Below are 202973 nucleotides of genomic sequence, written 5' to 3'. Positions count from 1 at the left end.
CGACCGGCGGATCCGTCGTCGAGCTGCTCGACCGGCTGGCGAGCGCGGCTGCACCTCCGCCGACATCGCCTGCACGCACGGCCTGTTCGTCGGGCGTGCTGTCGAGCGGCTCTCGAGCCACCCGCTCATCGGGCATGTCGTCACCACCGACACGGTGCCCCGGCCACCCGACTGGCCCAAGTTGCAGGTGCGCTCGGTGTCCGCGTTGTTCGCGGAGGCGATCGCCCGGATCCACGCGGGGGAGTCGGTCAGCAGCCTCTTCGACGGCGTCGACCCCTCGCATGCGCCACCACAGGCGACGCTGCCGCTGGGTTGACCGGCGGTCCGCGGGCCGGAACCACCGGTGGCCCGCGCGAGTCGAAGCGTCGTGACTGAGGAGCGCGAAGCGGCACACCGTCCCCACCGTTGGTGGCTGATCGGTGGGATCGTCATACTCGTGCTCGCCGCCACCGGAGGCGTCGCGGCCGTGGCGTGCTGCACAACCGGGCGCACGTGGGGCAGCGGTTCGGAGCATCCGGCTACGTCTACGGCGACCGGCACACCGTCGACATCAGGGTGCCGTCCGGGCTGGTGCAGGGGAGGTCACCGGGCCGGCGGGTGAGGCGTCCGTCGGGTCACCCGGCTCGCGGGAGGTGCGCGCGCCGCTGGGCGGCCGGTTCGTCGAGGTGGAGTGGGACAGCGGGTCGAACGCGAGCGCGCAGACCGTCGGCGCGGTCGACATCGGCGGCAATCACCCCGTGACGCTCACGCTGGTCGCCGGCGGGCACCGGTATCGGCTCGACACGTTCCGCACCGACGCTCTCGTGGACGGCTCCGCGGTGATCGCGGTCGACGGCGACGGTGACGACCTGCGGATCGAGGCCACGTATGCCGGCGTGACGCAGTCCGTGGACCCGACGACCGGCACGCGGCGCGCCGGACGCGCCGATCTGCTCTACAACAGCGGCGGCTGGAGCCCGGTCGTCGGCGACGGGGCGCCCAGCGCGAAGCCCAGGGCGAAACTGCAATGGCAGACCAGTGACAACGGTGGCAGCGCGATCCGGCTGGCCTATGTCGACGGCTCGGCTGGGCACCGAAAGGCAGCGACTGGGTGGTCGTCGACAGCGGCTACATCCGGTTGTCCAACGATGTGCGCTGGCGGCCGTCGCGGGACTCGTCGGCGTACGTCGACTATTTCAAGCAGATCGCGAAGATCACCGGCAGCCAGCGGGTCGACGGCAGACCGGCGGTGAAAGTGCTGAAGAAGGGGCGCGTCGAACTCGGCACCTGGTGGACGCCCGTAGCGGTGTTCAAGGTGCCACACTCCGCCGGCACGGTGCACGTCCGGCGCTCCACGACGTTCGTCGCGCCGGTCGACTACGTGCAGGGCCACGTCAGTGGTTACCCGAAACACGCGAAGATCACGGTGGTCTGGTGATGCGTCGCAGCGTCCTGATCGGCGCGGCCGTCGTCGTCGCGCTCGCGCTGGTGACCGGCCTCGTCATACGCCACTCGAACAAGGACCGCCTCGCTGCCGGGGCGACCCGCAGCGGCGACTACTCGATCTCGGCCGGCTCCAGCAACGACGACGACTTCATGGTGCCGAACGCCCAGATCCGGGTGAGTGTCGACATCGGGCAACGGGGGTACCGACACAACTCCGACGACGACTCGGACGTCACGATCCGCGCGCCGAAGGGCGGCGTACTGGTCGACCTGTCGTGGACCTCGACCAGTATCCCGACGAACTACCAGGGAACGGAACCGACGCGTCTGTCGGTCCGGTCGGGTGGCCGGACCGTCGTGCTGGATCCGTCGCTGCGGCCGCGGCCGGCGTCCGCCGAGGACGACAGCGACGCGCCGGAGCAGGTCGTCGCGCTCCCGGGCCGGCCGTCGGATGTGGAGCTGGTTGCTGATTTCGCCGGTCGCAGCCAGGTGGTGCGAGTGGTGAGTGGCAGGCGCACGATGGGCGATTTCGCACCGCTGTACCTGTCGGCAGCACCCGGCCTGCTGACTTCGCGACCGATCGGGCAGGACCAGCCGGTGGACCCCAGGTCACCGTTCCGCTGGACCGGACAGGCCAACGGCGGCCAGGTGGTCCGGGTGCCCTACCTCTCGGGTCAGGGCTGGGCACCGACGGGGCGTGACTGGATCCTCGTCCAGGGAGCCGGTTACAGCATCGACGCACTCGACCCGGTCGTCTGGACCGTCGGCGACGAATACGCCAGGTACTCGACCGTCGGAACGCCGAAGGTGACGGTCACCATGGACGGGCGCCCGCCCGAGAAGAAGGTGGGTGCAGAGCACCCGGGCACGGTGACGAACTTCTACCTGCACGGCTCACGCGATTACGTCTTCTCCGTCGCCCGCGGCAACGGCTTCACGATCGACACGGTCGTCCACGTCACGACCAAGCGCACCAGCGGTGACACGCGCGCCCCGGCGACCGCCCGAATGCTCCTGCGCACCAGCAGCCAGTTCCCGGCCGCGGTCGACGCGACGGTCGGAGGCACCCGATGAACAGCTCCATGACGACCACGCACCGCACGCGGTGGCTGGTCACGGCACTGGTCGTGGTGCTGGCGGCCGCGGCGATCGCCTGGTGGGTGCATGAGAGTTCCGGTGTTCGCGTGGGTGACCGGTTCGCCGACCCCACCGTGATGACCGGCGAATTGGCCGACAACGACGCCACGGTGGACGCCCCGTTCGGTCCGCTGGACCTGACGATCAGCATCGGCCCGGAAGCGGGTGCCAGCGGCCACACGATCACGGCACCGCACGGCGCGGCCCTCGTCGAGGTGTCCTGGCACGGTGAAACGCTCTACCCGGCGCCGATCGTGTGGCCGACCGCGACACCTCGACGGCGCCGCGACCCCGGCACCGACCTGACTCTGGTGTCCGGCGGCAGGCGCTACCCGATCGCCAGGTCCGTCGGGTACGCCGACGACGGCGGCTCGGTGCTGGTGGTGGTGCAGGGCGACGGCACCGATGCCCACGTGGAGGCGCGCTTCGCCGGGCGCACGGTCCGATCGGTGCGTGGCAGGCCGCAGCGGAGGGACACGGCCCAACCTCCCGCGGACCTCGCGTGCCTGGACGACTCGCACCTGCGGTTCTCCTGGGTGCACTGCGACTTCGACATGACCCGCAGCATCTATGTCGCAGGTCTGGGTGCGGCCCCCGCCGGCAAGGAGTGGCTGGTCGTCGACGGCGCCACGGTCACCCGCTCGCGACACCAGGTGTCGACCTTCCAACCCGCCGACCACAGCAAGGAAGCGCGATACCTGCCGTCCGGTCCGCCGACCGCGACGCTCTCCGTGGCGGGTCTGGGGAAGCCGGCACGGGTCGCCGGTTCGGACCAGATCACCGGTGACGCCGTCCGCCTTGCCGCGCGGGCCTGGCTGATCCCCGCCACCCGGGATGCGCGGATCCGGCTGAGCTATCAGCTGCCGACCACGCTCGATCGGCGGGACAGCGACTGGAAGAGCGCGCCCGCGACCTACCGGGTCAACGTCTCCATGGTCGCGACCTACCCGGGCGTCGCGGGCTGATGACGAGGGCGGAACGGTATGCCGTGACGACACGTCCATCGTGATGTGAACACCCACGAACTGCGCTGGTGGCGCCGCCGCCCCGCACTCTGGGTGGCGTTGCTCCTCGTCGTCGCGGTCGCGCTGAGCACGGTGCTGTTCGTGCGGCACCAGGGGGACAAGGGCCGGATGGCGGCGGGGACCTCCCGGCCGGGCGACTACGCGGTGTCCGACACCTCGCTCTACCGGACCTTCCAGCTCGTGGTGCCCGGTGCCAGCGTGATGATCAACGCAGAGGTGGGGCAGCGGGCAGCGCTGGTCGACGACAAGACGTATGACGTCACGCGGGTCAAGGCACCGCACGGCGGGCAGCTGGTGCACCTCGAATGGTCGGTTTCCGGGCCGTGGCTCGGCGGCGCCCCTCACACGGGCGACCACACCAGCAGCCTTGCGGTGCGGTCGAGGACGACCTCGGTCGTGCTGGACCGGGCGATCACGGCGCCCGTGGTGGGCTCGGCCGGCTCCGGCGACGACGACCGCCACGAGGCGCTGGTCGCGGTCCCCGGCGAACTCGCGGACCTGCAGGTGACCGTGACGTTCCAGGGGCGCACCCAGTCGATCTCCCTCGCCAGCGGCGAGCGGCGGCTGGGCGCCTTCGCGTCCCTCTACCGACCGCGGGCGGCGGGGGCGCAGGTGTCCCTCACCCGGGACCAGCCGACCGACGGGCAGTCCCCGTACCGGTGGTTCTGTCACGCGGAGGTCAACGGTCTGACGCGTACGCCCTACGTCGACGCCCTGGGCTGGGCCCCGGCCGGACACGAGTGGGTGGTGGTCAGCGGGGCGGGGGTCCGGGCGTCCGACCGTCCGGCGGAGTGGATCGAGGGTGGCCGGCTGGCGGGCTACGAGCGGGACGGGAAGCCGCAGGTGACGGTGACCGTCAACGGCGAGCACCCGGAGACGTCCGTGAGCGCCGCACAACCGACCAAGGACAGACTCCTCACGGCACGCGACTACGTCTTCTCGATCCACACCGGTGACGCGGCGACGGTCGAGGTCGAGGCCGTGGTGCCCGCGAAACGCGGGAAGGGCGAGGACCGGCACGCCCCGGCCAGGACCACCGTCCGGGTCGGCAAGACCCTGAGCGCGCCGGCAGTGGTCGACCCTGCGCCGCGGGTGAGCCGATGAGCGGGCAGCAGGCCGGTGCGTTCCGCCGGCACCGCGGGCGGTGGTTCGCGGCAGCGGCCGCGGCGGTCGTGGCGGTCGCCCTGGTCGTGGGCGGTATCGCCCGGTCCTCGCACGAACGGCATCACCTCGCGGCGGGGGAGCACCTCGACGGTGTCATGGTCTTCGTCGACCAGTTGACCGAACACCGGGCCGAGGTGCAGACGGCGTTCGGGTCGTTGCCCGTCACCATCGGCACCGGGCGCGAGATCGGCAGCCGTGACGACCGGGTGCGCGCGCCGGACGGCGCCAGCCTGGTCAGGGTGACCTGGTCACCGGGGCTCATCTACGACGGGCCTCCTGTATGGCCGACGAGCACTCCGCGCGACCGGCGCGACCCGGGGACGACACTGACCCTGGTCACCGGGGGTCACCGCTACCTGCTCGCCGATGCGGTGGTGATGTCGGACGGCGGGTCATCGGCGATCATCGTCGTCGCCGGTGACGGATCGGACGCCCGGGTGGAGAGCAGGTTCGGCGGCCGCACGTTCACCTCGGCCCCCGGCCCGAACACGCCCCGGACGGTGCGCAGCCAGGGTTACGCAGGGTGCCAGGACACCTCGAAGAGGACGTACTCCTGGGTCGACTGCACGCTGCCGGTCCACCGGGGCGTCTACGTGGCAGGCCTGGGCGTGGCACCCGCAGGCAAGGAATGGCTGGTCGTCCAGGGCGCGAGCGCGACGCGGTACGACCAGAACGTCCGCGTGCGGGACGCCCACGACGACTCGAAGCGCGCCGAATACGCCCCGAGCGGCCCGCCGGCCGTCACCGTCACGGTCGACGGTGTGTCCGCGAAACCGCGTGTCGCGGGTTCGGACACGGTGATCGGGGATTCGGTGCGGGTGGCGACCCGGGCCTGGCTGGTCCCGGCGCAGAAGTCGGCCACTGTGCGGCTGCGTTACCGGTTGCCCACCAGGATCGTGCCGGCACACAGTTACTGGCACGGCGCCCCGTCGACACACCTGGTCGACGTGTCCACGACCACGACGTACCCAGGGGTGTGAGCGTGATGCCCGACCTAGCAGCATCCGGTGGACACCGTCGCCGGTGGATCGTCGCCGTCGTCCTCACCGTGGCGCTCGCGGCGGTGGTGACCGGCCTCGTCATACGCCATTCGAACAAGGACCGCCTCGCTGCCGGGGCGACCCGCAGCGGGGGCTACTCCATCTCGGACGGCGAGGTCGACACCAGCGCCGACCTCGTCGTGCCGAACGCGCAGATCGACGTGCGCGTCGAGATCGGGCAGCGCGGTCAGCAGGAGGACTCCGACGACGGCTCGGACGGCACGATCCGCGCGCCGAAGGGCGGTCTGCTGGTCGACCTGTCCTGGACCTCGACGGGCGCTCCGAGGCGAACCCAGGGCAAGCAGCCCACCCGGTTGTCGATCAGGTCAGCCGGCAGAACCGTCGTCGTCGACGCGGACCTGCGGCCGAAACCGGCGTCCTCGGACGACGACGGTGGGCCGGAGAAGGTCGTCGCACTCCCGGGCCGGCCGTCCGACGTGGAACTGGTCGCCGAGTTCGCCGGTCGCACGCAGACCGTGCGACTGATCGGCGGCCGACGCACGATGGGCTCCTTCGCGTCGTTGTACCCGCCGGCGGGGAGCGGCTCGCTCAGCGCGTTGCCGATCGACCAGCACCAGCCGAAGGACCCGGACTCACCGTTCAGCTGGTCCGGGCGCGCCGACCGTGGCACCGTCCTGCGGACGCCCTACGTCTCGGGCCTGGGCTGGGCGCCCGCGGGCCGGGAATGGGTCGTGGTCCTGGGAGCCGGTTACGACATCGACACGCACGACCCGGTGACCTGGAGCGCAGGCAAGGGCTACGCCGAGTACTCCACCAGTGGGACTCCGAGGGCGGTGACCACCGTGAACGGTCATGCTCCACGCAAGACGCTCGGCGCGGAGCAGGTGCGTACGGTCAGCAACCGCAGGTACGTCTCCCGCGACTACGTGTTCTCCGTCGTCCGTGGCGCCGGGTTCACCGTCGACACGGTCGTCCGGGCGACCACCAGGCGCACCGGCGGCGACGCCCACGCCCCGAAGACCGCCACCATGGTTCTGAGCACGAGCAGCGCCTATCCGCCCGCGGTCGACCCGACGGTCGGAGGTGCCCGATGAACTCCGCAACCCCAACCCGGCACCGCGGCAGGTGGCTGGTCCTGGCGCTGATCGTGGTGCTGGCCGCCGCGACGATCGGCTGGTGGGTGCACGAGCGGGCCGGCGTCCACGTCGGTGACCGCTTCGACCACCCCACGGTGTTCGCCGACCAGTTGGCCGACAATCGGGCCACGGTGCAGACCCCGTTCGGTCCACTGGACCTGACGATCGGCATCGGTCCGGAGGTCGGTGGCTACGGCCACAAGATCACCGCACCGCACGGGGCGGCGCTCGTCGAGGTGTCGTGGAGTGGCGACCAGTTCTACACACCGCCGTCGGTGTGGCCGGCCGCGACCGCTCTCCAGCGCCGCGATCCCGGCACCGACCTGACCCTGGTGTCCGGCGGTCGGCGCTACCCGATCGCGACCTCGGTGGGGTTCGCTGACGACGGCGGGTCGGTGCTGTTCGTGGTGAAAGGTGACGGCACCGACTCCTACGTGGAGGCACGCTTCGCCGGGCGCACCGTCCGGTCCGTGCATGGCGGGCCGTCGCCGCGCACCGTGAAGAGTTCCGAGGAGTTCCCGTGCCGGGACGACTCGGACAAGCGGTTCTCCTGGGTGCACTGCGACTTCTACGTGACCCGCAGCATCTACGTCGCAGGTCTGGGTGCGGCGCCGGCGGGGAAGGAGTGGCTGATCGTGCACGGTGCCACCGTCACCCGGTCCGAACGCGACGTCTCGATCTACCCGAAGAACCTCCACGAGGGGGCCCGCTACGTGCCGTCCGGTCGGCCGAGTGCCACCCTCTCGGTGGCGGGTATGGCGAAACCGGCGCGTGTCGCAGGTCCGGACCAGGTCATCGGCGACGCGGTCCGCCTCGCCGCGCGCGCCTGGCTCGTCCCGGCCACCAAGGATGCGCGGGTCCGGCTGGACTACCAGCTGCCGACCACGCTCGATCGGCGGGCCAGCGAGTGGAAGAGCGCACCCGCGACCTACCGGGTCGACGTGTCCACGGTCGTCACCTACCCGGGCGTCTGACGGCGTCGGATGGCGGAACGGTGGGCCGCGACACGACGTCCATGGTGTTGTGAACACCCACGAACTGCGCTGGTGGCGCCGCCGCTCGGTGATCGCGGTCGCGCTGCTGCTGGTCGTCGCGGTCGCGCTGAGCGCGCTGCTGCTCGGGCGGCACGAGGACGACAGGGGCCGGATGGCGGTGGGCGATTCGCTGCAGGGCGACTACTCGCTGTCGGACGCGACCTACGAGCACGACCTCAGCTTCCAGCTGCCCGGCAGCGTCCTGTCGGTCAGCGTGGCGGTGGGGCAGCGGGCGTCGAGCGACGAAACCGGTGGCTCGGTCGAGGCGAAGGCTCCGCGTGACGGGCAACTGGTTCACGTCACGTGGTCGGCCACCCGGTCGTCGTCCGACGGTGCACCCGACACAGGTGACCACGCGAGTCGCCTTGCCGTGCGGTCGAAGACGACCTCGGTCGTCGTCGACCGGGCGGTCAAGGCACCCGCGCAGGGCTCGTCCACGGCCGGTGACGACGACCGCAACCAGGCACTGGTCGCGGTGCCTGGCGACGCCGCGGACGTGCAGTTGACCGTGACGTTCGAGGGACGGACCCAGTCGGTCTCGTTGGTCAGTGGTGAGCGCCGGCTGGGCGCCTTCGCCTCGCTCTACCGGCCGCGGCCGGCGAGCGCGCAGGTGTCTCAGACGCAGGATCAGCCGGCCGACGAGAGGTCCGGGTACTGGTGGTTCTGCACCGCCGAGGCCCGCCTGATGACCCGGGCGCCGTACGTCGACGGGCTGGGCTGGGCCCCCGCGGGTCGCGAGTGGGTCGTGGTCACCGGCGCGGGCGTCCACGTGGCCGACACACCGGCCGTGCGGCGTGCCGACGGACGGGTCGCGGAGTACGAGCTGGACGGGACACCGAAGGTTGCGGTGACGATCGACGGCGATCACGCGGTGAAGTCCACCAGGGCGGTGCGGACCCACCAGGACGGAACCGGCACGACACGCGACTACGTCTTCTCGATCCGCACCGGCGCCGCGGCGACCGTCGACGTCAGGGCCGTGGTGCCGGTCAAACGGGGCAAGGGCGCGGACCGCCGGGCCCCGGCCACGACCACCGTCCGGGTCAGCAAGACCCTGAGCCTTCCGCCGGCCGTCGACCCGACGCCCCGGGTGAGCCGGACCGGGTCGAGCGCGCAGGGCAGCAACGGGACCCGGGTCGGCGACCGCATCGAGGGTGTGACGGCGTTCTCCGGCCAGCTGACCGAGCAGCGCGGCTACCTGCCGGTGGCGTTCGGCGAGCTGCCGATCACGATCGGCACCGGGTCCACCATCGGGGACCCCGATGCCAGCGGCGGCGAGGTGCACGCCCCGGACGGTGCGAGCCTGGTCCAGGTGTCATGGGACCCGAACCCCGTCTACGACGGGCCTGCCGTGTGGCCGGGCAGCAGTCCCCGCGACCGGCGGGACCCGGGGACCGACCTGACCCTGGTGACCGGGGGCACCGCTACCCGCTGGCCAAGGCGTTCGCCATGGCCGACGGCGCAGCGTCGGTCACCCTCGTCGTGGCGGGTGACGCCTCCGACGCCCGGCTGGAGAGCAGCTTCGGCGGTCGCACGTTCGGCTCCGTCGCCGGGTCGACACCCACCCGCACGGTGAGCAGCTCCTACCCGGGTTGCGAGGACAGGTCCTCGAAGACATGGCGGACGACGCACTCCTGGGTCACCTGCACGCTGCCGGTCTACCGGGGTGTCTACGTCCCGGGTCTGGGCATCGCACCGGCCGGCAAGGAGTGGCTGGTCGTCCAGGGTGCGAACACGACCCGGGAGGACGGGTACGTGAGCGTGTACGACGCCCACGACAAGGCCGACGTCGACTACGCCCCGACCGGGCCGCCGACCGTGTCCGTCACGGTCGACGGGGTTTCCGCGAAACCACGGGTCGCGGGCCGCGACAGGGTGCTCGGCGACGGAGTGCGGGTGGCGACGCGTGCCTGGCTGGTCCCGGCGACGGACTCGACCACCGTGCGGCTGCGCTACCGGCTGCCGACGACGCTCGTGCCCGCGCACAGCAACCCTGCGGGCACGCCGGCGACATACCTGGTCGACGTGTCCACCACAACCACGTATCCGGGTGCGAAACGGCGGTCCGGGCGGAACGGTAGTCCGGGACACAACGTCCACCGTGATGTGAACACCCACGAACTGCGCTGGTGGCGCCGCCGCTCGGTGATCGCCGTCGCGCTGCTGCTGGTCGCCGCGGTCGCGCTCAGCGCGGTGCTGTTCGGGCGGCACGAGGCGGACAAGGACCGGATGGCGGTGGGGGAGTCACGCCAGGGCGACTACGCGCTGTCGGACGGCTCCTTCAACCAGACGTATCACTTCGCGGTGCCCGGTGCGACCCTGAGCGTGAGTGCGGCGGTAGGGCACGAGGCATCCATGGTGGACCGCGCGGCCGGTGAGCTGGTCACGGCCGACGCGCCGAGTGGCGGACAGTTGGTGCAGCTGCACTGGACGCTCTTCCGGGCGACGGGCGAGGACGCCTTCACCGCCGGTTCGCACGCGAGCAGGCTCGTCGTCCGTTCGCAGCAGACCTCGGTGCTGGTGGCTTCCGCCGGCGTCGCGCCGGCGAGGTCGTACAGCGAGGGCGAACGGCTCGTCGCACTGTCGGGCGACCTCTCGCAGCTGCAGCTGACCCTGACGTTCGAAGGGCGCACCCAGTCGATCTCCGTGGCCACTGGTCAGCGGCAGATGGGTGCCTTCGCGCCCCTCTACCGACCCGTGCAGGCCGGCAGAGCGCCGGCGATGGCGCAGGAGCAGCCGCGTGACCCGTCCTCGCCGTTCGTGTGGGAGTGCCGTGCGGCGCTCCGCGGTATGACGCGGACGCCATACCTCGACGGGCTCGGCTGGGCGAGCCAAGGCCACGAATGGGCCGTCGTCAGCGCAGCCGGGGCGCAGGTGGCCGGACCGGCGGCCCGGTGGACGGACGGCGACCACGCGGCGTCCTACACGGCGGTCGGCACACCGGGAGTGTCGGTGACCGTCAACGGCGAGCGCGCGACCACGTCGCGACGCACCGCCGGCCTGGACGACGACGATCCCGACCCGACCCGCGACTACGTCGTCCCGATCCGCACCGGTGTCGCGGCCGCCGTGCGTGTCGGCGTCGTGGTGTCCGCGGAGCGCGACCCCGGTGCCGACACGCGCGCTCCCGCCAGGACCACCATGCGGGTGACCACCGGCATGGACTTCCCGGCCGTCCCCGATCCGAGGTCGCAGGTGAGCCGGACCGGGTGGAGCCCGCAGGGCGGGCACGGGACCCGGGTCGGCGATCGCATCGAGGGTCTGACGGCGTCCTCCGGCCAGCTGACCGAGCAGCACGGCTACCTGCCGGTGGCGTTCGGCGCACTGCCGATCACCGTCGGCACCGGGACCACGATCGGGGACCCCGATGCCGGCGGCGGCGAGGTCCGCGCCCCGGACGGTGCGAGCCTGGTCCAGGTGTCGTGGGACCCGAAGCTCGGCTTCGGCGGGCCGGCCGTGTGGCCGGGCAGCAGTGCCCGCGACCGGCGGGACCCGGGGACGGACCTGACCCTGGTGACCGGGGGGCACCGCTACCCGCTGGCCAAGGCGTTCGTCATGGCCGACGGTGCGGCGTCGGTGACCCTCGTGGTGGCGGGTGACGCCTCCGACGCCCGGGTGGAGAGCCGCGTCGGCGGCAGCAGCTTCACCTCGACCATCTCGGGCGAGGCGAGAGACGGGGGTTACCCGGGTTGCGAGGACACGCTGAAGACGTCGACGCAGAGCAACGCCGATGTCAGCTGCACGCTCCCGGTTTATCGCGGTGTCTACGTGCCCGGCCTGGGGGTCGCCCCGGACGGCAAGGAGTGGCTGGTCGTCCAGGGCGCGAGCGCGACCCGGGTCGACCAGGACGTGACCGTCTATGCCACCCACGCCGACTCCAAGCGCGCCGTGTACACCCCGACCGGCCCGCCGACCGTGTCCGTCACGGTGGACGGGGTCTCCGCGAAACCGCGGGTTGCGGGCAGCGACACGGTGATCGGGGACTCGGTGCAGGCGGCGACCCGGGCCTGGCTGGTACCGGCGACGAACTCGACCACCGTGCGGCTGCGGTACCGCTTGCCCACCGAGATCGTGCCCGAGGACAGCCACTGGCCCGGCGCGCCGACGACGCACGAGGTGGACGTGTCCACCGCAACCACCGACGGGCGGGGCTGAGCGCAGTGGCTGACCTACCAGCACTCGGCGGACACCGCGGCAGGTGGATCGCCGCCCTGCTCGTCGTGCTGCTCGTGGCCGCCGGCGTCGCCGTCGGGGTGCTCTCGCAGCGAACGGACGGCGACGCCAAGGGCCGGTTGGCCACCGGCGCGACCCGAGCCGGCGACTACACCACGGGCGTGGCGTCCGACGACCTGGTCATGGAGGTCCCGAACGCCGAGATCCTGCTCAGTGCGACCTTGTCCTCGAGCGCGACGAATGACGACGACGGCACCACCCACACCGTCCGCGCGCCTCGCGGTGGCGTGCTGCTGTCCCTCGAATGGGCCTCACGTACGTCGTTCGGTGCCGCCTCGGGGTTCGTCGACACGCGGCCCAGCGCGCTGAGCGTCCGCTCCGGCGGCACGACAGTGGCAGTGGACACGGCGCTGCGGCCGGTGGACTACGCGTCGGTGGGAGACGACCCGACGCAGCGCCTGCTCGTGGCGCTGCCCGGAGATCGCCGCAGCGTACGGATCGTCGTGTCCTTCGCCGGCCGCGAACAGACCCTGCGGCCGGCGTCCGGCACACGCACGGAGGGTGCGTTCGCACCGCTGTACCGGTGGACCGGCTGGGGCGCGGGCACCGGGAAGTTCTCCGAGCAGGAACGGCTCGCCGATCCGTCGGCGGACCTGCGCTGGTATGCCGGGGCGGATGCCGGCTCGGCATACCGGACGCCCTACCTGACCGGTCCCGGCTGGGCGCCCACCGGCAAGGAATGGCTCGTCGTCAGCGGGGTCGGGTACACCGTCTTCGCGCGGCCGGCCGCCAATTGGGGGCCGACCGGCGAGGTCGGCTACACCCCGGGGAAGGCGACCGTCACGGTCACCGCGAACGGGACGGCGCCGACGAAGGTGCTCACTGCGCCGGCGCCGCATCGCCGCAGCGGCGTCGTCCACGGCAACGGGGTCTTCGTCTTCGCGATCGACCGGGGCAGGAACGTCACCGTCCGGAACTCGGTGACCGTCCCGTTGCGCCGGGTCCCCGGCGGCGCCGGCACGGCGGCACCGGCCCACGCGACCCTGCTGATGAGTACGACGGCGACGTACGCCGTCGCGAGGGGCTGACACGACGGGTTTTGGCACTCAAGTTGCGTGAGTGCTAATGAACGCCTAGATTCTGTGTTGGCACTCTTCCTGGGACAGTGCTAACCGCATTTCGTGGTCGACCCCCGCGACGGCGCCCACGACGTGATCCATCGGTTGCACCCTCCCGGGGTACGCATCCACGGCCCGCCAGATCGGGCCCCAGAACAGGAAGGTCACACCGTGTCGGTGAACATCAAGCCGCTCGAGGACCGCATCGTCGTCAAGTCCGTCGAGGCCGAGCAGACCACCGCCTCCGGCCTGGTCATCCCGGACACCGCCAAGGAGAAGCCCCAGGAGGGCGAGGTCCTGGCGATCGGCCCGGGTCGCATCGACGACAACGGCCAGCGGGTCCCGCTCGACGTCGCAGTCGGCGACCGCGTCATCTACTCCAAGTACGGCGGCACCGAGGTGAAGTACGCCGGCGAGGAGCTGCTGATCCTCTCGGCCCGCGACGTCCTCGCGGTCGTCACCAAGTAACGATCCCCACGCATTTGCGTATGACGCGCCCTAGCCCAGCCACCAGGTGGGGCTAGGGCATCGTCATACGCGATCAATTGACGAAAGGCCAACAATGGCAAAGGAACTGGAGTTCAACGACTCCGCGCGCAAGGCGCTCGAGCGGGGCGTCGACGCCCTCGCCAACGCCGTCAAGGTGACGCTGGGCCCGAAGGGTCGCAACGTCGTCATCGACAAGAAGTGGGGCGCGCCGACCATCACCAACGACGGCGTCACCATCGCCCGTGAGGTCGAGCTCGAGGACTCGTACGAGAACCTCGGCGCGCAGCTGGCGAAGGAAGTCGCCACCAAGACCAACGACATCGCCGGTGACGGCACCACCACCGCGACCGTGCTCGCCCAGGCGATGGTCAAGGAAGGCCTGCGCAACGTCGCCGCGGGAGCCGGCCCGGCCGCCCTCAAGCGCGGTATCGACCAGGCCGTCGACGCGATCAGCGAGCAGCTGCTGGCCAGCGCCCGCGAGCTCGAGGGCAAGGAGGAGATCTCCCAGGTCGCCGCCCTGTCCGCGCAGGACCAGACGATCGGCGGGCTGATCGCCGAGGCGTTCGACAAGGTCGGCAAGGACGGCGTCATCACCGTCGAGGAGTCCTCGACCGCCGAGACCGCCCTGGAGTTCACCGAGGGCATGCAGTTCGACAAGGGCTACATCTCGCCCTACTTCGTCACCGACACCGAGCGCATGGAAGCGGTGCTCGAGGACGCCTACGTCCTGATCAACCAGGGCAAGATCTCGGCGATCGCCGACATCCTGCCGCTGCTGGAGAAGGTCGTGCAGTCCGGTAAGCCGCTGCTGATCATCGCCGAGGACATCGAGGGCGAGGCCCTGTCCACGCTGGTGGTCAACAAGATCCGTGGCACCTTCAACGTCGTCGCCGTCAAGGCGCCGGGCTTCGGCGACCGCCGCAAGGCCATGCTGCAGGACATCGCGATCCTCACCGGTGGCCAGGTCATCGCCGAGGAGGTCGGCCTCAAGCTCGACCAGGTCGACCTGGACATGCTGGGCCAGGCCCGCCGCGTCGTCGTCACCAAGGACACCGCCACCATCGTGGACGGTCAGGGTGACGCCGAGGCCGTCGGCGGCCGGGTCAAGGAGCTCAAGGCCGAGATCGAGCGCACCGACTCCGACTGGGACCGCGAGAAGCTGCAGGAGCGCCTCGCCAAGCTGGCCGGTGGCGTCTGCGTCATCCAGGTCGGCGCCCACACCGAGGTGGAGCTGAAGGAGAAGAAGCACCGCATCGAGGACGCCATCTCGGCGACCCGTGCGGCCATCGAGGAGGGCATCGTCGCCGGCGGTGGCTCGGCCCTGGTGCACGCGTCGTCCGTGGTCGAGAAGCTCGACCTCACGGGTGACGAGGCCACCGGCGCCGCGCTGATCGCCAAGGCCTCGGTCGAGCCGCTGCGCTGGATCGCCGAGAACGCCGGCCTCGAGGGCTACGTGGCAGTGTCCCGCGTGCGCGAGGAGCCGGTCGGCAGCGGCCTGAACGCCGCCACCGGCGAGTACGGCGACCTGATCAAGCAGGGCGTCATCGACCCGGTCAAGGTCACCCGCTCCGCGCTGCGCAACGCCGCGTCGATCGCGTCGATGGTGCTGACCACCGACACGCTCGTGGTCGACAAGAAGGAAGACGACGACGCCGAGGCCGGTCACGGTCACGGCCACGGCCACTGATCGCCTCCGCGATCCGGCCCTGCGGCCCCGCCATACAGCACCTCGGTATGGCGGGGCCGTCCCGCATCCTGCGGGGTCCGCGGGCGCGAACAGCGGCCGTCTTGCGACCGGATCGCAGAACGGCGCGGTTTTCCGGCGGGCTGGCACCGGCCGTACCTGTCGTCATACTCTGGCAGCTACGGTTACTTGCACGTACGACCTGTTTCCGGATCTAGGAAGAACGTGAGCTCGGGGATTTCACGATCGAGGGTCGGCCAGGAGGGCCTGGCCGAGGCGGTGGGTGCTGCCCCCGTAACGTTTTCGCCCCTTCGGCCGATGTCACGGTCGGACGCGCGGGTTTCGCTGCGTGATCTGGCCACGGCTGCGCGCGACGGTGATGCGGCCGCGACCGACGAACTCATGGCAGCCGTCCATCAGCTGGCCGTCCGTTACGCACGCGGCAAGCTGGGGCGTTTCTCTGCTGCCGCCGATGCCGCGGCCGACGCGGCGCAGGAGGTGTGCGTGGCTGTGCTCACAGCGCTGCCGCGCTATGCCGACCGCGGCGCACCCTTCGAAGCCTTCGTCTACCGTGTGGCCGCCAACAAGGTGGCTGACGTGCAGCGTGGGGTGATCCGTCGCCCGACGCCGACCGACGAGATCCCGGACTCGGCCGACGCCGCTCCGGGCCCCGAGGACTGCGCGATGGCCGACGAGCAGTCCGGGCGACTGTGGGCCCTGCTCGACCGGTTGCCGGCACAACACCGTGAGATCCTCGTCCTGCGCGTCGCCGTCGGTCTCTCCGCGGAGGAGACGGCGGACGCCCTGGGCATGTCGGCCGGTGCGGTGCGGGTGGCGCAGCACCGGGCGCTCGGCCGGTTGCGTGGCTTCCTCGACGGCGAGGAGCGCGAGCTGTGACGCCGAACATCGAGGACATCCGGCGCGACGACCAGATGCTCGACGCGATCGGTGGCCGGCGGCCGCCGCGTCATACCGACGTGGCCGGTGACGCCCTGCAGGAGTGGGTCCGCCAGATCGACGCCCCCGACCACCCGCGGCCGGTCGGCCGTTACGCACGCACCAGGCACACCCGTGCCCGCGTCGGCGTCATCGCCGCGATCACCGTCGGGACCCTGTCGGTCTCCGGTGTCGCAGCCGCCGTGAGCGGCGTGCCCGGGCTGAGCCGGGTCGCCCAGCAGATGGGTTTCGTGCACCGCAGCTCCGACTTCGGCGCGGGTGCCGCCGGGCCGGTCAGCACCCGAGCCGCGACCTCGACGCACCGCGCGCCGGCCGGGACCCGTAGCGCGGTGACCGGGGACCAGGGCGTCACGCGGATGCCGTCCACCGGGATCGGCCTGCCCCCGTCCTCGCAGTCCCGGTCGTCCCGTCCGTCCGCACTGCCCCGCGTCCTGCCGGGCGCGGTGCTGCGGCACCACGGCGCCCCGCCGGGGAGCAGCTCCGCCTCTCCCGCCGCCACGAGCGCGTCGCCGCGCTCGTCGGCCTCGCCGTCGTCGGCCCCGAGCAGCACGTCGTCCAGCACGAGCTCGGCGACGCCCACCACGCCCACGCCGAGGTCGACCCCGTCGAGTTCGAGCACCTCGCCGGGTTCGCCGACGAGGCGGCCGCACCCCACGCACCCGCCACGCCCGCCGAAGCCGACCCGGTCGCCGTCGCCCACGGCCACGAGCACCACGGGCACACCCATCTGGTCCCCGATCGTCACGCCGTCGAGCAGCTCGTCGTCCAGCAGCGGATCCTCGCAGTCCAGCTCGTCGAGCGTCCCGACGCCGACCAGCACCGACGACGGGCACTGACCTCCGTTCGGCGGGCTCAGCCCGGCCTCCTACACTTCGGTAATGGCCTTCGAGGAGTCTCCTGCGCCCGCCCATTCCTTCGACGTTCCCGCCAAGTTCGGCCAACTGGGTCTCACCTATGACGACGTGCTGCTGCTGCCCGGGGAGACCGACGTCATCCCCAGTGAGGTCGACACCACCAGCCGGCTGACCCGGGAGGTCAGCCTGCGCGTGCCGCTGGTGTCCGCGGCGATGGACACCGTCACCGAGGCCCGGATGGCGATCGCCATGGCGCGCCAGGGCGGTCTCGGGGTGCTGCACCGCAACTTGTCGATCGCCGACCAGGCCGAGCAGGTCGACCTGGTCAAGCGCACCCAGACCGGCATCATCTCCAACCCGGTCACCATCGGACCGGACGCGACCCTGGAGGAGCTGGACGAGACCTGCGGACGCTACCGGGTCTCCGGCCTGCCGGTCGTGGACGTCGACGACCACCTGATCGGCATCATCACCAACCGCGACCTGCGCTTCACGCCGGTCGCCGAATGGGCCACCACGAAGGTCTCCGAGGTCATGACGGCGGCGCCGCTGGTCACCGGGCCGGTCGGCATCAGCCGGGACGACGCGACGGCGTTGCTGCGCCAGCACAAGCGCGAGCGGTTGCCCCTGGTCGACGGCGACGGGAAGCTCGCCGGGCTGATCACGGTCAAGGATTTCGTGAAGTCCGAACAGTTCCCCTACGCGTCCAAGGACTCCGACGGACGGTTGCTCGTCGCCGCCGCGATCGGCTACTTCGGTGACGCGTGGGAGCGTGCGACCACGTTGGTCGAGGCCGGCGTCGACGTGCTGGTGCCGGACGTCGCCAACGGCCACGCCCGCCTGATGCTCGACATGATCCGCAAGCTGAAGTCGGACCCGGCGACCCGGCACGTGGAGATCCTCGGCGGCAACGTGGCGACCCGTGAAGGAGCCGCCGCGCTGGTCGAGGCCGGCGTGGACGGGGTCAAGGTCGGTGTCGGCCCGGGCTCGATCTGCACGACCCGCGTCGTCGCGGGTGTCGGTGTGCCGCAGGTGACCGCGATCTACGAAGCCTCCCTGGCCTGCAAACCCGCGGGCGTCCCGGTCGTCGGTGACGGCGGTCTGCAGTTCTCCGGCGACATCGCCAAGGCGCTGGTGGCCGGTGCGGACTCGGTGATGATCGGATCCCTCCTCGCCGGTTGCGAGGAGTCGCCCGGCGACCTGATGCTGGTCGCCGGCAAGCAGTTCAAGACCTACCGCGGCATGGGGTCGCTGGGTGCCATGGCCTCGCGCGGCAAGAAGTCCTTCTCCAAGGACCGCTACTTCCAGGCCGACGTCGCCAGTGACGACGAGATCGTGCCCGAGGGCATCGAGGGCCGCGTTCCCTACCGTGGCCCGCTCGGCACCGTGATCCACCAGCTCGTCGGCGGGCTGCACCAGTCGATGTTCTACGTCGGCGCCAGCACCATCCCGCAGCTGCAGGAGCGTGGCCGGTTCGTGCGCATCACCACGGCCGGGCTGAAGGAGTCCCACCCCCACGACGTCCAGGGCATCGTGGAGGCCCCCAACTACTCCCGCTGACCCGCTCGGTCAGCTGAGCAGGTCGCCGCGCAGGTCGAAGCGCTCGCCGTAGTGCGGGATGACCCGGCGCACGCCGGCCGGCACGAGGAACCGCGTCGGGGCCATGGTGTGGATCGGGAAGACCACCTTCGGGTGGATCGCCTCGATCATGGTGAACGTCGCGTCCGCGGTCGCGTGCCCCGACGAGCCACGGCGCAGCAGGTCGATCCCGAGGGCCTCGACCCAATCGGCGAAGACCGCCCACTGCGGATCGAATTCACCCAACGGAGCGCCGTTGGCGTGGAAGAACGGGGTGCCCTGCTCGATCGGCAGGTCCAGCAGGCCGGGCAGGTCGTCGACCGCCACCTGCACGATGTATGACGCGGGCTGCGCCCGGACATCGGCCACCTTCTCGGTGGTCAGCGGCTGCGCGTCGACACCCATGCGCTGCAGGAAGTCCGCGATGCCGGCCGGCCACAGGATGGTGCGCTCGTGCTGCCGGGCCAGCTCGACGAACTCGGCTGCACGCTCGACGTCGCGCGGATAGACCGACATCAGGACCACGCCCGAATGACCCAGTGTCTGCACGAAGTCCGCGTTGACCGCGTCCTCGTCGCGAACCACTCCCTCCGGCGGGTCGAAGCTCATCAGGGTGCCCTCGGTGACGAAGGCGTCCACCCCGCGCACCCGCTCGACGAAACCCCGGGTGAGGTCCGGATGCCGGCCGTGGAACCGCAGGTCGCCGGTGAAGGCCAGCCGGCCGTCCGGGCAGGTCACCAGGTAGCCGCTGGCGCCCGGCACGTCGTGATCCACCCGGATGCACTGCACCGTGAACGGCCCGAAGTCGCGAGTCTCCCCGTCGTGCAACGGGATCCACTCCGGCGCGCAGCCCGCCAGCTGCTCCCCGGACGCCTCCAGGGCATCCAGCACCCGCACCGTGTCGGCGTGCGCGTGCATCGGTATGTCCGGGCGCACGAAGCCGGCCAGCCCGGTGTGATCGATGTGCGCGTGGCTGGCGAAAACCGCTGTCTTCGTGGTCGGTTCGGCCAGGTCCGCATCCTCGTCGGCCAGCCAGCGCCGGTCCCACAGGCCCGGGACGCGTGGCGCCATACGAAGGCGCAGCCGGTCGGCGAGCTCACGACCGGGGCGCTCGCGGACCGGTGACCGGAACAGGTCGGTGTGGCTGGGGATGTCGAGGCCGATGTCGAGCATCACCCGGTGGTCACCCTCGGTCAGGGTCAGCTTGCTCGAACCGATGACGCCGAGGCCGCCCCAGAACTCGATGACGGTCATTGACGCTCCTTGACGGTTGACGGGGTGGATGCCGGCTCGCCGGCGAGCCAGTGACGGATGCCGGGCACCAGACCGGCGACGGTGTCGCTGCGCAGGTCGGCGGGCAGCTCGGTGTGGCCGAACCGGTCGACGTACGCGGTGCTGCCACCGGCAGCGGTGACGGGTGCCAGATCGTTCGGCCAGTTGTCGCCGACCGACAGCAATTGGTTCGTGGTGACGCGATATTCGCGCTGGATGTGCGCGAGCAGCCTCGGCATGCCTTCGGGTGTGTGCTTGCGCTGGGAGGTGCGCACGTCGTCCAGCAGGTCGTCGACCCCGAGCCGGGTCAGCAGCCGGGCCATGCCGACGTCGGGTGAGTTGGTGCCGAGCACGACGCGCACGTCGGGCGGCCGGTGGCGCAGCAGGTCGACCAGTTCCGGGTCGGCGTGCAGGTCGAACTCGTCACGCTCGAGCGCAGCGCGCGAGGCGAGGAACGCCGGTTCGAGATCGGCCGGTGTCAGGCCGTGCCGCCGTGCCAGCCAGAGCGTCGCCACCCACGGATCCTGTGCATCGCGTAGCGGTGAGTCGGCATACCGGACAGCGTGTTCGGAGGCGGGCAGGGACACGAACTCCAGCACGTCCGCGAAGACGTCGGGCTGCATGCCGCGTGCCACCAGCAGCGCGTCGACCCCCTCGGCGTACCGCAGCGCCGGCCCGTCGCCGAGGCAGAGCGTGCCGTCCAGGTCGAGGAGGAGGACGCGACGTACGGGATCAGCCACGGACGCCACCCGCGGAGGAGAACGCGCCGGTGATGAAGTGCTTCTGCAGCAGGAGGAAGACCACGAGCACCGGGACGGTGGTGAAGGTGACGCCGGCACACAGACCGGTGTAGTCGGTGCCGTTGGTGCCGCTGAACACCGACAGGCCCACCTCGATCGGGCGCACCGCGTTGGAGTCGGTCATCACGTAGGGCCACAGGAAGGCGTTCCACGAGCCCATCAGCACCTGCAGGCCGAGCACGAGGAGGGCGGGGCGCACCATCGGCAGGCCGATCGAGAAGAGCATCCGGATCGGACCGGCGCCGTCGAGTTCGGCCGCTTCGAAGAGCTCCGTCGGCACGTTGAGGAAGAACTGACGCACCAGGAAGATGCCGAAAACGCTTGCGCCGAAAGGCAATATCTGGATCCAGTAGGTGTCCAGCAGATGGAGGTGCTGCGCGATGATGTAGTCGGGGATCAGCAGCACGGTCTGCGGGACCATCATCACCGACAGCACCAGCCCGAACAGTGCGCCACGGCCGCGGAACCGCATGACCGAGAACGCGTAACCCGCCAGCAGGGACGTGAAGATCGCGAGTGCGACCGTGCAGACGGCGATGAAGATCGTGTTGCTGAAGAACCGCTCCCAGGGTGCCGCGTGCCAGGCGCGCTCGTAGTTGGTGAAGGACCAGTGCGGCACCAGGGAGGACCAGCTGAAGTTGTAGGCCTCCGACGTGGTCAGCGTCGAGGTGACCAAGACCCAGTACAGCGGTGCGATGAACAGCAGTCCGACGACGCCCGCGACGACGGCGCGGGCGACGCCACCCAGCCGCCGCGATCCGGGACGGCGCGAGGTGCGCCGTCCCGTCACGCGGCGACCGGGTCGGTGGGCGGTGCCGATGGCTCCGTCGGTCACTGTCCTGCTTTCACGTGCTTCTCGGCGTTGGCCTGGGCGCTCTTCAGGGCAGCGGCCGGGTCCTTGCCGCTGCCGAGTGCTGCCTGCAGCCCGACGGCCAGGTCACCCTGGGTCTCGGTGACCGAGGTGTACGGCGGCGTGCCGACCGCCCACTGCAGGGCCTCCGCGGCCGTCTTCTGGTAGGGGTTCTTCTTCAGGAAGTCCTTCATCAGCGGCAGCGCCTTGGCGGTGACCGGCAGGTAGCCGCTGGACTGGGACCAGATCGCCTGTTGCCGCGGGGTGGTGAGGAACTGCAGGAACTTCCACGCGGCCTGCTGCTGTGCCTTGCTGGCCTTGCCGAACATCACCACGTTGCCACCGGCGAGCTGGTTGGCGTTGCCGGACGGGCCCTTCGGCACGGCGGCGGTCTGCATGGTGAACTTCTTGCCCACCGCCTGCTTGTTGTAGTAGTACGACGCGACGCTGGAGATGTCGAAGGTGCCCTTCTGCGCGCCGAGCGCGGTCTGACCGGGGTAGTTGCTGCCGATGGCGAGAGCGCCCGCCTTCTTCAGGTTGGTCAGGTACGTCAGCGCCTGCACCGCGGCGGGTGAGTCGAACTGCGGCTTGCCGTCCTTGGTCCACGCCGGTGTCCCGAACGCCTGGCAGAGGATCTCGAACACGGCGGTGCCGCCGGCCGGGGCGCTGCTGCTGCCCGGGTCGATCGACAGGGCGGTGACGCCGTTCTTGGAGACGGCCTTGGCGACCGTCGCGAACTGCGCCCAGGTCTTGGGCACCTGCTGGCCGGCAGCCTTGAGCATCGTCGGGTTGTAGTACATGATCACCGTCGACTTCGCGAACGGCCACATCCAGGTCTTGCCGTCCGACAGCTTCAGGTCGTTCTGGATGCCCTGGTAGAAGGTGCTGACGGTCTGCGACTCCCCGCTGAAGGAGTCGAGCGGGATGATGACCTTGCTGGCGGCATACGTCGCAGCGTCGTTCGGGTAGACCTGCGCGATCGTCGGCGGCTTGCCCGCCGAGGTGGCCGCCTTCAGCTTGTTGGCGAGGGTGCCGTAGTCGGAGTACGGCTGCAGGTCGATCTTGATGTTCGGGTTGGCCTTCTCGAACGCCGCGGCCTGTGCCTGCAGCGCCGGCTTCAGGGTGCCGCTCGACATCGCCTCCATGAAGGTGACCGTGACCTTGCCGCCACCACCGCCGCCGCCACCTCCACCGGTGCCCCCGCCGCCGCTGGAGCCGCCGCTGCCGGTCGAGCCGCACGCGGCGGTGACGCCGGCCAGCCCGACGACCGCCACAGCGGTGAGCAGCTTTACGGAACGACTGCGAGTTGTGTTGTGTGACATGATCTTTCCCCTTCTTTTGAGGTGTCAGTCGCGTGCGCGATTCAGGGTGAATTGGAGGAGCGACAGCGCCGCGGTGATGACGAGCAGCACGATGGCGAGGGCGGCGGCATACCCGGTGTGGAAGACGACGAAGGCCTGCTGATAGATCTCGTAACTCAGCGTGCCGGTGCCGTAGTCACCGCCGGTCATCGTGAAGAACTGCGTGAATGCCTGCAGTGAGGTGATCGTGCTGATCACGACCACGAAGAACATCACCGGCCGCAGCTGCGGGAGGGTGATGTGGATGAATTCCTGGAAGGCGCTGCACCCGTCGACCTTGGCCGCCTCGGACAGCTCGCTGGACATGGTCGTCAGGCCACCCAGGATGATGATCGAGATGAAACCGAGCTCGTGCCACAGCGACACGAAGATCACCACCGGCATCGCCCAGGTGTTGCTGTGCAACCAGTCCTTGCCGCCGATCCCGAAGGCGTGCAGTGCCTGGTTGGCCAGCCCGAACTTGTCGTTGAAGATCCACATCCAGACCAGCGACGTCGCGACCAGCGGCGTCACGTGGGGGAGCAGGGTGGCGGTGCGGGTCGCCGTCATCACCCGGCCACCGCGCTGCAGCAGCAACGCGATGAGCAGGGCGATCAGCGGCCCGAGCACCACCATCGCCACCACGAAGTAGGCCGAGATCCGCGCGGTCTCCCAGAACGACGGCTCGGCCTGCGAGGTGAAGGCGTTCTTGTAGTTGTCCAGCCCGATGTAGGTCGACTGGGAGATGTTCAGCGGGTTCCAGTTGAACAGCGAGATGAACGCGGTGTAGAGCGTCGGGCCGATGGTGAAGACGAAGAAGATCGCCAGCGCCGGCAGGACGAACAGGTAGGCGATCGGTGACTGCATCGCCCGACGGGGACGACGCGCGGCAACGGTCATACGAGACTTGGTGGCCTTCCCGGTACTCACGTCACTGACCGGGTGACCGGCTCGCGCGCAAGATTTCAGGATCGCACCACTTGCTGGCGTCGTGGTGACTAAACGGGTAACAAGATGGGTCCAGTTTGTGGCCGTGCGGGTCAGTCGGCGGCCGCGCGCAGCTCCCGTTTGAGGATCTTGCCCGATGCGTTGCGCGGCAGGTCGTCGACGAACTCGATGCGTTTGGGCACCTTGAACGGCGCCAGCCCGGTGCGGGCGTGCTGGACGAGCTCGTCCTGGGTCACCTCGCCCTTGGTCACCACGAACGCCGCGACCGCCTCGATCCACTTCTCGTCGGGTATGCCGACGACGGCGACCTCCGCGACCGCGGGATGCGTGTAGAGCACGTCCTCGATCTCCCGCGACGCGACCAGCACGCCGCCGGTGTTGATGACGTCCTTGATGCGGTCGACGACGAAGACGTAGCCCTGTTCGTCCATCCGGACCAGGTCGCCGGAGTGGAACCAGCCGTCGGCGAACGCCGCCGCCGACGCGTCCGGGTTGTCCCAGTAGCCGTTGCACAGCTGCGGTGAGCGGTAGACGATCTCGCCCTGCTCCCCGGGCGGGACCTCGTTGCCGTCGGTGTCCACCACCCTTGCCTCGACGAACAGCACCGGGCGTCCGGCGCTGTCCGGCCGGTCGGCGTGCTCCTCGGGCCGCAGCACCGTCGCCAGCGGCGCGATCTCGGATTGGCCGAAGCAGTTGTAGAAGCCCAGGTCGGGGGAGCGTTCCTGCAACCGGCGCAGGACCGGCACCGGCATGATCGACGCGCCGTAGTAGGCGCGACGCAGCTCGCCCAGGCCGCGCTCGGCGAAGTCCGGCTGGTTGGCCAGCGCCACCCACAGGGTCGGTGCGGCGAAGAAGGACCGGTGCCCGTCGGACGACAGGCGGCGCAGGATGTCGGCCGGGTCGGGCCGCTCGATGATCGTGCTGCTGCTTCCGGCCATCAACCCGGGCAGCACGAACACGTGCATCTGCGCCGAGTGGTAGAGCGGCATCACGTGCAGCGCCTCGTCGTCCTCGGCGAAGTCCAGCGCGTGGACGCAGCTGACGTATTCACTGACCAGCGCCCGGTGGGTCATCACCGCGCCCTTCGGCGCGGAGGTCGTGCCGGAGGTGTAGAGCAGCTGCACGACCGTGTCGTCGCTCGACCCCGAGAAGACCTGCGGTGTCTCGGGATCGGCCGCGCCTGACTGTGCCACCTGCAGCAACGAGTCGTCGCCGCGGATCGGCAGCACCACCTCGGGCGCGTGCTCGACGTCGCCGAGTCGCTCGCGCAGGTCGGGGTCGACGAGGAGCGCCGAACTACCGGACTGCGCGAGCAGATAGTCGAGTTCGCGGGCGACCAGGTTGTAGTTGATCGGCACGTGCACCAACCCCGCGCGCGAGCAGGCGAGGAACGCCACGACATACACATCGGAGTTCTTGCCGTATGCCGCGACGCGTGCGCCGGGCTCCAGGCCGAGCCGTTGCAGGTGCCCGGCGACCGCGTCGACCGCCCGGTCGAGTTCGGCATACGACCACGTGCGGTCCTCGAAACGCAGCGCCGTCCGGGCACCGAACCGGCCGGCGGACCGGCGCAGGACGTCGTCGACGGTGTTGCTCTGCGCGAGTGCGAGGTCGTTCATCCACACACTTCACCACAGAATGCGCCGGCACAGGCGGCGTTTGTGCTCAAGTCCGCTTGAGGATCTAGCGTTCTCCTGTGAGCGACACCTCGTGGACCCCGATCCGGCGGATGACGCTGATCGGCGTCGTCCTGCTGGAGGTGCTGGTCGCCTTCGAGCAGATCGCAGTGGCGACCGCGATGCCCACGGCCGCAAAGGATTTGGACGGGCTGGCGATCTATCCGGTCGTGTTCGCGGTGCCGCTCGCCGCGGCCGTGCTGGCGATGGTCGTCGCCGGGCCGTGGGCGGACTCCGCCGGGCCGAGGCTGGTGATCGTCACCGGGGCGAGCCTGTTCGTGACCGGACTGCTGCTCGCCGGCGCCGCTCAGTCGATGACGATGCTCATCCTCGGCCGCACGGTGCAGAGCATCGGCGGCGGCCTGGACAGTGTCGCCCTCTACGTGCTGATCGCCGCAGCGTTCCCCGAAGCGCTGCGACCGCGGGTCTTCGTCGGCATCTCCGCGGCCTGGGTGGCGCCATCGCTGTTCGGGCCGCCGCTCGCGGGGTTCCTCGCAACCCATGCGTCGTGGCGCTGGGTGTTCTGGGTGGGTGCAGCGTTCGCCATACCCGGCCTGGCCCTGCTGCTGCCGGCGATGCGTCGGCTACCGGCCATCCGGCGGGAGCGGGAGCCGGCGTCGTCGGTCCGACGCCGGCTGGTCGCCGCCGCGGCCGCGGCGCTGGGCGCCGTGGCACTCTCGCTGGCGGCGGACCGCGCGCCGGCGCTCGCAGTGGGCCTGGCGGTCACCGGCGGGCTGCTGTTGGTGATCTTCGTACCCAGGCTGGTGCCTGCCGGGACGCTCCGCGGCGGACGCGGGATGCCGTCGGTGATCGCCACGCGCGCACTGCTGGGCGCCGCGTTCGCCGGCACCGAGGTCTACCTGCCGCTGATGCTGACCCGGCAGCACCACCTCAGTGCCACCGAGGCCGGTCTGGTCCTCACCGTCGGCGCGCTGTCGTGGAGTGTCGCCGCCTGGATCGCGGGTCGACGCACGACGCACGAGGACCAGCGACGCCTGGTGCGAATCGGTCTGGTGCTGCTCACGATCGGTGTCACGGGCGCTGTTTCCGCGGCGTGGCCCGCCACGCCCGCCTGGGTACTGTACGTCGCCTGGCTCGTCGGCGGCACCGGGATCGGGCTGGCCTACTCGCCGCTCACCGTGCTGCTGATGGGTATGTCGGCTCCCGACGAGCAGGGCCGCAACGCGTCGTCGATCCAGACCGCCGAGATGCTCACGACCTCGGTGCTGCTCGCCGTGTCCGCGATCGTGTTCGGCGGGTTGACGTCCCACTCGCAGATCGCGGCGTTCGGCAGCGGCCTGGCGCTCGCCGCCGTCGCAGGGGCATTGGGGATCGTCGTCTCGCGCCGGCTGGCGCCGGTGGGGCACGCTCAGTCAGCCGATGCCGCAGCGATGACGGAATCCATGGACGCGGGTTGAAATCCCTTCGGTTTCAGGACTTTTCCGTCTGCCCGGCGTGGTGCACCGGCCTTGGTCATATTGGCCCGGTGCACTTCGTCGAACGCCGCGTCGGCGGGTATGCCGAGGGCCGCGAGGGCGCCATACGTGACGTAGAGCAGGTCGACCAGTTCGTGCGCGAGAGGAGCAAGATCGGCCCGGCTGCGCGTCCGGCAGACGTTCCGCGAGGTCGTGCGCGGCTTCGACGACCTCCGCGTGCTCCTCGTCGATCAGCCGCACGCGCAGCGCGAGCAACTACGGCGCCGGGACCGTCGGCGTGGTCGGGTAGCCGTCGTGCAGCGCGTCGTGGAAGTCCCGGACCCGCCGTGCGTTCGAGGTCGTCATACCCGACATCCTCGCGCCACGCCCTTCACGCCCGGCCGGTAGCCTGCTGCCGTGACTGAGATCGAGATCGGCCGAGGCAAACGGGGTCGCCGCGCATACTCCTTCGACGACATCGCGATCGTGCCGTCGCGGCGCACCCGCGACCCCCAGGACGTGTCGGTGGGCTGGCAGATCGACGCCTACCACTTCGACCTGCCGGTCGTCGCGGCGCCGATGGACTCGGTGATGAGCCCCGCGTCCGCGATCGAGCTCGGCAAGCTCGGCGGGCTCGGCGTCATCGACCTCGAGGGGCTGTGGACCCGCTACGAGAGCCCCGAGCCGCTGCTGCGGGAGATCGCGGGCCTCGACCCGGCCGACGCCATCTCCCGGATGCAGGAGATCTACCGCGAGCCGATCCGCCCGGACCTGATCACCCAGCGGCTGGGCGAGATCCGCGAGGCCGGCGTCACGTGCGCCGGCGCGCTGTCCCCGCAGCGGACGCAGGAACACTGGAAGACCGTCGTCGACGCGGGCGTCGACCTCTTCGTCATCCGTGGCACGACCGTGTCGGCCGAGCACGTCAGCGGGCGCGCGGAGCCGTTGAACCTCAAGCGCTTCATCTACGAGCTGGACGTCCCGGTCATCGTCGGCGGTGTCGCCACCTACACCGCGGCGCTGCACCTGATGCGCACCGGCGCCGCCGGCGTCCTGGTCGGGTTCGGCGGGGGAGCGGCGCACACGACCCGGCGTGCACTCGGCATCCACGTGCCGATGGCGACGGCCGTCGCCGACGTCGCCGCCGCCCGGCGCGACTACATGGACGAGACCGGCGGCCGCTACGTGCACGTCATCGCCGACGGCGGGATGGGCCTGTCCGGTGACATCGTCAAGGCCTTCGCGTGCGGCGCCGACGCGGTCATGCTCGGCGCGTCCCTCGCCCGGTCCAGCGACGCGCCGGGCGGCGGGTTCCACTGGGGCAGCGAGGCGCACCACGAGCACCTGCCGCGCGGCGACCGGGTGGAGGTCGGCACCGTCGGCACGCTCGAGCAGATCCTCACCGGTCCCGCCCAGACCGCCGACGGCACCACCAACCTGGTCGGCGCGCTGCGGCGGGCGATGGCCACGACCGGCTACTCGGAGCTGAAGGAGTTCCAGCGCGTCGAGACGCTGGTTGCGCCGTACGAGCGGTCCTGACCGGCGGGATCTGTGTCCGGTTTCCGGTTTCCCGCGTCCCGTAGTGCCGACGGTCGGTGTGTCGGGACGGGGTTTGCCGGGATCTGCGTCCCGAAGTGCCGACGGTCGGTGTGTGGGGACGGGGTTTGGTGGGATCCGCGTCCCGAAGTGCCGACGGTCGGTATGTCGGGACGGGGTTTGGCGGGATCTGTGTCCCGAAGTGCCGACGGTCGGTGTGTGGGGACGGGGTTTGCCGGGATCTGTGTCCCGAAGTGCCGACGGTCGGTATGTCGGGACGGGTTTGCCGGGATCTGTGTCCCGAAGTGCCGACGGTCGGTGTGTGGGGACGGGGTTTGGTGGGATCCGCGTCCCGAAGTGCCGACGGTCGGTGTGTCGGGACGGGTTTGCCGGGATCTGTGTCCCGAAGTGACGACGGTCGGTGTGTCGGGACGGGAATTGGTGGGATCTGCGTCCCGAAGTGCCGACGGTCGGTGTGTGGGGACGGGTTTGGTGGGAACGGATCGCTGATCGCCCCGCCACCACTGTGAGAGCCGTCACGTTACTCTGGAGTAATGACGGATCAGCTTCTCGGCATGCAGACCACGGACACCGAGGCACCGGGCTCGCAGCACCGTCCCAGTCCGGCACCGCACGTCGTCGATCCGACCCTCCCGGCGCGGCTCGCCCGCCGGGTGCGCGCCGCGGGAGACGCACCACGGTTCGACTGCCTGACACCGTTCACGGGCGGGGTCGTCGCCACGTTGCCCGTCTCGACCGTCGCCGACGTGGAGCAGGCGTATGACGCGGCCCGCGTCGCCCAGGCCCGCTGGGCCGCCCGTTCGGTGGCGGACCGGGCCAAGATCCTGCTGCGCTACCACGACCTGGTGCTGGACCACCAGGGCGAGCTGCTGGACCTGATCCAGCTGGAGTCCGGCAAGGCCCGCCGGCACGCGTTCGAGGAGGTGCTCGACGTCGCCGGTGTGAGCCGTCACTACGCCCGCAAGGCACCGGACTACCTCAGACCGAGACGCCACCTGGGCGCCATACCGCTGCTGACGCAGTCCACCGAACTGCACCAGCCGCGCGGTGTCGTCGGGGTGGTCGGGCCGTGGAACTACCCGCTGTCGATGTCGATCACCGACGCGCTGCCGGCGCTGATCGCCGGCAACGCCGTCGTGCTGCGGCCCGACGAGAAGGCATCGCTGACCGCGCTGCGGGCCGTCGAACTGCTCGACCAGGCCGGGCTGCCGCGCGACATCCTGCAGGTCGTGCTCGGCCCCGGCCGGACGATCGGCGAGGCCGTGCTCGACCGCGCCGACTACGTGATGTACACCGGCTCGACCGCGACCGGCCGCAAGGTCGCCGAGCGGGCGGCGTCGCGGCTCGTCGGTGCGTCGCTGGAGCTGGGCGGGAAGAACGCCATGTATGTCGCGGACGACGCGAGCCTGCGGCACGCGGCCGAGAGCGCCGTGCGGTCCTGCTTCTCCTCGGCCGGGCAGCTGTGCATCTCGATCGAGCGGCTCATCCTGCACGAGCGGATCGCCGACGACTTCCTGAAGCACTTCCTGACGCGCGTGCGCAAGATGACCCTCGGCGCCGAACTGGACTGGGGCGTCGACATGGGGTCGCTGATCTCGCAGGCGCAACTGGACCGGGTGACCCAACACGTCGAGGACGCGCGCGCCAAGGGCGCGACGGTGCTCGCCGGCGGTCATGCACGACCCGAGCTCGGCCCCTACTTCTACGAACCCACCGTGCTCGAGGGCATCACGCAGGCGATGGACTGCCGGATGAACGAGACCTTCGGCCCGGTCGTCTCGATCTATCGGGTGAGCAGCGACGAGGAAGCGATCACGCTGGCCAACGACACCAATTACGGTCTGAACGCTTCGGTCTGGAGTAAAGACACCCGGCGCGGCCGGCATATCGCGTCCCAGCTGCGATGCGGCACGGTCAACGTCAACGAGGGGTACATCGCCGCCTGGGGGAGCAACGGCTCGCCGATGGGCGGCATGGGCGAGTCCGGCCTGGGACGTCGCCACGGTGCGGAGGGCATCCTGAAATACACCGAATCGCAGAACATCTCGGTCCAGCACGGCACGCCGTTCAAGGTGCCGCCGGGCGTCCCGGAGAAGGTCTGGGCACGGTCGATGGCGACCGGGATGCGGGTGATGAAGGGTTTCCGCCTGTCATGACGGTGAGCCGATCCGAAACGCCTGCAACGGGATTCGATCACGACGTGGTAGTCATCGGGTCGGGCTTCGGCGGGGCGGTCTCCGCGCTGCGGCTCGCCGAGAAGGGGTATGACGTCCACGTCTACGAGTCCGGTCGGCGTTTCGAGGACCACGAGTTCGCCAAGACGTCGTGGAACCTGCGCAAGTACCTGTGGGCGCCGAGGCTGAAGTGCTTCGGGGTGCAGCGGTACCACCAGCTGCCCGGCGTGATGATCCTCGCCGGGGCCGGCGTCGGCGGCGGCTCGCTCAACTACGCCAACACGCTCTACAAACCGCCGGCGGAGTTCTTCGCCGACCAGCAGTGGGGCCACATCACCGACTGGGACGCCGAGCTCGGCCCGCACTACGAGGTCGCCCGCCGCATGCTGGGCGTGGTCGACCAGAACCCGTGCGACGGTCCGGTCGAAACGCTGATGAAGGACACCGCGAACGCCCTCGGTGTCGGCTCGACGTTCCGCAAGACACCGGTCGGCGTCTTCTTCGGTGAGGCCGGCCGCCAGGTCGCGGACCCGTTCTTCGGCGGTGAGGGACCGGCCCGGACCGGCTGCACCGAGTGTGGCAACTGCATGGTCGGCTGCCGGGTCGGGGCGAAGAACACCCTGATGAAGAACTACCTCGCCCTGGCCGAACGCCGCGGCGTGCAGATCGAACCGCTGCGGACGGCCGTGGAGGTCGAGCCCATCGCCGGTGGCTTCCGGGTGACGACCGAGCGCACCGGCGCCTGGGTCGCCAAGGACCGGCGGAGCGTCACCGCCCAGCAGGTGATCGTGGCCGCCGGCACCTGGGGCACCCAGAACCTGCTGCACCGGATGAAGGTGACCGGCCGGTTGCCGCGGCTGTCCGACCGGCTCGGCGAACTCACCCGCACCAACTCCGAGGAGCTCGGCGGCGCCGCGGCCGTCGGCGTGCCGCACGACGTCGACCTGACCCGCGGTGTCGCGATCACCACGTCCTTCCACATCGACGAGCGCACCCACATCGAGAACGTCCGCTACGGCAAGGGCTCCAACCTGATGGGGCTGATGTCGACGTTCCTGGTCGACGGCGACAAGGGGGCGCTCGGCCGGACCGCGGAACTGCTGGGGCAACTCGCGAAGAGCCCGGTCCGGGCCGCGCGGGTACTCGGCCCGAAGTGGAGCGAGCGCACCATCATCGCGCTGGTGATGCAGAGCATCGACAACTCGATCACGACTCGGCCGCGGCGTCGCTTCGGCCGGGTCGGGATCACCACGGAGCAGGGGTATGGCGAGCCCAACCCACGGTGGATCCCCGCGGGGCACAAGGCGATTCAGGCGATTTCCGAGCAGCTGAGCAAGCTCGGGAAGGTCGACGTCGTGGCCGGCGGCTGCTGGCCGGAGTTCTTCGGTATGCCGATGACCGCGCACTTCCTGGGCGGTGTCGCGATCTCCTCCGACCCCGAGCACGGCGTCATCGACCCTTATCACCGCGTCTGGAACTATCCGGGTCTGCACGTCGTCGACGGCTCCGCGGTCTCCGCGAACCTCGGGGTCAACCCGTCGCTGACGATCACCGCACAGGCCGAGCGGGCCGTCGCGATGTGGCCGGTCAAGGGGGAGCGCGACGCGCGGCCGGCGCAGGGCTCGCCATACGAGAGCCTGGACGTGGAGCCGGCGCGGGTCCCCGGCGTGGATCTCGGGATGCCGCGGGTGGCTGCCGGCTGAGGGAACGCCAAGCCGCCCGACGTATCCTGCAGGCGTGTTTCGTGCTGCGTTCCGGCCCCGGATGCTGGGACTGCTGGCGGCCGCGGTCGTCTTCATCATCGGCTGCGTCATCGCCGGCCTCTGGCAGTGGGGCGTTGCGCAGGACCGCGGCTCCAAGGCGATGAAGAACGACAGCGATCGGCCGGTCGTCGCCCTCGACGCGGAGCTCAAGCCACAACAGACGTTCCCGTCGGACGGGTCGCTGCAACCGGTCCGGTTCCACGGGCGCTACGACCCGAAGCACCAGGTGCTGGTGAGCGGCCGGCTGTTGCACGGCGCGCACGGCTACTGGGTCGTGACACCGGTCGTCGTCGACGGCACCGGAGCACGGATCCCCGTCGTGCGCGGCTTCGTCGCGAGACCGGGACAGGCCGAGAAGCCTGCAACGACACCGGTCACCGTCACCGGCGCGCTCGCACCAGGGGAGGCGCCGTCCGCCAGCAATCCGCCACCGGGGCAGCTGAGCACGGTCGACCTCGCCGCGTTGCTCACCAAGTGGGGCGGCAACATCTACAACGGCTTCGTCTTCCTGACCCACGAACAGCCGGCGATGCACACCCCGTCGGTGCAGGCGTTCCCGCCACCGACACCCGGCGACACCGGCCTGAGCCTCGTGAACCTCGGATATGCGCTGCAGTGGTGGAGTTTCGCCGGGTTCGCGGTCTTCATCTACTTCCGCGAACTGCGCCGCGAAGCGCACCCCGAGCTACGCGCCGCTCCCGCCGAGCCGGACAATCGACAGGACTCCGCCATACCGACCGACAACGAAGGAAGCCATGTCTGAGACCCAGGCCCTCACCACCGCGGCGGGCGAGCTGCGCCCGACCGACGACCTCACCAAGGTGGCGACCGCCCTGAAGTTCTTCCGGATCATGGCGATCATCGCCGGTGTCGCACTGCTGATCCTGTGCGTCGAGCTGGTCCTGCACTACGGCTTCCACAACGAGGCGCTGTCCTGGTGGTCGCCGATCCACGGCGTGCTCTTCATCATCTTCATGATCTCGGTCTACAACCTGGGCACCAAGCTGCGCTGGACCGCAGTGCGGATGATCGGCTACATCTGCACCGCCTTCGTGCCGATCCTGTCGTTCTGGCTGGAGCACCACGTCGGCGGCGCCGTCGGAGCGCTGCTGGAGCAGGCCGAGGCACACCAGTCCTGAGCCAGCGCATGCGGTGATCCGCCGTCCGGCCGATAGAATCAGCCAGGTGACAGCGCCGCTCACCGAAAAACCCGTCCTCGTCGTCGATTTCGGCGCCCAATACGCCCAGCTGATCGCGCGCCGCGTCCGTGAGGCGCAGCTCTACAGCGAGGTCGTGCCGCACACGATGCCGGCCGACGAGATGCTCGCCAAGAACCCCGCCGCCATCGTCCTGTCCGGCGGCCCGTCGTCGGTGTATGCCGAGAACGCGCCCGGGCTCGACCCGGCGCTGCTGGAGGCGGGCGTCCCGGTGTTCGGCATCTGCTACGGCTTCCAGGCGATGGTGCGCGCGCTCGGCGGCACCGTGGAGCACACCGGGCTGCGCGAATACGGCGCCACCCAGGCCCAGATCGAGGACACCGGCTCGACGCTCTTCAACGGCCAGCCGCCCGAGCAGTCGGTCTGGATGAGCCACGGCGACTCCGCATCGAAGGCGCCCGAGGGACTGCGCGTCACCGCGACGACACCGGGTGCCGCCGTCGCCGCCGTCGAGGACGACGAGCGCAAGTTGTATGGCGTGCAGTGGCATCCGGAGGTGATGCACTCGACCTTCGGGCAACGCGTCCTGGAGAACTTCCTGCTGCGCGGCGCCGGCCTGGCGGCCGACTGGACGCCGAAGGCCATGGTCGAGGAGCTCATCGAGGACGTCCGCGCCACCGTCGGCGGAGACCGCGCGATCTGTGCGCTGTCCGGCGGGGTCGACTCGATGGTCGCCGCTGCGCTGGTGCAGCGCGCCATCGGCGACCAGCTGACCTGCGTCTTCGTCGACCACGGGCTGCTGCGCGAGGGCGAGGCGGAACAGGTCCGCGAGGACTTCGTCGAGCTGACCGGCGCCGACCTGGTCGTCGTCGACGCCACCGAGCGCTACCTGACCGAGCTCGCAGGGGTCAGCGACCCCGAGCAGAAACGCAAGATCATCGGGGCACAGTTCATCCGCATCTTCGAGCAGACCGCCCGCGACATCGTGCAGGACCGCGGGGACAACCAGCACCCGGTCAAGTGGCTGGTGCAGGGCACCCTCTACCCGGACGTCGTCGAGTCCGGCGGCGGCACCGGCACGGCCAACATCAAGAGCCACCACAATGTCGGCGGACTGCCCGACGACATCCAGTTCCAGCTGGTCGAGCCGCTGCGACTGCTCTTCAAGGACGAGGTGCGCCAGGTCGGCCTCGAGTTGGGGCTGCCGGAGAAGATCGTCTACCGGCAGCCGTTCCCCGGACCCGGCCTCGGCATCCGGATCGTCGGAGAGGTGACCGCCGAGCGGCTGGAGATCCTGCGCGCGGCCGACAAGATCGCTCGCGAGGAGCTCACCGCTGCGGGCCTGGACCGGGAGATCTGGCAGTGCCCGGTGGTGCTCCTGGCGGACGTCCGCTCGGTCGGCGTGCAGGGTGACGGGCGCACCTACGGCCACCCGATCGTGCTGCGCCCGGTCTCGTCGGAGGACGCGATGACCGCCGACTGGACCCGCCTGCCGTACGACGTGCTCGCCAGGATCTCCGGCCGGATCACCAACGAGGTCCCCGAGGTCAACCGGGTCGCGCTCGACGTGACCAGCAAGCCGCCGGGCACCATCGAGTGGGAATGACGGTATGAGCACCACCCACAGCCGCCACACATCCAACGCCGAGGACCCGCACGGGGCCGGTGGCGAGAGTGACGGCGTGATGGCCACCGCGACGACGAGCACCCGCGAGGGCACCGTCCGCCCGACGGTGCCCCGTGGTGCCGTGTGGGTGCATGCGCTGGCGATGGCGGTGTGCGCCGTCGCCGGGCTCGCGGTGATGATCCGCTACGCCATCCACTCGGTGAGCGGGTTCGCCCAGGACGAGCGGATGATGGAGTCGCTGGGTGTGACTCCGGACGGCTGGTCCCGGATCATGGATGTGCTCGACCTGGTCACCTACACCGGGGTCGCGCTCGCCCTGACCGCGTGCGTCGTCGTGGCGATGCTGCAGCGGCGCTGGGCCGTCGCCATCGCCGCCGGGGTGCTGATCGGCGGCGCGACCGTCACCACCCAGATCCTGAAGCACCAGGTCCTGCACTCGGTCGCGATCTACAGCAACTCGCTGCCCAGCGGACACACGACGGTCGGGCTCTCCCTCGCGCTCGCGGCGATCGTCGTCGCGTCATACCGCTGGCGTCCGCTGGTGACCGCGGGCGGTGCCGCGCTCGCCACGTTCATCGGGGCGGGCACCGTGGCGTCGCACTGGCACCGTCCGGGTGACGTGCTGGCCGCCGGGATGGTCTGTCTGGGCTGGGCGGCCGCAGCGTTGCTGGTCGCCGGTGGCGGGCAGCGCAGGACCCCGGTCGCCCGGCGCGGCCCGGCCCTGGTGATCGCCGCCGTGCTCGGGGTGGCCTTCGCGGGACTGGTCTTCGTGATCATCGGGGTGCGACCACGGTTCGGCTTCCACGACCTGGGGCTGGCGACCGTGACGCTCGGTGCCCTCGGCCTGATGTTCGCCGTCGTCATCGGCTGGGTCTCGGTCGTCGTCGACCGTCGCGTCGCCTAGGTATTTGCGGGCGCGCCGACCTTGGGCATCGCCCACCAGGCGAGCCAACCGAGCGCGCCGAGCGGGATCTCCGCGATGTGCGTGAAGATCGCGAAGACGACGACACCGGCGCTGGCTGCCGCCGGGTTGGCGCCCCAGAAAACCAGGATCACCACGGCACTGGCCTCGGTGAATCCGAGGCCGCCGGGGGTGAACGGGATCGCGGTCATCAACCGCCCGATGGCGTATGCCGCGAACAGCTCCGCGACCGGCAGGTCCACGTGGACCGCCGCCATGACCCGCCAGAAGAGCAGGAACCACAGGGCCAGCTGGCCGATCACGCCGAGCGACATCGGCAGCCAGCCGTGCTTGGTGACCGTGCTGATGCGGGCCCGCTGGTCCAGCAGCAGGTGCTTGATGTTCAGCCGCTTGCCCTTGTTGTCGCCGCGCCGCAGCCGGGCGAGCACCGAACCCAGCCGGGCGTCGATCTGGTCGCCGAGCCAGGCGGTCCACTCCGGGCGGCTCAGCGCGACCACGAATCCGATCATCAGCAGCAGGCCGATGACTCCGCCCCACCACGCGCCGCGGGCCATGATCGACGGCATCGCGTCGGTCGACCGGGACACCGCGGCGATGCCGATCAGCGGCATACCGACCCGGAACAGGACGTTCCAGATGCCGCTCACGATCAGACCGGTGGAGATGTTGCGGCGGGCGAAGCCCCAGGACCGCAGCATCATGTAGGTCGACGCCATTCCCACGGCTCCGCCGCCGGGCAGGACGTTGCTGACCGCGGAACCCGAGACGTTGATGATCGAGGCCTTGAGGTGCGACAGGCCGGGTAGGGCGGCGGACAGGGTGAAGGTGTAGATCGCCAGGCCGAGCAGCATGATGCCCATGCACTCCAACGTCGCCTGGGGTCCCACCAGGTCGAGGTGGTGGCCGATCTTGGACCAGGACGTGTGCGTGAACCAGGGGAGGGCCCCGATCATCACGGCCGCCAGGGCGATGCCGAACAGGGCGTGGATCAGCAACCGGGCACTGAGTTTCGGCATGACAGGGGTGTCGCCGTCGTCGTCGTCACCGGTCAGGTTGTTGGCCGCGACGATCTCGTCGATCTCCACGGTGCGATTGATGTCGCGGCTCATCGGCGTCCCCGCACGCCTCGAGCTCTTCATGCCAACCCCGTAAAGATGTCGTCACTGACAGGGCCGGTGTGCGCTGGATCGCGGAACCATTCCCTTCCGAACACAACATCATAAATTGGCCGCGGAATCTTCAGAAATAACGCGAGGGTGCGGTCGGCCCCGTCGTCGGCCGCGGCCTGCGACGCGTGCGCCGCCATCGCGATCCGTTTCGCGTCGATCTGGTGGCGCACGTCGATGCGGTGGGTGATCTGCGCGCGCGGGGTGAAGGCCCGCTCGTACACCCCGATGTCGAAGTCGCTGGGGAAGCGGTAGAACCGGGAGATCAGCCGGACCGTCCGGGCGAGCAGTTCGCGGGGGACGGTCGCCTCCACCACCCGCTGGGTCCCCGCCAGGCGGGCCGCCTCCGCACCGACGCGGTGCACCATGACGTGGTCGCGGTGCCCGTATCCGCCGGCGGCGTCATACGTCATCAGCACGTCGGCGCCCTCCTCGCGGAGGATGTCGGCCAGCAGCCGGCTCGCGGCGGTGGCCCGCACGAAACGGCGGCGTCCGGGCAGGTCCGGGGGGACGTCGCCGACCATGCCGGAGTCGGCATACCCGAGGTGTATGACGCGCGCGACGCCCATCGCCGCCGCGCTGAGCTGCAGCTCGTGCAGTCGCCGCGAGCCGAGATCGTCCCGGAAGTCGTCGGAGGTCAGGCCCAGGGCACCGTCGGTCGCGACGACCAGCACCACGCGGTGCCCGGCAGCCGCCGCCTTGGCCAGGGTGCCGGCCGTGAGCAGCGCTTCGTCGTCGGGGTGCGCGTGGAACGCGACCAGGGTGTGCGGCATCGGTCCCATCCTCCCGCATGGCAGTCTTGTCGATTGATGAAGGTCGCGCTGCTGTCGGATTGCTATCCGCCGAGACTCGGCGGCATCGAGACGCAGGTCCACGGGCTCGCCGCGGCCCTGGCCGCCGCCGGGCACCAGGTGGAGGTCTTCACCATTACACCGGGGACCTCCGACAACCCTGTGCCGGTGCATCGGCTGGGCATGCGTCGGGAGCTGCCGGGGGGTCTGCTGATCAACCCGGCGGCGGGTCACTCCGTGCGCATCGCCCTGCAACATGGTGATTTCGACGTGGCGCACGCCCATCTCGGAGTCGTCAGCCCGTTCGCGGTCGACGGCGTGCGTGCCGCGCTGGCGGTCGGGACGCCCGTGGCGGCCACCTGGCACAGCGTCACCGGCCACTCCGAGCCGATGGTGCGAGCTGCCGGTTACACGGCGCGGTGGGCCAGGCGGGGTGTCGCGTTGTCCGCGGTGTCGCAGGTCGCCGCGGCCCCGCTGGAACGGACCGCGGACGCACCGGTCAGCATCGTCCCGAACGGCATCGACACCTCCTTCTGGCGTGGTGACGGTGAACCTCCTCGCGGCGCCGGCGTGGTGGACGTGGTGAGCGCGATGCGCTTCGCGGCCCGCAAGCGCCCGGCGCAGTTGATCGAGATGGTGCGCCGCGCCCGCGAACTCTCCGGCACGGACATCCGGCTGACCATCGCGGGCGACGGGCCGCTCTGGTCCCGGCTGGCGGCGCGGCGGCCGCACTGGTGTGCGCTGCCCGGTCGGCTCGACGCACCCGCGTTGCGTGATCTCTACCGCGGCGCCGACGTCTATGCCGCGCCGACGGTGCTCGAGGCGTTCGGCATCGCGGCGGCGGAGGCCCGGTGCTGCGGCCTGCCGGTCGTCACCCGTGCCGAGAGCGCCGTCGCGGACCTGGTCGAGCACGAGCGGACCGGCCTGGTGGTCGCGGACGACGAGCGCTTCGTCACTGCACTGGCTCGGTTCGCGACGGATCCGGTGCTGCGGCAATCGCTTTCGGCATACAGCCGCAGTGAGCGACCACAGCTCGGCTGGTCCGAGGTCGTGCAGACCGTGCTCGCCGAGTACCGCCGCGCCCGGTCCCACGACAGCCGTTGAGCGGTCACGAACCGGACAACATGCGGTCGAAGTCGCGCTCGCGCTGGACCCGTCGCAGCACGAGGCTGGTGACCGCCGCAAGCAGCAGCACCGCACCCGCGCAGACGCCCAGCGTGATGCCCACGACCGCCCAGTTGGGGTCGTCGGCGAGGCGCCAGACGAACGCCACGGCGGCGAGGGCCAGCACGAAGAGGCCGCGCACGATCGTCGGCACGTAGGGGCCACGGGGCCGCTGCGGGGCAGCCGCGGCGGGCGCGCCGGTCACCGGTAGTTCGCCGGTCGACCCCGGCCAGGAGGCGGTCTGCTGTGCCGGCTCCGGGTGCGCCGCGACCTTCCGGTACGTGGGCACCTCCGCGGTCGGGTAGCCCAAGCCCTGTCCCTGCTCGGCGACCTCGCGGGGCTCGTGTGGTTCCAGACTCATGACGTCTCCTTGATGGTGATGTTGCCCATGCCGACGCTGGCGTCGAGGTCGATGACCTTCGGCCCGCTGCCGACGGTGAACGTGTGCCTCGTGTCGATGCCGCCGTGCCCGCTGATGTGCTTGTCGGTCGTGCCCCGGTGCACGACCTCGATCTGACCGATGTGGGCGTAGCCGTGCACCTTCACGGTCACGCCGTCCGGCACGGTGATCGTCAGCTGACCGACGTTGACCCGGGCGTGCAGGTTCGTGTGCTGCGGCAGGTCGGCTGCGTGCAGGCCGCTCAGGTCGAGCCGGCCGTCGCCGACGCGCATCGCGAAGTTGTGCTGCGTGACGGACGTGGGCTGCCAGAGCTCGTCGCCGATGGTGCCGGTCCACGGCATATCCTTCGGCGCCGCCGCGGAGGTGGCCAACGCGAGCAGTGCCGCGATCGTGGCGAGTGCGCCGAGCACACCGCCGCGGCGTCCCGCCAGTCCCCCGATGACCAGCGCGACCGCCGCGACGGCGGCTCCGGCGGCCAGGCCCAACTGCAGGGCGCTGTCGCCATGGGAGGTGCTGACAAGGACCAACGCAGTGAATGCGCCTGCCAGCACGGAGATTCCGAGGATTGCCAGGGTGAGGGCGGCGCCCAGCCGGCGGCGCTTCACCCGGACGGGCGCTGCGACGGTGCCCCACGGATCCTGGCCGCCGGGAACGCCGCTCGCGCCGGACCAGGGAGCGCCCTCGTCCCGCTTGCGCAGGTCGATGCCGCCGTCGCGGACCGCTGCGCCCGCGGCTGCGGCCCGGTTGCCGGCACTCTGCGGTGCCGGCTCGCGGGGTGTGTGCTGGGGCGCCGTACCGGTGGACCCGTTGGAGCGGACCGCGTCGCTGAGCCGGCTCGTCCACGCGTGGGTCGACTCGTCCGGGCGCCGGGCGCCGGGCCCGTGGCCGTTCCAGGCGAGGAACGCCCAGGCGAGGACCGCCAGGCCGATCGCCTGGCCGCCGACACCCCACCCGTTGCCGATCGACCAGAACGCTCCGAACCCACCGCAGGACAACACGACCGCGATGACACAGAGCGTGATCGAGCCCGGGTCCCCGTGCCGGATGGCCTTCTCCGCGACGATCTGGTCCTGGTCGTCCGGCAGCAGCGCCCAGCCGACGAAGTACAGCGGCACCCCGATCCCGAACAGGACCGCCGCCAGGATGAAGCCGGCGCGGACGATCAGCGGGTCGACGCCCCAGCGTCCCGCCAGGCCGGCCGCCACCCCGCCGAACCACTTCTCCTCGCCGTCGCGCGGCACACCGAGCCGCCGGGCGGCGGCGAAGAGCCGGTCGAGTGCGTCATACGGCCTCGTCGGCCGCGGCGGCCCGCTCGGGTAGGTCTGTTGCGTCATACCTACCACGATGGCGGGGTATGACGCCCGCTGCCATGCGGGTCGACCCTGACGGTTCCCTGAGGCGTCCCCGAAAACCGGTCCGAGAGTTCGGTGTGCGGCAAGAAGTGGGTAAGACTGGGTGACGTGAGTGAGACAGCCCGGGTCGACGGCGTGCAGCGTCCGCCGCTCACCCGGCCCACCGAGGGCCGGGTGGTCGCCGGTGTGTGCGCAGGGGTCAGCCGGCACCTGGGTGTGCCGCTGGCCAGCCTGCGGGTGATCACCGCGATCTCGATCGTCTTCCTCTTCGGGCTGCCGGTCTACGCGTTCCTGTGGCTGACGATGCCGCAGTCGGACGGGGCGGCGCTGGTCAACCCGTTCGACAAGGAACACAGCAGCATCTCGCGCGGCCGGCTGTTCCTGATCGGCGTACCGGTGCTGGTGATCGGCGGGCTGGCGGTCAGCGGCGCGGTCCGTTCGGTCGCTCGGCTGTCGCTGACGTTGCCGCTGCTGGTGATCGGGATCGGCCTGGTGCTGGTCTGGTCGCGGCTGGGCACGGCCGAGCGGCGTCAGTGGATCAGCGCGAACGACCGGCGGGAGACACGCATCCGCACCGTGATCGGCATCGTGATGGCGCTGATGGGCCTGATCCTGTTGCTGTCGCAGGGCGGTGGGTTCAGCCGGCTGCGGGACGTCACCGTCGGGGTGCTGGTCGTGCTGCTCGGCGCCGGGATCCTCGGTGCGCCGTTCATCGCGCGCTTCTTCGACACGCTGCGCACCGAGCAGACCGAGCGCATCCGGGCCACCGAGAAGGCAGACATCGCAGCACATCTGCACGACTCGGTGCTGCAGACGCTCGCGCTGATCCAGCGGCGCGCCGACGACCCGCAGGCGGTCCAGTTGCTCGCCCGTGCCCAGGAACGTGAGCTGCGCAACTGGCTGTATGCCGAGCAGGCACCCAAGGACGCCACGCTGGCCTCGGCGGTGAAGGAGGCCGCGAGCGACATCGAGACGCTGCACGGCATACCCGTGGACGTGGTGGTGACGGGTGACCACGCGCTGGGTGAGGCGGGGGCGGCGCTGGTGCAGGCGCTGCGTGAGGCCCTCGCCAACGCCGTCCGGCACGGTGAGCCGCCGGTGTCGGTCTACCTCGAGGTCGGGCCGGGCGAGGCGGAGGCGTTCGTGCGTGACCACGGGCCCGGCTTCGACCCGGCGGACGTGCCCGAGGACCGCCTCGGCGTGCGCGAGTCGATCATGGGCCGGATGGACCGGCACGGGGGAGAGGCGCAGGTGCGGCGACTGGACGACGGCACCGAGGTGCGGTTGCGGATGCCGCTGACCGATCCCACGACAGGCGAGGACACGAAGGACGGCGAATCATGAGCACCCCACGAAGTTTCTCCCCCGATCCGCTCCTCCCGACACTTCCCGGGGGCCTCGCATGACGGCCCGTGTGGTGCTGGTCGACGACCACCGGATGTTCCGTTCCGGGGTCAAGGCGGAGCTGGACGACTCGGTGACGGTCGTCGGGGAGGCACCCGACGTCGACGCGGCGATCACCGTGATCCGGGAGACGCGGCCCGACGTGGTGCTGCTCGACGTGCACCTGCCGGGCGGGAACGGCAACGGCGGGTCGGACGTCGTCACCGGTTGCGCCGGACTGCAGACCGACGCCGGCGACCCGGTGCGGTTCCTGGCGTTGTCGGTCTCCGACGCCGCCGAGGACGTCATCGCGGTCATCCGGGCCGGTGCCCGCGGTTACGTCACCAAGACGATCAGCCCCACGGACCTGATCTCGGCGATCCACCGGGTCCGTGACGGGGACGCGGTGTTCAGCCCGCGGCTGGCCGGGTTCGTGCTCGACGCGTTCGGCGCGGCGGCCGGCGAGATCGCCGAGGTCGACGAGGAGCTCGACCGCTTGTCGGCGCGCGAGCGTGAGGTGATGCGGCTGATCGCGCGTGGCTACCAGTACAAGGAAGTCGCCAAGGAGCTGTTCATCTCGGTGAAAACCGTCGAGACACACGTCTCGTCGGTGTTGCGCAAACTGCAGTTGTCGTCCCGCCACGAGCTCACCTCGTGGGCGATGCAGCGCCGCCTGCTGTAGCAGGCCACTCCCCGTCCCGCCCGCGGGACGCACCGCCACCACCCCTTCGCCGAGAGGCTCACAAACCCACTGAGCGGCTCAGTAAATCGGCCTCGGCGGGCACCGTTTGCTGGGCCTGTCGGCGCTTACTGGGCCTCTCGGCGTTTGTTGGGCCTCTCGGCGAGTAGCGGGATCAGTCCGAGAAGAACGCCGGCGATCCCTCATGGGCCTGGCCCAGCACCGCATCGGGCAGCCGGCGATCCGTCCACCGGTGGCCCGGCCTCAGCTCGCCGGCCGCTGCCAGGCGGGCTCCTCGCCCTTCTCGTAATCGGCGAACGCGTTGCGCAGGCCGAGCAGGACCTCGGCGGTGGTCTCGAAGAGGGCCTGGGCCCGTGGCTCGTCGATCTTGGTGATGTCTCCGCGCAGGTGGTCGGCCAGCTCGGTGAGCCGGACCTGGATCTTGGCGGTGTGTCGCAGCGGGTTGCTGATCGGGAGTGTGTTCGGGTCGCTCATGGCGTCCTCCTACTGTCGGGTTCACGTCATCCCAGGCTTCCACCGGGCGCGTGGCCGCACTTGATCGGGCTTGCGCACTCTCCTCGTCAGTCCGTGGACTGCTGTGCCTGCGCCTCGTGACGAGCACGCTCCTCGGCGAAGAGCTTCACGTTGCGCTCCAGTTTCCGGCGCAGGATCGTCGAGCCCAGCAGGCCGAGCACGACCGCGACGCCGAGGGCGACATACGAGAAATTCTTGAGGTAGTCCTCCGCGGCCGTCCCGACGTAGTAGACGAGGTAGGTCGTGCCGCCCGCCCAGCAGATCGCGCCGGTGGCGTTGGCGAGCAGGAAGCGCGGGTAGTGCATCTTCAGCGAGCCGGACAGCGGGCCGGCGAAGATGCGCAGCAGTGCGATGAAGCGTCCGACGAAGACCGCCGCCATACCCCAGCGTTCGAAGACGTGCTCGGCGTAGTCGACCAGGTCGTGGCTGAAGTGGTGCGGGAAACGACGCTCCAGATAGGCGAACAGCCGGTGTCCGTAGCGGCGCCCGATCGTGTAGCCGATCGAGTCACCGATGACCGCGCCGAGGACGGCGGCGATCGCGATGCCGTGCGGGCTGACCGACACCTCGTGCCGCGAGGACAGGATGGCGGCTGCGACCAGGATCGTCTCGCCCGGGATCGGGACGCCGAGGCTCTCGATGCCGACCGCGAGCCCGGCGATCAGGTAGACCGCCAGGGGCGGGATCGTCGTCAGCCAATGGTCCATCGAGTTCCCTAACGTCGGTCAGCGCCAGCCGGTTCCGGCGCCACCCGGAATGTCTCCCGCAGGATCGTACGGCGTGCGCGCGAAGCGGAAGCTACCCAGGTCGAGGTATGCCGGTGCGCTGCCCGCGTCGCGGTGCACCGTGAGGCGTTCGCCGGCGAAGTACTCGTCGAGCCCGATCCAGCCGCCGTCGGCATCCGGCGCGAAGCGGGAGCCGCGGCCGCCGCCGAGCGGAGCCAGCCGCAACCCGGACCCCTCCCGGGTCAGCAGGTGCGGCCGTGGACCCCAGAACCAGGTGCCGACGATGTCTGCCGCTTCCGTGTGGGCCGGGTCGGCGGTCCACGCCGAGCCGATGCGCGGTGCGCGCTCGCGTAGTGCGTGCACGAGTTGCAGATTGTCCAGGTCCAGGCCGGCGGTGCTGTTGACCAACTGGACGGCGCCGTCGCCGGTCTCGGGGTCGATGCGCAGCGCCGACTGGTGGCCCGGCATCGAGCCGCCGTGGCCGATGAAACGCTGGCCGCCGTGGTTGATGATGTCGAGCCCGAAGCCGTAGGCGCGGGTGTATGACGCGCCGGGGTCGTCGTTGATCAGTGCGGGGATCTGCATCTCGGTGCGCAGCTCGTCCGAGAGCACGCGCCGGTCGCCGCGGGCGAGGAACTTCGCGAAGACCGCCAGGTCGTGCACCGTGGACCACAACTGCCCGGCGGGTGCCATGGCGAACGTGTCGGTCGCGGGCTCGTCGTGCAGCAGGTCCGCGTAGGGGTGCACGGCCAGGCCGGGAGCGGCGGCGGCGGTGGGCGCGTAGGTCGTGTCGCGCAGCCTGAGCGGCTCCAGGACCTCGACCTGCAGCCGGTCCCACCAGGTGCTGTCCCGCAACCGGGCCACCAGCTCGCCCGCGACCGCGAAACCGACGTTGCTGTAGTGGAAGCGGCGACCCGGCCGGTGGATGAGCCGGATGCTCGGCTGCAACTCGTCCCAGGTGCGCCCCTGGCTGCGCTCCCACCAGGCTCCTTCGGTCTCGGCCGGCAGTCCCGCCCCGTGGGTCAGCAGCTCACTGACCCGGACACCGGGGAGCCGGTCGGCGAGCTCGGGCAGGTGTTGTGCGACCGGGTCGGTGAGGGTGACCAGGCCGTCTTCCACCAGTCGCAGGGTGAGCACCGCGGTGAATGTCTTGGTGATCGATCCGATGCGGTATTGCGTTGCGGTGGTTGCTGTTTCGCCATCGGGGCGGCCGTTCGTGCGGCCGGCGGCGCCGGACCAGACGATCTCTCCGTTCCCGATCACGGCGGCCGCTGCCGACGGCGCCCTGCTGGTGCGCTGTGCCTCGGCCAGTCGGGCGTCGAAGAGATGCGTCAGGGCGGTGTGCAGGGCCATGGTTCGATCCAATCATGCGAGTCGAGTGCCGGAGGGGCGCAGCGGGGGAGGTGTATCGAGACAGGGGGCGAGAATGAGAGAGTCTTCGGGTGCGAGTTGTGTCAGCGAATGTCAACGGGATCCGTGCCGCCGCCCGTCGTGGTGGCCTCGAGTGGCTGGCGGCGCAGGACGCGGACGTTCTGGCCTTGCAGGAGGTTCGGGCGTCGGGGGAGCAACTGACCGCGGCCGTGAGGGGCACGGTGTTCGAGGCCTGGGAGGTCGCGCACGCCCCCGCCGCTGCCGCGGGGCGGGCCGGCGTGGCCGTGCTGTCGCCGCACCCGATCACCGGGATCGTCGTCGGGCTGCCGGGTTTCGAGGATGCCGGACGGTGGGTCGAAGCGACCGTCGCCGTCGGCGACGCGTCGATCACGGTGGTGTCGGCATACGTCCACACCGGCGAGGCGGGTACGTCGAAGCAGGACGAGAAGTTCGCCTTCCTGGAGGCGATGGGGGCGCGTATGGCGCAGTTGCTCGACCGTGACGCGGTGGTCACCGGCGACTTCAACATCTGTCATACGCCGCGAGATCTCAAGAATTGGAAGGGAAATCGCGGCAAGGCGGGTTTCCTGCCCGAGGAGCAGAAGCACCTGACGACGTGGTTCGAGACCGGGTGGGTGGACGTCGTGCGGGAGCGGGCCGGCGACGTCGACGGCCCGTACACCTGGTGGTCCTGGCGGGGGAAGGCGTTCGACAACGACAGCGGCTGGCGGATCGACTACGTGCTGGACTCGCCGTCCCTCGCCTCCCGGATCGATGCGCACCTGATCGGCCGTGCGGCGTCATACAGCGAGCGATGGAGCGACCACGCGGCGGTCGTCGTGGATCACTCCTGAGGTTTCGGTCATAGGGAACGCGTCGGCAGTCGCCACTACTGTTTCCGGGATGGCCGACTTCACGTATCTGACCGCCTGTTCGATCGACGGATACATCGCCGACGCCGACAACTCACTGCAATGGCTGTTCGATGTGCCTGCGGTCGAGTCCGATTCGACCATCCCCGATTTCATCGACAGTGTCGGTGTGCTCGCGATGGGTGCGACGACGTATTCCTGGGTGCTCGAGCACGAGGCGGTGCTGGAGCACCCGGAGAAGTGGCACGGGTGGTACGGCGACCGGCCGACGTTTGTGTTCACACATCGCGATCTGCCGCCCGTTCCGGACACGGACATTCGCTTCGTCTCTGGTGACGTCACGGACCACCTGGGCGCGCTGCGCGCGGCGGCGGGCACCCGGGCCGTGTGGCTGGTCGGCGGTGGAGAGCTGGTGGGGGCGTTCGACGACGCCGGCGCCCTGGACGAGATCCGCCTGAACATGGTCCCGGTCGCGCTCGGCGGCGGTGCACCGCTGCTGCCGCGACGCATCACCTCCGACCGGTTGTCGCTCGTCGAGGTGCGACAGGTCGGCCAACGCGTCGACCTGCGTTACGCAGTGCGCCGCACCGCAGGGTGAGGCTGATCAGTCGCCCTGGGCGAGGTCGATCCAATATCGGCGCACCGTGCCGTGGTCCGGGCTCTCACGAACGTCCTCGAGGACACCGCCGTTGCGCTCGATGGTGCGTGCCGAGGCTATGTTGTCGTTCTTGCACGTGACCAGGACGCGTTGCAGTCCAAGGGTTTTCGCCTGTTCGAGAGCGAGCCGGAGCGCGGCCGTTGCCACCCCGCGGCGGCGGGCCGAGGGGCGGACGCCGTAGCCGATGTGGCCACCGACATTGAGCAGGAAGTCGTTGAGCCGATGGCGGCAGGAGATCGAGCCGAGGATCCGTTCGGGGTCGCGCTCGTCGACGATCCAGGAGAGCGTGTCGTGCACCCGGTCCGGCGGAAGCTCGGTCGCCTCGTCGGCGTAGGAGGCTCGGAGAGCAACCCAGGCAGCGAACCGTTCCGGATCCACCAGGTCGTCATCGCTGATCGAGTCGGTCGCGAAGCCGTCCCGGTGTCCGTCGCCGAACTCGAATGCGCAGTCCAGAAACGCATCGTGGAGCTCGGTGGTGGGTGCTATCAGGCGGATCCGGTCGGCGGTCGCGTGGTTGACCATCCGGGGATCCTGTCACACCCTCGGCTGACCGAGCGACCGAGTTTCCCGTTTCCCAACCCCCGCGAGAGTGACGGCTCCCTCGCCGATCCACATCCCCCTGGCGTGACCTGTGGACGACGAGCCGGTTTTGCAGGGGATGTGGATAACAATACTCAGCGAAAAGCATTGTGCTGCAGTACTATTCGTGACATACTCGAACACATGGACGAGGAACCGCGGGACAACGGACCAGGCGCCGGCGGCGTACTGGACGTGACCGCGGTGCGCGCCTTCCACGACCGCCTCGACACGCCCCTGACCGCCGGTGACGGCGCCGACGTGGAAGCCCTGGTGGAAGAGTTACGGGTCCTGGACGAGTTACGCAACGCGATCACCGCCCGGCAGGCGCGAGCGGTCGTGGCAGTGCACGACGCCCAAGCCGCCCGGGACGTCCCGCGCGGGATCGACCCGGCGGACACGACCCGGGTGGTCGGCTCGCAGGTCGGGTTCGCCCGCCGGTGCACCCCACACCAAGGTGCCGCGTTCGTCCACCTCGCGCACGCACTGGTGGGGCACATGCCGCACACCCTGGCCGCGCTGGCCGCCGGGGTCATCAGTGAGTGGGACGCGACCCGGATCGTGCGGGAAACCACCGGCCTGACCGGTGACCAACAATCCGGCGTCGACGCCGGGATCCGCGACCACCTCGGCACCGCCGCCAGCACCCGCCTGGCCGCCCTGGCGAAGGAGCAAGCGATGCTGGTGGCCGCCGAGGCGGTCGCGGCCCGCCGCCGCGCCGCCCAGGCCCGGCGTGGGGTGAGCCTGCGACCCGCCGGCGACACCATGGCCTACCTGACCGCCCTGTTACCGGTCAAGGACGCCCTGGCCTGCATGACCGCCCTGGAAGACGCCGTCACCACAGCGCGTGAAGCCGCCGCCGACGCCGGGGCAGACCCCGGCAGTGTGCACCGGGGGCAGGTGATGGCCGACACCCTGGTCGAACGCGTCACCGGCAGGGCGAAAGCGCACGAGGTGTTCGGGGTGACGGTGAACCTGCTCATGCCCCTGGACACGCTGCTGGGCGACACGCCCGCGCACGTGCCCGGGTACGGGCCGGTCCCGGCGGACCTGGTGCGTGAATGGGTGGCCACCGGGGACCCGACCGGTCCGCGGCTACGCCGGTTGTTCACCCACCCCGGCACCGGTGACATCATCGGCATGGACTCTCGTGCCCGCCGCTACCCGGGGTTGCTGGCCCGGCTGATCCTGTTCCGCGACCAGACCTGCCGCACGCCCTGGTGCTCGGCTCCGGTGCGGCACACCGACCACGTCACCAGGCACACCGACGGTGGCGCCACCAGTGAGCGCAACGGGCAAGGACTGTGCGCCCGGTGTAACTACGCCAAAGAACACCCCGACTACCAGGTCACCGGCCACGCCGGACACACGAGCACCACGATCGGCGGGCTCACCGCAGCCAGCAGGCCACCGGCACCACCAGGCATGCCACCACCCACCGACTCCCACCCCGAACACACCCTGATGACCATCATCTGGGACCACAACCTGTCCCAACGCGACCAAGAACTCCAACGACACCAACAGGACAAGCAAGACCGCGAGAAACGCCGACACGAACCAGGCAGCGACACCAACACCGACACCGACCATCAACCAGGCACCGACCCGACACCAGACGACTGGGCATCCGACGACTGGGAAACCGACGACGACCGCTGCCAAGACGACGGCGACGAGATCGCCGACGACTAGTCGGCCCGTCCGGCCCGATCTGCCATCATCCCGGCATGGCCACGCCACGCCCGAGCCCGCGGATCACCTCGCCCAGCTCGCTCACCGACGCTGCCGGGCGCCTCAACCCCGCAGCCGTCGGCTGGACCTCCGAGCCACTGCACAACACCGACCGCATCGGGCGCGGACGGGTGGGTCGCGGACGCAACAAGCGGTGGGAGTACTGGGCGGTCACCACGCCGAATCATGTTGTGGCCATGACGGTTTCGGACATCGATTATGCGGGTGTCGGCAACCCCTGGGTGCTCGACCGCGCGACCGGCAACGAGATCAACCAGGACGCCATCACGCCCTTCGGCCGCGGCGTGAAACTGCCGGGCACGTTGGACGCCGGACCGGCCACCCTGCGCACCAGAGGACTGGACCTCACCGTCACTCCGCAACCCGGCGGCACCCACCTGCAGGCGAGTAGCGCCCGGGTCGAGGTCGACATCAGAGCGGCCCTGCCGGACCCGCACGAGCGTCTCGGGGTCGTCGTGCCCTGGACCGATCGGCTCTTCCAATACACCGTGAAGGACGTCGCCCGGCCGGCCACCGGGTCCGTGCGCATCGACGGCGTCGAGCATCGGCTGCCGGAGGGCAACTCCTGGGCGACCCAGGACCACGGCCGGGGGCGCTGGCCCCGGTCGATCACCTGGAACTGGGGCGCCGGGTCCGGACGGGCCGACGGTCACGACATCGGCATACAGGTCGGCGGCACCTGGACCGACGGCACCGGCGCCACGGAGAACGCGCTGTTGATCGACGGCCGTCTCACCAAACTCGGCGAGCTCGCCTGGAGCTATGACCGAGGAGACTGGCGGGTGCCCTGGCGGGTCAGCGGCCCGGGCGTCGACCTGACCCTGACGGTCGAACACGTCCGCCACGCCGCCACCGACCTGCGGATCATCCGCTCGCGGACCTGGCAGTGCTTCGGCGCGTGGTCCGGCACCGTCACGGCTGCGGACGATCAGTCGTATGACGTGCCCGGCGTCTTCGGCTGGGCCGAGCACGTTGAGCAGTTGTGGTGACGGTGCCCGCGAATCGGGAGCGGGCTCAGACCCTTTCGCGCTGACGCATCGACAGCACGTCAGCCACGAGCCGCTCGGCATACGTCCTGTCGATCGGCATCGCGAAGACGACGTGGTGATAGAGCGGCGCGATCACGTGATCGAGCACCTGCTCGACCGACGGCGCCTCCTCGCCCCGGGTGCGTGCCCGGCTGATCATCTCGGCGAGTTGTTCGCGGCGCGCGTTCCAGCACGGACAACCGCTGGCCAGCACGCCGTCGCGAGCGTTGACCATGGCCCGCAGGTAGCGGGTGCGGTGCGGGCGCACGATGTCCTCGGCGATGCTTCCGGCCCACGCGCCGAGATCGCCGGAGAGCGACCCGGTGTCCGGCAACTTCTCGTCCTCGCGGGTGAACACCGCGACCGCGACCTCTTCGAGCAGTGCGTCGACATCGCCCCAGCGCCGGTAGACGCTCGTCGGATTGACTCCGGCCAGTTCCGCGACCATCGGAACGGTGATCTGGTCGGGTCGCTTGGTCGCCATCAGCTCACCGACCGCGCTGTAGACGGCGTCCTGCACGCGCGCGCTGCGACCGCCGGGGCGGCGCTTCACGGGGGTGGATTTCGTCGACATACGGGAATTATTGCAATTCGTTTGGCATTAAGTCGAGCGCGGCGTACGCTGAGCCGCTAAAAGCAATGAAATTTGCAATTAGTGAGGCATCCATGTCGTACCGACTGTCCCGCCCCGTCGGCTTCACCGTCGCAGGGCTCGCCATGACCGGCCTGATGATCGGTGCCGCGGCACCGTCCCCGCTCTATCCGATCTACCAACAGCTCTGGGGTTTCTCGTCGTTCACGCTCACGATCATCTTCGCCGTGTATGTCGTGGCGCTGCTCGTCACCCTGCTGACCGTCGGCTCGCTCGCGGACCACATCGGCCGGCGCCCGATGCTCGTCGGCGGTCTCGTCCTGCTCGCGGTCGCCATGATCGTGTTCGCGCACGCTTCAGGGGTGGGGGAGCTGGTTCTCGCTCGCATCGTGCAGGGGGTTGCGACGGGAGCGATCACCGGTGCGGTCAGCGCACTGATCCTCGACCTGCAGCCGAGTCCGCACATCGGGTCCGTGGTGACCGGAGGTGCGCCCGGCGTCGGCCTCGCGCTCGGTGCGGCCATCGCCGGCGGTCTGGTGCAGCACGCGCCGGCGCCGCGGCAACTCGTCTTCTGGTTGCTGCTGGTGTGCTACCTGCTGCTGGCGGGCGCAGTGCTGTTCGCCCCGGAGCCATCGCGCCGCGGGACGGACCGGCGCGCCATACGCAGCGCCCTACGGCCGAGTGTCGGGGTGGCCGACCCTGCGCGGTCGACGTTCGTCACCTGGGCGCCGGCGCTGGTCGCCACCTGGGCGCTCGGCGGGCTGTACCTCTCGTTGGGTTCGTCCGCGGTCGCGCGGCTGCTCGGCGTCACGGACCACTTCCTCGTCGGGATCGTGCTGGCGAGCTTCTTCGCACCGGCCGGTCTGGCGCTGCTGGTGATCCACACCGTGCCGCAGCAGGCGAGGCGACCGCTGGGCCTGGCCTCGCTCGGCGGTGGCGTCGTGGTCACCGTGGTCGGGGTGCTCCTCCCGTCGGTCGCCGTGTACGTCATCGGCTCGGTGATCGCCGGCGTCGGGTTCGGTGTCACTTTCCAGGCGGCCGTCTCGGCGATCGGTGCGGTGACCCCTGCGGACGGGCGCGCCCGGACCTTCGCCGCGACCTACGTCCTCGGCTACACGGCGTTCAGCCTCCCGGCGGTGATCGCGGGGCTCGCAGCGCAGGACTGGGGACTGCGCCCCACCCTGGTCGGGTATGGCGCCCTCGATGTCGCCCTGGTCGTCGCCGCGGCGCTGCTCGGCGTGCGAGCGGCCCGTCGGGCGGCGCTCGCGCCGGCCTGCCCCGCAGCCGTGGCGCCCGCCGGGGCCTGCCCGAAAGGGTGACGCCCGTCGGTGCCACCGGCGACAATCGTCGTCATGGCGTACGACGGGGTGTTGGTCGACCGGATCCGCGAGCTCGTGGCGGACGACCTGGACGTGACCGACAAGCGGATGTTCGGGGGAGTGGCCTTCCTCACGGGTGGACACCTGGCGGTCGCCGCTTCCCGCAACGGCGGGCTGATGGTCCGCGTCGACCCGGAGGACAGCGAGGAGCTGCTGCGGGCGGAAGGAGTCTCACGGATGGTGATGGGCGGACGCACGATGAACGGCTGGCTGCGCGTCGCCGAGGAGCAGTTGGACGACGACGGGCTCGCCGAATGGGTGGCGCGCGGCCTCGACTTCGCCCGCGGCCTGCCGCCGAAGCAGGCGTGAGCGGCTCCGGTCGCGTCAGTGCGTCCAAGTAGGCTTGCGTTCAAGATGAGCAGCCTTTTCGACGACCTCCCCCTGCCCGGATTCCCGCCCGACGCCGCCTCGGCGACGGTTCCGACAGACGTCGACGAGCGGGGCGTACCCACCTGGGCAAGCCTCAGCAAGGACGCGGTCCGGGATGTCGAGAAGCCCGCGGCACCGTCGATGCGTGACCCGGAGAGCCTGGTTGCCGGGCTCAATCCGCAGCAGCGGGAAGCCGTGCTGCACGAAGGCCCGCCGCTGCTGATCGTCGCGGGGGCCGGCTCGGGAAAGACACGGGTGCTGACGCACCGCATCGCCTACCTGATGGCCGCACGCCACGTACAACCCGGTCAGATCCTCGCCATCACCTTCACCAACAAGGCGGCCGCGGAGATGCGCGAGCGGGTCGAGGCCCTCGTCGGTCCGGTGGCGCGGACCATGTGGGTGTCGACCTTCCACTCAGCCTGCGTGCGGATCCTGCGGCGTGAGGCCGGCAAGGTCGGGCTGAAGTCGACCTTCTCGATCTACGACGCGGCCGACAGCCAGCGGATGATGGCGCTGGTGATGCGCGACCTGGATCTCGACCCGAAGCGCTTCCCGCCGCGGTCGTTCAGCCACCAGGTCAGCAACCTCAAGAACGAGCTGATCGACGAGGAGACCTACGCCTCGCAGGTGGTCGAAGGCACCCCGCAGGAGCGCGCGCTCGCGGAGGCCTACTCGTCGTACCAACGACGGCTGCGGCAGGCCAACGCGCTCGATTTCGACGACCTGATCATGATGACCGTCAACATCCTGCAGGCGTTCCCCGACGTCGCCGAGCACTATCGCAGGCGGTTCCGGCACGTGCTGGTCGACGAATACCAGGACACCAACCACGCGCAGTACCAGCTCGTCAAAGAGCTTGTCGGCGCAGCTGTTTCGGATCCTGCGCTGGGCGAAGTGCCCCCTGCGGAGCTGTGCGTGGTGGGTGACGCCGACCAGTCCATCTACGCCTTCCGCGGCGCGACCATCCGCAACATCGTGGAGTTCGAGCAGGACTACCCCGACGCGCACACCATCCTGCTGGAGCAGAACTACCGCTCCACCCAGAACATCCTGCAGGCCGCCAACGCCGTCATCGCCAAGAACGAGAGCCGCCGGCCCAAGAAGCTGTGGTCGGAGTCCGGTGACGGCGCACCGATCGTGGGGTATGTCGGAGACTCCGAACACGATGAGGCGGCCTTCGTGGCACGCACCATCGACCAGCTCGGCGACGAGCACGGCGTCAAGCCCAAGGACGTCGCCGTCTTCTACCGCACCAACGCCCAATCCCGCGCGTTGGAAGAGGTTTTCGTGCGTGTCGGCCTGCCCTACAAGGTGGTCGGAGGCACCCGCTTCTACGAACGGCGCGAGGTCAAGGACGCGCTCGCCTACCTGCGGGTCGTGTCCAACCCGGCCGACACGGTCAACCTGCGCCGCATCCTCAACGTGCCCAAACGGGGCATCGGTGACCGCGCCGAGGCGTGCGTCTCGGCGCTCGCCGAGCGCGAGCGGATCCCGTTCATCGCCGCCCTCGGGCGAGCCGGCGACGCACCGGGCATCGCCACCCGCTCGGTGACCTGCATCAACGCGTTCACCGCGCTGCTGGAGTCGCTGCGCAAGGTGCACGAGGCCGAGGAGACCGGAGTGGGGGACCTGCTCGAGGCGATCCTCGACCAGTCCGGCTACCTGGCCGAGTTGCGGCAGAGCGCCGATCCGCAGGACGAGACCAGGGTCGAGAACCTCCACGAGCTCATCGCGGTGTCGAAGGAGTTCGACGAGAACTATCCCGGTGGGTCGCTGGAGGACTTCCTGGAGCAGGTGTCCCTCGTCGCCGACACCGACGAGATCCCCGATGAGGAGGGCGAGGACGTCGGCGTGGTCACCCTGATGACGCTGCACACCGCCAAGGGACTGGAGTTCCCGGTGGTGTTCCTCACCGGTATGGAGGACGGGACGTTCCCGCACCTGCGGGCACTCGGCGACCCGAAGGAGCTCGAGGAGGAGCGCCGGCTCGCCTACGTCGGCATCACCCGCGCGCGGGAACGGCTGCACATCTCGCGTGCCGAGGTCCGCTCGGCGTGGGGCGCCCCGCAGTACAACCCGCCGTCCCGTTTCCTCAGTGAGATCCCGTCGGGTCTGATCGACTGGCAGCGGGTGACGACGACGGCGACCCGGCCCTCCTCCACACCGGCCGTCGCCCGCCTCGCCGCTCGTCCCGGGGTCCGCAGCCCCGGCAATCGCCCTGTCATCTCACTGGATTCGGGCGATCGCGTCACCCACGACACCTTCGGTCTCGGCTCCGTCATCCGCGTCGAGGGCCAGGGCGAGCGCGCCATGGCGCACATCGACTTCGGCGGGGACATCGGGGTCAAGCGGCTCCTGCTGCGTTACGCGCCGGTCGAGAAACTCTGACGTCGGGTCGGCTCCCGCATCGAATTGGTGTCGATCGCAGGAATCGGCGTCGACGCTCGCTCACCCGGTGCTTTCCTTGAGGTGGGTCCTGCTTCGAGGGGTGGTGGACGTGCGTCGGTCGATTCCGCGTGGTGCGGTGAGCAGCGCCGCCATCCTCGGATGCTTGTTGCTGGTGCTCGCCGGCGTGCTGTGGTTCGTCCACTACCAGGACAACCGACGTTCCGTTCAAACCGTGTCCCGCCTTCCTGCTCCGCCGACGGCACACCGGTTGCACGGTTACTGCGACCCGCCGGTCTGGTCCCCGTCGGTGGCGGACGGTCGGGGTGGCCTCGTCACCGCCGATCCGCACCCGACGGGAGCGGTCGTCTACTGGCTTCCGGGCTCGAATGCCAGCAGGTGCCACGTCGTGGTGGCGAAACTGACCGAGGCCCAAGCAAGCTCGTTGGCGACGGATGTCCGCAACTCCGTTGTCAGGAAGGGCACCTATGCGTGTCCGAACGACGACGGCTCGGCGGCCTGGATCTTCTTCCGGTATGCCGACCGGTCCGACTTCGAGGTGGTCGACGCGCAGCTGACGGGCTGCACCTTCGCCAGTGCACCGCATCGCGGCTCGGTCGGCCCGGCCTGGCGTGGCACGGTCGAGTTGGACGCGCTCCGGCCGGCTGGGACCTGACCCGGCCGCAGCCCGGCTCAGAAGACGCCGCGGGCCTGCAACCAGGGTGTCGGATCGATCGGTGTGCCGTTCAGGTGGATCTCCAGGTGTAGGTGCGGCCCGGTCGACACGCCGGTGTTGCCGGAGTAGCCCACCTGCTGACCGCGCGCCACCGACTGGCCCGGCGCCACCGCGACGCTCGACAGGTGACCGTAGGTGATCTGGATGCCGTCGCCGTAGTCGATCGTGACGTGGATGCCGAAGCCGGGCACCCACCCGGTCGACACCACCGTGCCGACGTGCATCGCGCGCAACGGGGTGCCCCACGGGATCGCGAAGTCGTCGCCCAGGTGGTACGTCGAGCCGATTCCGCCCGGTGACAGGCGTGCCCCGAAGCCGGAGTCCATGCTCCCGGCACAGCCCGCGACCGCGCAGGTCCACGGGTTCTGATGCGTGACAGTCGGTTTCGGCGACCGCTTGGCTGTCTTCGCCTTCGAGTCGGCTAGCTTCGAGGGTGCATCAGCCGGAGCGAGCGGGGCGCGGGTGTCATCGCGGGATGCGCTGCCGAGCAGTTGCCGTTTCACCGAGGGCGCGCCCGCGACGCCGGGTGTGAACTTCTCGTGGGGCCCCGGGTCGAGGGCCAGGTTGCGCGCCCCGAGAGGTACGGGTGTCACGCCCGCGACCACGGCGCCGCCGACGGTCGCGACCACGGCGACGCCGGCCGGAACCGCCCGACGCGACTTCGGCGGATCGGCTCGGTGTCGCCCCTGCGGGCGGATCGGTGCGGTCGGTCGATGCCGACCTTCGTACTGGCTCATCGCCTTCGTTGCGGGAGGAGGGGGCAGTCGCACACCCGCGACAGCTTATGAGTCAGCCGAGCTGCGTGGGGCGAATGTGATGGATCGAGTCGGTTGCGCCCGCCGGATATACCGGGTATACATGGACCTCACCAGGGTACATACCGGGTATACCTGTCGGGGAGGGTTGCATGTCGATCAAGCACAGCCTGCTGGCGCTGCTGCAGGGCGGTCCGATGTATGGCGCCCAGCTGCGCCAGGAGTTCGAGCAACGCACCGGTGGGACCTGGCCGCTCAATGTCGGCCAGGTCTACACGACGCTCGGCCGGCTCGAGCGGGACGGACTCGTGGAGAGCGCCGGCGCCGCCGACGAGGAGGGTCGCATCGCCTACCGGCTGACCGACGCGGGACGCTCGGAGGTGCAGCAATGGTGGACCGTGCCGGTCGCCCGCGAGCAGACGCCGCGCAACGAGCTCGCGATCAAGCTGGCGCTCGCGGTCACCCTGCCCGGAGTCGACGTGCAACGCATCGTGCAGACCCAGCGGACCGCGACCATGACCCACCTGCGGGACCTGACCCGGCTCAAGCGCGGCGCCGACGGTGACGACCTCGCCTGGGAGCTGGTGCTGGAGTCGCTGATCTTCGCCGACGAGGCCGAGGTGCGCTGGCTGGACCACGTGGAAGCGAGGATCGCGCGCGTCACCCCTACCCGGGCGAAAGCCTCGCGGACGGCGCGCGTCGCCACCCCGGGGAACGCTGGACCGCGTGAGGAGGTGTCACGATGATGAGCGCCGGCACGACGCAGCAGCCGACCCTCGTCCTGCGGGCCGTCGAGCGCACCCACGGCAGCGGCGAGACCGCGGTGCACGCGTTGCGTGGAGTGAGCCTCACCGTCAGCCCCGGTGAACTGGTGGCCGTCATGGGGCCGAGCGGCTCCGGCAAGTCCACGCTGCTCAATGTGGCCGGCGGGCTGGACACGCCGACTGCCGGCACGGTGTCGATCGAGGGTGTCGACCTCGCATCACTGTCACGCCCCGGTCTGGACCGGTTGCGCCGCCGCACCATGGGCTTCGTCTTCCAGGACCTCAACCTGATCCCGTCGCTCACTGCGATCGAAAACGTCTCTCTGCCCATGGAATTGGACGGTGTCAGCCTCCGCAAGGCACGCGCGGCGGCACGCGACGCGCTGGGGAGGGTCGGCATCCTCGAGCTCGCCGACCGATTCCCCGAGCACCTGTCCGGTGGACAACAGCAGCGCACCGCGATCGCCCGCGCGCTCGTCGGCGAGCGACGGCTCGTGCTCGCCGACGAACCGACCGGAGCACTGGACTCCACGACGGGTGAAGCAGTGCTGCGCACCCTGCGTGACCAGTGCGACGACGGCGCCGCAGGGCTGTTGGTGACGCACGAGTCGCGTCACGCGGCCTGGGCGGACCGGGTGATCTTCCTGCGTGACGGCGTGATCGTCGACACGACGGGCGATGCCGCCACTCCCGAGTCGCTGCTCCACCAGGAGGTCTGACATGGACACCTCGGGGGAGTCCGTGTCGGACGCGCGCCTGCGGCGATCAGGAGGCGTCGCAGGGTATGTCGGGGGCTGGCGGGTCTCACTGCGACTCGCCGCCCGCGACCTGCGCGCACACAAGGGCCGAGCGGTCCTGGTGGCACTGCTCATCGGGCTGCCGCTGTTCCTGGTCGCCGGGGGTGCGACGTTCGGCTTCACTGTCGACGTCAACGCTCGCGAGGGCATCACCCGCACCATGGGCGACGGCCAGGCGCTGCTGAGCTTCATGTCCGACCCCGGCCAGGTCGTGCAGCAGTCCGCCGACGGTCAGACCGGCGGGACAGGGGATGGCCCCGGGGTGGCGAAACCGCTGTATTTCCCTGGGAAACCTGCACATCCGGGTGCTGCCGACGTCCAGCGGGTCACCGGTGGCACCGTGCTGCCGGTGACCGATGCGCGCGTTCGGGTGCGGATCGGGGACCGTGCCATCGGCGCCAATGTGCTCGGCATCGACGGACGCCGCACGGCATACGACGGTATGACGCGCCTGACCAGCGGGCACTGGCCAACGTCCGAGAGCCAGGTGCTGGTCTCGCGGTCCGGCGCCGCGCACGGGCTCCCCACCAGCGGCACGCTCACCCTGGACGACGGCAACGGCCACACGCGCGACGTGACCGTCGTCGGGCGCGCCGACACCCCGAACGCCGAGGACCTGGTGGCGTTGCCCAGGGGACGGGCCGGCACCTGGATCCTGCAGCGGAGCACCCCGGTCCGGTGGGCCGAGGTCGAGCAGCTGAACCGCTACGGCCTGCTGGTGGACAGCCGACAGGTGATCGACCATCCCGCGGAGGCGAAGGCCCACCCCGAGGCCGACGGTCTGGACTACGGCAGCGGCGTGCCCGGGACGATCTGGGTGCTGCTCGGCACCGGGCTCGTCGTGATCATCGCGCTGCTCGCCGGACCGGCGTTCGCATCCAGCGGCGCACGGCACCGCCGGGAGCTCGCCCAACTGGCGAGCAACGGAGCCGGCAAGCGGCAACTGCGACAGTTCGTGTTCGCGCAGGCCGTCCTGCTGGGGGTCTGCTCGGCGTTCGTGCTGATCATCGCCGGCGCCCTGGTCGGCGGCGCACTCGCCGCGGCGGTCGGTCACTGGGTGCCGACGATGGCAGCGCCCGGACCACTGGACCTGCGGTGGGGTTGGGGAGTCCTGCTCTTCGCCATCGCGGTCGCCGCTGCCCTGATCGCCGCCTTCCTCCCCGCCGTCGCCGCGTCCCGTGTCAACCTCATCGCGGTCCTGCGCGGACACGTCTCGATGAAGCGGGTGCACTTCGGCTGGCCGCTTCTCGGTGTCGCCATCGCCGCGGCGGGCGGCGTCATCGTGATCGCGGCCTTCGTGCGCACCGGGGCACGCGCGGCCCAGACGCCGCCGGCGCTCACCGCCCTGCTGGTGCTCGGCGCCGTCGCCTTGTTCGCCGGCACGTTGATGACCGCGCCCTGGTTGCTGACCCGCCTCGGCGCGTTGTCACAACACCTGCCGCTCGCCTGGCGGATCGCGGCGCGGGACGTCGGGCGGCAGCGCGGCCGCGCCGTCGCCACGACGGGCGCGATCCTGGCGACCGTCGCCGCGCTCACCACGTTGCTGATCGGGCTGGCCAGCTCGGAGGACGCATCCAGGGACGCCTACCAGCCGTCCCTGCCGGCCGGTCAGGGCGTGGTGTCCCTCATGGGCGGGAAGGCGGACGCGGCGTCCGCGCTCTCGGTGGTGCGGCACGCGATACCCGACGCGACCGTCGTGACGTTGCACGCCGTCGGCGCGTCCGGGATGGATCCGACCGAGTCCGGGAAGGTCTTCGCGGCATACACCGGCGGTTGTCGTGACGCCCAGGCACTGAAGCTGAGCTTCCGCGGAACCAGCACCGATTCGTGCAAACCGTCGGTGGACCTGACCGAGGCGGGCCTGCTCGCCGCGACACCGGAGCAGGCCGCCCGCATCTTCCGGCTCAGCGACCGTGACGTCGCGGCGCTGCGCAGCGGCCGCGTGCTGCTGCCCGCCGGGGCGAAGCAGTCCTCGATGCGGATCGTCGCAGGGCACAAGGACGGCAAACGGTTCGTGGTCAGCGGGGCGGTCACGCTCCCGGTGCAGGCCTCGGCCCAAGGGGTGTTCAGCATCATGCCGCCGAAGCCGGACGCCTACTCGAGTTACGGCGCGACCGTCGAAGCCCCCGCTCTGGTGTCGACGGAGGCGGCCCGCCGGATCCCCGGTGGCGACTTCGTCCGGTCGATCCTGGTCCGCGCACCCGGCGGCATCTCGCAGTCCGCGCAGCGCGCCATCGAGGAGCGGCTGAACAACGACAGCTACCTGTATGTCGAGCGCGGTTACCCCGCGACGGGCCGCTGGGTCTACCTCCTCATCGGCGGCGTCTTCGGACTGCTCGTGCTGGTCGCGACACTCACCTCGACCGCGTTGTCGAACGCCGAGTCGCGGGCGGACACGGCCACGCTCGCGTCGCTCGGCGCTCCCGCGTCGCTGCGCCGCAGGATCGCCGGGGCCAACGCGGCGCTCATCGGCCTGTTCGGCGCACTGCTCGGCCTGATCGTCGGCCTGGTCGCCGGGTTCGCCGTCAGCCACCCGGTCACGATCGTCAGTAACCCGAACGCCCGGCACGCCGTGACCGCCATACCCTGGCTCGAACTGCTCGTGGTGGCCATCGGGGTACCACTGCTCGCGGCGGCGCTCGCCGCGCTCGCGACGCGCGGACGGGTGCCGATGACCCGCCGGCTGAGTTGAACCGCGTGAGTTCGGTCACCTACTGACGGGTAGACCTGGACCCAACCTGTGCGGGACCGGCACGTAGCACTAGCATCCGATCTGGACAACGAGGTCTCGGACACGCCGCCCCGGCGGCTCACGGTGGCCTTCAACCCTTCAGAAGTTCATCACGAAACGACAGGAGGGGGCCTGCTCCGCTCGACCGGCCGGCAGCATGTGCGACCTCGGTCGGCCCGCGGGGACGACTCCCGGGACGAGGACGGATTCCGCGTGGATCTTTTCGAATACCAGGCGCGCGACATGTTCGAAGCGCACGGAGTGCCGGTGCTGGCCGGCAAGACGGCAACCACCCCGGAGGAGGCCGAGCAGGCCGCGGCCGAGATCGGTGCACGGTCCGGCGGCGTCACCGTCGTCAAGGCACAGGTCAAGACCGGTGGCCGCGGCAAGGCCGGCGGCGTCAAGGTCGCCAAGTCGGCGGAGGAGGCACGCGACCTCGCGGGCCAGATCCTCGGCATGGACATCAAGGGCCACACCGTCGGCACCGTGATGATCGCCCAGGGCGCGGACATCAAGGAGGAGTACTACTTCTCCGTCCTGCTCGACCGGGCCAACCGCACCTACCTGGCGATGTGCAGCAAGGAGGGCGGCATGGAGATCGAGCAGCTCGCGGTCGAGCGCCCCGACGCCCTCGCGCGTGTCGCCGTCGACCCCAACGTGGGCATCGACGCGGCCAAGGCGAAGGAGATCGTCGACGCCGCCGGTTTCGACGCCGAGCTCGGCGCGAAGATCGCCCCGGTGCTGGAGAAGCTGTGGGAGGTCTACCGCGACGAGGACGCCACCCTGGTCGAGGTCAACCCGCTGGTGCAGACCGGTGCCGGCGACATCGTCGCCCTCGACGGCAAGGTCACGCTGGACGCCAACGCCGACTTCCGCCACCCCGACCACGCGGCGCTGGAGGACAAGTCCGCCGCCGACCCGCTGGAGGCGAAGGCCAAGGAGAAGGGCCTCAACTACGTCAAGCTGGACGGCCAGGTCGGCATCATCGGCAACGGCGCGGGCCTGGTCATGTCCACCCTCGACGTCGTCGCCTACGCCGGCGAGCAGTATGACGTGAAGCCGGCCAACTTCCTGGACATCGGCGGCGGCGCCAACGCGCAGGTCATGGCCGACGGTCTGGACGTGATCCTGGGCGACGAGCAGGTGAAGTCGGTCTTCGTCAACGTCTTCGGCGGCATCACCGCGTGCGACGAGGTCGCCAACGGCATCAAGGGTGCCTTGGAGATCCTCGGCGACAACGCGACCAAGCCGCTGGTCGTGCGCCTCGACGGCAACAGCGTCGAGCAGGGCCGCGCCATCCTCAACGAGCTGAACCACCCGCTGGTGACCCAGGTCGACACGATGGATGGCGCCGCGGCACGCGCTGCCGAGCTCGCGTCCAAGTGATCCGCTGACGGCATACGACAAAGGAATCTTCAAGAATGTCAATCTTTTTGAACGCTGACAGCAAGATCATCGTGCAGGGTATGACGGGCGGCATGGGCTCCAAGCACACCGCGCTGATGCTCGACGCCGGCTCCAACATCGTCGGCGGTGTCAACGCACGCAAGGCGGGCACGACCGCGGAGATCGGCGGCAAGGAGCTGCCCGTCTTCGGCACGGTCAAGGAGGCCATGGAGGCCACCGGCGCGAATGTCTCGGTCGCGTTCGTGCCGCCGAAGTTCGCCAAGGACGCGGCCATCGAGGCCATCGACGCCGAGATCCCGCTGCTGGTCGTCATCACCGAGGGCATCCCGGTGAAGGACGCCGCCGAGTTCTACAACTATTCGGTCGGTAAGCAGACCCGGATCATCGGCCCCAACTGTCCCGGCATCATCACCCCGGAGGAGTCGCTGGCCGGCATCACGCCGCACACCATCGCCGGCAAGGGCCCGATCGGACTGGTCTCCAAGTCCGGCACGCTGACCTACCAGATGATGTACGAACTGCGGGACTTCGGCTTCACCACGGCCATCGGCATCGGCGGTGACCCGGTCATCGGCACCACGCACATCGACGCCCTCGAGGCGTTCGAGGCCGACCCCGACACCAAGGCCATCGTGATGATCGGCGAGATCGGTGGCGACGCGGAGGAGCGTGCCGCGGCATACATCAAGGAGCACGTGACCAAGCCCGTCGTCGGGTACGTCGCCGGCTTCACCGCGCCGGAGGGCAAGACCATGGGCCACGCGGGCGCCATCGTGTCCGGCTCGTCCGGCACCGCAGCCGCGAAGAAGGAAGCTCTCGAGGCCGCCGGCGTGAAGGTCGGCAAGACGCCGTCCGAGACCGCGGAGCTGATGCGGGAGATCCTGAAGAACCTCTCCTGATCGAGGGGAGCACTACCTGACCGAGCGGAGTACACGATCCAGCGGATCGTGTACTCCGCTCGGTGCGTGTGTGCTCCTGTCGGTCGTCGGGACCGGGGCCAGGGGTCAACCACCGCCGAGCAGCGCGACGATCGCGCCACCGATCATGAACGGGCCGAACGCGATGTGCGAGTGCCGCGTCGCCCGGCGGCTGAGCAGCAGCCCGGCCGCCCAGAGCCCACCGAGGACGAAGCCACTCACCGTGCCCGCGAGCACCGCGGACCAGGACAGCCGGCCCAGCAGCACACCCAGGCCGGCCGCGAGCTTGACGTCGCCGAGGCCGAGGCCTGCGCCGCCCGGCGACGCCAGCACCATCACGAGGTATGCCGCCGGCAGGCACACCCCGGCGAGCACCGCACGCAGCAGGGGGAACCACTCGCCGGTGACGGCGCTGCAGACCGCCGCGATGAGGATCGCGAGCGGCACGAGCGGGAGGGTGAGCGCGTCCGGGAGCCGGTGAACGTCCAGGTCGATCGCGGCGAGCGCGGCCAGGACCGGCAGGCTGCAGCAGTAGGCGACCGCGACGCCGGCGCTGTGGGTGTCGGTGAGTGCATGTCCGACGAGAAGGGCCGTCACCGGTAGCGCGACCAGCAGCCAGGCGTGGCTGCGGGTGGGCGTGTCCGCCTCGTCGTCGCGGCGGTGCCGCTCGGTGCGCAGCCGGGTCCGCAGCAACACCGCCACCGGCGCCGCGACGCAGCCAGCGATCACGCCGGCCAGCCACGGGTCCATGCCCCGTGACAGTACCCGGTGGCGTGGGGTCGGCCCGGTGTCGTGGCTCGCATTCTGGGGATCAACGGCGTGCCTGCGCGACGTGCGTGCGGTGGGCGGCGACCATGGCAGGCAACATGAGCCTCCTGGATCGCGCCCGCAGCACCCTGCCCACTCCGGCGACCTCCCGAGAGCCCCGCGACTGGCTGCAGCTCGCGATCGCTGCCGGGTACGGAGCGGTCGGGGCGATCACGCTCGGCCTGGTGCTGATCGTGCCGGTGATGGCGGCGTGGGCCGCCGATCCGCACAGCACCACGTCGTGGACCGATGCCCTGAGCTTCAGCGGGGACGGCTGGGCGCTCGCGCACCGCGGCCACGTCGCGGTCGCCGCAGGTGCGTCGCACTCGGTCACCTTTGCGCCGCTGGTGCTCACCGCGCTCGCTGTGGTGTTCGCCCGGATGGCGGCCAAGGCGATGCTCACCCACCTGTCCGGGCGATCCGGTGCGTGGTGGGAGGGGCCCTCGTCATACATCCTGGGGTATGTCGTGGCGGGCCTGGTCATCACCGGCCTCGCGTTGAGCGGCCCGGCCCACCCCAACCTGGTGACGGTGCTGCCCGGCGCGATCGTGGTCGGCGCCGCGGGCTGTGCGTGGGCGCTGCTGCGCAGTGACGAACCGGTCGCCGAACAGGCCAAGACGTTCGTCGATGACCATCTTTCGCTGTCGACGCGCCGCGCGTTGCGCCCCGCCACGCAGGGCGTGCTCGGCTATCTGGGGATCGGCGCCGTGATCGTGCTCGTGCTGGCGGTGACACACGCTTCGCAGGTCGGGGAGCTCAACGGGCAGCTCCAGCCGGGCATCCTCGGCGGGGTCGTGCTGTGGGTCGGCCAACTGGCGGCGTTGCCCAACCTCGCGCTCTGGGCGGGCGGCTGGGCCACCGGCGCCTCGGTGCAACTGGGCGCGGTCAGCGTCGGCAGCACCTCGGTCCACGGCGGCGTGCTGCCGATGATCCCCGTGCTGGGTGCGGTGCCGGGCGCCGGACCGCTGCCCACCGGCACCAACCTCGCGCCGCTGCTGCCGGTGCTGCTGGGCTGTTTCGTGGGCCATCGCGCACTGAGCAACCTGACGACCTACGCATCGCTGAAGACGAAGGTCGTGACCGCGGCCCAGGCCGCCGGACTCACCGCGCTGATCGTGCTGGTGCTGAGCTGGCTGTCGACCGCCGGCGTCAGCGGTGGCTCGCTGGACTACATCGGCCCGTCGTTGCTGATCGTGCCGTTGCTGGTGGTGGAACTGCTGCTCGGCGCGCTCGTCGCGACGCTGTTCCTGCACTGGAAGCGGGCGCTGCGCCGCTGACGGGACGCCGGGGGTCCGCGCGGCCCCGGTTATGCACATCGCGCGGTATGGCGCGCGTTCTGTCCATCGCGAGCGACGCGTAGCGCGTTATCCACAGCACGAAAGCGCCGATCCGGTGGATCGGCCAGCATCGTGCCCATGACGCAGCGACGATCGACGGCACATGTCGTGGTCGGAATGCCGCTGCGGTATGGCGCAGACCGGCGCATCACGGCGGCCGAGCTGGCCGCGGAGCACGGTGGCGTCGTGCACCGGGTTGCCCTGGCGCACCACGGCATCGGGCGGGACGCCATACGCAATGAGGTCGCCGCCGGCCGGTGGTTCAAGGTGGGCCGGCACACGGTGGCGATCGGTTCACCGGACCTCGGTCAGCCGGCGTCATGGTGGCGCGCCTTGTGGGAGAGCGGATCGGGTGCTCGTCTCGATGGGGCGGCTGCGCTCGTCGCGCACGGCTTGCGCGGCTTCACCGTGCGCACCATCGACGTCTCGCTGCCGGCCAGGAACCGGTATCACCGCGTCGACGGTGTCACGTTGCACACGGTGCGAGAGCCGGATCCGGCGTTGGGGGCAGGGATCCCCAGGGTTGTGGTGGAGGTGGCGACGATCCACGCCGCGCAGTGGGCGGTGAGTGATCGGCAGGCGGCGCTGCTCATCTGCCTGCCGATGCAGCAGCGGATGACGACCGCGGCACGGCTCGCGCTGGCCTGGCGGGGAGTGACGCGGTCGCCACGCCGGGCGTTCCTGGCTGCGGTCATCGCCGATGTCACCGACGGTGCACACTCCCTCGGCGAGCTCGACTTCGCCCGGATGGCCCGCGGTGCCGGGCTGCCCGAACCCACTCGGCAGGCGGTGTGCACAGGGCCGAACGGCCGCGTCTATCTCGACGTCCGGTGGGACGACGTCGGCCTGGTGGTCGAGATCGACGGCGGTCATCACACGCTCGCACTCAACCCCGTCGACGATGCGCTGCGGCAGAACGAGCGGGTCGTCGCGGGTGAGCGGGTGTTGCGGATACCGGTGATCGGCCTGCGGCTGGCGCCACAGGAATTCCTGCTGCAGGTCCGCCGGATGTACGACACGCTCCGGTCACGGCGTTAGACGCATCGCGCGGCATGGCGCGCGATGTGCATAACCGGGGTTCGGGGTGACTGCGCTACTCTGCGGCCCGTGGTCGACTCTCAGCCGGTGCCCGTGGTCGTGCTCGTCTCCGGATCGGGGACCCTGCTCCAGGCGTTGCTCGACGCCGCGCAGGATCCGGCGTACGGCGTGCGCATCGCTGCGGTCGGCGCCGACCGGCCGAACATCGAAGGCCTTGCCCGGGCGGAGCGTGCCGGTGTGCCGACCTTCGTCTGCCGCGTCAAGGACTACGACGACCGCGCAGCCTGGGACGCCGCGCTGACCGAGCAGGTGGCGGCATACGAGCCCGCGCTGGTGGTGTCGGCGGGTTTCCTGAAGATCGTGGGGGAGCGGTTCCTGGCCGAGTTCGGCGGGCGCTACCTCAACAGTCACAACGCGCTGCTGCCGAGCTTTCCCGGCATACACGGCCCGCGCGATGCGCTGGAGTATGGCGTGAAGCTCGCCGGCGCAACGCTTTTCGTGGTCGACGCGGGTGTCGACACCGGCGCGATCGTCGCGCAGTGCGCGGTGCCGGTCGAGGACGACGACACGGTCGAGTCGCTGACCGAGCGCATCAAGGCCGTCGAACGTCCGCAACTGGTCGACTACGTCGGCCGGATGGCGCGTGACGGCTTCTCGGTGGACGGCCGCCGCGTGCGGATCGCGCATCCTGCGGGTCGAGTGCCCGGGGGAGCGCAGCGGGGGAGGGTGTAGCGAGACCAGCTATCCTGATCCCACACGACTGGCGCAGGTGGGGTAACCACCAGGGAGTGGAGTCGCGTGCATCGCCCGCCTGGGTGCGCGCATCGATTCGACCACCCTCGCGAGGAGAGTCATGTCCGAGCCGCAAGACCGCCGCCCCATCCAGCGCGCACTCATCTCCGTCTACGACAAGACCGGTCTGGAAGACCTGGCCCGTGGTCTGCACGAGGCCGGCGTCGAACTCGTCTCCACCGGTGGCTCCGCCGCCCTGATCGACGGCCTCGGCATCCCGGTGACCAAGGTCGAGGACCTGACCGGTTTCCCCGAGTGCCTCGACGGCCGCGTCAAGACCCTGCACCCGAAGGTGCACGCCGGCATCCTCGCGGACACGCGCGTCCCGAAGCACCTCTCGCAGCTCGACGACCTGGGTGTTGCACCGTTCGAGCTGGTCGTGTCCAACCTCTACCCGTTCCGCGCGACCGTCGCCTCCGGGGCCACCCCGGACGAGTGCATCGAGCAGATCGACATCGGTGGGCCGTCGATGGTGCGCGCGGCGGCCAAGAACCACCCGAGCGTCGCGATCGTCACCTCTCCCGACAGCTACGCTGCCACGCTCGAGGCGGTCGCCGCCGGAGGCTTCACCCTGGAGGAGCGGAAGCTGCTGGCAGCCAAGGCTTTCCAGCACACCGCCGACTACGACAACACGGTCGCCAACTGGCTGAGCAACGTGTATGTCGACACCAGCGACGGCACCGGCTTCCCGAACTGGTCGGGTGCGACCTTCGACAAGGCGCAGGACCTCCGGTACGGCGAGAACCCGCACCAGGGCGCCGCGCTCTACCGGCACTGGCGCCCGGGCATCGCGTCGGCCGAGCAACTCTTCGGCAAGGCAATGTCGTACAACAACTACGTGGATGCCGACGCGGCCGTGCGGGCGGCATACGACCACGGCGACCAGCCGACCGTCGCGGTCATCAAGCACGCGAATCCCTGTGGCATCGCAGTGGGTTCGGACATCGCGGACGCGCACCGCAAGGCGCACGCGTGCGACCCGATGTCGGCCTTCGGCGGCGTGATCGCCACCAACCGCCCGGTGACGGTCGAGATGGCCGAGACCGTCAAGGACATCTTCACCGAGGTCGTGGTCGCCCCCGACTTCGAGCCCGGCGTCGTCGACATCCTGAGCAAGCGCAAGGCGATCCGGCTGCTGAAGCTGTCGTCGCAGGACGCGCAGCAGCGTGACCCGGTCGAGATCCGCTCGATCAGCGGCGGCATGCTGATGCAGCGCATCGACAAGGTGGATGCCGTGGTCACGGACGAGGACGGCAACGTCACCGGCGGCGACGACGCAGCCAACTGGCGTCTGGTGTCGGGGGAGGCGGCGGACGACGCGACGCTGGCGGACCTGCAGTTCGCCTGGCGGGCGATCCGCGCCGTGAAATCCAACGCGATCCTGCTGGCCTCCGGCGGTGCGTCCGTCGGTGTCGGGATGGGTCAGGTCAACCGTGTCGACTCCTGCCACCTCGCGGTCGACCGGGCCGGTGAGGAGCGGGCGCGCGGCGCGGTCGCAGCGTCCGACGCGTTCTTCCCGTTCGCCGACGGGCTGCAGGTGCTGATCGATGCAGGCGTGAAAGCCGTTGTCGCGCCGGGTGGTTCGCTGCGTGATCAGCAGGTGATCGACGCCGCGAAGGACGCCGGCATCACGATGTACTTCACTGGCACCCGGCACTTCGCGCATTGAATGAACGGGCGGGAGCAAGCTCCCGCCCGTTCATTCAATGTCACTGAGTCTTTTCGCGCCGCTCCTCGTCGGGCGTCCCTCGCGAGCTCAGTTGTGCGCGGCCGCCTCGACCTTGCGCAGCCGCGCGACCAGCGTCTTGAGCAGGGCGGTGGCGATCTCCGCGTCGCCGCGGACCAGCGGCATGAACGCCATCGGTGACAGTGCGAACGTCTCGACACCTTCCGGACCGGCGGTGATGGTGGCCGAGCGGGGTGCGCCGTCGATCATCGACAACTCGCCGACGTAGTCGCCGACACCGATCTGGCCGCGCTGCTCGCCTCCGACGATGACGTCGGCCGAGCCGGACAGCACCACCCGCAGTCCGCTCTCCTTCGCGCCCTCGGTGATGACGTTGGAGCCGGGTCCGCTGCGGAAGGTCGAGCCGCTCTCGGCGATCTGCGAGATGGCGGCCGGGCTCAGACCCGCGAACAGGTCGATGCCCGCGAGGATCTGCTTCAGCTGCGCGCTTGCCATGGAGGAACCCCTTCAGAAATGACACCAGTCCGGTAACTGAGCCAACCTAGCAGCGCAGCGCCGCCGTCGCCGCCGGAAATCACCGCACCGTCACCTTTCCGGTACCTGTCGGCCGCTGACGGTAGATTCGCCTCCCGTGACGACATGCGCTCGATGTGGGGCCGAGCTGGCGGAGGGGGTGCGCTTCTGTTCGTCCTGCGGCGCTGCCGTGGCCCAGGGCGGTCTGCAGGCGCCGGTGCGCAAGCACGTGGTGATCCTGTTCTGCGACATCGTCGGCTCGACGTCGCTCGGCGAAGGCGCTGACCCGGAGGCGTTGCGCGAGCGTCTCGCACGCTACTTCGACGCCGTTTCCAAGGTCATCTGGGAGCACGGCGGCACGGTCGAGAAGTTCATCGGCGACGCCGTGATGGCGGTCTTCGGGGTGCCCGACACGCGTGAGGACGACGCCGTCCGTGCGGTGCGTGCCGCGGGCGGCATACATCAGGCGGTTGCGCAGCTGTCCGGTCTGCACGTCCGGATCGGCGTCAACTCCGGCGAGGTCTTCGTCACCCACCAGCCGGACGGGCAGTTCTCCGTCACCGGAGACGCCGTCAACACCGCCCAGCGGCTGGAGGCCGCGGCCGGCACGGACGAGACGTATGTCGGTGACACCGTCGCCGAGCTGGTCCGCGACACGATCGTGCTCGACGACGTCGGCGCGATCCTGCACAAGGGCAAAACGGTGCCGCAGCAGGTGTTCCGGGTCGCCGCCGACCAGGACCGGGCGCGTGAGGTGCGCGAGCCCGCTTTCGTCGGCCGGTCAGCCGAGTTGGCCGACCTCACGGCGCTGCTCGAGCGAGCCGCGGCGCGCAGGGAGGGCTGGTTGCTGACGTATGTCGGCGACGCCGGCATCGGCAAATCCCGGCTGATCCGTCAGTTCGCCGCGGGCAGCGACGGCGGGCTTCGCGTCGTCGTGGGTGCCGCCGACGCGATGAGCACTGCTGCCTTCGCACCGTTGGCGAGCTGGCTGCACAACCTCGACGGTGAGTGGGAGTCGTATGCCGAGCAGCTGCTCGGCGACGCCGCGGCACCGGTGCTGCAGCGACTGCGCTCCGCGGTGGGTCTGTCCGATGTCCAGACCTCGGTGGAGGACGTCGTCTGGGCGGCGCACACGCTGCTCGGCGCGCTGTGCGAGACGTCACCGGTGGCGTCGGTGTGGGACGACCTGCACTGGGCGACCGACGCCCAGCTCGACTTCGTCGCCCAGCTGGCCGCCGCCTGCCGCAATCTGCCGGTGCTCACGATCTGTCTGGCGCGCCCGGAGCTCTTTGACCTCAAGCCCGGCTGGGGCGGCGGACGCAAGTCCCGTGTCGAGGACGTCGTGCCACTCGACGACGAGGACGTGCTGGCCATCGCGGCCGAACGGATCGCGTTGCAGGACGGCGACATCGACATCGTCGCGGAAGATCTCGTCACCCGGGCGGACGGCAATCCGCAGGTCGCGCAGCTGCTCGCGCAGTCGGCCGCGGCGGGCGAGGCCCTGCCCGCCTCGGTCACCCAGCTCTACGAAGCGGCGCTCGATCGGCTCGCGACCGACGAGCGGTCGCTCGTGGAGGCCGGTGCCGTCTTCGGACGGCGGTTCCCGCTGGCCCCGGTCGGAGCGATCGCGGACCTTGCTGATGCGGCGGCCGTCGTCGACCGGTTGCGTGCTCGCAACGTGCTCGAAGTGGCCGGTGAGGACTACCGCTTCTCGCAGGCCGTCTTCATGCAGACCGCCTACCGCACGATGCCGAAACGCACTCGGATCACTCGGCATTCAGCACTCGCCGAATGGATCGCGCAGCACCGCGAGGAGGTAGCCGCCGACACTGCCGCACTCGTCGCGTCGCACCGGGTGCGGGCCTTCGAATTGTTGCGGGAGATCGATGGTCCCGCGGCCGAGCTGCAGGTCCTGCAGGAAGAGGCCGCCGACGCGGCGATGGAGCAGCTGGTGTCCGTGCAACTTCGTGGGGACCCCTCGCTGCCGGAGGCCATCGACACGGCCCTGGCGACCCTGCCGCGCGGCGACGAACGGCACCTGGAGGTCGCCTACGCTGCGATCCTGGCGCGCAACAGCGGCGCGTTGGCCGAACGCTGGCGCTCCTGGCTGGACCAACTCGACATCGCCATGGCGCAGGACGCGACCTGGCAAGTGGTCCGCATGGCCCCACGGCACCTCATCGAGATGCGCACCGGGGGGCTCACCTTCACGCAGGCCCGCGATGACGCGTCCGGCATGATCGACCGGCTGACCGCCATGGGCCGCGTCGATTCGTTCGCGACCGAACTCGCGGCGGTCTGTCTCGGGCAGGCCGATGCGGATCTGGGCAACCTGCAGGCGTGCCATGACCTGTGCGTCGAGCGCACCCGCGCAGCCGCCGACGCCGGACGGCAGGTACCGCAGCGGGTCTGGCTCAACTTCGACCTGCAGATCTCCTACAGCGGCACCACCCCACTGGCGACGGTGGTCGCGGACGCACAACGGTTGCAAGTGGTTGTCTCCGGCCAGCGTGGACTGTGGGGTACGACGACCGCCGTGCTGGCAGTGGCGTTCGCCTGCCGGGGGCGGTTCGAGGAGAGTCGGCGCCAATGGTCGGCGCACCAGCGCACCTTCGAGGGTGCGGACCGCAAGGAGACGGTCTACGACCTGCAGCACTTCCACCAGACACTCGCGGCAGAGGGCAGAATGGCCGAAGCCGCCGACTACGCCGCGAAGCTGGGCCGGCGGGTCGCTGCGGAGACAGTGCTCGCCAGCGGCAACGGTTACGCCGTGTCCCTGCTGGGATCGGCAGCACAGTGGGCTCTGTTCGCCGGCGACCTACCGGCCTCCCGGCGCCATGTCGCCGACGCGGTGGCGATCGAGCTGCCGGAATCACTGCGCGCAGTACATGCAAATACGCGGGCGTTCACGTCCGCCGTCGAGCACGCGCTCGCCGGCGACCGGGCAGCCGCTGTCGAGCAGATCGCGATCGGGGGCAGCATCGATCGCCCCGAGGAGAGCCTCGCGGTCGCCGGCTACCTCCAGGTCATCACCGCGATCGTCGAGCACCTCCTCGGCGACGAGGCCGCGTCTCGCGCGGCGGCCGGCGCCGCCAAGGCCGCCTTCGACGCCAAGGGTGCGGTCGCGCTGCGCGACCAGGTCGACACGTGGGTCGGCAACGCCGACAAACTGCGCGCCATGGGCAACCACCAGCCGGTAACAGGTTGACCCACCGGGCAAGATGGCTGATGTGAGAACGTGCGCGCGGTGTGGTGCCGATCTGCCGGACGGCGCACGCTTCTGCGCCTCGTGCGGTGCGGCTGTCACCCAGGGCGGTCTGCAGGCGCCGGTGCGCAAGCACGTGGTGATCCTCTTCTGCGACATCGTCGGCTCGACCACCCTCGGCGAGTCCGCGGACCCCGAGGCCCTGCGGCAGCGGCTGGCACGCTACTTCGACGCCGTGTCACGGGTGATCTGGGCGCACGGCGGCACGGTCGAGAAGTTCATCGGGGACGCGGTGATGGCGGTGTTCGGAGTGCCGAGCACCCGCGAGGACGACGCGGTCCGCGCGGTTCGCGCCGCGGGCGGCATACATGAAGCTGTTGCCGAGTTGTCCGGCCGGTTCGAGCAGGAGATCGGCGTCGGGCTGCACGTGCGCATCGGCGTGAACTCCGGCGAGGTCTTCGTCACCCATCAGCCGGACGGGCAGTTCTCGGTGACCGGCGACGCGGTCAACACGGCGCAGCGGTTGGAAGCGGCCGCGGGCGAGGACGAGACGTATCTCGGCGACACGGTGGCCGAGTTGGTGCGCGCCGACATCGTCCTGGACGACGTCGGCGAGATCCTGCACAAGGGAAAATCGTTGCCGCAGCATGTTTTCCGGGTTGCGACCGACCAGGATCGGGTCCTGGAGGTGCGCGAGCCGGCGTTCGTCGGCCGACAGGCGGAGCTGGACGATCTCGCCGCGGTCGCGGACCGCTCGGCGGCCCGTCGGCAGGGGTGGCTGCTGACGTATGTCGGAGACGCGGGCATCGGCAAGTCCCGGCTGATCCGACAGTTCCTGGCGGGCCGGGAGGAGCGATTGCGCGTGGTCGCAGGCAGTTGCGACGCCATGAGCACCGGGGCGTTCGCACCGCTCGGGCGGTGGCTGGACGGCCTCGCCGACGACTGGCACGGGTATGTCGAGGAGCTGCTCGGCGAGGACGCGGCGCCGGTGCTGCAGCGGCTGCGCTCCGCGGTCGGTCTCTCGGACAGCCCGACGTCCGTCGAGGACGTCGTCTGGGCCGTCCGCGCCGTTCTCGCCGCGATCTGCGACACCTCCCCGGTGGCGTCGGTGTGGGACGACCTGCACTGGGGCACGGTCACGCAGCTGGACTTCATCGGCCGGCTCGCTGCGGCCTGCCGGACCCTGCCGGTGTTGACCATCTGCCTGGCCCGGCCCGAGCTCTTCGAGGTCGACGCGTCCTGGGGTGGCGGCCGCAAGGCGCGGGTCGAGGACGTCGAACCGCTCGACTACGACGAGATGCTCGCGGTGGCCGCCGAACGCATCGCCCTGCAGGCGGGCGACGCAAACATCACCGCCGAGGATCTGGTGCAACGGGCCGATGGCAACCCCCAGGTGGTGCAGCTGCTGGCGCAGTCCGCGGCGGCCGGTGGCGCGTTGCCGGCCTCGGTCACCCAGCTGTACGAGGCCGCGCTGGACCGACTGGGTGCGGACGAACGTGCGGTGGTGGAGACCGCAGCGGTCTACGGCCGGCACTTCCCGGGTGAACCGGTGGCTGCCGTCGCCGACGTCGCGGAGCCCGCAGCGGTGCTCGACCGGCTGCGCGACCGCAACGTCTTCGAGCTGACGGGTGACGGTGGTTATCGCTTCGCGCAAACGGTCTTCATGCAGACCGCCTACCGCACGATGCCGAAACGTACTCGCATCACCCGGCATTCGGTGCTCGCGGACTGGGTGGACGCCCATCGGGACCTGGTGCGCGCCGACGCCGTGTCCCTGATCGCCTCACATCGGCAGCGGGCGTTCGATCTGTCGCAGGAGATCGACGGATCGCTGACCGAGCGCCGAACGCTGCAGGCGCTGGCGGCGGACGCTGCCACCGAGTCGTTGCGGGCGATGCGGTTGCGGGGCGATCCGGACACAGCGCGTGCGATCGATCGGTTGCTCGACGTGCTGCCCGCCGGAGATGCTCGGCACTTCGAGCTGGCCCATGTGGTGGTGCTGGAACGCACGGACATCGCCGACCTGAAGCAGTGGAGCGGCTGGCTGGACCGGCTGGACGCGGCCATGGCTGCCGACCCGGTGTGGCAGGTGGTCCGGACGGCGACCCGACACTGGGGCGCGGCGCGCGGTGGGGACCTGACGCTGGACGAGATCCGTGCCGAGGGCCGGCGGTTGCTGACCCGCCTCGACTCGTCGAGCGAGGCGGATCCATATGCAGTGGACCTGGTGTCGATCTACCTCGCCGAGGCGGAGGCCGACCTCGGTCACCTGGCGACGTGCCACGAGCTGTGCCTGGTCGGCGTTGCCCGCACACGGGAGCACGGACTCGCGTTCAGCGAGCGGATGTGGCGCAATTTCGACCTCCAGGTCGCGTATGCCGGCTCGACCCCGACCGACGACGTCGTCGCGCAGGCGCGCACCCTGCAGGACCTCGTGTCCGGGCACCGCAACATCTGGCGCACCACGACCGCCGTGCTGGCCGGTGCGTTGTCCATGCGCGGGGACCTGGATGAGGCACGCTCGTGGTGGACGCAACTGCGGGCGGATCTACAGGACGTGCCGGCCCGGCTGCGCGCCTACGACCTGCAGCACTACCCGCGGTTGCTGTTGGCGGACGGGTCGCCGGCGGAGTCCGCCCGCTACTGGGCGGAGCGCGCTGCCGAGACCGAGCTGCCGAGTTTCGTTGCCAGCATGCTGGGTTCGGCTGCACGGGACGCGATCTTCGACGGCGACCTGGACTTCGCGGTCGAGTGCTGCCGCCAGCTCGTCGCGGTCGAGCTTCCGCCCGGTCTGGCGTTCCTGGAGGACGTGAACACGGCATACATGCTCGCCGTGCAGTGTGCGCTGCGTGGTGACCGGGTGGGGGCGTTGCACCAGATCACCGTCCCGGCGCAGGTCGACCGGCCCGAGGAGAGCCCGATCGAGGCGGCGTTCATGCACGCGATGACCGCGATCGTCGAGCGCCTGCTCGGCGATGACGCCGCGTCGCAGGTCGCAGCGGATCTCGCGCGCGCGGCGCTGACGGACAAGGGCGCGGCGGCGCTGGTGCCGCAGGTCGACCTGTGGGTCGGCAACGCCGACAAGCTGCGTGCGGACGACTGGAAGAATATGGCCTCGTGATCACCTGTTGGCGTTGCGGATTCGAGTCCCCGGCCGGGACGAAGTTCTGCCCGAACTGTGGTGCGGCGCTGGCCCAGGGCGGTCTGCAGGCCCCTGTCCGCAAGCATGTCGTGATCCTGTTCGTCGACATCGTCGGGTCGACGAGTCTGGGCGAGTCACTCGACCCGGAGGCGCTGCGTGCCGGCCTGGCACGCTATTTCGACGCCGTCTCCCGCATCGTGTGGAAGTACGGCGGCACCGTGGAGAAGTTCATCGGTGACGCGGTCATGGCGGTCTTCGGCGTGCCTGCGACCCGGGAGGACGACGCCCTGCGGGCGGTGCGCGCGGCAACGGACATCCACGCGGCTATGCACGAGCTGTCGGGCCGGATGCGGGCACAGCTCGGCCAACGGCTGCGGGTGCGCGTCGGGGTGAACTCCGGCGAGGTCTTCGTGACCCATCAGCCCGACGGCCAGTTCTCGGTCACCGGCGACGCGGTCAACGTGGCGGCCCGCCTGGAGGCGGCCGCCGGGCCGGAGGAGACGTACGTCGGCGACACGGTGGCGGATCTGGTCGGCACCAAGGTGTCGCTCGACTTCGTCGGGCCGATCACCCACCGCGGGAAGACCGAACCACAGGACGTCTACAAGGTCGCCGACCACGAGCGGCGCCCCGGCGAGATCCGGCGCAGCCCGTTCGTCGGGCGGGAGGCGGAGCTGCGTGACCTGACCGCCATCGCGGATCGGTCCCATCGGCTCGGGCAGGGCTGGTTCGTGACGTATGTCGGGGAGCCGGGGATCGGAAAGAACCGGCTGGTGGGGCATTTCGTGGATGACCGGGACGGGCTGCGGGTGCTGCGCGGGACGGCGCAGCCGCTGGGTACCGACGGCAACTACGGCCCGCTCGCCAAGCTGTTGTCCGCCGTCGGCGAGGACTGGACCGAGACGGTGAAGGGGATGTTCCCCGAGCGCACCGCCACGGCGATCATCCGGAGGCTGGAGTCGGCCACGGCCAGGTCGGAGGAGACCACCTCGACCGAGGACATCGTCTGGGCCGCCCGCAAAGTGCTCTCACGCCTCGCACTCAATGGCCCGATCGCGGTGTGGTGGAAGGACATTCACTGGGCGAGCGATCCGATGCTCGACCTGATCGAGCAGTTGATCGAGCCGTTGCTGACCTACCCGGTGCTGACCATCTGCACCACCCGCCCCGAACTCTTCGAGCGCCGCCCGATGTGGGGTGGCGGCCAGCAGTCCCGTGTCGAACCGGTCGACCCGCTGTCCGCGGACGAGCTGCGCGAGATCGCCGCCGATCGCGTTACTGAGATCGAATCAGCCGCAGCCGAGTCCGGGCGTTCCGCGGACACCGCTCTGGATGCGCTGATCCGGCGCAGCGACGGCAACCCCCAGGTCTTCGAGGTGTTGCTCGACTCGATGTGCGACGGGGAGGAGCTGCCCGTGTCGGTGCACACCCTGTTCGAGGCGACTCTCGACCGGTTGACGCCGATGGAACGCGCGTTCTGTGAGGTCGGGTCGGTCCTGGGCCGCGAGTTCTACGCCGAGGCGGTCGGACCGGTCCGCACCGCCAACCCGGACCCGAAGGACACCGGAAACGACGTCGCCAGCCGGCTGCGGCAGCTGAACATTCTGGAGATCGGCGACCAGGACAACTCGGGCTTCACCCGCTACCAGTTCGCGCAGTCGATGCTGATGGAGACCGCCTACCGCACGCAGGCCCGACAGGTCCGCTCGGAGCGGCACCTTCGGGCAGCCGACTGGCTGGCGGAAAACGCTGACAAGCTTGCCGGTTCGCAGCGGCTGGCCATTGCCGAGCACGTCCGCAAGGCGTACGCCGAGATCGCCGCGGTCTCGTCGGACACCGCGCTCGTGGCGAGTGTCCGTGACCGGGCCGCCGTGGCGTCGTTCGACGCGGCGGAGGAGCTGGACCTGCGCGGTGAGCCGGACACACGAGCGGCATACCTCGACCTCATCCCGTTGTACGCCGACGGTGACCCCAGGCTGCACGACGTCGCCCATCGCGCGTTCATGCGCTCGGACCACATGAACCTCGCCGAGGTCGAGGAGGTGGTGCAACGCTGCGACAGGAAGCTCGACGAGTCGCCCGCGTGGCTGGTGCACCGGGAAGGGATCCTGCTGGCGGGACGGTTGCAGACGGCCGCGACCACGCCGCTCGAGGGCATCGCTGTGAGCACGGAACTCGTCGGCGACACAGCAGGATTCGAGGATCTTCCGTCCGTGTCGCTCGACGTCGGCTGGGCTCGCGTCATCGCGTACGGCCTCGCGGGCCGGATGACCGAGGGGCTCGGCGAGGTCAGCAGGCTGACCGAACTCGCCGCGCAGGTGGAGGACCGGCCGGTCCGTCGGAAGCTGACCTTCGCCCGCGTCGAATACGCCATGTGGAGCGACGAACCGGTCGGACAGGTGCTGCAGGACGTCGACAACGCGATCGCATCCGGTGGTGCGCAACGGGAACGCGTGCTGCAACTGCTCCCCCTGCGGGTGTGGCTGCGCGCCATGCAGGGCGACCGTTCCGGCGCGACAGCGGACTGGGACCAGGTCAAGGAACTGTCCAGCGGGGCCGACTATCTGGCCCGCGAGACCGACCGCTGGGCGATGGCGCTCTACAGCTTCGGCGATGCCCGCCCTGCGGCCGAAGCGTTGCAGGAAGCGCTCCCGCGGCTCGCGCCGATCGTGCAACTGGACAACACGCTGTGGATCGTGCGGCTGCTGTTGCGCATCGGTGATCTGGACGCGGCGCTCGAGGTGTTCGACGGTGATCTGGAGGCGCCGACCCTGGAGGACGACGGCTACAGCCCGGGGTTGCGTGACTCGGTGGTCGCGCAGTTGCTGGCCGCCACCGGCAACCCCCGGCTCGCGCTGCAGCGGGTCGAGCAGGCACGTGCGGCGATCGCCGGTATGTCGATGCCGATCATGGTGGCCGAGCAGGCGGTCGACCAAGCGGTCACCCACCTCATCCTGGATGACCAGGCGGCGTCCACGGCCGCCGCGGACCGGGCCCGGCACGCCTACCGCCGTAAGGGTGCCGACATCATGGCCGACCACGTCGACGACTGGCTGGCGGCGGCGGCCGGCTTGAGGGGCAGGTGAGCATGCGCACCGAGACACGCGAGTTCCGCACCGGCGACAGGGAAGTCGTCCTCGACATCACCCGCGAGTGCGCCGAGTTCGCCGCCGCGGGAGAGGACGGACTACTGCATCTCTTCGTCCCGCACGCCACCGCCGGCATTGCGATCATCGAGACCGGTGCGGGCAGCGACGGCGACCTGCTGGCGGCGCTGGCGGAGCTGCTGCCAGCGGACGACCGGTGGCAGCACGCCCACGGCAGCCGGGGTCATGGCCGGTCACATGTGATGCCCGCGCTCGTGCCGCCATACACAACGGTCCCGGTGGTCGGCGGGCGCTTGGCGCTCGGCACCTGGCAGAGCATCTGCCTGGTGGATCTCAACGTGGACAACGCGGTCCGCACGGTGCGTTTCTCGACCATTCCGGCGTGACCGACCGGCGCTCACACCGACATGAAAAGATGAGCGCCGTGACAGCGACTCTCCTGGACGGCAAGGCCACCCTTTCGGCGATCAAGGACGAGCTGCGGGCGCGTGTCGCCGCGCTCGCCGAGCGGGGGATCGTGCCCGGTCTCGGCACCGTCCTGGTCGGGGACGACCCGGCGTCGACCTGGTATGTCGGGGCCAAACACAAGGACTGCGCCAGCATCGGCATCAACTCGATCCGGCGCGACCTGCCGGGGACGGCGACCCAGGCCGAGGTGGAAGCCGTCATCGACGAACTGAACGACGACCCGGCATGCACCGGATTCCTTGTCCAGCAACCGACCGGTCTGGACGAATTCGCCCTGCTGTCAAAGGTTTCCCCGGACAAGGACGTCGACGGGCTCCATCCGGTCAACCTCGGCAAGCTGGTCCTGGGGGAGGAGGGCCCGTTGCCGTGCACGCCCATCGGCGTGATCGAGTTGCTCCGTCGGTATGACGTGCCGCTGAACGGCGCCGAGGTCGTGGTGGTGGGCCGCGGCCTCACGGTGGGTCGGCCACTGGGGCTGCTGCTGACCCGGCGCAGCGAGAACTCCACCGTGACGCTGTGCCACACCGGCACCCGTGACCTGGCCGCGCACACCCGCGCCGCCGACGTGATCGTGGCCGCCGCCGGCGTGCCCGGGCTGATCACCGCCGACATGGTCAAGCCGGGAGCTGCGGTGCTGGACGTCGGGGTCTCTCGGGTGGACGGCCGGATCGCCGGCGACGTCGCGGCCGACGTCGCGCAGGTCGCCGGTCACCTCACCCCCAACCCCGGCGGGGTCGGCCCGATGACCCGCGCCATGCTGCTCACCAACGTCGTCGCGGCCGCGGAACGGCAGGCAGCGCTGGTGGGCGCCGCGTGACGCGATTCGGTCTCGGACCGCTGTGGTGGTTCGTCATCGTCGGCAGCCTGCTCGGCCTGGGTGTCATCGCGACCGGCGCGGTGCGCGGCGGCGGCTACGTCCTCGCGGCCGCGCTGGGCCTCGCCGGGCTCGGACGGCTGGTGTTGTCCGAGAAGGTCGCAGGGGCGCTCGTCATACGATCGCGTGTCCTGGACGGGGCGGTGTTCCTGACCCTCGCCTGCGCGCTCGCGTTGATCTTCACCGTCGTGAAGCTGACGCCGCTGCCCGCCTGAGCATGTCCCGAAGTGCCGACGGTTGGCCCGTCAGTCAGCCGAAATGACGTTTCCAACCGTCGGAAATCGGCATTCTCGGCCCGCCTGCCACAACGACTTTGTCGGTGATGCGCTGCAGGACACGGCGCGGATCTGCATACATCGCGGACGAGGTGACGATGACGAAACGCCATCCCATTTCCTCCAAGACCTCGCGCCGGAGGATGTCGTTGTTCCACTGCTCGGACCGCTCGACGTGGTGGCGTCCGTCGAATTCGATCGCGACCTTCAAGTCGGGGTAGCAAAGGTCGAGCTTGCGCTTCCGTCTGCTCTTTGGGTCGCGGACCACCTCGTTGACCTTGGGTTCGGCCAGTCCGCCGCTGACGATGAGCAGCCGGAGTCGGCTCTCGTTGGGGGATTCGACATCTGTGCGCACGAGCTGGGCGACCTCCCGCGCACGCTGCGCTCCATGTGCAGAAGAGTCGGCAACGAAATTCTTGAGGTATGTCGGGCTGCAGCCAGACCGACGTACCAGTGAATCGCCGAGTACGAGCAGGTCCATGAACTCGAGCGATCGCGCCATGTCCAGATAGGTCTGACCTGCCGACGTCGTCCGAATTCCGTTGAGCACGACGAGGTCCGGTGGGTTCGTGTAGAAGCGGAGCGAAATGCCGTCGTGTTGCGACTTGGTCCGGACGCGTGTGCCCAGGTGCAGGTCGGAGGCGGGTGGGGTCACTCCACCGAGCTGTCGGGCAGCACTGTGCTCGGCCACGAATGTCGCGCTTGGCACGGTTCGCAAGGCGAAGGCGAGTTGCTCTGCGTATGTCGGGTCCGCGCCGATGTTGACGTACACCCCTCGAAAGAGTCTGCGGTAGCCGTCGCGGGAAAGGTCGCGTTTGGTGAGGCCGGCGGCATACGCCTCTGCTGTGGTGAATATGTCCGGCAACTCGTCGGCAGGGTGTCGGAGCGGTGCTGGGGAGGTCATCGGCATACCGTCGCAGGTTGGGCGGATGTCCCGCGGAACTTATCCACAGGGTCGGGGGCGGGCCTCAGGGCGTCCCGAAGTGCCGACGGTCGGTCCTCCGGGACGGGGTTGTGCCCCACGGGTGTCCCGAAGTGCCGACGGTCGGTCCCCCGGGACGGGTTTACCACCGATCCGTGTCCCGAAGTACCGACGGTCGGTGGGTGGGGACGGGGTCGTGCCCCACTGCTGTCCCGAAGTACCGACGGTCGGTGGGTGGGGACAGGTTTGTGCCCCACTGCTGTCCCGAAGTACCGACGGTCGGTGGTTGGGCACTCCGGGAAGCAGAAGCGGGCGCCGGCCACGGAGTGACCGGCGCCCGCTGTCGCGACGAGTGACGAACCTCAGATGAGGCCGAGCTCCTTGACGGTGTCCCGCTCGGACTGCAGCTCCTGCACCGAGGCGTCGATCTTGCCGCGGGAGAAGTCGTCGATCTCCAGGCCCTGCACGATGCTCCATTTGCCGTCGGCGACGGTCACCGGGAAGGAGCTGATGATGCCCTCCGGGACGCCGTAGGAGCCGTCGGACGGGACCGACATCGAGACCCAGGCGCCGTCGGTGCCGTGCTCCCAGTCGCGGGCGTGGTCGATGGTCGCCGACGCGGCCGACGCGGCCGACGAGGCGCCACGGGCCTCGATGATCGCCGCGCCGCGCTTGGCGACGGTCGGGATGTAGGTGTTCGCGATCCAGTCCTGGTCGCCGACGGCCTCGGCCGCGGACCTGCCGCCGACCTGGGCGTGGAACAGGTCGGGGTACTGCGTCGCGGAGTGGTTGCCCCAGATCGACATCTGGGTGATGTCGGTGGTCTTCACACCCAGCTTCGCGGCCAGCTGCGCGAGTGCGCGGTTGTGGTCCAGGCGGGTGAGGGCGGTGAAGCGCTCGTTCGGGATGTCGGGCGCGTTGCTCATCGCGATCAGCGCGTTGGTGTTGGCCGGGTTGCCGGTGACGGTGACCTTGATGTCGTCGGCCGCGACCTCGTTGAGCGCCTTGCCCTGCGGGGCGAAGATGCCGCCGTTGTCCTTCAGCAGATCGCCGCGCTCCATGCCCGGACCGCGCGGCTTCGCGCCGACGAGCAGGGCGTGGTTGACGCCGTCGAAGACCTTGGTGGCGTCATCGCCGATCTGCACACCGGCGAGCAGCGGGAAGGCGCTGTCGTCGAGCTCCATGACGACACCTTCGAGTGCCTTCAGCGCGGGAGTGATCTCCAGCAGCCGAAGCTCGACCGGGGTGTCCGGGCCGAAGAGGTCGCCTGCGGCGATCCGGAAAAGCAGGCTGTAACCGATGTTGCCGGCGGCGCCGGTGACGGCGACCTTGACGGGCGTTGCGCTCACGAGAACTCCCAGTTGGGCGAGATGGTGGTCTTTCGCGTATGACGCTAGCAGCGCGACGGCACGGCCTGGCACAGAGGTCTTGTCGCGCCCCGACTAGCCTGGTATGGCGCTCAGCGCACCCGCGACCCCGCATCGCCATACCGGAAGCCCCTCTGCTCACCCGGGGGTCGGGGCCGGTCCATGTGCCCGGGCCCTGCATAGACTTCCAGCTCCAGCGGCTGGATCCCGCACCACCGGCAAAGGAGCCTGAAGCAGGTCATGGAGAAGATCAAGGTCAAGAACCCGATCGTCGAACTCGACGGCGACGAGATGACACGCATCATCTGGCAGTTCATCAAGGACCGGCTGATCCACCCCTACCTCGACATCGACCTGAAGTACTTCGACCTCGGCATCGAGAACCGCGACGTGACCGACGACCAGGTCACCGTCGACGCGGCCAACGCCATCAAGGAGTTCGGTGTGGGCGTCAAGTGCGCGACCATCACGCCGGACGAGGCGCGCGTGGAGGAGTTCGGGCTGAAGGAGATGTGGCGGAGCCCCAACGGCACGATCCGCAACATCCTCGGTGGCGTCATCTTCCGCGAGCCGATCATCATCTCCAACGTGCCGCGCCTGGTGCCGGGCTGGACCAAGCCGATCATCATCGGCCGTCACGCGCACGCCGACCAGTACAAGGCGCAGAACTTCAAGGTGCCCGGCGCCGGCAAGGTGAAGATCAGCTACGAGCCGGCCGACGGCAGCGAGGGCATCGAGCTCGAGGTCGCGGAGTATGGCGACGACGGTGGCGTCGCCATGGGCATGTACAACTTCAACAGGTCGATCGAGGACTTCGCCCGCGCATCGCTCAACTACGCGTTGCAGCGTCGCGTGCCGTGCTACCTGTCGACCAAGAACACCATCCTCAAGGCGTATGACGGGCAGTTCAAGGACATCTTCGCCAGGATCTTCGAGGAGGAGTTCAAGGAGGAGTTCGACGCCGCCGGCATCACCTACGAGCACCGCCTGATCGACGACATGGTCGCCGCGTCGCTGAAGTGGGAGGGCGGCTACCTCTGGGCGTGCAAGAACTATGACGGCGACGTGCAGTCCGACACGGTCGCACAGGGTTTCGGCTCGCTCGGTCTGATGACCTCGGTGCTGATGACCCCGGACGGCAAGACCGTCGAGGCCGAGGCCGCGCACGGCACGGTGACCCGCCACTACCGCCAGCACCAGCAGGGCAAGGCGACCTCGACCAACCCGATCGCGTCCATCTTCGCCTGGACGCGTGGCATCGCACACCGCGGCAAGCTGGACGAGACCCCCGAGGTCACCCAGTTCGCCGAGACGCTGGAGCGGGTCTGCATCGAGACCGTCGAGGGCGGTCAGATGACCAAGGACCTGGCGTTGCTGATCGGCAAGGACCAGCCGTTCCTCACCACCGAGGAGTTCCTGGCCGCGCTGGACGAGAACCTCCAGAAGGCGATGGCTGTGTAGGACTGCTCCGGCTCCTCGCGACACAGAGCAGCGGCTCCACGAACAAGTTCGTTGGAGCCGCTGCTCGGTGTCGGTCGTCGCCTGCGCGGCCGTCGACCGGGCATGCGATCGGCTGGATTCGGGCTGTTGACGGACCGAGGTACGCCCTGACCGGCGCGGCGTCGCTGCGGTCCCACGCACCGGACCCGCAATACTTGGGCCATGACCGAGAAGCGTGAGGTCCGGACCTGGCTGACCGACATGGACGGCGTCCTCGTGCGCGAGGAGCACGCCATACCGGGTGCGGCCGAGTTCCTCGGCCGGTTGCAGGAGCTCGGCCTGCGTTTCCTGGTGCTCACCAACAACTCGATCTACACGCCGCGTGACCTGCGGGCGCGGCTGTCCGCGAGCGGTATCGACATACCCGAGGACGCGATCTGGACCTCCGCGCTCGCGACCGCGCAATTCCTCGACGACCAGCGACCGAACGGTTCGGCGTATGTCGTGGGGGAGGCCGGTCTCACCACGGCGCTGCACGACATCGGCTACATCATGACCTCGCGCGAACCCGACTACGTCGTGCTCGGGGAGACCCGCACCTACTCGTTCGAGGCGATCACCCGCGCCATCCGATTGGTCGCGGGCGGCGCACGCTTCATCGCGACCAACCCGGACCCGAGCGGCCCGTCGCCGGACGGCCTGATGCCGGCCACCGGAGCCATCGCCGCGCTCATCACACGGGCGACCGGGGTGGAGCCCTACTACGTCGGCAAGCCGAACCCGCTGATGATGCGCAGCGCGCTCAACCGGATCGAGGCCCACTCGGAGACGACCGTGATGATCGGCGACCGGATGGACACAGACGTGGTCAGCGGCCTGGAGGCCGGGCTGCGCACGATCCTGGTGCTCACCGGCTCCACGGCGGGCGATCAGGTCGCCCGGCACCCGTTCGTCCCCACCCGCGTCGTCGACTCGATCGCCGATGTCGTGCCGCTGGTCGACGAGTTCGCGCCGAGCGACTGACGGGGGCGGCTCAGCGCTTCCTGTCCTCGGAGGCCCGGAAATGTTCGATAGTTCGGCCGAGGCCCTCCTCGAGCGCTGTCTTCGGTTCCCAGCCGAGCTCGGACCTGGCCAACGAGATGTCCGGGCGGCGCCTGGTCGGGTCGTCCTCCGGGAGCGGCTTGTGCACGATCGGTGAGTTGCTGCCGGTGAGTTGCACGATCTTCTCCGCGAGCTCGAGCATGGTGAACTCCCCGGTGTTGCCGAGGTTCACCGGCCCGGTGAACGACGGATCCGAGTCCATCAGCGTCAGGAGGCCGCCGACCAGGTCGTCGACGTAGCAGAACGACCGTGTCTGCAGGCCGTCGCCGTAGATCGTGATCGGCTCGCCACGCAGCGCCAGCACGATGAAGTTGGACACGACGCGGCCGTCGTCGGGCCGCATCCGGGGACCGTACGTGTTGAAGATCCGCGCGACCTTGATCGGCAGGTCGTGCTGGCGGCGGTAGTCGAAGAAGAGGGTCTCGGCGCAGCGTTTCCCCTCGTCGTAGCAGGAGCGGATGCCGGTCGGGTTGACGTGCCCCCAATAGTCCTCGCGCTGCGGGTGGACCTCCGGGTCGCCATACACCTCCGAGGTGGACGCGAGCAGGATCTTCGCGCCGGTGCGCTTGGCGAGGCCGAGCATGTTGATCGAGCCGTGCACGCTCGTCTTGGTGGTCTGGACCGGATCCCGCTGGTAGTAGACCGGGCTCGCCGGGCAGGCGAGGTGGAAGATCTCGTCGACCTCCACGTAGAGGGGAAACGTCACATCGTGCCGGATCAGCTCGAACGCCGGATTGCCCATCAGATGGTGCACGTTGGAGCGCATCCCGGAGTAGAAGTTGTCGGCGACCAGCACCTCGTCGCCCCGGTCGAGCAGGCGCTCCACCAGGTGCGACCCGATGAACCCCGCGCCGCCGGTGACCAGCACCCGTCGATCGGTCACGGTGCATCCCCCTTCACAGAGTGTGGCAATTGCGCTATCCGCAGCGGCCCCATCGAACCATGGGCCCGCTCGAGGCGCTGAACGAGTAGCCGTCCTGCAGTCCAGCTCAATGCTGGCGAGCGTCTCCACCACCGCGACCGCTGTGCCGTCGGACGAAGTCGGCCAGGTCGGCGCTCTGTTGCAGACGCGTGGGCTGGTGCACGTAGGTCATGTGCCCGGACTCGTAGAAGTGGTGTTCGAGGCGGGGGAGCAGCTGCGGGGCGAGCCTGGCCACGTCGTCCATCGCGCAGAAGTACGGCGTGGCTCCGTCGTAGTAGCCGTAGGCGAACTGCACTGCCAGATGGGAGTTCTGACGCATCGCGCGGGCCAGGCGGTCGATGACGTAGACCGGGGAGTTCTCGAACTCCTTGAAACTCCACTCGCGCCCGACGTCCTCGCTGATCGTGCGGAAGACCTGCTCGCTGGTGACACCGAGCTCGGTGCCGAGGTAGTGCTGGAAGGCCGCCGAGTAGGGCCCGGTGATGGCGTCCATCGACGGGTCGGCATCCATCTCCTCGGCGATCCGGCTGCGCGCGAGCCCGGTGAATCGCGAGTCGAGCCGGCCGACCGTCCGGCCCTGATCGCGCAGCAGCTCCCCGAAGAAGCGCCAGTGCTCGATGCGCAGGTCCGCGCGGTCGACATAGTCCTCGGACAGCCCCGTGAGCGCTGCGACTCGTGAAACCGCCTCTGAGCGTTCGGTTTCGGTGAGGCGGTTGCCTCGTGACAGCACCCACGGGTAGTCCCGTGCGGCGTAGGCCTCTGCCTCGTCGAGCACGTCCCGCAGCGGCCGGTCGCCGTGTTTGCCGTGGAAGTGTGCGGTCGCCGCGTAGAACGGCAGGTAGAGCGCGTGCGCCCGGTCGTTGCCGTTCTCGAAATTCGCCGTGCCGAAGTCGAGCACACTGCTGATCAGCATGAGCCCGTTCAGATACAGCCCCGACCTCTCCTGCAGGTACTGTGCGAGGGCAGCCGCGCGCGTGGTGCCGTAGGACTCTCCGGCAACGAACTTCGGTGACAGCCAACGGTTTTCACGCGTAACCCAGGACCTGATCACCTCACCGACGGACTCGATGTCGGCGGTGAAGCCGTGGAAGTCCTTCGGTTTGCCGCCGGAGACGACCCGTGACAACCCGGTCGACACCGGGTCGATGAACACCAGGTCGCTCACGGAGAGCAGCGTTTCCGGGTTGTCGATCACGTCATACGGTGGCGGCACCAGGTCGCCCGCGTCGCCCATGTCGACCCGCCGGGGCCCGAGCAGACCCATGTGCAGCCACAGGCTGGAACTGCCCGGCCCACCGTTGAATGCGAACGTCACCGGCCGCTCGCGCACGTCGGCGTCGTCCATGGTGTATGCCGTGACGGCGATCTCGGCGACGGCCTTCCGGCCGTGCCACACGCCGTCCTTCAGCTCGTCGGTGCGGAGCACCACGGTGCCCGATTCGCTGGTGTAGCTGATCGGCCCGGAAGCGGTGTTCAGCGTGTGCGACCGACGGCTCAGCACGTCGGTGGGTGGCTCGGTGGTCGGCTCGGCGGCCGGCTGCGTGTTCGGCTCGGTGCTCACTGCTCCGATGCTAGCCAGGGTGGTTAAGTCCGCGGCGGCGAATTTCTGCAACAAACCTCGTCGGGTGCCCCACCCGCTCTTACGATGACTCGGGAGAGCAAGGGGACAGGTTATGCGCGCTGGGGTGGTGTCCAGGTCGCACTGGGTGCGGCTCGTGGCGGCGCTGCCCGCGGCTGCGCTGATCGCCGTGCTGCCGGTGGCTCCGGCGTCCGCGACGGGCGGCAGTGCGGGCGGTTCCTGCGCCGCCTCGACCACCACCGGCTGGCGCAGTCCTCTCCAGCAGCGGTACGTCATCACCTCGCGCTTCGGCTACCGCACCGACCCGATCTCGCACGTCTATCAGCTGCACGCGGGAGTCGACCTCGCGATGCTGCCCGGCCCAGGTCCGGTGGTGGCAGCCGACGCCGGCACCGTGGTCCGGGTCGGGCCCTACGGCGGCCTCGGCAACGAGGTCACCATCCAGCACGCCGACGGGGTACAGACGCTCTATGGTCACATGGCCTACACGGCCGCCGGCCTCAAGCCGGGAATGCACGTCGCGGCCGGACGAGTGCTCGGGCAGGAAGGATCGACCGGCGCGAGCACCGGTCCGCACCTGCACTTCGAGGTGCACGTCAACGGCAAGCCGGTCGACCCGATCCCGTTCATGGCCGCCCACGGAGTCCCGCTCGACGGCACCGTCAAGAGCACCGCGGCTCCGACCGCCTTCGACCTGCCTGCGGCGGGTGAGCCGCGCAGGGCCAGCCTCCATCAGAACGCGCTGCCGGTGCCCGCCGCGCTGATGAGCCTCTACCTCGGCGCGAGCCAGAAGTATGGCGTGCCCTGGCCGCTGCTCGCCGGCGTCGGCATGGAGGAGACCGCCCAGGGGCGCAACAACCACACCTCCTCCGCCGGCGCGAAGGGCCTCATGCAGTTCATGCCGGGCACCTTCGCACGCTACGGCGTCGACGGCGACGGCGACGGCCGCGCCGACATACTCAATGACGCCGACAGCGTCTACTCCGCGGCCAATGCGCTGCGTGCCTGGGGCGTGACGCAGGGCGCATCGGGGGTCCGCCGAGCGCTGTTCAGCTACAACCACGCCGACTGGTACGTCAACGACGTGCTGCACTACGCGGCGGAGTACGCCGAAGGGTCCGGTGGCTTCGCCTGCAGCGACAGCTCCTCGGTGCCGGCGGGCTCACGGCAGGCCGCGACCGCGGTGGCCTGGGGCAAGGGTCAGGTCGGGCACCCCTACCGGTTCGGCGCGGAGGGCCCGGACGCCTGGGACAGCTCGGCGTTCGTCCAAGCAGCCTATGCGAAGTCCGGCATACAACTACCGAGAACCGCTGCGCAACAACGAGATTGGCTGGCGTCCGGGCACGGCACCCGGATCGAGCCCGGCGACGAACGGCCCGGCGACCTGATCTTCGAGGACAGCTACCTCGGGCCGGACAAGGTCGGCTACGTCATGCTGGTCACCGACCCGCAGGCCCAACGGGCGGTGGCCGCCCAGAACCCGCGCCTGAACGTCAGTTACACGACGTATGCCGGCGCGCGGCAGACCCGGCACATCTTCGAGATCTGGCGGGTGCGGACCCCGACGGCCACATCCCACCGCTGACGCCGCGCACGCGCGGGTCAGCCGGGCATCGGGGCCGAGTCGCCCCGGGACGCGACGATCAGGTCGACGCCCTGCCTGCCGATCTCGTGCCGCGCCTCCTCGTCGAGTTCGGCGTCCGTCACCAGGGTGTCCACCTTGTCGAGTGTCGCGATCGTCGAGAGACCGACCACGCCCCACTTGCTGTGGTCGGCCACCACCACGACGCGCTTCGCGGCGCGGATCAGCGCCCGATTGGTCTGTGCCTCTTGCAGATTGGGGGTTGTCAGGCCTGCGCCGACGTCGATGCCGTGGACCCCGAGGATCAGCGTGTCGACGTGCACGGTGCTCAGCATCTCGTTGGCGACCGGGCCGACGAGGGCGTCCGACGGGGTGCGGACCCCGCCGGTCAGCACGATCACGGCGTCCTTGTCCTCGGGGTCGAAGAGCAACTCGGCGACCCGCGGCGAATTGGTCACGATCGTCAGCCGCGGGACGGCACGCAGCTCCTGCGCGACCGCGTAGGCGGTGGTGCCGGCGGACACCGCCACCGACGACCCCGGGGAGATCAGCGCCGCGGCGGTGCGCGCGATCTCCGTCTTCTGGACCGGGTGCATCTCCGACTTGACGGTGAAGGTCGGCTCGTCGGCGCTGCGGTCGGCGCGGGTGGCGCCACCGTGCACCTTGCGGACGATGCCCTTGCGTGCCAGTGTTTCGATGTCGCGGCGGATCGTCATGTCGCTGACATGCAGTTCCGCGACCAGCTCCGACACGCGGATGCCACCCTGCTCCTCCACGGCGCGCGCGATCAGTTCCTGCCGTTGACGAGCCAGCACGGCGGATCTCCTTTCGGGCGCGGCGTTTCCTCATATCTAAACATGTTCAAACACCCGCGGCGCAGCGGACGGCGCCGGGCGAGCGAACGTCGCCGCGCCCGGTGGTGAGAGACTGGCCGCCGAGCACGCCATACGGCCCCTTGTGCAACGAAAGGCAACACCTTCCTTCCATGAGCGACACCTCGCCCGGCACGCGCACCCCGCGGATCCTGTCCGGCATGCAGCCCACGCACGACTCCCTCCACCTGGGCAACTACCTGGGTGCGCAGGTCAACTGGGTGCGGATGCAGCGCGACTTCGACGCGTTCTTCTGCGTCGTCGACCAGCACGCCCTGACGGTCAACCCCGAGCCGGAGGACCTGCGCAACCGCACCCGGATCACCGCGGCGCAGTACCTCGCCGGCGGTATCGACCCCGACGTCTCAACGGTTTTCGTGCAGTCGCACGTCCCCGAGCACTCGCAGCTCGCCTGGGTGCTCAACTGCATCACCGGGTACGGCGAGGCCGCCCGGATGACGCAGTTCAAGGACAAGTCGTCCAAGCGGGGCACCGAGGGCACCAATGTCGGGCTGTTCACCTACCCGATGCTGATGGCCGCCGACATCCTGCTGTATGACGCCACAGCCGTCCCCGTCGGCGAGGACCAGCGTCAGCACCTGGAGCTCACCCGCGACCTGGCTCAGCGCTTCAACGCCCGTTACGGCGAGACGTTCGTCGTGCCGGACGCACACATCCCCGAGGGCACCGCGAAGGTCATGTCGTTGCAGGAGCCGACCGCCAAGATGAGCAAGTCGGCGGCCAACCAGAACGGCAACCTGATGATGCTGGACGAGACCAAGGTCAACACCAAGAAGATCAAGTCCGCCGTGACCGACACCGACAACGCGGTCCGCTACGACGTCGAGGCCAAACCCGGCATCGCCAACCTGCTGCGCATCCACTCCGCGCTGTCCGGCGACTCGATCGACGCGCTCGTCGAACGCTACGCGGGGGAGAACAAGTACGGCGCGCTGAAGACCGACGTGGCGGCACTCGTCGCCGACGTACAGGCACCGTTCAAGGCACGCGTAGAAGAACTGCTCGCCGACCCCGCCGAGCTGGATCGCATCCTCGCCCGCGGCGCTGAACGCGCGCGCTCCGTCGCCGCCGTCGTGCTCGAGAAGGCATACAACGCAGTCGGATTCATCCCCGCGGCGGCACCCCGGTCATGAAGACGATCGGCGTCTCCATCCCGATCCCGCCGCCCTACGCGGCCGAGTTGCAGTGCGCGCGGCAACAGGCCGGCGACCCGCTGGCGAACGCCGTCCCGCCGCACGTGACCCTGATGCCGCCGACCCCGGTGGACGAGGGTGCCGAGACGGCGCTGCGGGGCCACCTGGCCGACGTTGCGGCCCGGACGGCGCCGTTCCGGATGACGCTGCGTGGCACCGGCACCTTCCGGCCGATCTCCCCGGTGGTCTTCGTCGCCGTCGCTCAGGGCATCGCTAACTGCGAGCAGCTGGAGCGCGCCGTCCGCTCCGGGCCGGTTGCGCGCACGCTCGAGTTCCCCTACCACCCGCACGTGACCATCGCCCACGGCGTGTCCGAGGAGTCGCTGGATCACGCGTTCGACGGGCTCGCGTCATACGAACGCAGCTTCCAGGTGGCGGGCTTCGACCTCTACGAGCACGGCGACGATCAGGTATGGCGCTCGGTCCTCGCATGGCGACTCGCCGGTTCTTAGGTAAACCTTATCTCGATATCAAGGTACTTTGCGGCGTACGCTGAGCGCCGTGGCTACCTCAACCGTCTCCAAGCCGCCTCGCACCCGCACCGGCAAAGCAGGAAGCACGGTCTTCCTCAAGGTCCTGATGGCTGTGACCGGCTTCATCTTCGTGCTTTTCGTGATTGCGCACATGTACGGCAATCTCTACAAGCTGTTCGCCGGGCACCTGGCCTTCAATGAGTACTCGGAGCACCTGCGGACCATCGGCGAGCCGATGCTCCCGAGGCACGGGTTCCTCACCATCATGGAAATCATCCTCGGCGTCAGCGTCGTGCTCCACGCCTACAGCGCGGCCGCGCTGTGGAAGCGCGCCAAGGCGGCCCGGCCGCAGCGCTATGTGATGAGGAAGTCCATCGCGCAGTCCATCTCGAGCAGGTGGATGCGCTGGGGTGGCCTGTTCCTCCTGCTCTTCGTGATCTGGCACCTGCTGCAGTTCACCATCGTCAAGTTCAACGTCGGCAGCGGCGGCAACACCGCGGCGATCACGCACGACCCCTACGAGCTGGTCGTGCACAGCTTCAACGTCTGGTGGGTGACGCTCATCTACGTGCTGGCGATGATCGCCCTCGGGATGCACCTGCGGCACGGCATCTGGAGCGCGTCCCAGACGCTCGGCTTCACGCCGACACCGCGCGCCCGGGTCATCGCCAACGGTGTCGCCATCGTCGTCGCCCTGATCGTCGCGGTCGGTTTCGTCATACCACCGCTCGCCATCGCCTTCGGCGGAATCAAGTAAGGACTGCCAGATGCCTGAACTCATCGACAACCTCTACGCGCTCGGCGACCAGATCGAGGACACCAAGGCCCCCAAGGTCCCCGTCGCGGAGATGTGGACCAAGGCGAAGTTCGAGAACAAGCTGGTCAACCCGACCAACCGCCGCAAGCTCTCCATCATCATAGTCGGCACCGGCCTGGCCGGTGGTGCGGCCGCCGCCACGCTCGGCGAGGCCGGCTACCACGTGAAGTCCTTCTGCTACCAGGACTCGCCACGGCGTGCCCACTCGGTGGCCGCCCAGGGCGGTATCAACGCCGCCAAGAACTACAACGACGACGGCGACTCGATCTACCGGCTCTTCTACGACACGGTCAAGGGCGGCGACTACCGCTCCCGGGAGTCCAACTCCTACCGACTGGCCGAGGTCAGCGCCAACATCATCGACCAGTGCGTGGCGCAGGGCGTGCCCTTCGCCCGCGACTACGGCGGCCTCCTCGACAACCGCTCGTTCGGCGGTGTGCAGGTGGCCCGCACCTTCTACGCACGCGGCCAGACCGGCCAGCAACTGTTGATCGGCGCCTACCAGGCGATGGAGCGCCAGGTCGCTGCCGGCACGGTCGAGCAGTTCACCCGCCACGAGATGCTCGAAGTGATCATCGTCGACGGCAAGGCCCGCGGGATCATCGCGCGTGACATGGTCACCGGCGAGATCGAGACGCACCTGGCCGACGTGGTGGTCCTGGCCAGCGGTGGCTACGGCAACGTGTTCTTCCTGTCGACCAACGCGATGGGCTGCAACGTCACCGCGACCTGGCGCGCGCACCGCAAGGGCGCCTACTTCGCCAACCCGTGCTACACGCAGATCCACCCGACCTGCATCCCGGTCGCCGGCGACTACCAGTCCAAGCTGACCCTGATGAGCGAGTCGCTCCGCAACGACGGGCGCATCTGGGTGCCCAAGCGCAGGGAGGACTGCGAGAAGGACCCGCGCAACATCCCCGAAGAGGACCGCGACTACTACCTGGAGCGCAAGTACCCCTCGTTCGGCAACCTGGTGCCGCGTGACATCGGTAGCCGGCAGGCCAAGGTCGTCTGCGACGAGGGCCGCGGCGTCGGCCCGCTCGTCGGCGACTTCCGGCGCGGCGTCTACCTCGACTTCGCCGACGCGATCAAGCGCATGGGCCGGGACGCGGTCAAGACCAAGTACGGCAACCTGTTCGACATGTACCAGCGGATCACGGGGGAGAACCCGTACGAGGTGCCGATGCGCATCTACCCCGCGGTGCACTACACGATGGGCGGCCTGTGGGTCGACTACGGCCTGGAGACCACCATCCCCGGCCTGTTCGCGGCCGGTGAGGCCAACTTCTCCGACCACGGTGCCAACCGGCTCGGCGCGTCGTCACTGATGCAGTGCCTGTCGGACGGCTACTTCGTGCTGCCCAACACCATCCGCGACTACCTGGCGCAGGGCCCGTTCGAGCCCGTCGCCGAGGACGCCCCGGAGGTGTTGGAGGCCCGCAAGTCCGTCGAGGACCGCATCGACAAGCTGCTGTCGATCAACGGCGACCGCACCGTCGACTCCTTCCACAAGGAGCTCGGGCACATCGTCTGGGAGTACTGCGGCATGGAGCGCAACGACGCCGGCCTGCGCAAGGGCATCGACCTCGTGCGGTCGTTGCGCCAGGAGTTCTGGCGCAACGTCAAGGTGCCTGGCTCGGCCGACACGCTCAACCAGTCGCTGGAGAAGGCCGGCCGGGTGGCCGACTTCTTCGAGCTTGCCGAGCTGATGTTCATCGACGCGCTGCACCGCTCCGAATCCTGCGGCTGCCACTTCCGCTCCGAGTCGCAGACCGAGGACGGCGAGGCGCTGCGCGACGACGAGAAGTTCGCGTATGTCGCGGCCTGGGAGTTCGCCGGCGGCAGTGAGGGCAGCTACGAGCCGCCCGTCCTGCACAAGGAGGACCTCATCTTCAACTTCATCCAGCTCAAGCAACGGAGCTACAAGTAAATGAATCTCACACTGAAAATCTGGCGCCAGGCCGGGCCCGACGCTCAGGGCGAGCTGGCTACCTATCCGGTCACGGACATCACCGAGGACATGTCGTTCCTGGAGATGCTCGACGTGCTCAACGAGGAGCTGATCGGCAAGGGCGAGGAGCCCGTGGCGTTCGACTCCGACTGTCGCGAGGGCATCTGCGGCATGTGTTCGCTGATGATCAACGGTCAGGCGCACGGCCCGGAGGTCACCACGACCTGCCAGCTGCACATGCGCTCCTTCTCCGACGGCGACACGATCACCATCGAGCCGTGGCGGGCCGAGGCGTTCCCGCTGGTGCGCGACCTGATCGTGGACCGGTCGGCGTTCGACCGGATCATCCAGGCCGGTGGCTACATCTCGGTCAACACCGGTGCCGCACCGGAGGCGAACAACCTGCAGGTGCAGAAGCACAAGGCGGACCGCGCCTTCGACGTGGCGACCTGTATCGGCTGCGGTGCGTGCGTGGCCGCGTGCCCGAACGCCTCCGGCATGCTGTTCCTCGGCGCCAAGATCAGCCACCTCGGCGAGCTGCCGCAGGGACAGGCCGAGCGGGACTCGCGCGTGGTGAAGATGCTCAACCAGCACGACGCCGAGGACTTCGGTGGCTGCCAGAACCTCGGTGAGTGCTCCGCCGCCTGCCCCAAGGAGATCCCGCTGGACGTCATCAACCAGCTCAACCACGACTTCCTGCGGGCGAAGCGCTGATCGCAGGTCTCGTCATACGACAGCGAGCGGGCCGGCCGGGGGATCTCCTGGCCGGCCCGCTCCGGGTATGCCGTCCGCCCGATCGGTTCTGCCGGTGTGGTGGGTGTTCGCCGAGCGCCGTGCATTAACCTCAGGCCCATGTCGACGCAGGAGAGCGGCCCCATCGAGGGGTTCTGGACGGTCATTCCCGCGGGTGGCTCGGGGACCCGGCTGTGGCCCCTGTCCCGGTCGGGGTCGCCGAAGTTCCTGCACGACCTCACCGGGTCCGGGTGGTCGCTGCTGCAGGGCACGGTGGATCGGCTCGCGCCGCTGTCCGAGGACCGACTGCTGATCGCCACGGGTCTGCGGCACGCACCCGAGGTGCGGCAGCAGCTTCCCGACCTCGGCATCGACTCGCTGCTGGTGGAGCCGTCGCCGCGGGAGTCCATGCCCGCCATCGGGTTGGCGGCCGCGATCCTGGAGCAGCGCGACCCCGACGCCGTGATCGGCTCCTTCGCCGCGGACCACGTGATACGCGACGACGAGTCCTTCCGGTGCAGTGTCCGAGAGGCCGTTGCCGTAGCCCGGACCGGCCGGCTGGTCACGATCGGCATCGAACCGACAGGACCGGCAACGGGTTTCGGCTACATCAGACTCGGCGACCCACTCGACGTCGACGGTGCCCCGCACGCGCGCGGTGTCGAGTCGTTCGTCGAGAAGCCCGACGCGGACACCGCCCGCTCCTACCTCGCCAGCGGCCGATACCGCTGGAACGCGGGCATGTTCGTCTTCCAGGCGAGCGTCCTGCTCGACATGCTGGACCAGTACCAGCCCGGACTGGCCAGCGACCTGCGGTCGATCGCGAACAACCCGCTGCGGCTCACCGAGTTGTGGCCGCGACTCACCGAGATCTCGATCGACAACGCGCTCGCCGAGCCTGCCGCCGCGGATGGGCGGGTCGCGGTGATACCCGGCGAGTTCGACTGGGACGACGTCGGTGACTTCGACTCCCTCGGCGCGCTGCTCGCCGACACCGAGGACGGCGTCAAGGTGCTCGGGAACGCCGCGTACGTGGTGGCCGAGGACACCAGCGGCGTGATCGCACCGCGCTCCGGCCGGGTCGTGGTGACGCTCGGCGTGAGCGACATCATCGTGGTCGACACGCCGGACGCGCTGCTGGTCACCAAGCGCGAGCGTGCCCAGGACGTCAAGAGTGTGGTGGAACGCCTCAAGGCCGGTGGCCGGGCGGAGCTCACCTGAACATGGCACTCCCGACCTGGGCGCTCAACACCGGTTACCGGAACGCCCTGCGACCGCTGCTCTTCCGTATCGGCGGTGGCGATGCCGAGGCGGCTCACCACCAGACCCTTCGCCGGATGGCCCGGCTCGGCGACCACCCCGGCGCCCTCCGAGCGATCGACCCGATGCTGCCGAGGCCGTCCGCTCCTGTCGAGGTCGCCGGCGTCCGGTTCCCCGGCCGGGTCGGGCTGGCGGCAGGCGTCGACAAGGACGGTGTCGGCCTGAAGGTCTGGGAACACCTGGGATTCGGGCACATCGAGCTGGGCACGGTCACTGCCGAGGCACAGCCGGGCAACCCGCAGCCACGGCTGTTCCGGTTGCGCAGCAGCGACGCGCTCATCAATCGGATGGGTTTCAACAACGAGGGCGCCCAGGCGCTGGCCGACCGCCTCGCGGCCGCCGGGCCGATCGGCATACCCGTCGGTGTGAGCATCGGCAAGACCAAGGTGACCCCGGTCGAGGACGCGATCCAGGACTACCTGAGCAGTCTGGCCGCCCTCGACGCGTACGCCGACTACTTCGCGGTGAACGTCTCCAGCCCGAACACGCCGGGGCTCCGCTCCCTGCAGGACAAGGAGCCCCTCGCCGAGTTGCTCGCGGAGCTGGTCACCGCGACCGCGGCCCGCTCGCGGACGCCGATCTTCGTCAAGATCGCGCCGGACCTGACCGACGGGGCGATCGACGACGTGCTGGAGGTGGCACAGCGTGCCGACGCCAGCGGGGTCATCGCGACCAACACCACCCTCGCCCGGGACGGGCTCGCGGAGGCCGACCTGCCGCTGGCCGCCGAAGCCGGGGGGCTGAGCGGGGCGCCGCTGACCCGCCGGGCCCGGTATGTCGTCGAGCGGATCGCGTCGACGTCCGCGCTACCGGTGATCGGCGTCGGCGGAGTGATGACCGCCGACGACGGTCGCGCGCTGATCGACGCCGGCGCGTCACTGGTGCAGGTCTACAGCGGCTTCATCTACCGCGGCCCGGCCCTCGTCGCCGAGCTCAACCGCGCCCTCTCCGCCTGACCGCCCGCCACACGCCGTCAACCCTTCTATCGCCGCGCCCCCTTTCATTGACCGGCATACCCCCGCATTGAGCGGCATACCGAATTCGGTCGGATCCGTATGCCGGTCAATCACTCGGTATGCCGCTCAATCACAGAAACGTGTCCTGATTTTCGCGGCAGTGGTCGCTCCGGTACCGGCCACGTGGGCCCATCTTGCATCGTGCGGACCCCGAGGTTCGTCATCACGGATGAGAACGTGAACGTGTTGATCGCGTCATCCCAGCCCCAACGACCCAGGTGCTGGACGTCGGGATGGCGCCGCAACCGATCTTCCCGACGCTTCTCCTTCCACAGCCCCTCCGCCGCCTGCGCGGCGGTGGCGCCTTCGGGGACCTGGTACTTGGCCTTCCCGTCGGCTTCTCCGATGATCCCGAGCTCCTTCCAGAAGAAGTCGACGCGACCAATGAACCCATCTGCGTCGTAGAACTTGGCCTGCAGCTCCGGTTTGGGGAGGCCAAGCTGGAACATGCGCATCCGGCTCAACGACTCCAGGGGTGACTCGGCTCTGCCGTCGGCGAGTAGCAGAGCCAGCTCTGCCATCCGGCATCCGCGTGATCGCTGCGGCAGGGCCTGGATCTGCCTGAGAACGTCCGCCTGCCGAATGAGCCCCCGGCGAAGCGCCTCATCAGACATTGCAACAGCAGACTCCAAACTCTCGTAGCGCGCACGATCGACGATCGTCCGTTCAAGACCTGTGACGCACAGGCCGCCGACATCCACAGCGTCGGGTGCGATCGCCGTGCGCCGGCGCCGTGCCTGGGGCGAGCGCCCTGTTGCGTCGGGTGGCCGCGCGAATTCGACGAGCTCGGTTTGCGGGCCGATTGCCGGCAGCTGCCAGGCCGCCCTTGCAGTGCCGTGCACGTAGATGCGCCGCGTCGTCGCCGCGGCCTGCGTGGCGAGAGCCATCAGGATCAGTCGCTCATCGAGCTTCAGCACGTCGATGTCGCACGCCGCGAAGGTGCCTTGCCGCAGCCTTGTCCATGGAGTGTCGTGGGTCGCGCCGACCAGTCGAAGCCGCCCAGCGGAGGTTGATACGAGTTGCCCGCGCAGGGAGCGGACGGTGTCCGCGCAGCCCTCCAGGTGCTCCTGGCGGGCGGCCTCGAGTGCTTCCGGGCTGACGACGGGCGGGTCATCGATCACGAAGCGCGCCAGGGGGTCCCGTGTGGTGAGGTGTGCGATTGACATCCTCCGGAGCCTGCCCCAGTCCGGTCGCCTTGATTGGGTTATCCACAGGCCGTTGACTGACCGGCATACCGACAGAACGAGCGGCATACGGATTTGGACGAAATTGGTATGCCGCTCGATGCAGGGGTGTGCCGGTCAATCAGAGGGCGCGGGGCGCTCGGTGCAGAAGCGGTGGTCGGTGTCGTTGGCGGGGAATGCGGGTGGGCACGGCTAGCCTGGCGGGATGCTCCATCGGATCAGGCGGATTCGGGACCTGTTCATCCCGTGCGTGTTCGGCCTGCTCGTACTCATCGCGCTGGTCTGTCTGCTGGCGGGGTGCGCGACCAGCTCGGGGGGACCGGCTGGGTCCGGTGGCACGGCGGGCGCCTCCACGCCCACGGAGTCGCTGCAGATCACCGTCGTCCCGTCCGGCTCACAAGGGCCTGCCGACGACGGTATGGCGACCGTCGCGGTCGCGGACCTGCCGCCGCAGGCGCGCACCACGATGGCGCTGATCAAGGCCGGCGGGCCGTTCCCCTACCACCAGGACGGCGTGGTCTTCCAGAACCGCGAGCGGCTGCTGCCCCACGAATCCTCCGGCTACTACCACGAGTACACCGTCGAGACGCCGGGCTCCGCGGACCGCGGTGCGCGCCGGATCATCGCCGCCCGTGACGGCACGCTCTACTACACCTCGGACCACTACGAGAGCTTCCAGAGGATCGTGCAGTCATGACCACCCCAGTCGATCTCATCGAGCAGGGCGTGTCCGGGCTGCACCCCACCGACGACACGGCCGCGGCCCGCGCCGTGGCCCGGGCGAACGGCTGGCGGATCGTCGAGCTGGACACCTCGCACGGCACCGACAAGACCTACTTCCTGCAGGTATGCCGCCAGGCGTTCGACCTGCCCCAGTGGTTCGGGGGGAACTGGGATGCGCTCGCCGACAGCCTGACCGATGTCGACGACACGCCCGGCACCCTGGTGATCTGGGCCGGGGCGGGCACCCTGGAGGCGGTCGTGCGCGAGACCGCGGCCGAGATCTTCGCTGAGCGGGTGGACCGGACGAGCCGCGGACTGGGCGTTTTCCTGGTGCTGGTCGCAGCCGGTTCGGACGACGGACGTAGCATGAACGACTTGTGAGTGACCTAGCTTCTTCCGACACCACGGTGGACCCCGTCGCGGCCACCGTCGCACAGCTCGACCGTCTCCTGCCCCAGCTGGTCACCTGGCGCCGCGACCTGCACGCACATCCGGAGACCGCCCACCGGGAGACGCGCACCACGGCCTTCCTCACCGACACCCTCGCGGCGGCGGCCATCCCGGTCCGCCCGCTGCCCGTCACCGGGCTCATCGCCGAGCTCGGAGCGACCGTGCCGCGCCGCCGGGTCGCGTTGCGTGCCGACCTCGACGCGCTGCCGGTGCCCGAGCGCAGTGGCCTGCCGTTCAGCTCGACCGTGGAGGGTGTGTGCCATGCCTGCGGTCACGACGTGCACACGACCGTCCTGCTGGGCGCCGCACTGGCCCTGAAATCCGTCGAATCGACGCTGGTCGAGCGGGGACTCGCCGTCCGCTGCATCTTCCAGCCCGCCGAGGAGGTCGTGCCCGGGGGAGCGCACGACGTGCTGGACGCCGGTGGCCTGGACGGCGTCGACCGCGCCTACGCCCTGCACTGCGACCCGAGCATCGACGTCGGCACCGTGGGTCTCACGGTGGGTCCGATCACCGCGGCCTGCGACGCGGTCGAGGTCACGCTCACCGGGCCCGGCGGGCACACGTCCCGGCCGCACCTGAGCGCCGACCTGACCTTCGCCCTCGGCAAGGTCCTCACCGACGTCCCGGCCGTGCTGAGCCGCAGGCTCGACCCCCGCGCCGGCGCGACGCTGGTCTGGGGCCAGGTCGATGCCGGCAACGCCGCGAACGTCATTCCGGCGACCGGCCGCGCGGTCGGCACCCTGCGGATGCTGGACGCCGACGAGTGGCACCGGATCGACGGACTCGTCGAACAGGCCGTGCGGGACGTCGTGGCGCCATACCAGGTGGCTGCCAAGGTCGACCACATCCGTGGTGTTCCGCCGGTGGTCAACGACGCCGATGCCGTCGCGGCGCTGGCGGCGGCGGCACGCGCGTCCGTTGGCCCGGACGCCGTGGTACCCACCCGCCAGTCGCTCGGCGGGGAGGACTTCTCCTGGATGTTGCAGTCGACGCCGGGCGCGCTCGCCCGACTCGGCACCCGCACCCCTGGCGGGGCGACCTACGAACTGCACCAGGGTGACCTCGTGGTCGACGAGGCCGCCATCGGGATCGGTGCCCGGCTGCTCGCGCTGACGGCCCTGCAGGACGTGTGACCCGACGCCCCGATCTTTACCGTCAGGTAACGTTTCGGTCCCATCGTCTCGAACGGTGGGCGGACATCGGATCTCGGCGCTAGGCTGCCGACTTGCCCCACAGCCGGGTGGCGCCAGCCACCTGATCCGTCCATGCCATGAGCACCCCGCAGCCGCGGAGCCGTCCCATCCGACTCAGTTCCAGTGAAGTTGCACAACAAAAAGGAGACACCGTGCGTTCGGTGATGAAGATTGCGGCCGTTTCGGCCGTCGCTGCGATGGCCCTCGCGGGCTGCGGCAGCAAGCCTGCCAATGACAACACCGCGAGCAACGCCGCCAGTAATGGGACGGGGTCCGGGGCCGGTGCCGGGACCTCCGCGGCGGCGACCGGCAACAAACTGAGCGCCTGCATGGTGCTCGACACCGGTGGCGTCGACGACAAGTCGTTCAACGAGAACTCCTGGGCGGGCATGCAGGCCGCCAACAAGGAGAACTCGAACATCTCGATCAAGTACGTCCCGTCCAACTCGGGCAGCGACTACACCCCCAACCTCACCAAGTACGCACAGAGCGGCTGTGACACCGTCATCGCCGTCGGCGGTCTGATGGGCGACGCGCTGAAGAAGGTCGCCAAGCAGTTCCCGAAGACCCACTTCGCCGAGATCGACAACGGCAACCAGGACGCCGCCAACATCTACGGCATCGAGTTCAACACCGCCCAGGGCGCGTTCCTCGCCGGCTACCTCGCGGCCGGTATGACGAAGACGGGCACCGTCGGCACCTGGGGCGGCCTGGCCATCCCGCCGGTGACGATCTACATGGACGGCTACTGGGAGGGCGTCCAGTACTACAACAAGGCCAAGGGCAAGAACGTCAAGGTCCTGGGCTGGAACGAGAAGAACCAGAAGGGCGGCACCTTCTCCGGTTCGTTCACCGACCAGAACAAGGGCAAGTCGATCACCCAGGCCATGGTCAGCCAGGGGGCTGACATCGTGTTCCCGGTCGCGGGTGCTTCCGGTCTCGGCGCCGGCGCGGCTGCGGCTGCCTCCGGCGGCAAGCTCAACCTGATCTGGGTGGACACCGACGGCTGCGAGAGCGCCGCCAACTACTGCAAGTACTTCATCTCCAGCGCCACGAAGAACCTGTCCGGTGGTGTGCAGGCCTACCTGAAGAAGGCGGCCGGCGGCACCTTCCCGACCGGCAACTACGTCGGCACGCTGAAGAACAACGGTGTCGGGATCGCCCCGTACCACGACTTCGACTCCAAGGTCCCGGCGGCGTTGAAGAAGGAGATCACCCAGGTCAAGGCGGACATCGTGTCCGGCAAGATCAAGATCACTTCGCCGAGCCAGCCGAAGTAAGCGCACACGGCAGACGGGGTGGGCGGCGCGACACGGCCGCCCACCCCGCACCTGTCGGTGGGGGAAGCCCGCAGGACTTACAGTTGCTGCCGGGCGTATGACGCAACGAAAGACAAGGGAGTCTCCGCGTGAAGCTCGAACTGCGTGGAATCACCAAGCGATTCGGCTCGTTCACGGCGAACGACCACATCGACCTGGTGGTCGAGCCGGGGCAGATCCATGCGCTGCTGGGCGAGAACGGCGCCGGCAAGTCGACCCTGATGAACGTTCTCTACGGTCTCTACGAGCCGACCGAGGGTGAGATCGTCATCGACGGGCAGCCGCAGAAGTTCAACGGTCCGGGCGACGCGATGCGCGCCGGCATCGGCATGGTCCACCAGCACTTCATGCTGGTCCCCGTGCTGAGCGTGGCCGAGAACGTCATGCTCGGCGACGAATACACCCGCTCCGCCGGGATGCTGGACCAGAAGAAGGCCCGCGAGGTCGTCCGCCGCCTGTCCAGGGACTACCACCTGGAGGTCAACCCCGACGTCCTCGTCGAGGACCTGCCGGTCGGCATCCAGCAGCGGGTCGAGATCCTCAAGGCGCTCGCCCGCGAGGCGAAGGTGCTGATCCTGGACGAGCCGACGGCCGTGCTGACCCCGCAGGAGACCGACCACCTGATGGACGTCATGCGGTCGCTGAAGGACAACGGCACCTCGATCGTCTTCATCAGCCACAAGCTGCGGGAGGTCCGCGCGATCGCCGACACGATCACCGTGATCCGCCGCGGCAAGGTCGTCGGGCAGGCCGAGCCGACCGCCAGCCCCGCCGAGCTCGCCGCGATGATGGTCGGCCGACCGGTGCAGCTGCAGGTCGACAAGGAGCCCGCCAAGCCCGGTGCGGTCGTGCTGGACATCGACGGTCTGAGCGTGACCGCTCCCAGCGGCCAGGTCCTCGTCGACGACGTGTCACTGGAGGTGCACGCGGGCGAGATCTACGCGATCGCGGGGGTGCAGGGCAACGGCCAGTCCGAGCTGACCGAGGCGATCGTCGGGCTGATCGAGCCGACCGCGGGAAAGATCCATCTCGAGAGCGCCGACATCACCGATGCGACGACCGACGCCATTCTGGCCCGCGGCGTGGGTTACGTGCCCGAGGACCGCATGCACGACGGTCTCGTCGGCAGTTTCAGCATCGCCGAGAACCTCGTGCTCGACACGTATGACGAGCCGCCGTTCGGCAACGCGATCTCGCTCAACCTGAGTGCCATCGCCCGCAACGCGCAGGAGCGGGTCAGCGAGTTCGACGTCCGCACGCAGAGCGCCGAGGCGCCCGCGTCCACCCTCTCCGGCGGTAACCAGCAGAAGGTAGTGCTCGCGCGCGAGATGAGCCGCCCCCTGCGGTTGCTGGTGGTCTCACAGCCGACCCGCGGGGTCGACGTCGGGTCGCAGGAGTTCGTGCACAAACGGATCGTCGCCGAACGCGACCGGGGCACCGCAGTATTGCTGGTCAGCACCGAGCTCGACGAGGTCATCGGACTCGCCGACCGGGTCGGTGTCATGTATGCCGGGAAGATCATCGGCGAACTGCCGCCGACCGCGAGCGCAGAGGAGTTCGGTCTGCTGATGGCGGGCCAGACCTCCGACACGAAGGAGGAAGCCTCATGACCGAGGGACCGGACCTCGGCAAACGGCCGGAGGACGAGCCGAAACCCGACCTGCGCAAGGAGGAGCCCGAGGCGGCTCCCGAGGCAGGTGCCGAGTCGGCCGCCGAGGGCGACACGCTGCTGGCGACGCAGGAGTCGGGGGACAGGACCCGCGAGACGATCGGCGAGATCCTGCGCAGCGACCACCCCGCGGTGGTCACCGTGCTCGCCGTCATCTGCGCGATGATCGTCGGCGCCATCCTGATCGTCGCCTCCGACGAGGCCACCCGCAACGCTGCCAAGTACTTCACGGCGGCGCCCGGTGAGACCTTCAGCGCCGGGTGGAGTGCGATCAAGGGCGCCTACGTCGCGCTCTTCCAGGGCGCGATCTACAACCCGGAGGGTCAGCAACTCCTCGCGCCGATCTCGGAGACGCTGGTCTACGCGACCCCGCTGATCCTGGCCGGTCTGTCGGTGACGCTGGCGTTCCGCGCCGGCCTGTTCAACATCGGTGCGCAGGGCCAGATCCTGATGTCCGCCGCGTTCGCCGGCTACATCGGTTTCGCCTGGCATCTGCCGGCCGGCATACACATCGTCGTGGCGATCATCGGCGGCATCATCGGCGGCGCCATCTGGGCCGGCATCGCCGGCTTCCTGAAGGCGAAGACCGGCGCGCACGAGGTGATCACCACGATCATGCTCAACTACGTCGGTGTCTTCTTCATCAACTGGTTGCTCACCGAGAGCTGGTTCCAGGCCCCGCCGTTCAACCAGGCGGTGTCGCGCACGATCGACGGCAACGCGCAGTTCTGGCACCTGTTCGGGTCCGACATGCGCGTCAACTTCTCCTTCATCCTGGCGATCGCCGCCACCGCGTTCACCTGGTGGCTGCTGAAGTACGCAACGTTCGGCTTCCGGATCCGGACCGTAGGAGCCAACCAGGACGCGGCGCGGACCGCTGGGATGAGCATCTCCTCGACCTACATCTGGTTGATGGTGGTCGTCGGGGGACTGGCCGGGCTGGCGGGTGTCGCGCAGGTCCTGGGTGACGCCAACAACTACCAGATCACCGCGAGCGTCGACGGCGGTGTCGGATTCACCGCGATCACCGTGGCGCTGCTCGGCCGGGGCACCGCGTGGGGCACCTTCTGGGCCGGCCTGCTCTTCGGCGCCCTGAGCGCCGGCAGCGGGCAGCTGCAGGTCGCCACCGCCACCCCGCCGGACCTGGTGCAGGTGCTCCAGGCGCTGGTGGTCCTGTTCATCGCGGCACCGGGTCTGATCCGACTGGTGTTCCGGCTACGGCGCAGCAAGGCCGGCGGCTCCGCGGTCCTGGCGAAGGGATGGAACGGATGACCCCCGAGCTCAACGAGAACCGCGACGACGTCGTCGAGTCGTCGGTCGCGACCGTCGAGGTCGCTCCGGGCGAGGTGGTCGAGCAACACGTCGTCGAGCTGAAGCAGTCGACCACGCGACGCATCGGCACCAGCGCGGCGTTCATCGTCCTCGGTCTGATCGCCGCTGTCGTGCTGGGTATGTCGGCAGGGTCGCACTCCACCAGCTTCGACCTGAACGGCTCGCAACCGGGCATCTCGGTGCCGAAGTTCTCGGTCCCTGGCGTCGGCCTGATCGTCGTCTGCGGGATCGTGATCATCCTGCTCGGAGCCGGCCACCTGGTGCGCAGCTACAGCAAGCGCACGCTGCGCTGGGCGGGCATCGCGGCCGGCATACTCTTCCTGGTCGCCTTCCTGACCTGGGCGGGCACCGAGGGCAAGCAGTCGGTGCAGGTCGGCTCCCTGCTGCAGCAGACGCTCTTCCTCGCGACACCGCTGATCCTCGGCTCGATGGCCGGTCTGATGTGCGAGAAGACCGCCGTCATCAACGTCGCCATCGAGGGGCAGATGCTCTTCGGCGCGTTCGCCGGTGCGCTCTTCGGCACGCTCGCGAGCACCTGGGTCGGGCTGATCGCCGCCGTCGCCATCGGCGCGGTCGTCGGCGCGCTGCTGGCGGTCTTCGCGATCAAGTTCACCGTCAACCAGATCATCCTGGGTGTGGTGATCAACGCCTTCGCGCTCGGCCTGACCGGCTACCTGTACGACGCGATCATGGCCGACAACGGGACCGGCACCAACCAGCCGATCCCGTTCTCGCCGATCAAGATCCCGGTGCTCGGCGACATCCCGGTGATCGGTTCGCTGCTGTTCAACCAGACGATCATCACCTACCTCATGTACCTCATCGTGATCGTCATCGACGTGATGCTGCTGCGGTCGCGCTGGGGTCTGCGGACCCGGGCCGTCGGTGAGCACCCGAAGGCCGCGGACACGGTCGGCATCAACGTGCTGCGGCTGCGCTACCAGAACGTCATCATCGGCGGCGGCATCGCCGGCCTGGCCGGTGCGGCGCTGACCATCGGGTCGGTCGGCACGTTCAACAAGAACATGACCTCCGGGCAGGGCTTCATCGCGCTCGCGGCGCTGATCTTCGGCCGCTGGACGCCACGCGGTGCGCTCGGTGCGTCGCTGTTCTTCGGCTTCGCCAGCGCCCTGCAGGTCGCGCTGTCGCTGCTGGCCACGCCGATCAAGATCGACTCCAACCTGCTGCAGATGCTGCCCTACCTGGCGACCATCTTCGCGGTGGCCGGTCTCGTCGGCCGGGTGCGCGCGCCCGCCGCCGACGGTGAGCCCTACGTCAAGGGGGACTGAGCCGATGACCGCAACGGACGCCGGGGAACCGCGCCGGGTCGACTGGGACGAACTGACCGCCGAGGCGACCGAGGCGATGCGGCACGCCTACGTGCCCTACAGCAAGTTCCCGGTCGGGGTGGCGGGGCTGGTCGACGACGGCCGGGTCGTCTCCGGCTGCAATGTCGAGAACGCCGCGTACGGCGTGACGCTGTGCGCCGAGTGCGGCATGGTGAGCGATCTGGTGCGCGGCGGCGGTGGCCGACTGGTGGCGGTGGCGTGCGTCAACACCCGCAGCGAGCCGCTGATGCCTTGCGGCCGGTGCCGTCAACTGCTCTGGGAGCACGGCGGGCCGGCCTGCCTGATGCTGACGCCGCGCGGGGTGCGCACCATGGAGGACGTGCTCCCGCAGGCGTTCGGCCCGGACGACCTGGAGCACGTGGCTTCGCCCGAGGGCTGATCCGGCGACGACAGGGTCAGCCGAAACTGGCGGCCGGGCCGCTCGCCAGGCACGTCGTGGTGACCTTGGTCAGCTTGCCGGTGTCGAGCGGGTTGAGATCCTGGACCCTGCCGTCCTTGAGGGCGCGCAGCGTCGCGTCGGAGAACTGTGAGTAACCCTTGTTGGCCACGCAGGTCGCGACACCGCCGACGAGGGACCGCGGGACACCCTTGCCGACGAAGTAGTCCGTCATACCGGCCGCGACCTGTGCCTTGGTCGGCTTCGCACCGTTGGCGCTCGTCGTGGAGCTGTCGTCGGGCGTCGTGCCCGGTGCCGGCGCCGAACTCGTGGTGTGTGCCGTCGGGGAGGAGCTCGCCGCCTCGGGGGAGCTGCTCGAGCTGCAGGCGGCCAGGCTCAGGGGCAGGACGAGCAGCACGGCCGCGGTGGCGGCCTGCTTGACGTGGAGCGAACGCATTGGTGACCTCTCCCGGAAATGGCGTGTGTCGGGCGTTGGACGTGGCGGCGCCCCGATCGGTTGCAGTCCGATCGGGGCGCTCGCGGCCGGGTCAGCTGGCGGCGCTGACCAGGGACTTGCCGCAGCTGTTCGTCGCGTCGTTCAGCGTCGACTCGTCGTCGGAGCTGATCTTGTTGGACGTGTCACCGCTCTTGATGGCGTTGAGCGTCTTGTTGCTCACCTTGTTGTAGATCTTGTCGACGACGCAGCCCGACATCTTGTTCACCAGCGAGTCCGGAGCCCCCTTGGCCTCGCTCTGGCCCTTCAGTGCCTTGGTGAAGCCGGCCTGCACATCGGCCTTGGCCGGCTTGCTGCCACCACTGCTGCTGCAGGCGCCGAGCGCCATCGGCAGCGTGATCAGCAGTGCGGCTGCTGCGGTACGACTCACGATCTTCATGGTGTTCCTCCCTGTAGGTGTGGGGTGTGGGTGGTGTGGCCACCGGAGCAATGACGCACCTACCGCACCGAAGGTTCCATCATCTCTGGGAGAATCCGGGACATGAGCGAGAGTTTCGACGCGGTCGACATCATTGCCACCAAACGGGACAGGAAGGCCCTCGACAAGGCACAGATCGACTGGGTGATCGACGCCTACACCCGCGGCGTCGTCGCCGACGAACAGATGTCGGCGCTCGCGATGGCGATCTTCCTCAACGGGATGGGCCGGGAGGAGATCGCACACTGGACCGCGGCGATGATCGCCTCGGGCGAGCGGATGGACTTCGGCTCCCTGGCGCGGCCGACCGCCGACAAGCACTCGACCGGGGGAGTGGGTGACAAGATCACCTTGCCGCTCGCCCCGCTCGTGGCCGTGTATGGCGTGGCGGTTCCCCAGCTGTCCGGTCGCGGGCTGGGACACACCGGCGGCACGCTCGACAAACTCGAGTCGATCCCCGGCTGGCAGGCCGCCCTCTCCAACGAGGCCATGCTGCGGCAGCTGGACGAGATCGGTGCGGTGATCTGCGCGGCCGGGGCCGGGCTGGCACCGGCGGACAAGAAGCTCTACGCCCTGCGCGACGTGACCAGCACCGTCGAGGCGATCCCGCTGATCGCCAGCTCGATCATGAGTAAGAAGATCGCGGAGGGCACCGGGTCGCTGGTGCTCGACGTCAAGGTGGGCAGCGGCGCCTTCATGAAGACCGTCGAGCAGGCACGAGAGCTGGCGCGGACGATGGTCGACCTCGGCACCGATGCAGGGGTGCGGACCGTTGCGCTGCTCACCGACATGGCCACCCCGCTCGGGTTGACCGCGGGCAACGCACTGGAGGTGAAGGAGTCGGTGGACGTGCTGGCCGGCGGCGGTCCGGCCGACGTCGTCGAGCTGACCGTGGCGCTGGCCCGGGAGATGCTCGCGGCGGCCGGCAAACCGGATATCGACCCGGCGGAGGCGTTGCGCGACGGCCGGGCGATGGACGTCTGGCGCTCGATGATCTACGCGCAGGGCGGCGACCCGGACGCCACGCTCCCGGTCGCGACCGACACCGAGGTGGTCACCGCGGACGCGGACGGTGTGCTGCAGCGGCTGGACGCGCTGGCCGTCGGCGTCGCCGCGTGGCGGCTCGGTGCCGGACGCGCCCGCAAGGAGGACCCGGTGCAAGCGGGGGCCGGGGTCGTCATACACGCCAAGCCCGGTGACCGGGTGACGTCGGGGCAACCACTGCTGACCCTGCACACGGACACACCGGACCGGTTCGAGAGGGCGAAGGAGGCGTTGCGCGGTGCCTGGTCGATCGCCGAATCAGCACCCGACACAGTGCCTTTGGTGATCGATCGGGTGTCCTGAGGCGCGGGTCCGGCGCATCGAGACGGCCGAGCCCGTCGAGGTCACCTGGTGTGGCTTCGACGGGCTCAGCCGCCTCAGGTCACTAGAGTGTCGGGATGGTTGAACTGTATTCGGAGCCGTCCAGGATCCCGGTGCCTGGCAACAAGATCATCAATGAGTACATCGGTGTCGTCAGCACCGGGGAGAGCCGCCTCAGCGTGGCACGGATGATGGCGCCGTCGGGGTGGTCCGAGCCGTTCCAGACGCCCGAGTTCGACGAGTTCACGATCGTGCTCAGCGGGGCGGTCACGGTCGACTACGACGACGGCAAGAGCATCACCGCGCACTGCGGAGAGTCAGTGAAAGTCGTTGCCGGAGAACGCATCCGGTACTCGACCGGCGAGGACGGGGCCGAATACATCGCGGTCTGCCTGCCCGCCTTCACCCCGGAGACCGTGCACCGCGATGAGTGAGGACGTCCGCACCGAGATCAGGCAACTACCCAAGGCCCTGCTGCACGACCACCTCGACGGTGGCTTGCGCCCCGCCACGATCGTCGAGCTGGCCGAAGCCGGCGGCTACGACGGGCTGCCGACCACGGACGCCGCGAAGCTGGGCCAGTGGTTCCGTGACGCCGCGGACTCCGGGTCGTTGGAGCGTTATCTGGAGACCTTCGACCACTCGGTGGCGGTGATGCAGACGCAGGAACAGCTGCGCCGCGTCGCCTCCGAGTGCGCCCAGGACCTCGCGGCGGACGGCGTCGTCTACGCGGAGGTGCGCTACGCGCCGGAGCAGCACCTGCAGGCCGGGCTGACGCTGGAGCAGGTGGTCGAGGCGGTCAACGCGGGCTTCCGTGCTGGTGAGCAGGCGAGCGGCGACCGCATCGTCGTGCGGGCGCTGCTCACCGCGATGCGGCACGCGGCCAAGTCGACCGAGATCGCCCAACTGGCAGTGCGTTACCGGAACGAAGGCGTCGCCGGATTCGACATCGCCGGGGCCGAGGCCGGCTTCCCGCCCACCCGGCACCTGGACGCGTTCGAATACCTGCAACGGGAGAACGCCCACTTCACCATCCACGCCGGCGAGGCGTTCGGGTTGCCGAGCATCTGGGAGGCCATCCAGTGGTGCGGCGCCGAGCGGCTCGGACACGGGGTCCGGATCGTCGACGACATCACCGACATCGGCACGCGGGCGGAGAAGCTGGGGCTGCTGGCGGCATACGTCCGAGACCGGCGCATCCCGCTGGAGATGTGCCCGTCCTCCAATCTGCAGACGGGAGCGGCGGATTCGATCGCCACGCACCCGATCACGCACTTGAAGGACCTGCGGTTCCGGATCACCGTCAACACCGACAACCGACTGATGAGCGGCACGTCGATGTCGCGGGAGATGCAGTTGCTGGTCGACGAGGCCGGCTGGACCGTCGAAGACCTGCGGTGGGTGACGATCAACGCGATCAAGTCGGCGTTCCTGCCGTTCGACGAGCGCCTCGCGATCATCGAGGACATCATCAAACCGGGGTATGACGCCGCCATGGCCGGATAAGTGACGACGGTAGCGGGAGTCTCGCCGTTACCAGGGGCGGCGGAGCGGGTCCGGCGGGAGCAGGCGCGACCGGGTCAGCTGCTCGCGCTGCAACCGGACCATCTCCCGGTCGCTGCGCGCCGTCAGGACGGCCGACAGCACGTCCTCGGGGTGCGCGGGCGGTGGCGGTGGCGCGACCAGCGGCATCACCTGGCGCATCAGGTTGTCGGTCAGCGCGGCCCGTGCGGCCGGGGTCAGTGCCGCCCGCCGGACGAGGAACTGCCGGATCGCCAGGGCCAGCCCGTCCGGCAGCGGCGCGAGGTCGGCACGGATCGCCCAGTCACGCAGGTACGGCGGGGCCGGTGGCGGCGGCACCAGCTTCATCCCGGTCTGCTCGCGCACGACATACGTCCCGGCGGCGAAGTCGCCCAACCGTTTGCCCCGCGGGTTGGCGGCCGCCGAGATGACCGCCGGAACCCCGCTGGTGACAGGTAGTTCGATCACCCCGACCAGGCCGCGCACGAAGGCGTGCCGGAAGACGATCGGCCCGCCGTCGTCGCGCACCACGCGCAGCTTCATGATCAGCTTGCCCAGCGACCGGCCGCGGCTGAGGGTCTCGACGGTCACCGGCACGATCAGCAGGCAGAGCACGATGATGACCAGGGTGAGCGTGCTGTAGGTGGCGTCGCTGCTGTCGCCGGACGTTAACGTCACCAACAGGATCAACCCGATGAGGACCAGGTAGTAGATCGCCCAGTCGATCAGCGCCGCGACGAGGCGGCTGGGCAGGCTCGCGGCCGGTATGTCGATCAGCACCGCCTCGCCGGTGACCATCAGGTCGTCGGCGCCACCGCGCAGCGGACGCGCGGGTCGCGTGTCTGCGGCTTCGGTGGACATGGGCTTCAGCCTATAGTTGCTGGGCGTGGACCTCGATGCGTTCGTCTCGGCGCACTACGGCGAATGGGAGCACCTGCGTGCCCTCAGCAGCCGGCGCACGTTGAGCGGTGCCGGGGCCGACGAACTGCTGGACCTCTACCAGCGGGCGGCGACGCACCTGTCGCTGCTGCGATCCGCCGCGCCGGACCCGGCAGTGCTGCAGTATCTGTCGACGGTGCTCGCGAAGGCGCGCACGGCGTCCCTGCGCCGGCGCACCCTTTCCTGGTCGCGGGTCGCCGACTTCGTGGTGCGTGACCTCCCGGCCGTGCTCTACCGGACCCGCTGGTGGTGGATCGGCACGGCACTCGTCAACGTCGTCGTCGCCGTGCTGCTCGGGACCTGGGTGGCGCGAAACCCATCGGTGCAGACGTCGTTCATCTCACCGGCGGCCGCCCAGCAACTGGTCAATCACGACTTCAGCAACTACTACTCGCAGTACGGCGGCGCGGATTTCGCGACCCACGTCTGGACCAACAACGTGTGGGTGGCTGCCCTGTGCATCGCGTTCGGGGTGCTGGGCTTCCCGATCGCCTACGTGCTGTGGAACAACGTCGTCAACGTCGGCGTCCAGGGTGGCATCATGGTGGCGTACGGGCACGGCAGCGAGTTCTTCGGGTTGATCCTGCCGCACGGGATCCTCGAGTTGACAGCCGTTTTCGTCGCCGCCGGAAGTGGGCTGCGGCTCTTCTGGTCGTGGGTCGAGCCGGGTGCGCGGACCCGGGCCGACGCGATGGCGCACGAGGGCCGGTCGATGGTCGTCGTGGTGCTCGGGCTGATCGGGGTGCTGCTCGTGAGCGGCGCCATCGAGGCCTTCGTGACCCCGTCCGGGCTGCCGACCTTCGCCCGGGTCGGCATCGGCGTGCTTGCCGAGCTCGCTTTCCTGGCCTACGTGTTCGTGCTCGGCCGGCGTGCCGTGCGTGAGGGCTTCACCGGTGACGTGGTGGCGGAGGACCGGAGCGCCACCCGCCCCACCGCCGCCTGACCTGCCCCGACGCGGCCTGTGACCCGCCCCGTCCCGCAACCACTTGCCGAGAGGCTCACCAACGATCGACAGGCTCAGTTGCCTGGGGGTTTTCGGGCGGTTTTCGGGGCGGAGTTGTGAGCCTGTCGGTGCTATGTGGGCCTTTCGGTAATCAGAGGAGGCCGCGGGACTTCAGCAGCAGATAGTGGTCCACCAGCGCCACCGGGAGGGTGTCCGGTTCCTCGTCGAGGACGGTCACGCCGAGGCGTTCGAGCGCCGTCCGGGTGTCGGACCGCAGCAGTTCGGTGCGTTCGGCGGCGCTGGCGTCATACACCTCGGCGGCGGAGCCGCGCTCGGCCGCCATTCGTCGTACCTCCGGGTCGGCGACCGATGCCAGCACCACTCGGTGGCGGGCGGCGACCGTCGCGAGCACCGGCAGCAACCCCTCCTGGATCGCGGCGGGTTCGAGCGGCGTGATGAGTACGAGCAGCGACCGTCGCTTCGGGATGGTGCCTTCCGCGCCGATAAGGGCGCGCCAGTTCGCTTCGACCAGAGTGGGTTCCAGCGGTGCCATGGCGTTGATGACGGTGTGCATGAGCTCCGCACGGTCGGTCACCCCCGAGACGCGTGCCCGGATCCGGCGGTCGCCGGCCAGGAAGTCGACCCGGTCGCCTGCGCGCGACGCCAATGCGGTCAGCAGCAGCGAGGCGTCCATGCCCGCGTCGAGCCGCGTGCTGTCGCCGATGCGGCCGGCCGAGGTCCGGGAGGTGTCGAGCAGGATCACGATGTGCCGGTCCCGCTCCGGCTGCCAGGTCCGCACGACCGGGCGCTGCCTGCGTGCCGTGGCCCGCCAATCGATGCTCCTGACGTCATCACCGTCGACGTAATCGCGCAGCGAGTCGAATTCGGTGCCCTGGCCACGGATCCGCACCGCGGAGCGACCGTCGAGCTGCCGCAGCTGCGCCAACCGGCTCGGTAGGTGCCGCCGCGAGGGGAAGCTCGGCAACGCACGCACGGCGCCGGGCACCTCGACGGACCTCTGCCGCAACGCCAGACCCAGCGGGCCTGCGGTGCGCACGGTCAACAGGTCGGCGCGTCGGTCGCCGCGCCGCGAGGGCGTGAGCTCCACGACGTGCCGCAGTTGCTCACCCGGGCGCAGGTGTATGGCGGTGCGGACGTCGCGGGCGCCGGCGGACGGCTGCCAGGCGTCACGCACGGCGCCGCGGACCGTCCTCGTGCCGGTGTTGCGCAGGGTCAGGGTGCTGCTCGAAGTCTCTCCCAGGCGCACCGGCCGAACCGAGGAACGCTGCGCCGCAACCGAACTCGTCGCGGGTGCCAACCAGAGGTCGATACCCACGAGCAGCGCCACGACCAGCAGCCACCAGAGGACCGTGCTGACCGCAGGATGCACCAGCACCACGAGGATGCCGAGTGCGGTGAGCAGCGCCGTGCGCCCTGTTATCGCCATACGCGCGTCCTCATCGGGGAACCGGCACCGCGCCGATCGCCGAGTCGAGCACCGCGGCAGCGCTGACACCTTCGAGCTCGGCCTCGGGGCGCAGCTGCAACCGGTGCGCGAGGGTCGAACGGGCCATCGCCTTGACGTCGTCGGGTGTCACGAAGTCACGACCCGACAACCACGCCCACGCGCGGCTGGTCGCGAGCAGTGCGGTGGTCGCCCGGGGACTCGCGCCGAGCGACAGCGACGGCGAACTCCGCGTCGCACGTGCCAGGTCCACGATGTATGCCGCGACGTCAGCGCGCACCTGTACTTGACGGACCGCGGCGGCGCCGGCGGCCAGGTCCGAGGGCCCGGCAACAGCCCGAATGCCTGCCGTGGCCAGGTCTTTCGGGTCGAAGTCCGCGGCATGCCGCCGCAGCATCTCCAGCTCGACGGCGCGTTCGGGAAGCGGCATCGAGACCTTCATCAGGAAGCGGTCCAGCTGTGCCTCCGGCAGCGGATAGGTCCCCTCGTACTCCACCGGGTTCTGGGTGGCGGCAACCATGAACGGCGTCGGCAGTTGCCGTGCCGCACCGTCGACCGACACCTGGCGCTCCTCCATCGCCTCGAGCAGCGCGGACTGGGTCTTCGGCGGAGTGCGGTTGATCTCGTCGGCGAGCAACAGGTTGGTGAAGACCGGGCCGGGCCGGAAAGTGAATTCCGAGGTCCCCGAGTCGAATACGAGTGATCCGGTGATGTCGCCCGGCATCAGGTCGGGTGTGAACTGCACCCGTTTGGTGTCGATCGAGAGCGCGGCGGCGAGCGACCGCACCAGGAGTGTCTTGGCGACTCCCGGCACACCTTCGAGCAGCACATGACCGCGAGCGAGCAGGGCGATGACCAGCGCGGACACGGCCGCGTCCTGACTGACCACGGCCTTGGCCACTTCGCCACGCACCGCGCCGAGGGCGTCGCGTGCACGTTGCGCCGCCTCCACCTGCTGCGGGGAGAGCGATGTCATCGTCGTACCTGCCTTTCCAACTGTTGCAAGTCCTGTGCCAGTGCGGTCATCGTCGCCTCGTCGGGCGGGTCGGCCCCGTAGAGCAGTTCACCCGTACGGCGTGGATCGGTGCCCGCCGCCTGCGCGGTGCGTGCCACGAGTGTCTCGGGCCGGCCGTTCGGCGACAGGCCCAGGTAACGGGCCAGTCTGCCGCGCGTCGCGAGCCGGAGCACGGATGCGGCGCGTGTGGTGTCGCGTGCCTTGCGGTAGAGCTGTCCGCGGCTGCGGGTGGTTTCGTCGGCCGGTACCACCACCTGCAGGGGCTCGACCACGAGGTGACCGAAACGCCTTCCGCGCCATACCATCACGACGAGCACGACGGCCGCGGCCAGCCAGACCGCGGGATGGAACCAGGTGGGCCACTTCGGGCCCTGGGCCGCCGGGTTGTCCGCGGTCGCGATCGTCGGAGCGAACCACACCAGCCGGTCCGTGGAGCCCAGCGTGCGCAGGGCGATCGCCGCGTTGTCGTCATCGATCACGGTCTTGTTGGTGAGCGCTGCGCGGCTGCCGAGCACCACGGTCTCGGGGGCCCGCCCCTGGGCGGGCAGCACCGCGACGGCACCGTGTCCGCCCTCGCCGAAACAGGTCCTGCCGTGAGCACTGACGGCGTAGTCGATGTCCGCGTAGCTGAGCCGCAAGCTGGTCAGCCACTCGATGTTGCACGCTGAATCCGGTGTGTCCTCAAGGGGTTCGATGTCGGTCACCGGCAGCCGGAGCGCCTGCACGGTCGTGGGGTCCGCGTCGACGATCACCAGCCGGCGTGCCTGTTCGGCTGCGGCCATGGTGGCCGCCAGGGACGCCTTGGACAGCAGCTGTGGACGGGTCAGCACCACCGTCGCACCGCGGACGTCGGCGTCACGCAGGCCCGTGACCCGGCGGACGATCGTGACGTCCACGCCGTGTTGGCCGAGGACCTGGGCCACGGCGCGGGTGCCGTCGGACTTGGCGGACGCAGGGTCGAGCGGCTCGTCGGAGGTGCGCGGGCTGAGCAAGACCGCTCCGACCAGGATCGCCAACAGCGCCGCAACGATCAGCGCGACGGTGAGCCGGCCACGGGTGATCATGCGGTGGCCTGTGGATGCAGCGGTCGGGCGTGCTCGACCGCTTGGTCCAGCGACCGGATCTGCTCGACATCCTGCGACGTGGCGTTCACACCGCCGTACCGGATGGCATCGAAGTGGCTTGCGGCAGCACGCAACCCGTCCGCCTGTGCAGGGAAGTACGGCGCGAGCTCCGCGCCCACCTCGTGTGCGGTGCGCCCCGGTTGCGGGACGAGCAGCGCGCGCTCCTCGGCGCGGCGTGCGACGGCACGGAAGAAGTCGACGAAGGCGGCGGAAGGTGCACCGTCGGCCGCCGCCTGGGCAGCTCGGCGGCGCAACTGATCGGCGGTGAGGTCGACATCGGTGAGCACTCCATCGTGCTCGGTCGGCGCGCCGGCACTCCGGCTGCCGCGCAGCCGGGTGAGCGCGAGGATCACCAGGCCGACGACCACCACCAGCAGCGGGATCAGCACGTAGACGGGCAGCGCGCTGCCGACGCCGTGCACCAGGTCCTGCAGACGGTCCATGGCCCAATCCCACAGTCGCTGCAGCAGACTGCGCTGGTCGGCATACGCGGGTTTGGCGAGCTCGCGTGTCAACCAGCCGTGTGCGGTCCCACCGGTCGGTGTCAGCGGCGGCGACCCGTCACCTGGCACCGCCACCGTCCTTGCCGGCAGCGGCCATCAGGGTGACGTCCAGGGCCTCCTTACGGATGCGCTGGTCCAGGTAGAGCAGCGCCGTGACGCCTGCCGTGAACGGCGCCGTCAGCGCTGACACGACGACCGAGATGAGTTGCACGAGCAACACGGCCCAGACACCCGGCGTGCCGGAGTCGCCTGCGCTCGCGGCGAGGATGACCACTCCGGGCAACTGGACGATGTTGCTGATCGTTCCGACGATGATCTGTGCGAGCACCGAGATGCCGAAGATACGCCACCACTGGCCACGACTCAGGGCCCAGGAACGCTTCAGCGCTGTGATCGGCCCGACACGCTCCAGCACGACGGCCGGTGCCGCCAGGGAGACCTTGATGGCCACCCAGATCACCCCGACCAGCGTCCCCAGTCCGAGCAGGACGCCGACGATGGCGGCCGCCGCCGCACTCGCCGACAGCGCGAGGACCACGATGATGCCGACGACGATGCCCACGGCGACGACAAGTGCGAGGGCGACCAGCAGCGTCATACCGAGCAATGGCAGCAGTCGCCCGCGCACCTTGTGCCAGGTCTCGCCGATGGAGATGCGCCGGCCCAGCACGGCCTCTGCGACCACGGCGGTCAGCATGCCGGCCAGGAACACCCCGGCGATCACGGTGTAGATCGCGGTCACGCTGGAGCTCAGCTGGGTGCCGAGATTGACCGTGGTGCCCGAGTCGTCCGTGGTGGTCAGATCGGCGTTCGCCAGGGCGAACGTGGTGAGCACGGCCGGCACTGCGACGATGAGCGCCACCAGGGCCGACAGGCCGAGGGTCGCGCCCGGGTTGCCGCGGATGGTGGCGAAGGTGCCGCTGAAGATGTCGCCCAGATTGAGCGGCCGCAGAGGTATGACGCCGGGCTTCGGCGCGAAGTTGAACTGCGGGGGCGGCGGATAGCCACCGGGTGCGCCGTACTGGCCGTAGTGCGGTGGCGCGCCGTACTGGCCGTAGTGCGGTGGCGCGCCGTACTGGCCGTACTGCGGTGGTGCGCCGTACTGGCCGTACTGCGGCGGTGCTTGCCCGCCATACTGCGGAGGAGGTGGCTGCGACCCCTGCTCGCTGCCGGGCGAGTCACCCCCAGGGCTCGTCCATCCGTTGCTCATGCATCGACCCTAGATGATCGGCGCGCAGCTGACGGTCCAGCACCTTCGGCCGGATCGGCTCGGCGCCGAGCCGCCGCTGGTCCGCGACGATCTGCGGTTCGGCGGCTGCGAGCCGCAGCCCGCGCCGGATCAGCACGAGCGGCGGTTTGCGCCGCTCCGACAGGTCACGCACCAGCCGGCGGGCGAAGGTCACCCATCGGTTGTGGTGCACGCAGTAGGCGCCGGCGAGCAGGCCGCGCTCCCGCAACGGTCCGATGACGTATGGCGCGAAGATCCCCTCTGCGATGACGGTGTCCGCGCCGCCGAGCCGGACCTGTTGGGTGCCGGTGGCCGCCGACGCAGCGATGTCGTAGACCGGCGCGACGAGCTCCCCGGTCCGGCACAGCTGCTCCAGCGCATCCACCGCGTCGTCGCAGCGCCAGGACCGCACATCGTCCCAGTCGGCGATCCCGAGGGAGGACATCGGCAGCGACGGATCGTCGGCGTCCTTGTAGTAGTCGTCCAACCGCACGATGGGCCAACGGTGTTCGCGCGACAGGTGCGCCGACCAGCGCGACTTGCCCGACCCGCTGGGGCCGCCGAGGACGAGGACGCGTGCGTGGGGAGATGACTCGTCCGTCACGACGCCATCACCGCTGCCCGCTCGGTGAGGTGGGGTCGGTCACTCAGAGACCCTTGGGGTGCCAGACCGTCTTGGTCTCCAGGAAGGCCCGCATCCGTGAAAGATCAGGTGTCTCGAGCCAGTCCGGCTCGATCGCCTCGGCGCCGGAGCCCGCGGGACGCACCACCCGCTTGACCGTGTCGGCGGCGGAGCGCTCCAGGTCCCCCCAGGGGATCTCGGTCGCGCCGGCCAGGTCGAGCGCGTTGACGTCGTGATGCGACGCCAGCCACGGGGCGAGCTCGCCGGTGCGGCCGGTGATGATGTTGACGACGCCGCCGGGCACGTCCGAGGTCGCCAGCACCTCGCCGAGCGAGATCGCCGGCAGCGGCCGGTCCTCGCTCGCGATGACGACGACCGTGTTGCCCGACACGATCGCGGGTGCGATCACCGACACCAACCCGAGCAGCGAACTGTCCTGTGGCGCAAGGACGCCCACGACGCCGGTCGGCTCCGGGGCGGAGATGTCGAAGTAGGGTCCGGCCACCGGGTTGAGGTTTCCCAGCACCTGCGCGAGCTTGTCCGGCCAGCCGGCATACCAGACCCACCGATCGATCGCGGCGTCGACGAGCCTGGTCGCCTGCGGCTTGGTCAGGCCCTCGCTCGCGGACACCTCGGCGATGAACTGCTCGCGCCGCCCCTCCAGCATCTCGCCGACGCGGTAGAGCACCTGGCCCCGGTTGTATGCCGTGGCACCCGACCAGCCCTTGACCGCCCCGCGCGCCGCCACGACCGCGTCACGCACGTCCTTGCGGGAACCCTGCGCCGCGTTGGCGAGGAACTTGGGGGAGCGGCCGGAGGACACGACCTCGTACGACCTGCCGGACTCCGACCGGGGGAACTTGCCGCCGATGTAGAGCTTGTAGGTCTTGCGCACCTCGAGGCGGGGCATCAGCGGGTTCCTTTCGCTGCGGGGGCGGCAAGTGGTGTGTCGTCCAGGTAGGCGGCCAGACCCTGCCGGCCACCCTCGCGGCCGTAGCCGCTCTCCTTGTAGCCGCCGAACGGTGAGGTCGGGTCGAAGCGGTTGAACGTGTTGGCCCACACGACACCGGCGCGCAGCCGGTCGGCGATCGCCAGGATGCGCGACCCCTTGTCGGTCCAGATGCCGGCCGACAACCCGTAGGGGGTGTTGTTGGCCTTGGCGACCGCCTCGTCCGGGGTGCGGAACGTCAGCACCGACAGCACCGGGCCGAAGATCTCCTCCTGGGCGATGCGGTGCGCCTGTGAGACTTGCGTGAAAACCGTTGGTGGGAACCAGTATCCGCGCTCCGGCAGCTGACACGGCGGGCTCCAGCGCTCAGCGCCCTCCGCCTCGCCGATGTCGACCAGTGCGTTGATGCGGGCCAGTTGCTCCGCGGAGTTGATGGCGCCGACGTCGGTGTTCTTGTCCATCGGGTCGCCGACGCGCAGGGTGCCCAGCCGCCGCTGCAGGCGGTGTATGACGTCGTCGGCGACCGGCTCCTGCACCAGCAACCGACTGCCGGCGCAGCACACGTGCCCCTGGTTGAAGAAGATGCCGTTGACGATGCCCTCGACGGCCTGGTCGATCGGCGCGTCGTCGAAGACGATGTTGGCGGCCTTGCCGCCGAGCTCGAGCGTCACCCGCTTGCGGGTGCCGGCGACCTCCCGGGCGATGGCCTTACCGACACCCGTCGACCCGGTGAAGGCGATCTTGTCGACGTCCGGGTGCTCGACCAGCGCCTGGCCGGTCGCGCCCGCGCCGGTGACGATGTTGACGACGCCCGGTGGCAGGTCGGCCTGCTGGCAGACGTCCGCGAAGAGCAGCGCGGTCAGCGGGGTCGTCTCGGCGGGCTTGAGCACGACGGTGTTACCCGTCGCCAGGGCCGGCGCGATCTTCCACGCCAGCATCAGCAGCGGGAAGTTCCAGGGGATGACCTGGCCCACCACACCGAGCGAGCGCGGAGCGGGACCGAGCCCGGCATACTCCAGCTTGTCCGCCCAGCCCGCGTGGTAGAAGAAGTGCGCCGCAGCGATCGGGATGTCGACGTCGCGAGACTCCTTGATCGGCTTGCCGTTGTCGAGCGTCTCCAGCACCGCGAACTCGCGGGCCCGCTCGGCGAGGATCCGCGCGATCCGGTAGAGGTACTTGCCGCGCTCGGCACCCGACAGGCGACTCCAGGTGCGGTCGTAGGCCCGCCGGGCCGCGCGCACCGCCTTGTCGACGTCGGCGGCGCTCGCCTCGGAGACGTCGGCGAGCTTCTCCTCGGTGGCCGGGTTGACGGTCTTGAAGGACTTGCCGTCGACCGGGTCGACGAAGTCGCCGCCGATGAACAGCCCGTATGACGAGGCGATGTCGACGACAGCACGCGACTCCGGTGCGGGCGCGTATTCGAATCTAGGTGTCATCACTGGTCTTTCAGGCTAATCGATGGTGATGTAGTCGGCGCCCGAGTAAGCCCCGGTGCGCAGCTTCTGGCGTTGCAGCAGCAGGTCGGTCAGCAGGCTGGAGGCTCCGAAACGGAACCACTGCGGGGTCAGCCAGTCGTCGCCGGCGATCTCACTGACCATCACCAGGTAACGCAGCGCGTCCTTGCTGGTCCGTATGCCGCCCGCCGGCTTCACCCCGATCGTCTCCTCGGTGAGTTCGCGCCAGTCGCGCACGGCTTCGAGCATCAGCAACGTGACCGGCATGGTGGCGGCCGGCTGGATCTTCCCGGTGGAGGTCTTGATGAAGTCGGCACCGGCCAGCATCGCCAGCCACGACGCCCGGCGGACGTTGTCGTAGGTCGCCAGCTCGCCGGTCTCCAGGATGACCTTCAGGTGCGCGTCCGGCTGGTCGCCGGGGCGGGCGCACGCCTCTTTGACGGCGGCGATCTGGTCGAAGACGAAGCGGTAGTCACCGGCGAGGAACGCACCGCGGTCGATCACCATGTCGATCTCGTCGGCCCCGGCCTTCACCGCGTCCTTGGTGTCGGCCAGCTTCACCGCCAGGCTGGCCCGACCCGACGGGAACGCCGTGGCGACGGCCGCCACGTGGATCCCGCTGTCGCCCAGGGCGTCCTTGGCGACGTGGACCATGTCGCCATACACACAGACCGCGGCGACCTGCGGTGTGCCGAGGTCGGAAGGATCGGGCAGCTGCGCCTTGGCGCACAGGCTGCGCACCTTGCCGGGGGTGTCGGCGCCTTCGAGGGTGGTCAGGTCGATCATCGAGATCGCGGTGTCGATCGCCCACGCCTTGCTGGTGGTCTTGATCGAGCGGGTCGCCAGCGCCGCTGCTCTGGCCTCGATGCCGACCTGGTCGACGCCGGGCAGTCCGTGCAGCCAGGTGCGCAGTGCCTTGTTGGTCAAAGACGCGACACCGAGCATGTCCCGGGCCCGCGACGTTGCAGATGATGGGCTCACCGGTGCAGCCTACCTGTCATGCCCTTCAATCTTCGCGGGCGCGATGGATCCGCGTCCGCCCCTCGCCGCACCTACCGGCAACCCGCAATGCTCGTGCCCGGAGTGGTCCTCTCGCTGATCTGCGTCGGCTTCATCATCCTGATCGCGGTCGAGAACGGATTCGACCACCCGCAGGAGTTCCTGTGGCCGATCGCGGGCCTGCTCGTGATCTGGATCATCTTCGTGCGCCCGTGCGTCCAACTCACCCAGGCCGGCGTCGTGATGCGCAACCTGGTGCGGGACGTCCGCTTCGGCTGGCCGGCGATCGACCTGATCGAACAGCGTTGGAACCTCAAGATCTTCGACGAGAACGGCAAGGGTTACGGCTCCTGGGCGATCACCTCGCAGCGGCCGAAGCGGGCGGCGCGGACCAGTGCGATCAAGTCGGGTCCGAGCCTGCTGCGGATGGGCCCCGGGCTCGGTCCGATCGACGAGAACAACCCCAACTCGGTGATGAAGGTGCGATCGGGTTCGGCCGCGGCCGTTGCCGGCGCCATTCGTGACGGGCAGCTGGACTACGCGTCCGCGACGGCGCGCGATGCGGCATACATCGCGAACGACGAGGTGGTCGCGGCGCCCGCCTGGCCCGCGATCATCGCGCTCCTCGCGGCGGTCGTGTGCGTGGTGGTGGCCGTCGCCGCCTGACCGCCCATGCGCCGAGAGGCTCACCAACGACCGACAGGCCCAGTAATACGCGCTCCGGGAGCGGTTCTGGACGGGGTTTACTGGGCCTGTCGGTCGGTTTGTGGGCCTGTCGGCTGAGGGGGTGGCGGGGTCAGGGGGTGGTGAGGCGCTCGAACTCCGCGCGTACGTCGGCCAGCCTGCCGCGCGCGACGTCGGGGTCGGCGTCGATCGTCTCCAGGTAGATCTTCAGCTTGGGCTCGGTGCCGCTCGGGCGCACGATGATCCGGGTGTCGTCCTCGAGGAAGTAGCGCAGACCCTCGGTGGGGGGCAGCGCCGCCGAGCCTTCCGCGAGATCATCAACCCGTGAAACAAGCTGTCCCGCAACGATTTCCGGTTGGTCGGCACGAAGGCGTGCCATGATGGCATCGATGATCGTCAGATCCTCGACCCGCACCGAGAAGCTGTCGGTGGCATAGGTGCCGTATGTCGCTGCCAGCTCTGCGAGCACGCCGTCGAGCGAGGAACCCTGCGCCTTGCGGTCGGCGGCGAACTCGGCGATGAGCAGCGCGGCGCTGATGCCGTCCTTGTCCCGCACGGCCGCCGGGTCGACGCAGTAGCCGAGGGCCTCCTCGTAGCCGTAGACGAGCCCGGGCACGCGGCTGATCCACTTGAAACCCGTCAGCGTCTCGGCGTGCGGCACCCCGTGGCGCCGGGCCGTCGCGGCCAGTAGCCGTGACGAGACGATCGAGTTGGCGAAGACCCCGCCGGGCGCCACCCCGCGCTCCAGCAGGTAGGCACCGATCAGTGCGCCGACCTCGTCCCCGCGCAGCATCTCCCAGCCGTGGGCTCGCGGCACCGCGACGGCGCAGCGGTCGGCGTCCGGGTCGTTCGCAATGACCAGGTCGGCGCCGCTGCGCTCGGCCAGCGCCAGGGCGTGATCGATGGCGCCCGGCTCCTCGGGGTTCGGGAAGCTCACCGTCGGGAACGCCGGATCCGGCTCCGCCTGGTCGGCCACCGACTCCGGGGCCGGGAAGCCCGCACGGTCGAAAGCCGCACGGAACACGGCGGATCCGACCCCGTGGAGCGCCGTGTGCACGATCTTGATGTCCCGCGGGCCGTCGGGCCGGATCACCCTGGTGACCGCGTCGAGGTAGTCGTCGACCACCTCGTCGGGCAGGGTCTCCCAGCCGTCGTCGGCCAGCTGCACGTCGGCGACGCGCGGGAACCTGCTGATGGCGGCACTGATCTCGGCGTCGGCGGGTGCCACGATCTGGCTCCCGTCGCCCAGGTAGACCTTGTAACCGTTGTCCTGCGGCGGGTTGTGGCTCGCGGTGACCATGACCCCGGCGTCCGCGCCGAGGTGCCGGATCATGAACGCCAGCACGGGTGTCGGCAGCGTGTGCGGCAGGATCATCGCCCGGCCACCCGCGCCGACCGCGACCGCCGCGGTGTCCCGCGCGAACACGTCCGAGTTGCGCCGGGCGTCATACCCGATGACGACCGTGATGTCGCGCTTGCCGAGCTTGTCCTGCAGGTATGCCGTCAGGCCCGCGGCCGCCCGGATCACGACCACGCGGTTCATGCGCGCCGGACCGGCGCCGAGGGCGCCGCGCAGCCCGGCGGTGCCGAACTCGAGCAGGCCCGAGAAACGGTCCTGGAGGTCCTCGAGCGCTGCTGCATCGCCGGATTCAGTTGCGGTGATGACGGATTCGAGCTCCGAGCGGGTCTGGTCGTCCGGGTCGTCGGTCAGCCAGGCCCGTGCCTCGCGGACAAGTTCGGCGCTCACGCCGACTTCTCCTGGGCGATGCGGCGGACGACCTCGGCCAGCAACGTGCCGCAGCGCTCGGCGGCGGCCTGTCCGGCGTCGATGACCTCCTGGTGGGACAGCGGCTGGTCGCTGATGCCCGCAGCGAGGTTGGTGACCAGGCTGACGCCGAGGATGTCCAGCCCGGCCTGTCGCGCGGCGATCGCCTCCAGGGCGGTCGACATACCCACCAGGTCGGCGCCCAGGACGCCGGCCATCTTCACCTCGGCGGGGGTTTCGTACTGCGGCCCGCGGAACTGGGCGTAGACACCCTCGTCGAGCGACGGATCCACCTCGTGCGCGATCTCCCGCAGCCGTGGCGTGTAGAGGTCGGTGACGTCGATGAAGTTCGCGCCCTCGACGGGGGAGTGCGCGGTGAGGTTGAGCTGGTCGCGGATCAGCACCGGCGTGCCCGCGCTCCAGGACGGGTTGAGCCCGCCGCAGCCGTTGGTGAGCACGATCGTGTGGCAGCCTGCTGCGGCCGCGGTCCGCACGCCGTGCACCACGGCGCGCACCCCCTTGCCCTCGTAGAAGTGCGTGCGCGTGCCGAAGACGAGGGCGCGAGATCCGGTGTCGCCGATGGCGATCGAGCGCATGGCGCTGGAGTGCCCGGCGACAGCGGCGGCGGCGAAACCGGGCACGTCCGCGTTGTCGATCGTCGTGCGTGTCTCGCCGATCCGGTCGGCGGTCTGTCCCCAGCCGGAGCCGAGTACCAGCGCGATGTCGTGCTGTGCGGCGCCGGTGCGCTCGGCGATGACTGCCGCCGCAGCCCGCGCGATCTCGAAGGGGTCGGTCGCCGGATCGGCGAGTGCAGTCGTTGAAGTCACGGGCGCCAGCGTATGACGTCCGCCGCCACGAGCGCACGGGATCGGTGGACCGGCGGATTGGGGGCTGCGCCCTGTGACATGGAATGATGCCACCTTGTGAATGGACGCCAGCAGCATGTCGTGATCATCGGTGGCGGTCCCGGCGGATACGAGTCCGCCCTGGTCGCCGCCCAACTGGGGGCCCAGGTCTCGGTGGTCGAGCAGACCGGCCTCGGCGGTGCTGCGGTGCTCACCGACTGCGTGCCGAGCAAGACGTTGATCGCGACCTCCGACTTCATGTCCCGCTTCGCCTCGGCGGGTCGGCTCGGTGTGGGGTTCGAGGGGACGCAGGACGACCAGCACGCCGAAGCGAACGCCATCCAGATCAACGACCGGATCCTGGATCTTGCCAAGGCCCAGAGCCGCGACATACGGGCCCAGCTGGAGCGGGTCGGCGTCCGGATCCTGGCCGGCCGGGGACACATCTCCGGCCCGGGAAAGGTGACCGCCGAGCTCGCCGACGGCGACACCGAGCAGCTGAACGCCGACGTCATCCTGCTGGCCGTCGGCTGCACGCCGCGGGTGATGCCGTCGGCTATGCCGGACGGCGAGCGGATCCTCACCTGGCAACAGATCTACGACCTGACCGAGCTGCCGGAGAAGCTGATCGTCGTCGGCTCGGGTGTGACCGGTGCCGAGCTGGCCCACGCGTTCCTCGGGCTGGGCAGCGACGTCACCCTCGTCTCCTCCCGTGACCGGGTGTTGCCCGGCGAGGACGCCGACGCGGCCACCGTCATCGAGCACGTCTTCCGCCGCCGCGGGATGAACGTGCTGGGCCGGTCCCGGATGAAGTCGGCCGCACGCGACGGCGACGAGGTGATCGTCACGCTCGAGGACGGGCGCGAGGTGCGCGGATCGCACGTGCTGCTGGCGGTCGGATCCGTGCCGCTGACCGCGGACATCGGTCTGGAGAACGCCGGCGTGGACACCAGCGATTCCGGCCACATCACGGTCGACCGGGTCTCCCGGACGTCGGCGCAGGGCGTCTACGCCGCCGGGGACTGCACCGGTGTGCTGCCGCTCGCCTCGGTCGCGGCCATGCAGGGGCGGATAGCCATGGCTCACGCACTCGGCGACGCCGTCGCCCCGCTGAACCTGCGCGGCGTGTGCGCCAACATCTTCACCGATCCCGAGATCGCCACGGTCGGCTATTCACAGGCGGATGTCGAGGCCGGCCGCGTCCAGGCGCGCACCGTCACCATGCCGCTGTCGACCAACCCGCGCGCCAAGATGCGCAACATCACCGACGGGTTCGTCAAGATCTTCAGCCACCCGGGCGGTGGCACGGTCATCGGCGGCGTCGTGGTGGCGCCCCAGGCGTCGGAGCTGATCTACCCGCTGGCCGTCGCGGTGCAGAACAGGCTGACGGTCGACCAGTTGGCCAGCACCTTCTCGGTCTACCCGTCGATGACGGGAACGATCGCCGAGGCGGCGCGCCGGCTGCACTCCCTGGAGGCGTGACCCGGCCCGGCTGATCAGCGCCCGGTGCCCTCCGGGTCGTCCGGCTCGTCGTCGCGCGGTGCGTAGGGGTCGACCTGATGGGGGAGCAGACCCGCTTCCTCCCAGCGCCGCATGCGGTACTCGTGCAGCTTCGGCCGCAGCGTGCGCACCACGTAGATCACGGCGGCGACCACCACGATCAGAACGACGAACTTCACCAGGGTTGCCACGGTCTGCGATCCGATCTGCGGGGTGCTCAGGTCTCCGTCCAATCTACGTGCCTCGCGGCGGGAACCGAAAGCGGCGCCACCGCGGTCCCCGTGGGCGGGGACGAGCGCGGTGACGCCGCTGTCCGGGTGGTCCGGACGGAGCTGTCAGTGGCCGAGCGAGAGCTGGGTGTAGTAACGGGCGACCGGCTGCCGCCGTGCGATGCGCCGCTTGCGGTTGGCGCTGAAGAAGCGGGTCAACTCGACGGCGGCGAAGCCGGCCAGCAGCGCGAGTGCGACCGCGTTGATGATCATGAAGCCGATGAAGAAGGCGTTGATGTTGATCATGTCGAACTCCTGGAATCTTGTTCACTACGTCTGTAGTAACTTGAACACTACACCTGTAGAAGACTGCTGCCAAACCCGAGCGGCGTGGTCTCCGTCACATGCAACGGGACCGACGTGAGACAGTGACTGCGTGTCTCCCCGTAAGGCGTCGAAACGACAGGGCACCGGCAGCGGCCCCGAAGGCACCGCCGCGCGTCAGGAATTGTTGCTGCGCAGCGCGATTGCCGTTGTCGGCCGTTCGGGGATGCGTGGGCTGACACACCGCGCCGTCGACCGGGAGGCGGGTATGCCGGAAGGCACCTGCTCGGTCTACTACCGGACCCGGCTGGCGCTGCTGACGGCGCTCGGCGGCTTCGTCGCGGCGGCCCTGCACGCGGACGTGCGCGCCCTGGGCGCGTCGTTGCCGGTCCCGTCGGGCGACGACGGGATCGAGCGGGCCGTCGACGCGACGATCGAGATGTTGTCCCGCTGGTCCGAGCACCCGGATCTGATCGTCACGATGTCGGAGCTCGCCCTGGAAGCGGGTCGCACCCCGTCCCTGAGTGAGCCGATCGTCGCCTGGCGGAACAACCTCACCGACATCGTGGAGACGATCGTGTGTCGCACCGAGAAGTCGGACGCGCGGCTGCGCGCGGAGGCGATCGTGTCCTGCCTCGACGGTGTGGTGCTCAGTGCACTGTTGGCCGTCGCCCCCGAGCACCGGCCGGCCCACCTGCGCTCGATGGTCACGCTCGTGCTGCGTGCCATCGGCGACGCGGACCTGACCGAGTACGGGCTCAGCTGATCGTCGCCAGGACCGCCCCGGCGGGGACCGTCTCGCCGATCGCCGTGGTGAGTCCGGACACGACACCGGACCGGTGCGCGGTGATCGGTTGCTCCATCTTCATCGCCTCGAGCACGAGGACGGTGTCGCCGCTCTCCACCTGGTCGCCGTCCGACACCAGTACCTTGACGATCGTGCCCTGCATCGGGGCGGTCAACGAATCCCCTGACGCCGCAGGGCTGCTCGACGCCGCTCGGGGCCGTTTCGGGGCTGCTCGGCGGGCCGCCCCGGCAGGGGCACCGCCCAGTTGCAGGCCCGCCGGGAGGGTCAGCTCGTGCCGGCGACCGTCGAGCTCGATGGTGAACGTCTGCCGCGTCGCCGGCTCCGCGGCCGTCTCCGAGGCGCCCGTGTACGGCTCGATCCGATTGTCGAACTCGGTCTCGATCCACCGGGTGTGTATGGCGAACGGCGTGTCGTCGTCGGTGGCGAACGCCGGATCCGCCACGACGGCGCGATGGAACGGCAGCACCGTCGCCATACCCTCGACGGCCATCTCGGCCAGCGCCCGACGCGATCGGTCCAGCGCCTGCGCGCGGGTGCGGCCGGTCACGATCAGTTTGGCGAGCATCGAGTCGAACGAGCCGCCGATGACGTCCCCGGACACCACGCCGGAGTCGACACGCACCCCGGGGCCGCCCGGTGCGCGGAAGGCCTCGACCGTGCCGGGTGCCGGCAGGAAGCCGGATCCGGGATCCTCACCGTTGATCCGGAACTCGAAGGAGTGCCCGTGCGGGGCCGGGTCGTCATACCCCAGCTCCTCGCCGGCCGCGATGCGGAACTGCTCGCGAACCAGGTCGATCCCGGTGACCTCCTCGGAGACCGGGTGTTCGACCTGCAGCCGGGTGTTGACCTCCAGGAAACTGATGCTGCCGTCCTGCGCCACCAGGAACTCGCAGGTGCCGGCGCCGACGTAGCCGGCCGCCGACAGGATCGCTTTCGACGCACGCACCAGCTCGTCGTGCTGCGCATCGGTCAGGTATGGCGCGGGCGCCTCCTCGACCAGCTTCTGGTTCCGCCGCTGCAGCGAGCAGTCGCGGGTCGAGACGACCACGACATTGCCGGAAGTGTCTGCAAGACACTGGGTTTCGACATGCCGCGGCTTGTCGAGGAAGCGCTCCACGAAACATTCGCCGCGGCCGAAAGCGGTCACCGCCTCTCGCACGGCCGAGTCGAACAGCTCGGGGATCTCCTCGATCGAGCGGGCGACCTTCAGGCCGCGGCCGCCACCGCCGTAGGCGGCCTTGATCGCGACCGGCAGGCCGTGCTCGCGCGCGAACGCGACCACCTCGCCGCTGCCGGCCACCGGGTCGGTCGTGCCCGGCACCAGTGGTGCCCCCGCCGCGGTGGCGATGTGCCGCGCCTTGACCTTGTCGCCGAGCGAGTCGATCGCCGACGGCGGCGGACCGATCCAGGCCAGCCCCGCATCGATCACCGACTGGGCGAATTGGGCGTTCTCGGAAAGGAATCCGTAACCGGGGTGGACCGCGTCCGCTCCCGAACGCCGGGCCACGTCCAGCAGCTTCGCCTGGTCGAGATAGGACTCGCCGGGCGTCGACCCGCCCAGCGCGTAGGCCTCGTCGGCGACTCGCACGTGCAGCGCGTCCCTGTCCTGATCGGCATACACCGCAACGGATCCGATACCCGCGTCGGCACACGCACGCGCGACACGCACCGCGATCTCGCCGCGATTGGCGATCAGGACCTTCGAGAGGGCAGCCATGCGCAGACTGTAGCCGCGCGGCGTGGTCCGCCGGCGGGTGGTTCGCGGGACCCGGTCGGCATACCGGGCGGGCGGCATGCGTTGACGGGAAGTATGAGCGATCAGGACAACAGCCAGGTGCCCACCGTCGGATTGCGCGGTCAGGACGGCGAGGTGCCGATCCCGCAGCTCGGCTTCGGCGTGTGGCAGGTGCCCGACGAGGAGGTCGCGGCGGCCGTCACGGAGGCGCTGCGAGCCGGCTATCGGCTCATCGACACCGCCGCGGCATACAACAACGAGGCCGGCGTCGGGCAGGCGATCGCCGACTCCGGGCTCGGCGAGGACGACGTCTTCCTGACCACCAAGGTGTGGAACTCCGACCACGGGTACGACGACACGCTGCGCTCCTTCACCGCGTCGCGGGAGCGGCTGGCCCGTCCGGTCGACCTCTACCTGGTGCACTGGCCGGTACCGCAGCGCGGCCGCTACGTCGACACCTTCCGCGCGATCCTGCAGCTGCGCGACGAGGGCAGGATCAAGGTCGCGGGCGTGTGCAACTTCGAGATCGAGCACCTGCAGCACGTCAAGGACGAGCTGGGGGAGTTTCCCGCGATCAACCAGATCGAACTGCACCCGCACCTGCAGCAGGAGGAGCTGCGCGCGTTCCACGCCGCCCACGGCATCGTCACGCAGGCGTGGAGCCCGCTGGCCTCCGGTGGTGACGTGCTGACCGACCCGGTGATCGTCGGCATCGCGGAGCGTCTCGGCCGCACCCCCGCCCAGGTGATCCTGCGCTGGCACCTGCAGCTGGGCAACGTCGTGATCCCCAAATCGGTCACTCCCGCACGCATCGCGGAGAACTTCGCCGTCTTCGACTTCGAATTGACCGATGACGACCTGGCCGCGATCAAGAAGCTGAACAAGGACCACCGCACGGGTCCGGACCCGAAGAAGTTCTCGGCCGGCTGACCGAGGTCGTCGGCGCGCCGGGTCACGGGTGCGGTTCGCCGCCGGCCGGGCCGACCTGGCATCCTGCTGACCCGTGGGAGAGGTGTTCGCGGGCCGCTACGAGCTGATCGACATGATCGGCGAGGGCGGCATGGGCTCGGTCTGGCAGGTGCACGACCGCAAGCACGACCGGATCCTCGCCGCCAAGGTGCTGCGCCAGTCCGACGCCGGGGCACTGTTGCGTTTCATGCGGGAGCAGGGGATGCGCATCCACCACCCGAATGTCGTGACCCCGCTCGGCTGGGCCGGCGAGGACGACCGGGTGCTGTTCACCATGTCGCTGGTCGACGGCGGCGCCGTGAGCGATCTGCTGCGCGACCGGCCCGCGCTGCCGCCGCGGTATGTCGCCGAGCTGCTCCGTCAGCTCCTGCAGGCGCTGGAGGCCGTCCACGCCGCGGGCGTCATACATCGCGACGTGAAGCCGGCCAACCTGCTCCTCGCGGCGACGGGTGCGGCCCGGCCGCACCTGATGCTCACCGACTTCGGCATCGCCGTGCCGGTCGCCTCACCCCGCATGACGACGACGTCCGTCGTGCTCGGCACCCGCGGCTATCTCGCACCGGAGCAGCTCGCCGGCGCCGATCCGGCGCCCGGTTTCGACCTGTATGCCGCGGGCATCGTCGCGCTGCAACTCCTGACCGGGCACCGGCCGGACCAGATCCGCCGCAGTCGTGACGAGCTGCCCGCGCGGTCGCCGGGTACTCCCGACCAGCTGTGGCGTGTCGTCACCGACCTGGCCGACCCGGACCCGCGGGGTCGCCCGCCGTCGGCAGCGGCCGCCGCACACGCGTTGGAGACCCCCGAGCTGGCCTGGATCGAGCAGCGCGACGTGGTGGTGCCGCGACGCGTCCAGCCGGTGCGTGCCGAGGGCGTCCAGACCGCCGGTGCGACCGTCGCGCCGCCGACCTCGGTCACGCCCGAGCAGCAGCGGGCGCAGGTCACCACGAGGGCGCAGCACCGCGACACGGCCGTCGGCGCACCGGATCCGGTGCGCCGGTCGTCCGGTGGCCGGCGCATCGGGCTCGTCCTGGTGCCGATCGTCGCGATCGCCGCGCTGCTCGGCATCTGGCTGCCGCACTCCTCCGACCAGGGCGACCTGACACCGGGCGGGGCCACCGTCGGCGGCACCTGCCAGTGGCAGGACGCCGGCACCCTCGAGAACGATGCGGCCGGTTCCCGGACGCTGCAGTGCGTCGCGTCCGCCGACGGCACGTACACCTGGCAGAAGAGCTGACCCGTTGCCCGGGGATGCGGTAGCGCTGCGTCAGCCGGGGAAGTGCAGCAGCCACTCATCGGACAGCCGGGGACGAGGCATCCCGAGCGAGGCCATCGCGGAGGTCATGCGCCGCAGCAGCTGGCCTGGGCGGCCATGAATGTCCGTCTTCAGCCCGACCACGAACGTCCACCCCAACCGCTCGATCTCTTCCCGGCGAGCGAGATCCTTGCCCCGTTGCGCCGCATTCGTGTGGTAGTCACCGTCGTATTCAATGGCGAGTCGGTACTCCGGATAGGCCAGGTCGAGGCGGTAGATCACTCGTCCGTTCCGGTCGAGGATCGGATGTTGGACCACCGGTTGAGGCAGCCCGGCGAGCGTCATCAGCATCCGGATCCGGGTTTCGTACGGCGATTCGGCACCGGCCACGACCAAGGCTGCGGCGCGCCGCGCCTTGCGGATGCTGCGGCCCCGCCCAGCGGACGCGGCGCTCCGGAACTCGTCGATCGCAGTCGCGGATTGCTGTGCGATCGAGTCGCCGAAGACGACCAGGTCCACCAGGGGCCAGCGCGATGCCAGGTCGATGAAGGTCTGCGGCAAGGTCGTCACAGGGAAACCTCGGGCGTGCGTCGTCGGCACCCGGTCCAGGTAGCGGTGCACCACCAGGCCCGGCAGCCGGACCCGCCGGTCGTCGGGGATGCCCAGGTGCAACGCGTCGGTCGTCGGTGTGATGCCGCCGTGCAACTCGGCCGCGGAGTCGTGCGTGAAGAACGCGTCCGAACCGACCAGCCCGAGCGCGGCCCGACGCAGATCGTCCCGGGTGGTTGCACGGTCGCCGCTGATCCACTGTCCGCGCAGCACGCGCCGGTAGTGGCGCCGCAGATCGGCGTCACCCAGCCCGGCGGCGAGTGCGTCGGCGCGACTGATGGGAAAGCTCGCGTCGGTTGCCATGCGCGAAGCCTGGCAGCACGGCATACCCTCGTGCATTTCGTTGTCCACAGGCGTGGGGTGGCGTTCCGGCCGGCAGCCCGTGATTTCCCGCCCAGTGGTCACCTACCGACGGGTATTGTCGGTCTACTCGTCGGTAGGTGACCACTCGGCGTGGCCGGGGTGCGCCACGACGCCGAGGTATGACGTCAGGCGCGCCGGCGCAGCAGGATCGCGACGGCCGCGGCGGCGAGGACCAGCACCACCGCCGTGCCGCCGATCCGCAGCAGCGTGGTGCTCGACGAGCCGGAGCCGGTGCTGCCGCCCTGGCTCAGCTGCGTGGCCGGGGGAGCGGCGACCGCGGTGCCGGCGGTGTCGACATACGTCGGGCCGGAGCTGGGGGTGCCGGTGACCTCGATGTTGAGGCGGGCGGGCAGCCTGAAGCTCGGCGGTGGCGCGTCCTTGTCGTCGTCGGCGGCGGCACGCACGACGACGTAGTACCAGCCGGCCACCGTCGTCCACTGCGCGTGGTTGGCTCCGACATCACCCGCGTCGCCGTAGTCGACCGACCGGTTGGCGGCCGAGACCGGGGCGGTGTAGGTCCCGGCCGTCTTCTCCGTGCCGTCCTGCTTGTAGAGGTACGAGGTGCGGCTGCCGCCGCCGACGGGGGCCCACTGGGGGCTGAAGGCGTCGATGACCAGGTCGAGTGAGGCCGGCGGCGCGACATTGGTGCCGTTGCGCGGGGCGTCGATCGACGCCGCCAGCCGTTGCCCCCACCCGACCCGGACCCGGGCAACGCCGATGGTGCCCGGCTTGAGCGTGACGGGGTAGCTCTTCCCGGCCGTCAGGGTCGTGGGTGCGTAGAGCTTGTCGCTGAGGGTGATGTTCGAGTCGGGTGTCGACCGGCTCGGCGCCTTGATCTCGTCCTGCGCGCTCTTCGGTGCGGGTGCTCCGGCGTTCTTGACCTTCGGCTCGGTGGTGACGACGAACTGCAACGGTTTCGGTTGCGCGGTCGCCGTTGCGCCCGAGGAGTCGTCGTCGGCGGTGAGCTCCAGGATCAGGTGGGTGGCGGACTTGCAGTCGTCCGACAGGTAGCTCTGGCGTTTGGTCTCGGTCGCGTCGGCGGAGACGAACGTGTAACCGGTCACGTCGTGACTGAGGGTGGTGGTGCCGCTGGAGCAGGTCGTCTCGCCGTCCGCCGTCGTGAGCGACGCGTGGACGGCGCCGAAGATCGCGACCGCGACCGAGCCGCCCTTGGGCCGGGTGATGGAGGCGTAATGCTCCGTCTCCCCGGTCGGTGCCGTCGTCTGATAGACGCCCGGAGCCAGTTTCGGCGCGTCACCCCGGGCGGTCGTCAGCTGGACGGCGGCGGGTGCACCGGGCTCGGTGTCGGTGGCGTACGCCGCGGGCGCCGCGGCGCCGAACAGCAGTGCGGCACCGACGGCAGCGGCAGTGACTCGAAAAGGCATGGTGGCTGTCAGTATGCCGAAACGGCTCACGTGGGCAGAGTGTCGGCCACGAAGTGTCGCAGTTGCTCCAGGTTGCGGCACTCGTGCATCGGCACGATGTTCGCGTAGCGACGGACCTCCGAATCACCTTGGTACCAGAGCAACCTCGGCTCCGGGTTGAGCCAGGCGAGGTGACGGGCACGATCCCTGATCTGCTCCAGGTCGGCGACGCCGGGGTCCCCGAAGTTGTTGCGCGCGTCACCGAGGATGAGCACCGTCGTGCGCGCCGTGATCGCGTCCAGGTGTCCGCGGACGAAGGTTCGTAGTGCCCAGCCGTAGCTGGAGCTGGTGCCCCGCCGGATCAGCGCCGGGGTTCCCAACGCCCAACTGGTCAGCGAGGTCCCCGCGGGCAACTCCCGTACGACGTCGGTGATCTCCGCGGTGCTGCTGACGAAGCCGAAGACCCGCACCCTCCGGAAGTGCTGACGCAGCGCCTGCATCAGCAGCATGGTGAACGTGGAGAAGCCGCCGACCGAGCCGGACAGGTCGGCGAGCAGCACCAGGTCCGGTCGGTGCGGGGCGCGGTGCCGGTAGGCCGGCTTGACCGGAACACCGCCGGTCGACATCGACGCGCGCAGCGTGCGGCGGATGTCGATGCTGCCGCGCCCGGCACGCTCACGCGCGGTCAGCCGCGCCGCGAGCTTGCGTGCCAGCGGGTCGATCTCGCGCTCCAGCTCGGCCAGCTGCCGCTCGCCGGAGCTGATGAAGTCGCGCCGCCGCAACGACGACGGCACGGCGAGCCGGGCCAGCCGCTCCCGGTCGTGCAGCTCCGCATTGCGGCGGCGGGTCTCGGCGGTCACCCGGTCGCGGAAGCGGTCCACGCGACGCCGCAGCTCGTCCCGGTCGAAGCGGTCGCTGAGCTGTTCTGGCCGCACCGACGGCCGGTCCCACGGGTTGGTCGCCCACGAGGTGTCTCCCGAGCCGGCCGCGGGCGCCATACCCCCGGAGCCGGAGGCTGCCGCGTTGCCCTCGCCGCCTGCACCCTCCTGGGTCGCGCGCACCTGCTGGTGCGCCGCGGCGACGGCGCGTTGCGGGTTCAACGCATCCAGCGTGCGGGCCGCGCTCCAGCCCCGGTCGGGCCGATCCGGGTCGACCCTGCCGAGCAGTTCGACGGAGGCGGCGGCCAGCCGCTCCAGCGCCGCGTCGTCGCCGGCCGCGAGGGCATCGGCGAGTTCGTCGAGCAGGGTTGCCCCGTCGATCCCCTCGGTGGTCGTGCGGGTGCCGACCGCCGCCGGGAAGAAGATGTCGAAGAGCTGGTCGAACGTCCCCCGGTCCTCGGCCCGGCGGACCATCGCCGCGGCGATCCCGCTGCGCAACCGTTCCCGGTGCTCGAAGCCGAGGGTCGCGGCCACCCGAGCGGCATCGGTGACCTCGCTGGGTCCGACCCGTATGCCGTGCGCGCGCATCGCCGACCCGAGGCCGATGAACCGGCCGGTCAGCGGGGAGGACTCAGCCGGCGAGTTCACGATCGAGGTCGAGCTTGCGGTGCGCGAGCTCGATGTCGCCGGTGTGCTTCAGGACGACGCCCAGGGTGCGTCGGACGGTCTCCGGATCGAGCTCCGCCGTGCCGAGGCTGAGCAGGGTGCCGGCCCAGTCGACGGTCTCGGCCACCGACGGAGCCTTGCGCAGCTCGAGGTCGCGCAGCGCGCCGACCAGCCGCACGACGGATGCGGCGAGCGCGTCCGGAAGCTCGGGCACATGCGACTGCACGATCCGTTGCTCCAGCTCGGCGGACGGGTAGTCGATGTGCAGGAAGAGGCAGCGGCGGCGCAACGCCTCGGACAGCTCGCGGGTCGCGTTGGAGGTGAGCAGCACCAGCGGTCGATGCCGGGCGCGCAGCGTGCCGAGTTCGGGGATGGTGACCTGGAACTCCGACAGCAGCTCCAGCAGCAGACCCTCCATCTCCTCGTCGGCCTTGTCGATCTCGTCGACGAGCAGCACGACGGGCGCCTCGCTGCGGACCGCGGTCAACAGCGGTCGGGCGAGAAGGAACTCCTCGCCGAAGATGTCGCTGCGCAGCTCGTCCCACTCGGCCCCCTGCTCCGCGGTGATCCGCAGCAGTTGCTTGGCGTGGTTCCACTCGTAGAGTGCCCGCGCTTCGTCGACGCCCTCGTAGCACTGCAGGCGCACCAGCCGCCGATCGAGCGCTCCGGCCACCGCCGACGCGAGCGCGGTCTTCCCGACGCCCGCCGGGCCCTCGACCAGGATCGGGCGCCCGAGCGCCGCCGCCAGGTAGACGGTGGTCGAGATCTCCTCGGACGGCAGGTAACCGGTGCGCTGCAGGGCGCCGGACACCGCCTCGACGGAGTCGAAGGCCGGAGCGATGGGCGCGTTACTCACACGTAGCACGCTAGTGCAGCCCGTGGCATCGTCACGCGCCCCGTAGGTCGCGCAGGTCCGCGTGACAGCGATCCTCGACCTCCGCGAGGTCGCGCAGCGTCTGCTCGATGTCGGCGCGGCGTTGCTCGAGATCGGCACGCCGCGCCGCGATCTGGTCCAGCAGATAGACGAGCTGGCCCTCCTCGCCCGGTGTCTCGTCATACATGTCGATGATCGTGCGAATCTCCTCCAGCGGGAATCCGATCCGTTTACCTCGCAGGATCAGCGCCAGGCGGGTCCGGTCGCGCCGGTGGAAGACCCGCGCGGTGCCGCGTCGCTCGGGGGAGATGAGCCCGAGCTCCTCGTAGTGCCGGATCGTCCGATGGGTGACGTCGAATGCATCGGCGAGCTCGGCGATCGTCCAGGTCTCCTGCTCGTCCGGGGTTGTCATGTCGTCCATCGTGCTTTACGTTTACGTCAACGTCAAGCATGCGGGCTTGGCGCACGAACCCCAGAAGGACCGGCCAAAGATGTTCGAGTTGACCCCTGAGCACGAGGAATTCCGTCACCTGGTGCGCGATTTTGCCGAGGGCGAGGTCGCACCGCACGCCGCGGAGTGGGACAAGGAGCACCACTTCCCGACCGAACTGGTCCCGAAGATGGGCGAGCTCGGCCTGTTCGGGCTCGTCGTGCCCGAGGAGTATGGCGGGGCAGGTCTCGACGAGGGCGGTTTCACCTACCTGTGCCTGGCCATCGAGGAGCTGGGTCGCGTCGACCAGTCGATCGGCATCACGCTGTCCGCCGGGATGGGCCTGGGGATCAACCCGATCCTCACCTACGGGTCGCAGGAGCAGAAGCAGCGCTTCCTGCCCGACCTCGTCGCCGGTCGTACCCTGGCCGGCTTCGGCCTGACCGAGCCGGACGCCGGGTCGGACGCCGGAGCGACCCGCACCAAGGCCGCTCTCGCCGACGGCCGGTGGACCATCAACGGCGCCAAGGCGTTCATCACCAACTCCGGCACCGACATCACCTCGGTCGTCACGGTGACGGCACGCACCGGCACCGACGACAAGGGCCGCGCCGAGATCAGCGCCATCATGGTGCCCTCGGGCACGGACGGCTTCACCGTCGAACCTGCCTACGACAAACTCGGCTGGCACACCTCGGACACCCACGGCCTGACGTTCACCAACTGCGTTGTGCCCGAAGACAATCTGCTGGGGGAGCGGGGCGCCGGTTTCAAGCAGTTCCTGAAGACACTGGACGACGGCCGCATCGCGATCTCCGCGCTCGCGGTCGGTCTCTCGCAGGCCTGCCTGGAGGCGGCCACCGAATACGCCAGGACCCGCACCGCGTTCGGCAAGCCGATCGGCGTCAACCAGGGCGTCTCGTTCCAGCTGGCCGACCTCGCGGTCATGGTCGAGGCGTCCCGGCTGCTCACCTACAAGGCGGCGTGGCTGAAGGACGAGCTGGAGGCCGGTCGCCGGTCCGTCGACGAGGTGAAACAGGCGGCGTCCCGGGCGAAGCTCTACTCGACCGAGTCCGCGGTCACCGCGACCCGCATCGCCACCCAGATCTTCGGTGGCAACGGCTTCATGGAGGAATACCCGGTCGCCCGGTTCTACCGCGACGCCAAGATCCTGGAGATCGGTGAGGGCACCTCCGAGGTGCAGCGGATGGTGATCGCACGGGGCCTAGGCTTGGGCGCGTGACGGCTGAGGAGGGCGACCCGCGCGTCGCCGACGTCCGGGCGCGGTTGACGGCCGCCCACGAGGCGTCGCAGACCCTGTCCGAGAAGGCACGCGCCAAGCTCGACGCGCAGCACAAACTCTATGTGCGTGACCGGATCGCGCTGCTGTTCGACGAGGGCTCGTTCGTGGAGGACGGTCGTTACGCCAACGCCGTTGCGGGCGATCTGCCCGCGGACGGCGTGGTGACCGGACGCGGCACGGTCGACGGCCGCCCGGCGATCGTGGTCGCCAACGACCCGACGGTCAAGGCGGGGTCCTGGGGTGCGCGAACGGTCGAAAAGATCGTCCGGGCCACCGAATCCGCCCTGCGCGAGGAGTTGCCCGTCTTCTGGTTCGTCGACTCGGCGGGCGCGCGCATCACCGACCAGGTGCAGCTCTTCCCGGGCCGGCGCGGCGCGGGCCGGATCTTCCACAACCAGGTCGCGCTGTCCGGCAGGGTGCCGCAGATCTGTTGCCTGTTCGGTCCGTCCGCTGCCGGTGGCGCCTACATCCCGAGCTTCACCGACGTCCTGATCATGGTCGAAGGCAACGCCTCGATGTACCTCGGCAGCCCGCGGATGGCGGAAATGGTTGTCGGGGAGACGGTTTCGCTCGAAGAGATGGGCGGTGCCCGGATGCACTGCACCGTCTCCGGTGTCGGCGACCTGCTCGCGCAGGACGATGCCGAGGCCATCGAGCTGGCCAGGCTCTACTTCTCCTACGTGCCGTCCACCTGGCGCGAGCGGCCTCCGGCATACCTCGGCGAGGAGCCCGCAACGGCCCTCACCGAGCACACCGTGCCGGAGCTCGAGAGCCGGCCGTTCGACATCCACACCGTGATCGACGGCCTCGTCGACGACGACTCGTTCTTCGAGCTCAAGCCGCTGTTCGCGCCCGAGCTGGTCATCGGCTACGGCCGCATGGACGGCAGAACCGTTGGCATCGTTGCCAACAACTCCGCCGCCAAGGGCGGAGTGCTGTTCACCGACAGCGCCGACAAGGCGGCCCGGTTCATCTGGACGTGCGACGCCTACTCGATCCCGCTGATCTACCTGGCCGACGTTCCGGGCTTCATGATCGGCTCCGAGGTGGAGCGGGGCGGCATCATCCGGCACGGCGCGAAGATGGTGTCCGCCGTCGCCGAGGCGACCGTCCCGCAGTTCTGCGTCGTGGTTCGCAAGGCGTACGGCGCGGGCCTGTACGCGATGTGCGGACCCGGTTTCGGGCCGGACGCGACCATCGCCCTGCCCACCGCGCGCATCGCGGTCATGGGGCCGGAGGCGGCGGTGAACGCGGTGTATGCCGGAAAGATCGCGGCCATCGACGACGACACCGAGCGGGCGGAGTTCGTGCAGGCGCGACGCGACGAATACCTCGAGGACGTCGACCTGGAGCGGCTGGCGTCCGATCTGGTCGTCGACAGCGTGGTCGAGGCGGCCGAGCTGCGCACCGAGCTGTTGCACCGCCTGGCCTACGCCGCCCGGCGCGACCGCGCCTTCAGCGAGCGCCGCCGCGCCATACCCCCCACATAGGCAGTGCCACGCCACACCGCGTGATTCCGAGGTTTTCATGGTGGGCAAGTACCGTGGAGGCGTGTCAGCGCACGCGGTGGTCGATCGGGCGCAGCGGAGGTTCCCGCCGCTGGGCTATCCCATCGCTGTCGTTTACAAGTTCATCGATGACATGGGCAACTACCTGGCAGCCCTGCTGGCCTTCTACGCGTTCGTCTCGCTGTTCCCGTTGCTGATCCTCGCCACGACCATCCTCGGGGTCGTCCTGAGCGGCAATCCCAGCCTGCAGCAGGATCTGATCACGTCGGCTCTCAACGAATTCCCGATCATCAGCGACCAGATCGCCTCGCCGAATGCCCTATCGGGCAGTTGGGTGTCCATCACGGTCAGCACGATCGTCGCCCTCTACGGTGCGTTGGGCAGTGCGCAGGCGTTCCAGTTCATCGCGAACAGCGTGTGGCACGTGCCGCGCAACTCGCGGCCCAACCCGTTCGCCGCCCGTGGGAAGTCGGTCGGCCTGATCGCGTTGCTCGGTACCGCGCTGCTCGCCACGATCGGTCTGACGCAGGTCATGCCACGGCTGGTGCACCTGGCGGGTCTGGCCGCGTTCGGTGTCGATGTGGGCACCCTCGGCATCGACGTCTTCGCGATCATGGTCGCCTACCACGTGGCCACCAATCGCTCGCTGCGGTGGCGGGACATCTGGCCGGGCGCGCTGTTCGCGGCGTTCATGTGGCAGGTGCTCCAGCGTTTCGGCGGGATCTACGTCGAGCACGTCGTGCAGCGCAACAAGGCCATGAACGGCACGCTCGCGGTGGTTCTCGGGCTGATGCTGTTCCTCTTCATCGCGGGCATGATCATCGTCATCAGCATGGAGATCAATGCCGTGTGGGTGCTGCACCTGTGGCCGCGAGCGCTCCTGACGCCGTTCACCGACAACGTCGAGCTGACCGACGCCGACGTCCGCGCCTACAGCGGACTCGCCAGGGCGACCCGGCTCAAGGGCTTCCAGCAGATCGACATCGGCTTCGAACGACCACCCGATCCACCGGGGGACGAACCGGCGCACGAGGAGGTCCAGCTGCCGCTCGACTTCGACGGCGCCGACGGCGCCGACGGCGCACCGGAGCCGGCACCGGCGCCGGGAACCCTGCGCGAGCAGGACGTCCCACCGCCGGTGACGGCCACCGAGCCGATGCCGACCCGGGCCTCACAGGACCCGCTGGAAGCTCACCGGCTCCCGGCCGTGCACGCCGCGGGCGCTCCGAAGAACGACGAGCGCACCATCCCGCTGGTGGGCCGCCACCCGACGGAGGCCGACGACGAGGACGACGACGTCGAGGACACCGCTCCGGTCATCCGCGGGCCGTGGTCGGCCGGGCGCTGAGCCCTTCCCGCACCTCGGCTGCCGCCGACACCACATTCGCGAGCGCGGCGCGCACCTCGTCCGGTCGCCGGGTCTTCAGCCCGCAGTCCGGGTTGACCCAGACCTGCTGGGCCGGCAGTGCGTCCACCGCCTTCTGCAGCAGCTCGCGCACCTCCTCGCTGGAAGGCACCCGCGGTGAGTGGATGTCGTAGACACCCGGGCCGACGCCCTTGGCGTAGCCCGATTCCTTCAGTTCGTCGGCGAGCGACATACCCGACCGGGTGGCCTCAAGGCTGATCACGTCCGCGTCCAGGTCGTCGATCGCCGCGAAGATGTCGCCGAAGTCCGCGTAGCACATGTGCGTGTGGACCTGCGTAGCATCGGTCACGGAACTCGTTGCCAGCCGGAAGGATTCGGTTGCCCACTCGAGGTATGCCGGCCGGTCGGACTCCCGCAGCGGCAGCGTCTCGCGCAGCGCCGGCTCGTCGACCTGGATGACCCGGCAGCCCGCGGCCTCGAGGTCGCTCACCTCGTCGCGCAGGGCGAGCGCGACCTGGCGCGCGGTGTCGCCCAGCGGCTGGTCGTCACGGACGAAGGACCAGGCGAGCATCGTCACCGGGCCGGTCAGCATGCCCTTGACGGGACGCTCGGTCATCGACTGCGCGGCCTGCCACCAGCGGACCGTCATCGGCTCGGGACGGGAGACGTCGCCGAAGATGATCGGCGGTCGCACACACCGGGTGCCGTACGACTGCACCCAGCCGTGGGTGGTCGCCAGGTAGCCGTCCAGCTGCTCGGCGAAGTACTGCACCATGTCGTTGCGTTCCGGCTCGCCGTGCACCAGCACGTCCAGGCCGAGCTGCTCCTGCAACTCGATGACCGCGGCGATCTCGTCCCGCATGGTCGCGTCGTAGGCCGCCTGGCCGATCTCGCCGCGGCGCAGTGCCGCCCGGGCCTTGCGCAGCGAGTCGGTCTGCGGGAACGAGCCGATCGTGGTCGTCGGCAGCAGCGGGAGGCCGAGCGCTTCCTGCTGCAGCGTCCGCCGCTCGTCGTACCCAGCGCCGCGGTGGGCGTCGGCGTCGGTGACGGCGGCCATCCGCGCGCGCACGGCGTCGTTGTAGGTGCGCGCCGATGCGCGTCGGGACGCGAGAGCGTTCCGGGCCGACTCGAGCGCCGGTGCGGCGGCCGTCTCGTCGGTGAGCGCCGTTGCGAGAGTGCGCACTTCGAGCACCTTCTCGCGGGCGAACGCGAGCCAGCTGCGCAGCTCGTCGTCGACGGCGGTCTCCTTGGCGGCGTCGAGCGGGACGTGTAGCAGCGAGCAGGAGGTGCCGACGACCAGGTCGTCGACGCGCTCGGCGAGCCGGCGCAGCGTGGTGAGCCGGTCGTCCAGGTCGGCGGCCCAGATGTTGCGGCCGTCGATCACCCCGGCGACCAGGCGCTTGCCGGCGAGTCCGTGCTCCAGGATCGCGGTCACGTTGTCGGGGACGGTGCAGTCGATCGCCAGGCCGTCCACCGGCGCGTCGGCGAGCACCTCGAACGCACCCTGCAGGGCGTCGAAGTAGCTGGCGACGACCAGCTGCGGGCGCTTCATCGCGGAGCCCAGCCGGCCCAGGGCGTGCCGCGCCGCCTCCAGCACGGTCGCCGGCTGATCGAGCACCAGTGCCGGCTCGTCGAGCTGCACCCACTGCGCTCCGGCCTCCTGCAACTGGTCGAGGATCTCGACATACACCTCGAGCAGCGGGTCGAGCAGCGTCAGCGGGTCGAAGTCGGCGGGTGCGTCCGGCGCAGGCTTGGCGAGCAACAGGAAGGTCAGGGGGCCGACGAGGACCGGTCGCGCGGGGTGGCCCGCCGCGGTGGCCTGCGCGAGGTGGGCGAGCTGCCGGGAGGCGTCCGCGGTGAACGTCGTCCCGGGCGACAGCTCCGGCACCAGGTAGTGGTAGTTGGTGTCGAACCACTTGGTCATCTCCAGCGGCGCGACCGTGTCGTTGCCGCGCGCCATTGCGAAGTAGACGTCCAGGTCGTTGTCGGCGGCGTCGCGGTAGCGCTGCGGGATCGCGCCGACCATGGTCGCAGCGTCGAGCACGTGGTCGTAGTAGGAGAAGTCGCCGGTCGGTACCTCGTCGATCCCGTTGTCGGCAAGGAGCTTCCACGCATCCGCGCGCAATGCTGCGGCGATGTCGTGCAGCTCGTCGGCGCTGGAACGGCCGGCCCAGTAGGCCTCGATGGCTCGCTTGAGTTCCCGCTTCGGGCCCTGGCGTGGCCAGCCGAGAACGGTCGTGGAAGTGGTGCTGTCGGTCATCGTCATACTCCTTCGCGACCCACCCGAGAGGTCACAGAATCGGCCGTGCCCGGGTTCGGGCTCGGGCGACAGGCAGGTCTTCGGACTCGTGAGCAGGCCGTCGAAAGGCGCCTACTGTCCGTCGCTTCCCGGCTGGTGGCCAGTGCGTGTGACGGAGGTCGTTCTCACATACCGCTGCGGGGCAGTCCCGGACTCGCACCGGGTTCCCTCTTGCGACGCGCACACCGATCACTCGGTATGACGCGAACCTGTCGCGAGCAGCAGCCTACTGATCCTCTGCCGGGCCGCGTGGGGCGGTTCGATCCGTGGTCTCCCCGACGCCGAGGACCTCGTCCAGCGGGGCACCGATGATGCGCAAATTCAGTTGTGAAAAATTGTGGCTGGAGGAGGCTGTTCCCATGACATCACCGGGGGACGCGATGTGCGACGAATTGCCGACCGACGCGAAACGCCCGGCTCTCTGGCGTAACAGGGACTTCCAGCTGTTGGTGGTCGGCAACACGCTCAACGGCATCGGTTCCCGGATGAGCGGGCTGGCGTTCCCGTTGCTCGCCCTGTGGATGACTCACAGTGCGGCGCTCGCCGGACTCGTCGGGGGAGCCGTGGTCGCGGGGCTCGTGGTCGCCGGGCTGCCCGCCGGGGCCTTCGTCGACCGCTGGAACCGACGGCAGGCGATGGTCTGGTCGGCGCTCGTCGCGGCGGCGGCCTACGCGACGGTCGTAGTGGCCTACGCCGCCGATCTGCTCACCATCGCCCACCTCGTGGTCGCCGGTGTGGTCGTCGGTGCCGCGGAGTCGGTGTTCGGCCCGGCGGACACGCTCGCCACCAAAGCGGTGGTGCCGGCACCGGACCTGAGCACCGCCATGTCGGCCGTCGAGGGCCGCCAGGGCGTGACCGGGCTGATCGGACCTCCGCTGGGCGGGTTGCTCTTCTCGGTCTCCCGCTCGCTCCCGGTGCTCGCCGACGTCGTCTCCTACGTGGTGTCCGCCGCCGCTGCACTGCTGGTCCGCACCCCGCTCCCGGCGCCGCGGCCCGAAGGTGGAGAGCACGAACCGCCTTTGCAGGCAATGCGATCCGGTCTGAAGTTCGTCTGGCGTCACGAGGTGCTGCGACCGGTGGTGGTCGTCGCGACCCTGCTCAACTTCGCGGTCAACGGGTTCCTGCTGGTGCTGATCGTCGTACTGCAGGAACGTGGTGTCCGACCCGTGGGTATCGGGCTGGCGGAGACCGCGATCGCGGTCGCGACGATCGTCGGCGCGCTGTTGTCCGCGATCGTACTGAAGAAGCTGGCCGCCGGGCGCGCGCTGATCGTCGGCACGGTGTTGCTCGGGACGTGCTTGGTGGCGTGTGCATTCGTGCACAGCTACCCGGTGCTGCTGGTGCTGCTCGCGGTCGGATTCCTGTTGATCCCGGCAGTCAACGCCGGCTTCATGACCTACGTCATGCTGATCACGCCGGAAGCGATGCAGGGCAGGGTGCAGAGCGCCCTGATGACCACGCTGATGGCGATGTCACCGCTCGCACCCGTCGTCGGCGGCCTGTTCGTGGAGTGGTGGAACGGCGAGGTGTCGCTCGTCGTGCTCGGCGGACTCGCCCTGCTGAGCGCGCTCGTGGTCGGGCTCGTCGGGCCGCTGCGTCGTATGCCGCTGCTGGCCGACGTGCCGCCGGTGGACCAGGGTCCCCAGCCCGACGCCGCCGCGGCGTGACGCCTCAGGTCAGGTGGTCGAAGTCCCCGCGGACCCACGCGGCGTGCCGCTGCGCCGAACGCTGCACCGCGGCAGCCGCGTCGGTCGGCACCGCGACACCGAAGTTGTTCCAGATCTCGTCGAACGCCAGCGGCTTCACCCGTTCCGCGATGCGCAGGACCACGTTGCCGGACAACGGGATCAGGTTGGGGTAGGAGCGCATGAAGCTGACCGTGCGGTGATCCGGGTTCGGCATGATCGTGTCACCGCTGAGCAGCGTGCCGCGTCCGTCCGCACCCGCCGACCAGTGCGCCACCGCACTGCCGGGGAAGTGCCCGCCGACGCGGTGCAGCGTGAGCCCGTCGGCCAGGTGCAACTCATCGGTCCATTCGGTGATCGCCGCACCACGCAGGCCCAGCCACTGCGTGTCCGCGGCGTTGACGTAGACCGGTGCGTCGTCGAACGCCGCCGACCACTGCAACTGCACCCCGAACATGTGCGGGTGGCTCGCCGCGATCCACCGGATCCCGCCGCGCTCGGCCACCGCGGCGACGGCCTCCTCGTCGAGGAAACCCGGTGGGTCCCACAGCAGGTTGCCCTCCGGTGTCTGCACCAGCAGCCCGGTCTGCCCGATGCCGACCTCGGTCCGCAGGCCGGTCAGTCCCGGTCGCAGGTCGAGCACCTCGACCCGGTTGCCGTCGGCGGCCAGCTTCGCCAGATCGGTCCAGAGCTGGCCCCCGACCGGCAGGTACTGTCGTTCGTCGGCGCAGATCGGGCAGTCGCGATCGGCCGCGGCCTCGTCATACTCCACCGCACAGGTGGCACAGGTGATCATGGGTACCATCCTGTGACCTCGAGCGCGCTCGAAGTCAAGCGGTGGACTCGGCGACCACGCTCGTATCGCGTGTGCCGAAGTGGATTCCCTTCTGTTCCTTGCCGAACAGCGTCAGGATGATGACCACGATGAATACCGGGATGATCGTCGCGGACAGCGCGAACGGGTAACCGTGCGACGACGCGAGCGACTCCTGGATCGGCAGGTTGAACGCGGCGAGACAGTTGCCGAGTTGATAGGTGACACCCGGATAGAACCCGCGGATCTCGTCGGGTGACATCTCGGTGAGGTGCGCTGGTATGACGCCCCACGCACCCTGCACCATCACCTGCATCAGGAACGAGCCGAGGATGACCATGCCCAGCGACGTCGAGTAGGCGAACAGCGGCACGATCGGCAGGCCGAGCACGGAGCACAGGATGATGATGGTCTTGCGTCCGTACCGCTCCGACAGGGCGCCGGCGATCGCACCACCGATGATCGCCCCGATGTTGTAGACCACCGCGATCCAGGTCGCCGTGGACTTGGCGAAGCCGAGGGCGTGGTCCGTCGTCTCCTTCAGGAAGGTCGGGTAGACGTCCTGGGTGCCGTGGCTCATCCAGTTGAACGCGGTCATCAGCAACACCAGGAAGATGAAGCGCTTCCAGATCGTCGGGTTCTTGACGATGTCGGCGACGCTCGTCGTCGTCTGCCGGAAACGCTGCTGGCTCTCCCGCCATACCTCCGACTCCTCGACACGCGAGCGGATGATCAGCGAGATCAGCGCGGGCACGATCGACAGCGCGAACATCCAGCGCCAGTTGAGGCCCCACCAGGTGTTGACGACCAGGAACGCGAGCGACGCCATCAGGTAGCCCATCGAGTAGCCGCCCTGCAGGACACCGGAGAAGAAGCCCCGCCGGTTCGTCGGGATCTTCTCCATCGCCAGCGCCGCGCCCAGGCCCCATTCGCCGCCCATCCCGATGCCGTAGAGCATGCGCAGCACCATCAGTACCCAGAAGTTCGGGGCGAACGCGCACAGGAACCCGATCACCGAGTAGAACGACACGTCGACCATCAGGGGGATGCGCCGTCCGGCCCGGTCCGCCCAGAGCCCGAAGATGAACGCACCGACCGGTCGCATGATCAGCGTCATCGTCGTGATCAGCGACATCTCGGTCAGCGACTTGCCGAAGTCCTTGGCGATCTGCGCATAGATGAGCACCACCAGGAAGTAGTCGAAGGCGTCCATTGCCCAGCCGAGGTAGGCGGCGGCGAACGCGTTGCGCTGGTCCGAGGTGAGCTTGGTGCGGGGAGATGTCATCGACATGGTGCTCCTTCAACGCAAGCAGTCATTCACGGTCAGTGCGGACGCTACTGGCGCACGGGGGCTCGTGGGGCTGTGGTGACGGTCGAGATCGCGCTGTGACCAAACCATTACCTTCCGCTGGCACAACTGCCGTCCGCAGGATGGCAGGGTGGAGCGTCGTGACAGTGCACGAGAGGGGGCGCGCGACGGTGTGGACCGACGACGCGGCGCGCCTCCCCCTGCGCAGGAACAGGGACTACGCCTACCTCATCGCGGGCGGTGCGGTGTCCAGCCTCGGCAGCCGGATGAGCAGCATCGCCTTCCCGCTGATCACGCTGGCAGCGACGGGTAGCCCGCTCGCGGTCGGCCTGGTCGCCGGTGCGACGACGATGGCCCTGGTGCTGATCGGGCTGCCGGCCGGCGCACTGGTCGACCGGTGGGACCGGCGACGCACCATGATCGCCGCCGCTGCGCTCGGGGCGGTCTCCTATCTCACCGTCGCGATCGCCGCCTTCGCCGACCGGATCACCGTGCCGCACCTGATGATCGCCGCAGCGTGCGGTGGGGTCGCCAACGGCTTCTACAGTCCCGCCGAGCAGGTTGCGGTGCGTCACGTGGTGCGCAGGAAGGACATTCCGCGCGCAGCCGTCAACAATCAGGTGCGGTCGGCGACCGCCGGCCTGGCGGGACCGCCGATCGGGGGCTTCCTCTTCGGGATCGCGCGTGGCCTGCCGATGGTCGCCGACGTGATCAGCTACCTGGTCGCGATCGTGTGTGCGTCGCGTGTGCGCACGCCACTCCCGGGCGCAGCAGCGGAGGACCGTGAGGCGCTGGTGCCGTCGATCCGCACCGGCCTGCGTTTCCTGTTCGGTGACGACCTGCTGCGGACCATCACCCTGTTGTCGATCTTCCTCAACTTCGTGGGCACCGGGCTGGTCGTGTCGGTGACCATCACGATGCAGCAGCGAGGTACCGACACCACCTGGATCGGTGCGGTCTCGAGCTCGATGGCGCTGTCCATGCTGGTCGCGTCGCTGCTGTCGGCGCGCATCCTGCAGCGCCTCAGCGTGGGGGTGCTGATGCTGCTCACCCCGGTGATCGGTGCCATCGCGTTCGCCGGTATGGCGTTCGTGGAGGCGCCGATCCTGCTCATGCTGCTGATGGCGTGTGCGACCTTCCTCCTTGCGCCGTGCAACGCGGCGGTGGTCGCGGTGCTCACCGCGAAGACCCCTGCTGATCGGCTCGGCCGGGTGCTGAGCGCCGACAACGTGCTGTCGCTCGTGCTGACAGCGCTCGCGCCGGCGGTGATGGGCCTACTCATCGGGACGATCGGTGGCAGGGAGGCGATGGAGATCTTCGCCGGGCTGCTGGTCGTGTCCGGTCTGCTGGTGCTCGGCTTCCCGCGACTGATGCGGATCTCGGCGGTCAGCAACGCCCCCGGCGGTGCCGCCGAGACCCTGTGAGGCGTCAGCCGCGCACCTGGTCGAAGGTCACCCCGACCTCGCCGAACATGTCCCGCAGCACCGGCAGGCTGAGCCCCACGACGTTGTGATGGTCGCCCTCGATGCGCCGCACGTAGGGGCCGCCGAGGCCGTCGATCGTGAAGGCACCGGCGACCCGCAGCGGTTCGCCGGTGGCGACATACGCCGCGATCTCGGCGTCGGACAGGTCGGCGAAGTGCACGACCGTGGACGCGACCACCCCGAAGGTAGCGCCCGTCGACTCCTCCCGGGCGTCGATCAGCCAGTGACCGGTGTGCAGCGTGCCCGACCGGCCGCGCATCCGCTGCCAGCGGGTCGTCGCCTCGGCGGCGTCGGCCGGCTTGCCGAACGTCTCACCGCCGAACTCCAGCACCGAATCGCAGCCGAGGACGAGCGCATCGGCATCGGTTGCCGCGGCGACGTCCTCGCACTTGGACCGGGCGAGCAGCAGAGCGACCTCGTCACTGGCGAGCGTGCCACCGATGCCCTCCTCGGCCCGCGCGATGGCCGCCGGTTCGTCCACGTCGGACACCATCACCTCGGGTTCGACGCCGGCGGAGCGGAGCGTCGTGAGGCGGGCGGGGGAGGCGGAGGCCAGGATCAGCGCGACGGTCACGACGGGCGAGTCTACCCAGGGACCAGGGCTCGCCCGGACCGAGCATTCAGCCCAGGACACCGTCCACGAAGCACCAGCGCCAGCCCTCGCCGGGCTCGAAGGACCGCATGACCGGGTGACCGGTCTCCTCGTGGTGTCCGGTCGCGTGCTTGCCGATCGAGGAGTCGCAGCAGCCGACGTGACCGCACGTCATACACAGCCGCAGGTGGACCCAGACCGTGCCGTCCCGGAGGCATTCGGCGCAGCCGTCCGGTGTCTGCGGGTCGATGGTGAACGGCGCGTTGGCGAGGTGGTCGCAGCCGAACTGCCGCTCCTCGGGTGTGAGCAGCAGGCGCTCGCTGAGCTCGCGGTCCTGGGCGTCGGCGCGGGCGATCATCGACTCCTCGACGTCCAGCAGCTGCATCGCTTCCTGCAGCACCTCGTGGTCCATGACGCCCTTGTCCCGCAGCTTGATGACCTTGTCCCGCTCGGCCCGCAACATCGCCGAACGCAGCCGCCGGTAGGCGTCGGAGGGGGTTTCGGCGACGTCGTCGCTGCGGCCGAGCCGCTCCCACGCCAGGTTCGCCCGGCGTGCGCTCTGGTTGCGCAGCGTGTCCAGGACCTGCTCGGGGACCTCGACCTCGCTGTCGTCAAGCTCCTGCTCCAGGCGACGGTTGCCCGCGGTGATCGCCGCCTGCATCAGCTGGGCGGTCTGCAGCGCGTCCTCGCGCGGGTCCGGGCCGTGCAGGTCGAGTCGCCGCGCGACGGTTCCCAGCGTGAAGCCTTGAATGACGAGGGTGCCGACGGTGACCACCAGGGCGATGAAGATCATCGCCTCCCGCTCGGGGGTGTCGCGGGGGAGCAGTGACGCGGCGGCCAGGGTGACCACGCCGCGCATGCCGGCCCACGACGCGATCATCGTCTCCCGGCCGGTCAGCGAGCTGTGGGTCCAGCCGCGCCATCGGCCGACGATGTCGATGAGCAGGAACCAGACCGGTCGCAGCAGCATCGCGGTGAGCAGCACGAGGACGGCGATCGCGACGGTGCGCCCGGTGCCGCTGTCCGAGGCGCGCACACCGTCGACGATGGTGCGCGTCTGCAGGCCGATCAGCAGGAAGACCATGTTCTCCAGCAGGAAGGTCATCGACGCCCAGTTGAGGCGTTCGGCGACACGGGACTGGGCGGTCTGGATGACGGGTGCCGCGTGCCCGGACGCGACGCCGCAGACGACCGCGGCGATGACACCGGAGGCGTGTGCCTCCTCGGCCGGCAGGTACGCGACCCACGGGCTGAGGAAGCTGATCGCCACGACGGTGACGGTGTCGGTGACGTGTCGCCATACCCACCGCACGATGAGGTAGGCGACGAAACCGATGGCGGCGCCGCCGATCGAGGCCCAGAGGAAGTCTCGCCCGGCGGTGAGGATCGTCGCCGCCCCGGCGCCGCCGGCGATGAGCCCCTTGGCGGTGTTGACGGTGACAAGTGCGGTCGCGTCGTTGAAGAGCGACTCGCCCTCCAGCAGGTTGACGACCTTGCGCGGGAGCCCGATGCGGCGCGCGACGGCGGTCGCGGCCACCGCGTCGGGCGGCGCCACCACGCCGCCGAGCGCCACGGCCGCCGCGAAAGGTATGTCGAGCAGCTTCCACACCACCAGGGCGACCCCGAACGCGGTGAACAGCACCAGCAGGACCGACAGCCGCAGGATCTGCTGCTTCTCCCGGCGCAGGTCGATCAGCGAGGTGTTGGTCGCGGCGGAGAAGAGCAGCGGCGGCAGGAAGCCGAGCAGGATGATCTCGGGGTCGACCTCGAACGGGTACGGCATGAACGGCAGGAAGGACACCACGGCGCCGACGGCCACCAGAACCAGCGGCGCGGACAGCCGCACCTGACGCGCGATGGTCGCAACGGCGACCACCGCGGCGGTCAGCAGGAGGATCGGCAGGGCGATGTGCACGCCGCCATCCTTGCAGGAGCGCGGTTTACAACGTGCCGAGCACCGCGCCGCGCAGCGTGTCGAGCCCGACCGACCCGATGTCGAGCGCGCGGCGGTGGAACGCCTTCAGGTCGAAGTCGGCGCCCTCGCGCTCGCGGACCTCGTCGCGCAGCTGCATCCAGATGCGCTCGCCGATCTTGTACGACGGTGCCTGGCCCGGCCAGCCGAGGTAGCGGTCCAGCTCGAAACGCAGGAAGCCCTCGGCCATGTCGCAGTGCGCGTTCAGGAACGACCACGCCTTGTCGTAGGTCCACTCGCCGCCGCCGAGCTCCGCGGGAGCCTCGAAGCCGCAGTGCACGCCGATGTCCAGCACGACCCGGGCGGCACGCAGCGACTGGCCGTCGAGCATGCCGAGCTTGTTGCCCGGGTCCTCCAGGAAGCCGAGATCGTCCATCAGACGCTCGGCATACAGCGCCCAACCCTCTCCGTGGCCGGAGCACCAGACACCGAGGCGGCGCCAGGTGTTCAGCAGGCCGGAGCGGAAGATCGTCTGGCCGTTCTGCAGGTGATGTCCGGGGACACCTTCGTGGTAGACGGTGGTGAGCTCGCGCCAGGTGCTGAACTCATCGACGCCCTTGGGCACCGACCACCACATGCGGCCCGGTCGGGAGAAGTCCTCGCTCGGCGACGTGTAGTAGATGCCGCCGGATTGGGTTGGGGCGATGCAACATTCGATGGTGCGAGCCGGCACGGGGATGTCGAACTGGGTGTCGGTGAGTGCGGCGATCGCCTCGTCCGCCTTGCCCTGCATCCAGCGTTGCAGGGCGTCGGTGCCGTGCAGGATGTATGCCGGGTCGGAGTCCAGGGCGGCCATCGCTTCCTTCACCGAGGCGCCCGGCTTGATCTGCTCGGCGATCTGCTGCATCTGCGCGGTGATCCGGGCGAGTTCCTCCTGACCCCACGCGTAGGTCTCCTCCAGATCCACGGTGGAGCCCAGGAAGTAGCGCGAGTGGAGGGTGTAGGCGTCCCTGCCGCACGCGTCGGACTCCGGTGCCAGCGACAGGAACTCGGCGCTCAGCCGCTCGCCCGCCCGGGCGTAGGCCGTCGCGGCGATGTCGATGTCGTCGGCGATCTCGGGGTGTTGCCGCTTCAGGTCCGCGAAGTAGCCGTCGTCTGCGGTGTGGTCCTTGGTCTGCTGGATGCACGCTCGCACCTGGCGGACCGGGCTGACGATGCCCTTGTCCGCTGCCACGTGCAGTGACTCGAACCACTGGTCGAGCGCCTGCGGGATCGCGCGCATCCGTCGGCCGACCGTCGCGATCTGGTCGGAGGTGTCGGCGGGCATCAGGTCGAAGGTGTCCCGAACGTCCTGCAACGGGGACGCGATCACGTTGAGAGCGGCGTGCTGCAGGAAGGCGTCGTAGGTTTCCACCTCGAGGCCGAGCCGTTCACGCATCGCGTCGACGGTGACCTTGTCGACGTCGTCCTGCACGGTCGCGTCGTCCAGCGCGGCAAGGGTTTCGCGGAGCAACGTGTTGCGCTCGGCCAGGCCGGCAGGGGAGAAGTCGTCGAGTTCGTCCTGCCGCTCGCTGGAGCCGATGTAGGTGCCCCACATCGGGGACAGGTCGATCGACTTCTCGTGGAAGGTCTCGGCGATCGAGTCGACGGAGGTCGGGGTGCGGTTGAGATCATCAGTCACAGTCAGCACGCTAGCCGGGCGGAAAGCGCGTTGCACCGTGATTGTTCGTCCGGGGACAATCGGCGTGTGGTCTTCGAGCGCAGACGGTTGAGCGGTGGGGGAAGAGTTCGGTGAGTAGCGGAGGAGCGCAGCGGGGGAGTGAGGTACAGCGTTCGGTGAGTAGTGGAGGAGCGCAGCGGGGGAGTGAGGTACAGCGTTCGGTGAGTAGTGGAGGAGCGCAGCGGGGGAGTGAGGTACAGCGTTCGGTGAGTAGTGGAGGAGCGCAGCGGGGGAGCGAGGTACAGCGATCGGTGAGTAGCGGAGGAGCGCAGCGGGGGAGTGAGGTACAGCGTTCGGTGAGTAGTGGAGGAGCGCAGCGGGGGAGCGTATCGAAGCGATCGGACGGTCCCGGACTGGTCCTGTCCACGAACGTCGGTCGCGCACGACGCAATTCGGCGAAGTCGACGCCGACCGGCATCCACAAGAAGCCCGTCGCGGAGATCCGGGTGCGAGCGCCGGGTCCCAAGCACGGCGGTCTCGGTAGCGGCGTGATCGGTGACTTCATCGGCGACCGTCGTCACCACGGCGGGGACGACCAGGCCGTCTACGCCGTGGCACGTGAGCAATTGGACTGGTGGGGCGATTGCCTCGGCCGCGATCTGGAGAACGGCATGTTCGGCGAGAACCTCACCACGACCGGCATCGACGTGGACAACGCGGTCATCGGCACCCGGTGGACGGTGGGCGCCGCGGTGCTGGAGGTGACCGGGCCGCGCATCCCGTGCGGCACGTTCCGGATGCACATGGCCGAACGCGGCTGGCTGAAGAAGTATGTCGCGCACGGTCTTTCGGGCGCATACCTGCGGGTTGTGACGCCCGGCGTCATACAACCGGGCGATGCGGTGCAGGTCGGCGACGCCCCTGCCCACGGGGTGACGGTGCCGACGGCGTTCCGGGCCTTCTACGACGACGTCCCCGCGATGCGGACGGTCGTGGACGCCGGTGTGCTGAACCCTGCCGAGCACGAGGAGATGGTGGTCCGGCTGCACAAGGCCATCACCGTCTCTTGACCAGTCGTTGACCGGGAGATCACCCGGCCGTTGCCTATCCGCGCGTAGCGTCGAACGGCATGAGATATCGCTTCCTGACAGCATTTTCGGCCGGAGCAATCGCCCTCGGTATGGCGACCGCGGCACCCGCGCAGGCCTCCGAGATCGGGACGGTCTCGGGAACGGTGGCGGCGGCGCAACTCAAGCTCGGCCTGACCGGAACCTCCGCCGATGCGAAGGCGGATCTGACCGAATTGACTGTCAAACCGCAGGATTCGATGAGCGGTTACGACCGTGACCTCTTCCCGCACTGGCGTGACGCATCGACCTGGGGCTGGCCGGTCGAGCCGAACAACTCATGCAACGCACGCAATGCGGCGCTCTACCGGGACGGCGAGAACGTCACCATGTCGTCCACCTGCACCAACCTCCAGGGGACGTGGATCGACCCGTACGGTGACGGGGAGTACGACAGCGCCTCCGACATCGACATCGATCACGTCGTCCCGCTCGGCGATGCCTGGGCGACCGGCGCCGACTCCTGGGACACGACGAAACGCACCACGTACGCGAACGATCCGCTCGTGCTCGTCTCCTCCGACGACTCGCTGAACCAGTCCAAGGGTGATCGTGACCCTTCCGAGTGGAAGCCGCCGAACACCGACGCCTACTGCCTCTACGCGACGCGATGGGTGCTGATCAAGGACAAGTACGACCTGTGGGTCACCAGCACGGAGAAGACCGCGCTGAACAGCATGCTCGCGACCTGCTGACCCGCTTGCACGCCGCGGTGGCCCAGTAGCCGACCCGACACGCCGGTCGAGGTGCCCCCCACGCGCTGGCGACCCGGCTATTTTGCGCTGGCCGAGTAGGCGAGCCCGCAAGGGCGAGCCGTATCGAGGTCCGCGCCACCCCGCGGTGGCCGAGTGGGCGAGCCCGCGATATTGTGCTGGCCGAGTAGGCGAGCCCGCAAGGGCGAGCCGTATCGAGGTCCGCGCCCCCCACGCGCTGGCCGAGTGGGCGCGCCCCGTCATATCGCGCTGGCCGAGTAGGCGAGCCCGTAAGGGCGAGCCGTATCGAGCAGCGCGGGCCGCTTCGCTTAGCCCACCGTGGGTGGGGAAGATTTCTGGTGGCGTTGTCTCGCCTTTGGTGCGTGGCCGGAGGAAACTTAGGGGTGTGTGTCACGGTCACACGCCGAGGGACACTAGCGCCATTGTGAGCCTGGTATCGAGCATGGTGGTGGAAGGCTCCACGGGGACCGTGGATTGTTGCTACGAGCACGCGTTACAGACTTCGCTGTATTTCCTGTCTTCCCCGTGACATGCACCCGGTGTCCCCGGTCCCGGGGATGGTGGTCGGTGGTGGTCAGGAGGCCTGTGATGGACGTGGTGCACGCGCGGTGCGCGGGGATCGATATCGCGAAGAAGGGCGCGAAAGTGTGTGTGCGGGTCCAGGGTTCGCGACGTCACAAGACCCGGTATGAGGTGACGGACTGGGGTTCGATGACTGATGACATCCTCGGGCTACGCCAGTACCTGATCGATGAGCAGGTTACCGGGGTGTTGATGGAATCGACCGGGGACTACTGGAAACCGTTCTATTACGTGTTGGAGGATGCCGGGTTCGACCTGATCTTGGCCAATGCCCGTCACGTGAAGAACATCCCGGGCCGTAAAAGTGATGTCAACGACGCGACCTGGCTGGCGGACCTGTGCGCACTGTCAAGTCCCGGGTTTGGTTGAGGCTCAGCGGGTTTGATTTTCTTATGCTGCGGTGGTCGCGTGTTGCGTCCAGTACGCTGCTTCGACCTCGACCGGAGGTTGATAGTTGAGCATGGAGTGGATCCGGTGGTGGTTGAACCAAGCAACCCAGTCCGCGGTCGCGGTCTCGACGTCGTCGATGCCGTCCCAGGGGCCGTCGAGGTGGATCAGTTCGGCCTTGTACAAGGAGTTCAGCGCTTCGGCCATCGCGTTGTCGTAGGAGTCCCCACGGGACCCGACGGACGCGACCGCGTCGGCCTCCTCCAGCCGGTGGGCGTACCGCAACGCCCGGTACTGCACGCCCCGATCACTGTGGTGCACAAGGCCGTTGACGTCATGCCCGTCACGGCGACGGGCGAACAGGCCCATGTTCAACGCGTCCAACGCCAGGTCGGTGTACATCCGGGTGGAGGCCTGCCAGCCCACGATCATCCGGGAGAACACGTCCAGCACGAACGCGACGTACACCCAGCCGGCGTCGGTGCGCACGTAGGTGATGTCCGCGACCCACAATTTGTTCGGGGCGGCCGCGACGAACTGCCGATCGACCAGGTCCTTGGGCCGGCCGGTCTCTGGTGCCGGGCGCGTGGTGCGAGGGAACTTTCCCCGTACCGTGCCGCGGATACCCAGCTGCTTGCACAGTCGCTCCACGGTGCACCGGGCCACGTCGATCCCGTCGCGGTTCAGCTGCGCGTGGATCTTGCGGATCCCGTAGACCCGCATCCGCCGGTCGGCGTGGATGCGCATGATCTCCTCCTTCAACTCGGCATCGCGGCGGGCGCGTGCCGAGGGCGGTCGCTTTTTGTGGGCGTAGTACGTGCCGGGGGCGATCTTGACGTCCAGTTCGGCGGAAAGGACGCGGCAGATCGGTTCGACACCCCAGCGGTGCCGGTGCTCGTCGATGAACGCGACGACTACCTGGATGGGCGGTCGGTGAAAGTCGGCCCGGGGCGCGGTGTCCGCCGCAGGGGCGGATTCCGTTTCCCCGGGCCGCTTCCCGAACCCGGCGTGCACCTTTCAATGCACCGGGCTCTCCACAGGTCTGCTCAGGCAGCCTGCCCCTGGGCCGGTTGTGGCCAGGGGCTGGGGATGAGTGTTCCGCGGTATCGGTACCAGTTCGTGCGGACCTTGGCCGGGTCGTACAAGACGACCCGGTCGTCCGCGGGCCACCACCTGCCGCCGCAGTACCGGCGGCGTAGGTCCTTCCACGTGGCGTGACGGTGCTTGCGCCGCATCCAGTTCCACACCCGCGACCACACGACGTGGTTGAGGTAGGAAAACACGCGCGACGACACCCCGTGCCGGAAGTAGCCGCACCAGCCACGGACCGCGTTGTTCACGCGTCGCAGCAGCTCGGCCAGTGGTTGGCTCGTGCCGACCTGCCGGGACAGCGACTTGACCTTCCTGGTCACGCGCCGCACCGCAGCGCGTGAGGGGTAGGTGTAGACGTAGTACCGGCTGGTTCCCCTCTTACGGTGGCGTTGAAGATGCCACCCCAGGAAGTCCAGTCCCTCATCGATGTGGGTGATCAACGTCTTGTCCGGCGAGAGCCGTAACCCGATCGTTGCCAGCACGACGGCGATCTGCTCGCGAAGAACAGCCGCGTCCTGCCGAGTGCCTTTGACCATCAGACACCAGTCATCGGCGTACCGGACCAACCGCACCGACGGCAGCCCGTGACGGCGACGCCGGTGTCGCTGGTCCTTACTGGCGCGCGGCCCGCCCGGGTGAGCCGCGATGTGCTCATCCAGCACGGACAACGCGATGTTCGCCAACAACGGTGACAGCACTCCACCCTGCGGGGTACCCGCGGTGGTCTCTTCAAAGGCCCTGGCCTCATCCATCAGCCCGGCCTTCAAGAACGCCCGCACCAGCGCGATCACGCGCTTGTCCTTGACGCGACGACGCACCAGCCCCAACAAGGCCGTGTGGTCGATCTCGTCAAAGCACGCCTTGATGTCTCCTTCCAGCACCCACTGGTAACAGCGTGGGCGGCTGGCCAGGTAACGCACCTCGGCGACCGCGTCATGCGCGCGGCGGTTCGGGCGGAAACCGTACGAGCACGGCAGGAAGTCCGCCTCGAAGATCGGCTCCAACACCAGCTTGACCGACGCCTGCACCACCCGGTCCGCGATGGTCGGGATCCCCAACCGTCGCTTCCCACCGGACGGCTTCGGAAGCATCCGCTGCCGCACCGGTAAGGCCCGAAACGTCCCGTCACGCAACGCCGCCCGAAGATCGGCCAGGAACACGTCCACACCGATCCCGTCCGCAACACTGACGGCAGTTCGTCCGTCGACCCCGGCAGTACGTGCGCCGGTATTTCCCGCGACCCGATCCCACGCCACCAAAAGGAACGCCGGATCGGCAACGAGGTTGAACACGTCACGAAACCGCTGATCACGATCCCGCAGCGCCCAACCATGCAGTTTGGTCTGAATCTTCAGTACCCGCTGCTGCGCCGTGAACAGCGCAGCTTCCAGTTCGTCGGTATTCACCATCGACACCCGCCCATGTGGGACGGGAACCTCCTGATCTTCCAGTGACACAACCTGCTCGACCTGCTGGCCCGCTTCGCCCTGTGCCCGGCTTTCCCGGACTCCTACGGCGGGTCGTCACGCCCGCGACTACTACCAGGCCTCCGCCCCACCCCGCGGCGCACCGGTGGTGACCGACCCGAGCCCGGACAACGGGCTCTCGCACCACGGGGTGGTTCCCACGTTCACCATGTCTCGATCAGCCAGTCCGGCACCCAGCTCTACCCCGGCAGCATCGCTGCGGCTACGCCGTAGCCCTTCACCGCAGCCTTCCCACCGTCAGAGCTACACGGCTTCGAAGTCACCCACCGGTCACCACACGGTGCCCGATGAGCGTGCGCTGCGCACCGGCCCAGATCTACCAGGTTCGAGCCGGCTTCGCGATTACGGGGCGTCAACCACTGGTTCGCTCTCGCTGTACCCTCTGACCTCGCCTCACAGGCCCGCACCGTCTGGCAGTACCGGCACGCCCTGCGCTTGTCGGGGCCGCTTGCCACCCGGCGCGAGTCACCACCCGCACCAGGCTGCCCCCAGGCTTCACCAAGCTGCTACGACAACCCGGCGGAGACGGTCTCCCACCGCCTCTCGATAACACGGCGCCTCGTGGCGCACAACTCCGCCGCGAAGAAAGCCGCGGCCGACTTCAGGATCTCGTTACTCCGACGTAGTTCCCGGTTCTCCTTCTCCAGCAACCGGATCCGCGCCTCGGAGTCTTCCGGCTCGACCGGTAGATCCGCCGCTTCGGCCTTCCGGACCCACATCCGCAACGCCTCCTTGTGCACCCCGAGCTGCTCGGCGACCCGAGCGATCGCGCCAGTACGCGTATCGGGGTCACGACGGGCCTCCACGGCTAACCGGGTCGCACGCTCACGAAGCTCCAGCGGATACTTCACATTCGCCATGATCGATGGGATTCCTTCCAGGAAATCTGGCTTCCCCTCAATCAAACCAAGGACGATTCAAGCACCACGATCGGCGGGCTCACCGCGGCCAGCAGGCCACCGGCACCACCAGGCATGCCACCACCCACCGACTCCCACCCCGAACACACCCTGATGACCATCATCTGGGACCACAACCTGTCCCAACGCGACCAAGAACTCCAACGACACCAACAGGACAAGCAAGACCGCGAGAAACGCCGACACGAACCGGGCACCGACACCAACACCAACACCAACACCGACCATCAACCAGGCACCGACCCGACACCAGACGACTGGACATCCGACGACTGGACATCCGACGACTGGGAAACCGACGACGGCGACGAAGACACCCTGGATGCGTTCGACGAGGTTGGCGGCGAAGACCTGCCCGACGGGGACGGCGATCCCGGCCGCCCGGAAACCGACGAATAGCAGCGCAGTTCGCTGCGCTAGAGGTCGCTCGGATAGGTGATGTCAACCTCGCCGATCGTTTTGGGGAAGTCCTTCTGGTTGTTGGTCAGGAAGCGGTCGGCTCCGGCTGCGACCGCAGTCGCCAGGTGCGTGGCGTCGGCGGCGCGCAGACCATACGCGATAGCGAAGTGCAGCGCGAGCCGCGCCGTCTGATCATCGAGCGGCAACAACTGCAAGCGGCTCAACAAGCTCATCAACGCGAGCGTCTCGTCGGAGGCCGGATCATCTCGCATCGGCTTGGCCAGCACTTCGGTGAGTAGCAGAACCGAGCCCGTGCCGACCATCTCGTCCTCGGCGGCGCGCGTGAACAGTGCCGCAACCCGCGCGCCCAGTGCGTGCCTGCGTTGCGCCGCGTAGATCAGCACGTCAGCATCGAACGCAATCGCGGGAACGGTCATCGGCCGGCGCGGTCACGCCGGACCGACGCGAGCAGATCCTCGGCGCGCTTCGAGCTGATCACCGGCGGGCGGATCGGCTCGGCCCGCGCCTCTGCCAGCAGCTCACCGATGCGATCCGCCTCATCCCATGCGGCACCGGCCCGCCGCCTCCGCAGCACGTCCGGGTGCACGAGCACGGCAACCACCCTCCCGTGCCGGGTGATCGCAACCTCGTCACCGGCTTCGACCCTGTCCAACTGTTTCGGGAGAGTCTGCCGGGCCTCGCTGGCGCTGACCGTCGTCATACACGAATTGTACGCTCTTGTACAACCGTGAGCGGTGGGTTGTGTCCTAGGTCCAATGGTGACGGAAGTGACCGAACCACAAGGCCTTTGGTCCCTACCCAACCAACCGGCACCGGCGCACGCTGAAATCATCCGCAGGCGAAAGGAGCGAGATGATGGACGCCATCGTGCCCATGGGAGCAGTGCTGGTCGGCCTCGACGCATCGGCGGGGAGCGCGAAGGCACTGGAATGGGCGGCAGCCGAGGCTCGCCGCCGCAAATGGCCGCTCCACCTGATGCACGTCCTCGACGTCTCGCACCGGACGTGGCCGACCTACTCGATGACCCGCCAGGTGCACGAGCCCGTCATCAACAATGCCCTCGCGCACCTGGTCCGGTCCGGCGAAAAACTGAAGGTGACGTGGTCCGAGCCGACCGGCGACCCGGCCACGACGTTGGCGTCCGCGGCACGAGGATGCCGCCTGGTGGTCGTCGGATCCCGCGGACGCAGCGCCGCCGCAGACGCCTTCCTGGGCTCGACGACCAACCGGTTGATCGCCCAGACCCGGTGCCCGGTCGCGGTGCTGCGGGCCGACACCAACCTGACGACAGGGACGTCGGTCGTCGCGGGGCTGGAATACGGCCGGCCGTTCGTACGAGTGCTGGAGACGGCCTTCGAGCAGGCAGGCACCCGCCACCTCGACCTGACCATCGTGCTGCACCGGGTCCCGAACGACGAGGCACAACACCGCGAAAACGACCGGCTCGCAAGGAGTATGGCGGACGTCGCGCGCAGCCACCCACAACTGCGGGTCACCACCCACACGGTGCGGGACGGCGCGATCGAGGAACTGCGCCGCTACGCGACCGACCCGGCGCTCGTCGTGGTGGGATCCCTGGGCCACGGGGAGTTCGGCGGTGCCGTGCTGGGTTCGGTGCATCAGGGCGTGCTCCGGTCCGCAACCTGCCCGGTGCTCGTCGTGCGGGACGGGCGCAAGGCGTTCGTCGCCTCGCCGCCGCAGGCCGCGGCAGGCGCATGATGTTTACCGATGTCCCGCGCAACGCGATCGTCGCCGGTGTCGACGGCTCACCGGAGAGCTGGCACGCGCTGCGGTGGGCAGCGGACCGTGCGGATGCCACCGCACAGCCGCTGCACATCCTGCACGCGAAAGGGATTGCGCCCATCGGGTGGGGCCGGACCGTGCAGGACGCTTCCATCGACAACGTCTGCGAACAGGCCCTGGGCGTGGTCGCACACCACGCGTCGCTGCGGGTCAGCTGGTCGCAACCGAGGCAGCCGGCCGTGAGCGCGCTCCTCGAGGCGTCGACGAGAGCCGCGCAGCTCGTCATCGGCACCAGAGGTGCCGGCGCGGTGCGAGGTGCTGTCCTCGGGTCGGTCACGACCGAGCTGGCCGCGACCGCCGACTGCCCCGTCACGGTCGTGCGGGCAGCGCTGACCGACCGGCAGCGTGTCGGGCCGGTCGTGGTCGGTGTCGACGACCGCCCCGACGGAGCCGCGGCACTGCAGTTCGCCTTCGCGGAGGCCGAACGGCGCCATGTCACGCTCCGCGCGACGTTGTGCTGGCGGCCCGACAAATGGCGCTTCACCCAGGGCGTGCCGATGACCGTGATGAACACGCTCGCCGCGCGACGGCACCAACTCGACGTACTGCGGCGTGCCCTCGCAGCACCCGCGGCACAACACCCCCACGTGTATGTCGAAACCGTCCTCGCAACCGCACCCGCGACCGCAGCGCTGACCGAAAGCAGCGCCGACGCCTCGCTGCTCGTCGTCGGAACGCGCGGCCGCCACGGGATGGGCGGTCTGCTGCTGGGGTCGGTCAGCCAGGGCGTGATGCGTCGAGCGCACTGCCCGGTGGCGATCGTGCGCCCGCTACCGGCCGAGGCGCTGCCGGCCGGTCGGAACCGGCAGATGACTGTCTGAGCCCACCCCGCGAGTCAGACGTGCGGCGACGGACGCGCGGCCCGCAGGTGGGCCGAGATCCGCTCGAGCAGCGGCTCCACGAGCGCCGGCGCGAAGTGGTGGCCCATGCCCTCGACGCTGACGAACTCGGCGCCCGCGATCGTGTCGGCAGTCGCCCGCCCACCACTCGGATGCACGATCAGGTCCCGGTCGCCGTGGATCACCAGGGTCGGCGCAGTGATCGCCGACACCGCCTTGCTCCGGTCTCCCGACGCCTGAATCGCCTGGATCTGCCGGGCGATTCCCGCGGCCCCGGCAACCCCGCGACGCTCCCACGCGGTGGTCGCCACCGCGGTCTCGACCACCGGATCGATCGGATAGCGCCGACCGGCCAGATGCGCGGTGAACTCCAGGTGACGCGCGATGAACTCGGACTTCCCGCGCGGTGGACGCTTGGCGATCTTCAGCTTCGTCGACCAGGCAACACCACCCACGCCGGGTGCACCGGTCGTCGAATACATCGACGTGAGCGTGAGCACCCGCTCCGGGTGGTGCGCCGCGATCGTCTGCGCGATCATCCCGCCCATCGACTGCCCGATGAGGTGCGCCCGCTCGACACCCAGGTGGTCCAGCAGCCCGACACTGTCCTGCGCCATGTCCTCCAGCGTGTACGCGTCCGGCCTTGCACGGCCGCGCAACTGATGCAGCAACGAGGGTGGTCTCGTGGACATCGGCGTCGACCTCCCGATGTCCCGGTTGTCGTGCTGGATTACCCGGAACCCGTACGCGACAAGGCCGTCGACGAACTCCTGCGGCCAGATCGTCAGGTCCTGCGACATACCGGAGATCAACAGCACGGGTATGCCGCCGTCGTCGCCGGTCACCCGGTAGCACACCCGGATCCCGTGCGGCAGCTGCGCGAAGCGGTCGTGGGTCATGCGGGCACCTCGACAGGCTCGGCGACCGCGGTGGGCTCGGGCACCTCGACAGGCGCGGCGGCCGTGGTGGGGTCGGGCACCTCGACAGGCTCGGCGGCCGTGGTGGGGTCGGCGGCCGTGGTGGGGTCGGGCACCTCGACAGGCTCGGCGACCGTGGTGGGGTCGGGCACCTCGACAGGCTCGGTGGCCGTGGTGGGGTTGGCGGCCGTGGTGGGGTCGGGCACCTCGACAGGCTCGGCGACCGCGGGCACCTCGACAGGCTCGGCGGCCGCGGTGGGGTCGGCGGCCGCGGTGGGGTCGGCGGCCGCGGAGGTGAAGTGCAGGTACTCGTCGTACACCGACCCGTTCCGCAGCAACCGCACGTCATCGGCGAACCCGGTCGACGTCTGCCACTGTTCGCGGTCGCCCTGCCGCGGCATCTCGTCGATCGAGCGCTGGATGTAGCCCGCGGCGAAATCCAGCACCGGCCTGGTCGGCATCGCCGGGTCGGCCTCGGCTCGCACCGTGTCGTACGCGTAGGTGTCCATGTAGCGCAGCAGCCGGGTGAAGTACTCGCAGAGCAGGCCGACCTTCAACGTCCACGACGCGTTCGTGTAACCAATGGACAGAGCGAGATTCGGCACTCCGGACAGCATCAGCCCGCGATAGACGACGGTGTCCGGGAAGTGCACCGGCGCACCGTCGACGGTCATCGGGATGCCGCCGAAGAGCCGCAGGTTCAGCCCGGTCTCCGTCACGATGATGTCGGCCTCCAACTCCTGCCCGGACGCCAACCGGATGCCGTTCGGTGTGAACGTCTCGATCCGGTCCGTGACGACGTCGGCCTTCCCGGACCGGATCGTCTTGAACAGGTCACCGTCCGGCACCACACACAGCCGCTGGTCCCACGGGTTGTACGGCGGGTTGAAGTGCGTGTCGACGTCATACCCCTCCGGCAGCGCCTTCACCTGCGCCTTGCGCAGCAGGGCGCGCGTCTGATCGGGGAAGCGACGCGCCAGCCGCCACGTCCAGTGCTGCACCGTGATGTTCTTGCGGCGGGTCAGCCGGTAGCCGCGCTCCTCACCGAACGTGCGACGCAGCGCCTGCGCGATCTTGTCCTCACGGGGGAGCGCCGTCACGAACGTCGGCGTCCGCTGCAGCATCGTCACGTGTGCCGCAGCCGATGGTCCGCTGGTCATCGCCGGGATCAGCGTGACCGCCGTCGCGCCGCTGCCGATCACCACGACCTTCTTGCCCGCATAGTCCAGGTCCTCCGGCCAGTGCTGCGGGTGCACGATCGTGCCCTCGAAGTCGTCGCGGCCGGGGAAGACGGGTGTGTAGCCCTCGTCGTAGTTGTAGTAGCCGGTGCCGGCGAAGACCCAGCGCGCCCGGAACGTCCGCGCACCCTCCGGCGTCTCCGCCTCGACGGTCCACAGCGCCTCCGCGGAGTCCCAGGAAGCGCCGATCACCCTGTGGTTGAAGCGGATCAGCTCATCGAGGTCGTTCTCGGTGGCGGTCTCGCGCAGGTAACCCAGGATCTTCGAACCGTCGGCGATCGCATCCTTGTCCCGCCACGGCTTGAACTCGTAACCGAAGGTGTGCAGGTCGGAGTCGGACCGGATGCCGGGGTAGCGGAACAGGTCCCACGTGCCCCCGGACGCCTCGCGGCCCTCCAGGATGGCGAACGTCTTGTCCGGGCAGTGGGTCCGCAGGTAGCGCCCCGCGCCGATGCCGGAGATGCCGGCACCGATGATGAGCACGTCGAGCTGGTCGGCGGTGGTGATGCTGGTCATGCGAGGACTCCTGAACGAGGGGCGATGGAGGTATGACGCCAAGCCTGGTCGCCATACCGCACCGCAAACAGGGACAAACTGCCCCCGCGGCTGCCGTACGCTGATGCACTGTGCACACCAACCAGCTGCCGCCGCTGAGCCCGCGGGTCCGCGAGCTCTTCCGGCAGGGAGCCCGCGAGGCACTCAACTTCTCCGAGGAGGACCTCGCGGTGCTGCACGAGGCGACCCTGGCGGGCTACCACTCCGACCGGTCGGTCATCGACCCGACACTCAGCGATGCGGCGCGAATCGTCAACGTACAGAACCTACGTCGCTGGGCCGCGTCCAACATCAGCGACCCCGGCGAACGTGTCACGCCGCAGCTGAGCCACGAGGCGATCACCCTGTCCCGTGACCTGGTCCGGCGCGGCCTGGACAGCCGCGCCCTCGACTCCTACCGCACCTCGCAGAGCGCGGCGTGGCGGCTGTGGATGCGGATCTGCTTCACCCTGACCTCCGACGCCGACGAACTGCAGGAGCTGCTGAACGCCTCGGCGCTGTCCATCTCGTCCTTCCTGGACGACACGGTCGACGCGCTGACCGAGCTGATCCAGGCCGACATCGCCGAGCTCACCAGCGGCACCAATGCCGAGCGGATGGCGACCCTGACCCTCGTCCTGGAGGGCGCCCCGATAACCCGGTCGCAGGCCGAGCTGCGTCTGCACTACCGGCTGACCGGCGAACACACCGCGCTCGTGCTCTGGTCGGAGTCCGACGAGGAGGGCCGCACCGACCTGGGCGACGTCGCCGGCCGGCTGGAGGCCGTCGCCGACGCGATCATGCAGGCCAGCGACTGCACCCGCCGGCTCACCCTTGTCGCCGGCGCCCAGTCGCTGTGGGTCTGGCTGCCGACCGCCGACGTTCGCACCGACGCTACCGTCACCGCGGCGCTCGAAGCAGCGCCCGGGGTCCAGGTCGCGATCGGCCGGAACGGTCTGGGACTGGAGGGTTTCCGCCGCAGCCACCTGGACGCGGCCGAGGCGCAGCGCCTGCTCTCCCGGCTGGACTCCAGCCGCCGGATCGCCCGGTACGACGAGGTCCAGCTGGTCGCGCTGCTGACCGGAGACCTGACCAAGGCGGACGAGTTCGTCGCCGACACCCTCGGCGCGCTGGTCAGCGCGGATCCCGACATTCGGGACACCGTCTCGGCATACATCCGGGAGCAGTTCAACGCCTCCCGCACCGCCATCCGGCTCTACACGCACCGCAACACGGTGCTGCGGCGGCTCGAGCGCGCCGACCAGCTGATGCCGCGCCCGCTCGCCGACAACGTCACCAATGTCGCCGCGGCACTGGAGGTGCTGCGCGTGCGACCGAACCTGCGCTGAGAGCCACCCTCACCGGCGGCCGAGGTCGTAGTGTCGTCCTATGCCAGGTTCAATTCTCGGAACACGGGTCCGGCGGGTCGAAGACGCCGACCTCGTCACCGGCGCCTCGACCTACGTCGGCAACCTCCAGCTGGACGGGATGCTGCACGCCGCCTTCGTGCGATCGCCCTTCGCGCACGCCCGGATCGGCGGCATCGACACCGGTGAGGCCGCCGCCGCACCGGGCGTCGTCGCGGTTTACACCGCCGCCGACCTCGACCTGAAACCGCACCACGGCCTGATGGTGGTCAACCCCAAGGTGCCGCGCCCGCCGCTGGCCACCGACCGGGTCCGGTTCGTCGGCGAACCCGTGGCCATCGTCGTCGCCGAGACCCGCGCGGCCGCTGCCGACGCGGTCGAGCTCGTCGACGTCGACTACGACGAGCTGCCCTCGGTCACCGACCCCGAGGCGGCCCTCGCCCCCGACGCGGAGCTGCAGTTCCCCGACCTCGGCACCAACCTGGTGATCGGCAATCGCTCTGCGGTGCAAGAGGATCCACTGACCGGTGCCGACACCGTGGTGCGTGCCCGGATGGTCAACCAGCGTGTCGCGGTCGTGCCGATGGAGGGCAACGCGATCGCCGTCGACACGACCGGGGACGGTGAGCACGAGCTCGTCATACACGTCTCGACGCAGATGCCGCACGGACTGCAGGGGATGGCCTGCGCCGAGTTCGGCCTCGCCAAGGAGCAGGTGCGCGTCATCTCCCCGCACGTCGGCGGCGGCTTCGGCGGCAAGGCCGGGCTGATCTCCGAGCACACCGTGGTCATCGGTGCGGCGCGTGCCCTCGGCCGCCCGGTCTCCTGGGTCGAGACCCGCTCGGAGAACCTGCAGGGCATGCACGGCCGCGGCCAGGTCGGCTACTACGAGATGGGCCTGACCAGGGACGGCCGGATCACCGGCATCCGGGCCCGCGTGATCGGCGACGCCGGCGCGTGGGCCGGCTTCGGCGGGGCCCTGCCGATCCACATGACCGCCCTGATGGTGCCCGGTGTGTATGACGTCCCGGTGGTCGCCTACGACGCCTGCTCCGCGGTGACCAACACCGCCCCGATGGGCGCCTTCCGCGGAGCCGGGCGCCCCGAGGCGGCGGCGCACCTGGAGCGGCTGATGGACATCGCGGCCGACGAGCTGGACATCGACCCCGTCGAGCTGCGACGCCGGAACTTCCTGGACCCCAAAGCTTTTCCGGTGACGACGAAGATGGGTGCACAGTACGACTCCGGCAGCTACGACCTGCCGTTGCGGGAGGCGCTGCGCATCGCGGACTACACCAAACTGCGCGAGGAGCAGGCGCGGCGCCGCGAGACCGGCGAGCCGGTGCAGCTGGGCATCGGGGTCAGCGTCTACGTCGAGGTGACCGCGCCCGGCGGTGGGTCCGAATACGGCTCGGTCACCGTCCACGACGACGGCACCGCGACCGCCTCGTCCGGCACCTCCGCGCACGGTCAGGGGCACGCGACGGCCTTCTCGATGCTGGTGTCCGACGCGCTCGGCATACCCATGGACAAGATCACCTACGTGCAGTCCGACACCGCGGTCGTCCCGCGCGGCGGTGGCACCGGTGGCTCGCGGTCCCTGCAGCTGGGTGGCAGTGCGGTCGTCTCGGCCGCGAACGAGGTGCGCGAACAGGCCCGCCGGCACGCCGCGACGCTGCTGGAGGCCGCCGTCGACGACATCGTGCTCACCGAAGAGGGCACCTTCGGGGTGACCGGGGTGCCCGGTGGCGCGACGGTGACCTGGACCGAGATCGCCGCCGCTGCCAAGGACCAGGGCGAGGAGCTGACCGCCGGGCTCGACGTCAACCAGGACGGTTCCACCTTCCCGTTCGGTGCGCACGTGTCGGTCGTCGAGGTCGACACCGAGACCGGTCGGGTCCGCCCGCTGCGGCATGTCGCGGTCGACGACTGCGGCCGGATCCTCAACCCGCTGCTGGTCGAAGGTCAGCAGCACGGAGGGCTCGCGCAGGGCATCGCGCAGGCCCTCTACGAGGAGGTCGTCTTCAACGAGGACGGGCAGCCGATGACCGGCACGCTCGCCGATTACGCGATGCCGAGCGCGATGGACCTGGTGGACTTCGAGACCGCCTCCACGATGACGCCGACACCACTGAATGCGTTGGGCGCCAAGGGGATCGGCGAGTCCGCGACCATCGGCTCCACGCCCGCTGTGCAGAACGCCGTGGTCGACGCGGTCAGCCACCTGGGTGTGCGGCACATCCACCTGCCCTGCACACCCCAGCGGGTGTGGCGCGCGATCCAGGACGCGCAGGCGGGCACGCTGCCGGACCTGTGGCAGGACCCGCCGGACGTCTTCGCCGACCTGCCGGTCAGCGGTGGCGTGGACAACGCCGCGGGGGTGTGACGCACGTGGCCGACCGGATCGACATCCCCACGGCCGACGGGCCGATGCCCGCCTACCGCTTCCTGCCCGAGGCCGGGACCGGTCCCGGGATCGTCCTCTTCCAGGAGATCTTCGGCGTCAGCGACTACATCAAGATCCGCGCCGCCGATCTCGCCGCGCTCGGGTACGTCGTCATCGTGCCCGAAATCTATTGGCGCCTGGACGATTCCGAGATCGACGAGAGCAGTGACGGCATGCTGCAGCAGGCGATGGGCCTGATGAGCCAGCTGGACTGGCCGACCACGGTGGGTGACGGTGTCGCCTCCGTCGCCGCGGCCCGCACCGACGAGCACGTCGACGGGGGAGTGGGCGTCTTCGGCTTCTGCTTCGGTGGCGGACTCGCCTTCAACGTCGCCGCCTCGACCGACGTGGACGTGCTGGTGAGCTACTACGGGTCGGCGCTGCCCAACCTGCTCGACCTCGCCGGCGACGTCACCGCACCCAGCCTGCACCACTTCGGCACCGCCGACGACTATCTCCCGATGGACGTCGTGGAGCGGATCCGGGCCGCGGTGTCCCGCGACGGGGTGCGGTTCGAGACGTATGACGGCGCCGGGCACGCCTTCGACAACCCGTTGCCGATGTTCCACCACGCCGCCGCCTCGACGGCGGCGTGGCGTCATACCCTCGACTTCCTGGCGACCAACTTCCCGGCGAAACCCTAGTCAGGCCAGGGCTTTTGTCAGCTTCGGCGTCAGCTTGTCCACAACGTACGGCAGGCTCAGCGGCGAGCTGAAGTAGATCGCACCGGAGAGTTCACCGCCGGTGTAGACCGAGCGTCCCGACTTCACGGCGTCCAGGTTGCTGAAGCCGGGCACCTTCTGCAGCGCCGCCAGATCGCTGGGCTTCTCGGTGGCCCAGATCAGCACCTCCGCGGAGTTGAGGACGTGGATCTGCTCCACCGGGATGTAGGCCTGCTCGCCCTCGCGGACGTACTTGTCGATGTCGGAGGGGACCTCGAAGCCCAGATCGGCGAGGAACTCGGTGCCCAACCCCTCCGGATAGGCGATCAGGCTGCCGTCCGACACGGCGTTCTGCAGGAAGATCGCCTTGGTGCCCTTGAACTTCGGGTGATCCGCGGCCGCCGTGCTGAACTTCGCCTTGATCGACGAGCGCAACGCAGTCGCCTCCTGGGACTTGCCCATCGAGGTGCCGATCGTCGCGAGCATGTCGTACCAGGGCGCGAAGTAGCCCTTCTTGGTGCTGGCCTGCGGCACCGTCGGGGCGAGTTTGCTGAGTTTGCCGTAGTCCTCGGACGTCATACCCGAGTTGGTGCCGATGATCAGATCCGGCTGCAGCTTGGCGATCTCGGTGAACTGGAAACCGTCGTCGGTCTTCAGCAGCTTCGGCTTGTTGTCACCGTTCGCGGCCCGGGCCCACGGCCACATCGCGTACGGCTGGTCGCCGTACCAGTCGGTGACGCCGACCGGTTTCACCCCGAGGGCGAGCACGAAGTCCTGCTCGGTGACGCCGACCGTGACGATCCGCGTCGGCTGCTTCTCGACCGTCGTCGTGCCGAAAGCGTGCTTCACCGACACCGGCTTCCAGGCCGTGTCCCCGGCCGACCCGGCCGCCGTGGCCGGGCCGCTTGCGCCGCTGCCCGCCGACGACGACGAGCCGCAGGCGGCGAGCAGTGCCGCCGCTCCCGCCAGCCCGGCACCGAGTGCTGCGCGCCGTGACAGGGGCGCGTTCGTGATGCTGTCCATTGATTCCGCAACCTTCCTCCGTGGGTTAGGTGAGCCTAGCCTTAACGACCCACTACACTCTGCGGGGTGCTCGCCAGCCGGACAGACCCGACGGACCTCACCGCCAGGACGCGACCCTTCGGGGCGGTCCTGGCGATGGCCGTTGCCGTCATGCAGTCCACCGCGCGCAACCCGCTCGCCGACCCCGGCCTGCTCGGGGTCAACGCCGGCGCCGCCGCCGCCGTCGTCTCGGCGATCAGCTTCCTCGGCATCGACCAGCCTGCGGGCTACCTGTGGTTCGCACTGCTCGGTGCGGCCGTCGCCTCGGTCGTGGTCTACCTGCTCGGCACCACCGGGCGATCCTCGGCCACCCCGGTGCGTATGGCGCTCGCGGGCACCGCGATCGGCGCGGCGCTGTCGGCCTACGTGACCGGCGTGATCCTGATCGACCCGAGTGCGTACTACCACTTCCGGTACTGGAACATCGGCGCGCTCACCGGGCGCACGTTGACCGATGTCGGCCCGCTCGGCTGGTTCCTGCTCGCCGGCCTGATCGCCGGTGCCGCACTGGCCCGCCCGCTGAACGCACTCGCCCTCGGCGACGACCTCGGCAAGGCGCTCGGCGCCCACGTCGGCCGTACCCGGCTGCTCAGCGTGCTCGCCGTGACGCTGCTGTGCGGCACGGCCACCGCGGCGGTGGGGCCGATCGGGTTCGTCGGCCTGGCCGTGCCGCACGTGGCGCGCATGCTGGTCGGGGTCGACCAGCGCCGGCTGCTGCCGATGTCCGCCCTGCTCGGCGCGTGCATGCTGCTCGGCGCGGACGTCATCGGGCGGCTGATCGCCTGGCCGCAGGAGATCGGGGCCGGGCTGGTGACGGCGGTGGTCGGTGCACCGGTGCTGGTCTGGCTGGTGCGTCGCCGGAAGGTGGGACGGCTGTGAGCACCACGGTCGCGAAGCGCGCCATACAGCTCGGCAGCGCCCGGGGCGCCGTCAACCGGCGCACCGCCGTGCTGACCGCCGGCACCTTGATCGCCGCCATCGCGGTCATCCTGCTCACCCTCGGCACGGGCGCGCTGCCGGTCTCGCCCGCCGGTGTGGTCCGGTGCGTCCTCGGCGCAGGGGACCCGGCGAACGACTTCGCCGTCATGGACATCGGGCTGCCGCGCGCCGTCACCGGACTGCTGGTCGGTCTGGCGCTCGGGGCGGCCGGGTCGCTGGTGCAGGCATACACCCGCAATCCGCTGGGCAGTCCGGACGTCATCGGATTCGACGCGGGCGCAGCGACTTTCGCGTTGATCGGGCTGCTGGTGCTGCATCTGCAACCGGCGGGCTACTCGGTGCTCGCCGTCGTGGGCGGGTTGGCAACCGCGGCAGTGGTGTTCGCGCTCGGCACCGGCGGTGAGCACGACGCCGGCTACCGGCTGATCCTCATCGGGATCGGGGTGGGTGCGGCGCTGGCCTCGGTCAACGGTTATCTGTTGACCAGGTCCACCAACTACGAATCCCAAGCGGCGGCAAGGTGGTTGGCCGGCAGCCTGAGCAACTCGGACTGGTCCAGGGCCGGGATCCTCTCCGTCGCGCTCGTGGTGCTGCTGCCCTGTGCGGCGGCCTGTGCCCGCCACCTGCGGACGATGCTGCTCGGAGCCGACGTGGCGGTCGCGCTCGGCGTCCCGCTGCGCCGGGTCTCCGTCGGGGTGCTCGCGATCGCGGTCGCGCTCGCCGCGGTCGCGGTGGCGACCGCCGGTCCCGTCTCGTTCGTCGCGCTGACCGCGCCGCAGCTCGTCGTCCGGCTCACCCGCGGGCCCGCGCCGCAGGTCTTCGCGTCGGCCGCCATGGGCGGGTTGCTCATGGTGGTCAGCGATTTCGTCGGCCAGCGCGCACTCGGCAGCATCGACCTGCCGGTCGGGGTCGTCACCGGTGCCGTCGGCGGGGTCTACCTGGCCTGGTTGTTGTCCCGTGAATGGAAGGCACGCTCCCGATGAGAACCGCACTCGCCGAGCCGAGACTCACCACCTCGGCGTTGTCCCTGAGGTATGACGACCGGCTCGTCGTGCCGGACCTCGATCTGGAGTTGCCCACCGGCGACTTCACCGTCATCGTCGGCCCGAACGCCTGCGGCAAGTCGACCACCCTGCGCGCGCTCGCCCGGATCATGCGGCCGGACGGAGGCGCGGTGCTGCTGGACGGCACGTCCATCAAGAACATCCCGACCAAGGAGCTCGCCCGCACCCTCGGCCTGCTGCCGCAGTCCCCGGTCGCGCCCGAGACGGTCACGGTGCGCGACCTGGTCGGCCGCGGCCGGTATCCGCATCAGAGTTTCCTGCGGCAGTGGTCGGACTCCGACGAGCGCGCCGTCCGGGACGCGATGGATGCGACCGGGGTGACGGCGCTCGCCGACCGGCTGATGGAGGAGCTGTCCGGCGGGCAGCGGCAGCGCGCCTGGCTGGCGATGGTGCTCGCGCAGGAGGTGCCGCTACTGCTGTTGGACGAGCCGACCACGTTCCTGGACGTCACCCACCAGCTGGATGTGCTGGATCTGGTTGCGGGGCTACGGGATCGGGGCCTCACCGTCGTGGCCGTGCTGCACGACCTCAACCTCGCGTGCCGCTACGCCGACCACCTCGTGTGCATGCGGGACGGCCGGGTCGTCGACAGCGGGTCACCGGGCGACATCGTCACCGCGGATCTCGTCGAGCGCGTCTTCGATCTCCCGTGCCGCGTCATCGACGACCCCGAGACCGGGACGCCTCTCGTCATACCCGCTCGGCGGCGGGTGAAGCAGCCGATAGCGGTCTGAGCAACCTCAGTCGACCGCGAGCATCACCGAGCTGGCCTTGACGATCGCGGTGACCTCCTTGCCCACCTCGATGCCGAGCTCGGTGGCGGCCTCCTTGGTGATCGACGAGGTGATCGTCTGACCGCCGGCCAGCTCGATCTTGACGGTGGTGGTGACGACACCTTCGTCGATGGCGGTGACGGTGCCGGTGAGCTGGTTGCGTGCGCTGAGTCTCATGGGTCAAGTCTCGCACCCGGGACGGCCCCTCAACGCAAGGCGGCGACCAGCAGCGCGACGGCCGCGCCGAGCGACGTCAGACCCATCAGCGCGTCGAACCCGAGGTAGCAACAGACCGCCCACGTGTGCCTGAAGTCGACGGTCAGGCCGCGACCGGTGACCTGGAGGCGGCCGGTGCGCCGGAACTCCCGCCATGAGCGGCGGACGTACCACCAGGCGGCGTAGCTGAACAGTGCCAGAAGGATGGCGGCGACGACCTGCACGCGTCGAGGCTAGTCCTGAGATGACGATTCGGTTGCGATTCGCTGTGCGCGACGCGTGCGCGCCGGGGGACGCGCAGGCTGGAAACGTAGTATGCGCCGGGTAACGTACTCGCTGAGGGGGCTCGTGAGGGGTATGACGTGTCGCAGGAACTGAGTCGACGTGTCGCGATCAGTGGCGCCTTCGCGGCTGCACTGACCGTCGGTGTCGCGGCGTGCGGCCATGGGGACAAGCATGCGGGGACGTTCGGCGAACCGGCCGGGACGCCCACGGGCGCGCCGACGGCGACCTCCGCCGAGCCAGCACCGGCGACGTCGTCGGCAACCTCGACACCGCCGCCTCCCGCGGACATCACGGTCGCCGGACTGGACGGCGACACGCTGCCGTTCGGGGCGCCGGTGACACTCACCTCGTCGGCACGACTGGACTCGTTGAAGGTGCAGGACGGGGACGGCAAGGCCGTCGACGGCACGCTGTCGAAGAAGGGCACGTCGTGGGTCAGCTCGGCACCGATCGGGCCGGGCGCGTCGTGGACCTGGACCGCGACCACGGCGCAGGGCGCCGTCAGTGACGGCAAGATCGGGTCGGCGTCCGCCATACGCACCGTGGGCGCGACGGCGAACATCGGCGTCGGCTGGACCGTCGGCGTCGCCGCACCCATCGTGGTCAACTTCAAGACGAAGGTGACCGACAAACCGGCGGTGGAGAAGTACCTGCAGGTGCTGATGCGGCCCGCCGGGTCGAAGGGGAAGTGGACCGAGGTCGTCGGCTCCTGGGCGTGGCTGCCGGACAGTGCGCCCAACTCGGAGCTGCACTTCCGCACCAAGAAGTACTGGCCCGCGCACACGGAGGTGCGGGTTGTGCTGCCGTTGGCGCAGCTGAACTGGGGCGGTGGCGTCAGCGGCGTGCAGGACTTCGACTGGACGTTCAACATCGGGCGCTCGCAGGTCGTCATCGCCGACGCGCGCAAGCACAACATCGTCATCTACCGGGACGGTGCGAAGGTGGCCACCTACCCGGCTTCATACGGCCTCGACTCCGACCCGATCCGCAACACCCGCACCGGCATCAACGTCGTCACCGAGAAACTGCAGACGGTCGAGATGAAGTCGAAGTTGTTCCACTACGACGAGATCGAGCACTGGGCGGTGCGGTTCAACAACAACGGCCAGTTCATCCACGCCAACCCGGACACCGTGCAATATCAGGGGCATTCGAACGTCTCACACGGGTGCATCAACCTGTCGCCGACGAACGGCAAGGCCTACTACGACACCGCGATCTACGGCGACCCGGTCGACGTGCGCGGCACCAACGTCAAGCTGTCCTCCACCCGCACCGAGATCTACGACTGGGCGCTGTCGTGGAAGCAGTGGAAGGCGATGTCCGCACTGACCTGAGGTTGCCCTATGCCAAAGGGGAGCCATACCGCACGTCTGGCATAGCACTAGCCTCAGGCGGAGTGCTCCCGAAAAGTGTCCGATCGTGCGACCGTCGTTCGTAGAGGAGATGGACGGAGGTCACGACAGGCCGCCGCCGAGACCGTCGGGAGCGTCCAACGTCCCGACTGAAAGGCAGAAACCGTGCCGGAATACCTGATCATGTTCAACGATGAATGGGTGGGCTACCAGTCGCCCGATGACCTGCGCGCCAAGAGTGCGACCTCGCGCGCACTCATCGACGAGATGAAGGACGCCGGGATCTTCGTGTATGCCGAGGGCGGCATCGACAGCTCGACGGCATTGTTCAGCGTCGAGACCAAAGACGGCAAGCCGGTCTTCAGTGACGGCCCTTATGTGGAGACCAAGGAGCACATCGGCGGGTTCACCGTGATCGACGTTCCTGACGACGACACCGCCCGTGAGTGGGCGGGACGTATGGCGCTGACGCTCGACTGGCCGCAGGAGGTGCACCGGTTCGGCGCGAACGTCGAGGAGACCATCGAGCGTCTGCACTCGGGCGGTGCGTGAAATCGGTACGGGCCGGTCACATCGCGAGCGTGATCTTCCCCGTCGCTCCGCGCTGGTCGAGCAGCTTCAGCGCGTCTGCGGCGCGCTCCAGCGGGAAGATCGGACCGAGGACCGGCGCGAGGGCGCCGGAGCTGAGATGGGGGAGGAGTTCGTTCCACTGCTGCTGGATGAACCCCGGCTTGCCGAGGGCATACGCACCCCAGCCCACCCCCACGACCTCGATGTTGTTCAGCAGCAGCCGATTGACCCTGACCTCGGGGATCGACCCCGCGGTGAACCCGATGACGAGCACGCGCCCGTCCTCCCGGAGCGTGCGCAACGAATCGGTGAACCGGTCACCGCCGACGGGGTCGACGACGATGTCCACAGTGTTTCTTGCGCTGCGGGCGAATGAGCTGAAGTCCTCGGTGAGCACGTATTCGTCCGCGCCCGCGTCCACCGCAACGGCGCCCTTGGCGTCGGTGGAGACCACGCCGATGACCCGCCCGGCCCCGAACGCCTTGGCGACCTGGATCGCGGCGGTGCCGATCCCGCCGGCCGCCCCGTGGACGAGGACGGTCTCGCCCTCGGCGAGGCGGCCTCGCGTGGTCAGCGCGAAGTGGACGGTGCCGTAGTTGAAGATGATGGATGCGCCGGCGGCGAAGTCGACGTTGTCGGGCAGCCGGAACGCCAGGTCGGGGCGGGTGGTCACGTTCTCCGCGAAGCCGCCGATCAGCGGCAACGCCGCCACGCGGTCGCCCGGCGCGAGTCCGGAGTCCGGCGGCGCCGCGGTGACGACACCCGCGACCTCGGCCCCGGGGATGAACGGCAGGTCCGGTTTCAGCTGGTACTGGCCGCGGGTCTGCAGCAACTCGGGGAACGAGACCCCGGCCGCCTTGACGGCGATGGCGACCCGGGAGTCGTCCGCGGGTGCCGGTGCCTCCTGAAGTGACACCGACTCGGGCCCGTCCAGGGTGGTGACAACGATGGCGCGCATGTTCCTCCTGAGTGCAAGCCCCACGATCGTAGCGAGCGCGTGCTCAGTGGCGCGCGATCGCTCCCTGGCCCGTGAACCGGGCGGCCGGGTTGGGCCGGATCAGATGGAAAGTCCACCGTCGATCGGCAGCACGACGCCGGTGACGTACCCGGCGGCACGGCTGGCGAGGAAGCACACGCCGGCGGCCATCTCGGCGGGGTCGCCGAAGCGTCCGGCGGGGATGGCGGCGATCAGCTCGGCACGCTTCTCGGCCGGCACCGAGGCGACCATGTCGGTCTCGGCGTTGGGTGAGATCGCGTTGACCGTGATGCCGAACCGGGCGAGCTCCTTGGCCGCCGTGCGGGTGAAGCCGATGATCCCGGCCTTGGCCGTGGCGTAGTTGGCCTGGCCGATGTTGCCGTGCAGCCCGGTGTAGGACGTCGTGTTGACGATGCGGCCGAATCCCTGTGCCCGCATCGTGGGGACCACCGCGCGGGTCATCTTGAAGGTGCCTCCCGCGTGGACCGCGAGCACCGCGTCCCACTGCTCGTCGGTCATCTTCCACAGGACGGTGTCGCGCAGGATGCCCGCGTTGTTGACCAGCACGTCGATGCGGCCGGTGTCATCGATGATCCGCGCCACGGCCGCCTCGACCGAGCTGCTGGAGGACACGTCGGTGCCGATCGCGTGGGCGCCGAGCTCGGCCGCCGTGCTCGCGGCGGCGGCCTCGTCGTGGTCCAGGACGTAGACCGTGCCGCCGGCGTCGCTGAAGGCACGAGCCAGCTCGCGGCCGATCCCGCGCGCGGCTCCGGTGACGACGATCGTCTGGCCGGTGAAGTCGAAGCTGACCCCGGTCATGACAGGCGCTCGACGATCATCGCCATACCCTGGCCGCCACCCACGCACATGGTCTCCAGACCGAACTGCTTGTCGTGGAGCTGCAGCGAGTTGAGCAGGGTCGTGGTGATGCGCGCGCCGGTCATGCCGAAGGGGTGACCCAGGGCGATGGCGCCTCCGTTGACGTTGAGCCGGTCCTCGTCGATGCCGAGCTCCCGGGCGGAGCCGATCACCTGGACCGCGAACGCCTCGTTGATCTCGGCCAGGTCGATGTCGCCGATGTCCATCCGTGCTCGGGCCAGGGCCTGCCGGGTTGCCTCGATGGGGCCCAGGCCCATGATCTCGGGGTTGAGTGCAGACAGTCCGGTGCTGACGATGCGGGCCAGCGGGGTGATGCCGAGCTCGGCCGCCCTCACGTCGCTCATGACGACCACCGCGGCGGCGCCGTCGTTGAGCGGGCAGCAGTTGCCGGCGGTGACGGAGCCGTCCTCCCGGAAGACGGGACGCAGGCCCGCGACCGCGTCGTAGGTGACGCCCGGCCGGGGACCGTCATCGGCGCTGATGACGGTGCCGTCGGGTAGTTCGTACGGCGTGATGTCGCGTTCGAAGAAGCCGGCCTGCAGGGCGGCCTCGGCGCGGTTCTGGCTGCGGACGGCGAACGCGTCCTGCTCGGCCCGGGTGATGCCGGTCGCCGTCGCGACGTTCTCGGCGGTCTGGCCCATCATGATGTAGACGTCGGGGAGGTCCTCCGCGCGCAGGTCGGTCCAGGTCTGGTTGGAGGCGGCGAGCTGGTCGGTGCGGGCGAGCGCCGCGGCGAAACGCGGGTTCATCGTGTCGGGCAGGTAGTCCGCGTTCCCCCTGGGGTAGCGGCTCACCGTCTCGACGCCGGCGGAAATGAACACGTCGCCCTCGCCGGCGCGGATCGCGTGCATCGCCATCCGGGTCGTCTGCAGGCTGGAGGAGCAGTAGCGGTTGACCGTAGTGCCGGGTACGTCGGGGAGCCCGGCGAGCAGGGCGGTGACGCGGGCGAGGTTGTAGCCGGACTCGCCCGCGGGCTGCGCGCAGCCCAGCATGAGGTCGTCGACGGTCGACGGGTCGAGCACGGGGACCTTGGCCAGTGCCGCCCGGACCATGGCGGCGGCCAGGTCGTCGGGGCGCGCCTCGGCCAGGGATCCCTTGGTGGCGCGGCCGATCGGTGAGCGGGCGGTGGCGACGATGACTGCTTCGGGCATGGTGTTCCTTCTCGTGGCGGGGGATTCGTGGTGAGGGGAGCGGGCCGGCGGTTCAGAACCCGAGGTCGCGGCCGATGAGTTCCTTCATGATTTCGTTGGAGCCGGCCCAGATCTTGGTCACGCGGGCGTCGCGCCACGCACGGGCGATGCGGTACTCGTTCATGTAACCGGCACCGCCGTGCAGTTGCAGGCAGTGGTCGAGGACCTGGTTCTGGACCTCGGCGGTCCACCACTTGGCCTTCGCCGCGTCAACGGGGGTCAGCTCGTGCTCGGCGTGGGCGAGCACGCACTGGTCGACATACGCCTGGGTGACCTCGACCCGGGTGACCAGCTCGGCCAGCAGGAACTTGTTGGCCTGGAAGGACCCGATCGGCTGCCGGAACGCCTTGCGTTCCTTGGCGTAGTCGATCGTCTCCGTCAGCAGCTGGCGGGCGTGGGCGAGGTTGGTGACCGCCGCCGAGATCCGTTCCTGCGGCAGCCAGGTCATCATGTGCCCGAAGCCCTTGTCGAGCTCGCCGACCAGGTGCGAGGCCGGGACCACGACGTCCTCGAAGAAGAGCTCGGCGGTGTCGGCCTCCGGCTGCCCGATCTTGTCGAGCTTGCGGCCGCGCGAGAAGCCGGGCAGGTCCGTCGGCACCGCGAACAGGCTGATGCCCTTGGCTCCGGCCGCGGGTGTGGTGCGGGCCGCGACGACGACCAGATCGGCGCCGTACCCGTTGGTGATGTACGTCTTGGAGCCGTTGATCCGGAACCGGTCGCCGTCGGCGACCGCGGATGTCGTGATCGCGGCCAGGTCGGATCCGGCACCGGGCTCGGTCATCGCGATCGCGGCCACGGCCTCCCCGCTGCTGATGCGGGGGAGCCACCGGTCCCGGACCTCCGCCCCGGCCAGCTTGACCAGGTATGGCGGCACGATGTCGGCGTGGATCCCGACGCTGGACGGCAGTGCGGCGTTCACCGCGGCGAGTTCCTCCATCAGCACCGCGTTGAACCGGAAGTCCTGGGCGTCGGCGCCGCCGTACTCGACGGGGATCTCCAGACCCAGCAGTCCCTGTGCGCCGGCGGCGCGCCAGAAGCTGCGGGGAATGGCCTTGTCGGCGGCCCAGTCCTCGACATCGGGGAGCACCTCACGGCGTACGAAGGCCCGCACCGACTCACGGAACGCCTCGTGGTCCTCGTCGTAGATCCTGCGCCGCATCGAGTCCTCCTGTGTGAGCGTACGCTTAGGTAAGCGTTCGCTTAGCTAACATGATCCGAGCGGCTGTCGTCAAGACCGGCCGGGAAGAAAACCCATGAAAGGGAGTCCGACGCATGTCACCCAGTCAGCGCCGACCCGCGGCCAAGTCGGATCGCCGGATCACCGCCGACCCGACGCGTGCCCGGATCCTCCAGTCGGCCCTCGAGTCGTTCGCCCGCAACGGTTTCCACGGCACCAGCACCCGGATGATCGCGTCGCTGGCAGGCATCAGCCCCGGGGCGGTCTACGTCCACCACCAGAGCAAGGAGGAACTGCTCTTCCAGCTCTCACTGGAGGGCCACCAGGAGGCTCTCGATGTCGTGGTGGCGGCCGCCGCGGCTGCCACACCGGAGCAGGCGCCCGGTGATCGGCTGGCCGTGGTCATGGCGGACTTCGCCGCCTGGCACGCGCGCCGTCATACCATCGCCCGCGTCGTGCAGTACGAGCTGGCGGCACTTACGGCCGAGCACCACGCGGTCATCGCGAAGGTGCGCCGACGGACCCGGGACGTGGTCCGCGGGATCGTCGACGACGGCATCCGCACCGGCGAGTTCGAGGTCGACAAACCCGACCTGGCAACCGTCGCGCTCCTCTCGCTCGGCATCGACGTCGCGCGGTGGTACCGCCCCGGCGCCTGGACACCCGAGGAGATCGGCCGGTACTACGCGGACCTCGCACTGCACGTCGTACGGCACCGCCCGGCTGACAAGTGACCACTCGGTCGGGTTTCGAGCCGCCGCGACATACTCGCCGGTAAGCGACCACTCGGTGCACTTGCACGCGAAATGCCCCGGACCACAAGGTGATCCGGGGCATTTCGGTGAGCCTCGATACGGGCTCGCCCAGCGCGACTTAGATGTCGTAATACAGCTCGAACTCGTGCGGGTGCGGGCGGAAGCGCAGCGGGTCGACCTCGTTGGTGCGCTTGTAGTCGATCCAGGTCTCGATCAGGTCCTCGGTGAACACGTCGCCCTCGGTGAGGAAGTCGTGGTCGGCCTCGAGCGCGTCGAGCACGGCCGGCAGCGAGTCGGGGACCTGTGCGATGTTGGCGTGCTCCTCCGGGGGCAGCTCGTAGAGATCCTTGTCCACCGGCTCCGGCGGCTCGATGCGGTTCTTGATGCCGTCCAGGCCGGCCATCAGCTGCGCCGCGAACGACAGGTACGGGTTGGCCGACGGGTCCGGGATGCGGAACTCGATGCGCTTGGCCTTCGGCGAGGTGCCGGCGATCGGGATGCGGATGCAGGCCGAGCGGTTGCGCGCCGAGTAGACCAGGTTGACCGGAGCCTCGTAACCCGGCACCAGGCGGTGGTAGGAGTTGACCGTCGGGTTGGTGAACGCCAGCAGCGACGGCGCGTGCTTGAGCAGCCCACCGACATACCAGCGAGCCAGCTCCGACAGGCCGCCGTAGCCCTTCTCGTCGTAGAACAGCGGCTCGCCGTTCTTCCACAGCGACTGGTGGGTGTGCATGCCCGAGCCGTTGTCGCCGAAGAGCGGCTTCGGCATGAAGGTGGCCGTCTTGCCGGCCTCGAAGCAGGTGTTCTTGACGATGTATTTGAACTTCATCACGTCGTCGCCGGACTGCAGCAGGGTGCCGAACGTGTAGTTGATCTCCTGCTGGCCCGCGGTGCCGACCTCGTGGTGGGCGCGCTCGACGTTGAGGCCGACCTCGGCGAGCTTGACGCTGATGTCGTCACGCAGGTCGGAGAAGTGGTCGACGGGTGCGACCGGGAAGTAGCCACCCTTGTAGCGCGGCTTGTAACCCAGGTTGCCGCCCTCCTCCTCGCGACCGGTGTTCCACGCGCCCTCGACGGAGTCGATGTAGTAGTAGCCGGCGTTCGACTTGGTCTCGAAGCGGATGTCGTCGAAGATGTAGAACTCGGCCTCGGCGCCGAAGTAGGCGGTGTCGGCGATGCCGGTCGTCTTCAGGTAGGCCTCCGCCTTCGCCGCGATGTTGCGCGGGTCACGCGAATAGGCTTCCCCGGTAAAGGGATCCACGATGGAGAAGTTGAGCACCAGCGTCTTGTGCTTGCGGTAGGGATCGACGAACGCCGACTTCGGGTCGGCGATCAGCTTCATGTCCGACTCGTGGATCGCCTGGAAACCGCGGATCGACGAACCGTCGAACATCGCACCTTCCTTGAGGGCGTCCTCGTCGAGGCTCGCCGCCGGCACGTTGAAGTGCTGCATCACGCCGGGGAGGTCACAGAATCGGATGTCGACGAATTCGACGTCTTCGTCCTTGATGTACTTCAAGACCTCGTCGGCCGTGGTGAACATGGATCCTCCATCGATTTTCTGTTCTCGCGGGCGGCATCGAGCGCCGCACGTCGGCACTGACCTTACGGGGTCGCAGTTTCCCGTCCATGACCCGAGTGTTTCCGCAGTGTTACACGGACCTGGATTTCTCATATCGTGGACGTGCTGTTCGTATGGCGTCAGACCCCCTCTGCCGCCTGGTGTCGGGGTGTCCAACTATTCTTGGTGCACGTGGAGACCAGCAGAGTCGTGAACGACGTGGACGAGGGTTACCCCGGGGCCGGACTCGGTATGCCGCCGCACGGCCGCGGCTCGCTGGCGCGTCTCGGCCCACGCGTCGTCGCCGTCATCATCGACTGGCTGATCTGCTCGGTCATCGCGGCCGGATTCCTCGGCTACCGCTTCGGCGCCGACGGCCACAGCTGGGCGCCGCTCGCGGTGTTCTTCGTCGAGAACGTCCTGCTGGTCGGCACGCTCGGCTCCACCATCGGCCACCGCGTCGTCGGGCTGCACATCTCGAAGACCTCCGGCGCCCCGGCCGGTCCGGGACCGGCGGTGCTGCGCAGCGTCCTGCTGTGCCTGTTCATCCCGGCGATCATCTGGGACAAGGACGGCCGCGGCATGCACGACCGGATCGCCGGCACCGTCATCCGGCGGGTGCGCTGATCAGCGGCCGCGGAGCGCCTTGCGGTCCATCCGCGGTGCGTTGCGCGGGTCCATGCCCTTGGGGATCGGCGGCTTGGCGGCACCCAGCGCCCGCAGCCGCTTGGTCACGGCCTGCACCTCGGCGTCGGTGAGCTTGGCGTCGAACTTCTTCATCGTCTTGGTCAGGTCACCGAGCTTGGTCGTGTCGTCGCCGGAGCCGACCCGCAGCACGTGGACCGGCACCTCCGGCCCGGCCACCCGGGCGACCCGCTTGCGCTCGGACTCCAGCAGCTTGCGAGCCGCGCCGGTCGGACCTTCGCCGATCAGCACCACGCCCGGCTTGCCGACAGCCCGGAAAACCATTGCGGCATTTGACAACTCGGACATGCGACGCGCACGTCCCGCCTCCGCCGCCACCGGCTCCTGCTCATAGGTCCAGCCGCGCTTGAGCCCCTGCAGCGCGGCGCCCGTGCCGCCCGCCTGGCCCTCGAGCGCCCCGTATGCCGCCCGCTCGGCCAGCCGGCCGAAGACGATCACCGCGGCGAGCAGACCGAACATCACACCGAGGATGCCGGTGTAGATGAAGCTGCTGAAGATCAGGTGCAGGCCGAAGGTGAAGATCAGGAAGACGACCAGGAACGCGCCGGCCATCCACAGCGGGATCTTCGGGTTGTGCTTCACCGAAACCTGGAAGAGCGTCTTGAACTGCGAAATCCGGCCCGGGTTGTCCGGGTCCTTGGGTTTACGCGAAAAACGTGACTTCTTCTCGGGCTGCGTCGACATACCTCTCAGGATATGTCAGCCGAGGCCCGCTCCACGAGCGCGGCGGCCTCCTGGCGGGCGGGGGAGGACGACGCCTCGGCGAGATGGGCCAGATGCGGGGGCAGCTCGCGGCCGAGTTTCGCCATCGCCCCGGCATACAACTTGCCCGCCCGGTACGACGAACGCACCAGCGGCCCGGCCATCACGCCGAGGAAGCCCAGCTCGTAGGCGAGGTCCGACCAGCGGACGAACTCCTGCGGCTTGACCCAGCGGTCGATCGGGTGGTGCTTGGGGGAGGGGCGCAGGTACTGGGTGATGGTGAGGATGTCGCAGCCGGCGTCGTGCAGGTCGCGGATCGCCTGCTCCACCTCGTGGTCCTCCTCGCCCATGCCCAGGATGAGGTTGGACTTGGTGATCAGGCCGAACTCCTTGGCCATGGTGAGCACCCGCAGCGACTTCTCGTAGGTGAAGGCGGGGCGGATCCGCTTGAAGATGCGCGGCACGGTCTCCAGGTTGTGCGCGAACACCTCCGGGCCGGCCTGGAAGACCTGGCCGACCAGCTCGGGCTTGGCGCCGAAGTCGGGCGGCAGGATCTCCACGCCGGTGTTCGGGTTCAGCGCGTGGATCTGGCGGATCGTCTCGGCATACAACCGGGCGGCACCGTCCGGCTGGTCGTCGCGGGCGACACCGGTCACCGTGCAGTAGCGCAGGTTCATCTCCCGGATCGACTCGGCGACCCGGCGCGGCTCGTCCATGTCGAGCTCGGTGGGCTTGCCGGTCGCGATGTCGCAGAAGTCGCAGCGGCGGGTGCACACGTCGCCGCCGATGAGGAAGGTCGCCTCGCGGTCCTCCCAGCACTCGAAGATGTTGGGGCAGCCGGCTTCCTGACAGACCGTGTGCAGGCCCTGGCTCTTCACCAGCTCGTGCAGGCCGGTGTATGCCGGGCCCATCTTCGCGGTCGTGCGGATCCAGGCCGGTTTGCGCTCGATCGGCGTCTCGGCGTTGCGCGCCTCGACGCGCAGCATCTTGCGGCCTTCAGGTGCGACAGTCACGCATACCAGGCTACGTCCTCGTCGCCGGACGGGCGTGTCGAGGTCAGGGGCGCGGCTCCGGGGTGTGACCGGAGGCGACACCTACCGCTGGGTAGGGGCAATTACGCAGACCGATCGCGCAACACGGCTCATGTGCCCGGCCGCCCGCCCGACGAGATTGTGGGTGTGACGAATTCAGCCGAGAACACTGCGCACGACGACAAGCCCGCGAAGCCGAGGAGCCAGACCGCCCTGCACGTCACCGACGTGCTCCTCACCGTCCTGCTGTCCACCGGACTCGTTCTGCTCGACTTCGGCATCGGCCTGCTGTCCCTGATCGGCATGGCCATGTCCGGCGACGCCTGCGGTTCGGGCGCGTCCTGCGCCGAGCAGGACTCCGCCAGTGGCGCGGCCTTCGCTGCCGCGTTCTTCGTCGCCTGCTCGCTGGCGGTCTGCGTCGGAGGGATCGTGGTGTCCGCGCGCAAGCGGGTGATCACGGTGTGGGCGCCGCTGGCAGGTGCCGCGCTGGCCGGCCTGGCCTGCATGATCGTGTTCAACGCCGGGTGAGCGGCGCGGCACGTCATACCGACGATCACTCCGGGCGGCGCAGGTCCAGCCGGGAGTCGGGGTTGATCTGGAAGTAGGTGGTCGGCCCGCCGGCACGCAACAGCGGGTCGGCGGCGACCGTGTCGAAGACGCCGTCGGCGATCAGCGCCTCGTCGATGTGCACGCCGACGACCTCGCCTACCACGAACCAGCTGCCGACCGCAGCCCCCTGCGCGGACTGCAACGGCACGAGCTGGGTCACCCGGCACTCGAAGCTGACCGGTGACCTCGCCACCCGGGGCGCACCGATCTCGGTCGAGGACGCGGCCTCCACGCCGGCCACCTCGAACTCGTCGACGTCGTGGGTCGTGGAGCTCGCGTTCATCTGCTCGCCGAGCTCGCGGGTGACCAGGTTCCAGGTGAATTCCCTTGTGGCATCACAGTTTGCGAGCGTGCCCTTCCAGCCGTTGCTGGAGAAGCCGATCAGCGGCGGGCGGTAGTGCAGGGCGTTGAAGAACGAGTATGGCGCCAGGTTGCGCCGGCCTTCGGCGTCGACGGTGCCGATCCAGCCGATCGGTCGCGGCGCGATGATCGAGTTGAACGGATCGTGCTTGAGCCGGTGTCCCTCGGCGGGTCGATAGAAATACACGGGGCCCTATTCTGCCGGGCCGTGTCCTTTCGCCTGATCGAGCAGGGGCTGCACCAGGTCGACCGGCACCGGGATGATCACCGACGACTTGCTGTTGTTGCTGATCTCCATCAGCGTCTGCAGGTAGCGCAACTGCAGCGTCGTGGGGTTGCGGCTCATCACGTCGGCGGCGTCCGCCAGCTGGGTGGACGCCTGGAACTCGCCCTCGGCGTTGATCACCTTGGCCCGGCGTTCCCGCTCGGCTTCCGCCTGCCGGGCGATCGCGCGCTGCATGGAGGCCGGGATCTCCACGTCCTTGATCTCCACGACCGACACCTTCACACCCCACGGCTCGGTCTGCTGGTCGATCACCTTCTGCAGGTCCTCGTTGAGCCGCTCCCGCTCGGCCAGCAGGGTGTCCAGCTCCGCCTTGCCGAGCACCGCACGCAGCGAGGTCTGCGCGATCTGGGTGGTGGCGGCCAGGAAGTTCTCCACCTCGACGATCGCGCGGTTGGCGTCCATCACCCGGAAGTAGGCCACCGCGGTGACCCGGACGGGCACGTTGTCGCGCGTGATGATGTCCTGCTCCGGCACGTTGAGCGTGATGGTGCGCAGGTCCACCCGCACCATCCGGTCGACCGCCGGGATCAGCAGCGCCAGCCCCGGATCCTTCAACGTGATCAGCCGGCCGAGCCGGAAGACGACGCCCCGCTCGTACTCGCGCAGGATGCGCACCGACGACCCGAGCACCGCGACGACGATGACGATGAGGATCACAACGAGAGCGATGAGGGCTTCCATACCGGGATCACCTCCCAGGCGTGCGGCCGCCGGACCGATATGGACAGGCCGTCGAGCTCGGCCACGATGACCTTGTCGCCCGGCGCCGGAAGGGGGTCCTCCCAGCCGAACACCGGCTCGGCGTGCCACAGGGCACCTTCGACCAGGACCATGCCTTCGCGGCCGGACCACGACTGCACGACGCCCTTGGCGCCGATCAGCGCGTCCGGCCCGCTGCGGATCTCCTGGCTGCCGGCCACGAACACCTCGCGGACGACCATCAGCATCACGACCAGCCCGGCAAGCGCCAGGAGGGCTGCGACGGGGATGGTCACCCACAGGGCGGCACCGGATCCGGCCAGGATCGTCCCGACACCGGCAGCCGTTCCGAGCACTCCGACGGCTCCGAGCACGCCCGCGGTGTTGAGGTGGGCCTCGATGACCAGCACCGCGAGCCCCGCCAGGACCACGACAACTCCGAGAAGAACCACACCGACCACCTCGTCGATCGGCCGAGGTCGCCGCGTGGAGCTCTGCGTGGACCAACAGGTTTCGGCAACCTCGCCCGGTCCACCTCAAGGATATCCCGCCCACCTTTGAGCGCCGTTTCGCGTCATACTGCCGGGCATGGACAACGAGGTTGCCACCGAGGGTGAGCGCTCCGGCCTGCGACGCGCGGACGAAGTGCTGGCGCGCGTCGTCGGTGCGGCATTGACGCTCTTCGAGTTGTTCGTCGTGTTTGCAGTGGTGTTCGGCGCGTTGATGTCGGGGGACGGCTGCTCCGGCCCGTCGGACGCGGACTGGATCTGTCGCCAGGGGCATCCGGCGTTGCTCGTCGTGGCGGTCGTCGTGCTGGTCGCGCTCTCCCTCGTGGTCACCTGGTTCGGTATCTTCCGTGCGCTGCGGCGTGGGGGCGTGTGCATCCTCTGGCCGGTGCTCGGCGGACTGATCTTCCTGCCGGTGCTGTGGATCGTCACCAACCTGTGAGCGGCGAGCTGCCCGGTCGGGTGCGCGCCGGGTACGGCCTGGGCTCGGTGGCGACCGGCGCGTTCGGGACGGTGCCGGGGCTGATGCTGCTGCCCTACCTCACCGACACGCTCGGCATCACGGCGTTGGTGGCGGGCGTCATCGTCTTCGCGCCGAAGGCGTGGGACGTGGTCCTCAATCCGATCGCCGGGCGGATCAGCGACCGGTCGGCCGACCCGCGCGGTCCACGGCGGCCGTTCCTGCTGCGGTTCGGGCTGGCGCTCGCGGTGTGTTTCGCGCTGCTCTTCGCTGCGCCGGACCTCGGGTCGCGCTGGGCCGGCGCGCTCTGGGTCCTGGTCGCGTTCGTCGCGTGTGCCACGGCGATCCGCAACGCGTTCGGCGGACGCACCGGCTACCAGGTGATGGGTGTCACGATCGGAGTGCTGCTCGCGATCGGCGCGTTGGGTGCGTATGCCGGCACCCGGCACGCGCCGATCGGCGCCGTCGTCACCCGCCCGGGGACGGTGCGCGACCAACTGCGGCTGGTCGCCGGTGCACGTGATTTTCGTTTGCTGCTGGGCACTTTCGTCATCCAGGCGGTTGCCACTGGTGCGATGCTGGCCGGCGTCGACTACCTGTCGCGGTGGGTGCTGGGGGACAAGGACCTGTCGACCGTGCTCTCGTTGGCGATGCTGCCGGACTGCGCCGCACTGGACGCCCGGCGGACCGGCAGCAACCGGATCGGCGTCTACACCGGGGTGTGGACCGCCGGTGAGACGCTCGGGTTGGCGGTCGGCCCGGGCGTCTACGCGCTCGTCCTCGCGGTCGGCGGGTATGTGTCGTCCACCTCCGGGCACGGCACGCAGCCGAGCTCGGCGCTGACCGCGATCACTCTCGGATTCTCGCTGGTGCCAGGCATTCTGGTGTTGCTCAGCCTGATTCCGCTGATGCGTTACTCCCTCACCGAACAGGAGCTTCGATGACCTCCGATCCAGCCGTTCTCGAGCAGTTGCGCGCGATGCAGGAGCACGACGTGCCGGTGCGCGGCGGCCGCACGCTCGCCTACGTCTACGACTCGGGTCTCGCCGACGCCGACGAGATCGGCCGCGCGGCGGTGGCGGCCTACGCGGGCGCGAACGGGCTTGACCCGACGGCGTTCCCGAGCCTGCTGACGATGGAGAACGAACTCGTCGGCTTCGCGTGCGACCTGCTCGACGCACCCGAATCCACAGTCGGGACAGTCACGTCCGGTGGCACGGAGTCGGTGCTGCTGGCGGTGCAGACCGCGCGCGACGCCCACCCGCAGATCGAGCGGCCACGCATGGTGCTGCCGGCCACCGCGCACGCGGCGTTCCACAAGGCGGCGCACTACTTCGGGGTGGAGCCGGTCGTCGTGCCAGTGGCTGAGGACCACCGCGCCCACCCGGACCGTATGGCGTCGGCCATCGACGACCGGACGGTGCTGGTGGTGGCAAGCGCCCCGTCATACGCCCACGGGGTGGTGGACCCGGTGACGTCCGTTGCGGCGGCCGCGGCCGCACGAGGGGTGCGCTGTCACGTCGACGCGTGCATCGGCGGATGGGTGCTGCCCTATGCGACACGACTCGGGCGGCCGGTGCCGGCCTGGACGTTCGCGGTCGACGGCGTCACCAGCATATCGGTCGACCTGCACAAGTACGCATACGCACCCAAGGGCACCTCGATCCTGCTGCACCGCGCGCCGGAACTGCGGCGACCGCAGTTCTTCGCCAGCGCCCGCTGGCCCGGCTACACGATGCTCAACTCGACCATGCAGTCGACGAAGTCGGGCGGGCCGCTCGCCGGGGCGTGGGCCGTGGTGCGGCAGATCGGGGACGCCGGTTATCTGGAGCTGAACCGGCGGATGCTGGCGGGAGTCGATGCGCTGGTGGCCGCGATCGACCGGATCGACGCCCTGCACACCGTCGCCCGGCCCGACTCGACGCTCGTGGTGTTCGGCACCGACGACTCGTGCGACGTGTTCACGCTGACCGACCTGCTGTCCCGCGCCGGCTGGTACGTCCAGCCGCAGTTGTCCTTCGCGGGCGAGCCGCCGACGATCCACCTGTCGGTGAGTCCCGCGACCCAGGTCGACGCGTTCGTCGGGGCGTTGCGGGACGCCGTGGCGGAGGCGGTGCGGGTCGGTCCGGCGCAGGTGTCGCCGGACATCGCCGAGTTCGTGCGGGCGCTGGACGCTGCGACGCTGACCGACGAGGACTTCGCAGGCCTGCTCGCGGCGGTCGGGATGGACGGTGACGGCGGACTGCCGGAGTCGATGGCCACCGTCAACGCGCTGCTGGACATCGCGGCCCCGGCGCTGCGCGAGGCGCTGCTGACGGCATACCTCGATCGGCTGGCGCGCCCGGTCCGGCGACGGCATACGGTAGAGCCGTGATCGAACTCAAGTCCCCGTCCGAGATCGAGGCGATGCGCCCGGCCGGCCGGTTCGTCGCGTCGGTGCTCGTCGCGCTGCAGGAGGCGGCCGCTGTCGGCGTCAACCTGCTCGACCTGGATGCGTTGGCGCACAAGATGATTCGCGATGCGGGCGCGGAGTCGTGCTACATCGACTACCACCCGAGCTTCGGCGCAATGCCGTTCGGGAAGGTGCTGTGCACCAGCGTCAACGACGCCGTGCTGCACGGGCTGCCGCACGACTACGCGTTGCGCGACGGCGACCTGCTGTCGGTCGACTTCGCCGCGAGCGTCGACGGGTGGGTCTCGGACTCGGCGCTGTCCGTGGTCGTGGGCACGCCGGACCCGGAGGACCTGCGGGTCATCAAGGCGACCGAGGACGCGCTCGCGGCGGCGATCGCCGTCGCGAAGCCGGGCAACAAGCTGGGGGACATCTCCGCGACCATCGGCGACGTCGCGCGCGCCAACGGGTACACCGTCAACACGCAGTTCGGCGGGCACGGGGTCGGGCGCACCATGCACGGCGACCCGCACGTGCCCAACGACGGCCGCGGCGGTCGCGGGCTGAAGCTGCGCCCGGGGCTGGTCATCGCGATCGAGCCGTGGTTCATGCGCGACACCAGCGAGATCTACACCGACCAGGACGGCTGGACGCTGCGCTCCGGTGACGGGTCGCGCGGTGCGCACTCCGAGCACACCATCGCGATCACCGACGGCGACCCGATCGTCTTCACCGACCGCGCCGCCGAGCGCGCGGCCGGATGACGCTGCCGCTCGGCCCGGGCGGAAGTCCGCTGGCCGGCGTGCCGGGCATCCGGGTGGCCGAGGCGACCGCCGACCAGGTCCCGCAGATCGTGGCGCTGCTCGCCGACGACCTGCTCGGCCGGGAACGCGAGGCCGGTGCCGCGGCGCGGTACGACGAGGCGTTCGCGGCCATCGACGCCGACCCGAGCGAGCACCTGCTCGTGCTGCTCGACACTGATGACGCGGTCGTCGGGACCCTGCAGCTCGGCTTCGTGCGCAGCCTGTCGCGCGGTGGTGCGCTGCGGGCGCAGATCGAGGCGGTGCGGGTGTCGGCGGCGTTGCGCGGGCGCGGCGTCGGGCGGGCGTTCTTCCAGTGGGTCATCGGCGTGGCGCGCGGAGAGGGCGCCGTGCTGCTGCAGCTCACCAGCGACCTGCAGCGCGCCGGCGCCATACATTTCTACGAGTCGCTGGGGTTCGTGCACAGTCACGCGGGCTTGAAAATGCCGCTCACGCCGGCGTGAGGTGGCGGCGGCGGGGCGACGGGGCCGGGGAGGCGGCGGGCTGCCCGGCGGCCGCTCATAGGTCCCCCCGGTGGCGACTCCGGTACGCCGGGGGGCCGGTTTTCCGCTCATAGGTCCCCCCGGTGTCGACTCCGGTACGCCGGTGGCGGCGGGCTGCCCCGCGGCCGCGCATATCTCGCCCCAGTGGGGACTCCGGTACGCCGAGAGCCGGTTTTCCGCTCATAGGTCCCCCCGGTGTCGACTCCGGTACGCCGGGAGCCGGTTTTCCGCTCATAGGTCCCCCCGGTGTCGACTCCGGTACGCCGGCCGCGGCATACACCGCTCATACCTCCCCACTGGGGCGACTCCGGCACGGGCTCTCGGCCCGGCATTGCGCGGGTTCGGCGCGACTGCGAAGTAGAGTGGCCGCGATCGCCATACGCCACCGCCATAGGAGCCGGCCCGCTCGTGTACGTCAAGAGCCTGACCCTGAAGGGCTTCAAGTCCTTCGCCTCGGCGACCTCGATGAAGCTCGAGCCGGGCATCACCTGCATCGTCGGACCCAACGGCTCCGGCAAATCCAACGTCGTCGACGCGCTCGCGTGGGTGATGGGGGAGCAGGGCGCCAAGAGCCTGCGCGGCGGCAAGATGGAGGACGTCATCTTCGCCGGGACCCCGGCGCGTCCGCCGCTCGGCCGGGCCGAGGTGACGCTGACGATCGACAACTCCGACGGTGCCCTGCCGATCGACTACACCGAGGTGACGATCAGCCGCACGATGTTCAAGGGCGGCGGCTCCGAATACGCCATCAACGGCACCTCCTGCCGGCTGCTGGACATCCAGGAACTGCTCTCCGACTCCGGCATCGGCCGCGAGATGCACGTCATCGTCGGCCAGGGGCAGCTGGACGCGGTGCTGCGCGCAACGCCCGAGGAGCGCCGCGGGTTCATCGAGGAGGCCGCCGGCGTCCTCAAGCACCGCAAGCGCAAGGAACGCGCGCTGCGCAAGCTCGACGCGATGGAGGCCAACCTCGCCCGCGTCACCGACCTGACCACCGAGATCCGCCGCCAGCTCGGCCCGCTGGGCCGGCAGGCCGAGACCGCGCGGAAGGCCGCGACCATCCAGGCCGACGTCCGGGATGCGCGGCTGCGCCTGCTCGCCGACGACCTCGCCCAGCTGACCAGCAACCTGGAGCAGGAGGTCGCCGACGAGACCGCCCTGCTCGAGCGGCAGAAGTCGGTCGAGCAGTCGCTCGCCGCGGCCAAGGCCCGCCTCGACCAGCTCGAGGCCGAATCCGCCCAGGCCGCACCAGCATTGACCAAGGCGCAGGAGCAGTGGTTCGCCCTGTCGTCGTTGCGCGAACGCATCGAGGCCACGGCCTCGCTCGCCGCCGAACGCGTGCGGCTGCTGTCCGAGGACGACCAGCACGAGGAATCCCGCTCGGGCCGCGGCCCGGAGCAGCTGCAGCAACAGGCGGCCAAGGTCCGTGACGAGCACGATGCGTTGCAGCAGCAGATCGCGCAGGCCAAGGTCGCGTTGCAGCGAGCGACCGAGCGCCGTGCCGATCTGGAGCAGGCCCACCAGGCCGAACAGCAGCGGCTGATCAGGCTGGCGCGTGCCGCAGCGGACCGTCGCGAGGGACTGGCGAAACTGGAGGGACAGGTCGCCGCCCGGCGCAGCCGCACCGAGGCACGCGAGTCCGAGCTCGGCCGGCTGACGGCGAGTATGGCGGAGGTGGCCGAGCGGTCGACACGCGCCGAGAAGGAGTTCGCCGCACTCGAAGCGACGATCGCCCAGGACGAAGCGGGCGAGGAGGACCTCGACGCGGCATACGAGCAGGCACAGGGTGCGCTCGACGAGGTCAAGGAGGCGTTCGAGACCGCCCGCGAGGAGGAGCGCACCGCCGACCGCGACCGCACCGGGCACCAGGCCCGCCTGGAGGCCCTCGAGCTGAGCCTGCGGCGCAAGGACGGTGCCGCACACCTGCTGGGCGTCGAGGGTTCGAGCGGGCTGCGCGGCTCGGTCTCCGAGCTGGTCTCGGTCGAGGCAGGTCACGAGGCCGCGATCGCCGCGGCGCTCGGCTGGGCAGCGGACGCCGTGGTGGCCGAGTCGTTCGACCAGGCGGCTTCCGCGGTCGACACGCTGCGCACCGACGACGCCGGCCGGGCCGGGTTGCTCTTCGGCGGCGCACGACCCGAGCCGGTGGACGGCTGGCCGGGCCTGCCGAGCGGCGCACGATGGGCGCGCGAGGTGGTAGGCGCACCGCAGGACGTCACACCCACTGTGGAGGCGCTGCTCGACCGGGTGGCGCTCGTCGACTCGGTCGAAACAGCGAAAACTGTTGTTGCGCTTGCTGATCGGATCACCGCGGTCACCCCGGACGGCGACGTGTATGCCGCGGGCTTCGTGCGCGGAGGCTCCGCCGGAGCCCCCAGCCTGCTGGAGATCCAGTCAGCAGTGGACGAGGCCCGCGACAAGGTCGAGGAGGCGACCCGCCGCAAGGAGGAGGCGCAGTTCACGGCTCAGCAGGCACGCACCAAGGCGGTCGAGCTCAGCGAGGCTGTCGACGCGGCGCTGGAGCGGCTCAACGAGTCCGACGCCCGGATGTCGGCCGTCGCCGAGCAACTCAGCCAGCTCGGGCAGGTGATCCGCGGCGCGAAGGCGGAGCGGGAGCGGCTGCAGACCCAGCACGCCGAGGCCGAGCAGCAGTTGGAGGCCGGACGTACCGAGCTGGAGGACCTCGGGCAGCGGCTCGCTGCCGCGCTGGAGGAGCCCAGCGAGGAGGAGCCGACCACCGACGAACGTGACCGGCTGGCGGCCGAGGCCGCCGCCGCGCGCAGTGCCGAGACCGAGGAACGGCTGGGGCTGCGCACCCGTGAGGAGCGTGCCAACTCGCTCGCAGACCGCGCGAAATCCCTTGAGGCTGCAGCACGTTCGGAGATCGAGGCGCGGGAGCGAGCGCGCGCCAGGCGCGAACGCCGGGCCCGTGACGCGCGCGTCGCCCAGGCGGTGCAGAACGGCGCCGGCCACGCGGTGACGGTGGTGTCGCAGCTGCTCGAGGTCGCGACCGGGCGACGTGCCGAGGCCGACCGCATCAAGGGCGAGCTCGACCGGGCGCTCAAGGAGGAGCGTGCCCGGGTCGCCACCGTCGGCGACGAGTTGCGCGAGCTGACCGACACGGTCCACCGCGACGAGGTGGCGCGGGCACAGCAGCGGCTGCGGATCGAGACGTTGCAGACCAAGGCGGTCGAGGAGCACGGCATCGATCCGGAGGTGCTGGTCGAGGAGTTCGGCCCGCATCAGCTGATCCCGCACGTCCCCGGCCCGGACGACGACCCGGACAACCTGCCGGAGCCGATCGCCTTCGTGCGCGAGGTGCAGGAGAAGCGGCTGCGGTCCGCCGAGCGCAAGCTGAGTCAGCTCGGACGCGTGAATCCCCTTGCGCTGGAAGAGTTTGCGGCGCTGGAGGAGCGGCACAAGTTCCTCACCGAGCAGCTGGAGGATCTGAAGAACTCCAAGCAGGACCTGCTCGACATCGTGGCCGAGGTCGACAAGCGGGTCGAGGAGGCGTTCACCAGCGCGTTCGAGGACACCGCGCGCGAGTTCGAGGGCGTCTTCAGCCGGCTGTTCCCCGGTGGCGACGGCCGGATCACGCTCACCGACCCGAACAACATGCTGGCCACCGGCATCGAGGTCGAGGCCCGCCCGCCCGGCAAGAAGATCAAGCGGCTGTCGTTGTTGTCCGGTGGCGAGCGGTCGCTGGTCGCCGTCGCACTGCTGGTCGCGATCTTCAAGGCCCGCCCGAGCCCCTTCTACATCATGGACGAGGTCGAGGCAGCGCTGGACGACGCCAACCTCGGGCGGCTCATCACGCTCTTCGAGGAGCTGCGCGACTCCAGCCAGCTGATCGTCATCACCCACCAGAAGCGCACCATGGAGATCGCCGACGCCCTGTATGGCGTGAGCATGCGCGGCGACGGCGTGACCACGGTCGTGTCGCAGCGCATCAAGGACGTGCTGCCCGGTGGCGGTGTCGAGGTCGAGACGATGCACAGCGTGACCGAGGGGAAGAGCGTCGAGGATTCCGGCATAACCGCCCTCTCCTCGATGAGCTGACCACCACGCCGAGAGGCTCAGCAACGATCGAAAGGCCCACCTGCCGGGCCCATTCGGACCCCATTTTTCTGGGCCTCTCGAGCGCTTATGGGCCTCTCGGCAAGGGGGCGTCGGGGCTGGGGGAGGCCGGGAATAGGCGGAGGGGGCTGTCCGTTGTGATGAGCAGTTAGTTAAAATTTGAGAGACTTTGGACAGGGAGTGAGTCACATGCAGTTCGGCGTCTTCACCATCGGTGACGTCACGCGGGATCCGACGACCGGCCGCACGCCGACCGAGGCCGAGCGCGTCCGGTCGATGGTCGCGATCGCCCGCAAGGCCGACGAGGTCGGGCTCGACGTGTTCGCCACCGGCGAGCACCACAACCCGCCGTTCGCCGCGCCGGCCAACCCGCCGATCCTGCTGAGCAACATCGCCGCGCAGACCACCAACCTGCAGTTGTCGACGGCGACCACCCTGATCACCACCAACGACCCGGTGCGGCTGGCCGAGGACTACGCCTACCTGCAGCACCTGTCCGACGGCCGCACCGACCTGATGCTCGGACGCGGCAACACCGGCCCGGTCTACCCGTGGTTCGGCAAGGACATCCGCAAGGGCATCCCGCTGGCCGTCGAGAACTACCACCTGCTGCGCCGGCTGTGGCGCGAGAAGTCGGTCGACTGGGAGGGCGAGTTCCGCACGCCGCTGCACGGTTACACGCTGGCCCCCGGACCACTGGACGGCGTGCCGCCCTTCGTGTGGCACGGCTCGATCCGCAGCCCGGAGATCGCCGAGCAGGCCGCGTTCTACGGCGACGGCTTCTTCCACAACAACATCTTCTGGAACAAGGAGCACACCGAGGCGATGGTGCGGCTCTACCGGCAGCGCTTCGAGCACTACGGCCACGGCGCCGCCGACCAGGCGATCGTCGGTCTCGGCGGACAGGTCTTCATGGCCGACACCGAGGCGGAGGCCAAGCGGATCTTCCGGCCCTACTTCGACAACGCGCCGGTCTACGGGCACGGTCCGTCGCTGGAGAGCTTCACCCGCGACACCCCGCTGACCGTCGGCACCCCCGAACAGGTCATCGAGCGCACCCTCGGCTTCGCCGACTACGTCGGGGACTACCAGCGCCAGCTCTTCCTGCTCGACCACGCCGGCATGCAGCTGGACATGGTGCTCGACCAGATCGAGATCCTCGGCAGGGAAGTCGTCCCGGTGCTGCGGCGCGAATTCGAGGCGCGTCGCCCGGCGCACGTGCCGAGCAACCCGCCCACCCACGCCTCGCTGGTCGCCGAAGGTCCCGACTCGCCGCACCTGAAGGTGATCAGCGCGACCGCCGGTCTGGAGCAGGAGGCCGCGGTATGACGCGCAACGTGGTGGTGCTGACTGCAGGTCTGAGCCAGCCCAGCAGCACCCGGCTGCTGGCCGACCAGATCTCCGGCGCGGTCGCCGCGGAAGTGGGTGCGCGAGGCGAGGCGGTCGACATACAGACCTATGAATTGCGTGAATACGCAGTCGATCTCGCCACCATGATGGCAACTGCCGGTATGCCGACGGCGCGTCTCGACGACTTGCGGCGTGCCGTGTCGGCGGCGGACGGCCTGGTCGTCGTGACACCCGCCTTCGCGGCCAGCTACAGCGGCGTGTTCAAGCTGTTCTTCGACGCGCTGGATCCGGACGCGCTGAACGGCATGCCGGTGATCATCGCCGCGACCGCCGGCACGCCGCGGCACTCGCTGGTGCTCGACCACGCGCTGCGACCGCTGCTGACCTACCTGCACGCGGTGGTGATGCCGACCGGTGTCTTCGCCGCGACCGAGGACTTCGGCGGGGGAGCGGCGGGGCACGACCTTAGCCGGCGCGTCGGGCGGGCCGCGGCCGAGCTGGCCGCGCACGTCGTGTCGGACGGCGGTGACGCAGTCGCCGGGTTCACCCCGTCAACGGCGAACCGGGACGCCGGGGTCGGCATACCCGCTCGGGTGACGCCGTTCAGCCAGCTGCTCGGACGGCAGCTGGGCTGAGGTGGCCTAACCTGGTCGGGTGAGCGCCACCCGAGTCGACCCGTCCACGGTCACCCCTGTGGTGCCGTGGACGCGGCGCGTCAAAGGGCCGGTGCTGACCGCGTTCGCCGGGTCGGCCGCCCTGGTGGCGCTGCACTTCCACGACCCGCACCAGTCCGGGTCGTGGGGATTCTGCCCGTTCCTGACGATCACCGGTCACCCGTGCCCGCTGTGCGGCGGGTTGCGCGCCATGAACGACCTCACCCGCGGGCGCATCGAGGCCGCGTTGCTGTCCAACGCGGCTGCGGTGCTCATCCTCTGCGCCGGCACCCTGCTGATCGTGCGGTGGTTCGTGCGTCGGGCACGCGGCGACAGCGATGCGGTGCTGATGACTACCCCGAAGGTGCCGATGACGATCATCGCCGTGCTGATGGTCGCGTTCACCGTCTACCGGTGGACGCCCTGGGGGCAGTGGCTCTACCAGGACTGAGGACGACGGAAGGCCCGGCACGCGGTGCCGGGCCTTCCGTCGTGCCGAGTCGGTGTCAGTGGGTCGCGAGTCGGACGATCGCGTAGATGATCGTCCAGACGGTGCCGATGATGCCGCAGATGAACCCGGCCTTCACCTTGCCGCGGCCGCCGACGGCGCCGCCGGAGGAGTCGATCTCCTGCATCGCCTGGCGACCCAGGATGATCGCCGGGATGCCGGTGAACAGGCCACAGCAGACGAGGCTGAGGATGCCGAGCACCAGGATCAGGGTGGACTTGCTGTGCTCACCCGCCGGCTGCGGGGCGCCACCGTAGGGCGAACCCGGCTGCGGAGCTCCGTACTGCGGGGAGCCGTAGGGCTGCGCGCCGTACTGGCCGCCCTGCTGCGGTGCGCCGTACTGGCCGCCCTGCTGCGGTGCGCCATACTGACCACCCTGCTGCGGTGCGCCATACTGCCCGCCCTGCGGGTTGCCGTTCTGCGGGTAGCCCGAGCCGTCGCTCGGCGGCTCGCCGCCGTTGCCCGGCTGGTTGGGGTCGTTCGGGTAGTTGGTCACAACTGATCCTTTGCGTCGATTGGTCCGGACGAGGGTAACGAAGGATTGGACGAGCGTGCACGTACGTCCCTTCGGGTGTCGGTATGACGCGCCGGGACGTGCCAGGGATCCGTCCCACGTGAATTAGGCAACTTTTCGCGTCATACCAAGGGTTTTGCCTTGGTAATCACAGACTTCGGCCCCACAATTGCCGCATGCTGTGGCTGATCCTTGCGCTGGTCATCGGAGTCTCTCTCGCCGGGGCCGTCATCGGCGTCGTCGCCGTTCCCGCTCGGAGGGAGGGCCGCGAGGTCCTCACCGAGCGCGCCGAGCAGGTCGTCAGCTCGGTGACCGAGCGACGGGGACGTAAGGCGGACGCGAGCCCTGGGCAGGAAGAACGCGCCGCCAGCTGACAGGCGTGACGCACCCCGCAGAGGGTGCAAGGGGTGGCACCGCTCCCGCCCGAGTGATCCGTTTGCCATGATTGCGGCGTGGACTCGCTCTGGGAAATTCTCGTCATCATCACGGTCGTCGTACTCGCCGGCCTCGGGTTGCTGGTCGGCTACCTGCGCCGTGGCGGTGGGAAGCCGGCTCCGCCGGTAGCGCCGCCGCCGGCACGTGAGGCGAAGACCCGCAGTGCCAACACCTACAAGCCCAGCGGTACGGCGACGATCGACACCAGCAAGGGTGCGGCCGAGAAACCGGCTCCGGCGGCGCCCGCCCCGAAGGCATCGGCCGAGGCGCCGCCGGCGGTCGAGCCGGAGGTCGAGGAACCGGCACCGGCACCCGCCGTCGAGGAGGAGCCGGCCGCTCTGAGCATCGAGCGACCGGAGTCCGCCCGCGGCCGGATGACGCGGCTGCGGTCACGCCTCGCCGGCTCCAACAACGCCCTCGGCAAGGGCCTGCTCAGCGCGCTGTCCGGGGACAAGCTAGACGACACGGTCTGGGAAGAAGTCGAGGACACCCTGCTGGGCGCCGACCTCGGGGTCGACGCGACCACGGAGATCGTCGACGGATTGAAACGTCGAGTACAGGTTGAGGGTTCGCCGGACACCGAGACGCTGGAGAGCTGGCTGCACGAGGAGCTGCTGGCGCAGGTCGGGCCGGACATGGACCGGCGGATCGCCGGTAGCCGGGTGGGCGACCGTCCGGCCGTGATCATGGTGGTCGGGGTCAACGGCACCGGCAAGACCACCACCGTCGGCAAGCTGGCGCGCGTGCTGGTCGCCGAGGACAAGGACGTCGTGCTCGGCGCGGCCGACACCTTCCGAGCGGCCGCGGCCGACCAGCTGGAGACCTGGGGCGCCCGGGTCGGCGTACCGACCGTCCGCTCCGAGAAGGAGGGCGCCGACCCCGCGGCGGTGGCGTTCGACGCGGTGCAGGCCGGTCAGGAGGGCGAGGTCGACGTGGTGATGATCGACACCGCCGGTCGGCTGCACAACAAGGTCGGGCTGATGGACGAGCTGGCCAAGGTGAAGCGGGTCATCGAGAAGCGCAGCCCGATCGACGAGTGCCTGCTGGTGCTGGACGCCACCACCGGGCAGAACGGCATGCGGCAGGCGGAGGTCTTCGCCGAGGCCGTCAACATCACCGGGGTCGTGCTCACCAAACTGGACGGCACCGCCAAGGGCGGCATCGTCGTGCTGGTGCAGCGCGAACTCGGTGTCCCGGTCAAGCTGGTCGGGCTCGGGGAGGGCGCCGACGACCTGGCACCGTTCGACCCGAAGGCGTTCGTCGACGCGGTGCTCGACTGAAACGTCGGGCTTCGACGGGCCGCTGTGGCCGAGGCTGACGGTCCGAATCACGAGTGACGGCCGAATTCGGCCGTCAACGGTGAATCGGACCGTCAGGGTCAGCCGTGCCCCGCGGCTTGGGCCGCCTGGTTGACGCGGCGGTCGGCCTGGATCCGCGGGTCCGACAGCATCCAGCGCACGCCGGCGGCACCCGCCTTGCCCATGCCCCGCAGCACTGCGGCCCCGCCGGGCGGGGTGCGGAAGCCAAGCATCTCCCGGGCGTATGCCGGGAGCGTCCCGACCGCACCGGCGACCAGGGAGAGGTAGGCAGGCCGCGCGGTCAACGCGAGTGGCGGCTTCCAGGCGATGAAGTGCGCCGCCGACCGCGCCTGTGCCGTGCCGCGCAGCTCCGGCCGGAACGCCTCGAGCGTCTCCTGCAACCCCGCAACGGACGTCGGTGCTCCCTCGAAGCCGAGCTGCATCGAGACGAAGCCGATCTGCGCGACATACTCATCGGCCTCGGCGTCGGTCAGGCTCCCGCCGCCGAACGCCCGGAAACAGGTCAGGAAACTGTCCACCTCTGCCGCGTGCACCCACGCCAGCAGGTGCGGGTCGTCCGCGCGGTAGGGGACACCCGCGAACTCGCCGTGCACCCGGCGGTGGATGCCGCGCACCCGGGCCAGCAGCCGCTCCGCATCCGGGACGGTGCCGAAGGTCGTCGTGGAGATGAAGTTGCTGGTCAGCTGCAGGCGGCCCCACGGGTCCTCCCGGTAGCTGGAGTGCTGGTCGACACCGGCCATCGCCAGCGGGTGCAGCGACTGCAGCAGCAGGGCCCGGATCCCGGCGACGAACATCGCCGCGTCGAGATGCACCCGCCAGATCGGGTCGGCCGGGCCGAACCACCGCTCACCGGTCTTGCCCCAGATGCTGTCCGCCCGGCGGGTCGCGTCCGCACCGGCCACGTGGTCGCGCAGTTGCAGCGCGGCGCGGTGCCGCAGTGCGTCGTGTACGCGGCGCACCGGTCCGGGCAGGACGAGCAGCGACATACAGCCATTATGCGAGGGGTGGCGCGGGACCTCGATGCGCGGCTCGTTCCTCGCCGCTTACTCGGCCACCGCGGCTGCGCCCTACTCGACCCGCAGGGTGGCGCGGGACCTCGATGCGCGGCTCGTTCCTCGATGCGCGGCTCGTTCCTCGCCGCTTACTCGGCCACCGCGGCTGCGCCTTGCTCGACTCGCAGGTGGGCTCCGAAACGTGTTGTTAACGCACGGGATCAACAGCAACACGGCTGTAACACGAGCGCGCACACACCGGAAACCGTGCATTGCCAAGGTTTCTGGACATGACCACTACTTCACTTGCTGCGGCGGCCGCGACGCCGAACTCGGGTGACACCGCGTGGGTGCTGGCCTCCGCGGCGCTCGTCCTGTTCATGACGCCGGGCCTCGCCCTGTTCTACGGCGGCATGGTCCGCACCAAGAGCGTGCTCAACATGATGATGATGAGCTTCATCAGCATGGCCACGATCGGCGTGGTGTGGCTGCTCTGGGGTTACTCCGAGACGTTCGGCGCGGACAGCACCGGCGGTTGGCTCGGCAACCCGTTCGACCACTTCGGGCTGCACGGCGTGCTGACCGCGACCTACGGGACCATCCCCGGCCCGGCGTTCGTGGCGTTCCAGGTCGTCTTCGCGATCATCGCCGTGGCGCTGGTCAGTGGTGCGATCGCCGACCGCGCGAAGTTCGCCACCTGGACGGTCTTCACCGTCGTGTGGGCGACCATCGTCTACTTCCCGGCGGCGCACTG

Annotated in this window: 183 protein-coding genes, 3 pseudogenes and 2 riboswitches (1 of these 188 running past the window's edge); of the genes and pseudogenes, 110 read left to right on the top strand and 76 right to left on the bottom strand. The window is 69.6% G+C overall.

What is annotated here, in order from left to right:
- The 14 genes and pseudogenes from FHU39_RS13010 to shbA all read left to right on the top strand — a co-directional run.
- Positions 1 to 316: pseudogene (locus FHU39_RS13010) on the top strand (hypothetical protein); the annotation flags it as partial.
- A 316-nt stretch (positions 317 to 632) separates the two neighbouring features.
- Complete coding sequence (locus tag FHU39_RS13005) at positions 633 to 1232, top strand: hypothetical protein (RefSeq protein ID WP_183320779.1); 600 nt, start codon at positions 633 to 635, stop codon at positions 1230 to 1232.
- Positions 1229 to 1417: a hypothetical protein gene (locus FHU39_RS13000; protein WP_183320778.1), complete on the top strand. Its 189-nt coding sequence runs from the start codon at positions 1229 to 1231 to the stop codon at positions 1415 to 1417. Before FHU39_RS13005 ends, FHU39_RS13000 begins: the two co-directional genes overlap by 4 nt.
- Complete coding sequence (locus FHU39_RS12995) at positions 1417 to 2499, top strand: hypothetical protein (RefSeq protein ID WP_183320777.1); 1083 nt, start codon at positions 1417 to 1419, stop codon at positions 2497 to 2499. Before FHU39_RS13000 ends, FHU39_RS12995 begins: the two co-directional genes overlap by 1 nt.
- Positions 2500 to 2507: 8 nt before the next feature.
- Complete coding sequence (locus FHU39_RS12990) at positions 2508 to 3527, top strand: hypothetical protein (RefSeq protein ID WP_221185258.1); 1020 nt, start codon at positions 2508 to 2510, stop codon at positions 3525 to 3527.
- 45 nt (positions 3528 to 3572) lie between these two features.
- The gene (locus FHU39_RS12985) at positions 3573 to 4691 is read left to right on the top strand and encodes a hypothetical protein (RefSeq protein WP_183320775.1); all 1119 of its coding nucleotides are present in this window, start codon (positions 3573 to 3575) and stop codon (positions 4689 to 4691) included.
- On the top strand, positions 4688 to 5731 hold the full coding sequence (locus FHU39_RS12980) for a hypothetical protein (protein ID WP_183320774.1): 1044 nt from the start codon (positions 4688 to 4690) through the stop codon (positions 5729 to 5731). The genes FHU39_RS12985 and FHU39_RS12980 overlap by 4 nt, the downstream gene beginning before the upstream one ends.
- A gap of 5 nt (positions 5732 to 5736) precedes the next feature.
- The gene (locus tag FHU39_RS12975) at positions 5737 to 6846 is read left to right on the top strand and encodes a hypothetical protein (RefSeq protein WP_183320773.1); all 1110 of its coding nucleotides are present in this window, start codon (positions 5737 to 5739) and stop codon (positions 6844 to 6846) included.
- Positions 6843 to 7862 carry a hypothetical protein gene (locus FHU39_RS12970; RefSeq protein ID WP_183320772.1) on the top strand — a complete coding sequence of 340 codons (1020 nt, stop codon included), beginning with the start codon at positions 6843 to 6845 and terminating at the stop codon, positions 7860 to 7862. Before FHU39_RS12975 ends, FHU39_RS12970 begins: the two co-directional genes overlap by 4 nt.
- A 1509-nt stretch (positions 7863 to 9371) precedes the next feature.
- Positions 9372 to 12077 (top strand): hypothetical protein, encoded by a 2706-nt coding sequence (locus FHU39_RS12965; RefSeq protein WP_183320771.1) that lies wholly within the window; start codon positions 9372 to 9374, stop codon positions 12075 to 12077.
- 5 nt (positions 12078 to 12082) lie between these two features.
- Complete coding sequence (locus FHU39_RS12960; RefSeq protein ID WP_183320770.1) at positions 12083 to 13183, top strand: hypothetical protein; 1101 nt, start codon at positions 12083 to 12085, stop codon at positions 13181 to 13183.
- Positions 13184 to 13384: 201 nt separating this feature from the next.
- Positions 13385 to 13681 (top strand): co-chaperone GroES, encoded by a 297-nt coding sequence (groES, locus tag FHU39_RS12955; protein WP_183320769.1) that lies wholly within the window; start codon positions 13385 to 13387, stop codon positions 13679 to 13681.
- 94 nt (positions 13682 to 13775) lie between these two features.
- Entirely contained in the window at positions 13776 to 15389 is a 1614-nt protein-coding gene (gene groL / locus FHU39_RS12950) for a chaperonin GroEL (RefSeq protein ID WP_183320768.1), read from the top strand.
- 315 nt (positions 15390 to 15704) lie between these two features.
- Positions 15705 to 16283 (top strand): RNA polymerase sigma factor ShbA, encoded by a 579-nt coding sequence (shbA, locus tag FHU39_RS12945; RefSeq protein ID WP_183320767.1) that lies wholly within the window; start codon positions 15705 to 15707, stop codon positions 16281 to 16283.
- Positions 16284 to 16434: 151 nt separating this feature from the next.
- On the opposite strand, the gene FHU39_RS12940 is transcribed toward shbA, so the two are convergent.
- Positions 16435 to 17163 (bottom strand): hypothetical protein, encoded by a 729-nt coding sequence (locus FHU39_RS12940; RefSeq protein WP_183320766.1) that lies wholly within the window; start codon positions 17161 to 17163, stop codon positions 16435 to 16437.
- Positions 17164 to 17221: 58 nt separating this feature from the next.
- Between FHU39_RS12940 and guaB the strand changes: the two genes are divergently transcribed.
- Complete coding sequence (gene guaB, locus FHU39_RS12935) at positions 17222 to 18757, top strand: IMP dehydrogenase (protein WP_183320765.1); 1536 nt, start codon at positions 17222 to 17224, stop codon at positions 18755 to 18757.
- Positions 18758 to 18766: 9 nt separating this feature from the next.
- On the opposite strand, the gene FHU39_RS12930 is transcribed toward guaB, so the two are convergent.
- The 6 genes from FHU39_RS12930 to FHU39_RS12905 form a co-directional block, all read right to left on the bottom strand.
- Entirely contained in the window at positions 18767 to 20029 is a 1263-nt protein-coding gene (locus FHU39_RS12930; protein ID WP_183320764.1) for an MBL fold metallo-hydrolase, read from the bottom strand.
- Positions 20026 to 20787, bottom strand: coding sequence for an HAD family hydrolase (locus FHU39_RS12925; RefSeq protein WP_183320763.1), 762 nt, complete (start codon positions 20785 to 20787; stop codon positions 20026 to 20028). The genes FHU39_RS12930 and FHU39_RS12925 overlap by 4 nt, the downstream gene beginning before the upstream one ends.
- A complete protein-coding gene (locus FHU39_RS24270; RefSeq protein WP_221185257.1) occupies positions 20780 to 21682 on the bottom strand; it encodes an ABC transporter permease subunit in 903 nt (300 codons plus the stop codon). Before FHU39_RS24270 ends, FHU39_RS12925 begins: the two co-directional genes overlap by 8 nt.
- The gene (locus FHU39_RS12915) at positions 21679 to 23019 is read right to left on the bottom strand and encodes an ABC transporter substrate-binding protein (RefSeq protein WP_183320762.1); all 1341 of its coding nucleotides are present in this window, start codon (positions 23017 to 23019) and stop codon (positions 21679 to 21681) included. Before FHU39_RS12915 ends, FHU39_RS24270 begins: the two co-directional genes overlap by 4 nt.
- A 24-nt stretch (positions 23020 to 23043) precedes the next feature.
- Positions 23044 to 23967, bottom strand: coding sequence for an ABC transporter permease subunit (locus tag FHU39_RS24265; protein WP_183320761.1), 924 nt, complete (start codon positions 23965 to 23967; stop codon positions 23044 to 23046).
- Between the two features lie 110 nt (positions 23968 to 24077).
- Positions 24078 to 25604, bottom strand: a complete 1527-nt coding sequence (locus tag FHU39_RS12905; protein WP_183320760.1) for a fatty acyl-CoA synthetase — start codon at positions 25602 to 25604, stop codon at positions 24078 to 24080.
- Positions 25605 to 25681: 77 nt separating this feature from the next.
- Between FHU39_RS12905 and FHU39_RS12900 the strand changes: the two genes are divergently transcribed.
- On the top strand, positions 25682 to 27079 hold the full coding sequence (locus tag FHU39_RS12900; RefSeq protein ID WP_183320759.1) for an MFS transporter: 1398 nt from the start codon (positions 25682 to 25684) through the stop codon (positions 27077 to 27079).
- Here FHU39_RS12900 and FHU39_RS25235 read toward each other — a convergent pair.
- Positions 27031 to 27267: pseudogene (locus tag FHU39_RS25235) on the bottom strand (pyrophosphohydrolase domain-containing protein); the annotation flags it as partial. The gene FHU39_RS12900 and the pseudogene FHU39_RS25235 overlap by 49 nt on opposite strands.
- Positions 27268 to 27493: 226 nt before the next feature.
- Between FHU39_RS25235 and FHU39_RS12890 the strand changes: the two are divergent.
- From FHU39_RS12890 to FHU39_RS12860, 7 genes are all read left to right on the top strand, one after another.
- On the top strand, positions 27494 to 28615 hold the full coding sequence (locus FHU39_RS12890; protein WP_183320758.1) for a GuaB3 family IMP dehydrogenase-related protein: 1122 nt from the start codon (positions 27494 to 27496) through the stop codon (positions 28613 to 28615).
- A gap of 551 nt (positions 28616 to 29166) precedes the next feature.
- On the top strand, positions 29167 to 30789 hold the full coding sequence (locus tag FHU39_RS12885) for a succinic semialdehyde dehydrogenase (RefSeq protein WP_246336222.1): 1623 nt from the start codon (positions 29167 to 29169) through the stop codon (positions 30787 to 30789).
- Entirely contained in the window at positions 30786 to 32510 is a 1725-nt protein-coding gene (locus tag FHU39_RS12880; RefSeq protein WP_183320757.1) for a GMC oxidoreductase, read from the top strand. The genes FHU39_RS12885 and FHU39_RS12880 overlap by 4 nt, the downstream gene beginning before the upstream one ends.
- Before the next feature lie 34 nt (positions 32511 to 32544).
- The gene (locus FHU39_RS12875; protein WP_183320756.1) at positions 32545 to 33333 is read left to right on the top strand and encodes an SURF1 family cytochrome oxidase biogenesis protein; all 789 of its coding nucleotides are present in this window, start codon (positions 32545 to 32547) and stop codon (positions 33331 to 33333) included.
- Positions 33326 to 33709, top strand: a complete 384-nt coding sequence (locus tag FHU39_RS12870) for a DUF3817 domain-containing protein (RefSeq protein ID WP_183320755.1) — start codon at positions 33326 to 33328, stop codon at positions 33707 to 33709. The genes FHU39_RS12875 and FHU39_RS12870 overlap by 8 nt, the downstream gene beginning before the upstream one ends.
- A 46-nt stretch (positions 33710 to 33755) precedes the next feature.
- Positions 33756 to 35333, top strand: a complete 1578-nt coding sequence (gene guaA, locus FHU39_RS12865; RefSeq protein ID WP_183320754.1) for a glutamine-hydrolyzing GMP synthase — start codon at positions 33756 to 33758, stop codon at positions 35331 to 35333.
- A 4-nt stretch (positions 35334 to 35337) separates the two neighbouring features.
- Complete coding sequence (locus FHU39_RS12860) at positions 35338 to 36258, top strand: phosphatase PAP2 family protein (RefSeq protein WP_183320753.1); 921 nt, start codon at positions 35338 to 35340, stop codon at positions 36256 to 36258.
- Here the strand turns inward: FHU39_RS12860 and FHU39_RS12855 are convergent.
- Positions 36255 to 37415 (bottom strand): lysylphosphatidylglycerol synthase transmembrane domain-containing protein, encoded by a 1161-nt coding sequence (locus FHU39_RS12855; protein WP_246336221.1) that lies wholly within the window; start codon positions 37413 to 37415, stop codon positions 36255 to 36257. The two genes, FHU39_RS12860 and FHU39_RS12855, sit on opposite strands and share 4 nt — an antisense overlap.
- On the bottom strand, positions 37412 to 38215 hold the full coding sequence (locus tag FHU39_RS12850; protein ID WP_183320752.1) for a PIG-L deacetylase family protein: 804 nt from the start codon (positions 38213 to 38215) through the stop codon (positions 37412 to 37414). Before FHU39_RS12850 ends, FHU39_RS12855 begins: the two co-directional genes overlap by 4 nt.
- A gap of 36 nt (positions 38216 to 38251) precedes the next feature.
- Here FHU39_RS12850 and FHU39_RS12845 point away from each other — a divergent pair, with 36 nt between their 5' ends.
- Positions 38252 to 39337, top strand: coding sequence for a glycosyltransferase family 4 protein (locus tag FHU39_RS12845; RefSeq protein WP_183320751.1), 1086 nt, complete (start codon positions 38252 to 38254; stop codon positions 39335 to 39337).
- 4 nt (positions 39338 to 39341) lie between these two features.
- Here FHU39_RS12845 and FHU39_RS12840 read toward each other — a convergent pair whose 3' ends face one another.
- Together FHU39_RS12840 and FHU39_RS12835 are read right to left on the bottom strand one after the other, a co-directional pair.
- Positions 39342 to 39758 (bottom strand): hypothetical protein, encoded by a 417-nt coding sequence (locus tag FHU39_RS12840; protein ID WP_183320750.1) that lies wholly within the window; start codon positions 39756 to 39758, stop codon positions 39342 to 39344.
- The gene (locus FHU39_RS12835; RefSeq protein ID WP_183320749.1) at positions 39755 to 41131 is read right to left on the bottom strand and encodes a PspC domain-containing protein; all 1377 of its coding nucleotides are present in this window, start codon (positions 41129 to 41131) and stop codon (positions 39755 to 39757) included. Before FHU39_RS12835 ends, FHU39_RS12840 begins: the two co-directional genes overlap by 4 nt.
- A 126-nt stretch (positions 41132 to 41257) precedes the next feature.
- Between FHU39_RS12835 and FHU39_RS12830 the strand changes: the two genes are divergently transcribed.
- Together FHU39_RS12830 and FHU39_RS12825 are read left to right on the top strand one after the other, a co-directional pair.
- The gene (locus FHU39_RS12830) at positions 41258 to 42493 is read left to right on the top strand and encodes an ATP-binding protein (protein WP_343065858.1); all 1236 of its coding nucleotides are present in this window, start codon (positions 41258 to 41260) and stop codon (positions 42491 to 42493) included.
- Between the two features lie 58 nt (positions 42494 to 42551).
- Positions 42552 to 43214 carry a LuxR C-terminal-related transcriptional regulator gene (locus tag FHU39_RS12825; protein WP_183320747.1) on the top strand — a complete coding sequence of 221 codons (663 nt, stop codon included), beginning with the start codon at positions 42552 to 42554 and terminating at the stop codon, positions 43212 to 43214.
- Between the two features lie 261 nt (positions 43215 to 43475).
- On the opposite strand, the gene FHU39_RS12820 is transcribed toward FHU39_RS12825, so the two are convergent.
- From FHU39_RS12820 to FHU39_RS12810, 3 genes are all read right to left on the bottom strand, one after another.
- Positions 43476 to 43706, bottom strand: a complete 231-nt coding sequence (locus FHU39_RS12820; protein WP_183320746.1) for a hypothetical protein — start codon at positions 43704 to 43706, stop codon at positions 43476 to 43478.
- Between the two features lie 86 nt (positions 43707 to 43792).
- Positions 43793 to 44452 carry a DedA family protein gene (locus FHU39_RS12815; protein WP_183320745.1) on the bottom strand — a complete coding sequence of 220 codons (660 nt, stop codon included), beginning with the start codon at positions 44450 to 44452 and terminating at the stop codon, positions 43793 to 43795.
- Positions 44453 to 44470: 18 nt separating this feature from the next.
- Complete coding sequence (locus FHU39_RS12810; protein ID WP_183320744.1) at positions 44471 to 45823, bottom strand: serine hydrolase domain-containing protein; 1353 nt, start codon at positions 45821 to 45823, stop codon at positions 44471 to 44473.
- A gap of 89 nt (positions 45824 to 45912) precedes the next feature.
- On the opposite strand from FHU39_RS12810, the gene FHU39_RS12805 reads away from it, so the two are divergent.
- Both FHU39_RS12805 and FHU39_RS12800 read left to right on the top strand, forming a co-directional pair.
- A complete protein-coding gene (locus tag FHU39_RS12805) occupies positions 45913 to 46695 on the top strand; it encodes an exodeoxyribonuclease III (protein WP_183320743.1) in 783 nt (260 codons plus the stop codon).
- 49 nt (positions 46696 to 46744) lie between these two features.
- Complete coding sequence (locus FHU39_RS12800; RefSeq protein ID WP_183320742.1) at positions 46745 to 47311, top strand: dihydrofolate reductase family protein; 567 nt, start codon at positions 46745 to 46747, stop codon at positions 47309 to 47311.
- A gap of 6 nt (positions 47312 to 47317) precedes the next feature.
- Here the strand turns inward: FHU39_RS12800 and FHU39_RS12795 are convergent, their stop codons facing one another.
- Entirely contained in the window at positions 47318 to 47893 is a 576-nt protein-coding gene (locus FHU39_RS12795; protein WP_183320741.1) for a GNAT family N-acetyltransferase, read from the bottom strand.
- A 201-nt stretch (positions 47894 to 48094) separates the two neighbouring features.
- On the opposite strand from FHU39_RS12795, the gene FHU39_RS12790 reads away from it, so the two are divergent.
- Together FHU39_RS12790 and FHU39_RS12785 are read left to right on the top strand one after the other, a co-directional pair.
- A complete protein-coding gene (locus FHU39_RS12790) occupies positions 48095 to 49645 on the top strand; it encodes an HNH endonuclease (protein WP_183320740.1) in 1551 nt (516 codons plus the stop codon).
- Positions 49646 to 49680: 35 nt separating this feature from the next.
- The gene (locus FHU39_RS12785; RefSeq protein WP_183320739.1) at positions 49681 to 50694 is read left to right on the top strand and encodes a DUF2804 domain-containing protein; all 1014 of its coding nucleotides are present in this window, start codon (positions 49681 to 49683) and stop codon (positions 50692 to 50694) included.
- 25 nt (positions 50695 to 50719) lie between these two features.
- Here the strand turns inward: FHU39_RS12785 and FHU39_RS12780 are convergent, their stop codons facing one another.
- On the bottom strand, positions 50720 to 51307 hold the full coding sequence (locus FHU39_RS12780; protein ID WP_183320738.1) for a TetR/AcrR family transcriptional regulator: 588 nt from the start codon (positions 51305 to 51307) through the stop codon (positions 50720 to 50722).
- A gap of 92 nt (positions 51308 to 51399) precedes the next feature.
- Here FHU39_RS12780 and FHU39_RS12775 point away from each other — a divergent pair, with 92 nt between their 5' ends.
- The 4 genes from FHU39_RS12775 to FHU39_RS12760 all read left to right on the top strand — a co-directional run bounded on the left by FHU39_RS12775 (position 51400) and on the right by FHU39_RS12760 (position 56137).
- Positions 51400 to 52644, top strand: coding sequence for an MFS transporter (locus FHU39_RS12775; protein ID WP_183320737.1), 1245 nt, complete (start codon positions 51400 to 51402; stop codon positions 52642 to 52644).
- Between the two features lie 33 nt (positions 52645 to 52677).
- The gene (locus FHU39_RS12770) at positions 52678 to 53013 is read left to right on the top strand and encodes a TfoX/Sxy family protein (protein WP_183320736.1); all 336 of its coding nucleotides are present in this window, start codon (positions 52678 to 52680) and stop codon (positions 53011 to 53013) included.
- Positions 53014 to 53058: 45 nt separating this feature from the next.
- The gene (gene pcrA / locus FHU39_RS12765) at positions 53059 to 55464 is read left to right on the top strand and encodes a DNA helicase PcrA (RefSeq protein WP_183320735.1); all 2406 of its coding nucleotides are present in this window, start codon (positions 53059 to 53061) and stop codon (positions 55462 to 55464) included.
- 109 nt (positions 55465 to 55573) lie between these two features.
- Positions 55574 to 56137, top strand: coding sequence for a hypothetical protein (locus FHU39_RS12760; protein ID WP_183320734.1), 564 nt, complete (start codon positions 55574 to 55576; stop codon positions 56135 to 56137).
- 17 nt (positions 56138 to 56154) lie between these two features.
- On the opposite strand, the gene FHU39_RS12755 is transcribed toward FHU39_RS12760, so the two are convergent.
- Positions 56155 to 56934, bottom strand: a complete 780-nt coding sequence (locus FHU39_RS12755; protein WP_183320733.1) for a M23 family metallopeptidase — start codon at positions 56932 to 56934, stop codon at positions 56155 to 56157.
- 170 nt (positions 56935 to 57104) lie between these two features.
- Here FHU39_RS12755 and FHU39_RS12750 point away from each other — a divergent pair, with 170 nt between their 5' ends.
- The 5 genes from FHU39_RS12750 to sucD all read left to right on the top strand — a co-directional run bounded on the left by FHU39_RS12750 (position 57105) and on the right by sucD (position 63550).
- On the top strand, positions 57105 to 57698 hold the full coding sequence (locus FHU39_RS12750) for a PadR family transcriptional regulator (RefSeq protein WP_183320732.1): 594 nt from the start codon (positions 57105 to 57107) through the stop codon (positions 57696 to 57698).
- On the top strand, positions 57695 to 58435 hold the full coding sequence (locus FHU39_RS12745; protein WP_425484779.1) for an ABC transporter ATP-binding protein: 741 nt from the start codon (positions 57695 to 57697) through the stop codon (positions 58433 to 58435). The genes FHU39_RS12750 and FHU39_RS12745 overlap by 4 nt, the downstream gene beginning before the upstream one ends.
- Position 58436: 1 nt before the next feature.
- Positions 58437 to 61205, top strand: coding sequence for an FtsX-like permease family protein (locus tag FHU39_RS12740; RefSeq protein WP_183320731.1), 2769 nt, complete (start codon positions 58437 to 58439; stop codon positions 61203 to 61205).
- Between the two features lie 252 nt (positions 61206 to 61457).
- Complete coding sequence (gene sucC, locus FHU39_RS12735) at positions 61458 to 62630, top strand: ADP-forming succinate--CoA ligase subunit beta (protein ID WP_183320730.1); 1173 nt, start codon at positions 61458 to 61460, stop codon at positions 62628 to 62630.
- A gap of 35 nt (positions 62631 to 62665) precedes the next feature.
- Positions 62666 to 63550 carry a succinate--CoA ligase subunit alpha gene (sucD, locus tag FHU39_RS12730; RefSeq protein ID WP_183320729.1) on the top strand — a complete coding sequence of 295 codons (885 nt, stop codon included), beginning with the start codon at positions 62666 to 62668 and terminating at the stop codon, positions 63548 to 63550.
- A gap of 105 nt (positions 63551 to 63655) precedes the next feature.
- Here the strand turns inward: sucD and FHU39_RS12725 are convergent, their stop codons facing one another.
- Complete coding sequence (locus FHU39_RS12725; RefSeq protein ID WP_183320728.1) at positions 63656 to 64318, bottom strand: prepilin peptidase; 663 nt, start codon at positions 64316 to 64318, stop codon at positions 63656 to 63658.
- Between the two features lie 116 nt (positions 64319 to 64434).
- Here FHU39_RS12725 and FHU39_RS12720 point away from each other — a divergent pair, with 116 nt between their 5' ends.
- The 4 genes from FHU39_RS12720 (at position 64435) to purH (ending at position 69211) form a co-directional block, all read left to right on the top strand.
- On the top strand, positions 64435 to 65652 hold the full coding sequence (locus FHU39_RS12720; RefSeq protein ID WP_183320727.1) for a cell division protein PerM: 1218 nt from the start codon (positions 64435 to 64437) through the stop codon (positions 65650 to 65652).
- A gap of 138 nt (positions 65653 to 65790) precedes the next feature.
- Entirely contained in the window at positions 65791 to 66750 is a 960-nt protein-coding gene (locus FHU39_RS12715; RefSeq protein ID WP_246336220.1) for an endonuclease domain-containing protein, read from the top strand.
- Between the two features lie 69 nt (positions 66751 to 66819).
- The gene (purN, locus tag FHU39_RS12710) at positions 66820 to 67482 is read left to right on the top strand and encodes a phosphoribosylglycinamide formyltransferase (protein ID WP_343065856.1); all 663 of its coding nucleotides are present in this window, start codon (positions 66820 to 66822) and stop codon (positions 67480 to 67482) included.
- Positions 67483 to 67496: 14 nt separating this feature from the next.
- Positions 67497 to 67574: riboswitch (ZMP/ZTP riboswitch) on the top strand.
- Between the two features lie 29 nt (positions 67575 to 67603).
- On the top strand, positions 67604 to 69211 hold the full coding sequence (gene purH, locus FHU39_RS12705; RefSeq protein ID WP_183320725.1) for a bifunctional phosphoribosylaminoimidazolecarboxamide formyltransferase/IMP cyclohydrolase: 1608 nt from the start codon (positions 67604 to 67606) through the stop codon (positions 69209 to 69211).
- An 87-nt stretch (positions 69212 to 69298) separates the two neighbouring features.
- On the opposite strand, the gene FHU39_RS12700 is transcribed toward purH, so the two are convergent.
- Positions 69299 to 69724, bottom strand: coding sequence for a cyclic nucleotide-binding domain-containing protein (locus tag FHU39_RS12700; protein ID WP_183320724.1), 426 nt, complete (start codon positions 69722 to 69724; stop codon positions 69299 to 69301).
- A gap of 136 nt (positions 69725 to 69860) precedes the next feature.
- Between FHU39_RS12700 and FHU39_RS12695 the strand changes: the two genes are divergently transcribed.
- The 6 genes from FHU39_RS12695 to FHU39_RS12670 are packed head-to-tail and all read left to right on the top strand — an operon-like array spanning position 69861 to position 80753.
- Positions 69861 to 72950 carry an adenylate/guanylate cyclase domain-containing protein gene (locus tag FHU39_RS12695; protein ID WP_183320723.1) on the top strand — a complete coding sequence of 1030 codons (3090 nt, stop codon included), beginning with the start codon at positions 69861 to 69863 and terminating at the stop codon, positions 72948 to 72950.
- A gap of 22 nt (positions 72951 to 72972) precedes the next feature.
- Complete coding sequence (locus FHU39_RS12690; protein ID WP_183320722.1) at positions 72973 to 76068, top strand: adenylate/guanylate cyclase domain-containing protein; 3096 nt, start codon at positions 72973 to 72975, stop codon at positions 76066 to 76068.
- Positions 76065 to 79175 carry an adenylate/guanylate cyclase domain-containing protein gene (locus FHU39_RS12685; RefSeq protein WP_183320721.1) on the top strand — a complete coding sequence of 1037 codons (3111 nt, stop codon included), beginning with the start codon at positions 76065 to 76067 and terminating at the stop codon, positions 79173 to 79175. Before FHU39_RS12690 ends, FHU39_RS12685 begins: the two co-directional genes overlap by 4 nt.
- Before the next feature lie 2 nt (positions 79176 to 79177).
- Complete coding sequence (locus FHU39_RS12680) at positions 79178 to 79582, top strand: secondary thiamine-phosphate synthase enzyme YjbQ (protein WP_183320720.1); 405 nt, start codon at positions 79178 to 79180, stop codon at positions 79580 to 79582.
- A gap of 38 nt (positions 79583 to 79620) precedes the next feature.
- A complete protein-coding gene (locus FHU39_RS12675; protein ID WP_183320719.1) occupies positions 79621 to 80481 on the top strand; it encodes a bifunctional methylenetetrahydrofolate dehydrogenase/methenyltetrahydrofolate cyclohydrolase in 861 nt (286 codons plus the stop codon).
- Positions 80478 to 80753, top strand: a complete 276-nt coding sequence (locus FHU39_RS12670; RefSeq protein WP_183320718.1) for a DUF3017 domain-containing protein — start codon at positions 80478 to 80480, stop codon at positions 80751 to 80753. Before FHU39_RS12675 ends, FHU39_RS12670 begins: the two co-directional genes overlap by 4 nt.
- Positions 80754 to 80787: 34 nt before the next feature.
- Here the strand turns inward: FHU39_RS12670 and FHU39_RS12665 are convergent, their stop codons facing one another.
- Entirely contained in the window at positions 80788 to 81717 is a 930-nt protein-coding gene (locus tag FHU39_RS12665) for an endonuclease domain-containing protein (protein ID WP_183320717.1), read from the bottom strand.
- A 380-nt stretch (positions 81718 to 82097) separates the two neighbouring features.
- Complete coding sequence (locus tag FHU39_RS12660; protein ID WP_183320716.1) at positions 82098 to 83084, bottom strand: malate dehydrogenase; 987 nt, start codon at positions 83082 to 83084, stop codon at positions 82098 to 82100.
- 258 nt (positions 83085 to 83342) lie between these two features.
- Between FHU39_RS12660 and FHU39_RS12655 the strand changes: the two genes are divergently transcribed.
- A complete protein-coding gene (locus FHU39_RS12655) occupies positions 83343 to 84563 on the top strand; it encodes an NADP-dependent isocitrate dehydrogenase (RefSeq protein ID WP_183320715.1) in 1221 nt (406 codons plus the stop codon).
- A gap of 201 nt (positions 84564 to 84764) precedes the next feature.
- Positions 84765 to 85565 (top strand): HAD-IIA family hydrolase, encoded by an 801-nt coding sequence (locus FHU39_RS12650; RefSeq protein WP_183320714.1) that lies wholly within the window; start codon positions 84765 to 84767, stop codon positions 85563 to 85565.
- 10 nt (positions 85566 to 85575) lie between these two features.
- On the opposite strand, the gene FHU39_RS12645 is transcribed toward FHU39_RS12650, so the two are convergent.
- A complete protein-coding gene (locus FHU39_RS12645; RefSeq protein WP_183320713.1) occupies positions 85576 to 86526 on the bottom strand; it encodes a GDP-mannose 4,6-dehydratase in 951 nt (316 codons plus the stop codon).
- Positions 86527 to 86632: 106 nt separating this feature from the next.
- Positions 86633 to 88126, bottom strand: coding sequence for a S10 family peptidase (locus FHU39_RS12640; RefSeq protein WP_343065855.1), 1494 nt, complete (start codon positions 88124 to 88126; stop codon positions 86633 to 86635).
- A gap of 112 nt (positions 88127 to 88238) precedes the next feature.
- On the opposite strand from FHU39_RS12640, the gene FHU39_RS12635 reads away from it, so the two are divergent.
- Positions 88239 to 89729 carry a peptidoglycan DD-metalloendopeptidase family protein gene (locus FHU39_RS12635; RefSeq protein WP_246336218.1) on the top strand — a complete coding sequence of 497 codons (1491 nt, stop codon included), beginning with the start codon at positions 88239 to 88241 and terminating at the stop codon, positions 89727 to 89729.
- 17 nt (positions 89730 to 89746) lie between these two features.
- On the opposite strand, the gene FHU39_RS12630 is transcribed toward FHU39_RS12635, so the two are convergent.
- On the bottom strand, positions 89747 to 90541 hold the full coding sequence (locus FHU39_RS12630) for a DeoR family transcriptional regulator (RefSeq protein ID WP_183320711.1): 795 nt from the start codon (positions 90539 to 90541) through the stop codon (positions 89747 to 89749).
- A 170-nt stretch (positions 90542 to 90711) separates the two neighbouring features.
- On the opposite strand from FHU39_RS12630, the gene trpS reads away from it, so the two are divergent.
- The 7 genes from trpS (at position 90712) to FHU39_RS12595 (ending at position 98061) form a co-directional block, all read left to right on the top strand.
- Positions 90712 to 91752, top strand: coding sequence for a tryptophan--tRNA ligase (gene trpS / locus FHU39_RS12625; protein WP_183320710.1), 1041 nt, complete (start codon positions 90712 to 90714; stop codon positions 91750 to 91752).
- Positions 91749 to 92264, top strand: a complete 516-nt coding sequence (locus tag FHU39_RS12620) for a 2'-5' RNA ligase family protein (RefSeq protein WP_183320709.1) — start codon at positions 91749 to 91751, stop codon at positions 92262 to 92264. Before trpS ends, FHU39_RS12620 begins: the two co-directional genes overlap by 4 nt.
- Positions 92265 to 92313: 49 nt before the next feature.
- Entirely contained in the window at positions 92314 to 93042 is a 729-nt protein-coding gene (locus FHU39_RS12615; protein WP_183320708.1) for a succinate dehydrogenase/fumarate reductase transmembrane subunit, read from the top strand.
- Positions 93043 to 93052: 10 nt separating this feature from the next.
- Positions 93053 to 95032, top strand: a complete 1980-nt coding sequence (locus FHU39_RS12610; RefSeq protein ID WP_183320707.1) for a fumarate reductase/succinate dehydrogenase flavoprotein subunit — start codon at positions 93053 to 93055, stop codon at positions 95030 to 95032.
- On the top strand, positions 95033 to 95767 hold the full coding sequence (locus tag FHU39_RS12605) for a succinate dehydrogenase/fumarate reductase iron-sulfur subunit (RefSeq protein ID WP_183320705.1): 735 nt from the start codon (positions 95033 to 95035) through the stop codon (positions 95765 to 95767).
- A 138-nt stretch (positions 95768 to 95905) separates the two neighbouring features.
- On the top strand, positions 95906 to 97006 hold the full coding sequence (locus FHU39_RS12600) for a mannose-1-phosphate guanylyltransferase (protein ID WP_183320704.1): 1101 nt from the start codon (positions 95906 to 95908) through the stop codon (positions 97004 to 97006).
- Positions 97007 to 97008: 2 nt separating this feature from the next.
- Positions 97009 to 98061, top strand: a complete 1053-nt coding sequence (locus tag FHU39_RS12595) for a quinone-dependent dihydroorotate dehydrogenase (protein WP_183320702.1) — start codon at positions 97009 to 97011, stop codon at positions 98059 to 98061.
- Between the two features lie 110 nt (positions 98062 to 98171).
- On the opposite strand, the gene FHU39_RS12590 is transcribed toward FHU39_RS12595, so the two are convergent.
- A complete protein-coding gene (locus FHU39_RS12590) occupies positions 98172 to 99287 on the bottom strand; it encodes a hypothetical protein (RefSeq protein WP_183320700.1) in 1116 nt (371 codons plus the stop codon).
- A gap of 223 nt (positions 99288 to 99510) precedes the next feature.
- Here FHU39_RS12590 and FHU39_RS12585 point away from each other — a divergent pair, with 223 nt between their 5' ends.
- The 8 genes from FHU39_RS12585 to FHU39_RS12550 all read left to right on the top strand — a co-directional run bounded on the left by FHU39_RS12585 (position 99511) and on the right by FHU39_RS12550 (position 107722).
- A complete protein-coding gene (locus FHU39_RS12585; protein WP_183320699.1) occupies positions 99511 to 100002 on the top strand; it encodes a guanyl-specific ribonuclease in 492 nt (163 codons plus the stop codon).
- Positions 99999 to 100409 (top strand): barstar family protein, encoded by a 411-nt coding sequence (locus tag FHU39_RS12580; RefSeq protein WP_183320697.1) that lies wholly within the window; start codon positions 99999 to 100001, stop codon positions 100407 to 100409. The genes FHU39_RS12585 and FHU39_RS12580 overlap by 4 nt, the downstream gene beginning before the upstream one ends.
- Positions 100406 to 101614, top strand: coding sequence for an amidohydrolase (locus FHU39_RS12575; protein WP_343065853.1), 1209 nt, complete (start codon positions 100406 to 100408; stop codon positions 101612 to 101614). Before FHU39_RS12580 ends, FHU39_RS12575 begins: the two co-directional genes overlap by 4 nt.
- A 212-nt stretch (positions 101615 to 101826) precedes the next feature.
- The gene (locus FHU39_RS12570; protein WP_343065852.1) at positions 101827 to 102954 is read left to right on the top strand and encodes a BMP family lipoprotein; all 1128 of its coding nucleotides are present in this window, start codon (positions 101827 to 101829) and stop codon (positions 102952 to 102954) included.
- Positions 102955 to 103082: 128 nt separating this feature from the next.
- Positions 103083 to 104603: an ATP-binding cassette domain-containing protein gene (locus FHU39_RS12565; protein WP_183320696.1), complete on the top strand. Its 1521-nt coding sequence runs from the start codon at positions 103083 to 103085 to the stop codon at positions 104601 to 104603.
- Positions 104600 to 105934, top strand: a complete 1335-nt coding sequence (locus FHU39_RS12560; RefSeq protein WP_183320694.1) for an ABC transporter permease — start codon at positions 104600 to 104602, stop codon at positions 105932 to 105934. Before FHU39_RS12565 ends, FHU39_RS12560 begins: the two co-directional genes overlap by 4 nt.
- Positions 105931 to 107283, top strand: a complete 1353-nt coding sequence (locus tag FHU39_RS12555; RefSeq protein WP_183320691.1) for an ABC transporter permease — start codon at positions 105931 to 105933, stop codon at positions 107281 to 107283. Before FHU39_RS12560 ends, FHU39_RS12555 begins: the two co-directional genes overlap by 4 nt.
- 4 nt (positions 107284 to 107287) lie before the next feature.
- Positions 107288 to 107722, top strand: coding sequence for a cytidine deaminase (locus tag FHU39_RS12550; RefSeq protein ID WP_183320689.1), 435 nt, complete (start codon positions 107288 to 107290; stop codon positions 107720 to 107722).
- Between the two features lie 16 nt (positions 107723 to 107738).
- Here the strand turns inward: FHU39_RS12550 and FHU39_RS12545 are convergent, their stop codons facing one another.
- Both FHU39_RS12545 and FHU39_RS12540 read right to left on the bottom strand, forming a co-directional pair.
- Positions 107739 to 108176 carry a hypothetical protein gene (locus FHU39_RS12545; RefSeq protein ID WP_183320687.1) on the bottom strand — a complete coding sequence of 146 codons (438 nt, stop codon included), beginning with the start codon at positions 108174 to 108176 and terminating at the stop codon, positions 107739 to 107741.
- Positions 108177 to 108267: 91 nt separating this feature from the next.
- The gene (locus FHU39_RS12540; RefSeq protein WP_183320686.1) at positions 108268 to 108612 is read right to left on the bottom strand and encodes a hypothetical protein; all 345 of its coding nucleotides are present in this window, start codon (positions 108610 to 108612) and stop codon (positions 108268 to 108270) included.
- A 102-nt stretch (positions 108613 to 108714) separates the two neighbouring features.
- Between FHU39_RS12540 and FHU39_RS12535 the strand changes: the two genes are divergently transcribed.
- The 3 genes from FHU39_RS12535 (at position 108715) to FHU39_RS12525 (ending at position 111522) form a co-directional block, all read left to right on the top strand.
- On the top strand, positions 108715 to 109998 hold the full coding sequence (locus FHU39_RS12535) for a thymidine phosphorylase (RefSeq protein WP_183320685.1): 1284 nt from the start codon (positions 108715 to 108717) through the stop codon (positions 109996 to 109998).
- Positions 109999 to 110093: 95 nt separating this feature from the next.
- Positions 110094 to 110450, top strand: a complete 357-nt coding sequence (locus FHU39_RS12530) for a cupin domain-containing protein (protein WP_183320684.1) — start codon at positions 110094 to 110096, stop codon at positions 110448 to 110450.
- Entirely contained in the window at positions 110443 to 111522 is a 1080-nt protein-coding gene (locus FHU39_RS12525) for an adenosine deaminase (RefSeq protein ID WP_183320683.1), read from the top strand. Before FHU39_RS12530 ends, FHU39_RS12525 begins: the two co-directional genes overlap by 8 nt.
- Positions 111523 to 111549: 27 nt before the next feature.
- On the opposite strand, the gene FHU39_RS12520 is transcribed toward FHU39_RS12525, so the two are convergent.
- Positions 111550 to 112398 (bottom strand): RDD family protein, encoded by an 849-nt coding sequence (locus FHU39_RS12520; protein ID WP_183320682.1) that lies wholly within the window; start codon positions 112396 to 112398, stop codon positions 111550 to 111552.
- Between the two features lie 25 nt (positions 112399 to 112423).
- On the opposite strand from FHU39_RS12520, the gene FHU39_RS12515 reads away from it, so the two are divergent.
- Complete coding sequence (locus FHU39_RS12515; RefSeq protein WP_183320681.1) at positions 112424 to 113419, top strand: stage II sporulation protein M; 996 nt, start codon at positions 112424 to 112426, stop codon at positions 113417 to 113419.
- A 151-nt stretch (positions 113420 to 113570) separates the two neighbouring features.
- On the opposite strand, the gene FHU39_RS12510 is transcribed toward FHU39_RS12515, so the two are convergent.
- From FHU39_RS12510 to deoC, 9 genes are read right to left on the bottom strand one after another with little or no spacing between them, the layout of a single operon-like run.
- The gene (locus FHU39_RS12510) at positions 113571 to 114866 is read right to left on the bottom strand and encodes a DUF58 domain-containing protein (protein ID WP_183320680.1); all 1296 of its coding nucleotides are present in this window, start codon (positions 114864 to 114866) and stop codon (positions 113571 to 113573) included.
- Between the two features lie 10 nt (positions 114867 to 114876).
- A complete protein-coding gene (locus FHU39_RS12505) occupies positions 114877 to 115860 on the bottom strand; it encodes an AAA family ATPase (protein WP_183320679.1) in 984 nt (327 codons plus the stop codon).
- Positions 115857 to 116963 (bottom strand): DUF4350 domain-containing protein, encoded by a 1107-nt coding sequence (locus tag FHU39_RS12500; protein WP_183320678.1) that lies wholly within the window; start codon positions 116961 to 116963, stop codon positions 115857 to 115859. Before FHU39_RS12500 ends, FHU39_RS12505 begins: the two co-directional genes overlap by 4 nt.
- Positions 116960 to 117595, bottom strand: coding sequence for a DUF4129 domain-containing protein (locus tag FHU39_RS12495; RefSeq protein ID WP_183320677.1), 636 nt, complete (start codon positions 117593 to 117595; stop codon positions 116960 to 116962). Before FHU39_RS12495 ends, FHU39_RS12500 begins: the two co-directional genes overlap by 4 nt.
- Positions 117585 to 118736: a DUF7847 domain-containing protein gene (locus tag FHU39_RS12490; RefSeq protein WP_183320676.1), complete on the bottom strand. Its 1152-nt coding sequence runs from the start codon at positions 118734 to 118736 to the stop codon at positions 117585 to 117587. The genes FHU39_RS12495 and FHU39_RS12490 overlap by 11 nt, the downstream gene beginning before the upstream one ends.
- Positions 118705 to 119358, bottom strand: coding sequence for a uridine kinase family protein (locus tag FHU39_RS12485; RefSeq protein WP_183320675.1), 654 nt, complete (start codon positions 119356 to 119358; stop codon positions 118705 to 118707). The genes FHU39_RS12490 and FHU39_RS12485 overlap by 32 nt, the downstream gene beginning before the upstream one ends.
- A gap of 43 nt (positions 119359 to 119401) precedes the next feature.
- Positions 119402 to 120286, bottom strand: coding sequence for an aldehyde dehydrogenase family protein (locus FHU39_RS12480; RefSeq protein ID WP_183320674.1), 885 nt, complete (start codon positions 120284 to 120286; stop codon positions 119402 to 119404).
- On the bottom strand, positions 120286 to 121761 hold the full coding sequence (locus FHU39_RS12475) for an aldehyde dehydrogenase family protein (protein ID WP_183320673.1): 1476 nt from the start codon (positions 121759 to 121761) through the stop codon (positions 120286 to 120288). The genes FHU39_RS12480 and FHU39_RS12475 overlap by 1 nt, the downstream gene beginning before the upstream one ends.
- Positions 121762 to 121776: 15 nt before the next feature.
- On the bottom strand, positions 121777 to 122724 hold the full coding sequence (gene deoC / locus FHU39_RS12470) for a deoxyribose-phosphate aldolase (RefSeq protein WP_183321040.1): 948 nt from the start codon (positions 122722 to 122724) through the stop codon (positions 121777 to 121779).
- 54 nt (positions 122725 to 122778) lie between these two features.
- Between deoC and FHU39_RS12465 the strand changes: the two genes are divergently transcribed.
- Positions 122779 to 123444, top strand: a complete 666-nt coding sequence (locus tag FHU39_RS12465) for a hypothetical protein (protein ID WP_183320672.1) — start codon at positions 122779 to 122781, stop codon at positions 123442 to 123444.
- A 130-nt stretch (positions 123445 to 123574) separates the two neighbouring features.
- On the opposite strand, the gene FHU39_RS12460 is transcribed toward FHU39_RS12465, so the two are convergent.
- Positions 123575 to 125209, bottom strand: coding sequence for a phosphohexomutase domain-containing protein (locus tag FHU39_RS12460; RefSeq protein ID WP_183320671.1), 1635 nt, complete (start codon positions 125207 to 125209; stop codon positions 123575 to 123577).
- Positions 125206 to 126054 (bottom strand): purine-nucleoside phosphorylase, encoded by an 849-nt coding sequence (locus FHU39_RS12455; protein WP_343065850.1) that lies wholly within the window; start codon positions 126052 to 126054, stop codon positions 125206 to 125208. Before FHU39_RS12455 ends, FHU39_RS12460 begins: the two co-directional genes overlap by 4 nt.
- A gap of 96 nt (positions 126055 to 126150) precedes the next feature.
- On the opposite strand from FHU39_RS12455, the gene FHU39_RS12450 reads away from it, so the two are divergent.
- Positions 126151 to 127554, top strand: coding sequence for an NAD(P)H-quinone dehydrogenase (locus tag FHU39_RS12450; RefSeq protein WP_183320669.1), 1404 nt, complete (start codon positions 126151 to 126153; stop codon positions 127552 to 127554).
- Positions 127555 to 127568: 14 nt separating this feature from the next.
- Here the strand turns inward: FHU39_RS12450 and FHU39_RS12445 are convergent, their stop codons facing one another.
- The gene (locus FHU39_RS12445; protein WP_183320668.1) at positions 127569 to 127805 is read right to left on the bottom strand and encodes a hypothetical protein; all 237 of its coding nucleotides are present in this window, start codon (positions 127803 to 127805) and stop codon (positions 127569 to 127571) included.
- Between the two features lie 102 nt (positions 127806 to 127907).
- Positions 127908 to 128087, bottom strand: a complete 180-nt coding sequence (locus FHU39_RS12440; protein WP_183320667.1) for a hypothetical protein — start codon at positions 128085 to 128087, stop codon at positions 127908 to 127910.
- 130 nt (positions 128088 to 128217) lie between these two features.
- Here FHU39_RS12440 and FHU39_RS24260 point away from each other — a divergent pair, with 130 nt between their 5' ends.
- Positions 128218 to 128871, top strand: a complete 654-nt coding sequence (locus tag FHU39_RS24260) for a TetR/AcrR family transcriptional regulator (protein WP_183320666.1) — start codon at positions 128218 to 128220, stop codon at positions 128869 to 128871.
- On the opposite strand, the gene FHU39_RS12430 is transcribed toward FHU39_RS24260, so the two are convergent.
- Positions 128864 to 130630 (bottom strand): acetyl/propionyl/methylcrotonyl-CoA carboxylase subunit alpha, encoded by a 1767-nt coding sequence (locus FHU39_RS12430; protein WP_183320665.1) that lies wholly within the window; start codon positions 130628 to 130630, stop codon positions 128864 to 128866. The genes FHU39_RS24260 and FHU39_RS12430 overlap by 8 nt on opposite strands.
- 93 nt (positions 130631 to 130723) lie before the next feature.
- Between FHU39_RS12430 and FHU39_RS12425 the strand changes: the two genes are divergently transcribed.
- Both FHU39_RS12425 and FHU39_RS12420 read left to right on the top strand, forming a co-directional pair.
- Positions 130724 to 131578, top strand: coding sequence for an aldo/keto reductase (locus tag FHU39_RS12425; protein WP_183320664.1), 855 nt, complete (start codon positions 130724 to 130726; stop codon positions 131576 to 131578).
- A 73-nt stretch (positions 131579 to 131651) separates the two neighbouring features.
- Positions 131652 to 132851 carry a protein kinase domain-containing protein gene (locus tag FHU39_RS12420; RefSeq protein WP_183320663.1) on the top strand — a complete coding sequence of 400 codons (1200 nt, stop codon included), beginning with the start codon at positions 131652 to 131654 and terminating at the stop codon, positions 132849 to 132851.
- Between the two features lie 30 nt (positions 132852 to 132881).
- Here FHU39_RS12420 and FHU39_RS12415 read toward each other — a convergent pair whose 3' ends face one another.
- From FHU39_RS12415 to FHU39_RS12395, 5 genes are all read right to left on the bottom strand, one after another.
- The gene (locus FHU39_RS12415; RefSeq protein ID WP_183320662.1) at positions 132882 to 133781 is read right to left on the bottom strand and encodes a hypothetical protein; all 900 of its coding nucleotides are present in this window, start codon (positions 133779 to 133781) and stop codon (positions 132882 to 132884) included.
- A gap of 185 nt (positions 133782 to 133966) precedes the next feature.
- A complete protein-coding gene (locus tag FHU39_RS12410; RefSeq protein WP_183320661.1) occupies positions 133967 to 135226 on the bottom strand; it encodes a hypothetical protein in 1260 nt (419 codons plus the stop codon).
- Positions 135227 to 135252: 26 nt separating this feature from the next.
- Positions 135253 to 136731, bottom strand: a complete 1479-nt coding sequence (locus FHU39_RS12405) for a VWA domain-containing protein (RefSeq protein ID WP_343065849.1) — start codon at positions 136729 to 136731, stop codon at positions 135253 to 135255.
- Complete coding sequence (locus tag FHU39_RS12400) at positions 136715 to 137614, bottom strand: AAA family ATPase (protein WP_425484778.1); 900 nt, start codon at positions 137612 to 137614, stop codon at positions 136715 to 136717. The genes FHU39_RS12405 and FHU39_RS12400 overlap by 17 nt, the downstream gene beginning before the upstream one ends.
- A gap of 22 nt (positions 137615 to 137636) precedes the next feature.
- Positions 137637 to 138035: a MerR family transcriptional regulator gene (locus FHU39_RS12395; protein WP_183320660.1), complete on the bottom strand. Its 399-nt coding sequence runs from the start codon at positions 138033 to 138035 to the stop codon at positions 137637 to 137639.
- 79 nt (positions 138036 to 138114) lie between these two features.
- Here FHU39_RS12395 and FHU39_RS12390 point away from each other — a divergent pair, with 79 nt between their 5' ends.
- From FHU39_RS12390 to FHU39_RS12380, 3 genes are all read left to right on the top strand, one after another.
- Complete coding sequence (locus FHU39_RS12390) at positions 138115 to 139296, top strand: acyl-CoA dehydrogenase family protein (RefSeq protein ID WP_183320659.1); 1182 nt, start codon at positions 138115 to 138117, stop codon at positions 139294 to 139296.
- The gene (locus FHU39_RS12385; protein WP_183320658.1) at positions 139293 to 140846 is read left to right on the top strand and encodes a carboxyl transferase domain-containing protein; all 1554 of its coding nucleotides are present in this window, start codon (positions 139293 to 139295) and stop codon (positions 140844 to 140846) included. Before FHU39_RS12390 ends, FHU39_RS12385 begins: the two co-directional genes overlap by 4 nt.
- A 61-nt stretch (positions 140847 to 140907) precedes the next feature.
- Positions 140908 to 142212, top strand: a complete 1305-nt coding sequence (locus FHU39_RS12380) for a YhjD/YihY/BrkB family envelope integrity protein (RefSeq protein WP_221185253.1) — start codon at positions 140908 to 140910, stop codon at positions 142210 to 142212.
- On the opposite strand, the gene metE is transcribed toward FHU39_RS12380, so the two are convergent.
- Positions 142181 to 144490, bottom strand: coding sequence for a 5-methyltetrahydropteroyltriglutamate--homocysteine S-methyltransferase (metE, locus tag FHU39_RS12375; protein WP_221185252.1), 2310 nt, complete (start codon positions 144488 to 144490; stop codon positions 142181 to 142183). The genes FHU39_RS12380 and metE overlap by 32 nt on opposite strands.
- A gap of 54 nt (positions 144491 to 144544) precedes the next feature.
- Positions 144545 to 144757: riboswitch (cobalamin riboswitch) on the bottom strand.
- 131 nt (positions 144758 to 144888) lie between these two features.
- On the opposite strand from metE, the gene FHU39_RS12370 reads away from it, so the two are divergent.
- On the top strand, positions 144889 to 146196 hold the full coding sequence (locus tag FHU39_RS12370) for an MFS transporter (RefSeq protein WP_183320655.1): 1308 nt from the start codon (positions 144889 to 144891) through the stop codon (positions 146194 to 146196).
- A 4-nt stretch (positions 146197 to 146200) separates the two neighbouring features.
- Here the strand turns inward: FHU39_RS12370 and FHU39_RS12365 are convergent, their stop codons facing one another.
- Positions 146201 to 147010 carry an MBL fold metallo-hydrolase gene (locus FHU39_RS12365; protein WP_183320654.1) on the bottom strand — a complete coding sequence of 270 codons (810 nt, stop codon included), beginning with the start codon at positions 147008 to 147010 and terminating at the stop codon, positions 146201 to 146203.
- Positions 147011 to 147044: 34 nt separating this feature from the next.
- Positions 147045 to 148313 carry an MFS transporter gene (locus FHU39_RS12360; RefSeq protein WP_183320653.1) on the bottom strand — a complete coding sequence of 423 codons (1269 nt, stop codon included), beginning with the start codon at positions 148311 to 148313 and terminating at the stop codon, positions 147045 to 147047.
- 164 nt (positions 148314 to 148477) lie between these two features.
- Between FHU39_RS12360 and FHU39_RS12355 the strand changes: the two genes are divergently transcribed.
- Positions 148478 to 149761, top strand: a complete 1284-nt coding sequence (locus FHU39_RS12355) for an MFS transporter (protein ID WP_183320652.1) — start codon at positions 148478 to 148480, stop codon at positions 149759 to 149761.
- Between the two features lie 4 nt (positions 149762 to 149765).
- Here the strand turns inward: FHU39_RS12355 and FHU39_RS12350 are convergent, their stop codons facing one another.
- From FHU39_RS12350 to FHU39_RS12340, 3 genes are read right to left on the bottom strand one after another with little or no spacing between them, the layout of a single operon-like run.
- Positions 149766 to 150395, bottom strand: a complete 630-nt coding sequence (locus tag FHU39_RS12350) for a Maf family nucleotide pyrophosphatase (protein WP_183320651.1) — start codon at positions 150393 to 150395, stop codon at positions 149766 to 149768.
- A 46-nt stretch (positions 150396 to 150441) separates the two neighbouring features.
- Entirely contained in the window at positions 150442 to 152328 is a 1887-nt protein-coding gene (locus tag FHU39_RS12345; protein WP_183320650.1) for a Na+/H+ antiporter, read from the bottom strand.
- A 25-nt stretch (positions 152329 to 152353) separates the two neighbouring features.
- Positions 152354 to 154012 carry a DUF885 domain-containing protein gene (locus FHU39_RS12340; protein ID WP_425484784.1) on the bottom strand — a complete coding sequence of 553 codons (1659 nt, stop codon included), beginning with the start codon at positions 154010 to 154012 and terminating at the stop codon, positions 152354 to 152356.
- 329 nt (positions 154013 to 154341) lie between these two features.
- On the opposite strand from FHU39_RS12340, the gene FHU39_RS12335 reads away from it, so the two are divergent.
- The 3 genes and pseudogenes from FHU39_RS12335 to FHU39_RS12325 form a co-directional block, all read left to right on the top strand.
- On the top strand, positions 154342 to 155055 hold the full coding sequence (locus FHU39_RS12335) for an MOSC domain-containing protein (protein WP_343065847.1): 714 nt from the start codon (positions 154342 to 154344) through the stop codon (positions 155053 to 155055).
- 59 nt (positions 155056 to 155114) lie between these two features.
- On the top strand, positions 155115 to 155807 hold the full coding sequence (locus FHU39_RS12330; RefSeq protein WP_183320649.1) for an HNH endonuclease family protein: 693 nt from the start codon (positions 155115 to 155117) through the stop codon (positions 155805 to 155807).
- A 606-nt stretch (positions 155808 to 156413) separates the two neighbouring features.
- A pseudogene (locus FHU39_RS12325) lies at positions 156414 to 156752 on the top strand (IS110 family transposase); the annotation flags it as partial.
- A gap of 45 nt (positions 156753 to 156797) precedes the next feature.
- On the opposite strand, the gene FHU39_RS12320 reads toward FHU39_RS12325, so the two are convergent.
- The 3 genes from FHU39_RS12320 to FHU39_RS12310 all read right to left on the bottom strand — a co-directional run bounded on the left by FHU39_RS12320 (position 156798) and on the right by FHU39_RS12310 (position 160233).
- Positions 156798 to 157808 carry an IS3 family transposase gene (locus FHU39_RS12320; protein ID WP_183320647.1) on the bottom strand — a complete coding sequence of 337 codons (1011 nt, stop codon included), beginning with the start codon at positions 157806 to 157808 and terminating at the stop codon, positions 156798 to 156800.
- 32 nt (positions 157809 to 157840) lie between these two features.
- Positions 157841 to 159295 (bottom strand): group II intron reverse transcriptase/maturase, encoded by a 1455-nt coding sequence (gene ltrA / locus FHU39_RS12315; RefSeq protein ID WP_221185506.1) that lies wholly within the window; start codon positions 159293 to 159295, stop codon positions 157841 to 157843.
- A 584-nt stretch (positions 159296 to 159879) separates the two neighbouring features.
- On the bottom strand, positions 159880 to 160233 hold the full coding sequence (locus FHU39_RS12310) for a transposase (RefSeq protein WP_183318081.1): 354 nt from the start codon (positions 160231 to 160233) through the stop codon (positions 159880 to 159882).
- 114 nt (positions 160234 to 160347) lie between these two features.
- Between FHU39_RS12310 and FHU39_RS12305 the strand changes: the two genes are divergently transcribed.
- On the top strand, positions 160348 to 160692 hold the full coding sequence (locus tag FHU39_RS12305) for a hypothetical protein (RefSeq protein WP_221185250.1): 345 nt from the start codon (positions 160348 to 160350) through the stop codon (positions 160690 to 160692).
- A gap of 17 nt (positions 160693 to 160709) precedes the next feature.
- Here the strand turns inward: FHU39_RS12305 and FHU39_RS12300 are convergent, their stop codons facing one another.
- On the bottom strand, positions 160710 to 161129 hold the full coding sequence (locus FHU39_RS12300) for a type II toxin-antitoxin system VapC family toxin (protein ID WP_183320645.1): 420 nt from the start codon (positions 161127 to 161129) through the stop codon (positions 160710 to 160712).
- Complete coding sequence (locus FHU39_RS12295) at positions 161126 to 161413, bottom strand: type II toxin-antitoxin system Phd/YefM family antitoxin (RefSeq protein WP_183320644.1); 288 nt, start codon at positions 161411 to 161413, stop codon at positions 161126 to 161128. The genes FHU39_RS12300 and FHU39_RS12295 overlap by 4 nt, the downstream gene beginning before the upstream one ends.
- A gap of 152 nt (positions 161414 to 161565) precedes the next feature.
- Between FHU39_RS12295 and FHU39_RS12290 the strand changes: the two genes are divergently transcribed.
- Entirely contained in the window at positions 161566 to 162432 is an 867-nt protein-coding gene (locus FHU39_RS12290) for a universal stress protein (RefSeq protein ID WP_183320643.1), read from the top strand.
- Positions 162429 to 163337, top strand: coding sequence for a universal stress protein (locus FHU39_RS12285; RefSeq protein ID WP_183320642.1), 909 nt, complete (start codon positions 162429 to 162431; stop codon positions 163335 to 163337). Before FHU39_RS12290 ends, FHU39_RS12285 begins: the two co-directional genes overlap by 4 nt.
- A 14-nt stretch (positions 163338 to 163351) precedes the next feature.
- Here FHU39_RS12285 and FHU39_RS12280 read toward each other — a convergent pair whose 3' ends face one another.
- Together FHU39_RS12280 and FHU39_RS12275 are read right to left on the bottom strand one after the other, a co-directional pair.
- Complete coding sequence (locus FHU39_RS12280) at positions 163352 to 164254, bottom strand: alpha/beta fold hydrolase (protein WP_183320641.1); 903 nt, start codon at positions 164252 to 164254, stop codon at positions 163352 to 163354.
- On the bottom strand, positions 164251 to 166026 hold the full coding sequence (locus tag FHU39_RS12275) for a flavin-containing monooxygenase (protein ID WP_183320640.1): 1776 nt from the start codon (positions 166024 to 166026) through the stop codon (positions 164251 to 164253). The genes FHU39_RS12280 and FHU39_RS12275 overlap by 4 nt, the downstream gene beginning before the upstream one ends.
- 110 nt (positions 166027 to 166136) lie before the next feature.
- On the opposite strand from FHU39_RS12275, the gene FHU39_RS12270 reads away from it, so the two are divergent.
- The 3 genes from FHU39_RS12270 to FHU39_RS12260 are packed head-to-tail and all read left to right on the top strand — an operon-like array spanning position 166137 to position 170501.
- On the top strand, positions 166137 to 167393 hold the full coding sequence (locus FHU39_RS12270; protein WP_183320639.1) for a helix-turn-helix domain-containing protein: 1257 nt from the start codon (positions 166137 to 166139) through the stop codon (positions 167391 to 167393).
- Between the two features lie 40 nt (positions 167394 to 167433).
- The gene (locus FHU39_RS12265) at positions 167434 to 169797 is read left to right on the top strand and encodes a xanthine dehydrogenase family protein molybdopterin-binding subunit (protein ID WP_183320638.1); all 2364 of its coding nucleotides are present in this window, start codon (positions 167434 to 167436) and stop codon (positions 169795 to 169797) included.
- Positions 169798 to 169802: 5 nt separating this feature from the next.
- On the top strand, positions 169803 to 170501 hold the full coding sequence (locus FHU39_RS12260) for a dienelactone hydrolase family protein (RefSeq protein WP_343065846.1): 699 nt from the start codon (positions 169803 to 169805) through the stop codon (positions 170499 to 170501).
- Here FHU39_RS12260 and FHU39_RS12255 read toward each other — a convergent pair whose 3' ends face one another.
- A complete protein-coding gene (locus FHU39_RS12255) occupies positions 170502 to 171542 on the bottom strand; it encodes an ABC transporter substrate-binding protein (protein WP_183320637.1) in 1041 nt (346 codons plus the stop codon).
- A gap of 66 nt (positions 171543 to 171608) precedes the next feature.
- Here FHU39_RS12255 and FHU39_RS12250 point away from each other — a divergent pair, with 66 nt between their 5' ends.
- From FHU39_RS12250 to FHU39_RS12240, 3 genes are read left to right on the top strand one after another with little or no spacing between them, the layout of a single operon-like run.
- Positions 171609 to 172460 (top strand): iron chelate uptake ABC transporter family permease subunit, encoded by an 852-nt coding sequence (locus tag FHU39_RS12250; RefSeq protein ID WP_221185249.1) that lies wholly within the window; start codon positions 171609 to 171611, stop codon positions 172458 to 172460.
- Positions 172457 to 173503: an iron chelate uptake ABC transporter family permease subunit gene (locus FHU39_RS12245; RefSeq protein ID WP_183320636.1), complete on the top strand. Its 1047-nt coding sequence runs from the start codon at positions 172457 to 172459 to the stop codon at positions 173501 to 173503. The genes FHU39_RS12250 and FHU39_RS12245 overlap by 4 nt, the downstream gene beginning before the upstream one ends.
- Positions 173500 to 174318 (top strand): ABC transporter ATP-binding protein, encoded by an 819-nt coding sequence (locus FHU39_RS12240; protein WP_183320635.1) that lies wholly within the window; start codon positions 173500 to 173502, stop codon positions 174316 to 174318. The genes FHU39_RS12245 and FHU39_RS12240 overlap by 4 nt, the downstream gene beginning before the upstream one ends.
- A gap of 6 nt (positions 174319 to 174324) precedes the next feature.
- On the opposite strand, the gene FHU39_RS12235 is transcribed toward FHU39_RS12240, so the two are convergent.
- On the bottom strand, positions 174325 to 174534 hold the full coding sequence (locus tag FHU39_RS12235; protein WP_183320634.1) for a TOBE domain-containing protein: 210 nt from the start codon (positions 174532 to 174534) through the stop codon (positions 174325 to 174327).
- A gap of 29 nt (positions 174535 to 174563) precedes the next feature.
- Positions 174564 to 174797 carry a hypothetical protein gene (locus FHU39_RS12230; protein ID WP_183320633.1) on the bottom strand — a complete coding sequence of 78 codons (234 nt, stop codon included), beginning with the start codon at positions 174795 to 174797 and terminating at the stop codon, positions 174564 to 174566.
- A gap of 138 nt (positions 174798 to 174935) precedes the next feature.
- Between FHU39_RS12230 and FHU39_RS12225 the strand changes: the two genes are divergently transcribed.
- Both FHU39_RS12225 and FHU39_RS12220 read left to right on the top strand, forming a co-directional pair.
- A complete protein-coding gene (locus FHU39_RS12225; protein WP_183320632.1) occupies positions 174936 to 176195 on the top strand; it encodes an Ig-like domain-containing protein in 1260 nt (419 codons plus the stop codon).
- Between the two features lie 183 nt (positions 176196 to 176378).
- Positions 176379 to 176765 (top strand): YciI family protein, encoded by a 387-nt coding sequence (locus tag FHU39_RS12220; RefSeq protein ID WP_183320631.1) that lies wholly within the window; start codon positions 176379 to 176381, stop codon positions 176763 to 176765.
- A 16-nt stretch (positions 176766 to 176781) separates the two neighbouring features.
- Here the strand turns inward: FHU39_RS12220 and FHU39_RS12215 are convergent, their stop codons facing one another.
- The 4 genes from FHU39_RS12215 to FHU39_RS12200 all read right to left on the bottom strand — a co-directional run bounded on the left by FHU39_RS12215 (position 176782) and on the right by FHU39_RS12200 (position 180987).
- Positions 176782 to 177741 carry an NADPH:quinone oxidoreductase family protein gene (locus FHU39_RS12215; protein ID WP_183320630.1) on the bottom strand — a complete coding sequence of 320 codons (960 nt, stop codon included), beginning with the start codon at positions 177739 to 177741 and terminating at the stop codon, positions 176782 to 176784.
- Positions 177742 to 177840: 99 nt separating this feature from the next.
- Complete coding sequence (gene fabG / locus FHU39_RS12210) at positions 177841 to 178578, bottom strand: 3-oxoacyl-ACP reductase FabG (protein WP_183320629.1); 738 nt, start codon at positions 178576 to 178578, stop codon at positions 177841 to 177843.
- Complete coding sequence (locus FHU39_RS12205; RefSeq protein WP_183320628.1) at positions 178575 to 179789, bottom strand: acetyl-CoA C-acetyltransferase; 1215 nt, start codon at positions 179787 to 179789, stop codon at positions 178575 to 178577. The genes fabG and FHU39_RS12205 overlap by 4 nt, the downstream gene beginning before the upstream one ends.
- Before the next feature lie 52 nt (positions 179790 to 179841).
- Positions 179842 to 180987, bottom strand: coding sequence for an acyl-CoA dehydrogenase family protein (locus FHU39_RS12200; protein ID WP_183320627.1), 1146 nt, complete (start codon positions 180985 to 180987; stop codon positions 179842 to 179844).
- Positions 180988 to 181100: 113 nt separating this feature from the next.
- Between FHU39_RS12200 and FHU39_RS12195 the strand changes: the two genes are divergently transcribed.
- Complete coding sequence (locus FHU39_RS12195) at positions 181101 to 181739, top strand: TetR/AcrR family transcriptional regulator (RefSeq protein WP_183320626.1); 639 nt, start codon at positions 181101 to 181103, stop codon at positions 181737 to 181739.
- 139 nt (positions 181740 to 181878) lie between these two features.
- Here FHU39_RS12195 and glnA read toward each other — a convergent pair whose 3' ends face one another.
- On the bottom strand, positions 181879 to 183303 hold the full coding sequence (glnA, locus tag FHU39_RS12190) for a type I glutamate--ammonia ligase (protein WP_183320625.1): 1425 nt from the start codon (positions 183301 to 183303) through the stop codon (positions 181879 to 181881).
- Between the two features lie 210 nt (positions 183304 to 183513).
- On the opposite strand from glnA, the gene FHU39_RS12185 reads away from it, so the two are divergent.
- On the top strand, positions 183514 to 183948 hold the full coding sequence (locus FHU39_RS12185) for an RDD family protein (RefSeq protein ID WP_343065845.1): 435 nt from the start codon (positions 183514 to 183516) through the stop codon (positions 183946 to 183948).
- On the opposite strand, the gene FHU39_RS12180 is transcribed toward FHU39_RS12185, so the two are convergent.
- Together FHU39_RS12180 and lipA are read right to left on the bottom strand one after the other, a co-directional pair.
- Complete coding sequence (locus FHU39_RS12180) at positions 183949 to 184710, bottom strand: DUF4191 domain-containing protein (protein ID WP_183320624.1); 762 nt, start codon at positions 184708 to 184710, stop codon at positions 183949 to 183951. It abuts the gene before it with no gap.
- A 5-nt stretch (positions 184711 to 184715) separates the two neighbouring features.
- A complete protein-coding gene (gene lipA, locus FHU39_RS12175) occupies positions 184716 to 185741 on the bottom strand; it encodes a lipoyl synthase (RefSeq protein ID WP_183320623.1) in 1026 nt (341 codons plus the stop codon).
- A 165-nt stretch (positions 185742 to 185906) separates the two neighbouring features.
- On the opposite strand from lipA, the gene FHU39_RS12170 reads away from it, so the two are divergent.
- Entirely contained in the window at positions 185907 to 186287 is a 381-nt protein-coding gene (locus FHU39_RS12170) for a hypothetical protein (protein ID WP_183320622.1), read from the top strand.
- Positions 186288 to 186312: 25 nt separating this feature from the next.
- On the opposite strand, the gene FHU39_RS12165 is transcribed toward FHU39_RS12170, so the two are convergent.
- The 3 genes from FHU39_RS12165 to FHU39_RS24995 are packed head-to-tail and all read right to left on the bottom strand — an operon-like array spanning position 186313 to position 188165.
- Positions 186313 to 186915 (bottom strand): flavin reductase, encoded by a 603-nt coding sequence (locus FHU39_RS12165; protein WP_183320621.1) that lies wholly within the window; start codon positions 186913 to 186915, stop codon positions 186313 to 186315.
- A gap of 6 nt (positions 186916 to 186921) precedes the next feature.
- A complete protein-coding gene (locus FHU39_RS12160) occupies positions 186922 to 187695 on the bottom strand; it encodes a slipin family protein (RefSeq protein WP_183320620.1) in 774 nt (257 codons plus the stop codon).
- Positions 187668 to 188165 (bottom strand): NfeD family protein, encoded by a 498-nt coding sequence (locus FHU39_RS24995; protein WP_183320619.1) that lies wholly within the window; start codon positions 188163 to 188165, stop codon positions 187668 to 187670. The genes FHU39_RS12160 and FHU39_RS24995 overlap by 28 nt, the downstream gene beginning before the upstream one ends.
- Before the next feature lie 136 nt (positions 188166 to 188301).
- Between FHU39_RS24995 and FHU39_RS12150 the strand changes: the two genes are divergently transcribed.
- The 9 genes from FHU39_RS12150 (at position 188302) to FHU39_RS12110 (ending at position 198902) form a co-directional block, all read left to right on the top strand.
- Positions 188302 to 188661, top strand: coding sequence for a hypothetical protein (locus tag FHU39_RS12150; RefSeq protein ID WP_183320618.1), 360 nt, complete (start codon positions 188302 to 188304; stop codon positions 188659 to 188661).
- Positions 188658 to 189623 (top strand): MFS transporter, encoded by a 966-nt coding sequence (locus FHU39_RS12145; protein ID WP_183320617.1) that lies wholly within the window; start codon positions 188658 to 188660, stop codon positions 189621 to 189623. The genes FHU39_RS12150 and FHU39_RS12145 overlap by 4 nt, the downstream gene beginning before the upstream one ends.
- A complete protein-coding gene (locus tag FHU39_RS12140) occupies positions 189620 to 191053 on the top strand; it encodes a pyridoxal phosphate-dependent decarboxylase family protein (RefSeq protein ID WP_183320616.1) in 1434 nt (477 codons plus the stop codon). The genes FHU39_RS12145 and FHU39_RS12140 overlap by 4 nt, the downstream gene beginning before the upstream one ends.
- Positions 191050 to 191835 carry a type I methionyl aminopeptidase gene (gene map / locus FHU39_RS12135; protein WP_183320615.1) on the top strand — a complete coding sequence of 262 codons (786 nt, stop codon included), beginning with the start codon at positions 191050 to 191052 and terminating at the stop codon, positions 191833 to 191835. Before FHU39_RS12140 ends, map begins: the two co-directional genes overlap by 4 nt.
- Complete coding sequence (locus FHU39_RS12130; protein WP_183320614.1) at positions 191832 to 192335, top strand: GNAT family N-acetyltransferase; 504 nt, start codon at positions 191832 to 191834, stop codon at positions 192333 to 192335. The genes map and FHU39_RS12130 overlap by 4 nt, the downstream gene beginning before the upstream one ends.
- A gap of 447 nt (positions 192336 to 192782) precedes the next feature.
- Complete coding sequence (gene smc / locus FHU39_RS12125; protein WP_183320613.1) at positions 192783 to 196430, top strand: chromosome segregation protein SMC; 3648 nt, start codon at positions 192783 to 192785, stop codon at positions 196428 to 196430.
- 207 nt (positions 196431 to 196637) lie between these two features.
- On the top strand, positions 196638 to 197777 hold the full coding sequence (locus FHU39_RS12120; protein ID WP_183320612.1) for an LLM class flavin-dependent oxidoreductase: 1140 nt from the start codon (positions 196638 to 196640) through the stop codon (positions 197775 to 197777).
- Positions 197774 to 198433: an FMN reductase gene (locus FHU39_RS12115; protein ID WP_183320611.1), complete on the top strand. Its 660-nt coding sequence runs from the start codon at positions 197774 to 197776 to the stop codon at positions 198431 to 198433. The genes FHU39_RS12120 and FHU39_RS12115 overlap by 4 nt, the downstream gene beginning before the upstream one ends.
- A gap of 19 nt (positions 198434 to 198452) precedes the next feature.
- Positions 198453 to 198902: a DUF2752 domain-containing protein gene (locus FHU39_RS12110; protein ID WP_183320610.1), complete on the top strand. Its 450-nt coding sequence runs from the start codon at positions 198453 to 198455 to the stop codon at positions 198900 to 198902.
- Positions 198903 to 198957: 55 nt separating this feature from the next.
- On the opposite strand, the gene FHU39_RS24990 is transcribed toward FHU39_RS12110, so the two are convergent.
- On the bottom strand, positions 198958 to 199455 hold the full coding sequence (locus tag FHU39_RS24990) for a DUF4190 domain-containing protein (RefSeq protein ID WP_221185248.1): 498 nt from the start codon (positions 199453 to 199455) through the stop codon (positions 198958 to 198960).
- 194 nt (positions 199456 to 199649) lie between these two features.
- On the opposite strand from FHU39_RS24990, the gene FHU39_RS12100 reads away from it, so the two are divergent.
- Together FHU39_RS12100 and ftsY are read left to right on the top strand one after the other, a co-directional pair.
- On the top strand, positions 199650 to 199847 hold the full coding sequence (locus FHU39_RS12100; protein WP_183320609.1) for a hypothetical protein: 198 nt from the start codon (positions 199650 to 199652) through the stop codon (positions 199845 to 199847).
- 78 nt (positions 199848 to 199925) lie between these two features.
- A complete protein-coding gene (gene ftsY, locus FHU39_RS12095) occupies positions 199926 to 201188 on the top strand; it encodes a signal recognition particle-docking protein FtsY (RefSeq protein WP_183320608.1) in 1263 nt (420 codons plus the stop codon).
- 98 nt (positions 201189 to 201286) lie between these two features.
- Here ftsY and FHU39_RS12090 read toward each other — a convergent pair whose 3' ends face one another.
- Entirely contained in the window at positions 201287 to 202213 is a 927-nt protein-coding gene (locus tag FHU39_RS12090; protein WP_183320607.1) for an oxygenase MpaB family protein, read from the bottom strand.
- A gap of 296 nt (positions 202214 to 202509) precedes the next feature.
- On the opposite strand from FHU39_RS12090, the gene FHU39_RS12085 reads away from it, so the two are divergent.
- Positions 202510 to 202973: the beginning of an ammonium transporter gene (locus tag FHU39_RS12085; protein ID WP_183320606.1), read on the top strand. The gene runs 919 nt beyond the window's last position; the window shows 464 of its 1383 coding nt (coding positions 1-464); its start codon is at positions 202510 to 202512; its stop codon lies beyond the right edge, outside the window.

This window comes from Flexivirga oryzae (genome assembly GCF_014190805.1).
Classification (GTDB): domain Bacteria; phylum Actinomycetota; class Actinomycetes; order Actinomycetales; family Dermatophilaceae; genus Flexivirga; species Flexivirga oryzae.
This window is presented reverse-complemented; position numbering and strand designations above follow the sequence as displayed.

What these genes read in the sequence shown, in the direction of transcription:
- FHU39_RS12995 (WP_183320777.1), top strand. Translation starts at nt 1,417, where the DNA reads ATGCGTCGCAGCGTCCTGATCGGCGCGGCCGTCGTCGTCGCGCTCGCG.
- FHU39_RS12990 (WP_221185258.1), top strand. Translation starts at nt 2,508, where the DNA reads ATGACGACCACGCACCGCACGCGGTGGCTGGTCACGGCACTGGTCGTG.
- FHU39_RS12980 (WP_183320774.1), top strand. Translation starts at nt 4,688, where the DNA reads ATGAGCGGGCAGCAGGCCGGTGCGTTCCGCCGGCACCGCGGGCGGTGG.
- FHU39_RS12975 (WP_183320773.1), top strand. Translation starts at nt 5,737, where the DNA reads ATGCCCGACCTAGCAGCATCCGGTGGACACCGTCGCCGGTGGATCGTC.
- FHU39_RS12970 (WP_183320772.1), top strand. Translation starts at nt 6,843, where the DNA reads ATGAACTCCGCAACCCCAACCCGGCACCGCGGCAGGTGGCTGGTCCTG.
- FHU39_RS12965 (WP_183320771.1), top strand. Translation starts at nt 9,372, where the DNA reads ATGGCCGACGGCGCAGCGTCGGTCACCCTCGTCGTGGCGGGTGACGCC.
- groL (WP_183320768.1), top strand. Translation starts at nt 13,776, where the DNA reads ATGGCAAAGGAACTGGAGTTCAACGACTCCGCGCGCAAGGCGCTCGAG.
- shbA (WP_183320767.1), top strand. Translation starts at nt 15,705, where the DNA reads ATGTCACGGTCGGACGCGCGGGTTTCGCTGCGTGATCTGGCCACGGCT.
- guaB (WP_183320765.1), top strand. Translation starts at nt 17,222, where the DNA reads ATGGCCTTCGAGGAGTCTCCTGCGCCCGCCCATTCCTTCGACGTTCCC.
- FHU39_RS12930 (WP_183320764.1), bottom strand. Translation starts at nt 20,029, where the DNA reads ATGACCGTCATCGAGTTCTGGGGCGGCCTCGGCGTCATCGGTTCGAGC.
- FHU39_RS12915 (WP_183320762.1), bottom strand. Translation starts at nt 23,019, where the DNA reads ATGTCACACAACACAACTCGCAGTCGTTCCGTAAAGCTGCTCACCGCT.
- FHU39_RS12905 (WP_183320760.1), bottom strand. Translation starts at nt 25,604, where the DNA reads ATGAACGACCTCGCACTCGCGCAGAGCAACACCGTCGACGACGTCCTG.
- FHU39_RS12885 (WP_246336222.1), top strand. Translation starts at nt 29,167, where the DNA reads ATGACGGATCAGCTTCTCGGCATGCAGACCACGGACACCGAGGCACCG.
- FHU39_RS12880 (WP_183320757.1), top strand. Translation starts at nt 30,786, where the DNA reads ATGACGGTGAGCCGATCCGAAACGCCTGCAACGGGATTCGATCACGAC.
- FHU39_RS12870 (WP_183320755.1), top strand. Translation starts at nt 33,326, where the DNA reads ATGTCTGAGACCCAGGCCCTCACCACCGCGGCGGGCGAGCTGCGCCCG.
- FHU39_RS12860 (WP_183320753.1), top strand. Translation starts at nt 35,338, where the DNA reads ATGAGCACCACCCACAGCCGCCACACATCCAACGCCGAGGACCCGCAC.
- FHU39_RS12855 (WP_246336221.1), bottom strand. Translation starts at nt 37,415, where the DNA reads ATGAAGAGCTCGAGGCGTGCGGGGACGCCGATGAGCCGCGACATCAAT.
- FHU39_RS12850 (WP_183320752.1), bottom strand. Translation starts at nt 38,215, where the DNA reads ATGCCGCACACCCTGGTCGCGTTCCACGCGCACCCCGACGACGAAGCG.
- FHU39_RS12845 (WP_183320751.1), top strand. Translation starts at nt 38,252, where the DNA reads ATGAAGGTCGCGCTGCTGTCGGATTGCTATCCGCCGAGACTCGGCGGC.
- FHU39_RS12840 (WP_183320750.1), bottom strand. Translation starts at nt 39,758, where the DNA reads ATGAGTCTGGAACCACACGAGCCCCGCGAGGTCGCCGAGCAGGGACAG.
- FHU39_RS12835 (WP_183320749.1), bottom strand. Translation starts at nt 41,131, where the DNA reads ATGACGCAACAGACCTACCCGAGCGGGCCGCCGCGGCCGACGAGGCCG.
- FHU39_RS12825 (WP_183320747.1), top strand. Translation starts at nt 42,552, where the DNA reads ATGACGGCCCGTGTGGTGCTGGTCGACGACCACCGGATGTTCCGTTCC.
- FHU39_RS12820 (WP_183320746.1), bottom strand. Translation starts at nt 43,706, where the DNA reads ATGAGCGACCCGAACACACTCCCGATCAGCAACCCGCTGCGACACACC.
- FHU39_RS12815 (WP_183320745.1), bottom strand. Translation starts at nt 44,452, where the DNA reads ATGGACCATTGGCTGACGACGATCCCGCCCCTGGCGGTCTACCTGATC.
- FHU39_RS12810 (WP_183320744.1), bottom strand. Translation starts at nt 45,823, where the DNA reads ATGGCCCTGCACACCGCCCTGACGCATCTCTTCGACGCCCGACTGGCC.
- FHU39_RS12800 (WP_183320742.1), top strand. Translation starts at nt 46,745, where the DNA reads ATGGCCGACTTCACGTATCTGACCGCCTGTTCGATCGACGGATACATC.
- FHU39_RS12795 (WP_183320741.1), bottom strand. Translation starts at nt 47,893, where the DNA reads ATGGTCAACCACGCGACCGCCGACCGGATCCGCCTGATAGCACCCACC.
- FHU39_RS12790 (WP_183320740.1), top strand. Translation starts at nt 48,095, where the DNA reads ATGGACGAGGAACCGCGGGACAACGGACCAGGCGCCGGCGGCGTACTG.
- FHU39_RS12785 (WP_183320739.1), top strand. Translation starts at nt 49,681, where the DNA reads ATGGCCACGCCACGCCCGAGCCCGCGGATCACCTCGCCCAGCTCGCTC.
- FHU39_RS12780 (WP_183320738.1), bottom strand. Translation starts at nt 51,307, where the DNA reads ATGTCGACGAAATCCACCCCCGTGAAGCGCCGCCCCGGCGGTCGCAGC.
- FHU39_RS12775 (WP_183320737.1), top strand. Translation starts at nt 51,400, where the DNA reads ATGTCGTACCGACTGTCCCGCCCCGTCGGCTTCACCGTCGCAGGGCTC.
- FHU39_RS12770 (WP_183320736.1), top strand. Translation starts at nt 52,678, where the DNA reads ATGGCGTACGACGGGGTGTTGGTCGACCGGATCCGCGAGCTCGTGGCG.
- pcrA (WP_183320735.1), top strand. Translation starts at nt 53,059, where the DNA reads ATGAGCAGCCTTTTCGACGACCTCCCCCTGCCCGGATTCCCGCCCGAC.
- FHU39_RS12755 (WP_183320733.1), bottom strand. Translation starts at nt 56,934, where the DNA reads ATGAGCCAGTACGAAGGTCGGCATCGACCGACCGCACCGATCCGCCCG.
- FHU39_RS12750 (WP_183320732.1), top strand. Translation starts at nt 57,105, where the DNA reads ATGTCGATCAAGCACAGCCTGCTGGCGCTGCTGCAGGGCGGTCCGATG.
- FHU39_RS12745 (WP_425484779.1), top strand. Translation starts at nt 57,695, where the DNA reads ATGATGAGCGCCGGCACGACGCAGCAGCCGACCCTCGTCCTGCGGGCC.
- FHU39_RS12740 (WP_183320731.1), top strand. Translation starts at nt 58,437, where the DNA reads ATGGACACCTCGGGGGAGTCCGTGTCGGACGCGCGCCTGCGGCGATCA.
- sucD (WP_183320729.1), top strand. Translation starts at nt 62,666, where the DNA reads ATGTCAATCTTTTTGAACGCTGACAGCAAGATCATCGTGCAGGGTATG.
- FHU39_RS12725 (WP_183320728.1), bottom strand. Translation starts at nt 64,318, where the DNA reads ATGGACCCGTGGCTGGCCGGCGTGATCGCTGGCTGCGTCGCGGCGCCG.
- FHU39_RS12720 (WP_183320727.1), top strand. Translation starts at nt 64,435, where the DNA reads ATGAGCCTCCTGGATCGCGCCCGCAGCACCCTGCCCACTCCGGCGACC.
- FHU39_RS12715 (WP_246336220.1), top strand. Translation starts at nt 65,791, where the DNA reads ATGACGCAGCGACGATCGACGGCACATGTCGTGGTCGGAATGCCGCTG.
- purH (WP_183320725.1), top strand. Translation starts at nt 67,604, where the DNA reads ATGTCCGAGCCGCAAGACCGCCGCCCCATCCAGCGCGCACTCATCTCC.
- FHU39_RS12700 (WP_183320724.1), bottom strand. Translation starts at nt 69,724, where the DNA reads ATGGCAAGCGCGCAGCTGAAGCAGATCCTCGCGGGCATCGACCTGTTC.
- FHU39_RS12680 (WP_183320720.1), top strand. Translation starts at nt 79,178, where the DNA reads ATGCGCACCGAGACACGCGAGTTCCGCACCGGCGACAGGGAAGTCGTC.
- FHU39_RS12665 (WP_183320717.1), bottom strand. Translation starts at nt 81,717, where the DNA reads ATGACCTCCCCAGCACCGCTCCGACACCCTGCCGACGAGTTGCCGGAC.
- FHU39_RS12655 (WP_183320715.1), top strand. Translation starts at nt 83,343, where the DNA reads ATGGAGAAGATCAAGGTCAAGAACCCGATCGTCGAACTCGACGGCGAC.
- FHU39_RS12650 (WP_183320714.1), top strand. Translation starts at nt 84,765, where the DNA reads ATGACCGAGAAGCGTGAGGTCCGGACCTGGCTGACCGACATGGACGGC.
- FHU39_RS12635 (WP_246336218.1), top strand. Translation starts at nt 88,239, where the DNA reads ATGCGCGCTGGGGTGGTGTCCAGGTCGCACTGGGTGCGGCTCGTGGCG.
- trpS (WP_183320710.1), top strand. Translation starts at nt 90,712, where the DNA reads ATGAGCGACACCTCGCCCGGCACGCGCACCCCGCGGATCCTGTCCGGC.
- FHU39_RS12620 (WP_183320709.1), top strand. Translation starts at nt 91,749, where the DNA reads ATGAAGACGATCGGCGTCTCCATCCCGATCCCGCCGCCCTACGCGGCC.
- FHU39_RS12610 (WP_183320707.1), top strand. Translation starts at nt 93,053, where the DNA reads ATGCCTGAACTCATCGACAACCTCTACGCGCTCGGCGACCAGATCGAG.
- FHU39_RS12605 (WP_183320705.1), top strand. Translation starts at nt 95,033, where the DNA reads ATGAATCTCACACTGAAAATCTGGCGCCAGGCCGGGCCCGACGCTCAG.
- FHU39_RS12600 (WP_183320704.1), top strand. Translation starts at nt 95,906, where the DNA reads ATGTCGACGCAGGAGAGCGGCCCCATCGAGGGGTTCTGGACGGTCATT.
- FHU39_RS12595 (WP_183320702.1), top strand. Translation starts at nt 97,009, where the DNA reads ATGGCACTCCCGACCTGGGCGCTCAACACCGGTTACCGGAACGCCCTG.
- FHU39_RS12590 (WP_183320700.1), bottom strand. Translation starts at nt 99,287, where the DNA reads ATGTCAATCGCACACCTCACCACACGGGACCCCCTGGCGCGCTTCGTG.
- FHU39_RS12585 (WP_183320699.1), top strand. Translation starts at nt 99,511, where the DNA reads ATGCTCCATCGGATCAGGCGGATTCGGGACCTGTTCATCCCGTGCGTG.
- FHU39_RS12580 (WP_183320697.1), top strand. Translation starts at nt 99,999, where the DNA reads ATGACCACCCCAGTCGATCTCATCGAGCAGGGCGTGTCCGGGCTGCAC.
- FHU39_RS12560 (WP_183320694.1), top strand. Translation starts at nt 104,600, where the DNA reads ATGACCGAGGGACCGGACCTCGGCAAACGGCCGGAGGACGAGCCGAAA.
- FHU39_RS12555 (WP_183320691.1), top strand. Translation starts at nt 105,931, where the DNA reads ATGACCCCCGAGCTCAACGAGAACCGCGACGACGTCGTCGAGTCGTCG.
- FHU39_RS12550 (WP_183320689.1), top strand. Translation starts at nt 107,288, where the DNA reads ATGACCGCAACGGACGCCGGGGAACCGCGCCGGGTCGACTGGGACGAA.
- FHU39_RS12545 (WP_183320687.1), bottom strand. Translation starts at nt 108,176, where the DNA reads ATGCGTTCGCTCCACGTCAAGCAGGCCGCCACCGCGGCCGTGCTGCTC.
- FHU39_RS12540 (WP_183320686.1), bottom strand. Translation starts at nt 108,612, where the DNA reads ATGAAGATCGTGAGTCGTACCGCAGCAGCCGCACTGCTGATCACGCTG.
- FHU39_RS12535 (WP_183320685.1), top strand. Translation starts at nt 108,715, where the DNA reads ATGAGCGAGAGTTTCGACGCGGTCGACATCATTGCCACCAAACGGGAC.
- FHU39_RS12530 (WP_183320684.1), top strand. Translation starts at nt 110,094, where the DNA reads ATGGTTGAACTGTATTCGGAGCCGTCCAGGATCCCGGTGCCTGGCAAC.
- FHU39_RS12525 (WP_183320683.1), top strand. Translation starts at nt 110,443, where the DNA reads ATGAGTGAGGACGTCCGCACCGAGATCAGGCAACTACCCAAGGCCCTG.
- FHU39_RS12520 (WP_183320682.1), bottom strand. Translation starts at nt 112,398, where the DNA reads ATGTCCACCGAAGCCGCAGACACGCGACCCGCGCGTCCGCTGCGCGGT.
- FHU39_RS12510 (WP_183320680.1), bottom strand. Translation starts at nt 114,866, where the DNA reads ATGGCGATAACAGGGCGCACGGCGCTGCTCACCGCACTCGGCATCCTC.
- FHU39_RS12505 (WP_183320679.1), bottom strand. Translation starts at nt 115,860, where the DNA reads ATGACATCGCTCTCCCCGCAGCAGGTGGAGGCGGCGCAACGTGCACGC.
- FHU39_RS12500 (WP_183320678.1), bottom strand. Translation starts at nt 116,963, where the DNA reads ATGATCACCCGTGGCCGGCTCACCGTCGCGCTGATCGTTGCGGCGCTG.
- FHU39_RS12490 (WP_183320676.1), bottom strand. Translation starts at nt 118,736, where the DNA reads ATGAGCAACGGATGGACGAGCCCTGGGGGTGACTCGCCCGGCAGCGAG.
- FHU39_RS12480 (WP_183320674.1), bottom strand. Translation starts at nt 120,286, where the DNA reads ATGCCCCGCCTCGAGGTGCGCAAGACCTACAAGCTCTACATCGGCGGC.
- FHU39_RS12475 (WP_183320673.1), bottom strand. Translation starts at nt 121,761, where the DNA reads ATGACACCTAGATTCGAATACGCGCCCGCACCGGAGTCGCGTGCTGTC.
- deoC (WP_183321040.1), bottom strand. Translation starts at nt 122,724, where the DNA reads ATGCTCGGTGTCGCGTCTTTGACCAACAAGGCACTGCGCACCTGGCTG.
- FHU39_RS12465 (WP_183320672.1), top strand. Translation starts at nt 122,779, where the DNA reads ATGCCCTTCAATCTTCGCGGGCGCGATGGATCCGCGTCCGCCCCTCGC.
- FHU39_RS12440 (WP_183320667.1), bottom strand. Translation starts at nt 128,087, where the DNA reads ATGATCAACATCAACGCCTTCTTCATCGGCTTCATGATCATCAACGCG.
- FHU39_RS12430 (WP_183320665.1), bottom strand. Translation starts at nt 130,630, where the DNA reads ATGGCTGCCCTCTCGAAGGTCCTGATCGCCAATCGCGGCGAGATCGCG.
- FHU39_RS12425 (WP_183320664.1), top strand. Translation starts at nt 130,724, where the DNA reads ATGAGCGATCAGGACAACAGCCAGGTGCCCACCGTCGGATTGCGCGGT.
- FHU39_RS12415 (WP_183320662.1), bottom strand. Translation starts at nt 133,781, where the DNA reads ATGGCAACCGACGCGAGCTTTCCCATCAGTCGCGCCGACGCACTCGCC.
- FHU39_RS12410 (WP_183320661.1), bottom strand. Translation starts at nt 135,226, where the DNA reads ATGCCTTTTCGAGTCACTGCCGCTGCCGTCGGTGCCGCACTGCTGTTC.
- FHU39_RS12395 (WP_183320660.1), bottom strand. Translation starts at nt 138,035, where the DNA reads ATGACAACCCCGGACGAGCAGGAGACCTGGACGATCGCCGAGCTCGCC.
- FHU39_RS12390 (WP_183320659.1), top strand. Translation starts at nt 138,115, where the DNA reads ATGTTCGAGTTGACCCCTGAGCACGAGGAATTCCGTCACCTGGTGCGC.
- metE (WP_221185252.1), bottom strand. Translation starts at nt 144,490, where the DNA reads ATGACCGACAGCACCACTTCCACGACCGTTCTCGGCTGGCCACGCCAG.
- FHU39_RS12370 (WP_183320655.1), top strand. Translation starts at nt 144,889, where the DNA reads ATGACATCACCGGGGGACGCGATGTGCGACGAATTGCCGACCGACGCG.
- FHU39_RS12365 (WP_183320654.1), bottom strand. Translation starts at nt 147,010, where the DNA reads ATGATCACCTGTGCCACCTGTGCGGTGGAGTATGACGAGGCCGCGGCC.
- FHU39_RS12360 (WP_183320653.1), bottom strand. Translation starts at nt 148,313, where the DNA reads ATGACATCTCCCCGCACCAAGCTCACCTCGGACCAGCGCAACGCGTTC.
- FHU39_RS12330 (WP_183320649.1), top strand. Translation starts at nt 155,115, where the DNA reads ATGAGATATCGCTTCCTGACAGCATTTTCGGCCGGAGCAATCGCCCTC.
- ltrA (WP_221185506.1), bottom strand. Translation starts at nt 159,295, where the DNA reads ATGGTGAATACCGACGAACTGGAAGCTGCGCTGTTCACGGCGCAGCAG.
- FHU39_RS12310 (WP_183318081.1), bottom strand. Translation starts at nt 160,233, where the DNA reads ATGGCGAATGTGAAGTATCCGCTGGAGCTTCGTGAGCGTGCGACCCGG.
- FHU39_RS12305 (WP_221185250.1), top strand. Translation starts at nt 160,348, where the DNA reads ATGCCACCACCCACCGACTCCCACCCCGAACACACCCTGATGACCATC.
- FHU39_RS12300 (WP_183320645.1), bottom strand. Translation starts at nt 161,129, where the DNA reads ATGACCGTTCCCGCGATTGCGTTCGATGCTGACGTGCTGATCTACGCG.
- FHU39_RS12295 (WP_183320644.1), bottom strand. Translation starts at nt 161,413, where the DNA reads ATGACGACGGTCAGCGCCAGCGAGGCCCGGCAGACTCTCCCGAAACAG.
- FHU39_RS12290 (WP_183320643.1), top strand. Translation starts at nt 161,566, where the DNA reads ATGATGGACGCCATCGTGCCCATGGGAGCAGTGCTGGTCGGCCTCGAC.
- FHU39_RS12285 (WP_183320642.1), top strand. Translation starts at nt 162,429, where the DNA reads ATGATGTTTACCGATGTCCCGCGCAACGCGATCGTCGCCGGTGTCGAC.
- FHU39_RS12280 (WP_183320641.1), bottom strand. Translation starts at nt 164,254, where the DNA reads ATGACCCACGACCGCTTCGCGCAGCTGCCGCACGGGATCCGGGTGTGC.
- FHU39_RS12275 (WP_183320640.1), bottom strand. Translation starts at nt 166,026, where the DNA reads ATGACCAGCATCACCACCGCCGACCAGCTCGACGTGCTCATCATCGGT.
- FHU39_RS12265 (WP_183320638.1), top strand. Translation starts at nt 167,434, where the DNA reads ATGCCAGGTTCAATTCTCGGAACACGGGTCCGGCGGGTCGAAGACGCC.
- FHU39_RS12255 (WP_183320637.1), bottom strand. Translation starts at nt 171,542, where the DNA reads ATGGACAGCATCACGAACGCGCCCCTGTCACGGCGCGCAGCACTCGGT.
- FHU39_RS12240 (WP_183320635.1), top strand. Translation starts at nt 173,500, where the DNA reads ATGAGAACCGCACTCGCCGAGCCGAGACTCACCACCTCGGCGTTGTCC.
- FHU39_RS12235 (WP_183320634.1), bottom strand. Translation starts at nt 174,534, where the DNA reads ATGAGACTCAGCGCACGCAACCAGCTCACCGGCACCGTCACCGCCATC.
- FHU39_RS12215 (WP_183320630.1), bottom strand. Translation starts at nt 177,741, where the DNA reads ATGCGCGCCATCGTTGTCACCACCCTGGACGGGCCCGAGTCGGTGTCA.
- fabG (WP_183320629.1), bottom strand. Translation starts at nt 178,578, where the DNA reads ATGACCGGGGTCAGCTTCGACTTCACCGGCCAGACGATCGTCGTCACC.
- FHU39_RS12205 (WP_183320628.1), bottom strand. Translation starts at nt 179,789, where the DNA reads ATGCCCGAAGCAGTCATCGTCGCCACCGCCCGCTCACCGATCGGCCGC.
- FHU39_RS12200 (WP_183320627.1), bottom strand. Translation starts at nt 180,987, where the DNA reads ATGCGGCGCAGGATCTACGACGAGGACCACGAGGCGTTCCGTGAGTCG.
- FHU39_RS12195 (WP_183320626.1), top strand. Translation starts at nt 181,101, where the DNA reads ATGTCACCCAGTCAGCGCCGACCCGCGGCCAAGTCGGATCGCCGGATC.
- glnA (WP_183320625.1), bottom strand. Translation starts at nt 183,303, where the DNA reads ATGTTCACCACGGCCGACGAGGTCTTGAAGTACATCAAGGACGAAGAC.
- FHU39_RS12180 (WP_183320624.1), bottom strand. Translation starts at nt 184,710, where the DNA reads ATGTCGACGCAGCCCGAGAAGAAGTCACGTTTTTCGCGTAAACCCAAG.
- FHU39_RS12160 (WP_183320620.1), bottom strand. Translation starts at nt 187,695, where the DNA reads ATGGAAGCCCTCATCGCTCTCGTTGTGATCCTCATCGTCATCGTCGTC.
- FHU39_RS12150 (WP_183320618.1), top strand. Translation starts at nt 188,302, where the DNA reads ATGGACAACGAGGTTGCCACCGAGGGTGAGCGCTCCGGCCTGCGACGC.
- FHU39_RS12140 (WP_183320616.1), top strand. Translation starts at nt 189,620, where the DNA reads ATGACCTCCGATCCAGCCGTTCTCGAGCAGTTGCGCGCGATGCAGGAG.
- FHU39_RS12130 (WP_183320614.1), top strand. Translation starts at nt 191,832, where the DNA reads ATGACGCTGCCGCTCGGCCCGGGCGGAAGTCCGCTGGCCGGCGTGCCG.
- FHU39_RS12120 (WP_183320612.1), top strand. Translation starts at nt 196,638, where the DNA reads ATGCAGTTCGGCGTCTTCACCATCGGTGACGTCACGCGGGATCCGACG.
- FHU39_RS12115 (WP_183320611.1), top strand. Translation starts at nt 197,774, where the DNA reads ATGACGCGCAACGTGGTGGTGCTGACTGCAGGTCTGAGCCAGCCCAGC.
- FHU39_RS12100 (WP_183320609.1), top strand. Translation starts at nt 199,650, where the DNA reads ATGCTGTGGCTGATCCTTGCGCTGGTCATCGGAGTCTCTCTCGCCGGG.
- FHU39_RS12090 (WP_183320607.1), bottom strand. Translation starts at nt 202,213, where the DNA reads ATGTCGCTGCTCGTCCTGCCCGGACCGGTGCGCCGCGTACACGACGCA.